Origin of the sequence: Curtobacterium sp. MCLR17_051, from assembly GCF_003234395.1 — a bacterium.
GTDB classification, from domain to species: Bacteria; Actinomycetota; Actinomycetes; order Actinomycetales; family Microbacteriaceae; genus Curtobacterium; species Curtobacterium flaccumfaciens.
The window spans coordinates 335,879-564,261 of record NZ_QKTA01000001.1 but is presented as its reverse complement, the minus strand read 5'-3'; the positions used below and the strand labels follow the sequence as shown (position 1 = coordinate 564,261).

Sequence of the window (228,383 nt, the reverse complement as noted above, 5' to 3'; positions counted from 1 at the left end):
GGCTCCACGAGCAGTCGATCGCCGCGATCGTGCCGTCGTCGTACGTGATGGTCACCAGCCCCGCGGTCTCGGCGTTCGCGCGGTCCGCGTGCAGCACCCGGTTGGCGACGGCGGTGACGGACACCGGCGCCGCTCCGGTCAGCCCGTCGATCAGGTCGGCGACGTGCACGACGTGGTCGACGAGGGCGCCGCCTCCGCTCAGCCGGACGTCGGTGAACCAGTCCCGGGCGAGCGGGAGCATGCCGTTGTTCGCGCCCCGCACCGAGAACACCGTGCCGAGTGCGCCCGAGTCCCGCGTCGCGCGCAGCCGGTCGAACGCCGAGGCGAAGCGCACCGGGAACGCCATCATGAGCAGCACCCCGGCGCGGTCCACCGCCTCGCGGATGGCGAGGCCGTCCTGCCACGAGGTCGCGAGCGGCTTCTCGCAGAGCACGTGTGCCCCCGCTGCCACCGCGAGCTCGACGAACTCGCGGTGCCGGGCGTTCTCGCTCGTGACGATCACGGCGTCCGGGCTCCAGGCGAGCAGCTCGTCGACGGAGTCCGCGTACCCGGCGCCGAGCGCGCGTGCCAGTTCGGCGCCGCGCAGGTCGCCGAGTTCCGTCCCCGTCGAGGTCCCGCCCAGGTCCGTGCCGCGCACCTCGACGTCGGGCATGGCCGCCAGGGCGCCGAGGTAGCTGATGGCGTGCGTGTGGGCGAAGGAGAGCACCCCGACCCGGAGCGTCACCGCGACACCTCCACCGGCTGGCCGGACTCGATCGAGGCGATCGCCGCGTTCGCGATCCGCACCGCGGCGACCCCGTCGTCCACGGTCACCCGGGGCGGTGCACCACCGTCGAACGCGGCGAGGAAGTCGGCGAGCTCCAGCGCGTACGGATCGTCCGCCGGGTCCACCGCCGGCAGGAAACCGTCCACGGAAGCCGGTGCCGCCAGGTCACTCCGGGTGTCCTCCTCGGCCCGGGACGAGTGCGACAGGCTGCCGAGCGTCCCCGTCACCGAGTACTCGGTCGTGAAGGCGAGGTGCTGCGGCCCCCACAGTCCGGCGACGTGGCTGATCGCGCCCGACTCGTGCGTGAGCAGGACGTGCGCCGCCTCGACCGGCTCCGCCTCGGAACCCGCGCGGACGCTCACCGCCGACACCCGGGTCACCTCGCCCGCCACCCAGCGTGCGATGTCCAGGTCGTGGATCATCTGGTCCATCACGATCCCGCCCGACAGGGCGCGGTCGCCGAACCAGGGGACGTGGGTGGGGAAGGCACCGGACCGCGAGAACCGCAACACCGCCAGGTCGCCCAGGAGGCCCGTGGTCGCGGCCTCCTGCAGGCGCGCGTACGCAGGGAACCAGCGCACCACCTGGGCCGGGTAGAGCTGCACGCCTGCGTCCGCAGCGCGGGCCGCCAGGTCCGCCGCGTCCGCGTCGGTCCGGGCCAGGGGCTTCTCGGAGACGACGTCCTTGCCGGCCGCGATCGCCGCACGGACGACCTCGGCGTGGGCGTGCGTCGGGACCACCACGTCGACGACGTCGACCGCGGCGAGGAGCTCGTCGAGGCTGTCGGCGACGGTGATCGTGCTGCCCTCGGCCCGGGCGGTGTCGGTGAACGCGGCGACGAGTTCGTGGGCGCCCTCGCGAGCGTGCACCACCACGTCGCCCAGGCGGAGCAGCCCGGGCAGGTGGGCGACGGAGATGCCGCCCGCGCCGACGAGCCCGATGCGTTTGCGGGCGGGGGAGTCCGACTGCGACGTCATGGGGTCAGCGTAGGAGATGCGGTGGGACGGCGGGGTGCGCCAGCGGGACCCGGTTGCCAGTGGTGTCCTACGCTCGGGGTGTGGGCAACCGGGGCATCTACGTCGAGACGATCATCGACGCGGACGTCGAGCGGGTCTGGGAAGCGACGCAGGACCCGCGCCAGCACGTGCGGTGGGACGTCCGGTTCTCCGAGATCGTCCCGGAACCGGCCGACGCCGACGGAGCAGCCCGCTTCACGTACGTCCGACGGTCCGCCGTGCACGACGTCCACGGCACGGGCGTGAGCCTCGGCGAGCGACTCCGGTCGGACGGCACACGGACGTCGGCTCTGCGCTTCTCCACCCGGGACCGCCTGTCGCCGATCCGACACGGTCGTGGGTACTGGAAGTACGTCCCGACCGAGGACGGCCGCACCCGTTTCATCACGGGGTACGACTACGACCCGGGATGGGGAGCACTCGACGTGGTCGTCCGGCCGCTGCTCGGTTGGGCGACTGCATGGAGCTTCGACCGGCTCCGCGTCTGGCTGGAAGGCGGCGGCGACCCCGAGACCTGGCAGTTGGCGAGTGTGCTGCAGGTGTGGCGCCGGGACCGGCCACGGGCCTCCCGGTCGTCACGAGCACCGCGTGGGGGCACCCGACGAGGCGACCACCTGCGCGACGCGCCCGCGACCCTCGCCGTTCTGCCGGACCCGGCGGAGCAGCGATGACCTCGGTGTTCCGAGCGGCGCTCGGCGCAGACTTCCACCGGCTGCACCCGATGATGCAACGGCGCTTCGGCGTCGGCCTGGATGCCGCCGAGGCGTGCATCGGGCGCGGGGTGATGACGTCCATCCGCCGGGGTCCGTGGTGGACCGTTCCGTTCCTGCAGATCGGGCGGCTCCGGAACATCCTGGTCCCCGACGTCGGCGACGACGTGCCCTTCACCATCGAGAACTACCCCTACCGGGACGCTCACGGACGCGAGACCGTCACCTTCGTCCGCACCTACACGACCCGCCCGGGGCGCACCGCGCGCTTCGACGCCACGATGGTCCTCGTCGGTGGGCGGGTGCTGGACTACCTCGGTTCGCACCAGCACCTGGCGGTGGACCTCGACCTCGTCGTCGACGACCGGGGTGGGCTGGTGCTCACCTCGGACGCCCAGCGCTTCTACGAGGGGCCGATCGCCTTCCGGTTCCCGATGCTCTTCAGCGGCCGGGCGACGCTGCACGAGTACTGGTCCGACGAGGACGAGTCGTTCCACGTCGACCTCGAGGTGCGCAACGCGCTGTTCGGGTTCTTGTTCGGCTACCGCGGGACCTTCACGTGCGAGTGGGTACCGGCAACGGACGCACCTGACCGCCTGAAGCCCCGCCGGACCGAACTCAGGACCTGAGCCACGAGGGATCGGCGAACAGCTCCTCGAGCTCGCGCAGCAGCCGGGTCGTGTGGAAGCCGTCGGCAGCCGCGTGGTTGACCTGCAGCGCCAGCGGCAGCAGCGTCCGGTGACCAGCGGTCCGGTACCCGCCGAGCGTGATGATCGGCAGCAGGTGGTCCCAGCCGTCGCGCACCTGGAGCGAGAAGCCGGTGAACGGTGCTCCCGGCAGGGTCGAGACGTCGAACACGTTGCCGGGCCGGTCGTCCTGGGGGAACATCCGGGTGTCGTCGCGGTACTCCGTCATCGTCGACACCGCAGCGTCGTGGAACGTGCCGAAGTCGTCGTCGTACGGCACGACCAGGGCGGAGAACGTCTCGGTGTCCGGGTGGAACACGGTGAACATCGGGTGGACGCAGTCCCACACGGCGGGGGAGCCGTCGTCCAGCAGCTGCATCCGGAACTCGTCGTGCCGGTTCACCACGGTCGCGATCGCCCAGAGCTGCGACGCGTAGGTCCGACGGCCGGTCGCTCGGACGCGCTCGACGAAGGCGGTGACGTCGAGTTCGACGGTCACCTCGTACGCGCACGGCACGCGGTGCCGGTAGTGCTCGAAGTGCTCCCGGCGGGGCCACTGGTCGACGTCGATCGCCCGGAGTTCGGTCATGGCTCCACCCTCGTGCGGGATCGCTTCCCTACGGTGGAGCCATGCCGACGCTCGAACGTGTTCCCGCCCTGGTCGCTACCGGATTCCTCGCGATCCCCGTCGCCGAAGCCCTCGTCGCGTTGCCGACCGAGGTCGTCATGAAGATCGAGGGGGCCCCGATCGACGCGGACCTCGCCGACACGGCCGCGTTCTCGGAGGCGTACGGCTACCCGCTCGCCGGCGGTGCCAACTGCATCGTCGTCGCAGGGAAGCGCGGCGACGAGGTCCGCTACGCCGCCTGCGTCGTCCTCGCATCGACGAAGCTCGACGTGAACCGGGTCGTGAAGCAACTGCTCGACGTCCGGAAGGCGAGCTTCGCCCCGATGGACGAAGCGGTCGAGCTGACCGGCATGGAGTACGGCGGCATCACCCCGATCGGACTGCCGTCGTCGTGGCCGCTCTACATCGACGCGCGCGTCCTCGACGCCCCCGAGGTCGTCATCGGCGCCGGGCGCCGCGCCGCGAAGCTGTTCCTGCCCGGCGCAGCACTCACCGCACTGCCGAACGTCACCGTGGTCGAGGGCCTGGCGACCGAACCGGTCAGTCCGACGGCCGGATGAGGCAGAACGGGTGCCCCGCGGGGTCGAGGTAGACGCGGAACGTCTCCGTGCCCGACCCCGTCGCCGTCGCACCGATCGCGAGCACCGCGGCCTCGCCGTCATCGAGGTCGTCGACCTTCACGTCGAGGTGGCTCTGCTGCGGCACCGCCTGGCCGGGCCACTCCGGCGCCCGGTAGTCGTCGACCTGCTGGAACGCCAGGATCGGACGGTGGTCGGTGAACGGGAGGGCGAGCTCCGCCCAGTCCTCGTCGAAGCCGACGATCTCCCCGCCGAGCAGCTCGGCGTAGAAGCGGGCGAGGGCGCGGGTGTCCGGGCAGTCCAGGACGACGACGTCGAGTGTGCCGATCATGGCCGACACGGTAGACCCATCAGCGTGCGGCGGTCAGGGCCTTCGTGATCCGCTGCAACGAGACGGTCTCAGCGGTCCCGAGTTCCTGCGCGAACAGACTGAGCCGGAACTCCTCGAGCATCCACCGCGCGTGCACGAGCTCCGGGTGCGCCCCGACCGCGGGCGGGAAGGTGCCGCCGGCATCGGTGTAGCGGTCGGTCGCCACGGTGACCTCGCGCATCCAGGTCGCGTCTCGCCCGGGGTTCTGCAGCAGCTTCTGCACGCGCGCCTCGATGCCCTGCAGGTACACGCGGATGCGGCGCAGCCGGTCGAGCCCTGCGACGGCGACGAACCCGGGGAACACCAGGCGCTCCATCTGCTGCCGCATGTCGCTGAGGGCGGCGAGCAGCGACATCGAGTTCGCCTGCTTGAGTGCCCGTTCGGCGGAGCGCTGCGCTGCCAGGACCGCCGCGACCTCGGACACGGCGGTGAACATCGTGTCGACGACGGAGGCCGACACCGCATCGCGGACCGACTCGAACTCGGCCTTCGTGAAGACGAGGCCGTCCGGGTGGGCCCGACGGATGACGGCGTCGACCACGGCGGCCAGGACGTCGTCGAACAGCGCGGCGGTCGACGGGTAGGGGCTGGCGGCGAGCGCGAGCTTCTCCTGCGCGGTCAGGTGCGACTGGATGTACGACACGGGCGACGGCACCGCGTGCATCACCAGACGGCGGACCCCGGCAGGCATCCGGACGACGCGGTCGGACGGGGTGGCGAGCAACTGCACCCCGACGGTCGCCTTCGGACCCGTGCCTTCCTCGACCAGGGACGGGTACGCGCGGATGACGCCGCCGGCCTGCTTGGTGTCGAGGGTCTGCGGGAGGTCCTGGTCGGGCCAGGCGGTGAGTCCGGACTGTTCCAGCGGACGACCGGCACCGGCGGAAGCGACGCGAGCCGCGCCTCCGGTCCGTCCCGCGCCCTTCGCCGTGGCGGAGGCGACGCTCTGCTGGGTCCGGTCCTTGAGCTTGGTCTGCAGGGCCGACAGGTCCTTGCCGGTCTCGACCCGGCGACCACGCTCGTCGACCACGGCCCACGTCGGCAGCAGGTGCGCGGGGACGCGGGACAGGTCGAAGTCGGACTCGGAGACCGGGACGTAGGTCATGCGCTGGATCGCCTTGGCGAGGGTGGCGCGGAACGACTCCGTCGGCTCGGTCGGGGCGTCGTCGGGCAGCTCGGCGACGATCTTCTCGGCCCAGTCGGCTGCCGGCACGACGTTCTTGCGGATCTGCTTCGGCAGCGACTTGATGAGCGCGGTGACGAGTTCCTTGCGGAGGCCGCGCACCTGCCAGTCGAAGCCCTCTTCACGCATCCGGGGCAGGAGCGCGAGGGGGACCTGCACGCTGACGCCGTCGTCCTGTGCGCCGGGCTCGAAGCGGTACTGGATGGCGAGACGCTGGTCGCCGCTCCGCCACTGGGTCGGGTACTCGACGTCGTCCTCGGCGGCCTCGGCCGCTGATTCGTCCAGCAGGTCCGACCGGCGCATCGTGAGCAGGTCCGGCTGCTCACGGCGAGTGGTGCGCCACCACCCCTCGAAGTCGCGGGTCGTGGCGACGTCGGCAGGGATGCGGGCGTCGTAGAACTCGTAGACGTTCTCGTCGTCGAGCAGGATGTCCCGGCGGCGGGTGCGTTCCTCGAGCTGCTCGAGTTCCTTGCGGAGCTTCCGGTTGGCGCGGTCGAAGGCCTGCTGCGATTCCCACTCACCCTCGACCAGGGCGTGCCGGATGAAGAGCTCGCGGGAGTGTTCCGGGTCGATCCGCGAGTACTGCACGCGGCGGCGCTGCACGATCGGGACGCCGAACAGGGTCACCCGCTCGTGGGCGACGACCGCCCCCTGCTTCTTCTCCCAGTGCGGCTCGCCGTAGGTGCGCTTGAGCAGGTCACCGGCGAGCGGCTCCACCCAGGCGGGGTCGATCCGGCCGACGGTCCGGGCGAACAGCCGGCTCGTCTCGACGAGTTCGGCGGCCATCACGGCGTCCGGCTGCTTCTTCGCGAGCACGCTGCCCGGGAACACCACGAACCGGGTGTTCCGCGAGCCCAGGTAGTCGCGCTTCTCGCGGTCGCGCAGCCCGATCTGGCTGAGGAGTCCGGAGAGCAGCGCGCGGTGCACGGCGTCGCCGTCGTCGGAGCGGGCCTGCCCGACTCGGACGTCGACCTGCTTCGCGGCACGGGAGAGCTGCCGGTACAGGTCCTGCCACTCGCGGATGCGCAGGTAGTTCAGGAACTCGGCCTTGCACAGTCGGCGGAACGCGCTCGACGACAGTTCCTCCTGCTGCTCCTCGATGTGGTTCCAGAGGTTCAGCAGGGTCAGGAAGTCACTCGTCGGGTCGGCGAACCGGGCGTGCAGCTGGTCGGCGTGCGCGCGCTTCTCGAGGGGGCGCTCGCGGGGGTCCTGGATGCTCAGGGCGCTGACGATGGCGATGACCTCGCGTCCGACACCCTGCCGCCCGGCCTCGAGCACCATCCGACCGAGCCGGGGGTCGATCGGCAGCCGGGTCAGCTGTCGCCCGGACTTGGTGATGCGGCCGTCCTTGTCGACGGCGCGGAGCTCGCGGAGCAGGTCGAGGCCGTCCTTCACGCCCCGGCTGTCCGGCGGTTGCAGGAACGGGAACGACTCGATGTCCCCGAAGCCGAGCGAGATCATCTGCAGGATCACCGCGGCGAGGTTCGTGCGGAGGATCTCGGGGTCGGTGTACTCGGGGCGCCGGCCGAAGTCGTCTTCGGAGTAGAGCCGGATCGCGATGCCGGCACTCGTGCGGCCCGCTCGACCGGAGCGCTGACTGGCGCTGGCCTGCGAGATCGCCTCGATCGGCAGCCGCTGCACCTTGGCCCGCGGGGAGTACCGCGAGATGCGTGCCGTCCCGGTGTCGATCACGTACTTGATGCCGGGCACGGTCAGTGAGGTCTCGGCGACGTTCGTGGCGAGGACGACACGACGGCGGATGCCCGGGGTGTGCCGGCGCTCGAAGACCCGGTGCTGGTCGGCGGCGGACAGGCGGCCGTACAGCGGCAGGACCTCGGTACCCGGGTAGCGCTTGCCCTCGATCGCGTCCTGCGCGTCGCGGATCTCGTTCTCGCCGGACAGGAACACGAGCACGTCGCCCGGGTCCTCCTGCGCCAGCTCGTCGAGGGCGTCGGTGATGCCCTGCAGGGTGTCGCGGTCGTCGGCTGCGTTGCCGCTGTCACCGGTGCGGGAGTCCGACTCGTCGTCGGCGTCGTCGTCCTGGTCTTCGGCGACGAGGGGGCGGTACCGGATCTCGACCGGGTAGGTGCGGCCGGACACCTCGATGATGGGGGCGTCGTCGAAGTGCTTCGAGAACGACTCCGGGTCGATCGTCGCACTCGTGATGATGAGCTTCAGGTCGGGGCGACGGGGGAGCAGCCGCTTCAGGTAACCCAGCAGGAAGTCGATCGTCAGGGACCGCTCGTGCGCCTCGTCGATGATGATCGTGTCGTACCGCTTCAGGTCGCGGTCGAAGTGGATCTCGTTCAGCAGGATTCCGTCGGTCATCAGCTTCACGCGGGTCTCGGAGCTCACCTTGTCGGTGAAACGGACCTGGTAGCCGACGAGCCCGCCGAGCTCCCCGCCGCCCAGTTCTTCCGCCACACGTTCGGCGATGGTCCGCGCCGCGATCCGGCGGGGCTGGGTGTGCCCGATGTGCTCACGACCGAGCTCGAGGCAGATCTTCGGCAGCTGCGTCGTCTTGCCCGAGCCGGTGGCCCCGGCGACGATGACCACCTGGTTGTCACGGATGGCAGCCGCGATGTCGTCCCGCCGCTGCGAGACCGGCAGTTCGGGCGGGTACGTGATGACGGGCAGCGGAGAAGACATGAGCATTCCAGGATACAGGCGCGCCGGGCAGGAGGGGCGTCAGGCGATCTGCTGGGTCAGGGCGTCCGCCGACCGGGACGGCAGTTCGCACACCCGGTCGTGGCAGACGTACGCGGCAGGGTCGAGCACGTCGCGTCCCTCGAACACCGAGAACCCCGCCTCGGCCCAGTCGCGTGCCTGCTCCGGCGTGGTGGTGGCGACGACCGTACCGGGGCGCCGAGCACGGTGTGCCACGGCCCGCATCGGGTCGTCGGTGCCGCTCGTGACGACGACGATCTCGCGCGACGGCCGTTGCAGGGCGAGGGCGACACCGAGGGCATCCGCGTGACCGAGGGGTCGCTCGGTCCCGGTGCGGGCGCGGTCGGCGATGAGTCGCGCCGCGGCGACCCGCAGTGCCTCGTCGCCCGTCAGCGCCCCGAGCGTCGCGGCGGCCGACGCCAGCGCCACGGTGCCGGACCGCATCGCCGTCTGCGGCCGTTCGCCCGTGGCGGTCCCCGCTGCGGCCAGCACCGGGTCGACGTCGAAGCGCTCGGCCAGGCCGTCGTCGACGAGCGAACGTGCGACGGTCGCGTAGGAGACCTCGCCCGTCACCAGAGCCAGTTCGAGCAGCCCCTCGGCGAGCAGTCCGACGTCCTCCACGGTGGCCGGAGCAGAGGACGCCCCGCGCGGTGTGCTGGACCGCACCGTCACGTGGCCGTCCCGCACGTGGGCGGCGAGGACCGCGTCGGCCGCGCCCCGCGATAGCGCGACGAGTTCCGGGTCGCCGTGCCGTGCGCCGGCGATCGCGAGCCCCCGGATCGCCAGGCCGTTCCAGCCCGTGAGCACCTGGTCGTCCAGCGGTGGCGGGTCGAGCTGGGCGCGCTCGGCGATCGGCCGGCGGTACCACTCGCCCTCGACCCGACGGCCGTCGATGGTCGACTCGCTGTCCTGCGCGGCGACGAAGGCCCCGTCGGCACGGCGCAGGGTGTCCCGGAGGAAGTCGGCGATGCCGCGGGCCTGCTCGGCACCCGCGACCGCGAGCAGCCCCGCGTTGTCGTAGAGCATCCGTTCGTAGTGCGGCACGCTCCAGTCGCGCTTGGTGGCGTACCGGAAGACGCCGCCGTCGGCATCCGTCAGCTCGGACGCGCGGATCGCGTGCAACGACCGGTCGAGCAGCCCGTCGGCCTCAGCGTCGCCGTCGGCCGCCGCGTCGGCGAGGAACTCGAGCAACGGTGTGCTCGGGAACTTCGGCGCGCCGCCGAAACCGCCGTAGGTGGTGTCCTCTGCCTGCGACAGCTGGTCCGTGACGGCCCGGATAGCATCGACGGACGGGAGGCCCGGGTCGGCTCCGGCACCGCCCTCGCCCGAGCGAGCGGTCGCGTCCGCCATGGCACCCTGCCGGATCGCCGTCGCGATGGCCGACGCGTTCGCGTCGACCTCGTGCCGACGCTCGGTCCAGGCGTCGAGCACCGCGGCCAGGATCTGCCGGAACGCCGGGACCTGCCCGACGGGAGTGGGCGGGAAGTACGTCCCCGCGAAGAAGACGTGGCCGTCGGGCGTCAGGAACGTCGTCAGTGGCCAGCCGAGCTGCTGCGTGAACGCACTCGCCGAGGCCATCAGGCTCGCGTCGACGTCCGGCCGTTCTTCGCGGTCGACCTTCACCGACACGAAGTCCCGCCGGAGCAGTTCGCCGATCTCCGGGTCGGCGAAGCTCTCACGCGCCATGACGTGGCACCAGTGGCACGTGGCGTACCCGACGGACACCAGCACCGGGACCCCGCGCTCGCGCGCTTCGGCGAACGCCTCGGGACCCCACTCGCGCCAGTCCACCGGGTTGTCGGCGTGCAGACGCAGGTAGGGGCTGACCGAGGTGCCGAGGCGGTTGTCGTTCATGGCTCCAGCGTGCCCGCCCCCGACTGGGCGGACCACGGCCCGGGGACAACTGTGGACGGAACGCCCACTCTGCACAGGCCGTGCGGGGAGATCAGCGCTCGAGCCACCCCGTGATCGACGCGAGCCGTGCGGCCACCTGGGCGGGGCTCTGGCCGTCGGTGTCCACCCGGGTGACCGTGTCCGCGGTGGCCGAGTCGAGCCTCCCGGCCGTCCGCGTGCTGTGCGCGAGCTGCGCCTGCGGGACCGCGCCACCCGCTCGTCGTGCGAGCCGGTCGGCGGTCGCGCCGTCGGATGCGCGGAGCAGGACGACGCGCACCAGCGGATCGTCGCCCATCGCCGCAGCGAGGCGCTCGTGCTCGAGCACGGACACGGTGTTCGTGTAGACGAGCCGGTGGTGCGCGATCGCCCGGTAGCCGGCCCAGATCGCGGCGAGGTTCCGCTCGGCGAGGCGCGCCTCGGGGTGTTCGACGTGCGGTGCCGGGTGCGCGAGGTCGAGCAGGTCGCCCTCGATCACCGCGTGCCGGACGTCCGCCGCGACGAGCAGGTCGTGCAGCGCCTCGGCTGCCGTGGACTTGCCCACGCCGGAGCGCCCGCCGATGAACAGGACCTCGGACCGGGGCACCGTGTCAGCCCAGGTTGAGGGAGAGGAGTGCGAGTGCGGCGTCCTCGGGACCGTAGTCGAACATGTGCTCCCAGAACGGGTCGTCGGCCCACGGGACGTCGCCGTCGGCGGGCGTCGCGTGGGCGGTCTCGACCAGCCAATCGAGTTCGGGGGCGACGGCGGTCGCGAACTCCGGTGGTTCCCACCCGAGGGCGCGTGCCGCCGTGGTGTCGAGGACGAACGGCGGTCGTGACGACCACGGCGTGCCACCCACGAACGCGGGCGCGTCCTCGTCGAGCAGGACCTCGTCGAACCGGTGGTCCAGGTGTCCGCCGATCGTCCGCACGATCTCGAGCGCGGTCGGGGCCGAGGCATCCGCGACGTTGAGGATCCGGCGGTCCGGCGCGTCCGCGACGAGTCGGACGAGCGAACCGATGCCGCTCGCCGCCGTCGTGTGGTCGACGCCGCGGCCGTGGTCGGCGAGCAGGATGCGCTCCCGGCCGTCGAGCACACGGCGGACGACGAACCACTCCCGCGGGCGGCCGATGCCGACGCCGTACACCTTGGACGGGCGGAGCACCGTGACCGGAGCACCGTGGTCGAGCAGGACCTGCTCGGCGGCCACCTTCGCGGCGCCGTAGCCGTCACGACTCGTCGGGTCCCCGTCGCCGGCGGTGACGGTGGGCTGGATCTCGGTGACCGCGCCGCCGAACACCGGCTTGTCGAGCGAGTTCGCGTGCCGTCCCTGCTCGTCGGCGTACACCGACCTGGACGAGACGAAGACCGTCGAGCCGACGTCGTCGAGGAACGGCAGGAGCTGCTGGGCGTCGTCGCGGGTCAGGCCGACGGTGTCGACGAGCAGGTCGGCTCCGGGGCGGAGCAGGTCGCGCAGGACGGACCGGTCGCGGCGGTCACCGGGCGTGAACGTGGCGCCGGAAGCGGTCAGCGCGTCCGCTGCGGGGCCGCCTCGGCGTGCGAGGACGTCCACCTGCCAGTCGTCGCCGCCCCTGCCCGAGGCGTCGAGGAGCTCTCGTGCGACGGCCGAGCCGATCCCGCCGGTGCCGCCGAGGATGACCGCGCGTCTGGTGCTCATGGTGCAACGGTAGTGCGGCGGGGCCGTCGGTCCTCGGCTGTCGGTGCTCGGCCGTCGGCCGGGCGCGGCCGTCGTTCCGCGATCGGTTCCGTCAGGAGGCGAGCTGCTCGTGCCGCCACCAGTCGGCCAGCGAACCGTCGTAGACCTTCACCCGGTCGTGTCCGAGCACCGTCAGGGCGAGGGCGTCGACGCACGCGGCGCTGCCCACCCCGCAGTACGTGACGATCTCGTCGGCACCGATCACCGCGGCGAAGGCCCGCTCGAGCTCGGCGCCGCGCAGGTACGCGTTCGTCTCGGGGTCCACCAGGGTGTCCGCCGTGATCGAGGTGCTGCCCGGCACGATCGGCGGGTGGTCGTCGCCGAGGGCCGCCCAGGGCGCGGCGAACACCAGGGATGCCGGCTCTTCGCCGGAGACCGCACGGGTGACGCGATCGTGGTCGGCCCAGAGCGCACGTTCTTCGCCGGCCAGGAACGCACCGGCATCGGGGTCGGACGGCGTCGCGCGAGTGTGGAGTGCGCCCACGCGGACCGGGCGGCCCTCGTCGCGCCACTTCGTGAAGCCACCGTCGAGCACCGCGACCGAGTCGAAGCCGAACGAACGGAAGATCCACCACAGGCGTGCCGACCACTCGCCGACGCTGTCGTCGTAGACCACCACGGTCGAGGTGTTCGTCACGCCGAGCTGTGCCGCGGCGACCTCGAAGCGCTCGGCACCGGGGCGGGTGAACGGGACGTCGGCGTCGGCGGCGGAGAAGTCGTCGATCAGGTCGGCGAAGCGGGCGCCGGGCACGTGGCCGCGCTGCTCGTGGGCGTCCCGACCGGGGAGCCAGCTCGTGTCGAACCCGGCCCCGACCGTGTGCACCGAGGCGTCGAGCACGACGAGCTCGTCAGCACCGAGGTGGTCTGCGAGCCACTGCGTCGACACGAGTGGTGAGGTCAGGACGGGGGCCATGTCGCACACCATAATCCGCACCCCTGACGTGGGCCAGAGTCGTGGACACACGGCGCAACCGCAGGCACCGAGTGCGTGCGCATCGATCGACGATGCACGCGTCGTTCGACAGGTGGATCGTCGTGGAACGGGTGTCGCCGCCCCCCACCCACACGCACGACGGCCCGCCCCGGCAGAACCGGAACGGGCCGAAGACGCGCAGCGAACCGCCAGCGTCAGTGCGCTGCGGCGGGGATGCTCCCGGTCGTGGCGGACCCGGCACGTGCGAGCCGCTCGACCCGCACCGACTGCCGGTTGATGAGCAGTCCGCCGGCCAGGGCGACGAGCACGAGCACGCCGGCCGAGATGCCGAACGCCACGTGGTACCCGTCGAGCGTGGCCTGGGCCTGCTGCAGCTTGGTCGGCGCGGCGGTCAGCCCGGACAGGCTGTTCGACACGACGTCCGCGAAGATCGTCGACAGCAGCGCCGTACCGATCGAGCCACCGATCTGCTGCATGGTGTTGACCGTCGCCGAGGCCACACCGGCGTCGGCCCGGGCGACCCCGGTCGTCGCGGTGTTCATCGCGGACGAGAAGATCGTGCCCATGCCGAGGCCGATGACGATCAGCGCCGGCAGGACGGTGCCCGCGTAGGAGCTGTCCAGGTCGGTGCGGAGCAGCAGGAGGAGCCCGGTGGCGGCGACCAGGCCACCGGCGAAGATGAGCACCTTCGGCCCGACGCGCGGCAGCAGGCGGCCACCGATCTGCGTCGCCGAGATCATGATCGACAGCGGCATCGGCAGGAACGCGAGACCCGTCTGCAGCGAGCTGAAGCCGAGGGTCTGCTCCAGGTAGTAGGTCAGGAACAGGAAGATGCCGAACATGCCGATCGCGACCAGGCCGATCGCGATGAACGAGCCGCCGCGGTCACGGTCGAGCACGACGCGCAGGGGCAGCAGCGGGTGGGCGACGCGGGTCTCGATGAACACGAACGCGGCGATCAGCACGACACCGCCGGCGAGCATGGCGATCGTGACGGGGGAGTCCCAGCCGTTCGTCTCGGCGTTCGAGAAGCCGTAGACGACCCCGACGAGCCCGAGCGTGATGGTGATGACCCCGAGGACGTCGATGCGCGGACGCTCGACCTTCGGCGGCTTCTCCATGAAGACGAGGGCGCCGATCACGCCGAGCACGGCGAAGACGACGTTGACGTAGAGGCACCAGCGCCACGAGGCGTACTCGGTCAGCACGCCGCCGAGCAGCAGGCCGATGGCCGCACCCGAGCCGGCGATGGACCCGAAGATGCCGAACGCGCGACCGCGTTCCTTGGGGTCGCGGAACGTGGTGGTCAGCATGCCGAGTGCGGACGGGGCGAGCAGTGCGCCGAAGACACCCTGCAGCGCGCGGGCCGCGACGAGCAGGCCGAACGAGTCGGCCAGGCCACCGAGCACCGAGGCGACGGCGAAGCCGACCAGCCCGATGATGAAGGTGTTCTTGCGGCCGAACAGGTCGCCGAGACGACCGCCGAGCAGCAGCAGCGAGCCGAACGCCAGCGAGTACGCGGTGACGATCCACTGTCGCTGGTCGGTGCCGAAGTCCAGGTCGGCCTGGGCCGAGGGCAGGGCGATGTTCACGATGGTCGCGTCGAGCACGACCATCAGCTGTGCGAGGGCGATGACCGCCAGGGCGATCCAGCGGTGGTTGCTCTTGGCGGGGGTGGTGCCCGGAGTCGTGGGTGCTGTCCCGGTGGGTGCTGTCCCGGTGGGGGTCGGCACGGTGTGTTCTGCCGTCACGGCAGCCTCCTTCGAGAAGGTTGGAGGGTGGGGTGGAGGTGCGCGCCGTCGGGCACTCCCGAGATGTGGTGGTGACGAAACCGGATGCCAGGCATCCGTTTGTCGTCAGTGTAGACCGAAACGGAAGGAGGGCATCCACTTGTTCCCAGAAAGTGCAACTACGGTCGGATCGTGAGCACCACCGACTCCGTGTCCGACCTCGAGCGACCGCTGCGCGCCGACGCTGCGCGCAACCGCGAGCTGATCCTGCAGACGGCGCGCAAGTGCTTCGCCGAGCGCGGGCTCTCCGTCACGTTGAACGACATCGCGCACGAGGCCGGCGTCGGGGTCGGCACCGTCTACCGACGGTTCGCCGACAAGGACTCCCTGATCGAGGCGCTGCTCGCCACCAAGTTCGAGGCGATGAACGACGCCGCAGCGCGCGCCGCGGACGTGTCCGACCCGCGTGAGGCGCTCCGGGTGTACCTGATGGGCGTCTTCGCGTTCCGTGCACGCGACCGTGCCCTCGCCGACGCCATCGTCCGTGCCGGCAAGGCCCGTCCGTCCATCGTGCAGGAGCGCGACCGGCTCGAACGCCAGGTCGCCGCGATCATCGGCCGTGCCGAGACCGCCGGCGTCGTCCGCCCCGGCTTCGACTACCGGGACCTGCCGATGCTCACCGCGATGGTCGGTGCGGTCGCCGACGCCACCCGCGAACACGACCCGGACGCCTGGCGCCGCTACGCGGAGCTCCTGATCCAGGGCGTCCTGCCGGGCACGGACGACACTGCGCCGATGCTCGGCGACCCGCTGGACCGCGAGTCGATCGAGCGCGCGCTGCACGCGCAGTCCTGACCACGGACGGACGGGAGGCCCATGGCGGCGCCGCCACGGGCCTCCAGTCCGGCTGTGGTCGCCACCAGAGCGCCCAGCGCGACGAGCGCGACCGGACCGGCCGGACCTGCCAGCCTTCCAGACCGGCTACAACCAGCTGGGGATCCAGTAGTGCGACCGGACGAAGTCCCACGGCACCTGCATCGCCGTCCACATCGGGTACCAGTAGACCGAGGCCAGCACGACGACGCCCAGGTACACGCCGACCCACAGGATCGCCCGCGACCTGCGGGACCGTTCGTCGCTCCGCCTGCCGAGCACCAACCCGATCGCGGCGGCCAGCGCCATCACCATGTAGGGCTCGAAGGCGATCGTGTAGAACTGGAACACCGTCCGGTCGACGTACATCAGCCAGGGCAGGTACCCCGCCGCGACGCCGAGCAGGACGAAGCCGTACTCCCACTTCCGACGCAGGACCCAGAGCACGAGCAGCGCCACCGTCGCGATGACCGAGGCGTACCAGATGAACGGGTTCGCGATGCCGGTGATCGCCTCGCCGCAGCGGTTCGCCCAGCAGCCGTCCTGCCCGGCGTCCGTGCCGACGTAGAACATCGACGTGGGGCGCTGCATCACGAGCCAGAGCAGCGGGTTCGCCTGGTACGAGTGCGGGGTGTGCAGCCCGATGTTGAAGGCGTAGATCTCCGACTGGTAGTGCCACCAGTTCTGCAGGCTGTCCGGCACCCAGGCGAGCAGCCCGGTCCAGCGGTCGCCGCCCGAGGACAGCCAGTTGCGGTCCCATCCGTCCTTCGAGACGAACCAGCCGGTCCACGACGCCACGTAGGTCACCGCGGCGATCGGCACGGTCAGCAGGAACGACACCGGTGCCTGCTGCAGCAGCGCGCTCGACGACCAGAACTCCACCCCGGCGCGGCGGCGCATCATCATGTCGCTCAGCACGGAGTACACCGCGAAGAACGCCAGGAAGTACATCCCCGACCACTTCGTCGCCGCCGCCAGCCCGAGTGCCAGGCCCATCGCGAACAACCACGGGCGCCACCAGAACACCGGCCCCCACAGGGTGGTCCGGCCCGCGGCGGCGCGGGCGGCGACCCACTCGTCGAGCCGCCGTTGGCTCTGCCGGCGGTCGAGCAGCAGCGCCCCGAAGCCGAGGATGACGAAGAAGGTCAGGATGCCGTCGAGGAGCGTCACCCGCGACATCACGATCGCCTGCCCGTCGATCGCGAGCAGGAAGCCGGCGAGCGTGCCGATCATCGTCGAACGGAACAGCGACCGGGCGATCACCGCGGTGAGGAACACCGTCGCGATGCCGAGCACGGCCACCGTGAAGCGCCAGCCGAACGAGTTGTCCGCCCCGAACAGCAGCATCCCGAGGCCGATGAGGTACTTGCCGAGCGGCGGGTGCGCGATGAACTCCGCGGCACTCGTGAAGACGTCCGTCTCACCGCGGACGAACCGGTCGTCGGTCGTCGGAGCGCCGTCACCGCTCGGGTTCGCGGGCCAGGTGCCCTCGTACCCGAGGTGCACGATCGACCAGCCGTCCTTGACGTAGTACGTCTCGTCGAACACGAGCGAGTGCGGGTTGCCGAGGTTCACCAACCGCAGCACGGCGGCGAGGAGCGTCACCGCGAGCGGACCCGTCCACCGCCACACGGCGACGCGCTGCGACGTGGAGAGCACCCGCCCCCACCAGTCGTCCAGGCGCGAGCCGACCGGCCCGTCGGGCACGGCCGTGCGGTCGTCGGTCAGCTCGCTGGTCATCGCTGAGCATCCTACGGATCGACCACATGTCCCCGCTGCGACGGGGCTGCTCGCGCCGACGCGGCTGCCCCGGGCCGCCCCGGGGCCGCGCCGACGTCGCGGTGCGGGGACAATGGGTGCGTGATCGTCCTCGCAGCAACGCCCATCGGCAACCTCGGGGACGCCTCGCGCCGTCTCGTCGAGACCCTCTCCAACGCCACGGTCGTCGCGGCGGAGGACACCAGGACCGCCATCCACCTGATGCGCGCCCTCGGCATCGAGAACCGTCCGCGGCTCATCGCCCTGCACGAGCACAACGAGCGGGCGAAGGCGTCCGAGGTCGTCGAGCTCGCCCGCGACGAGGACGTCGTCGTCCTGACCGACGCCGGCATGCCCGCGATCAGCGACCCCGGCTTCCCCCTCGTCGAGGCCGCCGCGGCCGCCGGGGTCACCGTCACCGCCCTGCCCGGGCCGTCGGCCGTGCTCATGGCGCTCGCCGTGTCCGGGCTGCCCACCGACCGCTTCACGTTCGAGGGGTTCCCGACCCGCAAGGCCGGGGAGCGCCGTCGGGCGTTCCAGGCGCTGGCGGGGGAGCAGCGGACGATGGTGTTCTTCGAGTCGCCGCACCGGCTGGCCGAGACCCTGGCGGACATGGCCGTCGGGTTCGGGGACGACCGACGCGCCGCGGTCTGCCGTGAGCTCACGAAGCTGTACGAAGAGGTCCGTCGCGGGCCGCTGGACGAACTCGTCGCGTGGGCGTCCGAAGGGGTGCGGGGCGAGATCTGCATCGTCGTCGCCGGCGCCGCGGAGGCCACCGAAGAAGCCACGCTCGACGACGGCGTGCGCCTGGTGCTCGAGCGGGTGGCCGCCGGCATGCGCATGAAGGAGGCCGCCGCGGCGGTCGCGGACGCGACCGGGCTGTCGAAGCGGGACCTCTACGAAGGGGCGCTCGCGGCGCGCTGAGCGGGGCTCGTCACGTTCGCATCCGCCGGTCTGGAGGCGCGGGGCGGGCCCGTCACGGGCCTCCAGGACCCGGTTCTCCACAGTCCACCGCCGCACGCGTCATCAGGGTTCGGTGCGCCCGTAGGATGGTCCGCATGTCCGCCGGGTCCTCGTTCAGCATCACCACGCCGATCTTCTACGTGAACGACGTGCCCCACATCGGGCACGCCTACACCGAGGTCGCCGCGGACTTCCTCGCGCGCTGGCACCGGCAGCGCGGTGACGACACCTGGCTGCTCACCGGCACCGACGAGCACGGGCAGAAGATCCTGCGCACCGCCTCGGCGAACGACGTCTCGCCCAAGGAATGGGCCGACCGGCTGGTCAACGACGCCTGGAAGCCACTGCTCGACACGGTCGACGTCGCGAACGACGACTTCATCCGCACCACCGACGAACGGCACGAGCGCGGCGTGACGGCGTTCCTGCAGAAGCTGTACGACGACGGCTTCATCTACGCCGGCGAGTTCGAGGGCTTCTACTGCGTGGGCTGCGAGGAGTACAAGCAGCCGAGCGACCTGGTCGCCGGCACCGGTGCGTACGAGGGTCAGCAGGTCTGCGCGATCCACTCGATCCCGGTCGAGGTGCTGGCCGAGCGCAACTACTTCTTCCGGATGTCCGACTTCGAGCAGCGCCTGCTCGACCTGTACGAGTCGAACCCGCTGTTCATCCAGCCCGAGAGCGTCCGCAACGAGATCATCTCGTTCGTCAAGCAGGGGCTCCGCGACCTGTCGATCTCGCGTTCCAGCTTCGACTGGGGCATCAAGATCCCGTGGGACAGCGACCACGTGCTGTACGTGTGGTTCGACGCCCTGCTCAACTACGTCACGGCGCTCGGCTACGGCACCGACGACGACGAGGCCTTCAAGCGCCTCTGGCCGAGCGTGCACATCGTCGGCAAGGACATCGCCCGCTTCCACGCCGTCATCTGGCCGGCGATGCTCATGGCCGCTGGGCTGCCCGTGCCGGAGCGCGTCTTCGGCCACGGCTGGCTGCTCGTCGGCGGCGAGAAGATGTCCAAGTCGAAGCTGACCGGCATCGCGCCGTCCGAGATCACCGACACGTTCGGGTCCGACGCCTTCCGCTACTACTTCCTGCGCGCCATCACCTTCGGGCAGGACGGCAACTTCAGCTGGGAAGACATCTCGGCGCGCTACCAGGCCGAGCTCGCGAACGGCTACGGCAACCTGGCGTCCCGCCTGGTCGCGATGCTGCAGAAGTACTGCGACGGCGAGGTCCCGGAGCGCGGCGCGCTCACCGAGTCCGACCAGGCGATCGAAGCCCTGGCCGTCTCGGTCACCGAGCGTGCCGACGCCGCCATCGCGGCCTTCGCCCCGCACGAGGCGATCGCCATCGTGTGGGAGCTCGTCGACGCCCTGAACGGGTACATCACCGAGCAGGCGCCGTGGGCCCTGGCGAAGGACGACGCCAACCGCGAGCGCCTCGGCACGGTCCTGACCACCGCGCTCCGCGGCCTCGGCACCGTCACCGTCCTGCTGTCCCCGGTCATGCCGAAGGCGACCGAGAAGCTCTGGGCCTCGATCGGCGCTGGCGGATCCGTCGCCGAGCAGCGGGTCGACCGCGCGTTCGAGTGGCAGGGAGCGTCGCACGTGGTGCCGCTCGAGAGCGGGCTGTTCCCCCGGATCGAGCAGGTCTCCGAGTGACCGACGCCGAGTCGCACGTCCGGTCCCGCGGTGATGGGGCGTCCGGTGGCTCGAAGCGCGACCTGACGTACCCGCCGCTGCCGCAGGCGCTCGTCGTGCCGGTGTACGACAACCACACCCACATGGAGATCGCCGACGGTGTCGGCGACGGGGGTGACGGTCCGCTCGAGTACCGCGAGCACCTCGACCGTGCCTCGAGCGTCGGCGTGCGCGGTGTCGTGCAGGTCGGCACCGACCTCGCCACCTCGGAGTGGTCCGCGTCGATCGCCGCCCGGGAGCCCCGGGTCCTCGCGGCCGTCGCGCTGCACCCGAACGAAGCGCCCGTGCTGCAGGAACAGGGGCTGCTCGACGAGCACCTCGCCGGCATCGAACGGCTCGCCGCGCTGCCGCGGGTCCGGGCGATCGGTGAGACCGGCCTCGACTTCTTCCGCACCGGCGAGGACGGCCGTGACGCCCAGGTCCGTTCGTTCGAGGAGCACATCCGCATCGCGAAGGAGCACGACCTCGCGCTGACGATCCACGACCGCGACGCGCACGACGCCGTGGTCGAGGTCCTCGACCGCGTGGGTGCCCCGGAACGCACCGTCTTCCACTGCTTCTCCGGCGGGCCGGACCTCGCCCGGCTCTGCGCCGAGCGCGGCTGGTACATGTCGTTCGCCGGCACCGTGACGTTCAAGAACGCCGCACTGCTGCGTGAAGCCCTGGTCGTCGCCCCGCGGCACCTGATCATGATCGAGACCGACGCACCGTTCCTGACGCCCACCCCGTTCCGTGGCCGCCCGAACGCGCCGTACCTCATCCCGCTCACCCTGCGGTCGATGGCGGAGACACTCGGCACGGACGCCTCGATGCTCGCGGCCCAGATCGCCTCGAACACCGAGCTCGTCTACGGCGCGTGGGACGCCGAGCCCGTGACGGTGGAGGAGTAGTCGTGGGTGCCCTGCTCGGCCCGGCGGAGATCCGGGAGCTCGCGGCCCAACTCGACGTCACCCCGACGAAGAAGCTCGGGCAGAACTTCGTGCACGACGCCAACACCGTGCGGCGGATCGTGTCCGTCGCCGGTGTGACCCCGTCGGCACGGGTGCTCGAGATCGGCCCGGGGCTCGGGTCGTTGACGCTCGGGCTCACCGAGACCGGCGCGCCCGTCACCGCGGTCGAGATCGACAAGCGCCTGGCCGCCAAGCTCCCGTCGACGGTGTCGTCGATGCAGCCGGACGCCAGGCTGACGGTCGTGCAGCAGGACGCCATGACCGTCGCCGCCGCGGATCTCGACGTCGAGCCGACGCACCTCGTCGCGAACCTGCCGTACAACATCTCCGTGCCCGTGCTGCTGCACCTGCTCGCGACCTTCCCGTCGATCGAGCGGTCGCTCGTCATGGTGCAGGCCGAGGTCGGGTACCGGCTCGCCGCCGGTCCGGGCAGCAAGGTCTACGGTTCGCCGAGCGTCAAGGCCGCCTGGTACGGGTCGTGGAGCACCGCCGGGTTGGTCAGCCGTCAGGTCTTCTGGCCGGTGCCGAACGTCGACAGCGTCCTGGTGGCGTTCGACCGGCACGAGCCCCCGGGCGACGAGCTCCTGCGGTCTCGGGTGTTCACGCTGGTGGACGCGGCGTTCCAGCAGCGGCGCAAGATGCTGCGGCAGAGCCTGTCCGGGGTGCTCGGCGGCAGTGCGCACGCGTCCGAGGTCCTGACGGCGGCGGGCATCGACCCGACCGCCCGCGGCGAGGCGATCGGTGTGGACGACTTCGTGCGGCTCGGGCGGACGGTCCTGGCGGCCGCGGAGTAGTCCTTCTCACGCCTGGCGCCGGGTGCGCAGCTGGCGCGTCGCCTGCGGGCCAGCTGACCGCGATGGTGCGAGGTTCCGTGGTCCGTGCGAGCCGAAGTGCCTCGCACGGAACACGGAACCTCGCACCATTCGAGGCACCCGGGTCAGTGCTCGCGGGACGCCATCATCTCGAGGATCTGCTGGTGGTTGCCGTTCCGCTCGGCGAAGCGCAGCGGGTGCACGTTCTGCACCAGGATCTCCGGGGCAGCGCCGGACTCGATGAGCGCCATGACCTCGTCGGCGAAGGCGTCGAGCGGCATCCCGCCGAAGTCGGCGCCGCCCATCAGGTCGGTCATGACGGCCGGCGGGGCGAGCTCGAGCACCTCGAGCGACGACCCCACGAGCTGCTGACGGAGGGCCTGCGTGTAGGCGTGCACACCGGCCTTCGTCGCGCTGTACGTCGGTGATGCGGTGAGCGGGACGAACGCGAGACCGGAGGTGACGGTCATCAGGGTGGCCGAGGGCTGGGCGAGCAGGTGCGGCAGGAACGCGTCGATGAGGCGGATCGTGCCGACCAGGTTCGTCTGGACGAGCTCGAGGGCGTCGTGGATGTGCTCGGGGTCGCGGAGGTCCTCGTCGCGCATGATCCCGGACATGGTGATGAGGGCATCGAGCGACGGGTACGCCTCGAGCACCGAGGTGGCGGCGGCTTCGATGGACGCCGCGTCGGCGACGTCGATCTGCACGGTGCCGAAGCCGTGCTCGGCGGCGAGGGAGTCGAGGAGCGCCTGGCGGCGGCCGCCGATGACGACGGTGCTGCCGGCGGCCTGCAGGCGCTGGGCGAGCGCGAGACCGATGCCCGAGGTCGCGCCGGGGATGAAGACGGTGGAGTTCGTGATGTCCATGGCGACCACGATGCTCCGTGGGCAGGGTCGCAACCAGAGCGCGGTCATCGGGGGATCGGCGATCCCTGGCACCCGGGCCGGAGGCGGACGACAATCGACCCATGGACCGTGCCGCGCTCGCCGACTTCCTCCGCCGTCGCCGCGAGCTGCTGCGCCCCGAGGACGTCGGTCTCGGGCAGGGTCCACGACGCCGGACCCCGGGGCTCCGCCGCGAAGAGGTCGCTGCCCTCGCCGGCATGTCCGTCGACTACTACACGCGACTCGAGCAGCAGCGCGGACCGCAGCCGTCCGAGCAGATGATCGCCGCGATCGCCCGGGCCCTGCGGTGCAGCCTCGACGAGCGCGACCACCTGTTCCACCTGTCCGGGCAGAACGCCCCGACCCGGATGCACCGCGCCGACCACGTCGATCCGGCGATCCTGCGGGTTCTGGACCGGCTCGAGGACACCCCGGCGATCGTCGTCAGTCACCTGGGCGAGACCCTGGTCGAGAACCGGCTCGCGGCGGCGCTCCTCACCAGCTCGGTCGGCTTGCCGGGCAACCGCCGGTACCAGGCGTGGCGGTGGTTCGTGACGGGTGAGGAGCTCACGAAGTACGCACCCGAGCAGCACGAGCGGCTGGGCCGTGTGGTGGTCGCATCGCTCCGCGCGGCTGTCGGGCTCGCGGGTCCGGGTGACCGCCGGGCGACGGAACTCATCGCCGAGTTGCAGACGCGGAGTGCCGAGTTCCGCGACCTCTGGGCCAAGCACGAGGTGGCCACGCGCTGGTCGGACAACAAGACGATCGTGCAGCCAGAGCTCGGCCGCATCACCGTCGACTGCCAGGTGCTGCACACCGACGACCAGGCGCAGGCCCTGCTGCTCTTCACCGCGCCTCCAGGATCGGAGGACGCGCAGAAGCTCGAGCTCCTCGGCGTCGTCGGACAGCAGACCTTCGCCGGCTGACGCGTCGCACGGTGCGAGTTCGCTCGGCTCGTGCGAGGTTGGTCGACCCCGCACGGTGCGCGGTTGGTCAGCCCGTGCGCCGTTGACCGCTTGGTGCCGCCCTACAGCCCGTCACCGAGCGACCAACCTCGCACCGACCGGACAAGCGCGCACCGTGCGACCCGCCCGCCCCGCCCCCCCCGAGAAGCAACGCCACGTCACACACTTGGGCGCGTGCGGTATACCGTGCCTAGGGTGGGGGCGTGAGCACTCCGCACGTGTACGTCATCCACGAGAACCCCGAGTGGTTCCCCCCGCTCGCCGCCGCCTTCGAGGCCGAGGGCGTCCCGGTCGAGGAGATCCTGCTGACCGAGGGGCAGATCGACCTCGCGGCCGAGCCGGCACCCGGCGTCTACTGGAGCCGCATGTCCGCGAGCTCCCACACCCGCGGCCACGAGCACAGCAAGGAGTACACCCGGGCGATCCTCGGCTGGCTCGAGCGTGCCGGCCGCCAGGTCGTCGGCGGCAGCCACGTGCTCGAGCTCGAGGTGTCGAAGGTCGCCCAGCACGGGCTCCTGCAGCAGGCCGGGTTCGACGTGCCGCGCACGACCGCCGTGTTCGGCACGACGACGCTCAAGGACGCCGCCCGCACCTTCACCGACGGGCAGGACGTCCCCTTCATCACGAAGCACAACCAGGGCGGCAAGGGCCTGGGCGTGCGGCGGTTCGACTCGCTCGCCGAGTTCGACGCCTACGTCGACAGCCCCGAGTTCGAGGCCCCGGTCGACGGCATCACCCTGCTGCAGGAGTACCTGACGGCGCGCGAGCCCTTCATCACCCGCGTCGAGTTCGTCGGTGGCGAGTTCGTGTACGCGGTCCGCGTCGACACCAGCGCCGGCAGCTTCGAGCTCTGCCCCGCCGACGCGTGCGAGGTGCCGCAGGTCATCGCGGGTGCCGTTTGCGACGTGCCCGGCACCGAGACCGCCGGTGCGCCCCCGGCGTTCGCCGTCCGGACCGAGATCACCGCCGAGCACCCGCTGGTCCAGCAGCTCCGCACGTTCCTCGCCGACCAGCGCGTCACCATCGCGGGCGTCGAGTTCATGGAGACGACGGACGGCCGCACCGTCGTCTACGACATCAACACGAACACGAACTACAACCCCGCGGTCGAGGAGTCCGCGCCGGCCTCCGGCCCGCGCTCCATCGCGAAGTACCTCGGTGGCCTGCTGGCAGCGGAGTACGCGGCGCAGCTCACGGCCTGAGAACGCAAGAACCACCGGACTGGAGGCCCGTGGCGGGCCCGCCACGGGCCTCCAGTCCGCCTTTCCCACACCCCCAAGGAACCCACGTGCGATTCGGATACTGGACCCCGCTCTTCGGCGGCTGGCTGCGCAACGTCGACAACGAGAACATGCCGGTCACCTTCGACTACGTGAAGCGCCTGGCGCAGCGCGCCGAGCGGATCGGCTTCGACCTGACGCTCGTGCCGGAGCTCAACCTCAACGACATCAAGGGCACGGCGGCGCCCTCGCTCGAGGCGTGGTCGCTCGCGGCGGCGATCGCGGCGACGACCGAGCGCCTGGAGATCATGGCGGCGATGCGTCCCGGGTACCACCTGCCCGCGGTGACGGCGAAGCAGGCGGCGACGATCGACGACATCTCGTGCGGCCGGTTCACCTTCAACGTCGTGAGCGCCTGGTGGGCGGAGGAGGCGAAGCAGTACGGCGGGATCTTCTCGGAGCACGACGACCGGTACAAGCGCACCGCGGAGTTCGTCGAGGTCATGAAGGGCCTGTGGCGCGAGACCCCGTACTCGTTCTCGGGCGAGTACTACGACATCGAGAACGCGCACCTCGAGCCGAAGCCCCGCGTGACGCCGCGCATCTACGCCGGTGGGGAGAGCGAGGCCGGCAAAGCTGCGATCACCGGGTACGCCGACGCCTACGTCACGCACGGCGGCACGGTCGAGGAGCTCCGCGCGAAGATCGACGAGATGAAGCAGCGCCGCGTCGACGCCGGTCTGCCGCCGTTCGAGGCGTTCGGCATGGCCGCGTACGTCATCGTGCGCGAGACCGAGGAAGAGGCGCAGGCCGAGCTCGCCCGGATCACCGACGTGCAGCACGGCAAGGCGTACGAGTCGTACCAGGACTTCATCTCGAAGTCGCAGCTCGAGCACGTGCCCTCGCTCGAGGACTACTCGGTGTCGAACCGCGGCCTGCGCCCCGGGTTCGTGGGCACGCCGTCGCAGGTGGCCGACCGCATCCGGGAGTTCGAGGACGCCGGGGTCGACACGCTCCTGCTGCAGTTCTCGCCGCAGCTCGAGGAGATGGACCGGTTCGGCGAGCAGGTCATCCCGCTCGTCCGGCAGTCGGTCGGGGCGCAGTCCTGATGGGTGCCACGCCGACCAACGCCGAGGACGGCTGGGCGTTCGAGACCCGCCAGATCCGCGCCGGCTTCAAGGCCGACCCGGGGTGGGGCGCGAACGTGCCGCCGATCGCGCAGAGCGCCGCGTACGTCTACCCGTCGGGTGAGGACGCCGCCGCGCGCTTCATGCTCGACGCTCCCGGCCACACCTACACGCGGGTGAACAACCCGTCAGCGGCAGCCCTCGAACGCCGGATCGCCGACCTCGAGGGCGGGATCGGTGCGCTGGCGCTCGCGTCCGGGCAGGCGGCGACGTCGCTGGCCGTGCTCGGTGTCGCACGCGCCGGTGACCACGTGGTGTCGAGCGCCTCGCTGTACGGCGCGACCTACACGCTGTTCGCGTCGACCCTGCGGGACCTCGGCATCACCTTCACGTTCGTGCAGGACCCGACCGACCTGTCCGAGTGGGCGGCGGCGGTGCGCCCGGAGACGAAGGCGTTCTTCGGCGAGTCCATCCCGAACCCCCGCGGGGACGTCCTGGACTTCGCCGGGGTGGCCGGGGTCGCACACGAGGCCGGTGTGCCGCTCATCGTCGACAACACCATCGCGACGCCGTACCTGGTGCGCCCGATCGAGCACGGCGCCGACATCGTCGTGCACTCCGCGACGAAGTACCTGGCCGGACACGGCAGCGCCATCGCCGGGCTCATCGTCGACAGCGGGAACTTCGACTGGGCCGCGCACGCCGACGCCTACCCGCAGCTGGCCTCGACCGAGCAGTCCGGGTTCGCGAACACGAACTTCGCCGAGAAGTTCGGGCGGCGGGCGTTCATCCAGCGCACCCGCTCGAAGCTGTCCGCCGACCTCGGGCCCGCGATCGCACCGTTCAACGCGTTCCTGGTGCTGCAGGGCATCCAGACGCTGTCGCTCCGCATGGACCGGCACGTGTCGAACGCCGCCACTGTGGCGAGCTGGCTCGACGCACACGACCAGGTCGAGCACGTGCACTACGCGGGCCTGCCGGCCTCGCCGTGGCACCACCTGCAGCAGCGCTACGTGCCGAAGGGACCGTCGGCCGTGCTGTCGTTCGACCTGGCCGGTGGGGTCGCCGCGGGCCGACGGTTCGTGGCGGCGCTCGAGCTGTTCGACCACGTCTCGAACCTCGGTGACGTCCGCTCGCTCGTCGTGCACCCGGCATCGACCACCCACGTGCAGATGACCTCGGCCGAGCGAGCGGCCGCCGGGGTGGGGGACGGCCTCATCCGCCTGTCGATCGGCCTCGAGCACATCGACGACATCACCGCGGACCTGGCGCGGGGGTTCACGGCAGCCGCAGCGGGATAGGTTGGGCGCATGACCACGTTGGCCGCACCGACCCGCGTGCGGACGCGCGCCCCCGGCAAGATCAACGTGTTCCTGTCCGTCGGGGCGCTGCAGGACGACGGCTACCACGACGTCGCCACGGCGTACCAGGCGGTGTCCCTGTACGAGGACGTCACCGCCGAGGCCGCCGACGACTTCTCGGTCACCTTCACCGGGCCGATCGACACGAGCACCGTGCCGGTCGACGAGTCGAATCTCGCCATCCGTGCGGCCCGGCTCGTGGCCGACGCGGCCGGACACCGCGGCGGCGTGCGGCTGACCATCGACAAGCAGGTGCCCGTCGCCGGCGGCATGGGCGGTGGCTCCGCGGACGCCGCGGCGACCCTGCTCGCCGTCGACACGCTCTGGGGCACCGCGCTCGGTCGCGAAGAGCTGCTCCGGCTCGCCGCACAGCTCGGCGCCGACGTGCCGTTCGCCTTCGCCGGCGGCACCGCCGTCGGTACCGGTCGCGGCGACGAGCTGAGCCCGGCGCTGGCCAAGGGCGAGTTCCACTGGGTCCTCGCCCTGAGCGACGACGGGCTGAGCACCCCCGCCGTCTACCGTGCGCTCGACGAGCACCGGGAGCGGTACCGCGCCGACATCTCCCCGGCGCCGTCGCACCCCGTGGTCGAGGCCAACGTCCTGCAGGCCCTGCGCGCGGGTGACCCCGACCTGCTCGCCGACTGTGTGCACAACGACCTGCAGGCACCGGCCATGCGCCTGCAGCCCCGGCTCGCGGCGACGCTGGAGCTCGGTGAGAAGTCCGGTGCCCTGGCCGGCCTGGTGTCCGGCAGCGGACCGACCGTGGCGTTCCTGGTCGGTGACCGTGACGCCGCGCTCGAACTGCAGGTCGAGCTCAGCGCCGCCGGCCTCGTCGCACTCCGGGCCACCGGTCCGGTGCACGGTGCCCGCGTGGTGCACTGACCCGACGCCCCGGCACAGCCGTCGGCGGATGTGCCGCCACCGTCAGCGGCGGGACCGCCACCGTCAGCGGCTGTACTTCCAGAGGATGACCGTGCCGGTGTGCCAGTAGCGCACGACGTGGAACCCCTCGGCCACGAGCGTGTCGGTGACCTGCGGGCGGATGTTCCGTGACTTGCCGCCGACGAACCACACGGTGTCGATGCCCGAGATCCGCTCGGGCACCGTCGTCGCGATGTCCCCGTTGACGTTCCAGAGCTGCCCGCGTTCGGCACCGGTCTCGGCGACGGCGAGGTCGCGCATCCCGGTGAAGGCCTCGGGGTAGGAGTCGGCGATGACCTGCGCGGTGGTGCCCGGGTGCTCCCAGACGCTGCCGAAGACGACGCCCTCGTTCTGGTCGGTGCGCCGGTCCCGCTCGCGCTCGATGATCGCCGCCGCGTTCGCCCAGTGCGAGTCCTGCTTGGCGTGGGGCAGCCGGACGATCGTGCTCGTCGGTGCCGACACGAGCAGCATCCCGACGACCGCGAGCGCCAGCCACCGCCGGGGTCGGATCGCCGTGATCGCCAGGCCGATGAGCAGCGCGACGAACGGCAGGCTCAGGCTGGCGTACTTCGGGGAGTACAGGTGCTCCCCGGCCGCGGTCGCGCCGACGAGCAGTGCGGTGGGCAGGATCGTCAGGGGGACGGCGACGCGCACGGCCTGCATCCGCAGCAGGTCACGGGCGGCGGGGGAGGGGCGTCGGGTGGCCCGGACGGCGAGCACGACGCCGACGATCATCAGCGCCCACCCGAGCACCGCGTACGGCCAGACGGCACCGAACCAGGCGGTCGCGACGACCTGGCGCACGGTGGCCCACCCGACGCCGGTGATCCAGCCGACCTGCTTGGCCTGCCCTGCCGCGAGGACGATGAACGGCGACACCACGAGCGCGGCCCCGACGGCGGCGACGCCCCAGCGCACGAACGCGGCGCGGTCGACCATCGGCGCGACCACCGGACCGCTGCGCTGCGAGAGCACGGCGTCGCGACGTGCGGCACGGTCCGCGACGGCGGTCCAGAGGAGCACGACCCCGTGCGCGACGACGGCCAGGGCCAGGTAGACGTTGAACAGCACGGCCACCACGGCGAGCAGGCCGTAGACGACCCACCACCGGGTCGCGTGGTGCCCGGTCCGGGTGCGCCGGACCGCGGTGATCCCCACGAGGGTCAGCGCGACGGCGAACGTCGTGACGGTGGCGTACGGGCGCCCCTCGGTGCCGGCCCAGGCGACGCGCGGCAGCACCAGGAACACGATCCCGGAGACAACGCCCAGCCGCACCCCGCCGAGACGACGGCCGAGCGCGACGACGAGGCCGGCGGAGACCCCGATGGCCAGCGCGCTCGGGAACCGCAGCGTGAACGGCGAGTACCCGACGAGCGTGAACCAGACGTGCATCACGGCGTAGTACAGGCCGTGGACGGCGTCGACGTTCTGCAGTTCGGCCCAGAGCGCCGGCCAGCTGCGCTGTGCGCTCGCGATGGTCGCGGCCTCGTCGTACCAGACCGACGGCACCCAGCTGAAGGCCGCCGCGACGACGACGCCGAGCGCGCCGACGGTGATCTCGGGGGTCCGTGCGAGGGCTCGGACAGCCGCCACGACGAGCCCCAGCGAGCGCGAGCGCACCGACGTGTCCGACGTCGTGCGTCGGACCGGGACGGTACCGGTGCGCGGGGAACTCACGCCCGCGACCGTACCGATCTGCTCTGGGGATCCGCCGCGTCCGGGCGCTGAACTCTCACATGCAGGAGTTCGGTGCGACGGGCCAGAATGACGGGATGGAACCCCTCGTCGCCCCCGCCGCCGCGCTCTCCCCGGGGCGGACGCAGCTCGGATCGCGGACCGCCGCGCTCGCCGACGTCGGGGTCACCGGGCTGCGACGCCTGGCCACATCGCGCATCCTCGTCGTCGGGGCCGGCGGGCTCGGTGCGCCGGTGGTCGCGTACCTCGCCGGGATCGGTCGGCTCACGGTGGTCGACCCCGACGTGGTCGACGCCTCGAACCTGGCCAGGCAGACGCTCTTCACCGCCGCGGACGTCGGCTCGCCGAAGGCGCAGGTCGCGGTCGCCCGGGCCGTCGCCGTCGACCCGGAACTCGACGCGGTCGCCGTGGTCGGCTCGTTCACGCCGGACCTGGTCGCCGGACACGACGTCGTGGTCGACGCCGCCGACTCGGTCGTGGTCACCCGGGCCGTCTCGGACGCCTGCGCCGCAGCGGGCGTGCCGTTCGTGTGGGGCACCGTGCTCGGCCACGACGGGCAGGTCAGTGTCTTCCGCGACGCCGGGCGGGACGGCGTCGACTTCCACGACCTGCACCCCGACGCGCTGCCCGACGAGGGCTCGTGCGCCCTCGACGGCGTGGTCCCCGCCCTGTGCGGCGCGGTCGGTGCGGTGATGGCGGGACAGGTCTTCGCGTTGGTCACCGGCAGCGGCGACCCGCTGCTCGGACGCGTCCTGACCGTCGACGCCCGCCGGTGGCGCTGGACCGAGAGCCCCGTCCGCCGCGGGCCCGCCTCGCGTCGACCGGCGCCTGCCCCTGGTGCCTCCGCGACGCCGCGCATCGCGCCGTCCGCCCTGGCCGCCAGGGTGGCGGACCCGTCGGACCCGCTGGTCGTCGTCGACGTCCGGACCGACGAGGAACGGGCGGCCGGCGTGGTCGCCGGTGCCGTCACCGACGACACCGGTGTGGACGAGGTCGTCGTCTACTGCGCGCGCGGACCCCGTGCGGACGCGTGGGCGGCGCGGCAACCGGCCGGGAGGCGCGTGACGGTCCTCGACGGCGGCTTCGAGGCCTGGCGTCGCGAGGGGCTGCCCGTGGCGATCGAGCACCGGTCCTGACCCAGCCCGGTCACCTCCACCGCCCCTGTCGCCGCATCCGCGGATAGGATCGGTGGATCATGACGCAACTGCGGGTACGGGACGCTGCGGCCTTCCTCGGGATCAGTGACGACACCGTTCGTCGGCTCGTCGACGGCGGCACCTTCACCCGTGCCACGGACGACGCGGGGCGAGCCGTGGTCGACGGGCGCGAGGTCGCCGCGTACGCACGGGAACGCAGCTCCGAGCTGACCGACCCGGGGTCCGCGGTGAAGAGCTCGGCGCGCAACCGCTTCGTCGGGATCGTCACCGACCTGGTCGTCGACACCGTGATGGCGCAGGTCGAGCTGCAGTGCGGCCCGCACCGCGTGGTGTCCCTGATGAGTGCCGAGGCCGTCCGTGACCTGGGGCTCGAGGTCGGGTCCGTCGCGGTGGCGTCCGTCAAGGCCACGATGGTCGCGGTCGAGGCGCCCGCCCGGCACGAGGACGAACGATGATCCGCCTCCGGCCGTTCGCGGCGCTGGCCCTCGCCGCCACCGTCGCGCTCGGGCTCGCTGCGTGCACGGCTCCGGACACGGGCTCGGGGGCATCGGCCTCGGCGGGTTCCGACACCGAGGGGCCGACCGGTTCGATCACCGTGTTCGCGGCGGCGTCCCTGCAGCAGACCTTCACGACCCTGGGCAAGCAGTTCGAGACCGCGAACCCCGGCGCCTCGATCCGGTTCTCGTTCGCCGGCTCGAGCGACCTCGTCACCCAGATCCAGAACGGCGCCCCCGCCGACGTGTTCGCGTCCGCCGACGAAGCGAACATGGCGAAGCTGTCGTCGACCGACCTGGCGAGCGGTTCGCCGCGGGACTTCGCGACGAACGTCCTCGAGATCGCCGTCGCACCGGGCAACCCGAAGGGCATCGCGAACCTCGACGACCTGACGGCTCCGGGCGTCCAGCTCGTCACGTGCGCCGCCCCGGTGCCGTGCGGTGCCGCGACGGCGAAGGTCGAGTCCGCATCGGGCGTGGATCTCGAGCCGGTCAGCGAGGAGCAGTCCGTCACCGACGTGCTCGGCAAGGTCGAGTCCGGTCAGGCTGACGCCGGACTCGTCTACGTGACGGACGTCCGAGGGGCCGGCGGCAAGGTCGACGGCGTCCCGTTCGACGAGTCGGGCAAGGCCGTCAACACGTACCCGATCGGCGTGCTCCGGGAATCCCAAGACCCGGCGCTCGCGCAGGCGTTCTCGGAGTACGTCCGCTCCGCCGCCGGACAGCGCGTGTTCGCCGACGCGGGCTTCGGGAAGCCCTGACCCGTGGCTCCGCGCGCTGACGGACGGCCGCCGGTCGCGTGGTGGCTCCCGCTGCCCGCGGTGCTCGGCGGGCTGTTCGTCGTCGTGCCCGTGCTCGCGATGCTCGGCCGGGTGGACTGGTCGTCGTTCGTCGGGCTCGTGACCTCCACCGCGTCACTGACCGCGCTCGGGCTCAGCCTCGGCACGGCGCTCGCGGCCACGGGCGTCGCGTTCGTCCTCGGGTACCCGCTCGCCGTGCTGTTCGCGCGGTCACGGTCGCGCTGGGTCGGCGTCGCCCGGGCCGTCGTGCTCCTGCCGCTCGTGCTGCCCCCGGTGGTCGGCGGCCTCGCGCTGCTCGCGGCCTTCGGTCGGCTCGGGGTGGTCGGGGCGTTCCTCGACGACCACGGCCTGCACATCGCCTTCACCACGACGGCGGTCGTCATCGCGCAGACCTTCGTCGCGATGCCGTTCCTGGTGTCCTCGGTCGAGGGGGCGCTCCGCGTCGAGGGCGACCGCTACGAGCGGGTCGCCGCGACCCTGGGCGCCGGACCCACCCGGACCTTCCTGACCGTCACGACGCCGCGGGTCCTGCCCGGCATCGTCTCGGGGCTCGTGCTCTGCTTCGCCCGGGCGCTCGGCGAGTTCGGGGCCACCCTGACCTTCGCCGGCAGCCTGCAGGGGGTCACCCGGACCCTGCCGCTCGAGGTCTACCTGCAGCGCGAGGTCGACCCGGACACCGCGGTGGCACTGGCGGTCGTGCTCGTCGTGGTGGCCGTCGTCGTCATCGGTGCCTCGTCGTTCCGCACCCGCGGAGCCCTGGCGTGACGGCCGAGGGTGCGGTGGGCGTCCGCGCGCACGTCGTCGTCGGGTCGCGGGACGTCGACGTCGCGATCGAGGTCCGCGCGGGGGAGTGCCTGGCCGTCATCGGGCCGAACGGTGCGGGCAAGTCGACGGTGCTCGAGGCCCTGGCCGGGCTGCTGCCGATCGATGCCGGCCGGATCGAACTCGACGGGGTGCACGTCTCGAGCCCGCGGCACACCGTCCCCGCGCACCGTCGCCGGATCGGACTCGTCGCGCAGCGGCCCGACCTGTTCCCGTTCCTCGACGTCGTCGGGAACGTCGCCTTCGGACCCCGTGCGGCCGGAGCCGGTCGCGCCGCGGCCCGGCAGCTCGCCCGCGACGCGCTCGACGCCGTCGGGGTCGCCGACCTGGCCACCCGCGACCCACGCACGCTCTCCGGTGGACAGGCGCAACGCGTCGCGATCGCCCGCGCGCTCGCCACCGACCCGGCGGTGCTGCTGCTCGACGAACCGACCTCGGCGCTCGACGTCGGCGCGCAGGACGAGGTCCGCGCGGCACTCCGGACCGCTGTCGCCGGCCGGCCCGCGGTGCTCGTCACGCACGACCCGGTCGAGGTCGTCGCACTGGCCGACCGCGTCGTCGTGCTCGAGGGCGGCCGGGTGGTCGAGCAGGGCACCCCCGCGGCCGTCCTCGGTCGTCCGACGAGTGCGTTCGCCGCGACGTTCTCCGGACTCGCGCTGGTGCGCGGGACCGCCACCGGGGGTGGGATCGCGATCGACGGCGGGGGTGAGCTGGCGTCGGGGGCGCACGCCGTGCCTCCCGGCCGGCCCGCCCTGGCCGCCTTCCACCCGACGGCCGCCGTGCTGACGCGGGACGGTGCCGGGGCCGCGCGCACCGTCTCGTCGCTCGAACCGCGCGACGGACTGGTGCGGGTGCGGGCCGGTGACCTGGTGGCGGACCTGACGCTCGCGCGGCTGACCGCGCTCGGGATCGCCCCCGGCGACGCGGTGCGCATCGACGTCCCCGCGGCCGAGGTGGCGGTCTACGCGCCCCGCGGTTGAGACAATGGTCCGATGACCTCCTGGTTCCCCAAGGTGTGGCCCGTGGCCACGCCGATCCTGGCGGCCGTCGTGCTCGCGTTCTCGTACGGCCGCTACGGGCTCGGCACCGCCGTGGTGGTCGTCGTCGCGGTCGTGCTCGCGGTCACGGTGCTCGCAGCCGTCCACCACGCCGAGGTCGTCGCGCACCGCGTGGGGGAACCCTTCGGCTCGCTCGTGCTGGCCGTCGCCGTGACGATCATCGAGGTCGCCCTCATCATCTCGCTGTCGAGCTCGGGCGGTGCGCAGGCCGAGACCCTGGCGCGCGACACGGTGTTCTCGGCGGTGATGATCACGATGAACGGGCTGGTCGGCCTCGCGATCCTGATCGGCACCCTGCGGCACAACACCGTGCGCTTCAACCAGGAGGGCGCGAGCGCCGCGACCATGACGGTGGCCGCGCTCGCCGTGCTGACCCTGGTGCTGCCGACGTTCACCACCGGCACCGACGACGCGTCCTTCACGGGGACGCAGCTCGTGTTCGTCGCGATCGCGTCACTGGTGCTCTACGGGCTGTTCGTCGTCACGCAGACCGTGGCGCACCGCGACTTCTTCCTGCCGGTCAACCGTGCCGGCGGGGTCCTCGTCGAGTCCGAGGACGCCCACGCCGCACGCCCGTCGGGTCGCACCACGATGGTGTCGCTCGGGCTGCTCGTCGTCGCGCTCGTCGCCGTGGTCGGGCTCGCCAAGGTGGAGTCGCCCGCGATCGAGGCCGGGGTCGCCGCCGTCGGGTTCCCGCCGTCCTTCGTCGGTGTCGTGATCGCGCTGCTCATCCTGCTGCCGGAGGGCATCGCGGCGTCGAAGGCCGCCGCACGGAACCGGATCCAGACGAGCCTGAACCTGGCGATGGGGTCCGCGATGGCGTCCATCGGTCTGACGATCCCGTCGATCGCGGTCGCGTCACTGTTCATGCCGGGGACGCTGCTGCTCGGGCTCGGGCCGTCGCAGATCGTGTTGCTCGCGCTGACCATCGTCGCGGCGGTGCTCACCGTGCTGCCCGGTCGTGCCACGCGGCTGCAGGGCGGGGTGCACCTGGTGATCTTCGCGGCGTTCATCGTGCTGTCCGTCTCGCCGTAGGGCGGGGTGGGCTGGTTCGGCGCGGGCGGGGCTGGGCTGGGCTGGCTGCGCCAGGTCGTTCCGGGCGTACCTGGTCGAATCGGGCGTACCTGGTCGGAAGTTCGCATCAGGTATGCCCGAAAGCACCAGGTATCGCGGACGTTCTGGGAAGGAACGGGCGCGGGGTGCGCGGGCGCGGGGTTGAATCGGGCGTACCGGCTCGAATGGGGCGTACCTGGTCGAATCGGGCGTACCTGGTCGGAAGTTCGCATCAGGTATGCCCGGAAGCACCAGGTATCGCGGGTGTTCTGGGAAGGAACGGGCGCGGGGCGCGCGGGCGCGGGGTCGAATCGGGCGTACCTGGTCGGATCGGGCGTACCCGATCGAATCGGGCGTACCTGGTCGGAAGTTTGCACCAGGTATGCCCGAAAACGCCAGGTATCGCGGGCGTTCTGGGAAGGAACGGGCGTACTACCGCTCAGCCCCGAACTCAGCCGCCGGCGAAGGGCGGCATGACGTCGACGACCTCGACCCCGTCGAGCGAGGTCGCCCGGTCACGCGTCGTCACGCCGTCGACCAGGTACGAGCAACGCTCCCGCAGCGCACTCCATCGCGCAGCGTCCACGACGTCGATCGCGCCGAGGGCGGCCTCGATGGTGGGCCCCGACGTGGTCAGCGAGTCGACGCCCACGGCAGCCCGGGCAGCGGCGAAGAACCGGATCGTGGTCATGCCTCAGCCGCCGATCGCGCTCATGCCGCGCGTCGGGTGCACGAGCTCGTCGCTGTCGTCACCGTGGTCGCGCGGCTTCGCCCACATCGCGAGCCGCCAGAGCTCGGCGACCTGGTCGTCGTCCGCCCCGGAGCGCATCGGCCCGAGCACGTCGGTCTCCTCGTCCGAGAACAGGCAGCTGCGCACGTGCCCGTCGGCGGTCAGCCGCGTGCGGGTGCAGTCGGCGCAGAACGACTCGGTGATGCTCGCGATGATCCCGACGGTGCCGAGCGGCTCCCCGGTGACGGCGTCGTGCACGCGGTACCGCTCCGCCGGGGCACCGTCGCGCGGGGCGTCGTCCGGCGTGAGCACGAACGACGTCGCCAGCAGCGCGCGGGTCTCGGCCGCGGTGATCATCGAGGTGCGGTCCCACGCGTGGTCGGGGTCCAGGGGCATCTGCTCGATGAACCGCAGCTCGTAGCCTCGCTCCAGGCACCAGCGGAGGAGCTCCGGGGCGGCCTCGTCGTTGATCCCGCGCAGCAGCACTGCGTTCACCTTGATGTCGAGTCCGGCGTCGTGCGCGGCCGACAGCCCGGCGATGACCTTGTCGAGGAACGGCCTGCGGGTCACGGTGGTGAAGACGTCGGGGTCGACGGTGTCGAGCGACACGTTCACGCGCCGCAGCCCGGCGTCGTACAGGCCCTGGGCGCGGTGGGCGAGGCCGATCGCGTTCGTGGTGAGCGACAGCTCCGGGGCGTCGGGCAGCGCGGCGCACCGGGCGATCACGTCGACCAGGTCGTGCCGGAGCATGGGCTCCCCGCCGGTGAACCGGACCTTGCGGACGCCGAACCGCGACGAGCCGATCCGGACCAGCCGCTCGATCTCGGTCGCCGTCATCAGGGCCTCGTCGGGGGCGAACGGCAGCCCGGCCGCGGGCATGCAGTACGTGCAGCGCAGGTTGCAGCGCTCGGTCAGCGACACCCGCAGGTCGACGGCGCGACGCCCGAAGCGGTCGACGAGCCCGGCGGGAGCCGGGTCCACGGAGCCGGTCGTGCCGAGCAGGATCGCGGGTGCCATGGTCGTCAGCGTACGTGTTCCACGCGCCGGAACGTCAGCCGCTCCCACCACCGCCGCCACTCGGCCCGCTCCGTGCGCAGGAGCGTGACGACCACGATGACCACCACGGCCGCGAGCAACCACCACCGGTAGGCGTCCGCCGACGGCCACACCCCGCGCAGCGCGATGGCGAGGCCGATCGACAACCACTCCCACCGTCCGGACAGCACCACGAACGGGATGAGCAGCAGCGCGTACCAGGGGTAGCGCGGCGTCACGGCGAGGAACGTCACGCCGATCATCAGGACCTCGCCCGACCACGGCCGCGCCGGGTCGGACAACCGCCACGCCACGAACGCCGCCAGCAGCACCAGGAGCCCCACCACCAGGGTCGCCGCGTCGCCCTTGACCACGAGCGACACCAGCGCGAACCGGGAGCCGTCCTCGTAGCCCTCCTCGCTCAGGTAGCCGGGCAGGTACCCGAGCACGTCGAGCCCGGTCGTCAGCACGTAGGGCACGTAGAGCAGCCCGAACACGGCGATGCCGATCGGGATCGCCCACCACGCCCGACCGCGGCCGAGCAACGGCGGGTACACGATCGCCGGGATGAGCTTGGTCGCGGTCGCGGCCCCGAGCGCGATCCCGCCCCAGATCGGCCGGCCGAACGCGACGAGCACGACCCCGGCCGTGGCGAGTGCGGCGCCGACGACGTCGACGTGCGAGTTGGTGACCGCCTCGGACGCGACGAGCGGCGACCAGGCCCAGAGCGCCGCCCACCAGGTCGGGCGGCCGATCCGGCGGAGCACCAGGACGAGCCCGACGGTCACACCGAGCGACACGAGCAGCCCGGCGACCTGGAACGGCAGGTACTGTGCGGTCGCCGGCACGAAGAACCGCACCGCGGCGAACCACAGCTGCGCCATCGGCGGGTAGATCGTCGTGACGTCCGGCCGGTTGATCGCGGTGCAGTGCCCGTCCGCGCCGTCGCCGAGCCCACGGAACCGGGGCTTCAGCGGATCGCACGTACCGTCCACCTTGTCGGGGAACAACCAGTCGGGTCGGAGACCGGACAGTGCCGCGGACTGGGGGGTGTGCGCGTACGGTGAGACACCGGCATGCTGGACGATGCCGTCCCACGCGTACCGAGCGGAGTCGGTGCTCGTGTTGGGCGGGCCGACCAGCGCGGCGATGCCGATCACCACCGCTCCGCCGATGACCATGGTGGTCATCCACCGGACGGGCACGAAACGCACCGCGAGCACGGCGATCACGAAGACGGTCCAAGCGATCAGCGTCCACGCAACGAATGCAGAACGATGGCCCGATCGGAGGAACCCCAGATGCGTGACGCCGACGGCGATGACGCCCGACAGGGCGAGTACTCCCACGACGGCCAGCACCGTGCCGATCCGGGCGGCGGTGCCGTCGGCCAGGGACGGTCGGAGGGCACGCAGTCGGTTGCTCATGGTCCGTCGAGGCTATCCGGCCTCCAGCGCCTGCTGCACGACGGACGAGCAGCTCTGGCGTCCCCCAACCGCAACGCCCGGTCGGCGGTGGTGCTCGGGCGTCTGCTCGGCATCGCCTTCCTGACCTGCTTCGGCACCGGGATCTACAGCCACCTGCTGCAGGAACCGCTCGGCTGGATGCGGTTCCCGACCCGTCCGACGCAGCTGTACCAGTTCACGCAGGGCCTGCACATCACGACCGGCATCGCGATCATCCCGCTGCTGCTCGCCAAGCTCAACACCGTCATGCCCGCCCTGGTGCAGGTGCCGCCGGTGCGCGGCGTGCTGCACCTGCTCGAGCGGCTGTCGATCGCGGTGCTCGTGTCCGCGTCGATCATCCAGGTCGTCACCGGCCTGCTCAACACGTACCAGTGGTACCCGTGGCCGTTCCCGTTCCGCCAGGTGCACAACGCCCTGGCCTACGTGATCATCGGCTCGCTGGCCATCCACATCGCCGCCAAGCTGCCGGTCATCTCCCGGTACTGGCGGAAGCGCGACTCCTACGACGTGCACGGTCGGTTCATCGCGGACCCCGCGTCCGGCAGTGAACTGCTCCCACCCGGTCTGGAGGCTCATTCAGCGTCCGCCCCGCACGCTGCGGTCTCCGAGACCACCGGGTCCACCGCCCCCGGCCTGTTGGGCCGCGTGTTCCGCTGGATCGACGGCGTCGACGCCGCCCCCGGCGGCGCCGAGCCCCGTCCCACCGGACCCGACACGGCGCCGGAGACCCGCGAGGTGTCCGAGGAGCCGAGTCCCGCCCAGCCGACGGCCGACGCGGGGGAGGCGAGCCGGGCCTCCAGGCTGACGCCGGAAGCAGCCACCGGACGACGCCAGCGCATCGCCCGACGCGGGTTCTTCGCCGGCGTGACGGCGGCGACGGTCGGCGTCGTCGCGCTCACGGCGGGGCAGTCCTCGAAGCTCGCGGAACCGTTCAACGTGTTCGGTGCCCGCGGTCGCGGCATCGGCGCGAACGGACTGCCGGTGAACCGGACCGCGCGGGCGGCCGGTGTGCTCGCCAGCGCGACCGCCGCCGACTGGACGCTCACCGTCGTCGGCCACGACGTGAGCCGGACGTTCGTCCGGGCGGAACTCGTCGCACTCGGCACCGCGCAGGTCGACCTGCCGATCTCGTGCGTCGAGGGGTGGAGTCAGATGGCGACCTGGAAGGGCGTGCGGATGCGCGACCTGCTCGACGCCGTGCAGGCGCCGCAGGGGTCGCACGTGCGCGTGACGAGCCTGGAGCGGCACGGCGGCTACCGGATCATGGACATGGGACCGGAGTACGCCGAGGACCCGACGACCCTCGTCGCCCTCGAGCTGAACGGTGCGACGCTCGACCTGGACCACGGGTTTCCGGCGCGGATCATCGCTCCCGGGCGGCCCGGTGTGCTGCAGACCAAGTGGATCGAGAAGATCGAGGTGCTCCGGTGAAGGCCGCGCGGATCGTGCTCGTGGTGATCGGTGTGCTGGTCATCGCGTTCGGGGCGTACGTGCTCGTGACGTCCGTCAAGCCGAACCGCATCGGCGGGCTCGGGGTCTGGCTGCTCGCGGCGGTGGTGCTGCACGACGCGGTCCTGTCCCCGTTCGTGGTCGGTGCCGGGCTGCTGCTGCGTCGGGCCGGACGCTCGCTGCGGGCCTGGGTGCTCGTCGTCGTGCAGGCGGCGATCGTGCTCGGCAGCGTGCTCGCCCTGGTGGTGCTGCCGGAGATCGCTGCCAAGGACCACGGGCAGAAGAACCCCACCGTGCTGCCGTTCGACTACGGCACGCGGCTGCTGCTCGTCGAGGGGGCGCTGCTCGTCGTCGTGGTGGTCGTGCTCGTCATCGGGGTGGTGCGGTCGCGTCGGACTGGCGGTTCGTCGGGTTCGGCGGGCTCGTCCGGTTCGTCCGGTTCGTCCGCGGTGCGCACCACTGGTTAAAGAGACAACCTTTCGGTATGATCAGGTCATGACCGACGAGACCCCGTGGCTCACCCGCGAGCAGCTGCGCGCGTGGATGAAGCTCGTCGCGGTCATGGAACTCCTGCCGGCGGCGCTCGACCAACAGCTGCAGCGCGACGCCGACCTGACGCACTTCGACTACATGGTCATCGCGATGCTCTCCGAGACCGACACCCGGACCCTGCGGATGTCGGCGCTCGCCTCGGCCACGAACGCCTCGTTGCCGCGGCTGTCGCACGTGGTGTCCCGCCTCGAGAAGCGCGGGCTCGTGACGCGGTGCCCGTCGACCTCCGACCGCCGTGCCACCGACGTCCGCCTGACCGACACCGGCTACGCAGCCATCGTCGACGCTGCCCCGGACCACGTCCGCACCGCCCGCCGGGTGGTCATCGACGCGCTCTCCGACGAGCAGGTCGCGCAGCTCGACGGCATCGCGGCATCGCTCCTGACACGGCTGGACCCCGAGGGGCGGTTCGCGGCGCTGACCTACCCGCGCGAGGACGACGACACCGCGATCTGCGAGCAGCGGCTGACGGGTGCGGCGACGGACTGAGGCCGCCTGGCCTCCGCGTCCCTGCAATAGGCTCGCCGCATGACCGACCCCGCCGCGCCGTCCGACACGTACTCCTACCTCGGACCCGCCGGCACCTTCACCGAGGCGGCCCTCAAGCTCGTCGAGGCCGCCGCCGGCAAGCCCTGGCGGAGCGTCAACAACGTCGGTGAGGCCCTGGACGACGTCATGTCCGGTCGGTCGATCGGGGCCGTCATCGCGATCGAGAACAGCGTCGACGGCGGGGTCAGCGCCACGCAGGACGCCCTGGCCCGGATCCCCGGCGTGCGGATCGTGGGGGAGTACCTGGTCCCCGTCGACTTCGTGCTCGTCGCCCGGCCCGGCACGACGCTGGACGACGTCCGCACCGTGAACGCACACCCCGTCGCCTACGCGCAGACCCACAACTGGCTCGAGGCGAACCTGCCCGGCCACGGCCACATCCCGGCGTCGTCGAACGTCGCTGCGGCCCTCGCCCTGCTCGAGGCGAACCCCACCGCCGACGCCGCTGTCGCGCCGCCCGGCATCACCGACCACCACGACGTCGCCGTGCTCGCGTCGTCCATCGGGGACAACGCCTCGGCGGTCACCCGGTTCGTGCTCGTGTCGAAGACCCTGGCGCTGCCCGAACCGACCGGCGCCGACAAGACCAGCGTCATCGTCGAGCTGCCCGCCGACCACCCCGGCGCCCTGGTCGACATGCTCGAACAGTTCGCGACGCGGGGCATCAACATGGGGCTGCTGTCGTCACGCCCGATCGGTGACGAGCTCGGCCGCTACCGGTTCGTCATCGACCTCGACGGGCACGTGCGCGACGAGCGGGTCGCGGACGCACTGCTCGGCCTGCGGCGGTTCAGCCCGCGCGTGACGTTCCTCGGGTCGTACCCGCGTGCCGACGGTGCCCGCCCCGAGGTGCCCGCGCGCTACTCGGACGCCGCGTTCGTCGAGGCGCGGGACTGGCTGCGCGCGATCGTGTCGGGCGAGCCCGGGGCGCGGTAGCGGCGGAACTGCCCCGGGTCAGGGCACCTGGCGCGAGCCGTGACGGTCGTCCGCCGGGTCCGGCACGCGCACGGAGAGCCCCATCGGGTCGATGCGCGAACGGAAGGCGATGACCTCGCCCACCGGGTCGCCGTCGATCTCGAACTCGTCGGGCCGCTCGAGTCGCGCCGTGAACTCCTGCCCGCGCAGGTAGCGCAGGGGTCGTTCCTCGCGCGACTTCGAGACGATCTTCTTGCCGACCGCGGTCTTGCCCAGGTTCGACCGACGGAACGCCCGCAGGATCCCGTTCTCCCAGAACACCCGGGCACCGATCCGCACCCAGCCGAAGAACCCGCGGGGACGCATCACGGCGATGTCGAACACCCCGTCGTCGATCTCGGCGTCGGGCAGCAGGATCGCGCCGGCCTGCAGCATGCCGCAGTTGCCGACGATGAGCGAGTGCGCCCGGAGCGAGTGGTTGCCGTCGTCGTCCAGCTGGTAGCGGAACTCGAACGCGTTGGCGTCGCGCACCGAGCGGAACAGCGAGTCGACGTAGGCGAGCCAGCCGACCTTCTTCTTCAGCTCGGGGCGGGTGTTCACGAGCATCCGGGCGTCGAGCCCGAGGCCCGCCATCACCAGGAAGCCGAAGCGTTCGCGCTCGCCGCCGGGGCGCTCGACCTTGAGCATGCCGAAGTCGATCTTGCGGTCGTCGCCGTGGAAGATCGTCCGGACGCTCGCGGCCAGGTCGTCGAGGGGGAGCTTCATGTTGCGGGCGAGCAGGTTGCCGGTGCCGCTCGGCAGCAGCGCCAGGGTCGAACCGGACTCGTGCACGACCTCGGCGACCGCACGGACCGTGCCGTCACCGCCGGCCGCCGCGACGACGTCGGCACCGGCCTCGATCGCCGCGCGGGCCATGCCGCCGCCCGGGTCTTCTTCCGAGGTCTCGAACCACAGGGTCTCGGCCCAGCCGGCCTGCTGCTGGTGTTCCTGCACCGTGCGCTTGAGGGTCGGCAGGTGGACCTTGACCGGGTTGTAGACCACCGCGGCCGTCCGCTGCTCGGTGGGGAGGGCGTCCTGGTCCGCGGGCGCGGTCTCCGAAGGGGTCGACATACGTCCACGCTACCGATCGAGGCTGCGTGCGGTTGCCCCGTCTAGGATGGGGCGGTGATCGATCCACAGCTGCTTCGCGACAACCCGGACGTCATCAAGGCTTCACAGCAGGCGCGTGGTGCCTCCGTGGCCGTCGTCGACGAAGCCGTCGCCGCTGATTCCGCCCGCCGCAGTGCGATCACCTCGTTCGAGTCGCTCCGCGCCGAGCAGAACGCGTTCGGCAAGACCGTCGCCAAGGCCCCGAAGGACGAGAAGGCCGCGCTCGTGCAGCAGGCCCAGGCCCTCGCCGCGAAGGTGAAGGAGGCCCAGGCCACCGTCACCGCGGCCGAGGACACCTTCAACACCGTCGTCCGCGGCATCCCGAACGTCGTGCTCCCCGGCGTGCCCGAGGGTGGCGAGGACGACTTCGTCACGCTCCGCACCGTCGGCACCAAGCCCGAGTTCGACTTCGAGCCGAAGGACCACGCCGACCTCGGTGAGCACCTCGGCATCATCGACATCCCGCGCGGCGTGAAGGTCTCCGGCTCGCGCTTCTACTTCCTGCGCGGCATGGGCGCCCGGCTCGAGATCGCGCTGATGTCGCTCGGCCTCGACCGTGCGATCGCCGCCGGCTTCGAGCCGCTCATCACCCCGACGCTCGTCCGCCCCGAGACGATGGCCGGCACCGGGTTCCTCGGTGAGCACGCGGCCGAGGTCTACCGGCTCGAAGCCGACGACCTGTACCTGACCGGCACGAGCGAGGTCGCCCTCGCCGGGTTCCACGCCGACGAGATCCTCGACATCGAGAAGACCGCGCACCGCTACGCCGGCTGGTCGACCTGCTACCGCCGCGAGGCCGGGTCGGCGGGCAAGGACAACCGCGGCATCCTCCGCGTGCACCAGTTCAACAAGCTCGAGATGTTCACCTACGTGCACCCTGACGAGGCCGAGGCCGAGCACGAGAAGCTCGTCGGGTACCAGGAGCAGATGCTGCAGGACCTCGGGCTGCACTACCGCGTGATCGACGTCGCCGGCGGTGACCTCGGCACGAGCGCCGCGAAGAAGTACGACATCGAGGCCTGGGTCCCGACGCAGGGCACGTTCCGCGAGCTCACCTCGACGTCGAACTGCACGACGTACCAGGCCCGCCGCCTCGACATCCGCTACCGCACCGAGAGCGGCAAGACCGCCCCGGTCGCCACACTGAACGGCACCCTCGCCACCACCCGCTGGATCGTCGCGATCCTCGAGACGCACCAGCAGGCCGACGGTTCCGTCGTCGTGCCGGAGGTCCTGCGCCCCTACCTCGGTGGCGTCGAGGTGATCGAGCCCCGATGAGCACCCAGGGACGGTTCGTGGACGGCACCGAGCAGGGCGCGGGCACCGACGCGCCCGCCCGCACCAAGCGCTGGCTGGTCGCGCTCGACATCGACGGCACCACCATGCGCGAGGACGGTGTCATCACCGAGGCCGTCGTGGCGGCAGTCCGTGACGCCGAGGCCGCCGGGCACGAGGTCATGCTCTCGACCGGCCGCAGCGAGGGCATGACCGTGCCCCTGCTCGAGACCCTCGGCATCCGGCCGAAGTACCTGGTCTGCGCGAACGGTGCGCTCATCCTGGCCCGCCGCGCCGACGGCTCCTACGTGCGCGAACACGTCGAGCGGTTCGACCCGTCCGAGGTGCTGCAGACCATCCACGGCGCGCTCGAGAACGCCGCGTTCGGCGTCGAGGACGAGACCGGTCACTTCCTGCTGTCCGGCAACTTCCCCGACGACACGATGACCGTCGAGGGTGAGCACGTGCCGTTCGAGCAGCTGCTCGGCGTCGAGGCCACCCGCGTCGTCGTCATCTCGCCCGGCCACGACACCGAGGACTTCCTGCAGATCGTCGAGCAGATGGGCCTGCATAAGGTCTCGTACTCCGTCGGCTGGACGTCGTGGCTCGACATCGCTCCGGAGGGCGTGACGAAGGCCACCGCGATGGAGCGCGTCCGCGAGTGGCTCGACATCCCGCGTTCCCGCGTCTTCGCCGCGGGCGACGGCCGCAACGACATCGACATGCTCCGCTGGGCCTCGACCTCCGGTCGCGGGGTCGTCATGGGCCAGGCCCCCGACGACGTCGTCGACGCCGGCAACGAGCTCACCGGTGGCATCACCGACGACGGCTTGGCAGCGGCGCTCGACTCCCTGCCCCGTTAGTCCGCGCTCGCGCGCACCCCTGCCTGGAGGCCCCGGTAGACTTCCCGGGACGCGATCACGTCTCGCCACGTGGTCGCGTCACTGGAGGGTTGTCCGAGCGGCCGATGGAGCCTGTCTTGAAAACAGGTGGGCAGAGATGTCTCGTGGGTTCGAATCCCACACCCTCCGCGATGGACACACGGTTGCGCCCACTCCGCCTCGACGACGCGGCCGTCCTGGCTGCGGTCATCACCGAGAACGCCGACCACCTGCGAGCGTGGGAACCGGCCCGAGCGCCGTCGTACTACACGGAGTCCGGCCAGCGGGACGTCATCACGCAGGCCCTCGCCACGCAGCGCGCGGGCAACGCGGTGCCGTTCGTCATCGAGTCGACCGACGGGGAACTCCTCGGCCGCATCACGCTGAGCGGCGTCGTCCGCGGCGCCCTGCAGTCGTGCGCGATGGGGTACTGGATCCGCGCCGACCGCACGCGACAGGGCCACGCGTCCCGCGCTGTCCGCGCGGCGGCCGATCACGCGTTCGACGTGCTCCGTCTGCACCGCGTGCAGGCTGAGACCCTGCCCGAGAACGTCGGCTCGCAGCGCGCGCTCGAGTCGGCGGGCTTCACCCGGTACGGCTTCGCGCCGGAGTACATCAAGATCAACGGGGTCTGGCGCGACCACGTCATGTTCCAGCTCCTCGCGCCGACGCCGGCCCCGTGATCGAGGTCGTCGAGTACCGGTCGTCCTGGCCCGAGCGGTTCCGGCAGCTCCACGACGCGTACGCCGCCGCGCTCGACGGCGCCGACGTGCCGTTCCGGAGCATCGAGCACGTGGGCAGCACGTCCGTGCCGGGCCTGGCGGCGAAGCCCGTGCTCGACGTCGACGTCGTGGTGGACGCTGCCGACGTCCCGGCTGCAGTGGCGGCGATGGCGGCGATCGGCTTCGAGCCGCGCGGTGAACTCGGCGTCCCGGACAGGCAGGCGTTCCGGGCACCGGAGCGGTTCGCCCCGACCAACACCTACGTCGTCGCGGCCGGGTCGCTCGCGCTGCGGAACCACCTGGCCGTCCGCGACGTGCTGCGTGCGGACCCGATGCTGCGCGACGAGTACGCCGCCGTGAAACGCCGGGCAGCCACCGAGGCCGAGGACATCGACGACTACATCGAGCGCAAGAGCGAGGTGCTGAGCCGGATCCTCCACGCCGGTGGCCTGTCCGACGACGAGTGCGCCGCCATCACCGCCACGAACCGTCGGATCACCGACCGCGGCGCGGGTGGCTGACGCGATCGGGGCGGGTGACGGTTCTGGTTCAGGAACCCGGGTGTTCGTGAACCAGAACCGTCACCGTCCCGACGAGAACCGGCCTCAGGCGCTGGCGAGCATCGGGTAGAGCGCGGTGAGCGGGGCGCTCAGGCCGGCACGGACGTCGCGGCTGACCTGGTCGGCGAGGACCTCGTGCTCGCCGGCCTCGACCGCGTCCCAGATCGACCGGACGATGTCGGCGGGGTCGGACTTCTCGACGTCGAGGTCGGCGATCATGCCGGTGTCGGTGTAGCCGAGGTGGGCGCCGACGACCTGGGTGCCCTGGGGTGCGAGCTCGAGACGCAGGGAGTTCGTGATCGACCAGAACGCGGCCTTCGACGCCGAGTACGCGCCGGCGAGGGCGACCCAGCTCAGGGCGGAGTGCACGTCGATCAGCGCACCGTTGGCGATCGAGGGGGCGAAGGCCTTGGCGACGCGGAGTGCACCGAAGACGTTGGTGGCGAAGATGCGCTCGACCTCTTCGACGGAGACGTCGACGAGCGGGTCGGAGCCGGCGATCCCGGCGTTGTTCACGACGACGGTCACGTCGGCGGCGGTGCGGGCCGCGGCGTCGACGCTCTCCTGGCTCGTGACGTCGAGGGCGAGCGGGACGATGCGCTCGTCGTCCCAGGTGCGAGGGTTGCGGGCGGTCGCGTACACCTTGGTGGCACCACGCTCCAGGGCCTGGCGGACGAACTCGGCGCCGAGGCCGCCGTTCGCTCCGGTGACGAGGACGACGGCGTTGGTGAGGTCGGTCATGAGCGCTCCAGACGAGAGAAGTTGAGTACGGAAACCGAACCTAGCACGTTGTGTCCGGAAATCGAACCCAGCTAGGATGAAGACATGCTCGGCATCCTCGGCGGCGACGAGCGCTGCCCCATCGCACGCTCCCTCGACGTCCTCGGCGAGAAGTGGACGCTCATGATCGTCCGCGACGCCGTCGGTGGCTCGACCCGCTTCAGTCAGTTCCAGCAGAGCCTCGGCATCCCGCGCGAGGTCCTGACCGCACGGCTGGCCTCACTCGTCGACGGGGGAGTGCTCGAGCGCACGACCTACAAGCCCGAGGGGGCACGTGCCCGCGAGGAGTACGTCCTGACCGACGCCGGCCGCGACCTGTCGCTCGTGCTGCTCGCCCTCGGCGGCTGGGCCGACCGGTACCGCCCGTCCGAGCGGGCGTCGGACCTGCGCTTCGTCGACGCGGAGACCGGCGAGGCGGTCGAGGCTGCCGCCGTGACCGTGGATGCGCAGGAGCGCATCCCGACCGCGCGCCTCCGCGCCGTCATGGAGCCCGCGTCCTGAACGCGACCGGCTGGCGGACAGGAGGCCCGTGGCGGCCCCGCCCCGCGTCTCCCGTCCGGTCAGCGACGCACGTCGCACCCGCAACTCGCGCCGAGGACCAACTCGGCGGGGACCAGGTCGCGGTGCCACTGGTTGTCGGCGTCGAGGCCGAGCACGCGGTCGACCGCGGCGACCGCCATCGTCTCGATCGGCTGCCGGACCGTGGTGAGCTGCGGGTTCGTGTAGTCCGCCTCGGCCGCGCCGTCGAACGACACGATCGCGACGTCCTCGGGGACGCGCAGACCGAGTTCCCACAGTGCGCGCATGACGCCGATCGCCTGCATGTCGGAGCTGACGAAGACGGCTCGGGGTCCGGTCTCGTCGGCGAACATGCGGAGGCCGGCCTCGTAGCCACCGCGCCGGGTGAAGTCGGTGCGGACGATGGGCCCGTCGGGCAGGTCGGCCTGGCGCAGGGCCCGCATCCAGCCCTGCTCGCGGAGCTCCATCGAGCCGGTGTGCCCCATCACGAGGCCGATCGAGCGGTAGCCGTGCTCGACCAGGTGCTGCGTGCCGTCGAGGGCGCCACGCAGGGCGTCGACACCGATGCTGGCGTACTCGGGGACCTCGAAGAACGTGTTGAGCAGGACCATCGGCAGGCCGGGGTCGGTGACGGTCGACAGGTCCGGGTGTGTCATGATGCTCGTCACGATGATGCCGTCGACCTGGCGCGCGGACAGGCTGCGGAGCCGCTCGCGCTCCTGGGCGGCGTCACCGTCGCTGTTGGCGAGCAGGACGTCGTAGCCGCGTGCGGCGGCGGCGTGGGTGACGGCGACGGCGAGCTCGGACCAGAACGGGTTGTCGAGCTCGGGCACGATCAGGCCGAGCATCTTCGACGAGCCGGTGCGCAGGGCCTGGGCGCTCGCGTTCGGGCGGTAGCCGAGGACGCGGATGGCCTCGCGCACCCGGGCGGCGGTCGCGGCGGCCACGGGACGCGGTCCGTCGTGCACGACGTAGCTGACGACGGAGGTGCTGACCCCGGCGTAGCGGGCGACGTCCGCACGGGTGACCGCCCTGGGGTTCGTCGGGACGGTCACGGGTGCCACCTTCGTCGGGTCCGGGAGCGTCGTTCGGGTGCCGGCCCACGACGGACCGGCACCCGAACGACACGTGTTACTCGGACGCGATCGTAGCCGACGACGTGCTGCCTGCTGACGTCGGTGCGCTCGTCGTCGCAGCGCTCGTCGTCTCCGGGGCGTCACCGAAGTCCGGCACGTCGAGGCGGGCGCCACCCTGCAGCGCGGACTGGTGGGCGATGATGCCCGGCAGGGTGAAGCGCGCGGCGGTCCAGGCGTTCACCGGCGGCAGGGTCCGGTCGACGACGGCGCGGACGAAGTCGTCGGCGAGGAACTGGTGGCTGCCCTCGTGCCCGGTCGGCACACCGTCGTACTCGGCGGGCAGACGGTCGGTGTCGTGCACCTCGGCGTAGCCGGAGACGAACGCGTCGCGCAGGGACGGGTCGACGTCGGCCAGGCGCGGGTCGTCGAGGGACATCGTCGCCTGCGTGTCGATCTTGTCGCTGATGTCGTACGAGTCCTCCTTGTCCTGCCAGACGCTGGTCTTCGCGAGCTGCTCGAAGCTGGCCTCGGTGCCGAAGTAGCGGAAGCGCGACTCACGGATGTGCGACGGGTAGCCGACGCGACGCATCTCGTTGATGCGCATGACCCCGCCGTTGTCGAGCTCGAACAGGGCGGTGGCGTTCGAGAAGTCGTTGTCGAACTGGCTGACGTCCTTGTCGAAGACGCCGTCGCCGCGGTCGTCCTTGACACCGATGCAGCTGACGCTGACCGCGTGCCCGGGGATCGCGCCGAGGACCCCACCGACCGAGTGCGTCGGGTAGAGCATGGGCGGGTAGCTGGCGGTGCGCTTCCACTCGTCGCCGCCGCTGTACTGGTACGCGGCGTAGAAGCCGAGGTCCATGTCGTGCACGTAGTCGCCCTCGGCGTAGAACACGCGGCCGAAGGCGCCGGCGGCGACCTGCTTGCGGGCGAACACCGTCGCGGGGTTGTAGTAGCTCGTCTCGCCCATCATGTAGGTCAGGCCGGTCTCGCGGACCGCCTGGATGATGTCGCGGATCTCGTCGACGGAGATCGCCATCGGCACGGCGGAGTACACGTGCTTGCCGGCGCGCAGGGCCTTGACCACGAGCGGGCCGTGGGTCCAGCGCTGCGTGAAGATCGCGACGGCGTCGACGTCCGAGGCGAGGACGGCGTCGAAGTCCGGGAACGTGCCGTCGAGGTGCTGCGTCTCGACGAGTTCGGACGCGCGCTCGCCGACGAGGTCCGTGACGTAGACCCGGTCCACGTCGGGGTGCAGCTTGAACAGCTTGGCGAACTGGGGGGCGAACTGGCCCGCGCCGACCATTCCGACAGAGATCATCAGTGACCTTTCCAGGGTGTGGGATGCGTCGCCGAGCGGGTCGCTCCGATGCGATCGAGCGCCATCCTGACACACACTGTCTACACGTGACAACCCCTGTCGACAGCCCGGAAAGAGCCTCTTGCCAGCAGTGGTCCCCACGTGTAGATTCCCGGCTCACGGACTGCTGCACGTCAGTCCACCGCAGACGAAGGAGTCGCGATGGCAACCGAGAGCCCTGTGTCGTCACCCTTGACGACCGCCAGCACGAGACGGAGGAGTCGGTCCGCCGACCTCGCCCGTGCCCGCACCACCGCACCACGGCGCCGACCCAGGAACGACCTGTGGCTCGCGCTCGTCTTCATCGCCCCGGCAGCCGTCGGGTTCGCGGTGTTCCTCGCCTGGCCGACCGTGCGGGGCATCTACCTGAGCTTCACCTCGTACAACCTGCTCACCGAGCCTGAGTTCACCGGCCTGCAGAACTACGCCCGCCTGGTGCAGGACTCGATCTTCTGGCACTCGATGGTGGTGACGGTCGAGTACGTCCTCATCAACATCGTCATCCAGACCGTCGTCGCGCTGTTCATCGCCGTGATGATGCACCGGCTGACCAAGTCGACCTTCGTGCGCGGCATCGTGCTCGCGCCGTACCTGGTGTCGAACGTCGTCGCCGCCCTGGTCTGGCTCTGGATCCTCGACACCCAGCTCGGCATCGGCAACGAGATGCTCGCCGCACTCGGGCTCGACCGCATCCCGTTCCTGCAGAGCGACGTCTGGGGCATCCCCTCGATCGCGCTCATCAACGTCTGGCGGCACGTCGGCTACACGGCACTGCTCATCTTCGCCGGCCTGCAGTCGCTGCCCGAGACCGTGTACGAGGCCGGACGCATCGACGGTGCGAGCGAGTGGAAGATGTTCTGGCGCATCACGGTGCCGCTGCTCCGCCCGATCCTGTCCCTGGTGCTGATCATCACCGTGATCGGGTCGTTCCAGGTGTTCGACACCGTCGCCGTCACCACGCAGGGCGGCCCCGCGAACGCCACGAACGTCGTGCAGAACTACATCTACAACCTGGCGTTCGGCCGGTTCCAGTTCGGCTACGCGTCCGCGGTCTCGGTCGCGCTCCTCATCGTCCTCAGCATCATCACGATCATCCAGTACCGCCTCACCCGCTCGGGTGAGTCCGACCTGGACTGAACGGAAGCGCCATGACCACGACACTCACCCGTTCCGTCACCACGTCCCGCCTGCCGCGGATGGGCGCAGGCCACCGTCGTCGCCCGTCGCTCGGCCGGGTGCTCGCCTGGGTCGCGATGATCCTCGTCATCGTCGTCACCCTGTTCCCGTTCTACTGGATCCTGCGCACCGCGCTGTCGTCGAACACCGCGATCAACTCCGACCCCACCTCGCTGCTGCCCGTCGGCTTCAGCCTGGGCGGGTTCGAGCGGGTCTTCGGCCTGCAGTCCACCGAAGAGGCGTTGGCGCAGGGCGGCTCCGGCGCCGCGCTGAACTTCTGGCGGTACCTGCTCAACTCGATCCTGGTGTCGACGCTCGTCACCGTCGGCCAGGTGTTCTTCTCGGCAGCGGCCGCCTACGCCTTCGCCCGGCTGCGCTGGCCCGGTCGCGACAAGGTGTTCGGGGTGTTCCTGGCCGGGCTGATGGTCCCGGCGATCTTCACGCTGCTGCCGAACTTCACCCTCATCAAGCAGCTCGGGCTCGTCGACAACCTGCTCGGCATCGCCCTGCCGACGATGTTCATGACCCCGTTCGCGGTGTTCTTCCTGCGGCAGTTCTTCCTCGGCATCTCGAAGGAGGTCGAAGAGGCGGCGCTCATCGACGGTGCCGGCAAGGTCCGCGTGTTCTTCCGGCTCGTCATCCCGATGGCGGCGGCCCCGATCGCCACCCTCGCCGTGCTGACGTACATCACGAGCTGGAACGACTACTTCTGGCCGCTCATGGTGTCGTACACCGACAGCTCGCGGGTGCTGACCGTCGCGCTCGGCGTCTTCAAGTCGCAGACCCCGCAGTCCGGCACCGACTGGGCCGGGCTCATGGCCGCGACCCTGGTGGCGGCGCTCCCGATGATCCTGCTGTTCGGCGTCTTCGCCAAGCGGATCGTCAACTCCATCGGCTTCTCCGGGATCAAGTGACCCGGCTGTCGGACAGGACGAACACCATGACGAACCAACTGACCCGCCGCACGCTCTTCGCCGGCGGCGCCTCCGCCCTGGCCCTCGGCGCGCTCGCCGCCTGCTCGTCGCCAGGTCGCCGCACAACGAACCGATCGGGTGTGCGCACCGTGAGCTACTGGCTCTGGGACGCCAACCAGCAGCCCGCGTACCAGGCCGTCGCCGACGCGTTCCACCGCGCGAACCCGGACATCACCGTGAAGATCACCCAGCTCGGGTGGAACGACTACTGGACCAAGCTCACCGCGGGCTTCATCGCCGGCACCGCGCCCGACGTCTTCACCGACCACCTGACGAAGTTCCCGCAGTACGCCGACCTCGACGTGCTCTACAAGCTCGACGAACTCGACGCCACGAAGGGCATCCGGGACGACGACTACCAGTCCGGGCTCGCCGAACTGTGGAAGGGCCAGGACGGCCACCGCTACGGCTCGCCGAAGGACTGGGACACCGTCGCGATGTTCTACGACCGGAAGGCGATGGCGAAGGCCGGGGTCTCCGCCGAGGAACTCGGGTCGCTCGAGTGGAACCCTGGGGACGGCGGCACGTTCGAACGGATGCTCGCGCGGCTGACCGTCGACTCGAAGGGCCGGCGCGGCGACGAGGACGGCTTCGACAAGGACGACGTCGCCGTCTACGGCATCTCGTCGAACGGCTCGGGCGGTGACGGCTTCGGCCAGACCCAGTGGTCCCCGTTCACCGGATCGGTCGACTGGTTCTACACGAACGAGAACCCGTGGGGCGACAGGTTCCGCTACGACGAGCGGGTCGTGCAGGACACCCTCGCCTGGTACTACCGGCTGGCCGAGAAGGGCTACATGGCGAAGTACGGGGTGTTCTCCACCACGACCGGGCCCGAGGTCCAGCTCGGCGCCGGCAAGTGCGCGCTGTCGTTCAACGGCTCGTGGATGATCGGTTCCTACCTCGGCATGGAGGACCTCGACGTCGCGGTCGCTCCGACCCCGATCGGGCCGTCGGGTCACCGTGCGTCGATGTTCAACGGGCTCGGCGACTCGATCACGAAGCAGGCGAAGGACCCCGAGGCCGCCGCGAAGTGGGTGGCGTTCCTGGGCAGCGACGAGGCGCAGCGGATCGTCGGTGAGAGCGGGATCGTGTTCCCCGCCCGTCCCGCGGGTACCGAGGCTGCCGTGGCGTCGTTCCGGAAGCGCGGGCTCGACGTCTCGGCGTTCACCCGGCAGGTCGAGGAGGACACCACGTTCCTGTTCCCGGTCACGAAGAACCCCGCCGACGTGCAGGCCCTGCTGCAGCCCGCCTTCGACGACGTCTACGCGAACGGCAAGCCGATCTCGACGCTGACCGGGGTCAACGAACAGGTCAACAACCTGCTCGCCCTCACCTGATCGAAACCCGAAACCCGAAACCCGAAACCCGAAACCCGAGACGGGAAACCCGACACCCGACACCCCGCCCGTCGTCCGCATGCCGCACCGTCCGGTGCGGTGTGCGGACGACGCGTTGACCGTGCCGCCGACCACGACCCAGACTGCAGGGGATGACTTCCCTCACCTCCCTCGTCTACATGTCCGTCGCCGTCGACGACCTGACCGACGACCAGCTGGTCGCCATGCTGCGTGAGGCGCGGCTCCGCAACCACGCGCTCGGCGTCTCCGGGCTCCTGCTCGCCAAGGGCGGCCGTTTCATGCAGGTGCTCGAGGGTCCGGTCTGGAGCGTCGAGGACCGTTTCGCCGCGATCGAGCGCGACCCGCGGCACACCGGCGTGAAGTCGCTGTCGCGTGAGTCCATCAGCACGCGTCGGTTCGACGGCTGGGCGATGGCGTTCGGCAGCCCGACCGGGGACGAGCTCCGTGACGAGCCCGGGTTCAGTACCTTCCTCAGCGACCGCACCGGTCTGCCGACCGGGGTGGCGGGCACGCCCGCCGACTGGCTGCTCCGCTGGTTCCGTGGGCGCGACCTGCAGGACCTGCCCGAGGAGCGCATCACGCTCGGCCGGCACGCGGCCTGAGCCGCACCACCCTCGGACTGCCGGCACGCGGCCTGAGCCGCACCACCCCTCGGTCTGGAGGCACGGTGCGGGCCCGCCCCGTGCCTCCAGACTGTGAGACTGGTCCCGTGGAACGACGTGAGCAGATCCTGGTGGCCGCGGCGGAGGAGTTCGACCGCGTCGGCTTCGCCGGCGCGACGATCGCGGGCATCGCCCGCGCGGCGGGCGTCTCGCAGGGAACGCTGCACTTCCACTTCCCGACGAAGCTCGCCCTGGCGCTCGGCGTCATCGGCGAGCAGAACGCCCGCACCTTCGACGTCGTCAGCCACACCGACAGCTCGCCGGTCGCCGCGCTGATCGGGGCGTCGCACGGCATCGCCGACCTGCTCCGGACCGACCCGATCGTGCGGGCCGGGATCCGGCTGTCGCTGGAGCGCGGCGAGTTCCAGACCGCGACGCTGAGCTTCTACGAGCAGTGGATCGGCGGGATCGTCGACGTGTTCCGGTTGGCGGTCGCGAGCGGGGAACTCCGGACGGACCTGACCGCTGAGCAGCTCGGGTCGACGGTGGTGCCCTACTTCACGGGCGTGCAGCTCGTGTCCGACGTCCGGACGCGGCGCACCGACCTGATGCCGGCCGTGGCGACGATGTGGCGCGTGGTGATCGCGGCGACGGCGGACCCGAAGCACCGCGACCGGCTGCTCGACGTCGTCGAGGACGCGTTCGGCGAAGGCTGATCCGGCGACGGCGACGGCGTGCGGGGTCGGATCAGAGGTCGTGCAGCTCGCGGTCGCGGAACCACTTCAGCAGCCAGGCAGCACTCGTCCGGTCGAACGAGCGCGGGAAGTCCATCGTGCCGGACAGGAAGGGACTGAAGCCCGCTTCGGACCGGAGGTCCGAGTCGTCGAGCGCACGGTAGGCCATCGACCAGCCGTCGAACCGTCGGCGCTCGATCTCCTCGCGCACGAGTGACTTCACCTCACCGTGCCGTCGGTCCTTCGCGATGACGTCGTACCGGTCCTGCACGCTCCACGCCGGCCCCTCGAGCAGCTGCATGAACCGGCCGCCCTTGGCGAGCAGGAGCCCGGAGACCCCGAGCGCTTCGTTGCGCAGCCGGGACTCCGCGAGCAGCACCGCCATGGCCTGGTCGTCGAAGGGGACGACGGCACGGCTCATGTAGACGATGGAGACGAGCACTCCTCCATCCTGCTGGGTGGAAGGCCGTTGCGCGAAGCGGATGTCCGCAACGCGCCCTGCCCATCGGCGCTGCGGATCAGCCCTGCGGCAGCTCGTGCGCGGTGACGTCCTCGTTGCGCTTCTTCCGCCACGGACGGGCCGGGGTGTTCGGGCCGTCCCACACCAGGATCGCGCCCCAGGCGGCGGCGATCAGCGGCACCGAGATGATCGCGCCGGTGATGCCGGCGAGGACGGTGCCGGCGGTCAGCCCGATCAGGATGACGAGGCCGTGCAGCTTGAGGGTGCGCCCCATCAGGACCGGCTGCAGGAAGTTGCCCTCGAGCTGGTTCACGACGATGACGATGCCGATCACGATGAGCGCCTGCACCGGGCCGAGGGCCACGAGCGCGACCAGGGCGGCCAGGATGCCGGCGGCGGTCGCACCGACGATCGGGATGAACGCGGTGATGAACACGATGACGGCCAGCGGCAGGGCGAGGGGCACGCCGACGATCGCGATGCTGACACCGATGCCGATCGCGTCGACGGCCGCGACGGTGGCGGTGCCGCGGACGTACCCGCCGAGGGTCGAGACGACCCGGTCGCCGACGCGGCGTGCTCGGGCGTAGCGCTCACCGGTGAAGGGCCGGAGCAGGAACTCCCAGATGCTCGGGCCGTCCTTCAGGAAGAAGAACAAGACGACGATCATCAGGACGAGCCCGGTCAGGAAGTTCGCGGTGGCCGAGGCACCAGCGAGGGCACCGGAGCCGAACTGCGCGCTCGTGACGAAGTCGGACGCCGACGCGACCGCGTCGTCGATCTGCTTGTCCGAGATCGAGAACGGCAGGTTCTTCGCGAACTCCTGCAGTTGCTGGAACCCGTCGACTGCCGACTTCTGCAGCTGTGCCCACTGGTTCTCGACCGCGACGACGATGAGCCAGCCGAGCAGGCCGAGGACCGCGAGGACGCCGATGAGCACCGCGAGGGTGGCCACCACCGACGGCACCCGGTGCTTGCGGAGCCACGACACCACCGGGTGCATGGCCGACGCGATGATGAGCGCGAGGAGCACCGGGATCGTGACGACGCTCAGGATGTTGCTCGCCCAGACGACGCCGGCGACGACCACCACGACGATGATGAGCTGCAGGCACCGGGTCGCGAAGTGCCCGGCGGAGTCGGACCACGCGGCCTGGACCCTGGACGGCGGGGCTGGTGTGGTCGGGCGCGGAGCGTCGCGGAAGAACGGCATGCCGGAGACGCTACCGACCGGACGGCCGCCGCGCCGGTTCCGACGGCTCGATCGTCCGACCGGTGTCCTGTCCCCGCGTCGCCGGGGCGACCAGGAACGCGGCGACCAGCAGGACGAGGGGCACGAGCATCGCCGTCTGCAGGCCGAGGTGCTCCCCGACGAAGCCGAGCAGCGGCGGCCCCACCAGGAACGCGATGTACCCGGCGGTGGCCACCACCGACACCCGGCGGTCGCCGTCGGTGGGGTGGTCGCCCGCGGCGGAGATCGACAGCGGGAACCCGAGGGCGATGCCGAGCCCCCAGACGCCGGCGGCCGCCGCGGTGACGATCGGACTCGGTGACAGCACGACGAGCAGGACCCCCACCGCACCGACGGCTGCGCAGACCCGGACGACCGGGGCGCGTCCGAACCGGGCGACGAGCGGGGTGCCGGCCGCGCGACCGATGAGCATGGCGAGGGCGAACCCGGTGAACACGAGGGACCCGACGGACTCGGGGGCGTCGTGGTCGGTGGTCATCAGCAGCGGGAGCCAATCGCTCGCGGCACCCTCGGCGAAGGCCATCGCCAGCGTGATGACGGCGATCATGGCGAGCTGCACGGTGAGGACGGAGCGGCGGGCTCCCCGACGGGTGCCGCGGGCAACGGCAGGCACATCTGCCGGTGCGTCACGGGGCACCGGCCGCAGGTTCAGCGCCGCGAACACCGCCAGCGCGGCCATCACCGCGGCGCCGACGAGCAGGTGCACCCGGACCGGGGTCCCCGCCGCCGTCATGGCGATGCCGACGACCCCACCGACCACGCTGCCGAGGCTGAAGCACGCGTGCAGCACCGGCACGACCGGTCGCCCGATCTGCCGTTCGACCGCGGCGGCCTCGACGTTCAGCCCGATCTCGGCGACGCCCGCCCCGAAGCCGATCAGGAACAGCCCAGCCCAGACCCCGGCGGCGACCTGCGCCGGGGCGAGCAGCGCGACGAGCACCATGCCGACGACGGGCAGCGCGCCCCCGAGCAGGATCAGCGGGCGGTTGCCGGTCCGTCGCACCAGTGCCCCGGCGCCGAGGATCCCGATCATCGACCCGATCGACAGCCCGAGCAGGACGAGGCCCATCGCCTCGATCGAGGCTCCGAGCTCGTCGCGGATCGCGGGCGTCCGGGTGATCCACGTCGCGATCCCGAACCCGGTCACCGTCGACGTGGCGAAGAGTGCGAGTCGATGCCGCCCGGCCATGCCCCCATCTGATCGGTCCCCGGGCGGCCCGTCAAGGGCGACCGCGTCCCGCGCCTAGGATCGGGCACATGGCGACCGTCCTCCTCGTCCGTCACGGACGCACCACCGCGAACGCCACCGGCGTCCTCGCCGGACGCACCGCCGGCGTGCGACTCGACGCCGTCGGCCGCACCCAGGCCGAGCGGACCGCGGAGCGCATCGCCGCGGTGCCCGTCGTCGCCGTGGTGTCGAGTCCGCTCGAGCGCTGCCGGCAGACCGCCCGCGCGATCCTGGACCGACAGACCGACCGGCCGGCCGGGCCACCCGCCTCGCTGATCGAGCGGGCCATCACCGAGGCCGACTACGGGCAGTGGCAGGGCCGGAAGCTCGCCGACCTGGCGAAGGAGCCCCTCTGGCGCACGGTGCAGGCGAACCCGAGCGCCGTCGTGTTCCCCGGCGGTGAGTCCATGCAGACGATGCAGTCCCGGGCCGTCGCGGCCGTCCGGCGCATCGACGCCGAGGTCGAGGCGGAGCACGGACCCGGCGCCGTCTGGGTCGCGGTGAGCCACGGCGACATCATCAAGAGCGTCCTCGCCGACGCGTTCGGCATGCACCTGGACCTGTTCCAGCGCATCGGCGTCGGGCCGGCCTCGGTGTCCGTCGTGCGCTACGGCGAGCACCGCCCGGAGGTCGTCGCGACGAACACCGAGTCGGGCGATCTGTCCTGGCTGCGCACCGCCCCGGCACCCAGCGGGGACGCCGCGGTCGGCGGCGGCGCGGGCCATCCGGAACCCGATGCGCACACCGGCACCGGGCGTCCGGCGCCCGACGCGCCCGTGGGACCTGCCGGACCCTGAACGGCCGGAGCCGAGCGCTCCTACAATGCGGGTATGCCCACCATCGTCCACGGCTTCGACTGGCCGGACCGCCTCGTCGTCGGCACCATCGGCCGTCCGGGTGAGCGCGCCTTCTACATCCAGGCCCGCTCCGGTCGGCGCGTCACCAGCGTCGCGCTCGAGAAGGAGCAGACCGCCGTGCTCGCCGACAAGATCGACGAGCTCCTCGACGAGGTGGCGACCGTCGACGACAACCGCTTCAGTGTGCCGCCGTCGGTGCCCGTCGAACTCCGCGACCCGGAGCCGCTCGACCAGCCCGTCGAGGCCGAGTTCCGCGCCGGAGCCCTGAGCCTGGGCTTCGACCCGTCCACCGCGCAGGTCGTCATCGAGGCGTACCCGATCGACGACGAGGTCGAGATCGTGTCCGAGGAGAGCGAGGACGGCATCGAGATCGAAGCCGTCGTCGAGATCCCCGAGCCCGCCGAGCTGTTCCAGGTGAAGATCCCGGTCGGCACCGCCCGGGCCTTCGTCGAGCGCACGCGCGAGGTCGTCGCCGCCGGTCGTCCGCCCGGCGACGCATGAGCGACGGCTCGCTCTCCGTCCGGGCGCGCATCCGTGAGGCGTCCAACGCCACCTTCCTCGCGGAACTCGACGGTGCGACCGTCGTCTACAAGCCCGTCGAGGGCGAGCGCCCGCTGTGGGACTTCCCGGACGGCACGCTCGCCGGCCGCGAGATCGCCGCCCACCTGGTCTCCGAGGCGTTCGGCTGGGGTGTCGTCCCACCAACGTGGATGGGTGACGGTCCGTTCGGGCCCGGCATGGTGCAGCGCTGGCAGGACGTCGACCCCGAGCAGGACGCCGTCGACCTGGTGACGCCGGAGCTCGCCGAGGCGGACGGTTCGCCCTGGCTGCCCGTGCTCGAGGCCATCGACGAACACGACCAGCCCGTCACGCTCGTGCACGAGGACTCCGAGGCCCTGCGCCGGATGGCCGTCTTCGACGTCGTCGTGAACAACGCCGACCGCAAGGGCGGGCACGTGCTCGCGATGCCCGACGGCCACCGCTTCGGTGTGGACCACGGGCTCACCTTCCACGTCGAGCACAAGCTCCGGACGGTCCTGTGGGGCTGGATCGGGGAGCCGCTCGGGCCGGACGAGCTCGAGGGCCTCGACCGGGTGTCCGACGCCCTGCGCGGCGGTCTCGGTGACGAGCTCGCCGAGCACCTGACGGACGAGGAGATCGACACGCTCCGGGCGCGCTGCGCGGCCCTGCGCGCCGTCGGGATCTTCCCGCCGCCGCCCGGTCACGGCCCCGCCGTGCCCTGGCCGCTGTTCTAGACGCACCCGACAACGGACGGGAGGCCCGTGGCGGTGTCGCCACGGGCCTCCAGTCCGTCTCGTGTGGGCTTCAGAGCCCCCAGTCGTCGCGGAAGAGCGCGCCGCCGGCCCCGCGACGCGAGCCGAGGTACGAGCCGACCACGGCGACCCCGAGGTCGTCGTTCTCCGGCGCCACGACGCTGCCGTCCACCCGCTTCGCCATCGCGTCGATGAACCGGGCGAGCCCCGGGTCCTCGCCGAGCCGGAAGAACGTCGTCTGGGCACCGAGTCGTCCGGCGTTCTCGAGCTCGCGCACGGTGAGCGCGATCGTCACCGGGTCGGGCGGGTAGTCGAACCAGACCTGCCCGTTCGGCTCGAGGTGCGACGTGGGCTCGCCGTCGGTGACGATGAGGAGCACGGGTTGGGCCGTGGGGTGCTTGCGGAAGTGCCGGTTGGCGAGCAGCAGGGCGTGGTGCAGGTTCGTGCCCTTGTCCCACATCGCGTCCAGGCCGACGAGCTGTTCGACGTCCATCACCTCGGCCTCGCGACCGAAGGCGATGAGCTGCAGGTCGTCGCCGCGGAACCGGGTCGACACCAGGGTGTGCAGCGCCAGGGCGGTGCGCTTCATCGGCACCCAGCGGTCCTCCATCGCCATCGAGAACGACGTGTCGACGAGCAGCGCGACGCAGGCCTGGGTGCGGGCCTCGGTCTCCTGCACCTCGACGTCCTCGATGCTCAGGCGCACGCCGGCTCCCTGCCGCCCGCTGGCCGCCGTCCGCACGACGGCGTTCGTGATCGTCCGCGGGATGTCCCAGGGCTCGGTGTCGCCGAACGCCCACTGCCGCGACGCCCCCGAGGGCTCGCCCGCGGCGCCCGATCGACGGAGGTCCCGTGCGCCCTGACGACCGGACATCCGCTGGGCGACGTCCTTGAGCAGGCTCTTGCCGAGCTGCCGCATCGCCTTCGGGGTGAGCCAGAGCTGCCCGTCGGCACCGCGGCGCATCGCCCCGGAGTTCCGGAGCGCCTGCTCGAGGCGCTGCAGGGTCTTCGCGTCGACCGCAGCCTCGTCGCCGAGCTGCCGGGACAGCGCGTCGAGGTCCAGGTCGTCGAGCTCCGAGCCCGGTCCGGACTGGGCGAGCTGGTCGGCGAGGGCGTCGAGGTCCGCGATGTCCTGGAACACCCCGGTGCCGTCGCCCAGCCCGAGGCCCTGTTCGCCGTCGATGCGTTCGGATCCGCCCCAGTCTTCGCCGGGACGCAGTGCGCGCAGGGTACGGTCGAGGTGGGACAGCTGCCCCATCAGGTCGGGGGAGCCGAAGGCCTGCTGAGCGAGGGCGTCGAGTTCGTCCCGCTGCTCCTGGGTCATCGAGTTCCGCATGCGCTGCGCAGCCGCCGCGCGGGCTGCCAGGTCGTCGAGCAGCTCGTCGACGTTCGCGGGGTTCGACGGGAAGTACTCGCCGTGCTGGTCCATGAAGTCGTCGAACTGCTGCTGGGTGTCCTCGCCGCGGGCGTGCGCCTCGAGCAGGGCGTTGAGGTCCTGCATCATCGCGCTGACCGCGGCCCGGTCCTGGTCGGTGGCGCCCTCGAGCGCCTGCTTCATGCCGGCGAAGCGCTGGTCGAGTACCTCGCGGCCGAGCAGGTCCTTGATCTCGTCGTACTTCTGCCGCGCGGCCGGGCTCGTCCAGTCGTAGTCGCCGAGTTCCTGCACCGCGGCGGCGGGGGAGGGCGACAGACTGTCGAGCTGCAGTTCGGCCAGGGCACGGTCGCCGTCGTCGAGGTCGACGTTGCGGGCGAGCTCCCCCCGCTCGGCGAGCAGCGCCTGGTCGAGGAGCTCGCGCACCTGCTGCAGGGTGCCGTCGAGGTTGTTCTTGCTCGTCAGCTCACGGCGGCGCTCGGCCACCCGTCGGGCCAGGTCGTCGAGACCGCGCTGCGTCCGGCCCCCGCGCCGCAGGAACTCCCGCATCGCGCGCTCGGGCGACGTGCCGCCCATCACGTCCTGCCCGATGGCGTCGAGCGCCTCGGCCAGGTCGACCGGGGCGGCGAGCGGGTCGGGGCCGTCGGTGTACCGGCCGTACCGGGTGTCGCGCGTCAGGCGCCGGTTCTGCCTAGCCATAGACGGCTTCGCCCCCGCCGGACTCCTTGCTGATGCGCCGGGCCAGGAACAGGCCCTCGAGGGCGAGCTCGATCGCGCCGGCGCGTTCGCCGTCGTTCGTGGCACCCATCCGGTCGCACACCTGGTCGTACAGGTCGGACTCGCCGATCGACGGGAGCCCTTCGAGGAACGCCCGGGCGCTGACCTGCTCGCCCGTGGTCACCATCGTGCCGCCGTCGAGCGCGTCCACGAGCACCGCGAAGTCGAGGCCCTTGAACCGGGAGCGCACGGTCTCGGCGGTCGCGGTGCGGAGCAGGTGCTCGAGGACCTCGTCGGCACGGTCCTCTTCGCCGTTCTCGAACTCGATCTTGCCGCCGAGGACGTCCACCGCAGTCTCCAGGTCGATCGGCCGCGCGACCGCCTCGTCCTCGCCCTGGCGCGCTGCGCGGTGCACCGCAGCAGCGGACACCGTCTCGGCACCGGCGATCGCGAACCGGGCGCTCACACCGCTGCGCTGGTCGACGGCGCTCGAACCACGCAGTGCGCGGGTGAACCGGGCGAGGATCTCGATCAGGGCGTCGGGGACCTCGGCCGTCAGCTGGGCCTCCTGCCGGATGACGGCGATCTCGTCGTCGAGCTCGATCGGGTAGTGCGTGCGGATCTCGGCGCCGAAGCGGTCCTTCAGCGGCGTGATGATCCGGCCGCGGTTCGTGTAGTCCTCGGGGTTCGCGCTCGCCACGACGAGCACGTCGAGCGGCAGCCGCAGCACGTAGCCGCGGATCTGGACGTCGCGCTCCTCCATCACGTTGAGCATCGCGACCTGGATGCGTTCGGCCAGGTCGGGCAGTTCGTTGATCGCGACGATGCCACGGTGCCCGCGGGGGACGAGTCCGAAGTGGATGGTCTCCGGGTCGCCCAGGCTGCGGCCCTCGGCGACCTTCATCGGGTCGACGTCGCCGATCAGGTCGGCGACGCTCGTGTCCGGTGTCGCGAGCTTCTCGACGTAGCGGTCGTCGCGGTGCCGCCAGCTGATCGGCAGGGCGTCGCCGAGGTCGTCGGCGCGCCGGATGCTCGCGGTGGTGATCGGTTCGTACGGGTGCTCGCCCAGCTCGGAGCCGGTGATGACCGGCGTCCACTCGTCGAGCAGGCCCTGCAGGGTGCGGAGCAGGCGGGTCTTGCCCTGGCCGCGCTCGCCGAGCAGGACGACGTCGTGCCCGGCGATCAGGGCGCGTTCGAGCTGGGGGATGACGGTGGTCTCGAAGCCGTGCAGGCCGGGCCACGGATCGGTGCCCTGGCGCAGGGCGGTGAGCAGGTTGTCGCGGATCTCGGCGCGGACCGTCTTCTGGACGTGACCAGAGGTGCGGAGCTCGCCGACCGTGCGGATGTCAGGTCGGGTCACCTCTCCGACGCTACGCCGCGTTCGCGACGGCGACCAGGGTCGGACGGGAGGCCCGTGGCGGGCCCGCACCGCGCCTCCCGTCCGCTTGTGGGTTTCCATCGCACTTGCGATCATTGAGATCCCGGCGACGGAGCCGGATTCGAAGTAGGGGGATCCGGCTCCGCCCCCGGTTGCTCGTTCCGCATCTGAACCACATCGGCGATCTCGGCGTACGGTCCCATCTCGTGAGCAGCGCGAACGCAACCATCAAGAGCCTGGTGCCCGCCAGGATGGACCGCTTGCCGTGGACCCGGTTCCACTGGAGCGTCGTCGTCGGACTCGGCGTGTCCTGGATCCTCGACGGTCTCGAGATCCAGATCGTCTCGAACGCGGGTTTCCAGGCGGACCTGAACCTGTCGACGCAGCAGGTGACGTCCCTCGGCACGATCTACCTGGTCGGCCAGGTCGTCGGTGCCCTGGTGTTCGGGCGCATGTCCGACCGGCTGGGGCGGCGCAAGCTGTTCATCCTGACGCTCGCGATCTACCTGATCGGTTCGGGCATCGCGGGCCTCGCGCAGGACTTCTGGTTCCTGGCGGCCTTCCGGTTCGTCGCGGGGCTGGGCATCGGCGGCGAGTACGCGGCGATCAACTCGGCGATCGACGAGCTCATCCCGGCGAAGTACCGCGGGCACGTCGACATCGCCATCAACGGCACGTACTGGGGTGGTGCCGCGCTCGGCGCGTTCGCGAACATCTACCTGCTCGACACGTCCTACTTCGCCGAGAACATCGGCTGGCGCATCGGGTTCTTCCTCGGCCCGGTGCTCGGCATCGCGATCATCTTCCTGCGACGCCACATCCCGGAGAGTCCGCGGTGGCTGATGACGCACGGGCGCGAGGAAGAGGCCGAGGCGACCGTCTCCCGCATCGAGGCGTCGGTGGAGAAGGCGACCGGCAAGCCCCTGCCGGAGGTCGACCAGTCGAAGGCGATGACGGTCACGCCGACCGACCGCGTCGGGTTCCTGGCCATCGCGCGCGTGCTGCTGAAGCAGTACCCGACCCGCACGCTCGTCGGCGCGACGATGATGATCACCCAGGCGTTCCTGTACAACGCGATCTTCTTCACCTACGCCCTCGTGCTCACGAACTTCTTCGGTCTGAAGACGGCGGAGACGGCGGTCTACTTCTTCCCGTTCGCGATCGGCAACCTGCTCGGCCCGATCATCCTGGGGCGCTTCTTCGACACCTGGGGTCGTCGGCAGATGATCTTCCTGACCTACCTGGTCTCCGGCCTCGTGCTCGCCACGTCCGCGTTCCTCTTCCGGGCGGACGCGATCTCGGCGACGGTGCAGGTCGCGTTCTGGTGCGTCTCGTTCTTCTTCGCCTCGGCCGGTGCGTCGAGCGCCTACCTGACCGTCAGCGAGATCTTCCCGCTCGAGCTGCGGTCGCAGGCGATCTCGTACTTCTTCGCCCTGGCGCAGATCTTCGGTGCGGTCGCGCCGGCGATCTACGGTGCCTTCATCGGTGACGGCTCGTCGCGGGAGCCGCTGTTCTGGGGGTACCTGCTCGGATCCGCGGTGATGATCGGCGGCGGCGTGGTGGCCTTGATATTCGGGGTCGACGCCGCGCGGAAGGGGCTGGAGGACGTCACCCAACCGCTCTCGGTGCTCACCGGGGACGCGAAGTCCGACCGGAGGTGAGCCCTGCGGCTTCGGCCTGACATTCTGTATTCAGAGTGTTTAGCGCCGCCGTCGCAGCGCTGTCACTGTGCCTGCATGGCACTCCTCCACAGCGCGACACCGGCGACCACGATCCACGGCAGCGACCGCCCTCGCCTCGGGGGTGCCGTCCGTGCGTGAGCCTGGGCTGATGGAGCACACCCCCATCCGAGCCGGCGCCGGCGGCCTCGATCCCCACGGCCTGCGCCGCAGCCTGCTGCGCGACGCGGTGTTCCTGCGACTGCTCGACAACGTCCTGCGGGGGGAGTACCGCCGCGGGCAGCGGTTGCGGCTCGACACCCTGGCATCGGACATGCGGGTGTCGCGCACACCGGTGCGCGAAGCCCTCGTGACCCTCGAGTCCCTGCAGCTGGCCAGCGTGCAGCGCTACGTCGGTGTCGTGATCTCGCAGTGGTCGGTCGACCAGATGATCGAGCGACTGCGGATCGCCCAGGCTCTGCTCGTCGATCCGCCGTCGAACTCCGTCGGGTACCACGACCGGTTCGACAAGGTGTGGCTGCGGGAGTGCTGGACCGAGGCCGGTGCCTTCGTCGAACTCGGCGCCTGGTACCTGCGGCGCCGCGGGTCGTCGGTCAGTGGCGACTGGTTGCTGTCGCAGCGCATCGTGCTCGACATGTTCTTCACCGACGACGTCGCCCTGGCGAACGGGATCGATGCCGTGGTCGACCGGCGACGACGGGTCGAGATCGTCGAGCGGGCCGTGGCCGCTGCTGAGCGAGACGCCCTCGACGACTGTGCCGCGGCGCTCTTCGACCTGTCGTCCGCCCTGATCGCCCTGCCCGACCGCTTCCGGGTGGTCGTGTCGGCCTGAACCGACCTCGGCTGCGGATCCGCTCAGGTCCGCGCCGACCGCCGTGGATCCGCAGGTCGCGGCACTGAGCAGCGAGTGTCACCGGTGTCCCTCGCACTGGATCGTCAGGCAACGTCGTGGCAGCCTTGACCGGTTGCCGTCCCCGGCGTGTCCACCGACGACAGGAGTGCCCGTGAACGACGTCCGCGATCGATCCCACCGCTTGAACCGAGCGTCCGGGATCGCACGGCACGGACGTCTGCGGCGCTCGAGCCCCTTCGCGACCGCTGCCAAGACGGTCTCCGCCGTCGTCGCAGTGGCCCTGGTGAGTTCGGTCTCGGTCACGGCGATCGCGGCGAAGCAGGTCACGGACGACCTCGGTGACGGCGTCGAGATCCAGGGCCAGCCCGCACCGCAGGCGAAGGGCGGCGCGAAGCCGATCAGCGCCTTCAAGGGCGGGTTCAACATGCTCGTGGTCGGCACCGACAACGACCCCGAGCAGAGTGCTGCCTTCGGGGAGCGTGATGCGACCCTCAACGACGTCAACATCCTGCTGCACGTCTCGGCCGACCACACCAACGCGACCGCGGTGAGCATCCCGCGCGACCTCGTCACGCCGATCCCGGCCTGCAAGAAGACCGACGGCACGGGCACGGCCCCGGCGATGGCGGCGCAGCCGATCAACACCTCGTTCGGCGAGGGCGGCCTGAACTGCGTCACCCAGACGGTCGCCGGGCTGACCGGCCTCGACATCCAGTACTCGGCCGCGGTGTCCTTCAAGGGCGTCATCGAGATGTCGAACGCGATCGGCGGCGTGCCGGTCTGCGTCGCCCAGCCGATCACCGACTCGTACACCGGGCTGAACCTGCCGGCCGGCACCTCGACCCTGCAGGGCGACGAGGCCCTGGCGTTCCTGCGCACGCGGCACGGGGTCGGCGACGGATCGGACCTCGGCCGGATCTCGAGCCAGCAGGTGTTCCTGTCGTCGCTGCTCCGCACCGTGAAGTCGAACGACACCCTCGGTTCGCCGGCCCGCCTGTACAAGCTGGCCCGGGCGGCGGCGTCGAACATGCAGCTGTCCCAGAGCCTGAACGACATCGGGACGATGGTGCAGATGGGCCTGGCGCTGCGCGACCTGCCGCTGGCGCAGGTGAACTTCGTGCAGTACCCGGGCGCCACGGGCGGCACCGGTGTCTACGAGGGCAAGGTCGAGCCGACCACGTACCTGGCCGACCGGCTGTTCGCGAAGATCAAGGCTGACCAGTCGTTCTCCCTCGGGGCGGACAGCACGGGCATCGGGTCGGAGACGAACCCGACGAAGACGAACCCGACGCAGCCGAGTCCGCAGCAGCCGACCGCTGCACCGTCGTCGCCGGCCGCTGCGCCGGAGCCCGCGACCCCCGCGACACCGGCGGCGCCGTCGTCCGCTGCGCCGCGCACCCCCTCGGCGACGCCCGAGACCATCGACGGGCTCGAGGGCCAGTCCGCCGACCAGCAGACCTGCTCCAAGGCGTTCGGGTACTGAGGCGCGGGCGGACGGTCGCTTGCTTGCCGCCTCCCGCCCCTTTGCCCCTTCCGCGAAAGCGACAGAGTGCCGCCGAACATCCGCGACACTCTGTCGCCCTGGCACCTGTGACGGCCGAGCTCGGCGGCACAGTGTCGCTTTCGTGGGCCCGACCGTGGCCGTGCGCGCGTTCACGCGCCCGGACGTCAGCAGTGCACCCGCCCCCGAACACGGAAACGGGGGCGCGGTGGTGGGCCGCGCCCCCAGGGGAAGTCGCTCCCCGCCGGGCGCCACGCGATCGGGCGCGCCGGGCCCGCACGGGGAACGACGTCGGGTGCTGTGTCGCGACGACGGGGACGAGCCCCGGAACGTGATTGCCGCGTCCCGATGATGGTATGCAGTGGGGTACGCCCCGACAACCCCCACGTGTCCCCACTTCGGGGGACCGAGTGTGACGGGTTGTGCCACGCGCGGGTGTGCGTCGGGTCGAGAGTGGCGCGGTCCTCCTGTATGGTGGTCGCAGCGCTCGCGAGAGTGCTTGGAGACGTCGCATAGTCCGGCCGAGTGCACCACCCTGCTAAGGTGGAGTCCCCTTTGAGGGGACCGAGGGTTCAAATCCCTCCGTCTCCGCACGACGATGAAGCCCGGTCCGATCGGACCGGGCTTTCGTCGTTCCTAGCGCCCGAAGCGCCCGCGTCAGACCGTCGCGATGCTCCCCGTCGTCGTGGTCCGTACACCCGCACGCCCCCGACACACCGCGCCCATGGCCACGAGCGTCAGCACCACGGCCGCCAGGGTGATCCCCGACCCCGCCCAGATCGGCGACGTGTACCCGAGGCCGGCGGCGATGGTCAGGCCGCCGATCCAGGCCCCGAGTGCGTTGCCGAGGTTGAACGCGGCGATGTTCGCCCCGCTCGCCAGGGTCGGTGCGTGGTCGGCGTACTGCATCACCCGCGTCTGCAGGGCCGGGACGGTCGCGAACCCGAACGCCCCCATCAACACGAGGGCGATCACGGTGAGCACCGGCGAGGTCGCGACGAGGGCGAACACCGCGAGCACCACGGTCAGCACGACGAGCACCACGAGCAGCGTGCGGTCGATCGAGCGGGCCGCGAGCTTGCCGCCGGCGAAGTTGCCGACGAACAGCCCGATGCCGAACACGATGAGCAGCCACGGCACCGCCGACGACGGGAAGCCGGACACCGAGGTCAGCGTGTACGCGATGTAGGTGAAGGCGCCGAACATCCCGCCGTAGCCGAGCACGGTCATGCCGAGCGACAGCCAGACCTGCCCGGACCGGAAGGCGCCGAGCTCGCGGGCGAGGGACGGAACCTCGGTGGAGCGGACCGCGGGGACGAGGACGAGCACGCCGATCAGGGCGACGACGCCGATGGCCGCGATCGCCCAGAACGTCGCACGCCAACCGGCGGCCTGGCCGAGGAAGGTGCCGAACGGGACGCCGAGCACGTTCGACGCGGTGAGCCCGGTGAACATCAGGGCGACGGCCGAGGCGCGCTTGGACCGCTCGACCATGTTCGCGGCGACGACCGAGCCGATGCCGAAGAACGCGCCGTGGCACAGGGCGGCGATGACGCGGCCGGTCATCATCACGCCGTAGGTCGGGGCGATCGCGGACAGGGTGTTGCCGACGATGAACAGCACGAGCAGCCCGAGCAGGACGGGCTTGCGGGGAAGTCGCGTGGTCGCGGCGGTGAGCCCGAGGGCCCCGACGATGACCGCCAGGGCGTATCCGGTGACGAGCCAGCCGGCGGTGGTCTCGGTGACGCCGTAGTCGGCCGCCACCTCGGGCAGCAGGCCGGTGATGACGAACTCGGTCAGGCCGATGCCGAATCCGCCGAGTGCGAGGGCGATGAGTCCCGCGGGCATGGATGTCCTTCCGTTGTGCAGCTGTGCCGCGTACGCTGGTTGTTGCAGACGCGGGATATCGATAGTTGCACACGCGGGGTACCCGCGCAAGCAACTGTCGCCGTCTGCACCGACCGAAGGAGCCCCGATGTCCGTCGATGACACCTCCACCGCCGTCCGTGCCCACGGCTGGCGCACCCTGGCAGCGCTGCACGGCCTGATCGAGACGCGCCTGGAGCGGGCCCTCCGGCAGGTCGACCTGTCCGTCGTCGAGTTCACGGTGCTCGATGCCCTGCGCCGCCAGGACGGCTTCCACATGCGCATGCAGCAGCTCGCCCGCGCGGCCGCCCTCAGCCCGAGTGCGACCACCCGGCTGGTGAACCGGCTCGAGGAGCGTGCCCTGCTGACCCGTGTCCTGTGCGCCGACGATCGTCGCGGGCTCTACACGGAGCTCACGCACGCCGGGCAGGTCCTGCTCGAGCGTGCGACACCGATCCACGCCGAGGCGCTCGAGGGCGCCCTCGCCGAGGCGCACGAGGTCCCCGAACTCGCCGACCTGGCCGAGTCCGTCGAGCGACTCGAGGGCGCGCGCGTCTGACCTCGGGTCACCTCGCACCCGGCCTGGAGGCCCGGCGCACCTCCGCCCCGCCGGCGTCGGCCCCGGGGCGGTCGCCGCTCAGGCGCGCGGCGGCCCCGTCGTCGACCGCACGACGAGCGTCGGGGGCACGAGTGTCCTGATGGGATCCGCCGGCGTTCCCGAAATCGCGCCGATCCGCTCGACCAAGCGCGCAGCCGCCAGGCGCCCGACCTCGTCGTTGTGCGGGTCGACCGTCGTCAGGCGCAGCAAGGGGGACGCGGCGAGCGGGGTCTCGTCGTTGCCGATCACCGAGACGTCCTGCGGCACGCGGAGTCCGGCTTCCTGCACGGCGGCGATCGCGCCCATCGCCATGACGTCGTTCGCGGCGAACACCGCGGTCAGGTCGGGGTGCTCCCGGAGGGCGAGCCGCATGCCCTCGTAGCCGGTCGTCTCCGAGGTCGGGCCGGAGCCGTAGACCAGCGGCTCGATGCCGGACGCGACCAGCTGCGCGACCGTGGCGTCGCGGCGGAGCGCAGCCGGGCCTCCCGAGCCGGTGACGTGGGCGATGCGGCGGTGACCCAGGCTGATCAGGTGATCCGCTGCCAACCGTCCGCCGGCGGCTTCGTCGGAGGCGACCACGTCGAGTCCGCCGGGGACGTCCTCGCGTGCGCCGGCGACCACGACCGGGGTGTCGGCGGGGACGACGACGTCGGGGAAGCCCTCGGCGGCGAGCACCACGCCGTCGACCCGCAGGGAGACCAGGTCGTCGAAGGGTGAGGAGCCCAGGTGAGCGTTGGCGCGGGTGTCCGCGAGGGTGAGGCGCAGGCCGTGCGGGGCGAGGGCCCCGCGGATGCCGTCGAGCATCGGGACGTACCAGGGGTTCCGGAAGTCGTCGACGATGACCCCGATGGTGCGGGTCCGGGTGCCGGCGAGGATGGCGGCGGCGCGGTTCGGGCGGTAGCCGAGCTCCGCGACGGCGGCGAGCACCGCGGAGCGGCGGGCGGGGGAGACCCCGGGATCGTCGCGCAGCACCATCGACACCAGGGACTTCGAGACGCCTGCGCGTGCGGCGACGTCGATGATCGTCGGCGGGCGAGGGGTCACGCTGAGCCTTTCCGGCACGGTGCTTGACAGGACATGGGCTGGTGCGGCTACAGTCTACCGACACGTTCTGGAACGTTCCAGAATCGGGATCCAGCGACCTTCTCGAAGGAGAGAACATGAGCGACAGCATCGGCGTCGCCGTCATCGGCGCGGGCATGGCGGGCAAGGCCCACATGGCTGCGTGGCGGAACGCACCCTCCCTCTTCACCTCGACGCTGCCGCCGGTCCGGCTCGTCTCGGTCGGCGACGTCTACGAGCCCCTCGCCGCCGCGGCCGCACGGCGCTTCGGCTACGAGCGGCACGACACCGACTGGCGGGCCATCGCGGCGGCGGACGACATCGACGTGGTGAGCGTCGTCGTCGCGAACACCCTGCACCGCGAGATCGTCGAGGGGCTGCTCGCCGCCGGCAAGCACGTGCTCTGCGAGAAGCCACTGTCCGACTCGCTCGACGATGCCCGCGCGATGGCGTCCGCCGCTGCCGAGGCCGAGCAGCGCGGAGTGCTCGGCCGCATCGGGTTCACCTACCGCCGGGCTCCCGGCCTCGCGGCCATCAAGGAGCTCGTCGAGGACGGCACGCTCGGCCGGGTCCTGCACGTCTCCGGCCGGTACTGGACCGACTACGGCGCCTCGCCCGACGTCCCGTTCTCGTGGCGGTTCACGGGGGAGCCGGGATCCGGCGCGCTCGCCGACGTCGGCTCGCACCTGTCCTACGTCGCCGAGTTCCTCGCCGGCCCGGTCCGGAGCGTCAGCGGTGGGACGTTCACCACGTCGATCACCGAGCGCCCTGTGGCCGCCGGACACGCCCTGCGGGGGCAGGCCGTCCCGCTCACCGGAGAGACCGAGGCCGTCGGCAACGACGACTACGCCACGTTCAGTGCACGGTTCGGCGACGGCACGGTCGTCGGGTCGCTCGAGGCCTCACGCGTCGCGGCCGGGCACCCGAACGGCCTCGTCATCGAGGTGTTCTGCGAGCGCGGCGCCGCCCGCTGGGACCAGGAGCGCGCCTCCGAGATCGGCCTCGCGCTGCAGTCCGACGGCTCGCGTCTGGGTGGGTACCGCCAGGTCGTGCTCGGCCCGGACCACCCCTACGTCGCGGGCGGCATGGCGATGGACGCCCCGGGCGTCGGCTGGGGGCAGAACCAGATGTTCGAGTACCAGGCGCGGGCGTTCCTCGACGAGATCGCGGGGCTGTCCGGCGCCGTGCCCGACGCCCTGCCCGCGAACGCCACGTTCGACGACGGCGTGCACAACATGGAGGTCCTCGACGCGGTGGCACGGTCCGCCGCGGCCGGGGGCACGTCCGTCGACGTTGCCGACGCCGTCGTCCCGACCACGGAGGGTGGTGTCCGCGCATGAAACTCGGTCTCTACAACGCGATCCTGCACGACCGGCCCCTCGAGGACGCACTCCGGGTCATCGCGGCCAACGGCCTCACCGGCATCGAGCTGAACACCGGCGGGTTCCTGCCCCCGGTGCACGTGCCCGACATCGACGCGATCCTGCAGGACGACGGGGCGCGTGACGCGTTCCTCGCGCAGTTCGCGGGGACCGGCGTCCAGATCGCCGGGCTCAACTGCAACGGCAACCCGCTGCACCCCGACCCGGCGATCGGTCCCGCGCACGCCGAGGACGTCCGGCGCAGCATCCGCCTGGCGGCCCGCCTCGGGCAGGACCGCGTCGTCACGATGTCCGGACTGCCGGCGGGGGAGCCGGGTGGCACGAGGCCGAACTGGATCGTGAACGCCTGGAACTCGGCCGCGCTCGACGTCCTCGAGCACCAGTGGAGCGTCGCGGTGCCGTTCTGGCAGGAGATCGACGCCCTGGCCCGGGAGCACGGTGTGCAGGTCGCGCTCGAGCTGCACCCCCAGAACCTCGTCTTCAACCCGGCGTCGATCCGGGAGCTCGTCGAGCGCGGCGGGCTGACCAACGTGGGGGTGGAACTCGACGCCTCGCACCTGTTCTGGCAGCAGATGGACCCGGTGGCGGTCGCCCACGACCTCGGGCCGCTCGTGTTCCACGCCGCCGCGAAGGACGTCCGGATCAACCCGCACGCCGCGATCAACGGGGTGCTCGACAACTCGTTCCGCCGGTTGTCGCCGGACGAGTCGCGCACGAACCTCGGCGGCGACGAGTGGGCGAACGAGTGGCCGAAGCCGTCGGCGTGGGACTTCGTCGCGCTCGGCAAGGGCCACGACGAGGCGTATTGGACGACGTTCCTCGAGGCCCTGCGTGCGATCGACCCGGACATGTGGGTGAACATCGAGCACGAGGACACCGAGCTCGGGCGCGAAGAAGGGGTCGCGGTCGCCGCACGCGTGCTGCGCGCCGCGGATGCGGCGCTGGCGCCCCGGTCCTGACGGTCCGTCAGCCGACCCGGACACTGCCTGGAGGCCCGTGAACCGTTCCGCGCACCGGGTGACGGATCGGCGTGTGGCGGGCCGTGCCTCCCGGCCCCACCACACGCGGATCGGCCACCGGTGCGCGGAACGACCAGTCCGTGCACCCGTACCGGGTGCTGTCACCGGCCCGATGTAGCATGCACGACACCTGTCCCCGACGATGGAGCCCTGCGTGCCGGAGCCGACCCACCCCGCCTTCCCGCTCGAACACGTGCGGGCGGTGGGCGACGACATCGTGGCCTCCGTCGCCACGGTGATCGACGGCAAGGCGGAAGCCATCCGCACGGCCCTGACGGTGATGCTCGCCGAGGGGCACCTGCTCGTCGAGGACGTCCCCGGCGTCGGCAAGACCGTGCTCGCCAAGGCGCTCGGCGCCTCGGTCGGCGGGTCCGTGAACCGCATCCAGTTCACCTCGGACATGCTGCCGTCCGACGTCACGGGCGTGAACATCTTCGACCAGTCGTCCGGCACCTTCCGGTTCTCGCCCGGCCCGGTGTTCGCGAACGTGGTCATCGGCGACGAGATCAACCGCACCAGCCCGAAGACCCAGTCCGCCCTGCTCGAGGCGATGGCGGAGTCGCAGGTCACCGTCGACGGTGTGACGCGTCCGCTCGACCGGCCGTTCATGATCGTCGCGACGCAGAACCCGATCGACATGGAGGGCACGTACCCGCTGCCCGAGGCGCAGCGGGACCGATTCATGGCCCGCATCGCGATGGGCTACCCGAGCGTCGACGCCGAACGGCAGATGCTCGCGAACCGCGGCGGCAGCGACCCGCTGTCGCGCCTGCGGCCGATCGTCGACGTCACCACGCTGCGGGCGATCATCGAGACCGTCGCCGGGGTGCACATCGCCCCCGACGTCGAGGCGTACATCATCGCGATCGTCCGGTCGACGCGCACCCACCCCGACCTCGTGCTCGGTGCGAGCCCCCGCGCGACGCTGCACCTGGCGCAGGCGGCCCGTGCGCACGCAGCCCTGCTCGGCCGCCCGTTCGTCACCCCCGACGACGTCGCGACACTCGCCCCGATCGTGCTCGCGCACCGGCTCGTGCCGGTCGCCCGTGGGCTCGGCGGCACCGGCGAGGACACCGTGCGCGAGATCGTCGTCCGCATCGTCTCCGACACCGCCATCCCGTTCACGGCCACCCCCGTCCGCTCCTGATGGCCGGTCCATCGGCACCGCCGTCGCTGCTGCGACGCGTCGGTGCCGCGCGGTCCACGGCGGCACGGTTCGGCCGCCGGGGGCTGTCGTTGGCCCGACGCACCCCGTTCCCGCGCCCGACGATCCGGGGCTGGACGGTCATCGCCGTCGGTATCGGCCTGGTCGGCGGCGGTCTGGTCGGCACCACGAGCGTGGCCGTCACGGCAGGCCTGCTGCTGCTCGTGCTGGTCGTACTCGGCATCGTGATGGCGTTCGTCGTCGCCACCCCGCTCCGCGGCAGCCGCAGCACCGCACGGGCGATCGTGCAGGTGGGCGAGGTCTACCGGGAACGCATCACCCTCGGCAGCACCAGCCTGCCGATCGGCCCGCGGGCGACGCTGCTCGTGCGCGAACAGCTCGAGGACGCCTTCGCCAGCCTGGCGGAGGCGGAGACCTACGCCGAGGTCGGGCCGAACCTGCCGCCGGCGGTGCTCGACGTCGAGGCGCTCGCGATGCACCGCGGCCGCTCGCTGGTCGGCCCCGTGACGATCCGGGTCGAGGACCCGTTCGGCCTGCTCCGCATCGACCGTCCCGTCGTCCCGGCCGAAGAGGTCGTCGTCGTCCCCGCCTCGGCACCCCTCGGGGCGATCGACGCCGGGGCGCTCGCCGGTGCGGTCTCGGCCGACGAGGGCCGGGTCGGACAGGGTGGTTCCGCCGACGACAGCGAACTCCGCCCGTACCGACCGGGTGACCCGATCCGCCGGGTGCACTGGGCCCAGAGCGCTCGGCGCGGGGAACTCCACGTCCGCCAGACAACCCAGGCCCAGCCGCCCGAGGCCGTGATCGCCCTCGACGTCCGGCGCGAGTCCTACCAGCGGCTCGGTCGAGAGGACCTCGCCGAACTCTCCGACCTGGGCGGCGACCAGGCCTTCGAGCACGCCGTCGTGGTGGCCGCCAGTGTCGCCCGGGCGCTCGCCGCCCGGACCTCCCGTGTCGTGCTCGTGTTCGACGGTCCCGAAGGCGCGACCCGGCACGCGGGCGACGTCGGCGGGCTGACCGACGTGCTCGTCGGGCTCGCCGACGTCCGGCTCCGCTCCGACGCCCGCGAAGTCACCGACGTCCTGCCCGAGGTCCGTGGCCGCGACGTGCACGGCATGACCGCCGTCGTGACGGGCACCTGCACCGCGGAGGAAGCCGCCGAACTCGTCAGCGCGACCAGCGGGTCGAGCCGCGGCATCCTGGCGACGATCGTGCCGCCGGACCCGGCCGTGCGGGGCATCCTCGACCGCGGCGGCTGGCGGACCCTCGTGGTGCCGGTCGTCGGCGCGACGCCGTCCGGAGCCGCCCGGTGACCGGGGTGAGCGCACCGGCGCGTGGCCGTGCCGACGTGCGCGAGATCCTCGACCGCGACGACGACCTGCGTGACGTCCCGAGCGCCTGGGTCGTGGCCCTCGCGCCGGTGCCCGTGCTCCTCGCCGCCCTCGCCATCCGGCCGCTCGTGCAGGGCATCGCCTGGTGGGCATCGGGCGTCGTCGTCGTCGCCGTGCTCGTCGCCGTGATGCTCGCGGTACGCCGCCAGACGCCCGGCATCCGCTTCGTCGTCCTGGTCGGCACGGTCATCGCCTGCTCGTGCGCCGCCGCACTGGTCAACGACATCCAACCGCTCGGGTGGCTCGACGCCGACGGGGCCCTCGGGGAGACGCTCGCCGCGATCCGCCTGAACCCCGCACCACTGCCGCAGACCGACGCGATCCGGCTCGTGGTCACCGCGTCGATCGGCTGGGTGGCGGCCGTCTCGCTGTTCCTCGCCGCCATCGCGCGGATCCCGTCGCTCGCCGCTGCTCCTGCCCTCGTCATCCTGATCGTGCCGGGTGTCATCACCGGGCAGCCCGCCGGCACCCCGCTCGTCATCACCACGGCGGTGGCGTTCCTCGCCCTGCTCTGGCTGTCCGTGCGCCCGGTGCAGCGTGTACTGCCGGCCGCGGTCGTCGGGGCAATCGGGCTCGTCGTGGCCATCGGGCTGCCGACGATCGTGCCGCTCAACGCCAGCTGGTTGTCCGGCGTGACCGGGGCGATCCAGTCGCCGATCCAGCCCGGACGGCCCGGCACCCTGCTCGAACTCGGCAACGACCTGCGCCGTCCGAGCGAGCTCGAGGTGTTCCGGTACCGCTCGTCGGACGGGCAGCCCGAGTACCTCAAGCTCGCCGACCTGGACGAGTTCGGCACGGGGGACTGGGTGCCGACCGTGACGAACGCAGCCGAGGCCGACACCGCCGACGAACAGCAGTGGGCCGAGGGCGTCAACCCGCGCCTGGCGAGCCGCGGCGACGTGACGGTCCGGATCACCGGGCTGTCCAGCACCTACCTGCCGGTGCCGTCGGGTGCGGTGTCGATCGAGTCGCAGTCCACCAACCTCGACCTGTCGCAGTGGCGGTGGATGGGGAACTCGAGCACCGTCCGGTCGACCGGAGCCGCGACTGCCCGCGGCGCGATGTACGAGGTCTACGGGGCTTCGACGTTCGCCAACGACTACCTCGACGCGGTCGCCGCCTCGGGGGTGCTCGCCCGCTCCGACGGCCGTGGCTTCCGGGAGCCCAGCCGCCAGCAGCTCCGCACCGACCTCGCCCTGCCCGACGACCTGCCGGCGAACATCTCGACCACCGCGACCCGCGTCGCCGCCGCCGCGACCGACGACTACGGGCGAGCGCGGGCACTCGAGCAGTGGTTCCGCAGCGACCTGTTCACGTACTCCGAGACCGCTCCCGTCGAGCAGGGCTACGACGGCGACAGCATGGACGTCGTCTCGACGTTCCTGAAGGTCCGCGACGGGTACTGCGTGCACTTCTCGTCCGCGATGGCCGTGATGGCCCGCACGCTCGGCATCCCCTCGCGCATCGCGGTCGGGTACCGGGCCGGGTCGCCGCAGCCCGACGGCGAGTACGCGGTGTCGAACCGGCAGCTGCACTCCTGGCCCGAGCTGTACATCCAGGGCGCAGGGTGGGTCGCCTTCGAGCCGACGCCCGACTCCGACGAAGCTGCGCCGTCCGAGGAGCCCTCGGCCTCGCCGACCGCAGCGGCACCGGAGACCCCGCTGCCGGCGCCCGAGCAGACCACCCCGGCGGACGAATCAGCGTCACCGACCCCGTCGGCGTCCCCGGTTCCGGGTGCCACGGGTGTGTCCGGCACCGGCGGCGGCGGAGGACCGGTCGGGCTGCTCGTGGGCCTGCTGCTCGTGCTCGCGGTCCTCGTCGCCCCGGGCCTCGTGCGCGCTGTTCGCCGTCGGTCGAGGCTGTCGGCGATCGCTGCCGGTCGGTCACCCGCCGTGCAGGCGTGGCGCGAGTTGCTCGACGACGTCGCCGACCACGGGTACGCCCCGGGCCTCGCGCCGCCGGGTGACGCCGCCGCCGTGGCCCGGACCGCCCGAGCCGTGCTCGGACGCCTGCGGCCCGGGTTGCCGGAGTCGGTCGTGCCGCACCTGGAGGCCGCGGTCGACGCGGTCGATCGCGAGCGCTTCGCCGCCGACGGGGCCGCATCGGTGGACACGGCGGCGTTGGAACGTCACGTCCGCGACGCTCGCGGGGCTCTCGACGCCTCGGTCCCCACGGTGCGCGTCGTGCGGTCGCGCCTGCTGCCGCCGAGCCTGCTGCCGTCGTCCGCCTGGTCCCACGACGGGCCGAAGCCCCGCCGTCGGGATCGTCGCACGGCCTGACGCGGGCGCGTGCCGGCTGGCGGGTGCTGCACGGTGCGGGGTTCGTCGAGTGGTGCGTGGTTGGTGGCTCGGTGCGGGGCTGTGGGCGGGCACCGGGCGGTCGTGCGGGCACGGGGTGGCGAACCTCGCACGGTGCGGGCTCCGTTGGGCGTCGCGTCGGCGGGTGTTGCACGGTGCGGGGCTCGTCGGGTGGTGCGTGGTTGGTGGCTCGGTGCTGGGCTGTAGGCGGGCACGGGGCGTTCGAGTGGGCACGGGGTGGCGAACCTCGCACGGTGAGGGTTCCGGTGGGCGATGGCTCGGCGGGTGTTGCACGGTGCGGGGTTGGTCGGGTGGTGCGTGGTTGGTGGTTCGGTGCGGGGCTGTAGGCGGGCACGGGGCGGTCGTGCGGGCACGGGGTGGCGAACCTCGCACGGTGCGAAGCCCCGACCGCCGCGCCTCGCCGCCGCCCGCCGCCCGCCGCCCGCACGCCGCCCGCCCGCGCCGCGGGGCGCGCGCGTCAGCGCCGGCGGATGACCGCCTCGACCAGGGTCGCGACGAGCTCGCCCGGATCGACCCCGGGCAGCGCCGGCGCGTCGAACACCAGGCCGACGTTCGCCCCGATGAGCACGGTCGCGAACTCCTCCGGGGTCATGCCGACCTCGACCTCGGGGTGGGCACCGAGCCACAGCCGCACGAGCTCGAGCACCCCGTCCTGCAGGATCCGGCGCTGCCGGATGAACTCGGGCAGCAGCTCCGGGTGCCGCACCGCGTACCCGCGGAACGCCGAGAGCAGCGCGAACTGCTCGCTCTGGTCGTTCTGCCCGAACGCGGCGCGCAGGACGTCCCCGACGTCGACGGCGGCGATGTCCGCGTGCACGAGTTCCTGCAGTGAGGCGAGCACGACGTTCGTGGACCGCTGCATGACCTGGGCGAGCAGGTCTTCCTTGGACGAGAAGTTCGAGTAGACCGCACCCTTGCTGAACCCCGCGCGTGCTGCGACGTCGTCGAGCCGCGCGCCGTACACACCCTGTTCGGCGAAGACCGCGGCTCCGGCGGCGAGCAGGCGTTCCCGGACCTCGGCGCGCGGGATGCGCTGGGTGGGGGAAGCGTCGTCGCTCATCGGTTGCTGCTCCGACCTGTGGTGGTGGTCGTCGGGGAGAGCATCGTGGTGGAGACCTGCCGCGCCGCGCGTCTGATCCCGCGCGGCATCAGCGAAGCCCCCATCCCCACGTCTGCTCGGAACCGGCGCGTTCGGGTCGCGTCGGTGCTGTGCGGACAGCGTTCACCGGGACCATCCCCGGCAGAACTGCCAGGACGATACCCGGCGGTACTGATCGTAGCGTCGCGGGGCCGCGGAGGACAGCCCCTCAGTCCTCGTGCTCTTCTCGGACACTGCCGGCACCGGTCCGACGGCCCGGGCGCCGGAGCAACCGGAGCGCGTCCGGTCGCAGGCTCCGACCCCGCCGGAGCAGCGAACCGAGGGTCGACTTCGGCTGCCAGTCACGGCCGTTCGGCAGCCCCCAGCCCCGCCGGACCGCTCCCCAGCGGAGCCCGAGCGACAGGGTGATCGCGAGCAGGATGCCGAGCGACGGCGACCCGAGCGCCGAGGCGATCACCATCACGGCCGAGGCCGCGACGGCCACGGTGGCGTACAGCGCGTTGCCGCCGAACACCGCCGGCACCCGCCGCAGCAGCAGGTCACGCATGGCCCCGCCGCCGACCGCGGTGATGGTCCCCATGATGATCGCGGCCGGCCAGTCGAGCCCGGCGTCGTAGGTGCGCTGCACGCCGACCACGGCCCAGAACCCGATCACGGCGGCGTCGAGCACGGTGAACAGCCGGTCCCAGGTGACCTCGGAGAACGACACGAGGAACGCGATGAGCGCCCCGGCGACGGCGACCGGCACGTACAGCGGGTCGACGAGCGCGACGGGTGGTCCGTTCTGCAGCAGGGTGTCGCGGAGCATCCCGCCGCCGAGTCCGGAGACGAACCCGACGACCAGGAACCCGAACAGGTCGAAGTCCATCGCGCGGGCGATGGAGCCGCCGAGCAGGGCGGACGCGAAGACCCCGGCGAGGTCGAGCACGTTCGTGACCGACGCCAGGCCGTCGACGGACAGCAGGTTCATGAGAACCATCAAACATCACGTCGCACGACTGGCGGGCCGTTCGGCGGTTAGGTTAGCCTCACCTTCGTCATGATCGCCACTCTCGTCATCGGTCTCCGTGAAGGCCTCGAAGCCACGCTCATCGTCGGCATCATCGCCGCGTTCCTGCGTCGCAACCGCGTCCCGCTCAGCCCGATGTGGTCGGGCGTCGGGCTCGCGGTGCTGCTCAGCATCGCCGTCGGCTTCGGGCTGCAGGCCGTCGAACAGGCGCTGCCGCAGGCCCAGCAGGAGGGCATGGAGGCGGTCATCGGCATCGTCGCCGTCGTCTTCGTGACGGGCATGATCGTCTGGATGCGCACGCACGCGCGCACCCTGACCGCCGACCTCGAGGCCAGTGCGACCGCAGCCCTCGGCCGTGGCACCGCCTGGGCCCTCGCCGGCATGGCGTTCCTCGCCGTCCTGAAGGAGGGCTTCGAGACCTCGGTGTTCCTCCTCGCCACGTTCCAGGCGTCGTCGGACACCGGCCTCGCCGCCCTCGGTGCCGTGATCGGCATCGCGGCCGCGGTCGTCGTCGGCTTCGGCATCTACACCGGTGGCGTCCGCCTCAACCTGTCGCGGTTCTTCACCGGCACCGGGGTCTTCCTGGTCTTCGTCGCGGGCGGCCTGGTGTTGACCGTCCTCCGCCGCGCGCACGAGGCCGGCTGGATCGTCATCGGCCAGCAGCGCACCGTCGACCTGTCGTGGCTCGCGCCGAACGGTTCGGTGCAGGGGGCCCTGGTCACCGGCGTGCTCGGCATCCCGCCGGACCCGCGGGTCATCGAGGTGCTCGGCTGGGTCCTCTACGTCGTCCCGGTACTGGCCCTGACGCTCTGGCCGCGCGCCTGGCGTCCGTCGCCGGACCGCGTGCCCCGGGTGCGCGCCGTCGTCGCCGGTGCACTCGCCGTGGCGGCAGCGGCACTCGCGATCGCCGTGCCGACAGGCGGGGTCGACCTGCCCCGCACCACCGCGGTCAGCGGCGACGCCAGCTCCGTCTCCGCCAGCGTCGACGGTGCGTCCGGCGTCCTCCGCGTGGCCGGCACCGGAACCGGCCAGGAGGCCCGAATCACCCTGCCGACGTCGGCCCACCGCCGCGTCACCCGCGCGGGCGTGGCCGCCGACCGGTGGCGCGTCGTGCAGGACGGGAACACTGAGCAGGGGAGCGGTGCCGACCGTCCGTCGACGCTGACGCTCGACGACCTCGTCACCCTGTTCGGTCGCCTGCCCGTCGGGGTCTCCCCGTCGACGAACCCCGGCCCCTTCTCGGCGCGCTGGGCCGTGCGCGACACGGTGACCCTGTGGACCGTCCGTGGTGGGGTCCTGGACGCGACCCGCGACGAACGCGAGGTGCTGACGCTGAGCGGTGGGGGCCTCCCGTCCGCGCGCACCACGACCCTGGACCGCACCGTCTGGTCCGTCCCCGACGCCCGCGTCGAGCGGTCGGCCGCCTCGGTGGCCGCAGCGGACTCGCGATCAGCCGACCTGCTGCTCTGGAAGGCCTGGCTGCCGATCGCCCTGGGCATCGCGGCCGCCGCGCAGGCGCTGCTGGCCCTCCGTGACCGCCGTCGCCGGCGACTCCCCACCATCCCCACCCCCGAACCCGTCCCCGCTCGTGGCCCTCCGGCCGCGGACCCTGCAAGGAGCACCGACCATGTCCTTCGGTAAGCCCGTCCGACCCCTGATCACCCTGGGCGCCCTCGGCGCCGTCACCGCCCTCGCACTCACCGGGTGCGCCGGCGGGTCCACCGGAGCCGACGGCTCCGGCTCCGGCGACGCGAAGGTCTCCCGCGTCACCATCACGCTCACCAACGACGGGCAGGACGCCTGCGCGGTGTCCTCGACGAAGGTCCCCGCGGGCCCCGTCACCTTCACGGTCAAGAACGAGTCGTCGACCGCGATCACCGAGGTCGAGCTGCTGCAGGACCAGCGGATCCTCGGCGAGAAGGAGAACCTGGCGCCCGGCCTCGACGCCGTCCGCTTCACCGCCACGCTGACCGGTGGGAAGTACCAGGTGTACTGCCCCGGTGCCGAGACCGAGCTGACGGACTTCACCGTCACCGGCAAGGCCGCGTCGACCGCGAACAGCAGCGCCTCGACCCTGCTCCGCGACGGGACGAAGGGCTACGCGACCTACGTCGACGGGCAGGTCACCGACATGGTCGCCGCGGTCGAGCAGATGCAGAAGCACATCGACGCCGGCGACCTCGACGCGGCGAAGACCGACTACGCGAACGCCCGTCCGTTCTACGAGCACGTCGAGAGCGACGTCGACGGCTTCGTCAAGAAGGGCTTCAAGGCCACCGACAACGCCGGCAACCTCGACTACCTGATCGACATGCGCGCCTCGAACCTCGACCCGGCCGTCGGCTGGAGCGGGTTCCACGCCGTCGAGAAGGACCTGTTCCAGGCCGGGAAGATCACCGCGTCGACCAAGCAGACCGCCGCGGACCTGACCGAGGACGTGCAGCTGCTCGCGAAGCTCGTGCCGACGCTCGACTACAAGCCGGAGGACCTGGCGAACGGTGCCGCGGGTCTGCTCGAAGAGGTGCAGTCGAACAAGATCACCGGCGAGGAAGAGGCGTACAGCCACATCGACCTCGTCGACCTCGCTGCCAACGTCGAGGGTGCCCGTCAGGCCTTCGCGTACCTCAAGCCGGGGCTGACCAAGCTCGACCCGACCCTGACGAAGCAGATCGCCAAGCAGTTCGACGCCACGAACACGATGATGGACGGCTACCGCGACGCCGACGACCTGGGCGGTTTCGCCACGTGGGACGTCGCCACCAAGAAGTCCGACGCGAACACGATCTCGCAGCAGATCCAGGCGCTGCAGGACCCGCTGTCCCGCCTGGCCGAGAAGGTCGCGACCGCGTGACCGAGCCGGACGAGGCACCTCGGGCGAACGAGGCACCGCGGGCGAACGTCTCCCGCCGTGGGCTGTTCGGCGCCGGCCTGGCCGTGGCCGGCGCCGGGGTCGGCGCGGCTGCGGGCATCGGCGGCGCCACCGCGGCGACCGGCGTGAACCCGTTCACGGCGGCGACGAACGGCGACGAGTCGATCGACCTGTCGCAGAGCCAGCCGTTCTACGCCACCGCGGCCCGGCAGCCGCAGGGCGGGATCCGCACCACCCCGCAGCGGTACTGCGTCTACATGACGTTCGACCTGTCGACGACCGTCACGACCGAGCTGCAGGTGCTCCTCGCCCGCTGGTCGGCCGCGATCGCCCAGCTGCAGGCCGGCAAGACCGTCGGCAGCGTCGAACCCGCGCACGGCAACGGGGTCGGTGCCGACACCGGCGAGGCGCTCGACCTCGGGCCGGCGTCCCTGACCGTCACGGTGGGCCTGGGTCCCGGCGTCTTCGACGAGCGCTTCGGGCTCGCCGACCGCCGTCCGGCCTCGCTCGCCGACATCCCGACGCTGCCGAGCGACAACCTGCAGGAGGGCCTGACCGGCGGGGACCTGTCCCTGCAGGCCTGCGCCGACGACCCCCAGGTGGCGTACCACGCCGTGCGCGACCTGGCACGGATGGCCCGCGGCACCGCGACCGTCCGCTGGACCGTGCTCGGCTTCGGCCGGGCATCGGCCGGGCCGCACCAGAGCACGCCCCGCAACCTGATGGGGTTCAAGGACGGCACCCGGAACATCACGACCGACGCCGACCACGACCGCTTCGTCTGGCTCGACCGCGACGCCGGGTGGATGGCCGGCGGCAGCTACCAGGTGGTGCGGAAGATCCGCATGAACATCGAGACCTGGGACGCGGACGTCGTCAGCGACCAGCAGCGGGTGTTCGGGCGGACGAAGATCCAGGGCGCACCGCTCTCCGGCGGGCATGAGCACACCACCCCGGACTTCCACGCCAAGGACGACGACGGTGCGACGAAGATCGACGCGACGTCGCACATCGCCCTCGCCGCGCACGAGGCGAACGGCGGCGTGAAGATCCTGCGCCGGCCGTACAACTACACCGACGGGCTCAACGAGTACGGCCAGCTCGACGCCGGGCTGCTGTTCATCGCCTACGTGAACGACCCGGACCACTTCACGCGCCTGCAGCGGAAGCTCGGTGCCTCGGACCGGCTGAACGAGTACGTCTCGCACATCGGCTCCGCGGTGTTCGCCGTGCCGCCGGCACCGCGCAAGGGGTCGTACATCGGCGAGCAGCTCTTCCGCTGACCTGAGTCGCTGACACGCGAGGGTGGGCGCCCTCCGCCGTTTCCCTGGAGGCGGAGGACGCCCGCGTCGCGGAGTCTCGCCGAACGGAACCACCGTCGACTTGCTGAAAGCGACCCGGCACGACGCGTCGCGGTGCGACAACCCCGAGAGTACCCCGCGGATCCGCGGATCCGCAGTGATCGACCGGGATGGGACAGCAACCGGGACCACCGGGTCGCGCGAGGTGTGCGCCGGACGTGCCCCGGGCCTCCTGGCCGACGCGAACGGGCCGCCTCACCAGGGTGAGACGGCCCGTTCACGTGTGTGCCCGCAGACTGTGGGTCAGTCCGTCAGGACCGTCGCGGCACGTCGTGCGCGGTTGCGGCGGAGGACCACGAGTGCCGTGATCCCGGCGAGCAGGAGCAGGCCCGCCGCGATCGCCGGAGCGGTCAGGTCCGCACCCGTGTAGGCGAGGTCGCCACCGGCGCGCGGGTCGTCGTCGGTCCCGCCGACGCCACCGATGCCCGCGTCGTCACCGTCACCCGCGCCGGGGCCGGGGATGACCCCGCCACCCGGGTTCGGGGTCGGAGCCGGGGTCGGGTCGACCGGGTCCGTCGGGTCGGTCGGGTCCGTCGGGTCGGTCGGGTCGGTCGGGTCGGTCGGGTCGACCGCTGCGGCAACCGGGATCGTCACGGCGAGGGTGACGGTCTGGCCACCCGGCAGGGTGACGACGAGCGGCGCGTCCGTCGTGGCGACCGGCTCGGCCACCGCGGCGAGGGAGACGGAACCGGCGGTGCGGGCGGAAGCGCGTGCGGCCGGCGCCTCGATCTCGGGGACCGTGACCGTCAGGGTCGCGCGACCCTGCTCGTCGTTCTTGTCCGTGATCGTCGGGTCGATCGCCGACGATGCGAGCTCCTTGCCGTCCGCGGTGACCGAGACGGTGCCGGCCTTCTCGGGGTCCTCGCTGCTGAACACGAGCGACGACAGGTCGAGCTCGATCGCGTCACCGGGCTGGAAGCCACCGGCCGGGGTCGGCGTGACCGTGACGCCGACGGCGCGCTGGTCGACCGGCGGCGTGACCTTCGGGTTGGCGAGGAAGTAGTCCACCTGGGCCTGCAGGTCGACCTGGCCTGAGTCGGCGACGTTCGTACCGGTCGCGAAGGCGGCGAAGTTGTCGCCACCGGTCGACAGGAACGAGTTGACGGTCACCTTGAGGGTGTCGGTCAGCGCGATCGCCTTGCCGTCGAGGGTCATGCCGGTGATGCGCTCGCCGCGACCCTTCGACGGGTCGTAGGTGTACGCGAAGCCGTCCGAGACGCCGAGCTTCAGGAACGGACGCTCGAGGCCGTCCGGCTGCCACTGCTGCTCGAGGGCGTTCTTGATCTGCTGGCCGGTCATGTCCTTGGTCACCAGGGTGTTGGCGAACGGCTGGACGAGCGCGGCCTCCTTGTAGGTGACGGTGCCGTCCGGGTCGCCGGCGCCGCTGGACGCGTAGACCATGTCGGTGCGGAGCCCGCCCGGGTTCATGAAGGCGACCTGCGAGCCGTTCCGCTCGGTGGCGCTGCGCTGGACCTCGGCGATGTAATTGCCCAGGACGGACTCGCCGCCACGGTTCTCGGCCTTGCGGTCGGACTGCACGGCGCGACGCAGGTCACCCGTGATCTCGCCGAGCTTCTCGCCGCCCTTGACGTCGGCGACGGCCTTCGCGGCGGTCACGATGTCGCTCACGGCGTTGACCGAGGTGGTGTCGGCGGGGACACGCTTGTCCTCGTTGACGGAGGTGACCGAGGACGTGATGCCGGTGAGCTGCTTGTCGGCGTCCACGGTGAGCTGCAGGTGTCCGAGGTTCACCCCGTAGGACCCGGCCTGGATCACCGGACGCTTCGTGCCGTCGGGGCCGGCGATGGAGTGGTTGTACGTCGCGTGGGTGTGCGCCGACACGATGGCCGAGACCTTCGACGAGACGCCCGAGGTGATCTTGCCGAACGCGCCGGTGCCCGTGGCGTCGGTGAGCGCACTCGTGGTGGCCCCCTCGTGCACGAGCAGGACGAGCACGTCGGCCTCGCCGTTGTCGTCCTTGCCGTCGGTGAGCTGCTCGGCGTACCGGTTGACCTGGCTGACGATCGGGGCCATCGCGAGACCCTCGACCCCGCCGGGGCTGACGAGCCCGGGGATGAGGTCCTCGGTGGTGGCACCGATGAAGCCGACCTTGACGCCGCCCTTCTCCACGATGGAGTACGGCGTGAACGCGGGGTCGGTGGTGCCGGCCGTGACGATGTTCGCCGAGACGTACGGCCAGTCGGCACGGTCCTCGATGCGGCCGGTCAGGTCGTCCTGGCCCTTGTCGAGCTCGTGGTTGCCGATCGCGCTGACGTCGAGGTCCATGGCGTTCAGGGCGTCGATCGTGGGGGAGTCCTGCTGGATGAGCGAGGTGAAGGTCGAGGCGCCCACGTTGTCGCCGACGCTGGCGAAGATCGTGTTCGGGTTGGCCTCGCGGTACGACTGCACGACGCCGGCGAGCTTCGCGGCGCCGGCGGCCTTGTCGGCGGCGGTGCCCTCGGACTCGATGCGACCGTGGAAGTCGTTGACGTCGATGATGTCGATCGTCGTGTCGCCCTCGGCGGCGACGGCTGCGGACGGGACGGACAGTGCGACCAGGACCCCGGCGGTGGCGAGGGCCGCGCCGGCGCCGAGGCGTCGTCGGGTCGTCGCACCGGCGGTTCCGGTGGTGTGGGAAGTGTTCATCGCCGTCGAACCTACGAAGACGCACAGGCGACTCGCCAGACCCCTGCGCAAGTCGTCACACGACGTTCACACGGCCGTCCCCTCCGCTCGGCAGACCTGGTTCAGTCGCGGCCGAGGGCGCCCTTCACCCGCTCGGTGACCTCGGTCGCCATCGCCTTCGCGGAGTCCTTCACGACGTCGAACTCGACCGGGTCGCCCTTCAGCAGGCTCTTCGCCGTGTTGATCGCGTACTCCTTCGTGATGTGCGGGGGCAGCGGCGGGACGCTCCGGCTGACGTACGCGTCGATGAGGGTCACCCCCTGGTGGGCGAAGGCCCGCTCGACCGCCGCCTCGACCTCGGAGTCCTCGTGCACCGCGATGCCCTGGAACCCCAGCAGCGTCGCGTACCCGGCGTAGTCGATCGACTCGACGTCCTGCGAGCCGCGCCACATCGGGTTGCCGTCCTCGGTGCGCATCTCCCACGACACCTGGCCGAGGTCGTCGTTGTGCATGACCACGATGACGAGCTGCTGGTTCGGCCAGGCCGCCAGGTACTTCTTCACGGTGATCAGCTCGTTCATGCCGAGCATCTGGAAGGCCCCGTCGCCGATCGTGCACACCGCCGGGCGGTCCGGGAACGCGAACTTCGCCGTCACCGCGTACGGCATCGCCGCGAGCATCGTCGCGAGGCGGCCGGACATGTCGCCGCGCATGCCCTCGCGCAACCGGATGTGGTGGCCGTACCAGTCGGCCGTCGTGCCGGCGTCCGCGGTGACCGTGACGCCGTCGGGCAGCCGGTCGTTCACGGCCTGGATCACCCGGCGCGGGTTCACCCCGTCGTCGTAGGCGACCTCGGACTGGGCGCGCATCTCCGACTCCCACTCGCGCATCTCGTCGGCGACGGTCTGCTGGAAGGACCTGTCGGTCTTCTGCTCGAGCAGCGGGAGCACCGCGTCGAGCGTCGAGCCGACGTCGCCCCACAGGTTCAGCTCGGTCGGGTACCGCAGGCCGAGCTGCTCCGGCTTGATGTCGACCTGGATGCCCCGGGCCTGCCCCGTCTTCGGCATGTACTCGCCGTACGGGTAGTTCGTGCCGAGCAGCACGAGGGTGTCGCAGTCGCGGATCTGGTGCAGCGACGGCAGCGACCCGAGCAGCCCGAGCTGCTGCGAGTGGTACGGCACGTCGGACGGGATCACGTCCTTGCCACGGAGTGCCGTGATGATCCCCGCACCCGCCTTCTCGGCGGCGGCGAGCACCTGGGCCGTCGCACCGCGCGCGCCGGCACCGACCAGGAACGTCACCTTCGACCCGGCGTTGATGATCTCCGCCATCTTCCGGACCTCGTCGGCGGGCGGCGTGATCCGGGTCGACGCGGGGACGTCGCTCGACCGCGAGGCCCAGTGCTCCAGCGGCGGTGCGTCGTACGCCATCGCCTGCACGTCGTGGGGCAGCACGACGACGGCCGGCTGCTTGCGGAGCGACGCCGTGCGGAACGCGGTGTCGAGCACCACACCGACGGCTTCGGGCGTGGCCACCGTCTGCACGTAGCAGGCGACGTCGGCGAACACGCGCTCCAGGTTCGACTCCTGCTGCGTGAACGACCCCATCGCTGCGAGCCCCTGCTGGCCGACGATCGCCACCACCGGCTGGTTGTCCATCTGCGCGTCGTACAGCCCGTTCAGCAGGTGGAAGGCGCCGGGACTCGACGTCGCGACGCAGACCCCGACCTCGCCGGTGAACTTCGCGTGCGCGGTCGCCATCAGCGCCGCGATCTCCTCGTGCGTGGGGCGGACGTACTCCAGGCCGTCGCCCTTCGACGCCGCCTGGCCGAGCGCGCCGTCGAAGGCGCCGATCCCGTCGCCGGGGTACCCGAACACGCGGGAGACCCCCCACGCCTTGATGCGGTCGATGACGAAGTCGCTCACGGTCGTGCTCATGGCACCAGCCTGCGCGGGCGCGCACGGGTCCGTTCACAGGCACCGGTCTGGAGGCCCGGATCACGTGACCGACGTCGGTCACGTGATCCGGGCCTCCAGACCAGGGCCCTGTGCTCGTTGCCGGTGGGTGCTCGCTACTGCTCCTGCGCGATCAGCGGACGCAGCGTGCGGTGCGCGATGCGCAGCCCCTCGAGCACCCGGTCGTCGGTGCCGCCCCAGAGCGGGTCCTCGTGCTCGACGCTCAGCGTGCCGTCGAAGCCCGCCTCGTAGAGGCGGTCGACGACGCGTGGCCAGTCCACGACACCGCGGCCCGGCACCCGGAACCGCCACCAGCCCATGTCCCACGGGTCGTCGCCCTTGTCGACCTTGCCGAAGAACCCGTACTCGTTGCGCCGCTCGGGGAACAGCTCCAGGTCCTTCGCCTGGGCGTGCACGATGTGCTCGGCGAACGGCAGGATCGTCTCGACCGGGTCGATCCCGATCCACGTCAGGTGCGACGGGTCCCAGTTCAGGCCGAAGCCCAGGCCGGTGACCCAGCCCCAGAGCTCGGGGGAGTACGCGATGTTGCCGGGGTACCCGTCGGGGTGCCAGCCCTCCATCACGCAGTTCTCGATGACGAGCCGTACGCCCCGCTCGCCGGCGTAGTCGACGAGCTCGGGCAGGACCCGGTTCCCCTCGGCCATGTTCTCGCGGACGGACTTCGTGGTGTCGCGGCCGATGAACGTGCCCACGTACGGGATGCCGAGCGTCTGCGCGGTGTCGATCGCGTGCTTGAGGTGGGTCCGCACCGCGGCTCGGTGCTCCGGGTCCTGGTGCAGGTTGTTCTCGTAGTACGCGAGCGCCGAGATCTCGAGGCCCGTGCGGTCGAGCAGGGCACGGGTGGCCAGGGCATCCTCGTCGGTGAACGTGGCGACCGGCAGGTGCGCCGCCTCGAAGTCGCGACCGCCGGTGCCGGGCCAGACGGCGACCTCGAGCCGCTCGTAGCCCTGCTGCTGGGCGAACCCGGCGATCCGGTCGAGCGACCAACCGGGCAGGCAGGCGGTCAGCATGCCGAGCTTCACCGGATCTCCCGCCAGGTCGTCTCGGCCGCGCTGCCGATCACGGCCTCGATGATGTCGGCGGAGCGGGCGCCGTCCGCGAACGTCGGCAGTCCGTCGGGGGCCACTCCGGTGCGGACCGCGGTGTAGGTGTCGGCGACGAAGGCCGCGAAGGCGTCGAGGTACCCCTGGGGGTGCCCGGCCGGCACGATCGCCAGCCGGCGCTGGTCCGGGTACCCCTGCGACGGGTCGCGGACCACGATCTGGGCGCCGCGCTCGTTGCCGAACCAGGCCGACTCGGGCTGCTCCTGGTCGAACGCCGCGCTGCCGCGGGTGCCGTCGACCTCGAACCACAGGCGGTTCTTCCGGCCCGACGCGACCTGCGAGATCACGACGTTCCCGATGCGGCCCGTGGCGGTGCGGAAGGTGGCGACGGCGGTGTCCTCGGTGGTGACCTCGGCACGTTCGGCCGCGTCGGCCACCGGGTCCGGGTCGGGGGAGCCGGAGAACGACGGGCCGGACGCCGCCGGCCGCGTCGGGTAGACGATGTCGGTCGCGGCGGACACCGAGGCGAAGCGCTCGCCCGTGACGAACTCGACCAGGTCGCACCAGTGCGAGCCGATGTCGGCGAACGCGCGGGACAGGCCACTCGAGGTCGGGTCGACCCGCCAGCTCGAGGCGTCCTCGTCGAGCATCCAGTCCTGCAGGTAGTGGCCGTGCACCGCGAGCAGCCGGCCGAGCTCCCCGTCGGCGATGCGCGCCCGGATCTCGCGGACCATCGGGTGGTACCGGTACACGAACGGCACGGTGGCCACGACACCGGCCTCGGCAGCGGCGGCGACGAGCTCGGCGGCCTGTGCGGGGTCGATCGCCAGGGGCTTCTCGCACACCACGTTGATGCCGGCCGCGATCACCGCGAGCGCCTGCGGGTGGTGCTGGTCGTTCGGGGTGCAGATGTGCACGACGTCGGGGGCGTCGGCGATGACCTCGTCGAGGGAGGCGTAGCCACGGGGCAGGTCGAGCTGCGCCGCCACCTGCTCGGAGCGGGCGGCGTTCCGGCCGAGCACGCCGAGGACCTCGGCACCGGAGGCCCGGGCCGCCCGGGCGTGGACGCCGGCGATCATGCCCGTCCCGACCACGGCGACACGGAGGCGTCGCCCTTCGTACCCACTGCTCATGGTGCTCCCTCGCGCCGGACTGACACCACCGTAGCGGCCCGGTCATCCACCGGGGCCGATGAGTACCGTCTGCAGCATGTCGAGCCTCCAGACCAGCCTGCTCATCCTCGGAGCCAGCGGCGACCTGTCCAAGCGCCTGCTCCTGCCCGGCCTCGCCACCCTGCTCCAGGTGAAGGACGACTGGGACGTCCAGCTCGTCGGGGCCGGTGTCGAGGACCTGTCCGACGCCGACTGGAAGGCGCAGGTGCGCGAGTCCTTCGAGAACGCGCAGGCGTCGAAGAACGAGGAGGACGAGGGCGCCTCGGGTGACACAGCGCTGCCGGAGCGACTGCAGGCCGTGGTCGACGCCTCGACCTACCGGAAGGCCGACGTCACCGACCCGGACGACCTGCGGGCACTGCTCGCCGCGTGCGAGCACGACCCCGCGATCTACTTCGCGCTGCCGCCGGCGGTCACCGAGAAGAGCTGCGAGCAGCTCGCCCACCTCGACCTGCCCGCCGGCACCCGTCTGGCGCTCGAGAAGCCGTTCGGCACCGACGCCGAGAGCGCCTCGCACCTGAACGACCTGCTGCACTCGTTCATCCCCGAGGAGCGCATCCACCGCGTCGACCACTTCCTCGGCCGCTCCACCGTGCTGAACCTGCTCGGGCTGCGCTTCGCCAACCGCATCATCGAACCGCTGCTCTCGTCGCAGCACGTCGAGCGCGTCGACATCGTCTACGACGAGACCCTCGGTCTCGAGGGTCGGGCGCGCTACTACGACAAGGCCGGGGCGCTCACCGACATGATCCAGAGCCACCTGCTGCAGGTGATGGCCGTCGTCGCGATGGAGGCCCCCGCCTCGATCAAGGCCGACGACCTGCGCACCCAGAAGGAACTCGTGCTGCGGGCCGTCCGACCGTGGGGCGGCGACGTCGTCACGGCCGGCAAGCGCGCCCGGTACACCGCCGGCACCGTCGGGGACCGCCAGCTGCCGTCGTACGTCGACGAGGACGGCGTGGACCCGTCGCTCGGCACCGAGACCCTCGCCCAGCTCACCCTCGAGATCGCGAACTGGCGCTGGGCAGGCGTCCCCTTCACCCTGCGGTCCGGCAAGGCGCTCGCCGCGCAGCGCCGCGAGATCGTCATCACGTTCAAGGACTCCCCGCACGTGCCCGAGGGGCTCACCGGCACCGAGTTGCCCGACCGGCTGCGCATCTGGATCGCCCCGGACGAGATGCAGCTCGAGCTCAACGTCAACGGCGCCGGTGACCCGTACACGATCGACCACACCAGCCTCGAGGTGACCTTCAACCCCGGGCGCCTGAGTGCCTACGGCGAGGTGCTGGCCGGCGTGCTCGAGGGCGACGCGACGCTGTCGGTGCGCGGCGACAGTGCCGTGCAGGGCTGGAAGGTCGTCGGGCCGTTCCTCGACGCGTGGAAGGCCGGCAAGGCACCCCTCGACGAGTACGCCGCCGGGTCGGTCGGCCCCGACGGCTGGGACAACATCGAAGCCTGAGCCCGAGTGGCGGCGTAGCGTCGGGCGACGTGAACACCACCGACGACGTCCTGCAGACCGTTCCCGAACCCGCCGGCGCCGACATCCGTGTCGACGACGTCCCCTACGACCACGAGGGCACCGAACTGCTCGGCGTCCTCGCGAAGGACGCCGCGATCGCGGGCCGTCGTCCGGCCGTCCTCGTCGTGCACGACTGGCACGGCGTAAACGAGCACGTCGAGGCCCGGGTGACGATGCTCGCCCGGCTCGGCTACGTCGCGTTCGGCGCGGACATCTACGGAGTCGGCGTCCGCCCCGGTGACGACACGGCGGCCCAGGTCGCCGGCGGTTTCTACCAGGACCTGCCCCTGCTGCGGGCCCGCGCCACCGCCGGACTCGAGCGACTGCTCGCCGACCCGGACGTCGACCCCACCCGCGTCGTCGTGATGGGGTACTGCTTCGGTGGGTCGACCGCACTCGAGCTCGCACGGACCGGGGCCGACCTGGTCGGCGCCGTGGCGTTCCACGGTGGCCTCATCGCGCACGACCCCTCGGACGCCGCGGACATCCGGGCGAAGCTGCTCGTCCTCACCGGGGGCGCCGACCCCGTCGTGCCGGACGAGGCCGTGCACGCGTGGCAGGACGAGATGCGGGCGGCGCCGGACGTCGACTGGCAGGTCGTGACGTACTCGGGTGCGATGCACGCGTTCGCCGTGCCGGGCACCGACGCTCCGGACCACGGCGCGCAGTACCAGGAGCGTGCCGACCGCCGGTCGTGGCAGGCGCTCCGGGTGTTCCTGGCCGAGGTGTTCGACGAGGAGCCCGTGGCGCTGTGACGGTGCGGCCGTCGGAGACCGTTCGCGACACGCCGAGCACAGGGGCCGGAGGGCCTCGATTGGCGCCCGGGCCGCACCTGTTGTAGAGTCTTCCACGGCCGCAAGGCCACGCGCTCGTAGCTCAATGGATAGAGCATCTGACTACGGATCAGAAGGTTGGGGGTTCGAGTCCCTTCGAGCGCACAGGCAAGCAGAAGGACGAAGGGCCCCGGTGGATTCCACCGGGGCCCTTCGTCGTTGACCGGCAGCGGCGCGTCTTCGCAGGCGTTCCCCGGTCGACGGGGTGACGATGGTGCGTCGGTCCGTCCGATCGGAGAACGAGGTGCCTGTGCTGTCCATCGACTTCGCGACCCGTGACGCCGAGGTGGCCGCCACGGCCCTGGGGGCGCTGTACGACCGCCCGGAGATCCGTGACGTCGGCCCGCTCTTCCGGTACGAGCAGCACGTGCGCGGCGACGGCGTGATGACCGTCGAACGGCACCACTTCGGCGGCACGATGGAGACGACCGCCGAGATCGCGGACACGCTGGTGTCGGTCCAGGTGCACAGCGGCGACTTCGCCCCGCGCGGGACGGGCGGGGTGCCGAACGGGTCGTTGCACGGCCTCGGCCTGGTCCACAACGACACCCTCGACGTGGACTTCAGCGTCGTCAGCCTGCCGGTGTCGGTCCTGCTGGGGGTCGGATTGCAGCAGCATGGTGCGGAGCGAGGGCGGCTCGTCGTCGACGGCCGGGCGCCTCGTCCGGAACTGGCGGACTACTGGGCGAGTGTCATCGGGCACGCGCACGCGGTCACGAGTGATGAGCGGGCCTTCGGGAACGACCTGGTCCGCGCCGAGGTGTTCCGCCACGTCGCCGCCGCGGCGTTCCAGGTGTTCCCGGTGCACATCGAGCCGGACGCGATCGTCCCGACTTCGGCGGCCGCCGGCGGGGTCGTGCGCCGCGCCGTGCAGTACATCGACGACCACCTCACCGAACCGATCTCGGTCCCCGACATCGCCACGGCCGCCCGGGTGTCGTCCCGCGGGCTGCAGTCCGCGTTCCAGCGCGAGCTCGGGGTGAGCCCGGCAGCCTACGTCCGGCGGGTGCGGCTGGCCGAGGCGCACCTCGAGTTGCTGGTGGCCGATCCGGACGCCGGAGCGACGGTCGCGTCCATCGGGTTGCGGTGGGGGTTCAGCAACGCGACGCGGTTCTCCGCTGCCTACCGCGAGGCCTACGGGCGGTCGCCGAGCCGGGCGCTCCGCGACGAGGTCCCGCGGCAGGGCGACTGAGCGACTGAGCGACCAGGGTCAGGACCCGGGGGAGTACGGCTGGGCCGCCGCGATGACCTCGGATGCACCGGCGATGCCGAACGACGTGAAGAGCGGTGCCCACAGCGCCTTGAGCTGCGCCACGAGCTCGTCGTCGGTCAGCTGCGTCGAACCGTCCACCATGCCCAGCGTCGTGTTGAGGAGCAGCAGGACGGACGGCTGGACCGCGGCCGCGTCGACGTCCGCCGCCGCGACCCCCGCGCTGACGAGTTCGCCTCGCGTCATCTCGAACCAGTCGAAACCGCGCGGCACCGGCACGCCGGCCTTGCCGAGTTCGTGCAGGAGCCGGACCGCGCCGCCCGCGACCGAGCCCCGGCGGACGTCCATCCCGGTGGTCAGGAGGAACACCGTCAGCCGCTCGATGCCCGGCTGCGCGGGGAGTGCGTCGAAGAGTGCACGCCAGCGCTGCTGCTGCAGTTCGATGACCGCCGTCGCCAGGTCCTTCTTCGACGGGAACAGGTGGTACCCGATCGCCGACTTCGGCTTCCCCATCGCCTCGGCGACACGGGAGAACGTGGTCGCCTCGTAGCCGAAGGCGGCGAACTGCTGCCCTGCGGCATCGATGATGGCTCGTCGAGAGGCCTCCATGGCGAGCTGCCGCTGGTTCATCTGGCGCGGTGTCCTTCCTCGCCCGGAGCTGAGCGATCAGTGAACACCACATCCTAGGGCCGCTCACGATGACGGCCCGTCCCCTGCCCGCGTCAGGCGGCGCAGAACGTGTGCCAGGCCACGTCGATCCCCTTCCGGTGCAGCGAGTCGAGTCCGACGTCGAGGTGCTTCCGCTCCGCGTCCACCAGGTGTGCGCACCGGTGGTCCTGGGCGACGGTCTGGGCCTGGCCGAGCGCCGTCACCAGGTCGGTGTCGATGGCGTCGAGCTGGGGCCGGATGGTCGTCAGGTCCGGTGCCGTCGTGGGTGCCATCCACGGGTTGTGCGTCCAGTGGTTGATGAGGCCGCGCTGGACGACCTTGCTCGCGGCGATCTGCGCGCGGATCACCCGGGTCACCAGCACGGGGTCGACGCCCTGCTGCTCGGCCAGGGTCACCGCTTCGTCCACGACGGCCTGTTCGCGCACCGGGTCGGCGACCGGCTTCCCGCTGAGCCACTTCGACTCCGCCACCGGGTCGGCGAGCTCGAGCCGTCGGAGGATGAGCGCGCCGATGGTGTCGAGCTCCGCCGTCGACGCCGTGGGACGGGAATCGTCGTGGGAGATGGTCATCGTGGAACCCGTCGGTTCGGCGGACGTGGGCAGGGGATCGGCGTTCGCCGCTGAAGTCGGCAGGGCGATGCCCGCCGCGAGCAGCCCGAAGGCCAGGGCCGTCGCGGCGGTCCGGCGGGTGCGGTGCCGGGCGGTGGTCGGGGTGGTGGGGTGTGCGGTGTTCACGGGGTTTCCTTCCCGAACCGGCGCCGGACGCGTCGGGTCAGATCGTCGATGATCGGTTTGATGACCTCGTCGTAGAACGGGTAGACGCCGAAGTGGTCGGCGCCCTCGTCGCAGTAGCAGTCCATCGAGATCGCCTCCTCGAAGTTCGAGAAGACGTAGGTGGCACGGTGCGGGAACACGGCGTGCGGCTCGTCGTCACGCGGGGTCGTGGTGGTCACGGCGGCGCTCGATCCCGGTCGGCAGTCCGTCAGCCGGCCAGCCGAGCCGCGGGGACGCCGGGGTCGCGCCCGGAGTCCACCACCGCGTCGATCTCGGTGGACCCGTTGCCCGACCCGACCGTGCGGTTCTGGATCTGGTTGAGCGACCAGTTGCCCGGCAGTGGCTCGAGCTGGTTGCCCGACCAGGCCGGCGACATCCCGGCGACGAACGAGAAGTGCGCGAGTCCGGCGCTGCTCACGGCGGTGCACGTGGCGCGGGAGCCGTAGACGCCCGCCTTGTACAGGTTCCCGCGGTCCCGCAGGCCGGCGGCGACGCCACGGAAGTACGGGACCACGAGCGACTCGTCCTGCGCCGCGGTCGCGTCGAAGTCGGCGGCGAAGTAGACGGTGGTCTGCTTCGGGATCCCGAGCTTCCGGGCCGCGTCGTGGGCGCGGTGGGCGTCGCGGACGCCCTGTTCCTCCGTGAACCACGAGGCAGCGAACCCGCCCTCCTCGAAGATCGGCCACAGCCCGAGGCCGGCGCTCGCCATCACACGGAGTTCCTCGGGGGTCAGGGCCTTGTCGAGTGCCCCGGAACGCTGGTGGTTCGTGAGGTACCGGCCGACGCTGGTGGCACCGGACGCCCGGACGGCGGCCGCGCGGGCGTCGTCGAGGCGCACCGCGGTGTCGGCACCGGTCGTCGCACGGTCCGGGTCACCCGTGCTCGCCGCCAGGGCTGCCCAGGTGCCGGCGTCGCACGTCCCGGTCTGCTCGGCGGGCGGGAACGCCTGGAACTGCTGGAACGCACGGACCACCGCGGCGTCCGCCGCCGAGTAGGCACTGCTGAACACGACGCGCTCGCCGTTCAGCACCAGGAGCGCCTTGACGAGCAGCACCCAGGCGCCGGTGGCCCCGACCCCGACGACGCTCGGGCCCGCGGCACGGAGCGCAGCAGCCGTCCCCGGGCCCCAGGCGCCGTCGACCGTGACGCCCACCGCGACCTGCACCGCGCGGATCGCCGCCGAGTACGTGCTCGTGTCGACGAGTCCGCTCGTGCTGCCGTACGCGCCGCCGGTCGCCTCGGCGTAGGTGCGGTTGAGGTACTGCTGCACCGCGCGCACCGCTCGGGACCCGCCGGAGGCGAGTCGCACGGGGTCGACGGTCAGGAGGGCGCCGAACAGGTGGGCCGACAGCGGGAGTGCGCCGGGCTCGGCACCCAGGTCGGAGCGGAGCGCCTGCACGGCCGCGACGGTTGCTGCGTCGTACTCACCGGTGAGCGTGACGGTCGAGGCACCCTTGCAGACCAGTCCGGCCTGGACCAGCCGGCGCCAGGTCGCGGCGTCGTCGCCCGTCTCGGCCCCGACGTCGCCGTGCTGCTCGAGCTTCCGACGGGTCGTCGGCCCGAACGTCGCGACGACGGGGGAGATGCCGAGCAGCGACTGGGTGGCCTGCACGATCCCGAGCACGGTGCCGCTGCCGGTCAGCCCGTCCTCGTCCACGTGCACCCATCCGTGCAGGTGCCCGAAGGTCGTGTTGAGCCAGCGCTGCACAGCGAGCACGCCCGAGTCGGCGGAGCCGGACGAAGCGGTCGAGCCGGAGGAACCGGTCGACGCGGTGGAGCCGGCCGCGCCTGACGGGGTGGCGGCGTCGGCCGGGGCCGCGAGCGCGGTCGTGACGAGCGGGACGGTGGCGGTGATGCCGATGAGCGCAGTTCGGCGCGAGATGTGCACGGGGGTGCCCCTTCAGTTGCCTCGAGCGTCCGCTGGCCGTCGATCGCGCTGTGCGATGCTGATGGCCGCGGCATGGTCCGAGCAACTTCGTCCCTCAACTTGGGACGGTCCTGCAATTCGGCAGACGATCGTCTGATGAACCGCTCAGTCCCCCCCCGTTCGGGCCGTCCGGCTCAGCGCGCGAACGCCGCCAACCGGTCCTGCAGCGCACGCTCCAGGTACGGCTCGAGCGACGACGCCCACGTCGCCGTGATGTGCGTGCTGTCCCGGTAGACCAGGACGCCCCCGACGACCGCCGGGCACGTGGTGTCGGTGCAGTAGTAGCGGCTCAGGTCGATCGAGGCTGCCCTGCCCCCGGCCGCCCGGAACGCGGCGACGGCCTCGACCGACGAGTCCGTCAGGCCGAGTGCTTCGGCGCGCGACCGGTCGCAGGCGTCCGTCGTCGGCCCGGACATCGTGCTCAGGCAGGCGACGACGTCGGGGCGGGGCACCGGGTTGTCACGGACGGCGATGACGGGCAGCTCGTCACCGGCCGCCTGCTCCCACGCGTCGACCAGGCCGTTGCGGGTGGCCTTGTCGCGGGCCGTTCCGGGCGGCAGGCTGACCGGCATCTGCGTGGTGGAGTGGGTGACGACCAGGGCGTCGGCGTCGCGGTGCTCGCGGACGTAGTCGATGGCGGCGTGCTTCCACGAGTTGCAGCCCCGCATCGACGAGGGGCTCAGTGAGTCCTGCTGCGCGGTGGTGAGGTAACACCCGCCGGCGCCGGCCAGGTCGATCCGCCAGCCGTTGTCGTCGGCGATCTTCTCGTACGCACCGAGCAGTGCGTTGCTGTGGGAGTCGCCGATGACGATGAGGTGCTTCGACCAGCCGGTGGTCTTGCCGAGGACGCAGGGCCGGAACGTGCCGCTCCAGCACTCGGCGCGGTTGTCGTCGTCGTCCTTGGCCACGGCCGGAGCGGGCACACGGACGTCGGCGAGCTCGGGGTCGACGCAGGGGTCGGCGAACCCGATGCGCGCGGCGGCACCGAAGCAGGACTCGTCGTCGTCCTCCTGCTCCGCGGTGACCTGCTTCGTGACCGTGGTCGCGTTGACCTCCTGCACGTAGACGGCGGTCAGGGTGGCTGCCCCGAGCGTCACCACGGTGAAGCTGCAGATGACGGCGAGCGAGACGACGCCCCGGGGCTGCAGGTCCCGCAGCCACGTCGAGAACCGGACCGGTTCCTCGAACCAGATCGTCGTCACGGTGGCCAGACCGATCGCGACGAGCAGCACCGCCGAGCTCGTCGCCCAGTCGAGCGGACGGCCGAGCATGATCGGCAGGATGACGACGAGGGGCCAGTGCCAGAGGTAGAGCGCGTACGAGATCCGACCGAAGAAGGCGACGGGCCGCACCGCACCGACGTCCTCGAACTCGGTCCCCGCACCGAACAGCAGCACCAGTGCCGCACCGGCGACCGGCAGCAGCGCCGCGATCCCGGGGAACGCCGTCTCCGGGGTGATCACGACGAGGGACAGCGCGAGGGCCACGACGCCGATGCCGGTGGCGACCAGGCGGACCCGTCGGGCGACCTCCGTGCGGACCTCGGGCAGGTGCACGGTGGCGACGAGACCGCCGAGTGCGAACTCCCACGCGCGGGTGCCGGTGGAGAAGTAGGCGACGCCGGGGTCGGTGGCGGTCTGCACGATGCTCCACACGAGGGACAGCACGACGACGCTGCCGAGCAGCAGCCGCGCGGTCGCCAACGGCGTGAACCGACGGCGTGCGAGTGCCCCGACGCCGAGCAGCAGGAGCGGCAAGAGGATGTAGAACTGCTCCTCGACCGACAGCGACCAGAAGTGCTGGAACGGTGAGGGGGCGTCGGCCGACGCCAGGTAGTCGACGGCGTTCGCCGCGAGCTCCCAGTTCTGCAGGTACACCGTCGAGGCGATCAGCTCACGCCCGTACTGCCCCCACAGCGCGCTCGGCACGGCGACGAGCACCGCGACGCCGGTGACCACGATGGTGAGGAACGCGGCCGGCAGCAGGCGTTTGGCCCGGCGCGACCAGAACCGTCCGAGCCGGATCGTGCCCGTCGCGAGCTGTTCCCGCAGCAGCAGCCCGGTGATCAGGAAGCCGGAGATCACGAAGAAGACGTCGACACCGACGAACCCACCGTGCAGGGCGCCCGGCCACAGGTGGTAGACGACGACCGCGAGGACGGCGAACGCGCGGAGGCCCTGGATGTCCCACCGCGTGGTGTCGCGCGCTCGGTGCGCGGGGCCCCGCTCGCCCGGCGTTGCTGTACTCACTGCGTCGATCCTAGGAGACGAGGACGGCTCCGCCGGGCGTTCTCGGCGCGGACGCTACGATCCTTCTCCAGAGGGGGGCCGATGGACCTGCGCTGGTTGACCGCGTCCGACGACGAGTTCGTGGCGGAGACGGCGCGACGACCGCGGATGCGCCGCCCGCGACAGGCCCCGTGGTGGTGGAACGCGCTGCTCCTGGCGATCGAGGTCCCGCTCGCGTGGCTCGCGTCCGCGCTCGTGATCTGGGGCACCGGGCTCGTCCACAACGGTGCGGGTGTCGGGGACGTCGTCCGCTGGGCGGCCTGGTTCGTGGTGCTCGTCGCCGGCGTGGTCGGGCTCGTCGTGCTCCTGGTCCGGGGCGAACGACCTCGGACCCTGCGTCCGGACGAGGCTCGGGCAGTGCTGACGGGGGAGGCCAGTGGGTACCCGGTGCGTCCGGTCCGTCCGAAGCCGCTCGACTCGATGATCACCCCGCGCTACTCCGGCATCCGCGTCCACCCCCGGTTCGGCACCGCCCCCATGCACGTCGACGGCGTCCCGGACGTCGAGTTCGGCTGCGTCCTGCGGCGCTGGATGGTCTCGCGGGACTGGACGTACCTGACCGTCCGGCTACCCGGCACGTTGCCGCACCTGCTCCTCGACGCCACGGCGAACGACGGTCGTCGCAGCGACCTGCCGGTGGTGCTCCGCCACCGGCAGCGGATGTCGCTGGAGGGTGACTTCGACCGGCACTTCCGGGTGTGGGCGCCGGAGGACTACGGCCAGGACGCGCTGTACGTCCTCACCCCTGACGTGATGGCGGCGCTCGTCGACCACGCGGCCGGCTGGAACGTCGAGATGGTCGACGACCGGCTGGTCTTCTCGGCGCCGGGGACCGCGGACTGGTCGCGCCCTGCGCCGTGGATGCAGGTCGAGGCAGTCCTGGGCGAGGTCGTGCCCCGTGTCGTGCGCGCCGCCTCCAGGTACCAGGACGACCGCTCGCTGCTCGAGGACGGGCACGCCGACGCGATCGCCGCTGCGGGGCGTCGCCTGGTGCTCCGCGACCGGCGGAAGAGCCGTCTGCGAGCGACGTGGGCGGGGGCCGTGTGGATGGGCGTCGTCTGCGTGTCCTACAGCGGACCGTTGGCCGTCGCGGTGGTCGGTTCGCTCTCGGTCCTCGACCACTGACCGTCGACGTGGCCCCGGTACGGACGGGAGGCCCGTGGCGGTGTCGCCATGGGCCTCCCGTCCGTCAGATGGTGCGTCGACTACGCGACGGTCGCGCGCGCCTCGGCCAGCGACGGGTAGTCGGTGTAGCCCTCGGCGGTCGCGCCGTAGAAGAGCTCCGGACGCGGCTCGTTGAGCTCGGCGTCGTGCTCCCAGCGGTGCGCGAGGTCCGGGTTGGCGATCGCGGCGCGGCCCACGGCGACGGCGTCGGCGTGGTCGCCGTCGACGATCGCGATGGCCTCGTCGCGGGTGGTGAGCGACGAGAAGCCCGAGTTCACGATGAACGGCGCGCCCGCGGTACGGCGGACGTGCTGCACCAGGTCACCGGTCGGCTCGGCGTGCAGGACGTCGACGAAGGCGAGCCCCAGCGGCGCGAGGCCCTCGGCGACGGCGGTGTAGGTGGCGCGCACGTCGTCGGCGTCGTCCTCGATGACGCCCTGGATCCCGTGCTCGGGCGACAGGCGGATGCCGGTGCGGTCGGCGCCGATGGCGTCGGCGATGGCGGTGGTGACCTCGATCGCGAAGCGTGCGCGGTTCTCGGGGGAGCCGCCGTACTGGTCGGTGCGGGTGTTCGACACCGGCGACATGAACTCGTGCACCAGGTAGCCGTTGGCGCCGTGGACCTCGACCCCGTCGAGTCCGGCGGCGATCGCGTTGCGGGCGGCCTGCACGAAGCCCTGCACGGCCTCCTGCACCTCGGCGGTGGTCAGCTCGTGCGGGACGGGCATGTCGGCCTTCGAGCCGTCGGCCAGGTGCGTCTGCCCGGGGGCGGCGATGGCGGACGGGGCGACGATGCGCGGGGTCTGCGAGATGTCGGTGTGCGAGACGCGGCCGCCGTGCATGAGCTGCATGACGATGGTGCCGCCGGCGGCGTGCACGGCGTCGGTCACGCGGCGCCAGCCGGCGATCTGGTCGTCGGTCTCGATGCCGGGCTGCCCGGGGTAGGAGCGGCCCTCCTGCACGGGCCAGGTGCCCTCGGTGATGATCATGCCGAGGCCGGCGCGCTGCCGGTAGTGCTCGACGAGTAGGTCGTTCGGGACGCCGTGCTCGCCGGCGCGGGTGCGCGTGAGCGGGGCCATGACGACGCGGTTCGACAGGGACAGGGCGCCGATGGAGGCGGGTTCGAAGAGCTTCACGTCAGGGCGAACGACGAGTTGTCCCATGCAATTCCGCCTCGGAGCACTTCTTCAGGCAGTGCGGTCAGTCGCGCGGGCACACCAGCGTCGACGAGCGGACCTGACCCTCGGGCCGGATCACCTGGTGCTGCGAGAGGGGCTTGCCGCAGAGGGGGCAGCCCCGGTCGATCGTCCGGTCGTCGATGCCCTCGGGGCGACCGGCGCCGATCTGCGAGGGGCCCATCTTGTTGATGAGCGTCGTGTTCCACCGTTCGTACCACTGGCCGAAGCGTCCCACGGTGCATCCTTTCGTTCGTGCACGAATCATTATGGCACTGATGGCCGCGGATCACACCTGGTCGACGCGCTCCAGTAGCTCCGTCAGCTCGTCCTTCAGGGACTCGAGTCGGGCGAGTGGCCACCCGAGCCGGTCGGCGACGGCGAGCGGCACCGCCTGCGCTCGGTCGCGCAGGGCGTGCCCGGCGGTCGTCAGGGACACCTCGAGTTGGCGTTCGTCGGCGGCGCTGCGGGTGCGGCGGACGTAGCCGGAGGCCTCCAGTCGCTTGAGCAGTGGGCTCAGCGTGGCGGAGTCGAGTCGCAGCTCCCCGGCGATCTCGCGCACCGACCGCGGGTCCCGCTCCCACAGGGCGAGCATCACGAGGTACTGCGGGTGCGTCAGGCCCATCGGCTCGAGCAGGTCGCGGTACAGCCCGATGACACTGCGGCTCGTCGCCGCGAGTGCGAAGCAGAGCTGCCGGTCGAGCGCGAGCGGGTCCGGTGCGGTCTGGGTCATGCCCTCAGGGTACTTCGTTCGTGCACGAAGTGGTGTGGTCGCGACCTGGGGCGGTAGGCGCAACGGCCTGGAGGCCCGGTGCCGGTCTCGTGGACCGGCACCGGGCCTCCAGGGTGGTTGCGCTGGTGCGTCGACTACGCGCGGTGCGCGGGCGGGTGGCCCGAGTCGTGCGCGTTCGCGTCCGGCTCCACGGGGAGCGCGTGGGTGCCGGTGTGCGTGTCCTCGTGGCCGGCGACCGGGTGGGTGCGCTCGAGCTTCGCGCCCTCCACGTCGACGTCCGGCACGATGCGGTCGAGCCACTTCGGGAACCACCAGGCGCTCTTGCCGAGCAGGTGCATCGCCGACGGGATGAGCAGCATGCGGACGACGAAGGCGTCGATCAGCACACCGAACGCCAGCCCGAAGCCGATCGGCTTGATGGTGGACGAGTCCGAGAAGATGAAGCCCGCGAACACGGAGATCATGATGATCGCCGCCGCCGTGACCACCGCGCGACCCGCGTGCAGACCGCGCTGGACGGCCACCTTCGCGCTCGCGCCGTGGGCGTAGGCCTCACGCATGCCGGACACCAGGAACAGCTGGTAGTCCATCGCCAGACCGAACAGGATGCCGATCTCGATGATGGGCAGGAAGCTCAGGATCGGTGCCGGGTCGTGCACACCGAAGACCGAGCCGAGCCAGCCGAACTGGTAGATCGCGGTCAGACCACCGAACGACGCCAGCACGGACAGGATGAACCCGGCGGTGGCGGTGATCGGCACGAGGAACGACCGGAACACGATGATCAGGATGATCAGCGACAGCCCGACGACCACCACGAGGTAGAGCGGCAGCACGTTCGACAGCTTCTCGGACACGTCGATGTTCGCCGACGCGTTGCCCGCGACGCCGAGGGTGACCTTGCCGTCGTCGGTGGAGACGGTCTGCTCGCGCAGGTCCTTCACGACGTTCTCGGTGGAGACGCTGTCCGGGCCGCCGGCGGGCTTCACCTGGAACGCGACGATGTCGCGGTCCTTCGAGGCGCCGATGGGCAGCACGGCCTCCACGTCGTCGTTCTTCGCGATCGCCTGGCCGATGGTGACCTCGGTCGCGGTGACGTCGCTCTTGCTGATCGACTCCGGCAGGGTCGCCACGACGAGCAGCGGGCCGTTCTGCCCGGCGCCGAACTCCTTCTCGAGCGTCTTGTAGGCCTTGTACTGGCTCGACTCGACGGCCTCGGACGAACCGCTCGGCAGGCCGAGGCGCATCTGGGTCGCGGGCAGGGCGATGGTGCCGAGCACCGCGACGCCGAGGACGAGCGTGATGACCGCGCGCCAGCTCGACATCGGCTTGTTCGGGATCCGCGTGGAGTCGGTGTTGCCGATCTTCGCGCGCTCCTTCTTCCGCAGGATCCGCATGCCGATGAGCGACAGCAGGGCCGGGGTGAACGAGGTCGCGATGAGGATCGCGAAGAGCACCGCGACCGCACCGACCGTGCCCATCAGGCCGAGGAACGGGATGCCGGTGATGTTCAGCGCGAGCAGCGCGACGATGACCGTGGCACCGGCGAACACCACGGCGTTGCCCGACGTGCCGTTCGCGAGCCCGATCGACTCGTGCACCTGCATGCCCTGCTTCAGCTGGGTCCGGTGCCGGTTCAGGATGAACAGCGAGTAGTCGATGCCGACCGCCAGGCCCAGCATCACCCCCAGCACGGGCGTGACGGAGATGAACTCGACGACGCTCGAGAACGACAGGGCGGTGAGCGAGGCGACGCCGACGCCGAGCACGGCGCTGACGAGCGGGACCGCGGCGCCGATGACCGTGCGGAGCATCAGGAGCAGCACGATCGCGGCGATGATGACACCGCCGATCTCACCCGGGCCGAGGATCGACGGCACACCCTGTGCGATGTCGTTCGAGACGTACACGTTGACGCCCTGGATGTCGGCCGACTCGGCGTCGTCCGCGATGGCGGTCTTCGTGTCCGCGGGGACCTCGTAGGTCGACTTCGTGAACTGCACGGTGCCGATCGCGGCGCTGCCGTTGTCCGACACGAAGCGGATGTCCTTCGACAGGTCGAGCAGGTCCGAGCCCTGTTCGAGCTCCTGCGCGTTCTCGTCGAGCTTCTGCTTGTTCGTGTCGATCGTCTTCTGGGCGTCGGCGATCTGCTGCTCACCGGCGTCGATCTGGGCCTGCTGGGCGTCGATCTGCGCCTGCGCCTGCTGGAGCTGGGCGGCCGCTGCCTGCGCCTGTGCGGCGGGGAGGGCTGCGCCACCGGCTGCCTGCGCCTGGGCCTTCTGGGCGTCGAGCTGCGCCTGGGCGTCCTCGATCTTCTGCTTGCCGGACTCGAGCTGCGCCTTCTGGGCGTCGAGCTGGTCCTGGCCGGTCTCGATCTTCGCGCGACCGGACTCGATCTGGTCACGGCCGTCGACGATCTTCTGCCGCTGGTCGTCGAGCTGCTGCTGGGTGTCGAAGCCGCTCGTCGTGCCCTTGACGCCGTCGAGCTTCTCGAGGCTGGTCAGGAAGTCGTCGATCTCGGACTGCTGCGACGAGGAGAACGCCTTGCCGTCCTTCGTCTCGAAGACGATCGTGCCGTTGCCGCCGTTCGCCGACGGGAACTTGTCGGCGAGCTGGTCCTGCACCTGACTGGTCTTGGTGTTCGGGATCGTGATCGACGACGAGATCGTCCCGGCGAAGAGCGTGTACGTGACGCCCGCGACGGCCATGATCACGACCCAGGTGATGATCACGAGCCAGTGGCGTCGTGCGGAGAACCGTCCGAGACGGTAGAGGAGACCGGCCATGCGGTTGCCTGCGGTCCTTTCGTGTCAGGTGCTGGTGGTGCGGGGTGCGCCGGTGGACCCCTGGGGGATGAGGAGGTGGAGCGGTGTCAGTCGTCGGCCATGTAGCCGCTGCGGACGCTGTGCACGAGTCGTGCGAGCAGGTCGTCCCACGCGTCGAGCGCCGGTCGGTCGAGCTCGGGGCCGGACGTCGCCAGCCAGTGCTCCGCGATGACGACGATGCCGCTCATGAGCGACTCGACGAGCAGCGCGGCGTCGAGGGGGTCGGCGGCCGGGTAGCGCCGGGCGACCTCGTGCCGGAGTCGTTCGGTCACACGCGAGAACGCCGTCTGGGTCAGGACCGCGGCCTTCGGGTCGTCCTTGCCGGGGTCGCCGAGGATCCGGTACATGCTGGCGATCGCCGGAGCGAGGTCGGCACCGCGGGCGGCGGACTCGAGCTCGTCGAACATCGACGCCCGGCTGCCGTCGCCCACCGGTGTCCGGGCCATGTCGGCGAGGAACCGGTCGATGATGACGGACAGCTCCTGCTCGCACACAGCCAGCAGGACCTCGTCGAGCGAGGCGAAGTGGTTGAACACGGTGCGCCGGGCGATGTCGGCCCGGGCGGCGAGGTCGTCCACGCTGAAGTCCCGGCCGCCGCGCTCGTCGATCAGGTCGCGAGCGGCCTGCAGGATCGCCGCACGGTGCTTCGCCTTGAGGGCAGCACGGCGGTCGGTCGCAATGGTCACGAAATCGAACACTAGGTGCATCGATGCACTCGGTGCAACGAAGTTGAGTGCATCCCCAGGTTCGTCCCCCGGTGCAGAACGTCTGTGCTGCACCGCTGTTCAGTCGGAGGTGCCGGGTGCCAGACTGGCCGGACGAACCGCCACCGTACGAAGGAGTACCGATGCCCGTCCGCCTGTCCCCGGAGACCCTCGACGAGATCGCCGCGAGCGGTGTCGCCGTGCCCACCTACGACCGCGACGGCATCACCGCCGGCATCGTCCACTTCGGCGTCGGCGGGTTCCACCGCGCGCACCAGGCGATGGTGATCGACCGGCTCCTGCAGCGTGGCGAAGCCCGCGAGTACGGCATCTGCGGCGTCGGCGTGCTCGAGCAGGACCGTCGGATGGCGACCGCGATGGCCGAGCAGGGCGGTCTGTACACGCTCGTCCTCAAGCACCCGGACGGCACCCGTGAGTCACGCGTCGTCGGCAGCATCGTCGAGTACCTGCTCGCCGTCGACGACCCGGACGCGGTCGTCGAGAAGATGGCGCACCCGGACACCAGGATCGTCAGCCTGACCATCACCGAGGGCGGCTACAACTTCGACCACGTCACCGGCGAGTTCGTCGCCGACGAACCCGTCGTCGCGGCCGACCTGCGCGGTGACGGCCCGCCCCGCACGGTGTTCGGCCTGGTGGTCGAGGCACTGCGCCGCCGACGGGACCGCGGCCTCGACCCGTTCACCGTGATGTCCTGCGACAACATCCAGGGCAACGGGCACGTCGCACGGTCGATGTTCACCGCCTACGCCCGGCTGCAGGACCCGGACTTCGCCGACTGGATGGACGAGCACGTGGCGTTCCCGAACTCGATGGTCGACCGCATCACCCCGGTCACCGCCGACGAGGACCGCGCCTGGGTCCGCGACGAGCTCGGCATCGACGACGCCTGGCCCGTCGTCGCCGAACCGTTCTTCCAGTGGGTGCTCGAGGACGCCCACCCCGCCGGCCGCCCGCCCTACGAGGACGCCGACGTCCAGCTCGTCGACGACGTCGAGCCGTACGAACTCATGAAGCTCCGGCTCCTCAACGCCAGCCACCAGGGGCTCTGCTACTTCGGCTACCTGTCCGGGTACCGCTACGCGCACGAGGCCACGCAGGACCCGGCGATCGCGACCTTCCTGCGCCGCTACATGGACGACGAGGGCACGCCGACGCTGCACCCGGTGCCCGGCATCGACCTGGAGGACTACAAGTCGACCCTGATCGAGCGCTTCCAGAACCCCGAGGTGCGCGACACCCTCGCCCGGCTCTGCGCCGAGTCGAGCGACCGGATCCCGAAGTGGCTGCTCCCCGTCGTGCGCGAGAACCTGGCCGCCGGCCGGCCCGTCACGCTGTCCGCCGGCATCGTCGCGTCGTGGGCCCGCTACGACGAGGGCACCGACGAGTCCGGTGAACCCATCGAGATCGTCGACCGGCTCGCCGAGCCCCTGCACCGCATCGCCCTGACCCAGCGCGACGACCGCCTCGCCTTCATCGCGAACCGCCAGGTCTTCGGCGACCTGGTCGACGACGAACGGTTCGTCGCCGCGTACCGCGACGCCCTGGACGGGCTCATCGCGGACGGCGCGCACGCCACCGTGGAGCGCCTGTCACGGTCCTGAGACGCGACCGACCGACGGACGGGAGGCCCGTGGCGGCGCCGCCACGGGCCTCCCGTCCGCCTGTTGCCCACGAGACGGGCGCGGGACGGCGGTTCGTGTCCGCGCGATGACGGTTCCGGTTCACGAACCCCGAGGATCGTGAACCAGAACCGTCAGCCGCTCACCGCGCGACGTCGTCCCACGGCACCGGGGTGGTCTCGCCCGTCTCCCAGTCGCGGCGCAGCACGCCGTAACCGACCGACCCGACGGCCGGGCCGCCGTCGACGGGCCACGCCTCGCGGTAGTGGGCCTCCTGCACCCACCCGGCGCGGACGAAGACCCGGCGCATGGCGGTGTTGTCCTCGCGGGTCTGGCCCTCGAAACGCGTGATCGCCGGCATCGTCGTGAACACGTGGTCGGTCACCGCACGCAGGGCGGGGACGCCGAGGCCCCGACCCCGGAAGCGACCGGCCAGGCGCAGGTCGAACAGGGGGACGGGGTCCGCCAGGTCCTCGAGACGGACCAGTCCGATCCGCCCGTGCTCGTCGTGGTCGAGCCAGGAGGTGTCGTGCTCGTCGTCGCGGTAGGCGCCGGAGTCGACGGCGCTCGCCGCGTCGGCCGCGCTGATGCGCCGTCGGACGTGGAACGGGAACTCCTCGGACGTCAGGAACGCGAGCAACTCCTGGCGGTCGGCGCCGGTGGGGTCCAGGCGGGTGAGGCGGACGGCGGGAGCTGGCATGCCGCTCAGGGTAGTTGCACGGTCGTCGGGCAGGCTCGGGGCGTGCGAGGTGGGACGAGGACGACGGCCGCGGCCCTGACGGCGTTGGTGCTGGTCGGGCTGGTGAGGTGCTCCGGTGCGCCGGGTGGTGACACGACCGGGCCGACGTCGTCTGCTCCTGCTGCTGCGTCTGGGGCGGCTTCGGGTGCAGCGGCGCCGGCGACCGACCCGGCGACCGATCCCGCCACCGCGCGGGCCTTCGCGGCGCTGGAACGGCGGTACGACGCACGGCTCGGGGTCGCCGCGATCGACACCGGGAGCGGTCGGACGATCGCGCACCGCGCGGGGGAGCGGTTCGCGTTCGCGTCGACGATCAAGGTGTTCATCGCGGCCGCGGTCCTCGACGCCTCGTCCGACACCGACCTGGCGACCGTCGTGCACTACGACCGCGGCGACCTGCTCGAGTACGCGCCCGTGACGCGCGAGCACGTCGACACCGGGATGACGGTGCGCGAGCTCGTCGACGCGGCGCTCCGCTCCAGCGACAACACCGCGGCGAACCTGCTGGTGGAACGGCTGGGCGGGCCGGACGCGGTCGAGCGGTGGCTGCGCGGCATCGGGGACCGGACGACGAGCGTCGACCGGGCCGAACCCGACCTGAACCAGGCGATCCCGGGTGACCGGCGGGACACGACGACGCCGGAGCGGTTCGCGGCGAACCTCCGGACCGTGCTGCTCGGGGACGCGCTCGATGCCGCCGACCGGCGGGTGCTCCTCGAGGCGATGCTCGGCAACACGACCGGGGACGCGACGATCCGTGCCGGGGTGGACCCGTCGTGGCGGGTGGCCGACAAGACCGGCACGGCGTCCTACGGGGTCCGGAACGACATCGCGGTCGTGACGCCGCCGGGGCGCGACCCCGTCGTGCTCGTGGTCATGACGAGCCGCGCCGATCCCGGGGCGGAGCCGTCGGACGCGCTCGTCGCCGCGGCGACCCGCACCGCGGTGGCCGGGCTGTCCGACTGAGTCGCACGCGTCGCGGGACAGTCGTCGCGGGACTAGCGGAGGGTGGTCGCCCAGCGCCCGATGGTGTCGTACGCCCGTTCCCGCACCTCCGGCGCGGACAGCACGACGTCGTGCAGGGCACCTTCGAGTCGGCGGACCGTGACCTCCTCGCCGAGGGAGAGCGAGCGGTGCGCCACCGTGTCGACGTTCAGGGCGACGTCGGCCCGCGCCATGCCCGGGTCCCACCGCGGCTGGAGCATGCTCTTGTCGCTCAGCATCACCAGGGTCGGGACCCCGATGCCGAGGCCCTTCTCGACCTCTGCCTGGCCGTCGAAGACCGCTGCGAGCCACCCGGGGTGCAGGGGGAAGCCACGCTCCGGCCGCCACTGCTGCTCGTAGGTCCACGACCCCTCGCCCTCGGCCGAGACGGTGCGGGTGTAGAAGCCGGGGTCGACGGCGGGCATCGGCGCGAGGGGGTTCCGGCGGGCACCGAGCTTGATGACCGGTGCGACGATGGCCCGGCCGACCGCGGTGGCCTGGAACTCGAGCCACGGGCTGTTCAGCACGAGGCCGTGCACGAGCTCCGGGTGCCGGGCGGCCCAGAGCGACAGGGTCAGGCCGCCGGTGGAGTGGCCCATCGGGACGAGTCGGCGGCGGTCCGAGCCGGGGTGCTCGGCCGAGATCGCGTCGAGCGCTGCGGCGATGTCCTCGTCGTACACCGCCAGGTCGTCGACCATGCCCGGGGTCTGGTACGGGCGCAGGCTCCTACCGTACTTCCGCAGGTCCAGCGCGTGGAACCGGGCGCCGAGCCGCTCGAGGCGTTCGGCGAGCTCCACCTGGAAGAAGTAGTCCGACCAGCCGTGCACGTAGAGCACGTCGACCCCGTGCAGGGGCCCGCGACCGTGCAGCAGCAGGTCCGTCGGGGTGTGCCGGCGGCGGACCAGGGTGGCGACGACGGGCCCCTCGGAGTCGGTGCCGAGCGGCAGTTCGAGCCGCTCGTACGGTGCTCCGAGCACGTCCTCGTGCCACCCCTGGTCCGTCATGCGCCGAGCGTATCCGGCGCTGCTGCGGGTGGTGCTGGTGCGGGGGTGTGCGGCCGTCACCCGACCAGGACCACGACCTTGCCGCTGATCCGTCCGGCGGCCGCCTCGGCGTGCAGGGACGGCAGTGCGGTCAGCGGGATGCGCCGGGTGACCTCGACCGTGAGCGCCCCGGCGTCGACCAGGGACACCAGCTCCGCCAGGCGTTCGCGGTTGCGCAGGACGAACACCGTCTCCGCCCGGACCCCGCGGGACTCGTCGTCCGGCGTGGGCATGAACGCCGTGGTGCTGACGACCGCGCCGCCGTCGCGCACGACGTCGACGAGTGCCGCGAAGTCCTGCGGGTCGATCGGGGCGAGGTTGAGCAGCACGTCGACCGGCTCCGTCACGGCGGCACGGACGTCGGTCGTGGTGTGGTCGATGACCTCGTGGGCACCGGCTGCCCGGACGGCCTCGATGCTGCGCGGGCTCGCCGTCGCGATCACGTGGACCCCGGCGCGGACGGCGAGCTGGATCGCGTACTTGCCCACCACGCCGCCGGCTCCCATGACGAGCAGGCGTTGGCCTGCCTCGAGCCGCCCGTCGTCGAACAGTGCCTGCCACGCGGTGAGTGCCACGGAGGGCAGCGCCGCCGCGTCGGCCAGCGGGATGCTCGTCGGTGCGGCGACCACCGCGTCCGCCGGGGCGATGACGTACTCGGCCGCCCCGCCGTCGAGCTCCATCGGCAGGAACGCGACGACGGCGTCCCCGATCGCGATCCCCTCGACACCGTCGCCGAGCGCGTCGACGGTGCCGGACACGTCGTAGCCGGGGACGTGCGGCAGCTGGACCGGGATCGGCAGGAACCCGCCCCGCATCCCGTTGTCCGCCGCGTTGAACGCCGAGGCGGCGACGCGGAGTCGCACCTGCCCGGCGCCCGGGGTGGGCTGCTCGACGTCCTCGGTGCGGAGCACCTCGGGACCGCCGACCTCGTGGAACCGTACTGCCTGCATGATCGTGCCCTTCGTCGGTGTTGCTCGTATGCTTCGAGTTCGAAGCAACTGACGGTGACGCTAGCACTGCTTCGAACTCGAAGCAACAGGTAGGATGGATCTCGTGACCGATGCGCCGAACTCCCTGACCCCGACGCAGCTCGGGGCGTACTTCGCCTTCACCGAGGTGAGCAGCCTGCTGCGCCACGCGGTCGAGCGGCAGCTGCGCGACGTGGGCGGCCTGAGCTACGTGCAGTTCCAACTGCTCGCCCGGCTCGGTGACGCTCCGGGCGGGCAGCAGCGCATGACCGACCTCGCCGACGGGGTCGTCTACAGCCGCAGCGGGCTCACGTACCAGGCGCAACTGCTCGAGCAGCGTGGGCTGGTCACCCGTGGGCCCTCGCCCGACGACGAACGCAGCACGGTCGTGAAGATCACCCGGGCTGGTCGTGACGTCCTCGCCGCGGTCTTCCCCGGACACATCGAGGCGCTGCACACCCTGCTGTTCGCGTCGATGTCGGGCGCGGACGTCGACGACCTGGCGCGGATCCTCGGGGGAGCGGCGGAGCACCTGCGCGCGAACCCGCCACGCTCCGCGGGCGCGCGGCGGCGCGGCTGACCGACGGTCGCGCCGGCGGGTGTGCGCGGCCTAGCTGCGGGGGGCCCGCACCAGGAACAGCGTGATGGCGCCGAGGACGACCGCGGCGACGATGAGCGCCCAGGCGAGCACGATGACTGGCCCGTCCCAGGGGGTGAAGAGCAGGCCGACCCCGATCACCAGGGCCACGGCGGCGCCGATGAGGGCGAGGCGGTGCGGTCGTACCGGAGCGGTGCGTGTCACGGTTCCCACGGTACCAGCGGGTACGCCGGTCACACCGTCGTGCGCATCACCCACCGCCACTTGGCGATGCGGCGGTCGCGCACGAACCCGAACTGCGTGAACAGTTCTTCCGGCCCGGTGTGCAGGTAGGCCCCGCGCTGCGGCTTCCGCTCGACCGTCTGCTCCGGGTAGGCCTCGACGGTCCCGCCACCCGCCCGCCGGATCTCCTCGAGCGCGGTCGTGACCGCGGCGCGTGCGACCCCCTGGCCGCGGTGCCGGGACTCCACGAACACGCAGCCGATCCGCCAGTCCGGCGGCGTCGAGGCGTCGCGGGCGTACGCGCCGGGGTTCAGGATCGTCGGCAGCTCGACCGGCCGCCCGAACTGGCACCAGCCGACCGCCGTGCCGTCGGCGTAGACGAGCACCTGGTGGTTCGTGCCGTTCCGCACGTGGCGGTGCTTCGCCTCCTGGTGGGACACCGTCGGGTCGGGCGTCCCGCGTGGGCCGTCCGGGTGGAAACCGATGCACCAGCACCCGCCCCACACACCGTTGCTGCGGGTCACGAGCGCGGCGAAGTCGGGCCACGTCTCCTCGGTGAGCATCGCCGTCGAGTACTCCATGGGCCGATGATCCTCCGGTCGTGGCGATCCCGCCACCACCGCGACCGTGGTGCTCGGAACGGCGCGCGACCGGCGATCAGGCCGCGCTGCGCCGGGCGGTGGCGAGGCCGGAGACGAGCGCCGCGACGCCGAGCCCGATGCCGACCACGCCGGCGAGTGCACCGAAGAACATCAGCGCCCCGGCACCGATGTTCGCGCCGCCCTCGCCGGAGTCGTTCGCGTTCGCGTACCCACCGACGAACGATGCCAGGAACGCCACGACGAGGAACGCCGTGCAGAGGATGTGCAGCACACGTGGCGCGATCGGGGTCATGCCCGGATCGTAGCGCGGCGGCGGGGAGCGGATCGCACCGGCACTTTCCCAGCGGACACGACGGTGTTCCGCGGGGAAGTCACGGCCACCGCCCGAGCAGGACTGCGAGCCTCTCCCGACCGCGCCGATGGCGGTGCGACCGAGGGGGAACGGACGACATGACGATGCGACGTGCAGGGGGAGCCGCGCTCGGCTTCGTGGGTGGCAGTGTGCTCGCCGGGTTGCTGGTGAGCGTCGGCGTGACGCCGGTGATCGCGGTCGCCGGCGTCGGCACGACCTCGGCGATCGGGGTGTTCGAGTCGCTGCCGGAGGACATCGAGATCGGGCAGCTGCCGCAGCGGAACCAGATCTGGGCGTACCGCGGCGGCGAGCCGGTGCACCTGGCGAACGTGTGGGACCAGGACCGGCAGGAGCTCACGCTCGACCAGATCAGCGACCACCTGGAGCACGCCGCGGTGGACGGCGAGGACAAGCGGTTCTACGAGACCGGCGGCGTCGACGCGACGTCCGTCGTCCGGTCGCTCGTGAGCGTCGCCACGTCCGGGACCGAGGGCGGGTCGGGTGGTTCGACCCTGACGATGCAGCTCGTGCGGAACATCAAGATCCAGCAGGCGAGCGAACTGCCCACGGCCGAGGAACGCGAGGCCGCGTACGAGGACGCGACCCGGCGGACACCGCAGCGCAAGCTCGCCGAGATGAAGCTCGCGATCAGCCTGGCGAAGCAGTACACGAAGCAGCAGATCCTGGCGGCGTACCTGAACATCGCCTACTTCGGCGACCAGACCTACGGGGTGCAGTCGGCGGCGCAGCACTACTACGGCAAGTCGGCGACCGACCTGACCCCGGCCGAGGCGGCGTCGCTCATCGCGATCGTGCAGTGGCCGGAGCGACGGGACCTGTCGACGCCGGACCATCACCGCGACAACGCCGCGCGGCGGAACGTGATCCTGCGGTCGATGCACGAGCAGGGGCACCTGTCGGCCGAGGAGTACCGCACGGCTCGGCTGTCCCGCGTCGCCGACTCCGTCCACCTGACGGCCCCGCAGCAGGGGTGCGAGGCGGTCGAGGTGGGCGCGGAGTTCTTCTGCGACCACGCGGAGACCATCGCCCAGCGGCTCCCGCAGCTCGGCGCGACGAAGCAGCAGCGGGCGGACGCCTGGCGCACCGGCGGGTACCGGATCCAGACCACGCTCGACCTCGACCTGAACGCGGAACAGAAGCGGCTGCTCGACCAGTACGACCCGAAGACCGAGACCCGGCTGGCGCTGGGGGCCACGTTCAACACGGTCGAGGCCGGGACGGGCCGTGTGCTGACGATGGCGCAGAACACCGACCACGACCGGTCGTCCGACGCGCCCCGCACCGCGACCTCGCTGAACTACGCCACCGACCAGGCGGACGGCAGCTCGACGGGGTTCCAGACCGGGTCGACCTACAAGATGTTCACCCTGCTGGCGTGGATCGAGGCCGGCCGCAGTCCGGACACCGTCGTCAACGGCACACCGCACCCGCACAGCGAGTGGACCGCCTGCGGTGGACCCGCCTCGGCGTTCTGGCAGCCGAAGAACGACTCACCCGGGCAGCGTGGTCCGTACTCGGTCCGGTCGGCGACGGCGCAGTCCGTGAACGCGGCGTACCAGTCGATGGCCGAACAGCTCGACCTGTGCGACATCCGCGACGTGGCCGAGCGGCTGGGGGTGCACCTGGCGACCGGCGGCGAGCTGCCCTGGAACCCGGGGTCCCTGCTCGGCACCGAGAGCATCGCCCCGCTCACGATGGCGTCGGCCTACGCCGGCATCGCGAACGGCGGGCGGTTCTGCGCACCCGTGGTGATCGACCAGGTCATCGCACCCGACGGCGAGGAACTCGGCGGACAACCCCGCACCTGCACGCAGGCGGTGTCGCCGCAGACCGCGGCCACCGCGTTCGACGTCATGCAGGGCGCGTTCCGCGGCGGCACGGCGAGCGGCGGGCAGACCCCCGACGGCGCGACCCTGTTCGGTAAGACCGGCACCACGGACGCGGCCGACCAGGTGTGGCTGGTGGGCGGGACCTCGCGTGCCGTCACCGCCTACTGGCAGGGCAACACGGACGGCGCGAAGCACAACCTGCGGTCGTTCTCCAACGGTCAGGGCGGCACCTATGCGGGGTCGCGCGCGGCCGTCTGGCGCGACGCGCAGACGGCGGTGAACGCGGCGTTGCCGGTCGGCTGACGGCCCGGAACGCAACCACGAACGGACTGGAGGCGCGGTGCCAGCTGGCACCACGCCTCCAGGCCGGTTCTCGGTTGCGTCCTACGACAGCTTCTTGCTGTCCTCGAGCCAGCCCGCGAGCTTGGTCATGTAGTCGGCCTGCGACGCGTAGTCGAGGGCCGGGAACGTCCAGCTGTGGACCTGGCCCGCCTCGAGCGCGGCGTTGTCGGCGAAGGTCGGCTGCTTCTCGAGGTCGGCGACCTGGTAGCCCTGCTGCGACAGCAGCAGCACGTCACCGGTGATCTGGCCGGCGTTCTCCCACGAGTAGATGCCCCAGTAGAAGCCCTCGGGCTTCGGGTTGACGAAGTCGACCCCGTACGACGCGTACATCTGCAGCGACGGCTCGTCGGTCGGGCGGGTGACGTACGCGCCGTCACCGTCGGCGTACATCGAGACGACCGACAGGTCCTTCTCCTTCGAGACCTTCTCGAGCTCGTCGGCCGCGGTGTCGAAGCGCTCCTCGGCGGCGTCGACCATCGACTCCTTCGCGCCGAGGGACTCGGACAGTTCGGCGATCTTCTCGATGACGTCCTCGCCCTTGCCGCCCCACTTCACCTGGACGACCGGCGCGATGGCCTCGATCTGCTTCTCCTGCGCCTTGTCCTTGAAGCCGTAGCCCGGCTGCTTCGTGTCGAGCGTGCCCTTGGCGTCGGTCGGGTAGACCGAGGTGACGACGAGGTCGGGCTTGAGCGCGGCGAGCTGCTCGAGGTCGATGTCGCCGTAGGCCGTGCCGAGCTGCGTGATGCCGTCGGTGTCGAGACCCTTGAACCGGGCGTCCTTCGCCATCGTCAGCTGCCCGAAGGTGCCGACGGGCTTCAGGCCGTACTCGATGAACGACAGGGCGATGTCGTTCAGCACGACGACGCGCTTCGGCGTGTGGTCGACCTTCACGGTGGCGCCCGTGGCGTCCTCGTACGACCACGCCTTCGACGCGGCGGTGCCGCCGTCGGAGTCGGAGTCGTTCGAGTTGCCGGTGCTCGAGCAGCCGGTCAGGAGGAGTGCCGAGACGGTCACGGAGGTCAGGAGGGCGGCGCGCAGGTGGCCACGTCGGGAGGTCTTCACGTTAGGAGAGGCTAACCTAAGTTCGCGGTACTCGCCAGCACGTCTTCGGTTTTCGTCGGGACCGTGCGCTCGGTCGGGGCACTCGGGACCGTGTGCCCCGTCGGGGCACTCGGGACGGGGTCGTGCTCGTCCGCCTCGGGCACGATCATCGGTGCACCGGTCACCGGGTCGGGGAACACCCGGGCGTGCAGGCCGAACGCGTGCTCGAGCAGTGCCGGGGTGAGGACGTCGTGGGGGGTGCCGTCGGCCACGACCCCGCCGTCGTGCAGCACCACGAGCCGGTCGGAGTACCGCGCCGCGAGCGACAGGTCGTGCAGCACCATGACGATCGTCGACCCCTGCTCACGGTTCAGCCGCCGGACGAGCCGCAGGACCTCGAGCTGGTGCGCGAGGTCGAGGTAGGTGGTCGGCTCGTCGAGCAGGAGCGTCTGGGCCTGCTGCGCGACGACCATGGCGATCCAGGCGCGCTGGCGCTGCCCGCCGGACAGGCTCGTGACGTCGCGGTGCGCGACCTCGGTCAGGCCGGTGGCGGCGATGGCCTCTTCGGCGACGGCGGCGTCCTCGGCGGTCCACGGCTTCGCCCACGACTGGTGCGGGTTCCGGCCGCGCATCACCAGGTCGAGCACGCTGGTGCCCGCGGGGGCGACGGGGGACTGCGGCAGGATCGCGAGCTTGCGGGCGACCTGGCGGTTCGGCTCCCTGCGGATCGGGGTGCCGTCGAGCATGACCTCGCCGGCCTGCGGCTTGAGCACGCGGCCGAACGCCTTGAGCAGGGTCGACTTGCCGCAGCCGTTCGCGCCGAGGAACGTCGTGACGGTGCCGCGTTCGATGCGAAGGTCCAGGTCGCGCAGCACGGGCTGGCGGTCGTAGCCGACGGACAGGCCCGTGGCTTCGAGGACGGGGGTGTGGTGCTCGTGCTCGTGTTGGTGCGATGTTGTCATCGGGACATCTCCTTGCGGTGACGGACGAGGAGCCAGATCAGGTACGGCGCCCCGATCACGGTGGTGATGATGCCGACCGGCACCTGCCACGGGAACGCGGAACGGGAAAGCAGGTCGGCGGCGAGCACGAGCACGGCGCCGAGGGCACCGGCGAGCAGCAGCGGCGGCCGGTTCGTCCCGGCAAGCCGGAGCCCGACCTGCGGCACGACGAACGCGACGAAGCCGACCGGTCCCGCGGCGGCCACGGCGGCGGCGGTCAGCACGACCGCGAGCGCGATGACGAGCAGCCGGTGCCGCTGGACGCCGAGTCCGACGCCCGTCGCGACCTCGTCGCCGAGCTGCCCGATGCCGAGGGCCGCACTCGTCGCGAGCGCGATCGGCACCGCGACGACCGCCACCACGAGCAGCGGCCAGACGCTCTCCCACGAGGTGCTCGACAGGCTGCCGACGAGCCACTGCGACGCCGCGGTGGCGACGGTGATCTTCGCGCGGACGAGCAGGTAGCTCGTCACCGCGTCGAGGGTCGCGCTCACGCCGATGCCGACCAGCACGAGCCGGTAGCTCTGCACGCCGCCGCGCCAGCCCAGGCCGTACACCAGGACCGCCGCGACCAGGGCGCCGATCGTGGCCGCCACCGGGATCCCGCCACCGAGCACCAGGGACGACACCGAGTACGTCCCGCCGCCGAGGACGATGGCCGCGACCGCACCGACGCTCGCGCCCGCGGTGACACCGATGATGTCCGGGGTGCCGAGGGGGTTGCGGGTGAAGGTCTGGGTGAGCGCGCCGGCCACCCCGAGCGTCAGGCCGACGAGTGCGCCGGTGAGCACGCGGGGCAGGCGCAGGGTGGTGATGATGAAGGCGTCCGGCCCGGACTCCAGGCCGAGCAGGGACCGGATGACGACCCCGGGTGCGATCCACGTCGAGCCGACCGCCGTCCCGAGGACGATGAGCACCAGGACGGTGGCGAGCGACCCGACCGTGTACCAGAACACCCGGGGGCGCCAGGCGAGGCCGACGGGGCCGATGCGGATGCCGGCGCGGCCGGGGGTGCGGGCAGCGGGGGCGGGCGTGCCGGGCGTGGTGGTCTCGGGCGTGCTGCTGGGCGCGCTGCCGGGCGTGCTGCCGGGCGTGCTGCCGGTGCTGCGCACCGCTGCCCCGCTCACAGCGACACCAGCGATCGGCGACGGGCCACGGCGACGAACACGGGGCCACCGATGACGGCGAGCACGATGCCGACCTCGACCTCGGAGAACCCGCCGATCAGGCGACCGATGACGTCGGCGAGCAGCACGAGGGCGGCACCGACCAGACCGGAGACCGGCAGGGTCCAGCGGTGTCCGGTGCCGACGAGTGCACGGGCGACGTGCGGCACCGTCAGACCGACGAAGCCGATCGGGCCGGCAGCAGCGGTCGCCCCGGCGGCGAGCAGCGTGATCCCGCCCAGGCCGACGAGCCGGGCGACGAGCACGTTCTCGCCGAGCCCCTTCGCCAGCTCGGACCCGAGCCCGAGGGCGTCCAGGGCGCGGACGTTCAGCACCGCGAGCACGAGCCCGGCGGCCAGGAACGGCCACACCGCGCCGAGGATGTCGAGCTGCCGTGCCGCGAGGGACCCGACGACCCAGAGCCGGTACGCGTCGAGCGAGGCCTGGTCGGTCAGCACGACGAAGGAGGTCAGGGCGGCGAGCAGCGCCGAGACCGCGGCCCCGGCGAGGGCGAGTGGCACCGGACTGGCGGTGCCGCTGCCGGCGATGGTCACCGAGAAGACGACGACGCTGGCGACCAGGGCCCCGACCAGGGCGAACCACACGGTCGCGCTCGTGCTCGTCACCCCGAACACGTAGACGCCGAGCACCACCGCGAGTCCCGCACCCGACGAGACCCCGAACAGGCCGGGGTCGGCGAGTGGGTTGCGGGTGTGTCCCTGCATGAGGAGCCCGGCAATGCCGAGGGCCGCCCCGACCGCAGCACCGATCAGCGTGCGCGGGATGCGAGAGCCCCACACGATCGCCTCGTCGGTGCTCGACCCCGAGCGGGTGAGCCCCGCCCACACCTCGGCGACACCGATGCGGTTGCTGCCGAGCAGCATGCTCGCCACGGCGACGAGCACCAGGGCGACGACGAGGCCGATGATGACCGCGGTCCGTCGCCGCATCGCGGTCCGGTGCACACCGAGGGCGCGGGACGCGTCGCCGTCTCGGGCGCTGGACGCGACGGGTTCGGGGGCCTCCGGACCGGAAGCCAGAACGGGATTGGGGGCTGGCACGGAAGTCATCTTAGGTTAGCCTTGCCTCATGGCGAAGACCCCGCGGCTCCTGCCGACGAACCCCCGGCTCTTCCGCGCCCGTGTCCTCCGGACCCAGCGGGTGACCCCCTCGATGCAGCGCGTCACCGTCACCGGCGACGACCTGCACGAGTTCGGCTACCTCGGTTTCGACCACTGGTTCCGCCTGTTCGTCCGACGCCCCGACCAGGACGCCTTCCGGATGCCCGACCTGGACGGCAAGAAGTGGTGGCCGACGTTCCTCGGCATCCCCGAGGACATCCGCCCCCACTGCGCGAACTACACCGTCGCCGCGTACCGGCTGCTCGCCGACGGCACCGCCGAGCTCGACATCGACTTCGTCGTGCACCTGGACCACCGCGGTCAGCTCGAGGGCCGTGCCGCGATCTGGGCCTGCTCCGCCCGCCCCGGCGAGGAACTCGCGATGCTCGACCAGGGCTGCATCTTCGACGTCCCGGCCGGCACCAGCGAGGTCATCGTCGCAGCGGAGGAGACCGGCCTGCCCGGCATCGTCGGCATCGCCGCGTCGTTGCCGCGCGACACCGTCGGCCGCATCATCCAAGAGGTCCCGACCCCCGCCGACATCCGCGACCTCGACGCCCCCACCGGCGTGCAGGTGACGTGGATCGTCCGGCAGCCCGGCGCCGTCCCCGGCAGCGGCGCCCTCGCCGAACTGCAGCGGCACGTGCCGTCCGACGACCAGGGGTACGCGTTCGTCGTGGGGGAGTCGCGACTCGCAACGGAGGGCCGCCGCCACCTGCACCGTGCGGGCCTGCCGAAGTCCCGCATCACGTTCTCCGGGTTCTGGAAGCACGAGACGAAGGTCTCCGTCCCCGCTTGACCCGTGCGCTGCCTGGCAGGTACGCCCGTTTCCGCCAGGCACGCCCGTTCCCGCCAGGTACGCCCGGTCTTTCCCCTTGCGCCCGCGATGCCTGGTCCTTTCGGGCGTACCACCACAGAACTTCCGACCAGGCATGCCCGGTTCCGCCAGGTATGCCCGGTTCGGCCAGGTGCGCCCGGTCTCTTCCCTTGGCGCGCGCGATGCCTGGTGCTTTCGGGCGTACCGCCACAGAACTTCCGACCAGGTACGCCCGGTTCTGCCAGGTACGCCCGGTCCCGCCAGGTACGCCCGGTTCGGCCAGGTGCACCCGGTTCTTCCCCTGGCGCGCGCGATGCCTGGTGCTTTCGGGCGTACCGCCACAGAACTTCCGACCAGGTACGCCCGAAAGCGCCAGCCGCGCCGCGCCCGTGACGCGACCAACGGACGGACGGGAGGCCCGGTGCCAGCTGGCACCGGGCCTCCCGTCCGTGGTGGGGTCGCGTCAGCCCTTGAGGCCCGAGCCCGTCACGCCCTCCACGATCTGCCGCTGGAAGATCAGGTAGAGGATGATCAGCGGCAGCGCCGCGAGGATCGCACCGGCCTGGATGTCGGCGTAGCGCTGCCCGAAGCTGCCCTGGACCGTGGCGAGCCCGACCGGGATCGTCATGAGGTCCGGGTTGGACAGCACGAACAGCGGCAGCAGCAGGTTGTTCCACACCCCGACGAAGGTCAGGATCGTCACGGCCGCGATCACCGGACGCGACAGCGGCAGGATGACCGACCAGTACACCTTCCAGATGCCGGCGCCGTCGATGCGCGCCGCCTCTTCGAGCTCCTTCGGGATGCCGTCGAAGAACTGCTTGAAGATGAACACCGCGATCACGGCGGGCACCTGCGGGAAGATCACCGACCAGTAGGTGTTGAGCAGGCCGACCGCGTTGAGCTCCTGGAAGATCGGGATGATCAGCACCTGCGTCGGGATCATGATCCCGAGGATGATGAGCAGGAACGCGATGTTGCGGCCGCGGAACACCAGCCGAGACAGCGCGAACGCCGCCATCGACGCGAACAGCACGGTGAGTGCCGCCGTGACGACGCTCGTGATGGCGCTGGCGAGGTACCAGTTCCAGATGTCGCCGGCCTGGAACAGCGACGAGTACGAGTGCAGCGTCGGGTTCCAGTTCGACAGGATCGCGTTCGCGCCGAGTGCGGCGACGCCGTTGTCGGACAGCGACGTCTTCAGGGCGAACACGCTCGGGATGAGCCAGATGATCGCGAAGATCGTCAGGACGATCCCCGACGCGATCGTGAAGCCGCGACCGCTGACGCCGATCTTCGCGGCGCTCGTCGGAGCGGCGGACGAGACGCCGGTGCGGAGCTTGCGGCCGGTGGTGATGCTCTCGGTGGCGGTCATGTCAGGCCCCGATCTCTCGCTTGGCGGCAGCGCGCTCGACGAGCTGCCGGATGACCGCGATCGCCACGATCACGATGAACAGGAGGACCGACGCGGCCGATGCGGCACCGAGCCGGTTGTCGGTGAAGCCGACGCCCGTGATGAGCTGCAGCGAGACCTGGGTCGAGATGCCCGGCCCGCCGTTCGTCATTAGGTAGACCTGGTCGAAGATCTTCAGGCTCGCGATGATCTGCAGCAGGACGACCAGGGTCGTCGTGCGGCCGAGCAGGGGGAGCGTGATCGACTTGATCTGCTGCCAGTTCGACGCACCGTCGACGGCGGCTGCTTCGTACAGTTCGCGCGGGATCTCCTGCAGACCGGCCAGGTAGAGCACGAAGTTGAAGCCGAGGGTCCACCACACGGTGGCGATCGCGACACCGATCATGGCCGTGTTCGGGCTCGACAGCATGCCGGAGCCGGGCGTCATGCCGATCGCCGACTGCAGGCTCGCCCACAGACCGGTGCTCGGCGTGAAGATGAACACCCAGATCAGCGAGATCGTCGCCGACGGCAGGATGAACGGCAGGAAGAACGCCAGACGGAAGAACCACTGCCCGCGGTTCATCCGGTTCGTCAGCACGGCGAACACGAACGCCAGGATGACGAGCGGCGGGGTCGTGTACAGCGTGAACTGCAGCGTGTGCCAGAGCGACGACCAGAAGTCGCTGCGCCCGAGCATCTCGGCGTAGTTCGCGAACCCGGCGAAGCTGCCGAGCCCGGTGCGGACGGTCGAGGTGTTGAAGAAGCTCGTGACGATCATCCAGACCGTCGGGCCGAGCAGGAAGGCCACGTAGAACAGGCCGAACGGGGCGAGGAACAGCCAGCCGCTGCGGCCCTGGCCGCGGTTCACGCTGGAGCCGTAGGAGCGGTTCCGGCGGAGACGCGGCGCGGTGGCCGCGTCGGTCGGCCGGTCGAGGACAGGTGCTGTGGTCACGTCATCGTGCCTTTCGCGCGGTGTTCACGGCGATCGCGGGGGTCGTCTGCCCGGCATGGTCCGGCCGGGTCGTTGCGTGCCGGGTCACAGGGGGCTCGGGGTGTTGAGGTACGTCGCGAGCTGCGACTTGATGGCGCTGAGGGCCTGCGCGGGGGACGAGCTGCCCTGCTGCACGAGGGCGAGCTGGGCGCCCACCGTGCCCTCGAACGTCGAACCCGAACCGCCGTACCAGGCGGCATCGTCGAACACGGCGGTCTCGGCTGCGGCCGCGTAGTTCGACTGGGGCGTGAGCTTCTTGTACGCCGCGCTGTCGAACGTCGGGATGTAGGCCGGCACGTGCCCGCCCTCGGCCCACGTCAGGCTCTGCTCGAGCATCTGCTTGATGAAGAGCATGTGCTGCTTGCGCTGCTCCGGCGTGCGGGCCTTCTTCGGCAGGACGAACGTGTGCGAGTCCGCCTGGGTCGCCGGCTTGTCGTAGAGCTGGGGGATCGGCGCCATGCCGAAGTTCAGGCCCTTGATCGACTGCGCGGTGCTGATCTCCCACTCGCCCTGCATGAAGAAGCCGGCCTTGCCGTCGAACATGAGCGACTGCGCGGTGGCGTAGTCGAGGGCCTTGTTCAGCCAGCCCTCCTTCACCCACTTCTGGGTGCGGCTCGTGACCTCGTTGTAGGCGTCCTCGTTGACGGTGAGCTTCGACCCGCCGTCGCTGATGAACGGGGTGGCGTCCTTCAGCTGGTTGTACATCGTCCAGAAGAAGCGCCACGGGGTGGCCGTCTCCGGCACCACGTTCGCGACGTTGAGCGCCGTGCCGCCGGTGACCTTGGCGACCGCGGCGAGGGCCTTCTCGAAGTTGTCCATGCCGTTGAGGTCGACGAGGTTGCCGTCGCCGTCGATCAGGCCGGCCTTCTTGCAGACGTCGACGTTGTAGAAGAGGACGAAGGGGTGGGTGTCGAGCGGGACCGCGATGTTGTTGCCGTCGGTCTTCTGCGCCGCCCAGGCCTTCTGGTTGAAGTCGGCGGCGCTCAGGCCGACGCTCGCCAGGTCGTCGGACGTGATCGGGTCGAGCAGGTCACCGTCCCAGAGCGGCTTCGCGCGGGTCAGGTGCGCGACCGCGACGTCCGGCGGCTTGTTCCCGACGGTCGCCAGTGTCAGCTTCGAGTAGTACGGGTTGCCCCACGCGAACGTGGTGCCCTGCAGCGCGCTCGAGCCGCCGTGCTGCTTCGCGTAGCCGTCCTCCATGGCCTGCATGCGGACGCCGTCGCCGCCGCCGAACAGGTTCCAGAAGACGAGGGTCTCGGGGTTGAGTGCGCTACCGGCGAGGCCGGCGGCGAGGGGGCTCGAGCAGGCGGCGAGCGGCAGGACCGTCGCGGCCGCTGCGCCGGCGGCGAGGAAGCCCCGGCGCGAGAGGCGCGACGCGGGTGTTGCGGGTGGGATCGGCATGGCATCACTCCATCGGGATGGGCCGGGCTCGGGAACAGGGTCGGTGCTCCCGCCGGAGCATCGCTGCTCCGGACCCGGAGCACTGCTGCTCCGGACACGGAACGACCTTCCGGTGCTCCGTGAGCGCTCACATTAGCGCTCGCTCCCGGCATCCGCCACCCCTTTCGCGACGGCGTGGAACCCGGTAGCGTTTCCGTCAGGTGAGCGCTCACTTTCGTGACGGCCCGCTTCGGTTCCCGTCCGTGGCCCCACCCGCTCCCCGCACGAACCGCACTGCCACGATCGAAGGAGATCCATGCCCCGCACACACCTCGTCCTCGACGCCGCGTTCACCGTGGGGCCGGTGCGACGTCGCCTGTTCGGCGGGTTCGTCGAGCACCTCGGCCGCCACGTCTACGACGGCATCCACGAGCCCACCCACGAGACCGCCGACGAGCACGGCTTCCGCAAGGACGTCGTCGAACTCGTCAAGGAACTCGGCGTCTCCGCCATCCGCTACCCCGGTGGCAACTTCGTCTCCGGGTACAAGTGGGAGGACGGCGTCGGCCCCGTCGAGCAGCGCCCCCGCCGCCTCGACCTGGCCTGGCACTCGACCGAGACCAACGAGGTCGGCCTGCACGAGTTCCAGCACTGGCTCGACCAGGTCGGCTCGGAGCTCATGCTCGCCGTGAACCTCGGTACCCGCGGCACGCAGGAGGCCATCGAGCTCCTCGAGTACGCGAACATCGACGCCGGCACCGCACTGTCCGAATACCGTCGTTCGAACGGTCGCCAGGAACCCTTCGCCATCAAGATGTGGTGCCTCGGCAACGAGATGGACGGCCCGTGGCAGCTCGGCCACAAGAACGCCGACGACTACGGCAAGCTCGCCGCCATGACCGCCAAGGCCATGCGGCAGATCCAGCCCGACCTCGAGCTCGTCGCCTGCGGTTCCTCCGGGGCGTCGATGCCGACGTTCGGCGAGTGGGAGCGCACCGTCCTCGAGCACACCTACGACGACGTCGACTACATCTCCGCACACGCCTACTACGAGGAGGACGACGACCTGCCGTCGTTCCTCGCCTCGGGCGCCAACATGGACCACTTCATCAAGACGGTCACCACGGCCGCCGACCACGTCCAGGCGCAGAAGAAGTCCGACAAGCGCATCGACATCTCGTTCGACGAGTGGAACGTCTGGTCGATCAAGAAGTGGGAAGCGAAGGCCAAGACCTTCACGCTCGACGAGTGGCCTGTCGCCCCGCGTCTGCTCGAGGACGTCTACACCGTCGCCGACGCCGTCGTCGTGGGTGGCCTGCTCATCTCGCTGCTCCGGCACGCCGACCGCGTCGCCTCGGCCTCGCTCGCCCAGCTCGTCAACGTGATCGGCCCGATCATGACCGAGCCCGGTGGCCCGGCCTGGCGCCAGACGACCTTCTTCCCGTTCTCGGTCACCTCGCGCCTGGCGCAGGGCACCTCGCTGCAGGTGAAGGCCTCTGGTGACACGGTCGACGGTGGCAAGCACGGCGAGGTCCCGGTCGTGGACTCCGCCGCCACCGTGTCCGAGGACGGCAAGGCCGCGGTCTTCCTGATCAACCGCCACCCGTCCGAGCCGACCACGGTGACGATCGACCTGGCCGGCATCGGTGCGACGGGTGACGTCCACGCCGAGGGCGTCTGGGACGACGACCTGCACGCCGTGAACGACCTGGAGAACACCGCGCGCGTGGGACTCCGCACGAACGAGTCGGTCCGCCGCGAGGGCGACACCGTCACGATCGAGCTCCCGCCGGTCTCCTGGACCGCCGTCTCGGTCGGCTGACAAGGCGCCTCGGCGCACGCCACGGCGGGCGTCGAGTGAGCACAGAGGACGTCGGGCGCTCGCGCCCGACGTCCTCTGCTCGTTGCGGGGGCGCGGCGGGCGGCGCGAGTTCACGTGCTGGGCGACAGTTCACGGGGTGACGGGCGCGTGGACTGTCGCTGGGCCCGTGACGTGGCCCGCGCGGCGGCCGGGAGGCCCGTGGCGGCCTGGCACCGGGCCTCCCGTCCGGCATGTGGTTGCCAAAGCGACAGGTGGTCGGCAGTTAGCCGGGTCAGGTCCGCGAAACCGACAGTTCTCCACGGACGTTCGGCGCGGTTCTGTCGCTTTCGCGGAAAGGGCCGTGGCGTCGCGGCGCGGCGGCCGGGAGGCCCGTGGCGGCCTGGCACCGGGCCTCCTGTCCGGCGTGTGCGCGAGTTCACGTGCTGGGCGACAGATCACGGGGGCGTGCGCACGTGATGTGTCGGTGAGCGCGAAACGCGCGCCGCGTCAGCGCGCCGGCGGCGCCGCCGTGCTCGCGCGCTCGACGAGCCGCACCGGCACCAGGTCGGCGGCGACGCTGACCCGCTCGCCGTCGATCTGGGCGAGCAGGTTCGCGACCGCTCGGCGGCCGACCTCGTCGAAGGACTGGTGCACGGTGGTCAGCGGCGGCCAGAACGAGTCGGACTCGGGGGAGTCGTCGAACCCCACCACGCTGAGCGACGACGGCACCGGGCGACCGGACTCGTGTGCGGCGCGCAGGACCCCGAGGGCGGTCTGGTCGTTCGCGGCGAACACCGCGGTGATCTCCGGGCGTGCGGCGATCTCGAGCCCGGCCTCGTAGCCGTGCTCGGTCGTCCAGCCGCCGCGGAACACCGGGGGGACCGGTCGACCGGCGCGTTCCAGGGTGTCCTGCCACGCGGCGAGGCGACGGGCTGCCGAGTACGACGACTCCGGCCCGGCGACGTGCCAGACGGTCTCGTGCCCGAGGTCGAGCAGGTGCTGCGTGGCCTGTCGGGCGCCGTCGGCCTGGTCGGTGTCGATCGCGGGGTGGTCGGTGCTGCCCGTGGAGTCGATGATGACCATCGGCACGCCGTCGGGCAGCACGACCTCGGCGGTGTCGATGATGTGCGACTCGATGATGATCACGACGCCGTCGACGGCCTGTTCGTGCAGGCGCGAGAACGCGGAACGGACGCCCGCCTCGGTGCGCGAGGCCATCGGCAGCAGGGTGATCGTGAAGTCGGCGACCCCGGCGGCGTCGGCGATCGCCTCGAGCGTGCGCATGTTGCCGAAGGACGCGAGCGTGAACATGATCACGCCGATGGTGCGGAAGCGGCCGGAGCGCAGGGCACGGGCGGCGCGGTTGGGCCGGTAGCCGAGGGACTCCATCGCGCGCTGGACGCGGTCGCGGGTCTCCGGGCTGACGTTGTCGAAGCCCCGGGCGACGCGTGAGACCGTCTGCATCGACACCCCGGCGGCGTCGGCCACTGCGGCCATCGAGGGGGCACGGCGGGTGCCGGCGGGGGACTCCATCGTCACGCTGGCGCTCCTTCCGGATCGAGGGGCCGAGCGGTCGGCCTCCCCGGACGCTAGCGCATGTTGACGTTGCCATGCTATCGTCGCGTCGTTCGATGTTGACGTCAACATCGGTGACCGCCCGGACACCCTGATCCGGCCCGGCCCGGGCCGAGCCGCCGACATCGACCACCCGAACGCAGCAGACGAAGGAGTCACATGAGCACGCTCGCAGCGCGCCCCGGTGAGGCAGCACCGCGCCCCACCGCCGAGCGCCCGGCCGGCCGCCGCCCCAAGCCGCGGGGACGGTTCACCGGATGGCTGTTCGTCGGCCCGTTCGTCGTCGTCCTGGTCCTGATGCTCATCGTGCCGATCGGCTACGCGCTCTGGCTCAGCCTGTTCCGCGACCAGCTCATCGGTGGCAACCAGTTCGTCTGGTTCGCCAACTACGTGCAGCTCTTCCAGGACGCCAAGTTCTGGTCCGGGTTCGGCCGGGTCGCGATCTTCCTGGTCGTCCAGGTGCCGATCATGCTCGGCCTCGCCCTCGTCGCCGCCCTGGCTCTGGACAGCGCCCGACTGTGGGGGACGAGCTTCTTCCGCATCGCGGTGTTCCTGCCCTACGCCGTCCCCGGTGTCGTCGCCGCCCTGATCTGGGGCTTCATCTACGGCAACCAGTTCGGTCTGACGGGCGCCGCGAACGACGCGCTCGGCATCGACCTGCTGCAGCCGTTCAGCCCGAGCTGGGTCCTGACGTCGATCGGCAACGTGGTCACGTGGGAGTTCCTCGGCTACAACATGCTGATCTTCTACGCCGCACTCCGCACCGTCCCCGGTGAGCTGTACGAGGCGGCCGAGCTCGACGGTGCCGGCCCGATGCGCACGGTCTTCTCGATCAAGCTCCCGGCGCTCCGCGGCCCGATGGTCATCGCCACGATCTTCTCGATCATCGGCAGCTTCCAGCTCTTCAACGAGCCGAACCTGCTCAAGACGCTCGCCCCGAACGTCATCGGCAGCGCCTTCACCCCGAACATGTACGCCTACTCGCTGTCCTTCAGCGGTCAGCAGTTCAACTACTCCGCCACGGTCGCGATCGTGATGGGCGTGATCACCGCGGTGATCGCCTACGTCGTCCAGGTCCGCGGCACCCGCGAGGAGAACCGATGAGCACCATCCAGCACCCCGCCGGGCCCGCAGCGGCCACGGTGACCGAGGCGACCACGACGCAACGTGCGCCGCGCACCCGCTCGATCCGCGCCTCCAGGAAGGCAGACCAGCACGTCGACGGACGCAAGCCGAAGCGTTCCGGCCTGCTGACCGCGGTCATGGTCGTCTTCGTCGTGTACTCGTTCGCGCCGCTGTTCTACCTGCTCGTGAACAGCACGAAGACGCAGGCGTCGCTGCTCTCCACGTTCGGTCTGTGGTTCGGCGGAGACTTCAACCTCTGGCAGAACATCGTCGACACGCTGACCTACAACGACGGCATCTTCCTGCAGTGGTTCGGCAACACGCTGCTCTACGTCGTCGTCGGTGCCGGCGGGGCCACCCTGCTCGCCACCGTCGCGGGCTACGGCATGGCGAAGTTCCAGTTCCCCGGTCGCCGCGCGGTCTTCGCCGTCGTCCTCGGGGCCATCGCGGTCCCCGGTACGGCCCTGGCGGTCCCGACCTTCCTGCTGTTCTCGCAGGTCGGCCTGACCAACACCCCGTGGGCGATCATCCTGCCCTCGCTGATCAGCCCGTTCGGCATGTACCTGATCTGGACCTACGCGGTGGACGCGATCCCGGCCGAACTGCTCGAGGCCGCCCGCATGGACGGCGCCGGTGAGTTCCGGATCTTCTTCACGATCGCGCTCCGCCTGCTCGCGCCCGGTGTCGTCACCGTCCTGCTGTTCGCGGTCGTCGCCACCTGGAACAACTACTTCCTGCCGCTCATCATGCTCAGCGACCCGAAGTGGTACCCACTGACGGTCGGCCTGAACCAGTGGAACGCGCAGGCCACCGGGTCCGGCGCGCAGCCGATCTACAACCTCGTCGTCACGGGATCGCTCCTCACGATCATCCCGATCGTGGTCGCGTTCCTCTTCCTCCAGCGCTTCTGGCAGTCCGGCCTCGCGGCCGGGTCGGTCAAGGCCTGATCCCTTGGACGGGAGGCCGTGGCGACCCCGCCCCTGTCCTCCGGTCCGGCACACAGCAGCACCACCCCCTCCACGAAGAAGTGAAAGGCACTCCCATGAACAAGCGTCTCCGGCGCGGGCTCAGCGCCCTCGCCATCGGCGTCACCGCCGCGATCGCCCTCGCCGCGTGCGCCTCCGGCGGCTCCGGCTCCGGCGGATCGGCCGACGACATCGACAAGGCCCTGCAGGACGGTGGCACCCTGACCTACTGGTCGTGGACCCCGTCGGCGAAGGCCCAGGTCGCCGCGTTCGAGAAGCAGTACCCCAAGGTGAAGGTCAAGCTCGTCAACGCCGGCACCGGTGCCGACCAGTACACGAAGCTGCAGAACACGATCAAGGCCGGTTCGGGCGCCCCCGACGTCGCCCAGGTCGAGTACTACGCCCTGCCGCAGTTCGCGCTGTCCGAGTCGCTGCTCGACCTGTCGAGCTACGGCTTCGACTCGCTCGAGAAGGACTTCGCGAAGAGCACCTGGAGCTCGGTGTCGATCGACGGCAAGGTCTACGGCCTGCCGCAGGACTCCGGCCCCATGGCGCTGTTCTACAACAAGAAGGTCTTCGACAAGCACGACATCGCCGTGCCGAAGACCTGGGACGAGTACGTCACCGCGGCCAAGAAGCTGCACGAGGCGGACCCGAAGGCCTACATCGCGGCGGACTCCGGCGACGCCGGCTTCACCACGAGCATGATCGCCCAGGCCGGTGGCACCCCCTTCACCACCGACGGTGACAAGGTGACCATCAACCTGCAGGACGAGGGCACCAAGAAGTGGACGAGCACCTGGAACGAGCTCGTCGAGCAGGGCCTGCTGTCGAAGACGGTCGGCTGGACCGACGACTGGTACAAGCAGCTCGGCAACGGTGAGATCGCCACGATGATCACCGGCGCCTGGATGCCCGGCAACCTGGAGTCCGGCGTCGCCCAGGCCTCGGGTGACTGGCGCGTCGCCCCGATGCCGACCTACGACGGTGGCACCGCCCAGACCGCGAACAACGGCGGCAGCGCCCAGGTCGTCATGAAGCAGTCGAAGAACCCGGCCCTCGCCGCGGGCTTCCTCAAGTGGCTGAACTCCTCGAAGGAGTCCACGAAGGTCTTCATGGAGTCCGGCGGCTTCCCGTCGACCACCGCTGACCTCGACTCGTCGGCGTTCCTCGACGAGAAGCCGGAGTACTTCGGCGGCCAGCAGATCAACAAGGTGCTCGTCGACGCGTCGAAGTCCTCGGACAACGACTTCACCTACCTGCCGTACCAGGTCTACGCGAACAGCGTCTACGCCGACACCGTCGGTCAGGCGTACGAGAACGGCACCTCGCTCGACGCCGGCCTCGAGGCCTGGCAGAAGGCCCTCGCCAAGTACGGCAAGGACCAGGGCTTCACGGTCTCGTCGAAGTAGTTCGACAGCATCCCCGCGGGGCCGTGCGGACACGTCCGCACGGCCCCGCTCCACGCCTGGCCGGGCTCCACGCCCGGCCGGGCTCCACGCCCGGCCCGGCTCGACGCCCGGCCCGGCCGGCAACGAAAGAACCACACCATGCGCTTCGCCATCGGCGACACCGACTTCCTGCTCGACGGCGAGCCGCACCGGGTCCTGTCCGGCGCGATCCACTACTTCCGCGTCCACCCCGACCTGTGGGCCGACCGGATCCGCAAGGCGAAGCTGATGGGGCTCAACACCATCGAGACCTACGTCGCCTGGAACGCGCACGCGCCGTCGCCCGGGGTGTTCGACCTGTCGGGTGGCCTGGACCTCGGCCGCTTCCTCGACCTCGTCGCCGCCGAGGGCATGCACGCCATCGTCCGCCCCGGCCCCTACATCTGTGCCGAGTGGACGAACGGCGGCCTGCCGTACTGGTTGTTCGCCGACGGTTCCGTGGGTGTCCGGCGCAACGAGCCCGGGTTCCTCGCAGCGGTCGAGACGTACCTGCAGCACCTGGCCCCCGTGCTGGTCCCGCGGCAGATCGACCAGGGCGGGCCCATCGTCCTGGTGCAGGTCGAGAACGAGTACGGCGCCTACGGCTCCGACCCCGAGTACCTGCGCGCACTCGAGCAGATGCACCGCGACATCGGGCTGACCGTCCCCTTCACGAGCGTCGACCAGCCGATGGGCACGATGCTCGAGGACGGCTCCCTGCCCTCGCTGCACAAGACCGGTTCGTTCGGCTCACGCTCCGCCGCCCGCCTCGAGCGCCTGCGGCAGGCCCAGCCCACCGGGCCCCTGATGTGCTCGGAGTTCTGGGACGGCTGGTTCGACAGCTGGGGCGAGCACCACCACACCACGCCGGCGTCCGCCAGCGCGGAGGACCTCGACGTCCTGCTCGCCGCCGGCGGCTCGGTGAACATCTACATGTTCCACGGCGGCACGAACTTCGGCTTCACGAACGGCGCGAACGACAAGGGCGTCTACCGCCCGATCGCGACGTCGTACGACTACGACGCCCCGCTCGACGAGGCCGGCCGGCCGACGGAGAAGTTCCACGCCTTCCGCTCGGTGATCGCGCGCTACGCGCCCGTCCCGCCGCTGCCCGCGACGATGGAGCCGGGTGGATCGGGTCGCCTCGGTCCCGTGGACGCGTCCGGCGACGGCCTGGAGGCCCGGATCACCCCCGCCACGGACCTCGCCGTCCGTCTGGACCGCGTCGCGTCGCTCCGTTCCCTGCTGCCCACGCTCACGGCGTGGTCCGCGCACGACGAGCCGCCGACCTTCGACGCCCTCGGAGCCGCGAGCGGCTTCGTCGCCTACCGCGCCGAGGTCGACCTGCCCGCCGGAGGGGTACTGACCGTCGGCACCGAGGTGCGCGACCGAGCGATCGTGTCGGCCGACGGCGTCGTGGTCGGGCTCCTGGAGCGCGAGCACCACGACCGCGCCATCACCCTGCCGCCGGTGACCGGCACGCTCGAGCTCCTCGTCGAGGACCAGGGCCGCGTCGACTACGGCGTCCGCATCGGCGAGCCGAAGGGCCTGATCGGGGGCGTCTCGATCGACGGCGTCCCCGTGGCCCGGTGGACCGCGTCGCCGCTCGCCCTCGACCCCATCGCACCGGCCGCCGTGACCGCGCTGTCCGAGATCGCTCCCACCGGCGGCGACGTGCTCGCCGGGCCGACGTTCGCAGCTGGCTCGTTCGACCTCGACACCGTGGACGACCGGTACCTGTCGCTCGACGGGTTCCGGAAGGGTGCCGCCTGGGTCAACGGGTTCTGCCTCGGTCGGTACTGGTCGCGAGGCCCGCAGCAGACCCTGGCGATCCCGGGGCCGGTGCTCCGCCACGGTCGCAACGAGCTCGTCGTGCTCGAACTGCACGCCGCCGCGTCCCGCACCGCGTGCCTGCTCGTCGAGCCCGACCTGGGTCACACCGAGGCCTAGCCGGGCGCGCGGCCTGGTCGAACCGGGCGTCCCTGGTCGAATCGGGCGTCCCTGGTCGTATCGGGCGTACCTGGTCGGAGGTTTCGACCAGGTACGCCCGATTCTGCTTTCCATCGCGGGCGTCATGGGAAGGATCAGTCGCGGTCGAGGGCGTCCAGGTCGGCGAGGGCGCGCTCGGCGTCGGCGATCCGGTCGGCCTCGGGGCGCGTCCACCACTCGGGGCCGCGTTCGCCCAGCCCGTGCTTGGCCAGGCCGTTCCGGTGCCGCGCCGCCGCCAGGGCCTCGTCGTCGCCCGCGCGCTTCGCGGTCTTCACGGCGTTGCGCCCGCGCCCCAGGTGGGAGCGGAGTGCGGCGGCGAGTTCCTCGGGCAGGGCGGGGTCGGTGCGGCGCCAGCGTCGGCCGTCCACGACGAAGAAGTGGTCGTCGGGTTCAGCGGTCATGGTCCGAGTCTGCACCGTCGGTGGTGCCGGGTAGACAGGAGCCGATGAGCCACGAACGCGTCCGCCCGATGCTCGACGTCCGACGCATCTACGCCGAGCCGGCCGCCCTCGAACTCCAGCGCGGGCAGGAGATCGTCGGGCGCTGGCCGGACGCCGAGATCGTCCCGGTCGAGTCGCACTGGAACATCCCCGAGGTGCACGGCGACGAACGGAACGTCCAGCGCTGGGTGCGGATCAAGACCGAGGCGCTCGTGCTCGGCGTGAAGAAGTCGTTGGTGACCCGGCCGAACGGTCGCTCCGCCGACTTCATCGCACCGTCCACCGCGAACGGCTGCGCGATGGCGTGCGCCTACTGCTACGTGCCGCGGCGCAAGGGCTACAGCAACCCCGTGACGGTGTTCGCGAACATCGACCAGATCACCAAGCACGTGGCGCGGAACATCGCCAAGCAGGGGCCGAAGACCGAACCGAACCAGTGCGACCCGGAAGCCTGGGTCTACGACATCGGCGAGAACAGCGACTGCTCGGTCGACGCGATGATCAGCGACAACGTCCGCGACCTTTGCGACCTGTTCCGGATGACCCCGACGGCCAAGGCCTCGTTCGCCACGAAGTACGTCAACCGCGACCTGCTCGACTGGGACCCGATGGGCCGGACCCGGATCCGCTTCTCACTGATGCCGCACGAGACCGCGAAGGTCACCGACATCCGCACGAGCCCGATCGCCGAGCGCATCGCCGCGGTGAACGACTTCGTCGACGCCGGGTACGAGGTCCACCTGAACTTCTCGCCGGTCATCCTCACGCCGACGTGGGAGTCGGACTGGGCCGAGCTGCTCCGGCAGGTCGACGACGTGCTGTCCCCGGCCGCCAAGGCGCAGCTCGCGGCCGAGGTGATCTTCCTGACCCACAACCAGCCCCTGCACGAGGTCAACCTCGGGTGGCACCCCAAGGCCGAGGACCTGCTGTGGCGTCCGGACCTGCAGGAGCAGAAGGTGTCCCAGAACGGTGCCGTGAACGTGCGCTACCGGTCCGGCATGAAGGGGCAGCTCGTCGAGCGCTTCCGCGAACTCGTGGCCGAGCACCTGCCGTCCTGCCGGATCCGGTACGCCTTCTGACCGGCCCCCGACGGATCAGGGGATGAGGCGGTCGGCCCGGTACCGGGCGAACAGGTCCGCGAAGGCCTGCTCGGTCCGGCGGAACGCCGTGAACCCGGCGTCGCGGCTCTTCCCCATGTCGGTGACGACCTCCATCGCACGACCGAGGTCGGCGTCGGTGTGCCACCACGAGGCGAGCCGGGTGATGTCGGCCTCGGCGAGACCGTGGCGCTCGGCGATGCCGGCCCACTCGGACTCGTACGGCGCCATCTGCTCCTCGAGCGGTCGCGGAGCGTCCTCGTAGCCCACGACGCGCGTGGGGTCGACACCGAGGTGCGCGGCCAGGCGCGGCCACATCCATCGCCACCGGAAGACGTCACCGTTGACGATGTTGAACGGCTCGTCCGCACCCTCGGGTGACGTCGAGGCCCACACCATGTGCTCGGCGAGGATGCCGGCGTCGGTCATGTCGGTCAGGCCGTTCCACTGGGCCTCGCTGCCCGGGAACACGAAGTCCAGGTCGAGTTCCTTCGCCAGCGTGGCCTGCACGGCGAGTGTGAGGCCCATGTTCATCGCGTTGCCGACCGCGTGCCCGATCACGGTGTGCGAGCGGTGCACGGACCAGGTGAACCCCTGGCGCTCGGCTGCGGCGAAGAGCTCGTCCTCTTGTGCGTAGTAGAAGTTCGGGGTGTCGAGGCGCGGTTCCTCCTCGTGGAAGGGGGTGTCGGGCATCTCGCCCGCGGCGTACGCCTCGAACGGGCCGAGGTAGTGCTTCAGGCCGGTGACCAGGGCGACGTGCTCGAGCGGAGCGTGCGACAGCGCCGCGAGCAGGTCGCGGACCATGCCGCCGTTGACGCGGATGTTCTCCGCCTCGGTGTCCTGCCGCTGCCATGCAGTGAAGAAGACGTGGGTCGGGTGCTCGTCGGCGAGTGCGGCCGCCAGGCTCTCGGGGTCGCGCAGGTCGGCCGCGACGGTCCGGACGCCCTGTTCAGCGAGCGGTCGGCGGGAGAGCGCCGTCACGTCCCAGCCCAGGTCGAGCAGGTGGCGCACCAGGGCGGAACCGGTGATGCCACTGGCTCCGACGACCAGGGCTTCGCGGCGGGCAGAGGTCTGTTCGGTCGATCCGGTTGCAGTCATCCCTCGATGCAACCCACGTTGGGCGACACGTGTTCCCTCACCGCGTCCCGGCGACTGGCCTGTGTACACAAAGACGCACCACTTGTACCGTTGAGCGGTACACTCCTCGCGGAGGAACCAACATGCAACTCGTGCAACCACTCGCCACGCTGCTGGGAGCCACACAGGCCGACGCGCTCCGCGTCCTCGCCCGGACCGATTCGGGCATGACCGGACGACAGGTTGCGCGGGTCGCGGGCGCTCCGCAGCACACCGGCATCAAACGAGCGCTCGACAAGCTCGAGGCGGCAGGGCTCGTGCAGGTCGAGCGCGGTCTGCAGCACTCTGCCTACCGGGTCAACCGGGAACACCTGCTCTGGCCGGCGGTGGAACTCGGACTCGAAGCCAGCGACGAACTCGAACGTCGGATCGGCGCGTACGTCGCGTCGGCGCAGGCCGGGGTCCTCTCGGTCTCGATCTTCGGTTCAGTTGCCCGAGGCACCGCGACGCCGACGTCCGACCTGGACCTCCTCGTCGTCTTCGAGGAGACCGTCGACACGGACGTCGTCGTCCGCCTCGGTGACCTCGTCCGGCGGTGGACCGGCAACGAGTGCCAGGTCTTCGACGTGACCCGCGCTGATCTCCGTCGGTTCGTGGCCGAGGGAGACCCGCTCGTCGGGTCGTGGCGAGAAGAAGCCCGGACAGTCTTCGGCGAGGAGATCAGGACGTACATCTGATGGGCGCCCGCGTGCGCGCCGTCGACCGGGCCGCAGTCGCGATGCGCCGCGACGAAGCGCAGGCCTACCTCGAGGTCGCGCTCCTCTACGTCGAGTCCACGAGTCACGCGGACTGGAAGGCCGCCGGTGCGAACGCTGTGCTCGGCGGGATAGCGGCGTCGGACGCGATCTGCGGTGCGATCCTCGGCCACCACCACCTCGGCGACGACCACGCCGCCGCTCGTCGGCTGCTCGACACGGCCTGCGCACCGGACACCCGACCCGGCCTGCACTTCAAGCGCCTGACCGATGAGAAGACGAACTTCCAGTACTCGACGTCGCGTGTGACCCAGGAGAAGACACGGGGGCTGGTGACCGCGCTCGAACGGCTCATCCGAACGGTTCACGAGCACACCTGAAACAGGCGCGCCGCGACCCGGATCACCGCGGACGGCGGATGCGGATCGGGCCCTTGGCGGTCGACGGGTCGACGACGGACCCGCCCTGGGTGATCTCGACCTCGCCGCGCGCGACCATGCGGCGGGCGGCTCGACGTGCGGGCTCCATCAGCGGTCGCCAGTCGTCCGGGTCGAGTGAGCGTGCGACCTCGGACGGGCAGATGCTCGAGGTCCGCGCCCGTGCCGCGAGCAGTTCGTCGATGCGCTGCTCCAGAGCCCGGTCGGTGTCGTCGAGACCGTGTCGGCGGCAGGCTGCCGAACACCACTTCGCCTCCGGTGCCGCCGAGGACGGCATCCGTCGCCCGCACGAGGCGCAGGTCCGTTCGGCGTGTGCCGACTCCGATGCCGACGCATCGGCTTCCGTCCTGATCGCCCGTCCCATGGCCCCATCCTCGTCCTGCTCGGCAGGGCGGTCCACAGCGACCACGCACACGGTCCAGGTGCGCCTGGCAGCATCGGAGCGGTGAACCCCGACACCGTCCCCGCCCGTCCGCCCGAGCCGGCCTGGGTCCAGCACGTGATGTGGTGGCACGTCTACCCACTCGGCTTCGTCGGCGCCGAGGTCCGCCCTGCGTCACCGGTGGGGGAGCGTCCGCTCGAACACCGCTTCGACCGCTTGACCGGGTGGCTCGACCACGTCGTCGACCTCGGTCTGAACGGCCTGTTGCTCGGCCCGGTGTTCGCGAGCTCGACCCACGGGTACGACACGGTCGACCACTTCCGTGTCGACCCGCGCCTGGGCGACGACGCCGACTTCGACGCCCTGGTCACCGCGGCGCACGAGCGGGGCGTGCGGGTGCTGCTGGACGGGGTGTTCAACCACGTCGGGCGTGAGCACCCGGCGTTCCGTGCGTTGTCGGACCAGGGCCCGGAGGCGCCGACCGCCGACCTGTTCGCCATCGACTGGTCCGGGTGGCAGCCGGGGCAGCCCGTGCCCGTCGGACTGTTCGAGGGCCACGACATCCTCGTCGCGCTCGACCACGACAGCCGTGCCACCGAGGACCTCGTGGTGCAGGTCATGACGCACTGGCTGGCCCGCGGCGTCGACGGTTGGCGGCTCGACGCGGCGTACGCGGTGCCGCCGGCGTTCTGGGCGCGGGTGCTGCCGCGGGTGCGGGAGCGGTTCCCGGACGCCTGGTTCAGCGGCGAGGTGATCCACGGCGATGCGGCGGCGATCGCACGCGACTCGACGATGGACTCGCTGACCCAGTACGAGCTGTGGCAGGGGATCTGGCACGGCATCGCGGACCGCAACGGCCACGAGCTCGCGCACGCGATCGAGCGGCACGACGCGCTGCTGGCCACCTTCGCCCCGACGACGTTCGTCGGCAACCACGACGTCACCCGGATCGCGAGCGCGGTGGGGGAGCGGTTCGCCGGGCACGCCGCCGCGGTGCTGTTCACGGTGGCGGGGACCCCCGTGGTCTACGCCGGCGACGAGTACGGCTGGACCGGGGTGAAGGAGGAACGTGAGGGCGGCGACGACGCGGTCCGCCCGGAGTTCCCGGCCGAGGTGCCGGAGCCGACGGACCTGACCCACGCGTACGAGGCGCTCATCGCCCTGCGCCGTCGGAACCCGTGGCTGCACCGCGCGCACACCGACGTCGTGCACCTGACCAACACCGCCGTGGTGCTGCGGACCGCGACGGCGGACGCCGCCGTGGTGACCGCCCTGAACCTGTCGGACGATCCCGTCGAGGTGCCCGCGGCCGACGCGACGCAGGTCGAGGCGGGCGGGGCTGATCTCGGGGACGGGCCCCTGCGCCTCCCGGCCGGGGGTTGGGCCGTCCTGTCGCGTTCGTGAGCAGAAACGGTCGGGTCCCCATCGAGGACCCGACCGTTTCTGCTCACCAAGCGAACACGCGAACACGCGAACACGCGCACGCGCACGCCCGAACGACGCTACTTGCGCGCGGACGCCGCCCGGCGCTTGTTGAACACGTCGAACGCGACGGCGGCGAGCAGCACCAGTCCCTTGATCAGGGACTGGAACTCGGTGCCGACACCGAGGATCGACATGCCGTTGTTCAGCAGGCCGATGATCAGACCGCCGACGATGGCTCCCGGCACGGTGCCGATGCCGCCGGTGACGGCCGCGCCACCGATGAACACGGCGGCGATGGCGTCGAGCTCGAAGCCGTTGCCCGCGCCCGGTGCCGCCAGGTTGAGCTGGCCGGTGAAGACCACACCCGCCAGGGCCGAGATGACACCCATGTTGACGAAGAGCAGGAACGTGACGCGCTTCGTCTTCACGCCCGACAGCTGCGCGGCCAGGGCGTTGCCACCGATCGCGTAGATGTGGCGGCCGAACACCGCGCTCCGCATGACGACCGAGTAGATCACCACGAGGGCGCCGAGCACGACGAGCACGATCGGGGTGCCGTTGTAGCTGGCGAGCAGGAGCGCCACGTAGATCACGAGCACGGCGCCGAAGGCCGTCTTCACGATGAACCAGGCGAACGGCTCGCTCTCGAGCTGGTACTTGCGACGCGTGATGCGACCGCGGAACGCGGCGATCACCATGACGGCCGCGGCGGCGAAGCCGAGGATCATCGTGAGCGGCTCGTACCCGGTGGTGCCGAAGGACGGCAGGAAGCCGGAGCCGAGCGAGCGGAAGCCGGCGGGGAACGGCGAGATCTGCTGGTTCTGCAGGACGATCTGGGCCGCGCCGCGGAACGCGAGCATGCCCGCCAGCGTCACGATGAACGCCGGGATCCCGAAGTACGCGATCCAGAAGCCCTGCCAGGCGCCGACGAGTGCACCGACCACCAGGCAGAGCACGACCGCGATCGGCCACGGGATGTTCCACTGCGTGATCATCACGCCGGCCATGGCACCGGTGAAGGCGACCACCGAACCGACCGACAGGTCGATGTGGCCGGCGATGATGACCATGACCATGCCGATGGCCAGGATGAGGATGTAGCTGTTCTGGACGATCAGGTTCGAGACGTTGATCGGGGCCAGCGTGATGCCGTTCGTGGTCACCTGGAAGAAGATGACGATGACGATCAGCGCGATGAACAGGCCGATCTGTCGGAGCTGCCCGGTGAGGTAGCCGACGGCGGACTTAAGCGCGTTCATTGACAGGGGTCTCCCGTTCCTGGGTCATGTACTGCATGAGGACCTCGGGCGTCGCCTCGGCGCGCGGGACGTCGGCCGTGATGGTGCCCTCGGAGAGGGTGTAGATGCGGTCGCAGATGCCGAGCAGTTCGGGGAGCTCGGAGGAGATCACGATGACCGCCTTCCCCTGGTCGGCGAGCTGGTTGATGATCGTGTAGATCTCGTACTTCGCGCCGACGTCGATGCCACGGGTGGGCTCGTCGAGGATGAGCACGTCGGGGTCGGCGTACATCCACTTCGACAGGACGACCTTCTGCTGGTTCCCGCCGGAGAGCTTCCCCGTCACGACGTCGACGTTCGGCGCCTTGATGTTGAGGCTCTTGAGGAACTGGGTCGCGACGGTGGTCTCCTCCGAGGAGTTCACGAAGCCCCAGTTGGCGAGCTTGCCGAGTGCCGACCCGGAGATGTTCCGCTTGATGTCGTCGATCAGGTTCAGGCCGTAGCGCTTGCGGTCCTCGGTGACGTAGGCGATGCCGTTGTCGATCGCCTGCGAGACGGTGTGCGTCTTGATCGGGGTGCCGCGCTTGTAGACGGTGCCGCTGATGCCGGTGCCGTAGGACTGCCCGAAGACGCTCATCGCGAGTTCCGTGCGGCCGGCGCCCATGAGCCCGGCGATGCCGACGACCTCGCCGGCGCGGACGTTGAGGTTGGCCTGGTGGATGATCTCGCGCGACGAGTCGAGCTGGTGGTGGACGGTCCAGTCCTCGATCCGCAGCAGTTCCTCGCCGATGACGGGGTTCTCGCGCTCGGGGTACCGGTTCGACAGGTCGCGGCCGACCATCCCGCGGATGATCCGGTCCTCTGACACGTCGTCGGCCCGCATGTCGAGCGTCTCGATGGTCTTGCCGTCGCGGATGATCGTGACCTTGTCCGCGATCGCCTTGATCTCGTTGAGCTTGTGGCTGATGATGATCGCCGTCATCCCCTCGGCCTGCAGCGAGCGGATGAGCTCGAGCAGGTGCGCGGAGTCGTCGTCGTTCAGCGCGGCGGTGGGCTCGTCGAGGATGAGGAGCTTCACCTCCTTCGAGAGCGCCTTCGCGATCTCGACGAGCTGCTGCTTGCCGACCCCGAGGTCGACGACCTTGGTGACGGGGTTGTCCTTCAGCCCGACGCGCTTGAGCAGCTCGGCGGCCGTCAGGTTCGTCTTGTTCCAGTCGATGAAGCCGCCCTTGGACTGCTCGTTGCCGAGGAAGATGTTCTCGGCGATCGACAGGAAGGGGCTGAGCGCCAGCTCCTGGTGGATGATGACGACGCCCGCAGCCTCGGAGTCGTTGATGTTCGCGAACCGCACGGGCTCGCCGTCGAGCAGGATCTCGCCGTCGAAGGAGCCGGCCGGGTAGACACCCGACAGCACCTTCATGAGCGTCGACTTGCCCGCGCCGTTCTCGCCGCAGATCGCGTGGACCTGGCCGCGCTCGACCTCGATCGAGACGCCCTGCAGGGCCTTGACGCCGGGGAACGTCTTGGTGATGTCCCGCATCTCGAGGATGGTGTCCGCCATGTGGACGCCTTTCCGTCGTGCGCGCGTGCGCGCGCTGGTGGAGACGGACTGGAGGCGCGGTGCGGGCTGGCACCGCGCCTCCGGTCCGTGAGATGGGCCTGACTACTTCAGGTCGGCTTCGGTGTAGTACCCGGAGTCCACGAGGACTTCCTTGTAGTTGTCCTTCGTGACGACCGTCGGCTGGAACAGGAAGGTCGGGACGACCTTGACCTTGTTGTCGTAGCTCTTCGTGTCGTTGACCTCGGGGTCCTTGCCGGTGAGCAGGTCCTCGGCCATGGTGACGGACTGCTTGGCGAGCTTGCGCGTGTCCTTGTAGATCGTCGAGTACTGCTGGCCGGCGATGATCGACTTGACCGAGGCGGCCTCGGCGTCCTGGCCCGTGACCGTCGGGAGCGGGCGGTCACTCGTGCCGTACCCGGCGCCCTGGAGCGCCGAGATGATGCCGATCGAGATGCCGTCGTACGGCGAGAGCACGCCGTCGAGCGTGGTGCCGCCCGAGTAGGACTTCGCGATCAGGTTCTGCATGCGGGCCTTGGCCGTGGCCGGGTCCCACTGCTGCGTCGCGGCCTGGGACAGCTCGTCCTGGCCGGACTGGATCTTCAGCGTGCCGTCCTCGAGGTACGGCTTGAGCGTCTTCATGGCGCCGTTGAAGAAGAACCCGGCGTTGTTGTCGTCGAGCGAGCCGGCGAAGACCTCGATGTTGAAGGGGCCCTTCTCGCCGGTCTTCTTGCCGTCCGCGTCGAGCACACCCAGGCCGGTGAGCAGGCTGTTCGCCTGGTCGACGCCGACCTTCTCGTTGTCGAAGGACACGTAGTAGTCGACGTTCTTGTTGCCCGTCAGCAGGCGGTCGTACGAGATCACCTTGATGCCGGCCTTGGCGGCGGCGTCGAGCTGGTCGGAGAGCGCGCCACCGTCGATCGACGCGATGATCAGGACCTTCGCGCCCTTGGTGATCATGTTGCTGACCTGCTGGGCCTGCTGCTGGACCTTGTTGTCGCCGTACTCGAGGTCGACCTTGTAGCCGGCCTTCTCGAGGTCGCTCTTGACGGCGTTGCCGTCCTTGATCCACCGCTCGGAGACCTTGGTGGGCATGGCGACGCCGACGAGGGCGCCCTTGTTGTCGCCGCTGCCGCCACCATCGGTGGACGCACGGCCGCCGGCCGAGCAAGCGGCCAGCGAGATCGCGATGCCGACGGCTGCGACGCCCGCGATGATCCTGCGCTTCATCATCGAAGTACCTCTGTTCCTTCGCGTCGTCCTCGACGCGGTCGGGTGCCGGGGCTGCTGTGCCCCGTGGGATGCGCTCGTGTGAGCGCTCACATCTTGTGGGTTCCGTGACGGGGTGTCAACTCAACACCGCCGTTTCGTGATCTTGCCGCGGCGACCGGACCGAGCGGTACGGTTGGCGCGTGAGCACCACGACCGCCCCCGAGGGCAGGGGCGGCAAGCGCCGGAAGGCCCCGACGATCTTCGACGTCGCCGAACGCGCCGGCGTGTCCCACCAGACCGTCTCCCGCGTGATCAACGGCGATCCGACCGTCCGCGAGCAGTTCCGGACGCAGGTCACCGACGCCGTCACCGAGCTCGGGTACCGGCCCCGCGCCGCCGCCCGGGCGCTCGCCGGTGGGCGGAGCAAGGCGCTCGGCATCATCACCGCCGGCGACGCGCTGTACGGCCCGTCGAGCACCTCGATCGGCTTCGAACGAGCCGCCCGATCCGCGGGGTACCACGTGCTGCTGTCGACCCTGCCCGAGGAACCGCGGCCGTCCGACCTGTCCGGGGCGCTCACCACGCTGCTCGCGCAGGACGTCGCCGCGATCGTGCTGGTCGCCGCCGACAACCGGGTGCTCGACGCCCTCGCCTCGCTCACCGTGCCGGTCACCGTGCCCGTCGTGGTGTCGAACGCCGTGCAGCGCGACGCCGTGCGGACCCCGGTCGCGCCGAGCGTCGCTGCCGTCGCCATCGACCAGGCGGCCGGCACCTCGCTCGTCATGCAGCACCTGTTCGACCGCGGACACCGCCGGATCGTACACATCGCCGGGCCGCACGTGTCGCAGGAGTCCGAGGTGCGCCGGGCCACCTACGTGCGGATCATGCAGGACGCCGGGCTCGAACCGGTCGTGCTCGAGGGCGACTGGACCCCGGCGAGCGGCTTCGCGGCCGCCCGGCACATCGACGTGGGGACGGTCGACGCCGTCTTCGCGGGCAACGACCAGATGGCCCTCGGGGTGCTGCACGCCTTCGCCGACGAGGGGCTGCGGGTGCCCGACGACATCGCGGTCGTGGGGTTCGACGACGTCCCCGAGGCGGCGCACTTCACGCCGCCGCTGACCACCGTGCGGCAGGACTTCCGGGCGATGGGGGAGCGGGTGCTCGACACCGTGCGGGCCCTGGTCGAGGGAGAGCCCCGCGATGAGACGCTGCTCGCGCCCGAGCTGGTGGTGCGGCGCAGCACGTAGCGCCCCGTCGCACCGTGTGGCGGTGTGCGGGTGGTGCGAGGTTCTTCCGTGCGCGGGCCCGCGGCGCACGGTGCGGCGTTGTGCGGCCGGTGCGAGGTTGATCGCTCGGTGCGGCGCTACAGTCCCGCACCGAGCGGTCAACCCCGCACCGACCGAGCGGCCGCGCACGGTGCGAGGCCGCGCACAACCCCGCACCGACCGAGGGGCCGCGCACGGTGCGAGACCGCGCGCGACCCCGAGCTGACCCGACCGTCAGCCCTTCAACGCCCCGGACGACAGCCCGGCGACGTAGAACCTCTGCAACCCGACGTACAGCGCGATGCACGGGATCATCGCCACCACCGACCCGGCGACGAGGTTGCCGTACGACACCTGCCCGTACGCCCCGGTCTGCAGGTTGAGCAGCGCGACCGGCAGCGTGTACAGCGAGTCCTTCGTCAGGAACGTCAGGGCTCCGAGGAACTCCGTCCACGACGCCAGGAACGCGTAGAGCGCCGCGGTCGCCGCCCCGGGCAGGAGCAGCGGGCGGAGCACCGACACGACGACGCGGAAGCGCGAGGCCCCGTCGACGAAGGCCGAGTCCTCGAGCTCGGTGGGGATCGACTCGAACGCGTTCCGCATCACGAACACCCCGAACGGCAGGTTCACGGTCGTGTAGAACAGCACGAGCCCGAGCAGCGAGTTCGTCAGCCCCATGGCGTTCATCTCGAGGTACAGCGGCGTGAGGATGGCCTGGAACGGCACCATCATCGTCAGCAGCACCAGGCCGAACACGAGCCCGGCGCCCCGGAACCGGAAGCGGGCGAACCCGTAGCCGGCCATGGTCGCGATCACCGCGGTCAGCACCGCCGTGGCGATCGACACGATGAGCGAGTTCACGACGCCGGTGAGCAGGTGCGACGACGAGGCGAACACGGCGGCGAAGTTCTGCCACCCGAGCTGGAAGAACGTCGCCGGGTCGGGGGCCTGCGTGATGACGGCCTCGGACTGGAACGCCCGCAGGATCGACCAGATGAGCGGGACGCCGAACACGAGCGCGGAACCGATGCCGGCGATGGCGTACAGGGTGCGCTTGACGGTGGTGTCGCGGGGATGCTGGACGCTGCCCTGCTGGTGGCGCCGACGTCGGCCGTGGCCCGTGGTGGTCAGGGTCCTGGTGGACAGGTCCGGCGCCGCGAGGGCCGCACGGGAGGTCGTGGTGCTCATGGCGTCAGTCCTTCTCTCGCAGTGCCCAGAACTGGAACACCGTCACGGCGGCGATCACCACGACGAGGGCGATCGACTGGGCGGTCGCGGCCCCGAGCTGCAGGTTCACGAACCCGCGGTTGTAGATCGCGTTCACGATCGTGGTGGTCTCGGTGCCCGGCCCGCCCTGGGTCAGGATGTAGAACTGGTTGAAGGCGAGCAGCGATCCGATCACCGAGATGATGACGCTCAGCGCGACGGTGGAGCGGATCATCGGGAACGTGATGAGGCGTTCGGTCTGCCACCAGGAGGCCCCCTCGAGCTGCGCCGACTCGTAGACCTCGTCGGGGACGCCCTGCATCGCCGACATGAGCAGCACCATGGTCAGCCCGGACACGGCCCAGACCACGAGCACGCAGATGAGCAGCGTCGCCAGCGGGCCGTTCACGAGCCACGCGGTGCTGCCGTCGGTGATCCCGAGCCAGCGGAGCACCATGTTGACGGCCCCCGAGTTCGGCTGCGCCTCGAGCACGAGCATGAACGAGAGCGTCGTCAGCCCGACCACGTACGGCAGGAAGAACACCGTCCGCAGGATCGTGCTGCCACGGCGTCGTGCGCGGACGAGCACGGCGAGGAAGTACCCGAGCGCCAGGATCGGCAGGGTCACGATCGCCGTGTACAGCAGCGTGTAGCCGATGGCGTGCACGAACGTCGGGTCCTGGAACAGCGTCAGGTAGTTCTGCACCCCGATGAACCGGTACGGGCCGATCAGGGGCCAGTTCGTGAACGAGATGTAGAGCGCGAACACGAGCGGCACGAGCACGAAGACGGCGACGAACAGGATCGCCGGGGCGACGAGGACGGCGCCGGTGCGCGGCGGGTGGGTGAGCGAGTTGCGGGTCCGGACGGCGCCGCCGCGCCCCGGGCCGCGGCCCACGGTGGGACGGCCCGGGCCGGTCCGGCCGGCGGGGCGCCGGGTGGAGATGGTCGACATGCGTGCACCTCTCTGTGCATCAACAAGAGCGAGACGAGCGGGACGAGCGGAGAAGACAGGCAGGCAGGCTCAGGCCTGCACCTGGTCGAGGATCCGCTGGTAGTCGGACTGCGCCGTCCGCATGGCGGCAGCGCTCCCCGACCCGAACACGGCCTCGCGGAACATCGCGAAGTACGGCGACGACGGCTGGTTGTTGAGCAGGTTGTACGCCAGCGTCTGCGGTGCGTAGCCCTTGTCGATGGCGTCGAGTGGCCCGTACGCCAGTGGGAACCGCTTGCGGTACTCCGGGGTGGCGGCGTCGGACCGCGTCGGGAAGTACCCGCCGTCCGGCAGTGCCTGCTGCTGCTGGAGCCCGTTCGCGTACTGCATGAACGCCCACCCACCGGACGGGTTCGCCGCCCCGTTCGGGATGCACATGTTGTCGCCGCCGTCGAAGAACGACCGCTGGCCGTCCCACGACGGGATGAGCACCGTCTGCATCTTCGCGCGCATCGCCTTGGTGGCCGCGGGCACGGTCGCCCCGTACGAGGTCGGGAAGATCCCCACCTTGCCGGCCCGGAAGTCGGCACCCCACGTGGTGCCGGCGTCGGAGTACGTCGCCTTCGACAGCACGCCGTCCTGCCACAGCTGCCGGTAGAACTCGAGCATGCGTTCGAGGGCCTCGTTGCCGGTGATGTTCGCCCGCTGGGAGCCCACCTCGCCGGTCATCATGTCGACCCCGGTCGCCCAGACGTGCGGCTGCGTGACGAAGCCGATGATGCCGGCGGCGTTGCCGGAGATCGACCAGCCGTACACGTCGTCGTCGAGCTTCCGGATGGCCTTCGCCGCGTCGAGCAGCGTGGACAGGTCCTTCGTCGACTCCTCGACGTCGAGACCCGCACGCTCGAACAGCTCGGTGTTCACGAACAGCTGCGAGTTGTCGGCCAGGTAGGGCAGGCCGTAGTACCGGTCGCGGTACTCGAGCAGGCGCAGGTGCCCCGGCGAGATCGCGTCGAAGTAGTCCAGGTCCTTGACCACGTCGGTCAGGTCGGCGAACGCCTCGCGGAAGATGAACAGCTGCGAGTTGATGTCGTCGATGTCCACGACGTCCGGCGGCTCACCCCCGCGGATCGCGGTTGCGAGCTTGGTCACGTACTGCGCGTCCGGCACGGGCGTCAGCTGGACCTGCAGCGCCGGGTTCGCCTTGTTGAACCCGGCGACGGCCGACGTCAGGCCGGCCTGGGTCGCCGACCGGCACCACACCTGCACGGTGCCGGTCGCGTTCTTCCCGAAGCTCGCGGGCTTCGCGACGACCTTCGGCAGGGTGCCGGAGCACCCGGCCAGGGCGAGGGCGGCCCCGCCGGCGACGCCGCCGACGAGGAACGCTCGGCGGTCCACGCCGGTCACCGCGCCAGCGGGAGCCAGACGCGCATCGGCGCGGCTCCCCGGTTGGCCCACGCGTAGTACGGGACGGCGATCGCGGTGACGTCGCGACCGGCCTGGAGGCCCGTGGTGGCGCCCTGCGGACCGGCCACGTCGTCGACGCTGGTCGCGTCTCCGGCGTGATCCGCGCCTCTCCCCACGTGCTCGGCCGCCACGTCGCTCCGCAGGCTCCGCGACGCGTCGGAACCGGCACGCGTGGGCCCAGACCGGGTCGCGTCCAGCCGCTGGTACGGCCAGGCCGGCTGCACGTGCTCGCCCGGAGCGTGCCCCGGGATCTGCAGCGTGACGACGCCGTCGAGCAGGTCGTCGCGGCGCTCCTCCGTGATCGGCGCGTCCGCGTCGACCGTCAGGTCGTCGACCGTGAAGCCCTGCTGGTCCGCCTGCTCGACCGCGTACACGAGCGGGCCGCGCTCGATCGCGACCTGCCCGCGTGCTGCGTCGATGCGGGCGTCGGCGACGTAGCGGTGCGGCGTCGTGTCGAAGACGAGCTCGACCGTGTCGCCCGCCGACCACTCGCGGTCGACGACGTGCAGCGTGCCTGCTGTCGGGCTCGCGGACCCGTCCGGACCCGTGACGGTCGTGGTGTCCGACCAGGCCGGGATCCGCAGGCCCAGGGCGAGCGGGCCGTCCTCGGTGACCGTGACGCGGACGCGGCCGTCGTGCGGGTAGTCGGTCTCGACCCGCACCGGACCGAGGTCAGCGGTGGCGTACTGGTGGACCTGCAGGCCGCCGTCGGTTGCGGTCGCCAGGTAGCCGTCGAGGCTCGCGAAGGTGCGCATGATGTTCGGCGGGCAGCAGGCGCAGTCGAACCAGCCGCGGCGCCCGTGGGCGGGGGAGCGGTTCTCGTCCTGGTGGGCTTGGTCGCGCTGCTGCAGCGGGTTCACGTAGAAGTACTCGGTGCCGGCCAGGCTCACCCCGGCGAGGAACGCGTTGTAGAGCAAGCGCTCGATCGCGTCGGCGTAGACCGGCTTGCCGGTGGCGAGCAGCAGCCGCCAGGCCCACTGCACCCCGCCGATGGCCGCGCAGGTCTCGGCGTAGCCGCGATCGGTCGGCAGCTCGTACGGGTCGCCGAACGCCTCCCAGTCCCAGCGTGCACCGAGGCCCCCGGTGATGAAGGCCTTCGTCGCCATCATGTCCGCGAACTGGCGCTCGCTCGCGGCGAGGAGTTCTGTGTCCCCGGTCTCGATCGCGACGTCCACGGCACCCGCAGCCAGGTACACGGCGCGCACGGCGTGCCCCTCGACGGTCGTGGCCTGCCGGCTCGGCACCCGGTCGGAGAAGTACGTCGGTTCGCCGCCGGCGCGCTCGATGATCCCGTGCCCGCGGGCGTCGACGAACCAGTGCGCCAGGTCGAGGTAGTCACGGTTGCCGGTCTCGCGGTACAGCTCGACCAGGCCCATCTCGACGACGGGGTGGCCGTCGACGTCGCGCGTCTTCGGCGTGCCGTCCGGTGCGGTGCTGTCGCCGAACGTGCGGACCAGGTGGTCGGCGTTCTTGATCGCGACGTCGAGCAGCCCGGTGTCGCCCGTCGCACGGTGCTGGGCCACGGCCGCCTGGTACAGGTGCCCGGCGCAGTACATCTCGTGGCTCCACTTGAGGTCCGTGTACCGCTCGCCCTTCCCACGGACCTGCTGGACGGAGTCCAGGTACCCGTCCTCTGCCTGCGCCCGGGCGTACAGGGCGGTGACCTCGCGCTGCAGGTCGAGCAGGTCTTCGGCGGGGGCGCGGCCGTACTCCCAGGCCACGGCCTCGAGCCACTTCGTCACGTCGGAGTCCATGAAGATCGGGCCGACGGCCTCGCCCTCCTCGAGTCCCGCGGCGATGCGGAGGTTGCGGAAGTTGCCGGCCGTCTCGAGCTGCTGGTAGCCGCTGCGGACGGCGTCGCGGCCGTTGCGCTCCTGGCGGAGCGCCCAGAAGCCGCCGGTGATCCGGGCGCCGCCGGTCGGCAGCGGCCGGAGCGTCAGGCGTGCGTCGGCGGTCGGGAGGACCGGGGTCGCGGTGTGTGCGCCGCGATCGGTCGCGAGCGTGGTGGTCATGTCGCCTCCTTGCGATGTGACTGGCACCGTGCGGATGGAGCTGGCCATCCGGAAAACGGTTTCTGCGGTGGACGCTACGACACCGGGCGCACGCCGCGCAAGAGCTTTCCGGCGGTTTTGTGTAAGGTCATCGGCACGCTCTGATTGTCGGAAAGGTGGTTGCCGTGACGCTCGAACGCACCGGACAGCCGATCCGGATCACCGACGTGGCGGCGCTCGCCGGGGTGTCGATCGGCACCGCGTCGAAGGCGCTGAACGGCACCGGGCAGCTGCGGGACGCCACCCGGCTGCGGGTGAAGGAAGCCGCCGAGAAGCTCGGGTTCGTCGGCGATGCCCGGGCCCGTGCGCTGTCGTCGGGGCGGACCTACACCGTCGGCATGATCACCACCGACTCGTTCGGACGGTTCTCGATCCCGGTGCTGCTCGGCGCCGAGGACGCCCTGTCCGCCGGGCGGATGGCCGTCCTGCTGTGCGACACCCGCGACGACCACGTGCGCGAGGCCCACTACCTGCGCTCCCTGGCGGCCCGCGGCGTCGACGGCATCATCGTGACGGGTCGTTCCGCCGACGCCCGGCCCCCGATCGACGTGTCGATCCCGGTCGTCTACGCCTTCACACCCTCGACCGACGACGCCGACGTGTCGGTCACCCTCGACGACGCCGCCGGGTCGGCACTCGTCGCCTCGCACGTGCGCTCGCTCGGGCGACAGCGGGTCGCGATCGTGACCGGGCCGGCGCGACACCGGTCCGCGGCACGACGGGTCGCCGGTGCCTCGTCGGTCCTCGGGCCGCACCTGGTCACCGACCCGCTGTACGGCGAGTGGTCGGAGCGCTGGGGGCGGCAGGCCGTGGACGTGCTCGCGCGGGAGTCGCCCGACGTCGACGCGATCGTCTGCGGCAGCGACCAGATCGCCCGGGGCGTGTGCGACCGGCTGCGGGAGCTCGGGCGTTCGGTGCCCGGAGACGTCGCGGTCACGGGGTTCGACGACTGGGACGTGATGGCGCTCGCCTCGAGGCCGCCGCTGACCACCGTGGACCTGCGGCTCGAGGAGCTCGGGCGCGTCGCGGGGCAGGCGCTCCTCGCCCTGATCGACGGCGGGAGGGCGTCGTCGGCGGCTGTCACCCCGTCGCTCGTCATCCGCGAGAGCACCGTCGGCGCGTAGGGCGCGTTCGGGGCTCGGCGGTCGGGGCTCGGGGTTCGGGGCTTGCGAGGTCGCGCGAACTGCCGCGTGTCGTGCCGTCCGGCGGCAGTTCGCGCGACCTCGGCGGACCGGTCGCGGCGTGTCGTGCGACCTCGCTGGTGCTGGTGCTGGTGCTGGTGCTGGTGCTGGTGCTCGTGCTGGTGCTCGTCGTCGAGCGGTCACAACACCCCGTCTGCCGTGGTCGAGCGGTCACGACTCGTCGCTCGGCGCACCTCCAGCCGATAGTTCGTGACCGCGCGGTGGGGAGGCAGCAGGGTGTCGTGACCGTCCCGAGGGCCACCGTTCGGGGTGTCGCGGTTCGGAGAGTCGTGGTCGGGACGTGCGCGGGTGGGGTGTTGCGGTGGTCGCACGTCGTCGTCGACCTCGTGCGCCGCGTGGTCACGACCCGTCGCGCGTGGGGTGTCGAGTGGTCAGGAATGGTCGGCTGGCGATGCGATGGACGACGGTTCGTGACCGGTCGGGGGAACTGAGCGGGGTGTTTCGACCGCTGGCGGGACGGGCGCACCGGCGGCGCGCCGCGGCGTTGCACGAGTGAGCGCTCACGTGCCAGGATGTGAGCGCTCACTGAGGACGACGAGGTTCTGGAGGAACACATGGGTGACGACCGCCGACAGCGGATCGTGGACGGCCGCACCACACTCGGGATCGAGCTCGGCTCCACCCGCATCAAGGCCTGCCTGGTGGACGAGGACCTCGTGCCCATCGCGGCCGGTTCCCACGAGTGGGAGAACGAGTACGTCGACGGCCGCTGGACCTACTCGCTCGAGGCCGTCGAGACCGGACTCCGTGCCGCGTACGCCGCCCTGGTGGCCGACGTCGAGGCGCAGTACGGCGTCGCCCCGAGCACCTACCGCGCGGTGGGCGTGAGCGCGATGATGCACGGCTACCTGGCGTTCGACGCCGCGGGTGAGCTGCTCGTGCCGTTCCGCACCTGGCGCAACACCTCGACCGGCCCCGCGGCCGAACGCCTCAGCAAGGCCCTCGGGTTCAACATCCCGCTGCGCTGGTCGATCGCGCACCTGTACCAGGCGGTCCTCGACGACGAGCCGCACGTGGCCGAGATCGCCGGCGTCACGACCCTGGCCGGCTACGTCCACCGTCGTCTGACCGGCCGGAACGTGCTGGGCGTCGGTGACGCGAGCGGCATGTTCCCGATCGAGGGTGGCCCCGTCGACAGCGGCCCCGGCGACCCGGGCGCGAAGGACTTCGACCACGCCATGCTCGCCACCGCGCAGGACCTGATCGGCGTGCCGGACCTGCGGTCCCTGCTGCCCGAGGTCCTCGTCGCCGGTGCCGAAGCCGGTGAGCTGACCCCCGAGGGTGCGGCCTGGCTCGACCCGACCCGCACGCTCGAACCCGGCGCACCGCTCTGCCCTCCGGAGGGCGACGCCGGAACCGGCATGGTCGCGACGAACGCCGTCGCCCCGCGCACCGGCAACGTCAGCGTCGGCACGAGCATCTTCGCGATGGTCGTGCTCGAGCAGCCGCTGACCACCGCGCACGAGGAACTCGACGTCGTCACCACCCCGGCCGGCGACGCCGTGGCGATGGTGCACTGCAACAACGGCGCGAGCGAGATCGCGAGCTGGGCCCGGGTGTTCGGGCGCTTCGCCGAGGCCTCGAGCGAGCGGACCGGCGCGACCCCGATCGGCATCGACGACGTCTACGCGACCCTGCTCGCCGAGGCCGTCGCCGACGACACCGACCCCGACGCCGGCGGCCTGCTCTCCTTCAACTACCTGGCCGGCGAACCCGTCACCCACGTCGAGGACGGCCGGCCCCTGCTGCTCCGCACCCCCGGCGCACGCTTCACGCTCGGCAACCTGGTGCGCTCCGAGGTGCACGGCGCCTTCGCGACGCTTGCCATCGGCATGGACGTCCTGCACGGCGAACAGGTGCAGGTGGACCGGATGACCGCGCACGGCGGGCTCTTCCGCACACCCGGCAGCCCGCAGCGGCTCCTCGCGGCGGCGTTGCGCGTGCCGATCGCGCTCGAGGAGACCGCGGGCGAGGGCGGCGCGTGGGGGATCGCCGTGCTGGCCGCCTACCTCGAGCACACCGACCAGCAGCTCGCCGACTACCTGTCCGACACCGTGTTCGGCGGGGACGCCGTGCACGTGGCCGAACCCGAGCCGGCGGACGTCGCCGGGTTCCAGACGTACCTGGACCGCTACCGGGCCGCACTGCCCGTGCAGGACGTCGCCGCGGCGGCGACCCGCCCCAGCGCGACCACAGGACCGACCGAAGAGACCGACGGCGCCGACCCGCGCCTCCAGACAGAGGAAGTGACCCGATGACGGACGCGATCGACGAGACCACACGCCAGGCGGTGGCGACGACGCGGGAGCGCGTCGCGCGCCTGCACGGCGAACTCGTCCGCTACGGCCTCGTGATCTGGACCGGCGGCAACGTCTCCGAGCGCGTGCCCGGCACGGACCTGTTCGTCATCAAGCCGAGCGGGGTGTCGAGCGACGACCTGACGCCGGAGAACCAGGTCGTCTGCACCCTCGACGGCGTGCCGGCCGAGGGCTGGGGCAACGAGCACGGCCCGTCCAGCGACACCGCCGCGCACGCCTACGTGTACCGGAACATGCCCGAGGTCGGCGGTGTCGTGCACACCCACTCGACGTACGCGACCGCCTGGGCGGCCCGCGCCGAGGCGATCCCGTGCGTCATCACGGCGATGGCCGACGAGTTCGGCGGACCCATCCCGGTCGGCCCGTTCGCCATCATCGGCGACGACTCGATCGGCCACGGCATCGTCGACACGCTGAGCGGCCACCGCAGCCGCGCGGTCCTGATGCAGAACCACGGTGTCTTCACGATCGGCAAGGACGCGAAGGACGCCGTCAAGGCGGCCGTGATGTGCGAGGACGTGGCACGGACCGTCCACATCGCGAAGCAGGGCGGCGAGGTCGTCCCGATCCCCGAAGCAGACATCGATCGACTCTTCGATCGCTACCAGAACGTCTACGGACAGAACCCCGAAGGAGCCATGCGATGACGCAGGACACCCCGACGCACGTCGACCCGCAGGAAACGCTCGACAGCTACGAGGTCTGGTTCCTCACCGGCTCCCAGGGGCTGTACGGCGAGGAGACCCTGCGCCAGGTCGAGGAGCAGAGCAAGGCCGTCCACGCAGAGCTCGCCGGGCACCTGCCGGTGAAGCTGGTCTGGAAGCCCGTGCTCAAGGACGCCGACGGCATCCGCCGGGCGCTCATCGAGGCGAGCGCCGACGACAAGGTCATCGGTGTCACCACCTGGATGCACACGTTCAGCCCGGCCAAGATGTGGATCGGCGGCCTGCAGGCGCTGACCAAGCCGCTGCTGCACCTGCACACGCAGGCGAACGTCACGCTGCCCTGGGCGGACATCGACTTCGACTTCATGAACCTCAACCAGGCCGCGCACGGCGACCGTGAGTTCGGCTACGCCCTGGCCCGCCTCGGCGTCCGGCACGCCACGGCCGTCGGCCACGTCTCGGACCCCCGCGTCCAGCAGCGCGTCGCGAACTGGACCCGTGCCGCCGCCGGCGCCGCGGCCGTCCGCGAGCTGAAGCTCACCCGCTTCGGCGACAACATGCGCTACGTCGCCGTCACCGAGGGCGACAAGACCGAGGCCGAGATCGAGCTCGGCGTGCAGGTCAACACGTGGGCCGTCAACGAGCTCGCGGCAGCGGTGGACGCCGCCGCAGCGGACACGGCAGCGGTCGACGCGCTCGTGGCGACGTACGAGCGCGACTACGACGTGGACCCGTCCCTGCGCAGCGCCGGCGGCGAACGGCACGCCGCGCTCCGCGACGGTGCCGCCATCGAGATCGGCCTCCGCACCCTGCTCGCGCAGAACGGCAGCGCCGCGTTCACCACGAACTTCGAGGACCTCGGCTCACTCAAGCAGCTGCCGGGCCTGGCCGTGCAGCGCCTGATGGCCGACGGCTACGGCTTCGGTGCCGAGGGTGACTGGAAGACGGCGGTCCTGGTCCGCGCGATGAACGTCGCCGGCGCCGGCCTGCCCGGTGGTGCCTCCCTGATGGAGGACTACACCTACGACCTCACCCCGGGCGCCGAGAAGATCCTCGGGGCGCACATGCTCGAGGTCTCGCCGACGCTCACCACCACGACGCCGACGCTCGAGATCCACCCGCTCGGCATCGGCGGCAAGGACGACCCGGTCCGCCTGGTCTTCACCGCGGACTCCGGCGAGGCCGTCGTCGTCGCGCTGTCCGACACCCGCGACGGCTTCCGCCTCACCGCGAACGTCGTCGACGTCGTGCCGCCGACCGAGGCCCTGCCGAAGCTGCCCGTGGGCCGCGCGGTCTGGGAGCCCCGGCCGTCGTTCCCCGTGGCCGCCGAGGCCTGGCTCACCGCCGGCGCCGCTCACCACACCGTGATGACGACGGCGGTCGGCCTGCAGGTCGTCGAGGACTTCGCGACCATGGTCGGCACCGAGTTCCTGGTGATCGACGAACACACCACCGCACGCGGGTTCCGCGACGAGCTGCGTCTCCAGCAGACGTGGCACCGTCTCGACCGCGGCTTCTAGAGGAGTCAGGACCCACGATGGACGACGTGATCGCGGCCGAGCGCACCCGCACCAACTGGGCGGGCAACGTCACCTACCGCGCCTCGGCGCTGGCCCGGCCGACGTCGGTGGACGAGCTCCAGCAGCTCGTCGCGTCGACGCCGCGCCTGACGGCGCTCGGCTCGCGACACTCGTTCAACACCATCGCCGACACCGATGCCGTCCAGGTCTCGTTGTCGGACCTGCCGCCGGTGCTCGACATCGACACGTCGCGTCGCGTCGTGCGGGTCGCCGCCGGCATGACGCACAGCCAGGTCGCGGCCGGTCTGGAGGCCCGTGGCTGGGCACTCGGGAACCTCGCGTCCCTGCCGCACATCTCCACGGCCGGGGCCGTCGCCACGGGGACGCACGGCTCCGGTGTGCGGAACCCGTCGCTCGCGCAGGCGGTGGTCGGCCTCGACGTCGTCCGCGCCTCCGGTGAGATCGCCCACGTCGACGCCTCGTCACCGGACGGGCTGCTCGACGCCCACCGGGTCGGGATCGGCGCGCTCGGCGTCGTCACCGCGGTGGAGCTCGCGATCGAGCCGACGTTCCAGGTCGCCACGACGGTGCACCTCGACCTGCCGTGGGACGCCGTCGCCGCGCAGTTCGACCAGGTGATGTCCGACGCGTACTCCGTGTCGATGTTCACCTCGTTCGACGACCGCGGTGCCCGGCAGGTCTGGGTCAAGCACCGCGTCGACGAGGCCGCACCGACCGTCGACCTCGTGGCCCTCGGCGCCCGTGCGGCCTCGGGTCCGGTGCATCCGGGTGAGAACGACCCTGCCGGGGTCACCGAGCAGGGCGGCGTGCCGGGGCCGTGGTCGGAGCGACTGCCGCACTTCCGGTCCTCGTTCACCCCGTCGACCGGGGCCGAGATCCAGGCGGAGTACCTGATCCCCGCTGCCTCGGCGGTGGCGGCGCTCGAGGCGCTCCGACCGCTGGCGTCGCTGTTCGCCCCGATCCTCATCGCCGCCGAGGTCCGCACCATCGCCGCCGACACCGCGTGGCTCGCGCCGTCGTCCGGTCGACAGTCGGTCGGCCTGCACTTCACGTTCCGTCGCGACGCCGCAGCCGTGGCCGCGGCGGTGGCCCGGATCGAGGACGTCCTCGAGCCGTTCGACCCGCGGCCGCACTGGGGCAAGGTCTCCGCGGCCAGTGCCGAGCGGCTGCACGAGGCGTACCCGCGGCTGTCCGACTTCGCCGCACTCGCCCGTGACCTCGACCCCACGGGGCGGTTCCGGAACGCGTTCCTGGCCCGCATCCTGTCCTGAGCCGCGCCGGTTCCCAGCGGATCGGGATGCGTTGTCCGGGTGTCGCACCGGAGCAGCGCCGGGCGTTCACATGTGAGGACGCAAAGGTCGGGGCATGGCGAACCTCAACCGCATCATCGGCATGGCCTCCAAGGTCATCGACAAGAAGCTCCAGAAGCGTGGGCAGGGGGGCACCGCGCCCGGCGCCGGATCGCAGCAGGGCGGAACCGACTGGCGCGGCATCGTGCGCAGCGCCGCGGACAAGCTGACCGGTGACGACCGGAACCAGCAGCAGCCGCCGCAGCAGCACGGCCAGCCGCAGCAGTACGGCCAGCCGCAGCAGTACGGCCAGCCGCAGCAGTACGGCCAGCCGCAGCAGCAGCAGCACGCCGCCACGCCGCAGCACGGGGCCGACGCCGACAAGGTCGCCCTGGCGAAGTACGACTACCTGCTCCGCACCTCGTCGCCGGAGCAGCTCGAGCAGGTCCACCACGACGCCTTCGCGCGGCTCACCCCGGCGCAGCGCCAGCAGGTCCGCGACCGCCTGAACTCCGAGCTCCCGCCCCACGAGCACCTGCGCGACGACTCGGCGGGCGGCATGGCCCGTGCGATGACCCGCGGAGAGATGTCGCGTCCGGGTCTGGTCCGACGGGTCCTCGGCGGTTCCGGCCGCTCGGGCAACGGCCGCGGACGCGCCGGGGCGTTCGCCGGTGGTGCAGCGGTCGGCGCCGGCGCGATGGCGTTCGGTGGCCTCGCCGCCGCGGTGGCCGGGGGAGCGGTGCTGAGCGCTGCCGCCGGTCCGGTCCTGGCAGGGGCGGCCGACCTCGGCGTCGACTTCGAGGGCATCGCCTCGGGCATGGGCGACCTCGGGCTCGGTGACCTCGGCGGGGGCGTCGAGGGACTCCTCGGCGAGGGCGAGCAGCTCCTCGGCGGGTTCGGTGAGCAGGCCGCGGGGTTCGGAGAGCAGGCGTCCGGGCTCGGCGAGCAGGCGTCGAACCTCGGCAACGACTTCCTCGGTGGCCTCTTCGACCGCTGACGCGCTGCGGTGCGAACGCATCGGGAATAGCGGGACGGCGTCCGGCGCTTGCAATGTTTCGTCGTGCGTCGTCCGACGCACGCGAGATTCGGACGGGCCACCGTCGCGGTGTCAGGATGGACGCCGCCCGGCGGGTGAACCGTTCCGCCGTCGCAGCGACCGCCACCGCGATCGCGACCCCCTTCCCCGAGGAGCAGCACCGTCATGAGACGCCCCAACCGCCTGACGATCACCGCGGCCGTCGCCGCAGCAGCAGCCCTGGTCCTGACCGGCTGCTCGGGTGGGGGTTCGTCCGACGACGGCGCCGAGGGCACGGCCAAGGGCGGCACGCTCAACATCCTGACGCCGCAGACCTCGTTCCACCTCGACCCCGCGACCAGCCAGAGCCTCGGCATCACGTCGATGGGCCTCGTCGCCCGACGGCTCACCACGTGGGATGTCGAGCCGGGCAAGACGGCGAAGGTCGTCCCCGACCTGGCGACCAACACCGGGGTCTCGAGCGACGACGGCAAGACCTGGACCTACACGCTGAAGGACGGCGTCGAGTTCCAGGACGGCACGCCGATCACCACGAAGGACATCAAGTGGGGCATCGAGCGCTCGTTCGCGCCGACCCTGAGCGGTGGCCTGAGCTACCACAAGTCGCTCCTGGTCGGTGGTGACTCCTACAAGGGCCCGTTCGACGGCAAGTCGCTCGACAGCATCGAGACCCCGAACGACAAGACCATCGTCTTCAAGCTGAACGACGCGTACGGCGACTGGCCGTGGCTCGCGTCGATGCCCGCGTTCACCCCGGTGCCCGAGGGCGACGGCAAGGACACCGGCGCCTACGACCTGAAGCCGGTCGCATCCGGTCCGTACCAGGTGCAGTCGAACACGCAGGGCTCGCAGGTCACGCTCGTCCGCAACAAGAACTGGAGCGCGAAGACCGACGAGGTCCGCACCGCCGGCCCGTCGAAGATCGTCTTCAAGGAGAGCCAGGACCAGTCCACGGCGACGCAGACGCTCATCGCGGACAACGGCGACGCCAAGAACTCCTTCGGCGCCATCTACCTGGGTGCCGCCGAGCTCAACCAGGTGCGCAGCAACCCGGCCGCCCAGGACCGCCTCGCCACCTCGAAGGCCGGCCCGATCAGCTACATGGCGATCAACACGCAGCGCGGTGAGCTCAAGGACCTCAAGGTCCGCCAGGCGCTGCAGTACGCGGTCGACCGCAAGTCCTTCCGCATCGCCGCCGGCGGCGCGATCGCCGGTTCGTACGCCTCGACGCTCATCACCCCGGGCATCGCCGGACGCCAGGACTACGACCTGTACAAGACGAAGGCCACCGGTGACGTCGACAAGGCGAAGGAGCTGCTCAAGGAGGCCGGCGTCAGCAACCTGAAGCTGACCCTGGTCACCCAGAACGACCCCACCTACCTCGCCCAGGCGCAGGCGCTGCAGTCCGGCCTGAAGCGTGCCGGCATCGCCGTGACGCTCAAGCCGCTCGACTACGACTCCTTCACGCAGGCGACCACCAACGGCACCGACTTCGACCTGTCGCTGTCGAGCTGGCAGCCGGACTTCCCGAGCGCGAACGCCAACCTGCAGCCCCTGTACGACTCGTCGCAGATCGGTGGCGGCGGCTACAACGTCTCGAAGTACAGCAACCCCGAGGTCGACGCCCTCATCGCGAAGGCCAGCTCCACGGTCGACCAGGACGACGCGCAGAAGCTCTGGGCCCAGGCGGACCAGAAGATCATGGCCGACGCCCCGGTCGTGCCGCTGATCTACGCGAAGCAGTCCTTCCTCGCCGGCTCGAACGTGCAGAACTTCCAGATCGCGGACTTCCCCGCGTACCCGAACTACCTCAAGGTCTCGCTCAAGCAGTGACCGAACCGATCCTGCAGGTCGAGGGGCTCCGCGTCGCGTTCGGCGACGCGGAGCCCGTCGTCCGTGACGTCTCCTTCGACCTGACGCCCGGCCGGGTCCTCGCCCTGGTGGGGGAGTCCGGCTCGGGCAAGTCCGTCAGCGCCATGAGCGTGCTCGGGCTCCTGCCGCCGCAGGCCTCGGTGTCGGGCAGCGCCCGGTTCCGTGGCGAGGAACTCATCGGTGCCCCCGTCGAGACGGTCCGCGCCGTCCGGGGTGCTGGCATCGGCGTGGTGTTCCAGGAGCCGATGAACTCGTTCACGCCCGTCCTGTCAATCGGCACGCAGATCGCCGAGGCCGTCCGAGCCCACCCGACCGGGCTCGACCGCGCCGGGGTCCGGGCGCGCGTCGACGAACTGCTCCGTGACGCCGGGCTCACCGACCCGGAGCGCATCCGGAAGGCCTACCCGCACGAACTGTCCGGCGGCCAGCTCCAGCGCGCGATGATCGCGATGGCCCTGGCCGGCGACCCGGTCGCACTCTTCGCCGACGAGCCCACGACCGCGCTCGACGTCACCGTGCAGGCCGGCATCCTCGACCTGCTGCGGCGGCTCGGCCGCGAGCGCTCCCTCGCCGTGCTGCTCATCACCCACGACATGGGCGTGGTCGCCGACGTCGCGGACGACCTGCTGGTGCTGCGCCGCGGCGACCCGGTCGAGCACGGGACCGTCGCCGAGGTCTTCGCCCACCCGACCGCCGACTACACGCGCGAACTCCTCGCGGCCGTCCCCAGCCTGGAGGCGCGCCCCGCGTCCGCAGCGCCGGCTGCGGACCCGGACGCCCGGGCCGGCGATCCCGGCTCACGCGCCCAGCGACAGCTCACGGCTCCAGGCGCGCGTGAGGTGTCGCCCAGCGCGAAGACCGCTGCGGTGACCGGCGAGGCGGACGCGAGTCGCGCCTCCCGGTCGCTGGTGGCGCGCCTGCGCGACGTCGCCGTGCGGTACTCGCGCCGAGGCGGACCGACCGTGTCCGGCATCGACCTCGACCTGCACGCTGGCGAGACCGTCGGCCTGGTGGGCGAATCCGGTTCCGGCAAGTCCACGATCGGGCGCGCGCTCGCGGGGCTGGTGCCCGTCGTCGCCGGCTCGGTCGAGGTGGACGGCAGCGACCTGCGCACCGCTCGCGGACGACGACTGCGCGAGCTGCGCAGTCGGGTCGGCATCGTGTTCCAGGACCCGGCGTCGTCGCTCAACCCGCGGCAGACCATCGGCTGGAGCATCGCGGAACCGCTGCTCGTGCACGGCACCGACTCCGCTGTGGGCCGGGCCGAGCGGGTCCGTGAACTGCTGACCGCCGTGCAGCTCGACCCGACGTGGGCCGAGCGGTTCCCGCACCAGCTGTCGGGCGGCCAGCGGCAGCGCGTCGCCGTCGCGCGTGCGCTCGCACTGCGGCCGGCACTCGTCATCGCCGACGAACCGACCTCGGCACTCGACGTGACGGTGCAGGCCGCCGTGCTCGACCTGCTCGCCGGGCTGCAGCGGGAGTTCGGCTTCGGCATGCTGCTCATCAGCCACGACCTCGCCGTCGTCCGTCAGCTCGCCGACCGGGTGATCGTGCTGCGCGACGGCCGGATCGTCGAGCGGGGGAGCACCGACGCCGTGCTCGACGACCCGCAACAGGACTACACGCGCATGCTCCTCGCCGCAGCGCCCGTCGCCGATCCCGTGCGACAGGCCGCTCGCCGCGAGGCGTGGCGCGCGTGGGAAGGAGTGGCCTCGTGACAGCCAACGTCGTCGACCGACCGGTCGCACCGTCCGGCCGGACCACCGGCTTCCGGGCCGTGGTGCGACGCGTCCGGCAGGACCGCTGGGCGGTGGCTTCAGCCGTCGTCATCGCGGTGTTCCTGGTGGTCGCCGTGGCGGCCCCGCTCATCGCGAAGGCGTCCGGGCAGGACCCGTACTCGTACGACATCGACGCGCTCAACTCGTTCGGCGCTCCGCGCGGTCCGGGCGGCGGCATCAGCGGTGAGCACTGGTTCGGCGTCGAGCCCCTGACCGGGCGCGACCTGTTCTCGATCGTCACGTACGGTGCTCGGACGTCGCTCGGCATCGGACTCGCCGCGACCCTGGTCTCGATCGTCATCGGCGTGCTCGTCGGCGTCACGACCGGGTTCTTCGGCGGCTGGTACGACCGGGTGCTCTCGCGGGTCGTCGACGTGATCTTCGGGTTCCCGTCGCTCGTGTTCATGATCGCCCTCACCGCGATCGTGCCGTCGTCGTTCCCGAAGCCCGTGCTCGTCGTGCTCGTCATCGGGTTCTTCGGCTGGCCGGCCGTGGCCCGTGTCGTGCGGGGGCAGACGCTGTCGCTCGTCAGCCGGAACTACGTCGTCGCCTCCACCGCGATGGGCGCTGGACGGTGGCACGTCATCCGCACGCAGCTGCTGCCGAACCTCGCCGCGACGATCACCGTCTACGCGACCATCTCGATCCCGTCGATGATCGGTGCCGAGGCCGCGCTCTCGTTCCTGGCCGTCGGCGTCAACCCGCCGACGCCGTCGTGGGGTCGCAGCATCGGCGACGCCATCGGCTGGGTGCAGACCGATCCCATGTACCTCGTGTTCCCCGGAGCCGCACTGTTCCTCATCACCCTCGCCTTCAACGTGCTCGGTGACGCCCTGCGCGACGCCCTCGACCCGCGAGGGGGCACCGCGTGAACGCCGCCACCCTGCGGTTCCTGGCGATCCGCGTGCTCGGAGCCGCCGTCGTGCTGCTCGTCGTCGCGGCCATCACGTACGCGCTCTTCATGCTCCTGCCGACCAACCCGGCCCGGGCGATCTGCGACAAGCCCTGTACGCCGGACCGGCTGCAAGAGGTCCAGGCCTTCCTCGGCACTGACAAGCCTTGGCTCGCACAGTTCGGCGCCTACCTGGCCGGCATCTTCACCGGCCGGACCTTCGGCAGCGGCAACAGCGTCATCGAGTGCGCGGCGCCGTGCTTCGGGTACTCGTTCCAGCTGCACGAGAGCGTCACCGAGCTGATCCTCGCGCGCCTGCCCGTCACGGCCTCGATCGCCGTGGGCGCCGCCGTGCTGTGGCTCGTCGCCGGGGTGTTCGGCGGCACCGTCTCGGCGCTGCGCCGCGGCACCTTCGTCGACCGGGCCGTCATGACGGTCGCGGTCGCCGGTGTCTCGTCCCCGGCGTACCTGGTCGGGCTGCTCGGCATCCTGCTGTTCGGGTTCGTGCTGGGGATCCTGCCGACCAGCGGCTACGTGGCCTTCGGTGACGACCCGGTCGGCTGGTTCACCCACCTGATCCTGCCGTGGTGCGTGCTCGCGTTCATCAGCGCTGCGATCTACGCCCGGTTGACCCGTGGCGAGATGCTCGAGTCGATGTCGCAGGACTTCGTGCGGACCGCCCGGGCCAAGGGGCTGCGCGAGCGCCAGGTCGTCGTGCGGCACGGGCTCCGGACGGCGATCCTGCCCGTCGTGACGCTGTTCGGGCTCGACCTCGGGTCGCTGCTCGGTGGTGCGGTCATCACGGAGAAGGTGTTCTCGATGCAGGGCCTCGGCGCGCTGCTCATCGACGCGGTGCACACGCTCGACCTGCAGGTGGTCGTCGGCTTCACGCTGTTCTCGGCGCTGCTGATCGTCACGGCGAACGTGATCGTCGACGTGGTCTACGCGTTCGTCGACCCGCGGGTGCGGCGCCGGGCGTAGGGCCGCGGCGCGCTCCGCTCGTGTGGTGCGAGGTTCCGTACTCCGTGCGAGCGCGTCTGCCTGCCACGGAATCGGGAACCTCGCACCAGAGCGCATCAGCCCGCGCGCCCCACCACCCGGGCGACGTCCATCAGAAGTACGTGATGCCGTGCGGCGTCCGCGGCGGCAGCAGCATCGCGCGGAGCAGCTCCACCGACGCCGGGTCCGCAGCGCGGACGAGCCCCGCGGCGGCCAGGGTGACGGGGGAGACCGACCCGATCAGCAGCGCACCGAGCTCTGCGACGTCGAGCTGGACGTCAGACCCGGCCACGTCGACGTCGTCGGCGATGCGCGTGACGGTGCCACGGGCCTCCTGGACGTCGAGGCGGTACGTGCCGGTGGTGAAGCCGAGCGCGTCGGTGACCCCGAGTGTCAGGGACCCGTCGATGGCGAACGGCCGCGAGGTCAGCACCGCCGGCACGTCGAGCACGCGCAGCCAGACGTGGTCCTCTTCGTGGTCGACGTCGTACGCACGGTTGTCGCCGAGCGCCGCGACGATGGGGTCGTCGAGGCGTGAGCGGTTGTACTTCACGACGTCGTTGAGGTCGACCGAGAGCAGGAACTCCCACAGGGCGGTGTAGGCCTGGTCGTCCGCGTACACCAGGTCGACGATCTCGAGCGCGGTGTCGGAACCGCGGTCCTCCTTGACGCGCCAGGTGACGTAGCCGTCGATCTCGTCGGAGCCGTCGGGACGGTGCACCGCCGCGCGGACGTCCTTCGCCTTCTGCCCGTCGTGGCCGAGCAGGCCGAACGCGATCGGCCAGGTTCCGGTGTTGCGGACCATCGAGCCGGGGGTGCGGACGTGGAACCGGTCGAAGACCGCCTTGCCCGGGCCGTCGGCCAGCCACTGCGGCGTGACGACCGACACCGTGCCGGAGGTCGGGGCGAGCAGGGGGAGCGCGCGCTCACGGCGGACGTGCACAGCACGCTCGCGGATGGCGCAGCCGAAGCCGAAGCGGCGGTAGATGGTGCCCTCGGACGCGGTCAGCGACGCGACGGCGTAGCCCTCGGCGACCCCGCGCTCGAGCGCGTGCGTCATCATCCGGCGCAGGATGCCGCGGCGACGCTCGGTCGGGCGGACGGTGACCGCGGAGATCGCCTGGGTGTCGACGGAGGAGCCGTCGCCCCAGCTCAGCGCCTTGCGGAACCACGTGAAGGTGCCGGCCGGCCACGTCTCGTCGACGGACCCCGGGAACGGCTCGCGCACGTAGACCCCGAGGAACGTCTCTTCGTCGGCGATGAAGTGCGACGCCATGCGGGCTGCGCCCTCGGCGTCGGGGTCGGCTTCGTGGAAGCCCATCCCGACGGCCTGCATCCACGCTGCCGTCTCGGCGTTCGGTGCCCCCTTGTCGTCCGTCCCGGGCGCGAACTCGCGCAGCTCGTAGCGGTCGTCGAATGCCTCGTTGCTCACGTTCCGACACTATCGGGACCGGGTGACGTCGCGACAGGCGCGTGGTCGGTCCGGTCGGACTGGAGGCCCGGATCGCGTCCGGCGGACGGGCTGCGGGGTGCGGGTGGCCGGTTCGGGTGCCGGGTTCGGGTGCCGCGGACGCACGGTGCGGGATGCAGGGCGGGCCGCACGGTGCTGAGTTCGTGGGTCCGGGCGGTGGAAGTGGCTCGGTGCGGGGTCGTGGCGGGGCACGGGGCGGGCAAGTTCGCACGGGTCGGGCGATCCGGCACGGTGCGCATGCGCGAGGAACCGGCACGCCTGACGAACCCGGCACGGTGCGGCTCCGTGGTCGCGTCCTTCGGGCTCACCCGGAGCCGCACGGTGCGGGGTTCGTGGGTCGGGGCGATGGAGGTGGCTCGGTGCGGGGTCGTGGCGGAGCACGGTGCGGGCAAGTTCGCACGGGTGGGGTGAACCAGCACCGCACGACGAACCCCCGCACCGCATGACGAACCCCCGCACCGTGCGATTCCGTGGCCGCTGGCCGCGTCAGTCGGTTGCGCCCCGCGGGGGATCGACGAGCAGCCCGACGCGGTCGTCCAGGTAGTCGGCGAGGGGGACTGCGGCGCCGGCGGTCGGGGACCACCGGACCGAGGGCACGTCCTCGATGACGACGAGTACGCCCTCGGCGCCGACGAGGGAGTCGTCGACGGGGATCGGGACGGCGCCGTGGTTCACCGTGTCACCAGCGTCGAAATGGCCCTTCGCGGCGGCGGCTCGGTAGGCGCGGCGGACCTCGGCGGAGACCGACTGGTACTGCGACCGACCGGGTTCGGTGACGCGGGTGATCGACCCGGTGGCCCAGACACGGCCGGCGGTCTCGGGGGACGACCCGATCAGGAGTGCTCCGACCCGCCACACCCGGCCGAGGGGTCGCATCGTCGGGTCACGACGGATCCCGAGGACCGCCTTCGGCTGCACGTACTCGCCGAGTGCTTCGTCCGGGACGTCCGCGGCGCGGAGCCGTCGGGCCGCTGCGTCGAGGAGCTCCCGCGCCCGCTGCACTCCGTCCGTCACGTCCACCGAGCCTAGACCGGGTGGTGGTCGTCGTCTCGGTCCTGTTCTCGGTGGTGGTCCGCTCGACGTGGTGCGCTGCGCTGCGGCGTCCGTGGCTGGTGCCGGCGCGGGCCGTGCCAGCGCGGCGACGACGTGCGGCGCTCACGAAGCCCGCCGTCATCATCACCGCCCCGTACGTCAGGAGCACGCCGGCGACCGCGGGGATGAGCCAGCTCCGCGACCCGTTGACGACCTGGTTGACGATGCCGATCTCCGGCACGGAGTACCAGACCACGCCGCGGATCTGCACGGCGGTGACCGGTGCCGGGTCGGCCTCGGCGTTGTTGTCGCCCTTGAGGACGAAGGTTCGCTCGCCGTCCGACGACGACGACACCGAGACCACGCGGTGGCTGACGACCGCGGGCTGGCCCGACACGATCTGGTAGGTCACGACGTCGCCGACGCGGATGTCGTCGATCGGGGTCGGACGGACCACGAGCAGCGTCCCCGGCGGCAGCGTCGGCTCCATCGACTGCGTCAGGACGGTGAGCGGCATCGAGCCGGTGGCCTTCGGCACGACGATCAGCACGACCGCCAGGGCGGCGACGAGCAGCAGGAGTCCGGTGCTGAGGCCGAGCACGACGGCGTGGACGACGGCGCGCCAGCCGGAGCGCGGGGTGGGGGTGCTCATGCGCCGCATCGGATCGCCGCCCCGTTGTCCTGCGTGAAGAGCGTGACCTTGCCGGTGCCCGCGACGGTGCTCGTGGGGTTGCCGGCGCTGTCGAGCACCTTGACGGTGACGGTCAGCGTGCCAGCGGTGCCGGCGCTCGCGGGGACGTCCGGCGGCGCGATCGTGATGAACGCGGAGTAGTCCTGCGCCTTCTGCCCGACCGGGGTCGAGCCGACGAACGCGCCGTACCAGGTGTCCATCGGCCGGTTCGCGGCGTCCCACCGGATCTCGACGTACCAACCGCCGTGGTCCGTGCAGACCAGCGAGGGCGTGGTGTCGACGGTCGCTGCCGGGGTGGTCAGGGTGAAGCCGCCGGCGACGACGCCCGAGGTCCAGGTGCCGCTCGTGACGGTGAGGTTGACGTTCACCTTGGCGGTCGAGCCGGCCGGGGCCGATGACTGCAGGGTGCTGCGGGTGCACCAGACGGCGGAGGCGCCGGCGGCGAGCTTCGCGCTCATGCTCGGCAGCGACGCCCAGGTGCCGGTGACGGACCCGGTGCCGACGGCCGTGCTCGTGGTGCAGCCAGCGGTCGAGGCGACCGGCCAGGCGACGACGGTGACGGCCTTGGCGAGTGCGGTCGAGCTGCCGGACACGACGGAGACCGTGGTGGTGGCGGTGCCGGCGAGGGTGCCCGAGTCGGTCAGGGTGATCGGCTTCGTCGTCGAGGTGACGCTCGACGAGAACGCCGTGGTGAGGGCGCTCGTGCCGCCGATGGACGCCGCGACCGTGCCGACCGTGGTGCTCGCCGCTGTGGTGCCCGACGCGCTCCACAGTGCCCACGCGGCGCTCGAGGTGCCACCGACGAACACGGCGGTGAGGAGCACGGCGACGAGGAGCCGGAGGCGGCGGTTCATGCGGAGACCTGCGTTCCCGTGACGGTGAGGGTGAAGTCGGTGGTGGCGCCGGCGACGCTCTGCGGGGCGTCGGCGTCGAGGGCCATCTCGAGGCAGGCGATGCCGCTGCCCCCGGCCGGCAGGGTGAAGGACCCGGTGCCGGTGTCGAAGGTGGCGAGCCGCGCGCTCGTGCCGGTGAGCCCGGGCACGCACTTCGCGGCCGAGGACACCATCGCGAGGTGGAGCGTCAGCTCACCGGTCGCCGCCGCGACGGACGACTTGGAGGCCGTCGTCGTGACGCGCATCGACAGGGGGACCGAGCCGGTGTTCCGCACCGTGAAGGTGCCGGTGGTGCTCGTGCCCGGCCCGAGGACCGCGGTGTTCATCGCCGTCGTGCTGCCGACGGTGATGGTCGCCGTGGCGGAGCGCACCGTGGTGGCTGCCGTGCTGGCCGTCCCGTTCCAGAGGGCGTACGTGCCGCCGGCGCCGAGGAGCGCCGTTCCGACCGCGACGACCAGGGCGATCGCGACCGGCCACACCCAGCGGTACCGTCGGGCTGCGCGGTGGCGTCCCGTCGTCCGCGGTGTGGCGGTCATGTGCGTGCTCCTGGTCGTCGTGGTCGGTGGGGTGCGATCGGGGGATCAGGAACCGATCGCGGTCTGGGTCAGCGTGAAGGCCAGCGCGCTGAGGTTGATCGAGCCGCCCTGACCGGTGGTCGCCGACGAGGGGAGCGTCACCGTGAAGACGACCTTGACGGTCGACGTGGACGAGGACGGCGAGACCACGAACGTGTTCGTGTTCGACGAGGACTGCACGACCGAAGCGCTCGTCGACGTGACGGCAAGCGTCTTCGTCGTGGCGGCGAGCAGCGCGGCGTCGCCGGTGATGCTCTGGTTGGCGTACGTCAGGTTCGCCTTGAGGTCCTGGCCGGTCGCGCCGATGTTCAGCGTCTGCGTGAACTGGAACGTGTTGCCCGGCACCATCAGGGCCTTCGTGGGGTCGATCGCGGTGGAACGACCGTTCGTGATGTCGGTCCAGGCACCGTCGTTGTTGGCGCTCAGCGTCAGGGTGCCGGCGCTCACGGCGGACGCGGCGCTCGAGGCGCTGGCGTTCCAGAGGGCGAACGTGCCCGCACCGCCGAGGAGGAGTGCGACGCCTGCTGCGCCGGCGATGGCACCGGTGACGATCTTGTGCATGGGGTGGATCCGTTCCTGCGTGCTCCGGGCACGCTGAAGCCCACCGGGGACATTCGGGCGTCGTGTCCGGTGGGGAGGTTGTCATCGACCCAGTGGTTGGAGGGGGTCGCGGCTGACCGGTGCCGAGAACGGTCGCCGGGCCTCGGAGCGCATGTGCTGCTGCTCGGGCGGGCTGGACTCGCTCTGGTGACGACGTTAGCTGTCCCCCAAAGTGCCGACAAGCGAGAACGAGCGTTCACCCGGACCCCAGAACAGGGGTCATTTTTGTCCCCGCTAGGGAGGACATGGTTTGTACCCCGGTTTCTGGGAGTGCACTCCGCGTGAGCAGAGCGATCATGGAAGGAATGCCGGTACGCACGGCGTCGTTGCACCGTCCGGAAACGAGGAGGGCCCATGGACATCGTGCGCTGGTTGTTCGACGCGCAGATCGTCATCGGCGACCAGACGGTGCTCTGGCGCGAGGTGATCGGCAACGTCTTCGGGTTGCTCAGTGCCCTCGGTGGCATGCGCCGGAAGGTCTGGGCCTGGCCGGTCGGACTCGTTGGCAACGCCCTGCTCTTCACCGTCTTCATGGGTGCGCTCTTCGACACCCCGAACCCCGTCAACCTGCTCGGGCAGGCCGGCCGCCAGGTCATGTTCATCATCGTGAGCATCTACGGCTGGTACCGGTGGACGCACCGCCCCGAGGACGCGACGACCGTGATCGACCCGCGCTGGGCCTCCTGGCAGACCCGTCTGCTGCTCGTCGTCGGCATGGTCGGCGGCACCGCCCTGCTGACCCCCGTCTTCCGCGCGCTCGGGTCGTACGAGCCGGTGTGGAGCGACGCGTGGATCTTCGTCGGATCGCTGCTCGCCACCTACGGCATGGCGAAGGGGTGGGTCGAGTTCTGGCTCATCTGGGTGGCGGTCGACCTGGTCGGCGTGCCGCTGCTGTTCTCCGCCGGGTACTACGCCTCCGGGTTGATGTACGTCTTCTACGGCGTCTTCACCCTGACCGGGTTCTTCGTGTGGATGCGCCAGCGGGTCCGCCCGCCGGCGGCGCCCGTCACCGTCGGCTGACCGCCGTGATCACGACGCGCTGACGCGGCCGGGAGCACGGCCCCCGCTCTGGGACGAGACAAACGGCCCGGAATGCGCTGCAATGGTCGGATGGAACCCCTGCACGGCGAACGCGTCGAGGACGACGAGTCCCTCGCAGAGCGCACGGTGCGCGCGGCCATCCGTGCCTACCGCCTGCACCCGTTCGACACCGTCGACGCGGCGGTCGTCGCCGAGGTGGCCGGTATCCCGCTCGAGACCGTCGAGCGGCTGTTCCCGACCTGGCACGCCCTGCTCCTGGTCACCTACGACCGGTGGGCGCAGCTGCGGGGGACCCGGCGGAAGAACCCGCCCACGTGCACGATCGAGCACGTCCGCCTGACCCTGGCCGAGGACGTCGCCGACCCCGGGCTCGTCCGGGTGCTCGCGGGGCTGATCACCGTGGCCAGCTCGGAGTCCGGGTTCGCCGAACTGTTCCGCAAGCGGTTCGAGGAGTACGCCGAGCAGCTGACCGTCGGGCTGCAGCGCGACTTCGACAAGGGCTCGGAAGAGGCCGGCATCCCCGCGTACCAGGCTGCGACCCAGCTGCTCGCCGTGTACGAGGGGCTGCAGATCCAGATGCTGGTCCGCCCGTACATCGATGTCCTGGTGGAGTTCGACCGCGCGGCGAACACCCTGCGCCAGGGCTGGAAGCGGCATGCCGTCCCGTCGTGGGACCTCGACGAGGCACCCGTCCGCGTCTGAGCGCAGCGGCAATCTCTCCGGTTTGGAAAGTACTTGCCAAACTGGCAAGTACTTGCAACACTGGTGTCAACGAGAGGGGACACCATGGAGGACACCACCGCACGACCCGGACCCGCCGAGGCGGCCCGACTGCTCGACCAGGCGGACCGGATCGGCCGACGTGCGCACGACGCCGTCCGCTGGCCGTACGTCACGTTCATCACCGCGCTCGGCGTCGCGACGTCGCTCGGCACGCTCGGCATGGGGCTCACGACCGGGGACGCGTTCGCCGCCGTCTACGTCGGCACCCTCGTGGCCCTGTTCGCCCTGGTGGTGTTCTTCATGGTGAGCATCCGCGGCCGCTCGGCCTTCGCCCGGAGCCGCCGCTGGACCGTCTACATCGCCAGCTGGGCGGTCACCTACCTGGCGGCGATCGCCGTGGTCGGGTGGGTGCACGGCTCGGTGCTCTGGTCGGGCACCACCTCGGGGCTCGTGCTGCTGGTCGCCCTGGTGTGTGCGGCGCGCGAGGCCCGCTCGTGAGCACCACCGACCGGGTGCATCCCCGGCACGAGCTCGACGACCTGCTGCAGCACCCGGTGCGCTTCTCGGTGATCGCCGCCCTGACCCGTGCCGGCACCCTGGGGTTCCGCGAGGTGCGGGACGCGGTCGAGGTCAGCGACTCGGTGCTGAGCAAGCAGGTCTCCGCGCTCGAGGCGGCCGGCTACGTGTCGGTGGGGAAGGGGTTCGTGGGCAAGACACCCCGCACGTCGATCACCCTGACGGCGTCGGGTCGGGCCGTCTGGGCCGCCCACCTGGACGCGCTCCGCCGCATCGCCGCCGGTTGATCGGCGGGGATCAGCCCCGCCGCCCCCGCCGCCACGACAGCACCTGCCGCACCGTCACCTTCGACCCGTACTGCGCGACCGAGTGCCGGAACAGGTACTCCGCGAACCACAGCAGCAGCCCGGCGACGACGAACACCTCGACGATGCAGACCACCGACTCCGTCACGGTCAGGGCCCCGACGGCGTTCCGCACCATCGCGGTGATCGGCGTGAAGGTCGGGAAGTACGTGAAGAACTGCGCGACGGGCGACGTCGGCGTCGTCATCACGAAGAACGCCGCGTACAGGGGGATGATCAGCGCGAAGATCGCTGCCGACTGCAGGGCCGAGGCGTCCTTGATCGACGGGACGGCGGCCCCGACGGCGACGAACAGCCCGGACGCCAGCAGCACCCCGCCGACGAGCAGCAGCGCCCCGGTCACCATCCGCCACGGGTCGACGGTCAGCCCACCGAGCTGCGACGACACCAGCGGCAGGGCGACGAGCAGCCCGACCAGGCCGGGCACGACGAACACGCTGACCTGCACGAAGCCGACGAGCAGCATCGCGATGACCTTGCCGCGGATCAGGTCGCCCGCGGTCACCGTGGTCAGGATCATCTCGGAGATCCGGTTCTCCTTCTCCTCGACCACGACGGTGACCATCCGGGCGGCGAGCAGGATGACGAGCCCGAAGAACGCTGCGACGAACAGGAACGGCGGCACGACGGACAGCCAGCCCGGTGCGACCCGGCCGTCCGCGTAGGTGGTGACGTCGGTGGCGGGCGGACTGCGGAGCAGCTGCACGGTCTCGGGGTCGTCGACGGACGCGGCGACGCTCTGCTCGAGCACCCGCTCGGCCAGCGACGAGTACACCCCGTTCGCGAAGAGCCCGCGGTCGGCGGCGTCGACCCGGATGGCCGTCGTGGACGGCGACGACGGGAACGCGATGAAGGCGTCGAGGTCACCGGACCGGACGGCGGCGCGGTCGGTGGCGGCGTCGGTGGAGGGGGTCCCGCCCCACTTCGCGGCCACCGACTCCGACACCAGGCCGGACTCGTCGACGTAGTGGAACGGGGTCTTGGTGGCCGACGACCCGGACACCACGGAGTTGGTGCCGGCTGCCTGCCCGATGCCCACGAGCAACGAGACGACCACGATGACGACCGGCAGCGCGAGGGTCCCGATCCAGAACGCGGGCTTCTTGACCGCGCGGACGAACTCGAACCGGACGACCGTGCCGAGGTTGCTCATGCCGCTGCCCCGTCGGTCGACGCCGCAGCCAGGGCGTCGTGCCCGTAGACCTGCACGAAGATCTCGTCGAGCGGGATCCGACGCATCTCGAACGCGGTGACGTGCACCCCGGCCGCGACCAGTTCTGCCAGCACGTCCGCACCGTCCGGAGCGGCGGCCTGGGTCGGGACGAGGTAGGCGACGTGCCCCTCGTGACGGGCGAGCCGGTACAGCGGTGACTTCGGTACGGGGCCGTCGAGCCCCACGCGGGCGACGGCGCCGCCGAAGGCGTCCTGCACGTCGGGCACCGATCCGTACGCGGCGGCCCGGCCGTCCTTGAGCAGCAGGATGCGGTCGCAGAGCCGCTCGACCTCGTCCATGTGGTGCGTCACGAGGACCACGGTCGCCCCGTCGGCCTTCCGTTCGTCGACCAGGTCGAGCAGGAGTCGCCGGTTCACCGGGTCGAGGCCCTTGGTCGGTTCGTCGAGGATGAGCAGCCGGGGCTGGTCCATGATCGTGATGCCGAGCTGCACCTTCTGCTGCTGCCCGCCGGACAGCTTGTCGACGCGCAGCTTCGCGCGGTCGGCGAGTCCCACCCGTGCCAGGTAGTCCATGCTCCACGCGGTCGCCTCGGCACCGCGAAGCCCGCGCAGGCGCCCGAAGTAGGTCATCACGTCGATGACGGACTCCTTGCGGTACAGCCCGCGCTCCTCGGGCAGGTAGCCGATGCCGCCGGTGGCCGGCCGGTAGGGGCGGCCGTCGATCGTCAGCGTGCCCGCCGTCGGCGTGGTGATGCCGAGCAGGGCCCGGATCGTCGTGGTCTTGCCGGAGCCGTTGCTGCCGAGCAGCCCGAACGTCTCGCCGGGGGCGACGTCGAACGACAGCCCGTCGACCACGTTGCGGTCCCCGAACCGCATCACGAAGTCCTGCACGCTGATGCTCGCCCCGCTCATGCGGCGACCCTACCGGGACTTCCTTCCCAGAACGGCCGCGATGGGATGCGAGAACGGGCGTACCTGGTCGGAACTCTCGACCCGGTACGCCCGCTTCCGGCAGGTACGCCCGCTTCCGCCGGGTACGCCCGTCTCGCCCAGGGACGCCCCGACAGGCGGACGGGAGGCGCGGTGCCAGCTGGCACCGCGCCTCCCGTCCGTCGTCCGGTCGCGCCCAGGGCGCGGGTCGCGTCAGGAACGCAACCAGGCCGTCCCCACGCCCGACAGGGCGCCGTCGACCACGGGGGCCGAGGCGAGCAGCAGCTCGCCGGCCGGCAGCGCGAAGGGCTCGTCGCCGAAGACCGTCACGCTCGTCCAGCCGTTCGGCCGGCGGAACGCGAGCACGTCGTCGCGGCCGGTCTCGATCCATTCGAGCTGTTCCTCGGACTGCAGCTGGCCACGCAGGCCGAGCGCCTTCCGGTACAGGTTCAGGGTGGAGTCGGGGTCGGCGTCCTCGGCCTCGACGCTGGAGTCGGCGAACCACGCCGGCTGCGGCAGGTGCGAGCCGTCCGGACCGAAGCCGAACGACGAGCCGGTGCGCGTCCACGGGATCGGCACGCGGCAGCCGTCACGACCGACGTCGACGCCCGGGTTGCGGAAGAACGCCGGGTCCTGGCGGTCGGCGTCCGGGATGTCGCCGACCTCGTGCAGGCCGAGCTCCTCGCCCTGGTACAGGTAGGCAGAGCCGGGCAGGGCGAGCTCGAGCAGCGTCGCGGCCTGTGCGCGACGGAGGCCGAGCGACCGGTCGAGCGCGTCCTGCGAACCACCGGCGAGCAGCCAGGCGCTGCCCTGCTTGTCGGTGCCGCCGGCGCGGGGCGGCAGGGCGTAGCGGGTGGCGTGCCGGACGACGTCGTGGTTCGAGAACACCCACGTGGTCGACGAGCCGGACTGCTCGGCGAGGCCGAGGTTGAACTCGATGATCGTGCGGAACTGGCCGGCGTCGAAGTCGGCCTCGAGCAGGTCGAAGTTGAACGCCTGACCGAGTCCCTCGGCGCTGGCGTAGCGGGCGCGGCGGTGGGCGGGGACCCAGGCCTCGGCGACCGCGGTGCGGGCCGGCGTGTACTCGTTGAAGACCGTCCGCCACTCGGCGTAGATCTCGTGCACGTCGTCACGGTCCCAGAGCGGGTGCGTGCCGTCCTTCGGCATCTCGGCGAGCTCGGCCCAGGTGGGCAGGGTCTCGCCCAGGTCCTTCGCCAGGCCGTGGGCCACGTCGATGCGGAACCCGTCGACGCCGCGGTCGGACCAGAAGCGCAGGGTGTGCAGGAAGTCGTCGCGGACCTCGCGGTTCGCCCAGTTCAGGTCGGGCTGCTCCTTCGCGAAGCTGTGCAGGTACCACTGACCGTCGCCGACGGCGGTCCAGGCCGGGCCACCGAAGATCGAGATCCAGTCGGCGGGGGCGTCCTCGCCGGACGGCCCCGTGCCGTCGCGGAACACGTAGCGGTCGCGGGCGGGGGAGCCCTTGGGCGCTGCGAGCGCCTCGCGGAACCACTCGTGCCGGTCGCTCGTGTGGTTCGGGACGACGTCGACGATCACCCGGATGCCGGCGGCGTGCAGTGCCTCGACCATCCGGTCGAAGTCGTCGAGGGTGCCGAGGCGCGGGTCGACGCCCCGGTAGTCGTCGACGTCGTAGCCGCCGTCGGCCAGGGCGGACGGGTAGAAGGGGCTGAGCCAGACGGCCTCGATGCCGAGCGAGGCCAGGTACGGCACCCGGTCGGTGATGCCGGGCAGGTCGCCGATGCCGTCGCCGTTCGCGTCGGCGAACGAGCGGGGGTAGATCTGGTAGACGCTGGCCTGGCGCCACCAGGTCTCGTCGTGCGAGGTGGCGGCGGGCTGGGTGAGGGTGTCGGTCACGTCGGGCCTTTCGTGGGTCGAGGGGTTCGAGGGGCGTGTGTCGGTCGGGCCCGCACCGGCGATCGCGGTCGGGCCCGCACCGGCGGTGTCGGTCACTTGATGGCCCCCTGGGTCACGCCGGCCATCACCCACCGCTGGGTGACGAGGTAGACGATGATCGCCGGGGCCATCGCCATCAGGTACGAGGCGAACGACACGTTGTAGTTGTTGCTGAACTGCGTCTGGAACATCTGCTGCAGCACCGGCAGGGTCTGCAGCGCCGGGTCGGAGGTGATCAACGACGGCATCACGAAGTCGTTCCAGGACGCGAGGAACGCGAAGATGCCGACGGTGGCGCTCATCGGTGCCAGCAGCGGGAACACGAGTCGCCAGAACACCTGCCCCGTGCTCGCACCGTCGATGCGTGCACTCTCCTCCAGTTCCGCCGGGATCGACCGCAGGAAGGCCGTGAAGAGCAGCACGCTGAAGGACAGCTGGAACATGACGTGCAGGATCGCGACGCCGAGCGGGTTGTCCAGGTGCGCGAGTCCGGTGAGCTTCACCTGCGACAGTGCGAGCACCGGGAACGGCAGGAACATCGCCGCGAGCAGGTAGAAGAACGACCAGCGGAACAGCCGGCGGTCCCAGTTCCGGGCGATCGCGTAGGCCGTGAACGAGGCGAGCAGGATCGTGCCGACGACGGTGATCGCGGCGACGAACACCGAGACCCCGAACGCCCGCGGGAAGTCGGTCAGCTGCCACGCCTGCACGAAGCCGTCGACGCTGAACGGTGCCGGCAGCGAGAACGCGTTGCCGTCGACGGCCTGGCCGGTGGTCTTGAACGCCATCGTGAGCGTGACGTACAGCGGCACGAGCACCGACAGCGCGCACAGCACGAGGACGACGGTGACGGGCCAGTTGGAACGACCGCGGCCGGGCTTGCCCGAGCCGGAGGACCGGTCGGCGTCGACGGAACGGATGCTGCCGGTCGCGGTGGTCCCCGGTCGCAGGGGTGCTTGCAGGGACATCAGAGCGCTGCCTTCCCGCGGGTCGCCCGCAGCTGGATCACGGCGATGACGACCGCGATGACGAAGAAAATCGTGGCGTTCGCCATCTGGTAGGCGTAGTCGCCGCCGTTGAAGCCCTTGAAGATCGACATCGCGACACTGGTGGTCGAGGTGCCGGGGCCGCCGTCGGTCAGGCCGACGATGATGTCGTACGAGTTCAGGAAGTTCTTGAACCCGATGACCAGGTTGATCAGGATGTAGCCCGCCGTCAGCGGTGCGGTGATCGAGACGAGCTGCCGCCAGGCGCTGGCACCGTCGAGGGCTGCCGCCTCGTACACCTCGCCGGGGATCGAGAGGACGCCGGCGATGTAGATGAGGAGCGTCGACGGGATCGCCTGCCAGGCGGTGACGACCACGATCGCCAGCCAGGCCAGGTCGGGGTTCGCCAGGATGCTCTGCTCGAGCGGCCCGAAGCCGATCGCGGTGGCGAAGGCCGGCAGGCTGTTCGCGAACAGGAACGAGAACACGTAGGCGATGACGATGCCCGAGATCACCATCGGCAGCACGAACACCGCACGCAGCGCGATCTTGCCGCGGATCTTCGACGTCAGTGCGATGGCCAGCAGGAACGCGATCGCGTTCACGACGATCACGGTGACGAGCGAGAACCCGAGCGTGAACAGGTACGCCTGCAGGATCGCGGGGTCGGAGAACACCGCGATGTAGTTGGTGAGCCCGGTGAACCGGAACTCGCCGAAGCCGACGGAGTTCGTGAAGCTCAGCACGATGCCCATCACCGCCGGCAGCGTGATGGCGAGCGTGAAGAGCACCAGGGTGGGCAGCAGGAACGCCAGGAAGAGCGGGTCGACGCGGGGCTTGCGTCGTCCGTCCCGTCGTCCGGCCTGGAGGCCCGGTGCGGCTCCGCCACGGCGGCGGCGGTCCGCCGTCGTGATGGATTCGGTGGTCGTGGTTGCCATTCGGACGTCTCCTTACGCGGCCGTGCGGAGCGCGAGACGCGCCCAGTCGGCGTCGAGGGTGCGGAGCTGGCGCTGCGGGTCGCCGCCGAAGGCGATCGACTGCGCGTAGTTCGCGACCGGGATCTCGGCGGGGATGAGCTGCGAGGCGCCGAGGTAGAAGGCTGCGTCGTCGTAGTACGACTGCATGCCGCGGAGGGCGGGGTTCGACGCCGGGGGAGCGTCCTTGCGGACCCCGAAGCCGTTGTTGTCCGCGTTGTACTTGTCGTTGACCTGCTTGGTCATCAGGAACGACAGGAACTCGCGGGCAGCCTCCTGCTTGCGCGACGCCTCCGGGATCCAGAGCGCCAGGTCGACGTTCACGCGGACCTTGCGGTCGGCCGGGTCGTCGGTGACGGGGAGCGGGAAGGTGCCGAGGTCCATGTCCTTCGTGGTCTTGGCGATCTCGCCGAGGGCCCACGGCCCCTGCAGGTACATGCCCGCCTTGCCCTGGGCGAAGGCGAGGTTGCCGTCGCCGTACCCGCGGCTCGCGGCGCCGTCCTGGTGCCAGGCGCGGAGCTGCACCATGCGCTCCATCGGCTTCCGCAGGTCGCGCTCGAACGAGACCGCGGACCCCTTGCCGACGTTCGTGCCCTCGCGCCGGAGTGCCTCGAAGGTCGCCGGGGTGTCGATCATGCCGCCGATCGAGTAGTCGAACATGCCCTGGGCGATCGTCCAGTTGTCCTTGAACGTGCCGTAGATCGGCGCGATGCCGGCCTTGGTGAGGCGCTCGCACACGTCGGCGAACTCGCTCCACGTCGTCGGGACCTCGAGCCCCTGCTGCGCGAAGAGCGCCTTGTTGTAGATCACCGACGCCGCCGTCACCGAGTACGGCAGGGCGCTCTTCCGGCCGGGGTAGTCGGCGGTCTGCTCCATGAGCGGCCACAGGTCGGGGTTGATGGTGTCGGCCTGCGGCAGGTCGGACAGGTCGGTCAGTGCGCCGTGCTCGACGAACGGCACGACCGAGAAGTTGTAGTTCCAGCAGCCGAGGTCCGGCGGCCGGTTCCGCACGAAGTTCGCGGACATGCTCGAGGTCGAGTCGCGCACGACCCGGACCTTCGACTGGCTCTGGTGGAACTGCGCGATGACGTCGTCGAAGTAGCCGATGACCTCGGGCTTCGACACGTAGAACGTGATGGTCTCCGGCTTGGCGCTCGAGGACCCGATCGGGGCGCATCCGGCGAGCGCGAGGCCCGCTCCGATGCCGCCCGCTCCCAGCAGGAACCCGCGTCGGCTGACCGATGCTGCGCTCCTGGCGGTGGCGTGTGCTTGCACGTCGTCTCCGTCCGTCCGGACCCGGCGTCCCTGCCGTTCCGTCCCGCGAGCGGCTCCGATGCTGCCCGCGGAACTAAATGTAGCGAGAAAATCTAATTCCGCAAGGAACTCGTCGCGCGATAGGGTCACGACATGCCGCCACCCCGTGGAACGAGCGCAGAGACGCTGCTCGCGTACGCCTTCGACTCGTCGGCGTTCACCGCGACCGAGGCGATCGACGCCACCGGCCTGACCCGGTCGACCGTGCTCGGGGCGGCCGAGGAGCTCGTGCGGCTCGGCTGGCTCCGCGAGCTCGACGACGCCCGCGCCGCGGGGGAGTACCGGATGGGGCGCCCCGCCCGCCGCTACGAGCTCGACACGGTCGCCGGGGTCGTCGTCGGTGTGGACGCCGGCCAGCACCGGGTCACGGCCTTCGTCGCCGACCTGCGCGGCACGGTGCTCGGTCGTGCCGAGGGGTCGCTGGGTGCATCGGGCCTCGACGTGCCCGTGCGACTCGGGGTCCTCGCCGACACCGTGGCCGCCGCCCTCGCCTCGGCCGACGTCGACCGCACCCGGGTCCTGGTCACCGTCGTGGGCATCCCGGCGCCGGTCGACGCCGCCGGGGCCTCGCCCGACGACGGCGGCTTCTGGGTCCGGATGAACCCGGGATTCGCCGACGCCGTGCCGGACGGGCGGGTGCTCGTCGAGAACGACGCGAACCTCGCCGCGCTCGCCGAGCGGCCGTCCTCGGGTGACGCCTCGTTCGCGGCGCTGCTGTCCGGCGAACGCTTCGGCGCGGGCCTCGTCGTCGACGGGGTCCTGCTGCGCGGTGCCCACGGCGGTGCCGGGGAGATGCGGGTGCTCGAACTCGTCGAGGGTGTCGGCTCCTCCGACGGCATCGGCGCGGTCGCCCGCACCTTCGTGGCCGACGCCGTCGCCGCCGGGCGCATCCCCGCGGACTCCGCGCTCGCCGCCGACGCCGCCCTGGTGTTCGCGGCCGCGCGGAGCGGTGATCCGGTCGCGCGCACCATCGTCGACCGCCTGGGTGACCGCCTGGCCCGGGTCTGCATCCTGCTCGCGAGCCTGCTCGACATCGACCGCGTCGTGGTCGCCGGCGCGATCGCCCAGCCCGCGGTCGCCGTGATCGACCGCGCGCGCGAGCTGCTCGCGAAAGGGCACTTCGACCCGGTGCCGGAACTCGTCGCGTCGTCGCTCGGGGCCGACGTCGTCGTCATCGGGGCCGTGGCCCACGCGGTCGACGCGGTGCGGGCCGACCCGCTGTCGTTCCCGGTGCTCAGTCGGGCAGCGGCACCTCGAGGCTCCGGTCCCACGGTTCCGTCCAGCCGAGTCGGTCGAACAGTGCATCCAGCAGCATCGCGGTGAAGCCCCACACCAGGTGCTCGTCCCCGTCGGCCTCGATGGTGAACGCCGGTCCGCGCCACTCCTGACCACTGCGGCGGATCACGGTCACGCCGCGGTTCGCCGGGTCGAGCAGGTCGGCCACGGGGACCCGGAACACCGCCGCCGACTCGTGCTCGTCGACGACGCGGATCGGTGAGGGGTCGCGCCACCAGCCGATGACGGGCCGGACCAGGTGGTTCGAGAACGCCAGCGGCACGGCTGGCAGGGTGCCGAGCACCTCGACGCCGGCGGGGTCGAGCCCCGTCTCCTCCTGTGCCTCGCGGAGTGCGGCGGCGACGGCGTCCGCGTCACCGGGGTCGATGCGTCCGCCGGGGAACGCGACCTCGCCGGCGTGCGCGCGCAGGGTCGTGGCCCGGGCGAGGAGCAGGACGTCGAGGTCCCGCGGGACGCCGGGCGCTGCCGCCGGTCGGTCGCTCGGGGTGTGGTCGAGCGCGCCGAAGAGCATCAGGACCGCGGCCCGACGTGGTGCAGCCGTGCCGCCGGGTTCGACGAGCGGCCCACCGTCGCCCCAGCCGTCCGCTGCGACCGCCGCGAGTGCAGCCCGTACCGATCCGTCGTGCGTCACCCGTTCACCCTAGGTGCGCGCCACCGAGCGGTCCCGCGGCAGCGTCGCATCGGACGCTTCGCTGGGTGTCGGTCGAGTGCCGCCTGGGAGCCGCACAGGTGGGAACTGTGGGAACCGGAAGCGCCTCGGTGCCCCGTTCGCAGCGGGCCGCCGCCACGATTGCACCGTCCGCCGGGAGGCCCCATGTTCCACGATCTGCTCCGACCCCTGTTCCACGTCGCCGTCGTCGCACCGTCCGTGCTCGTCCCGGTGGACGTCGCCGCGGGGCTCCTCACCGTCGCCGCGCTCCTGCCGGCGTTCGGCCATCGCTCCCGCCATCCGGTCCGGGGCCTGCTCTGGCGGCTCGGCGCCGTGGCCGTCGGCGCCGTGATCGGCCTGGTCGCGGTGTGGTGGTTCGGGGACGTGCAGGACCTGTACGGGGTGTCGTTCACCCCGATCACCCGGATGTGGGTGGCCCTTGCCTTCGGTGGAGTCGGGCTCCTCGTCGTGACGGTCGTCCAGGGCGGCTGGCTCCGCCGCGTGCTCGGCGTGCTCGCGGCGGTGGCGGTGGCCCTGGCCGCCGTCCTCGGCGTCAACGTCGACTTCGGGGCGTACCGCACGATCGAGCAGGCCGTGACGACCGATCCGTACCCGTCGGGTCCGCTGGGACACGAGACGGGGGTGGGTCGCGCCTCCAGTCCGGTGGTCGACCCGGCCACCTGGCGGGCGCCCGCCGACATGCCGCGACGCGGGAAGGTGCTCTCGGTCACCATCCCGTCGACCGTCTCCCACTTCCACGCACGGCCGGCGGTGGTGTACCTGCCGCCGGCTGCCCTGACCGAGCGACCACCGACCCTGCCGGTCCTCATCAGCCTGGCCGGGCAACCCGGGCAGCCGAGCGACATGTTCCAGGCCGGTCGGCTCGGCGCGGTGATGGACGCGTTCGCCGAGGCCCACCACGGACTCGCCCCGATCGTCGTCGCGCCGGATCAACTCGGGGCACCGGACCGGAACCCGATGTGCGTCGACTCGTCCCTCGGCCGTTCCGCGACGTACATCATGACCGACACCACGAACTGGATCCGGCAGCACCTGCGCGTCGGGGCAGCGCCCTCGGCCTGGGGCATCGTCGGGTTCTCGCAGGGAGCCACGTGTGCCATGCAGTTCTCCACCGCACACCCCGGCGTGTTCGGCACGACCTTCGCCATCTCGAGCGAGCTCGCACCCCTGAACGGCTCCGTCCAGCACAGCATCCGGTACGGGTTCGGCGGCTCGGCCTCGCGGTACGCCGAAGCGGCACCGCGGGCGATCATGCGTGCGCACGGTCCCTACCCCGGGCACCTGACGGTGTTCGCCTACGGCAGCGACGACGCCCCCTACGTCGCATCGACCACGGCACTCCGCGCCGCCGCGGACGCCGCCGGCATGCGGACCCGGCTGTTCGTGTCCGAGGGCTCCGCCCATGACTGGAACACCGTCCGCTACGCGCTGCGCGTCGGGATGCCCGGCGTCATCGCGCACCTGGGCCTGCGGTGAGCGCGGTGGTCGCGGCCCTCGCGTGGGCGCATCCGAGACGGCTCGTGCCGGCAGCCCGTCGGTACCCGCTGACGAGCGTCGTCTCGGCCCTGACGATCGTCGCCGGCATCGCCGCCGTGGTGCTCAGGTGCCTCGGCACGAAGGACGGTCGGACGCTCGACACACTCGGCGGGACGATGGGTCCGCTCGGCGTGGTCGCGGTGACGAGCAGCGTCGTCGGGTTCCTCGTCACCTTCGTCGCCGTCGTTGTCTGCACCGCGGCGTCCGAACGGCTGCTCGGCTGGCGGCGCACCCTGCTCGCGATGGTCGTCACGACCGTGGTGGGGACCGGGCTCGGCGCCCTGCTGCAGCTGTTCGACGGCGCCCCGGCGAACCGCGGTTTCCTCGTGCACCTGGGGCACGTCGGACCCTGGACGTGGATCGTCGGCACCATCGTCACCGCGAGCGCGTTCGCCGGCGCCCTGTGGCGACGCCGGATCCGGGTGGTGTCGATCGCCGTCGTCGCGGCACTGCTGCTCTACGCCGGACACGCGTCCGACCTGCACGCTGCGCTCGCCCTGGTCGTCGGCCTGGTGCTCGGCCGCGTGCTGCGACGGTCGCCGGTGCGGAGCGGCTGGACCCGGAGTTCATCACGCGAGACCCGGGTGCTGCTCGTGGCCGCGGTGACCGTGTCGGCCGTCGGACCCGTCCTCGCGCTCGTCACCGGTGCCCAGTTCGGGCTGCTCGCCCCGCTCGCCGTGGTGCTCGACACCGGGCCGACCGGACGGATGCCGCACTGCTCGGTGACCGGGGTGACCGCCAGCTGCGTCCGGGCGCTCGCCGAGGTGCACCCGCACGGCCTGTTCCACTCGCTGCTGGCCGTGATGCCGCTCGTGGTCCTGGCGGTCGGCGCGGTGGGACTCCGGCGCGGGAGCCGGTTCGCACTGTGGCTCGTCGCGACCGTCGACCTCGTCTCCGGCGTCGCGACCGCCGTCTCGTACGGGGTGCTGCCCGAACGCCACCACGCCGTCGTGCAGCGCCTGGCGTCGGACCACCTCGCGGTCTCGCTCTCGATCGCCGCGTCGGTGCTGGTGCCGATCGCGACCGCCGTGGTGCTCGTCCTGCGCCGCGCGGACTTCCCGGTCCGGACCGACCAGCGACGACTGCGGACCTTCGTCCTGACGGTCGCCGGTTCGGCCGTGGTGCTCGCGGTCGTCGTCGTCGGTGTCGCCGTGGCTTCGGGCGACAGCGTGCGCGAGCCCCTCCACCTGGCGCTCGCCGTGCTCGGCCCGATCGCCCCCGTGACCCTGCCGACACACCTGGCGCAGGCCGACCCGGCGCTGCGGTTCGTCGTGGGTGTCTCCGGCCCGCTCCTGTGGCTCGCCGTGGCGATCGCCGCGGTCCGGCCGACCGGGGCCGGACGCTCGGACAGCGACCTCGACGGGCAGGACGCCGCTCGGGTGGCCGCTCGGGCCCTGCTGGTCGCGGGCGGTGGTGACACCTTCGGGTGGATGACCACCTGGCCCGGCAACGAGTACTGGTTCACCGAGGACGGCCGCGCCGGTGTCGCCTACCACCGCACCGGGAGCGTCGCCGTGACGACCGGCGGCCCCTTCGGACACGAGGACGCGCGGCTGGCCGCCCTCGAGGGCTTCGCACGGGCCGCGGACGACCACGGGTGGACGCCCGTCTTCTACGGCATCGACGCCACCCTCGGCGCTGCGCTCGCCCGGCTCGGTTGGACGACCCTTCCCGTGGCCGAGGACGCCGACCTCGACCCGCGCACCTGGACGACGACGGGCAAGCGCAAGCAGGACGTCCGCACGGCCGTCAACAAGGCCGCACGATCCGGCACCACCGCGCTCTGGTCGGACTGGGCCTCGCTGCCCGGCTCGGTCACACGCCAGATCGAGGCGATCTCGGAGGAGTGGGTCGCCGAGCGCGAACTGCCCGAGATGGGGTTCACCCTGGGCGGGATCGACGAGATGCGCGACCCCGCCGTCCGGACGCTCGTCGCCCTGAGCGAGGACGGCACCGTCCTCGCCGTCACCAGCTGGCTGCCGGCGTACCGCGCCGGGCAGGTGGTCGGATGGACGCTCGACGTGATGCGCCGCGCCCCGGACGCCCCGAACGGTGTGATGGAGTTCCTGGTCGCGAGTGCAGTCGACCGGATGCGCGCCGACGGTGCCGAGCGGCTCAGCCTGTCCGCCGCCCCGCTCGCCTCGTCGGCCGAGCCGCAGGGGGCCGGGCGGAGCGGCGTCGAATCGGTCCTCGACGTCGTCGGCGGTGCGCTCGAGCCGGTGTACGGGTTCCGCTCCCTGCTGCGCTTCAAGGCGAAGTTCGGGCCAGACCTGCACCCCCTGGTGATGGCGTACCCGGACCCGGTGGCGCTGCCCACGATCGGCGTCGCGATCGTCCGTACCTACTTGCCAGGGTTGTCGCTGCGCCAGGCGGTCGCGATCGTTCGGGAGCGGCGTCCGGCGCACGGGGTCCGGGCCGAGAAGCCGGGTGAACGAGTGGGCTGACCCGGACGGTTCCCCAGCGCCGTCGGTACGTTCGGAGCATGGGAACCGAACGGGCCGACGGACCGGCCGTGGACGAGCACGATCCGTACGAACGCCGCCCCGGTTACGTCACGAGTGTCGACGGCCGGACCGACCGGATGACCTCGGACATGTTCGTGGGCATCGCGGTCGGGTTCGTCCTGGTGATGGTCTTCGGGTTCTTCCAGCTCGTCGAGTGGATCGCGATCGGAGCGGCCGTGGTCATCGGCGCGGCGGTGTGGTTGGTCCTGCGCAGTCGGCGACGGCGTGCAGATCGCCGCGCTGGTCGGTCGCCGGACGCCGTCCCGCGTGCTCGGGACCGGGCGATCGCCGAAGCGAACGGTGGGCGCCGGTTCTTCGTCGCCCAGAACCCGGTCGTCGTCATCGTGATGGGCGCGATCTTCATCGGTGTCGCGGTCGCGCCGTTGCTGTTCGGCGGGGTCTCCATCGGCCGGATCGTGACCGGGGTCATCGTCGTCGCGAGCGGTGTCGTCTGCATCGTGCAGGGGATCGGCACGCTGCGGGTGCGTCGTCGGGAGCGCAGCGGCGGCTGAACCTGTTCGTGGTGGAGGCCGCTGTCGGTGTCAGGATCCGTCGTTCCGCGACATCTCTCAGTGAGCGACCTCTGCTCCGACAGAAGGAGAGACCACCGATGAACACCCGAACCCGCGTCAGCGTCACAGCTTTGGCCGCCTGCGTCATGGTCGCCGCCCTCAGCGGTTGTGCTGCGAGCACCGCGACTCCGCCGCCGTCCGCCACCACGGCGATGACCGGGGACAAGACCCCGGTGCCGTCCCAGTCTCCGACCGCGACCGACGCCGCGACCCCGGTGAACCAACCTCCGTCGACTCCGTCGTCGTCCCCGTCGCAAGACCCCGGGACGTCGGCGCTCGCGCAGCACATCTACGACGAGTGCAGCAAGGGGGCCGCGGATGCCGGGGTCACCCTGACGTTCACGAACGACCCGTCGGGGTACCCGGGCAGCGACGGGACCTACCAGCTCATCTACCCCTTCACCTTCGACGACGGGCACACCGACCCGTACGCCGTCTACAACTGCACGCTCACCGACGACACGGTCAACTCCTCGTACGTCAGCAGCGGGATGACCGACAGTCACTGACCCCGGTCGGTGACGGCGCAGGCGTCAGGTGACAGCCCCACCCGCCGGTCAGGGTGGGAGTTCGCGCGACCAGTAGTCCGCTCGGACCACGAGAAGTTCGCCCTGTACCTCCGACGTCAGATTGACGACGCGGGGATCCCACAGCGTCCCGGGCAGCTTTGCGAACGGCTCGGTGCCCAACGTCGTCGACAGTTCGGACGGGCTCACTCCCGTCGGCGGCTGCACGGACACGACCGACCAGCATCCACCGGATGCGCACTCCTCGTCCTCGTGGACCACCCTGCTTCCCGCAGGCAGGGGGATCGACGACGACGTCGGCACGTCGCCTTCCGTCGCCCCCGCGAACAGCAGTGCGGCGCGCAGACCGATGAACAGGACGGCCGCGGCAGCCACGACCAGAACGGTCACGACGATCGCTCGTCGGGTGTCCGTCCGGTGCCTGGTCACCTCCGCAGCCTAGGCGGCGGTTCGGGCGGACCACCGGAAGTCAAGCCGCCGACACCGTGACCGAGCGGCGTTCCATCAGCCGCCATGATCCGCCGAGCAGCGGCGTGAGCGTCACGACCGTGTACACGACCGCGACGACGGCGAAGGTGGCCTCGACCCCCACACCGTCGGCAGCGAGCCCGGCGAGCAGGCCGCCGACGGGGATGCCCGCCCACGCGCCGGCACCGAGCAGGCCGAACACCCGCGCGCGCATGTGCTCCGGGATCCGCTCGAGCTCGACGGCTCCGAGGATCGGGTTGATCGACCCGGCCGCCAGCCCGGACAGCGCAGCCGAGGCGAGCATCCACGGCAGGCCGAGCCCGAGCGCCGGGACCACCAGGGACGGCCCGCCGGCGAGCACGAAGCACAGGGCGAAGACCAACCGCCGTGGCACGCGGTGCGCCACGTACCCGAAGGCGACGGAGCCGAGGAACGCCGCACCCCCGAAGACACCGGTGACGAGCCCGAGCGCCTGCGCGCCGCCGAGCTGCTGGTCGGCGTAGAGCGGCAGGAGCGTGGTCGAGCGTGCGGCGTCGAGCAGGTTCGTCACGAGCACCAGCGCGACCACGAGCCGGAACAGGGGATCGCGGACGCAGAACCGGAACCCGTCGGCGATGTCGCGCCAGTACCCCTGCGACTCCACGGGCTCGCCGGACGCGACCGGCGCCACCGCACCGCGGACCGTCAGCGCCATGAGCATCGCGGCTGCCCCGAAGGCGATCGCCACGCAGGCGAGACCCGGCATCGGACCGAGGACGGCGACCAGGGTCCCGCCGAGGGGCGCACCGATCAGCACCGACAGCCGTGACGACGCCTCGAAGTGGCCGACGGCACGTTCGAGCGGCACGCCTGCCGCGGTCGCGAGCCCCGGCAGGAGCACCCGTCGGGCGGACTCACCCGGGGTGTCGAACAGCCCGCTGACGAACACGAGCGCGAGGAGCGCCCAGAACGGCAGACCGACGGTCCAGGCGAGCACCGGCATCGCGAGCAGGGTGAGCCCGCTGACGACGTCGGACGCGACACTCGAGCGGACGAAGCCGACCCGCTCCACGATGGCACCGCCGAACGGGCCGCCGAGCACGATCGGCACCGTCGCCATGAACGCGGCGATGCCGACGTCGGTGGCGGAGCCGCCACGCGCGAGGACGGCGAACGGCACGGTGATGGTGGTGATGACGTTCCCGATGCGCGACACCACCTGCACCGCGAGCAGTGCGCGCAGTTGCGCCCGGGGGCTCAGCCGCGAGGCCATCGGTATGCCTGGTTCAGCACGAAGACCTGCTCGGAGCCGTCGCCGGCGTGGTGCTCGGCAGCGACACCAGCCCAGCGGTCCACGACGCCGCGGAGTTCCTCGCCCATGTCCTGGAGCTCGGCTGCCGTCAGGCGGAGCACGCGGTCCGAGCTCGAGGACGCCGACACCCACTCGCGTCCGAACGTCGGCGCGAGGTCGACGAACGCCTCGTAGTTCGCGGCGTACACGCGGGCGACCGCGTGGTCGAGGGTGTTGGTGGCGAGCAACCGCTCCGGGTCGTCGAGCGCATCGGCGAGCTCCCACACGGAGGCGTCGTGCGCGGCTCGCCACCAGCGCTCACGTCGGTCCGTGCCCGCGTCGGGAGCGGGTTCGATGAAGCCCGCGGCGGCGAGTCGGGTGCAGTGGTAGCTGATCGTGCCGGGCGCTTCGTCGATCACCTCGCCGATCGTCGCGGCGGTTTGCGGGCCGTTCGCACGCAACAGGCCGAGGATGCGCAGGCGTGTCGGGTGAGCGAGGGCGCGCATCTGGGCGGGGTCGTCGATCCGTCCTTGGGTCATGGTGCGACCCTATACGCACAAGAAGTCTTGTGGAATTGTTTCGAACAGGCGCAACCGCGGGGCGTCCGTACTCAGCGGTCGAGCAGCATCCTGTTGCGCGCATCGATCTGGTCTGCGGTCGCGGGGAAGTAGCTGCTGACACCGATGTGCTCGGCGTCGTGCTGTACCGCGTCGACGACCGGCCGGAGCGCGCGCTCGTAGTCAGCGAATGCCTGCTCGACGTCGCCGTCCGCTTCCCGAAGAGCGTCGTGGAGTGCGGTGGCGCCGATGATGGCGAGCGAGCCGCCCATCCCGGCGGCCGGGGAAGGGCAGTAACCGGCGTCGCCGACGAGTGCGACGCGGCCGGACGTCCACGCCGGCATCTTGATTTGGCTGAGCTTGTCGAAGTAGAAGGTCTCGGCGCCGATGGCTTCGTCGACGTGGTCCGAGAACGGCGAACCGGCCCGGAGCATGTGCTCGCGGAGGATGCGCTTCTGTGCCGCTTCGTCGTGGTGGTCGAAGAGGATCTCCTGCTCGGAGCGGAAGCCGAGGACGAGGTCGGTGGTGGTGTCGTACGAGTTGACCAGCATCGTGACGCCCGGTGCGTTGGTGATCTGGGTTGTCTGCGGTTCGATGACGAGGTCGTCGAGGGTGGCGACGGAGAAGTACGTCCGCAGGAAGTGGCTGTACAGCGCTTCCTGCCCGAAGTGCAGTCGACGCACTGTGGAGTGGTTGCCGTCGCAGCCGAACACCATGGAGAAGTCCCGTTCGGTTCCGTCGCGGAAGGTGACGTGCACGCGCTCTTCGTCGGTCTCGTGCAGGGATGTGACCGAGTTGTTCCACAGCATCTCCACCTCGCCCTCGGTCGCGGCGGCGAGGATGTCGAGCAGGTCGTCGCGGTGGATCTCGTAGCCGTCGCCCGTCGATCCGGCCGAGGGCGGCACGGGATCCATCCGCGCGATGCGGTCTCCCTCCGGCGTCGTGAACTCCGTCACCCGCGGCGCGAGCGCCTTCGCCGAGATCTGCTCGAGCAGGCCCATCCGATCCACGATCGCGATGGTGTCGTCCCGGATGTCGACCGGGGTGCCGCCTCGCTTCAACCCGGGAGCGACCTCGACGATCGAGACGTCGTACCCGAGCCGACGCATCCACAGCGCGGTCGTGAGCCCAGCGAAACTCGCTCCTGCGATGAGTACCTGTTCCTGTGTCTGCGTGGTCATCGATCGTCCTCGTTCCTCGGTATCCACCGAACTTGTAGTGACTCTAACTTCGGCCAACGTACCAGAACTTTGGGTCACTCAACGTTTCGTGTCAGACTCGGGGGATGGTGGAGTCGAGCGAGGGTGTTCCGTCGGGGCTGCGAGAGCGCAAGAAACGGGAGACCCGCGAGCGCCTGGGTGACGTTGCTGCACGCCTGTTCGCTGAGCACGGGTACGACGAGGTGTCGATGTCAGACGTGGCCCGAGCTGCAGGCGTCTCGGATCAGACCGTCTACAACTACTTCCCGACCAAACCCGATCTGGTGTTCGACCGAGCCGATGAGGTGCTCGAGAAGATCCGAGCTGCGGTTGCGGACCGAGGTGCGCAGCAGTCACCCGCGGAAGCGATGCGCACCATCGTGCTCGAGGATGTCGATCGGTACGTCGCAGAGGACCCGGCCTTGGCGCGAGGGGAGTTCCCAGCGCAGTGCCGGCTCAGCGCGGTGCTCCGGCGACGGGCGCTGGAGTTCTACGACGAGGTTACGTCCGCAGTGGCAGTAGAACTGGCGGACACGGGTTTCGACTCGATGACCCGGCGTGCTCAGGCTGCCGCGCTCGTGGCCGTCGTGCAGCAGACCACCGAGGCCATCGGCGACGCGGTGCTCGCGGACGCCGACCGGGAATCGACCCGCAAGCGCTTGGTGGCCACGGCCGGAGCGGCGCTGGACCACCTGTCCACCTGGTGCGCGCCGGCCTGATCCACGTCGAGGGACAGGGCGGGTGCGCGGAATGCATCCGATGCACCTGGTGGCCCTCTCATGGCGCGGGGCGTCGTACCGACCTACCGTCTACTTGTCAGACGATCGTCTGTCGAATAGGCCCTCTGGAAGGAACCTGCTCCATGCGTCACGCTCCTCGCCTCCGCCGGACCAACGCGCTGCTGATCACCAGTGGCGTCCTCACGGCGGCAGCGCTCGCTGTCGGGGCGGCCGGGCCCGTCTCCGCGGCCAACGCCGACGGCGCGGCGCCCACCCAGTCCGTAGCCGCCGCCAGCGGTGACAACTACGTGGCCCTCGGCGACTCGTACGCGGGCGGCTTCGGCGTCGCCCCCTACGGCTCGGGTCCGGCAGCCGGCTGCTTCCAGTCCACCACCGACTACCCGCACCAGGTCGCAGCGTCACTGGGACTCCAGCTCGACGACCGTGCCTGCGCCGGTGCCACCACCGGCAACATCTCCCGGGTCGCGCAGAAGACCGGAGCCGGAAGTGCCACCGCGCCCGTCCAGGCCGACGCGCTCTCCAAGGACACGGACGTCGTCACGGTGTCGATCGGCGGGAACGACCTGGGGTTCTCCGGCGTCATCGCGAACTGCGTCGCGCTGGACAAGGCCGGCCCGGTGTTCTCGGAGATCCACGGGAAGACCTACGACCACTGCAAGGACTACTACGCACCGGTCGTGCACGGCGTCACGCGGGATCGTCTCGCATCGCGCATCCGCACGGTCGTGGCACCTCGGCTCGCTGCGACGTTCCGCGTGATCGCGCAGCGTGCTCCGCAGGCGAAGGTGTTCGTCGTCGGCTACCCGATGCTCGCGCCGGGTGCGGCGCAGGCCCCGAAGGGATGCTTCTCGAGTCTCCTCGGTGACTCCGGTCTCGAACCGCCGTTCCCGCAGAACGCGTTCCCCTTCACCGCCACCGACACCGCCTACTTCCACCGCACCCAGAACGCGCTCGACGCAGCGGTCAAGGCTGCGGCGAAGGCTCGTGGGTTCACCTACGTCTCGACGCTCCAGGGGTCTGCCGCGCACACCCCCTGTGCCGCGTCGGGTTCCGCATGGATGGCGGGACTCACCCTGACCGACCGCGGCACCGCCGCGAACAGCACGCCGCTGGCCGGGACGAAGTACAGCATCCTCTTCGGCGCACTCCACCCGAACGCTGCCGGCATCGCGTACCTGCGTGACCAGACCAAGGCCGCGATCGTCGGATCGCGCTGACGCACCAGCGCCTGCTGGTCGCGTCGTCGACGCGACCAGCAGGCGGACGGGAGGCCCGGTGCCAGCTGGCACCGTCCCTCCAGGCACGGCCGTCACCCCGCTGGCGCGGTGCTCCGGTACCGGCTGGTGGGGCCCACCTCCCGTCCGTCTCTCATGGACTTCCGGGCGGGGGCCGCGTTGCTGGTCGGCTTGCCACTCATCGTGCTCAGCGGCGGTTTCAGTCCTCGTGAGGGCTGCGCGGATGCGGACGACGAATCGGCGTTGCTGGTTACCGCAAAATCGGTGAGGAACCGTCGTGTGGGCGGATGGTCCGGCAGTACGGTCCGGAAACAGCCTGACCCGAGGCTGCGAGAAGCCGACCCGAAGGCGACCCGATGGACAACTGCGACGAGCGACGGCCTGGCGCCCTCGCGTTCACGAAGCATCTCGGAGAGCAGTTCGGCGGTGATCTCCGGCGGACGAGAGCAGCTCCGGTCGCGCCACGAATCCACGGCGCGGTGCAGGCGACTGCCGTGCGAGCGCACACCGGCGGCGGCTCGAAGGGCGGACTCCGTCAGGTCGTTGCTGATCCAGTCACGTTGCGGTTCGAGACGGCGAGCACGGGGCTGTCCCTCGCCGGCCTGGGTGTCGCGATCGGATGCGGAGTCGCGCGCACGATCGGCCAGCAGATCCTGCCAGTCGCGAGGATCGTGGATCCCGAGTCGGGCGACGCGGAGCTCGACGAACGCGGCGTGTTCGAGGCACAGCTCGCCGAGGTGCTCACGGAGTCTTGGCCTCTCACCGTGGAACTCGCTGCAGAGGAGCTGGCGGCGGACACCATCATCATGCCCGTCGTCGGTGATCGCGTGCACTACAGCAGGGGTTCCGGGCACCTCATCGGGCTGCAGGGAGTCGTCGTTGAGTCCGAAGACCGACAAGCCCTGCCGCGCGGGCTGCGGTCCGTGCAGCTCGACGGTGAGGCGTGGCCGATCGTCGTCACGGTGGTGTCCCTGGACCGGATCTAGCTGTTGCTGCGAACAGGAGCCGGTCCCGGCACGAGCGCCGCGATGCGCTCGTGCCGGGACTGCCGTCAAACCGCCGGGCTGAGGAGACGCCCGGTGAATTCGCGCAGGGCCCGCACGGCCCGCCGCGACAGCGTCGCGTCGGGCATCATGCTCGTCGATCCGTGGAACGCTCCCGGCCACACGTGCAGTTCCGCCTGGACCCCTGCCGCCCACAGCGAGCTGGCGTAGGCGACGGTCTCGTCGCGGAACACCTCGGTGCTGCCGCAGTCGATGTACGCGGGCGGGAGCCCGGCGAGGTTGGTCGCGCGGCCGGGTGCGGCGTAGATCGACACGTCCTCGCCGCCCCGCCGGTCACCGAGGTAGGCGTCCCAGCCGAACCGTGTCATCTCCCGGTCGGCGACCCCGACACCGTCGAACTGCCGAGCCGACAGGGTCGCGTCGCGGTCGTCGAGCATGGGGCTCACGAGCACCTGGCCGATGACGGAGGGCCCCCGTCGGTCGCGGGCGAGGAGGGCGGTGCCGGCGGCGAGACCGGCGCCGGCGCTCTGCCCGACGAGGACGATGCGCTCCGGGTCGATGCCGAGTTCGTCGGCGTGCTCGGCTGCCCAGACGAGACCGGCGTAGCAGTCCTCGACCGGGTACGGGTCCGGGTGTTCCGGAGCCAGGCGGTAGTCCGGGCTGACCAGGACCACGTCGTGCACCAGCAGCCACTCGTCGTAGGAGTCGAGGTTGCCGAGGTGGTGGCCGAACATCATGCCGCCGCCGTGGATCGCGTAGGCCAGGGCAGCCGTGCCGGTGCGGCCGGTGCGTTGGATCACGGCGAGGTCGATCGGGTCACCGCGGTGCCCCGGGATCGTGATGCTGCTGCGCTCGAGGCCGCGAGCATGCAGTCCTTCGTCGAGCTGCGCCTCGGTCATGTCCAGCTGTCGCATCTGCGGCAGCATCTGCGCCGTGAGGTGGAAGCGGCCGCGCGCATCCATGGCGGTGAGGAAGGGCACGAACTCGGGATCGAACGGCGGGCGGGGGAGGGCGATGGTGTCAGACACGGGAGGTCTCCTCGGTGATGGTGGTCGGGTCGGTGTGTGCAGGGGCGGTGTCGGCAGGGTCGGACGGGGCCTCGTCCTCTGGTTCGACGGCGGGCCGGGCTTGGAGCATGCCGACCACGACGAGCAGTGCTGCGACCGCGGCGAGGCCGAGCCCGGCGACGGTGAGGGCGTCCTGGAAGCCCTCGAGCCGGACGGCGGTCCAGGTGGTCGTGGTGATGCTCCCGGCGACGAAGGCGGCGACGATGGTCCCCGCCGCCGCGACGGCGGCACCACCCGCGAGCTCGCTCGAGGTGTCGACGAGCGCTGCTCCGACGGAGGTGCGGTCCGCGGGCAGCCCCGTGAGGACCGACGCGCCGGCGACGACGCCGACGACCCGCATGCCGGCCGCGACGAGCACGAGCGCGACGAGCACCCAGGGGTACCCGTACCGGCTCAGGGCGCCGAAGACCGCGAGCCCTGCGACGACCGAGACGGCGCTCATCCAGGCGGCGCGGTTCAGGCCGACCCGCTGCACGAACGGCCCGACGAAGCGGCCGCCGACGAGCAGTACGACCACCTGCGGCAGCGTCCCGACGGCGGCCAGGGCCGGCGGCCAGCCCCAGGCGAACTGCAGCTGCAGGGTCACGAGGTACGACAGTCCGGCGACGGCCAGACCCGACGCGGCCTTGAACGCGAGGCCGCTCGAGACGAGTGGTCGGGCGAGCAGGTGCAGGTCGATCAGCGGGTGCCGCGCGGTCCGCTCGCGGGCGACGAACCCCACAGCGCAGGTGACGGCGAGGGCGAGGACGGCCCACCCCCACCAGCCAGCGGCTCCGGACTCGACCAGGATCGTCGGCGCCACGAGCGCTCCGGCCGTGGTCACGGTACCGAGCAGCGCTCCGACCACGTCGACCGGATCACGATGGAGCCCTGAATCCTCGTCGCGGGCGACACCGAGCCGGATGCCGACGAGTGCGAGGACCGCGATGGGCACGTCGGCCAGCAGCAGCACCTGCCACGGGGCGACGGCGAGCACGAACCCGCCGACGGTCGGCCCGATGGCCAGTCCCACGAGCCCGGCCGTCGAGATGACGGTGAGTGCCCGCACCCGGAGACCTTCGTCGTCGAAGAGTCGGAACGCGAGCGCCATCGACCCGGGCGTCGTCATCGCCGCGGCGACGCCCATCGCGACGCGCACGGCGATCAGTTGCTCGGTCGACGTGACCACCGCCGTGGCGAGGCTCGCCAGGGCCAGCAGGACGAGCCCGGCGAACATGACCCGGCGGCGTCCGATGCGGTCGGCGACGGCGCCGAAGAGCAGCATCAGCCCTCCGAAGGCGACCGAGTAGGCACCCGAGACCCACTGCAGGCCCGTCGTCGACGAGCCCAGGTCGCGACCGATCGTCGGCAGGGCGACGTTGAGCACGGAGTTGTCGAGCATCTCGAACAGGAACACCGCGGACAGCCCGGCGAGGGCGATCCAGGCGTCGCGCAGACGAGGAGAAGAACCACCGCCGGGCCTGTGCCCGGTGGTGCGAGCGGGACTGGGGGACACGATGGCGCACTCCTTCGAGGGAAGAAGTGGCGACTCGTTCGATGCCGCGTGCGGGTGCGTCGCAGATCGCGGCGCCTTTTACCTCAGTGATCGAGACCATACACGGACTGCCCACTCGAGGAAAGTCCGCGGCGGACGTCCCGGTTGCTGCCGTCGCAGTTCGAGGTGGGAAGTGGCAGGACCTACCCTGGACGGATGCTCTCCCGCCGCGAAGCCGCCGTCCGGCTCGACATCCCCCTCGAGATGGCGACCCGCCACGGCATCCCGTCGCGCCTGAGCGAAGCGGAGCTCGACGCGATCGAGCAGGACCCGCCCGCCTGGCTCGTGCAGTCCCGGGCCAACCGCACCGGCACGAAGAAGGTCTGGACGCGCCTGGAGTGCGTGGTCTGCGGCTTCGACGAAGAGGCGCGCCCGAAGAAGTGGTGGCCCGAGTGGGACTACCTGATGTGCGACTACCACGCCCCGTACCAGGCGCCCGAGCCCACCGCCGGCCTGACGCGGCGTGAGGTCGAGGGCATCGGTAGTCGTTTCATCGCGCTCGTCGACGAGAAGCACTAGCCCACAGGGTCCGCAGGACGCGCCGCGTCGAGCAGACGCGACCACGCAGACGGACGGGAGGCCCGGTGCCAGCTGGCACCGGGCCTCCCGTCCGTCCGTGGTGCGGACCTGCGGACGCTACTCGGTCGTCGAGACCCAGTCGATGAGCAGGTTGCCCTGCTCGCCCCAGTTGCCGACCTGGAACATGAAGCGGTGCGGGGTCGTCGGCACGTCGTGCGTGATCGTGCCCAGGACCTTGCCGTCGACGCTGTAGGTCACGGACTCACCGGGGACCCAGTCGACCTTGTAGGTGTGCCAGTCGCGCCACGAGACGCCGGTGCCGAGCTGGACGCGCTCGGCTTCCTTGCCCGGGGTCATCGAGTGGTGGAACACCGAGGGGCTGTCCTCGAAGTTGCCCTCGGGGAAGTCGATCTCGCCGTCGGCCCACACGTTCGACGTCGGCCACAGCATGAAGGCCGCGCCGTTGCCGTCGCCGCCGGTCGCCTTCGCGCGGACCGAGAAGGAGCCACCGACGTGGTCCCAGGCGCCGGCGGAGGAGCCGAAGGTGCCGGCTGCTCCGGCACCGGTGCCGAGGGCGACGTCCATCACGCCGTCGTGCACCGACACCGTCTTGCTCGGCGCGTAGATGCCCGAGGTGCCGTCGGGGTAGGGCTGCCACGACTGCGGGTACAGCGACTGGACGAGGCCGGTGACGGCGTTCGTGGTGAAGTCCTCGACGAACGGGGCGTCCGGTGCGATCGCGGACAGGTCCGCGGGGGAGGCCTCAGCCTCGGGTGCCGCTTCCGGCGCAGCCTCGGACTCGGGCTCGGCCTCTGCGTCGGGCGCGGGCTCGGCCACGGGGGCGGAGTCCTCGATCGGCGCGGAGTCCTGCTCGGGCTCCGTGTCCGGGGCCCACTCGTCGGTGGGGGCCGGGGTCTCCGTCTCGTCCGGGGCCGGCGTCGGGGTGGGGTTCACCGGTGCGTTGTGCCAGCGGCGCTCGCCGTCCCAGCCCCACCAGGTGCGGGCGGAGGCGGCGGTGGGGACACCGAGGACCAGGGCGCCGGCGGTCGCGACCGCCAGGATCGCGCGGTGGCGGATCATCGGGTGCCCCCTCGGGTGGTCGGGGGCGTGGACGTGGTGCGTGGGGTCGTGCCGCGCGAGGGCGTGCACGTGCTTCGGGTCGAGATGTCGGGCTCCTCGTGGATGCTCGGGCGCAGGATGCGGGGAGGGACGGACGCACCAGCCGGCCGGATGCCGAGGGTTTCGTTGACACGTCCACGGACATCTTGCATCATTTGTGACCCGTTCGGGGGGCGTCACGGAAATCGACCGACGAACGCCCGGTGTCCGCCGCCCGAACGTGCACGATGCAACGCGCGGGGAGCCGACCGCTCAGGCCCGGGGGATCGGCTGCAACCGCTGCAGTTGCGTCACGTGCCCCGGCTCGAGCTCGTCGAGCGAGGCCACCCCGAGCAGCCGCATGGTCCGCTCGATCTGCTCGGACAGGATCTGGATCATCCGGTCCACCCCGGCCTCGCCGCCGGCCATCAGCCCGTACAGGTAGGCACGGCCGACCATCGTGAACGTCGCGCCGAGGGCCACGGCGGCGACGATGTCGGCGCCGGACATGATGCCTGTGTCAAGGTGCACCTCGGTGTCCTTCCCGACCTCCTTCACCACGGAGGGCAGCAGGTGGAAGGGCACCGGGGCGCGGTCCAGCTGCCGGCCGCCGTGGTTCGACAGCGTGATGCCGTCGACGCCCAGGTCGGCCAGGCGCTTGGCGTCCGCCAGGGACTGCACGCCCTTCACGACGATCTTGCCCTGCCACTGGTCACGGATCCAGGCGAGGTCCTCGTAGGTGACGGTCGGGTCGAACATGTGGTCGAGCAGCTCGCCGACGGTGCCGGACCAGCGGTCGAGTGACGCGAACGCCAGCGGTTCGGTGGTCAGGAAGTCGAACCACCACCACGGCCGCGGGATCGCGTTCACCACGGTCCGGGCACTCAGCTGCGGCGGGATCGAGAATCCGTTCCGCTTGTCCCGCAGCCGTGCACCCGCGACGGGGACGTCCACGGTGACGAGCAGGGTGTCGAAGCCTGCCTGCTGGGCGCGGGAGACCAGCGCCATCGACTTCTCGCGGTCCTTCCACATGTACAGCTGGAACCAGTTGCGCCCGTGCGGGTTGGCGTCGCGGACGTCCTCGATCGCGGTGGTGCCCATCGTGGAGAGCGAGAACGGGATGCCGGCACGTCCGGCTGCCCGGGCACCGGCCCGCTCGCCCTCGGTCTGCATCATCCGCGTGAAGCCCGTCGGCGCGATGCCGAACGGGTACGACACCGGCGCCCCGAGCACCTGGCGCGAGGTGTCCACCCGCGACACGTCCCGCAGGATCGCCGGGGTGAACTCGATGTCCTCGAACGCCTGCCGCGCGCGGGCGAGGGAGATCTCCGCCTCGGCCGCGCCCTCGGTGTAGTCGAACGCGGCCTTCGGGGTGCGGCGGGCGGCGATGTCCCGCAGGTCCCAGATCGTCAAGGCCTGTTCGAGGCGCTGCCGTCGACCCGGCAGCGACGGCTTCTTGAACTGCATGAGCGGCGCGAGGTCCCGCACCGTCGGCAGCTGCCGCTTGACCCGCGTGCGAGCTGCGGACGCGGACCCGGTCGCGGGCGCCGGTGCGCCGGTTGCGGGGTCGATCCGGTGCTGGTCGTCGGTCGTGGTCATGCGTGGCTCCTGACGGGGGATCGATCGGGATCGGCGCGCGACGACGCCGACGGGGTGTACCGCACGGGCTCGACGCTCCGTGCGACGATGCTGCGGAGTGCCTCCAGTGAAGCCCCTCCGAGGCCCGCGAGTCCAGCGGCGCGCGCCTGCACCAGCACGTTGCCGAGTGCGGTGGCCTCGACCGGTCCGGCCACGACCGGCAGGCCGGTGCGGTCCGCGGTCAGCTGGCAGAGCAGCCGGTTCTGCGAGCCGCCGCCCACGACGTGCACGACCCGGATGGTCTTGCCGGTCACGTCGGCGATGGTGCGCAGGGTCTCGGCGTACGCCGTCGCGAGGGACTCGAGGATGCTCCGGACGAACTCCGCCCGCGACGCGGGGGCGCTCAGCCCGTGCGCCGCGCACCACGCGGCGATCCGCGCCGGCATGTCGCCGGGTGCCGTGAACGACTCGTCCGCGGGGTCGAAGACGGGGACCGTGGCGGTGACGGCCGCGGCGGAGGCGAGCAGGGCCTCCAGGTCGACGTGGTCGCCACCGCGCTCCCAGGAGCGGACGCTCTCCGACAGCAGCCACAGTCCGGACACGTTCTTCAGGAACCGGACACGGCCGTCGACACCGCCCTCGTTCGTGCAGTTCGCGCGTCGCGCCGCGTCCGACAGGACGGGCGCGTCGAGCTCGACGCCGACGAGCGACCACGTGCCCGACGAGATGTAGGCGAAGTCCGGCTCCGTCGCGGGGACCGCGACGACGGCGCTCGCCGTGTCGTGCGACCCGACCAGCGTCACGTCGGCCTGGCCGCCGACGAGCTCGGCGACGGACGGCAGCAGGGGGCCGAGTCGGTCGCCCGGGTCACGCAGCGTGGGCAGCAGCCCGGCCGGGAGGCCCGCAGCAGCCCGCACCGCGGGGTCCCACCCACGGGTGGTCGCGTTCAGGGCCCCGGTCGTCGAGGCGTTCGTGCGCTCGGCCGCCTCGACCCCCGTCAGCCAGTACCCGAGCAGGTCGGGGACGAGCAGCGCACGCTGCGCGAGCTGCAGCGACGGGTCGGCAGCCCACTGGAACAGGGTGTTGAACGGCAGGTGCTGCAGGCCGTTCCGGGCGTACAGCTCGGTGGCGTCCATCCGGTCGTGCACGGGGACGACACCGCCCTGGTGCCGGTCGTCGCGGTAGTGCGACGGCAGCCCGAGCAGTCGGCCGTCGCGGAGCAGGCCGTAGTCGACCGCCCACGAGTCGATGCCGATGCTGGCGATCGCGGGGTGCTCGGCGAACGCGCGCCGCAGCCCCTCGGTCACCTGCCGGTACAGCTCGACGACGTCCCAGTGCAGGGCGTCGCGGCCGGTGTCGGCGTCGCCCTCGTGCAGGGTGACGGGGCCGTTCGGGAACCGTGCGACGTGGTCCATCCTGACCCCGTCCTGGTCGACGTGGCCGACGATCACCCGGCCGCTGGTCGCCCCGAGGTCGACCGCGGCGACGCTGCCGCTGGTGTGCATGCCGTGCTCCTGCTCGGTTCGTTGGTCGTCGCTCGTTGGTCGTCGGTCGTCGCTACCGCAGGAAGGCCGCGGCGACGCCGGCGTCGACGGGCACGTGCAGGCCGGTGGTGTGCGAGAAGTCGTCGGTGCAGATGGCGTAGACGGCGTTCGCGACGTTCTCGGGCACGACCTCGCGCTTCAGGATCGTGCGCTGCGCGTAGAACTTGCCGAGGTCCTGCTCCTCGATGCCGTACGTCTTGGCGCGGTTGGCGCCCCAGCCGCTCGCGAAGATGCCGGAGCCGCGCACGACCCCGTCGGGGTTGATGCCGTTGACGCGGACGCCGTGCTCACCGAGCTCGGCCGCGAGCAACCGCACCTGGTGGGCCTGGTCGGCCTTCGTGGCGGAGTACGCGATGTTGTTCGGCCCGGCGAACACCGAGTTCTTCGACGAGATGTAGACGATGTCGCCGCCCAGGCCCTGCTCGATGAGCACCTTCGCCGCGGCCTTCGACACCAGGAACGAGCCCTTCGCCATCACGTCGTGCTGCAGGTCCCAGTCCTGCTCGGTGGTCTCGAGCAGGCTCTTGGACAACGACAGCCCCGCGTTGTTCACGACGAGGTCGAGGCCGCCGAAGTGCAGCAGCGTCTGCTGGATCGCCTGGTCGATCGCGGCGGCGTCCGTCACGTTCGCGGCGACGCCGATGGCCTGGTCGAGGCCGCCGATCTCGGCGGCGGTCTCCTGCGCCTTCGCCAGGTCGAGGTCGGCGATGACGACGGCGGCGCCCTCGGCCGCCAGGCGCTTCGCGATCGCCTTGCCGATGCCCGATGCGGCTCCGGTGACCAGGGCGATGCGCGTCGCGAGCTTCTTGGGTGCGGGCATCCGCTGCAGCTTCGCCTCTTCGAGTGCCCAGTACTCGATCCGGAACTTCTCGGCCTCGTCGATGGGGGCGTAGGTGCTGACGGACTCGGCACCGCGCATCACGTTGATCGCGTTCACGTAGAACTCACCGGCGACCCGGGCGGTCTGGGCGTCCTTGCCGTACGAGAACATCCCGACACCGGGCACCAGCACGATGAGCGGGTCGGCGCCGCGGATCGCGGGGGAGTCCGGCGTCGCGTGCCGGTCGTAGTACGCCTGGTAGTCCGCGCGGTACTGCTCGTGCAGTTCGTGGAGGCGGCCGGTCTGCTCGTCGACGCTCGACGAGGCCGGCAGGTCGAGGATGAGCGGCGTGACCTTGGTGCGCAGGAAGTGGTCCGGGCAGCTGGTGCCGAGGGCCGCGAGTGCTTCGGCGCGCTCACTCGCCAGGAACTCGAGCACGACGTCGCTGTCGGTGAAGTGCCCGACGACCGGCTTGTCGTGCCCGGCGATGCCGCGGATCGTGGGGGCGAGGGCGGCGGCGCGTGCGCGACGTTCGTCGGTCGGCAGTGCTTCGAACCCCGCTCGGAGGCCGCCGAACGGGTTCGCCGTGCCGTGCTCCGCGAGGTACTGCTCGGCGGTGTCGATGATCCAGCGGGAGTTCGCTTCGGCCTCGTCGCTCGTGTCCCCCCACGCGGTGATGCCGTGGCCGCCGAGGATCGTGCCGACGGCGTCCGGGTGGTCACGCTTGACGCCTGCGATGTCGAGCCCGAGCTGGAACCCGGGCCGGCGCCACGGCACCCAGACGACCCGGTCGCCGAAGATGCGCTCGGTCAGGGCCGGACCGTCCGCTGCCGTGGCGATCGCGATGCCGGCGTCGGGGTGCAGGTGGTCGACGTGGGCGGCGTCGACGAGGGCGTGCATGGCGGTGTCGATCGACGGCGCGGCACCACCCTTGCCGTGCAGCGTGTAGTCGAACGCGGCGACCATCTCGTCCTCGCGCTCGACGCCGGGGTAGACGTCCTGGAGGGCCCGGACGCGGTCGACTCGCAGGACCGCGAGGCCCGCCGGGGTGAGGGTGCCGAGGTCGCCCCCGGAGCCCTTCACCCAGAGCAGCTCGACCGGTTCGCCCGTGACGGGGTCGGTGTCAGTGCCCTTGGCGGAGGTGTTCCCGCCCGCGTAGTTCGTGATCCGCGGATCCGAGCCGAGCGCGTTCGAGCGCGCGACCAGCGCCCGGATCGTGGTGTCTGCGTCGGTGCCGTGCATTGCGGGGTCCACCCGTGCCTCCACTGTGTTCGTCATGTTCCTACGCGCCCCAGCCGGCCTGGACGCCGCCGACGCGGTCCTCGGCGATCGACTGCTGGTAGCCCGAGTCCAGGTACGCGCGCATCGGGTTCGCCGGCAGCCCGCGGGACTCGCGCCACTCGGCCAGGTCCTTCCGGACGTCGGTCTGGTATGCGTCCATGAAGACCTCGTTGGCGCCGAGGACGTCGTGTGCCTCCTGCGCCGCGGTCAGTGCGACGCGGTCCAGGAGCAGCGCGCGGGCCGTCATCTCCTGCACGTTGAGCACCGAGCGGATCTGGCCGGGGATCTTGTCCTCGATGTTGTGGCACTGGTCGAGCATGAACGCCACGTCGGGGTTGTCGTACCCACCGCCGCGGATGACCTCGACCAGGATCCGGAACAGCTGGAACGGGTCCGCTGCCCCCACGATCAGGTCGTCGTCGGCGTAGAAGCGCGAGTTGAAGTCGAAGGAACCGAGCTTGCCGAGGCGCAGGAGCTGCATCACGATGAACTCGATGTTCGTGCCGGGGGCGTGGTGCCCGGTGTCGAGGCAGACCATCGCCTTCGGCCCGAGCGCCGCCGTCTGCACGTAGCTGGTGCCCCAGTCGGGAACGTCCGTGTGGTAGAACGACGGCTCGAAGAACTTGTACTCGAGTACCAGTCGCTGGTCGGCACCGAGGCGGTCGTAGATCGTCGAGAGCGACTCGTGCAGGCGGTCCTGGCGGGAGCGCATGTCCTCCTGCCCCGGGTAGTTCGAGCCCTCGGCGAGCCAGATCTTCAGGTCGCGGCTGCCGGTGGCGTCCATCACGTCGACGCAGCGTAGGTGGTGGTCGATCGCCTTCTGCCGGATCGTCTCGTCGACGTGGGTCAGGGCGCCGAACTTGTAGTCGTCGTCCTGGAACGTGTTCGAGTTGACGGTGCCGAGCGACACCCCGTGCTCCTCGGCGTGGCGCTTGAGGTCGGCGAAGTCGTCCACCAGGTCCCACGGGATGTGCAGTGCGACGGTGGGCGCAAGGCCGGTGTACTGCTGCACCTGGGCGGCGTCGGCGATCTTCTCGTAGGGGTCGCGCGGGGTGCCCGGCGTGCTGAACACCTTGAAGCGGGTGCCGGAGTTGCCGAAGGCCCAGCTGGGCAGCTCGATCTGCTGTCGTGCCAGCTGGTCGGCGATGCCGGCGAAGCTCGGGGTCGATGTCATCGTGTCACTTCCTCGTGTGCGATTGAATCGTTTCATACAGTACGGCGCGCGGCGGTCTGCCGCAACCGTGGGGGTGGTTTGGTGCCGCGGGTGGTGCCGCAAAACACCGGTGTTCACGTGGTGAACACGCGCGTTCGGGGGTTCGACGCGCGAACACCGGTGTTTTGCGGACCAGGGCCCTACGCGGCGGGGACGGCGGCGGGCGCGCGGAGGTCGTGCGTTCCGCCGCCGAGCCGCTGCTCGGGCCCACCCGGCAGGCGCACCACGGCCGAGACGCCCTCGGGCACGGTCGCCCGGACGCGCAACTCCCCGTCGATGAGCTCCCACCGCACCGCGACGTGCCCGTGCACGGTGTCGAGCGAGGTCTCCGCCCACGTCAGCCCACCGCCCGGCTGCGGCGCGATCAGGACGGCCGAGTACCCCGGCGACAGCGGCGACAGGCCACCCACCACCCGGTGCATCCAGTCCGCCACGGCACCGAGTGCGTAGTGGTTGAACGAGGTCATCTCACCCGGGTTGATCGTGCCGTCCGGCAGCATCGAGTCCCACCGCTCCCACACCGTCGTCGCGCCCATCGTCACCGGGTACAGCCACGACGGGCACTCCGTCTGCAGCAGCAGCCGGTAGGCGTCCTCCAGGTGGCCCGTCTGCGTCAGCGCGTCGGTGATGAAGGGCGTTCCCGCGAAGCCCGTCGAGATCCGGTACCCGGACGCCTCGACCAGCTCGGCGAGACGCTCGCCGGCCACGGCCTGCTCCTGCTCGGACAGGATCCCGAACACGATCGCCAGTGTGTACACCGTGGTCGCGTCCGACAGGATCCGCCCGTCGTCCTGCAGGTAGTGGGTGCGGAACCCGGCCTGGAGGCGCGTGGCGAGTTCCCGGAACTCCGCTGCTTCCGCCTCGTGACCGCCCAACACCTCCGCCGCGTCCGCCACGATCGTCGCGGACCGGTAGGCGCAGATGGTCGCGACGACGCCCTTGTCGGCCTTCGCGTCGGCCGGGGCCTCGGGCGGGGCGTCCGGGTCGAGCCAGTCGCCGAACTGGAACACGGTGTCCCACAGGTCCTCCGGGGACAGGTGGTCACGGACCCGGCGCAGGTGTGCGGCCATCGAGTCGAACTGCTCCTCGAGCACCGCGGTGTCGCCGTACGCCTGGTACAGGGTCCACGGCACCCAGACGCCGGCGTCCGACCAGACGGCGGTCGCGTCGGGCTTGCCGAAGTCCTCGGCGGGGGAGTACTTCAGCACGTCCGGCACCACGAACGGGATGACCCCGTCGGCGTGCTGCTGCTCGAGCCAGACGTCGCGCAGCCAGTCGGCCAGGAACGTCCGGGTGTCGAACAGGTACGAGGCCGTCGGGGCGAACGCGGCGATGTCGCCCGTCCAGCCGAGTCGCTCGTCGCGCTGCGGGCAGTCGGTCGGCACGCTCAGGAAGTTGCCCTGCATGCCCCGGACGACGTTGTCGTGGAAGGTGTTCAGCAGCTCGTGGCTCGACGCGAACGTGCCGGTGCGGGTGAGGTCCGACCCGACCTGCACGGCGGTGACCGCGGCGCGGAGTTCGTCGTGCGTGCCTCGCCAGCCGTCGACCTGCGCGTACCGGAACCCGTGGAACGTGAACCGGGGCTCGAACGTCTCGGGCTCGTCGTCACCGCGCAGGGTGAAGTGGTCCGTCGCCGTCGCGGTGCGCAAGGGGCGGGTGCCGAGCTCGTCGTGCTCGAGCACCTCGGCGTGCTGCAGGGTCAGCACGGTGCCGGCCGGGCCGGTCGCGGTGACCCGGAGCCACCCGACCAGGTTCACGCCGAAGTCGAGCAGGGTCGCTCCCGACGGGCTCGTCCAGATCGCCACCGGGGCGATCTCGGCCAGCGGGCGCACCGGCGGCACGGTGTCGGCGACGAGTTCGCGCTCGCCGATGTCGACCGTGTGCACCGTGCTCGTCTGCCCCCGGTGCCCGTCAACGCTGGGCACGGTGACCTCGCCGGGCGTCAGGAACGAGCCGTCGCGGAGTCGGGCGTCGATGTCCTGCCCGTCGTAGAGCTGGTCCGCGGTGATCGCGCTCGACAGGGCCTGCCAGTCGGTGTCGGTCGTGACGCGCTGCTCGTGCCCGTCGGCGAAGGTGATCCGGAGTTCGGCGAACCCGGCGCGCTCGTCGGTGTACCAGCCACCGCCCCCGCCCCAGGCCAGTCGTCCGGCGGCCCAGCCGTTGCCGACGACGAGCGCGAGCACGGCCGGCTGCCCGGGGACCGTGTCGGTCAGGTGCTCGGTGACGTCGTGCGTGACGACGCGGATGCGCCACTCGTAGCTCGTCCACCCCGGTTCGAGCAGGTGGTCGGAGACGCGCTGCCCGCCGAGCCAGGCCTCGACGACGCCGAGGGCGCTGACGTCGAGGGTGGCGGCGGCGACGGCGCCGTGGCCGTCGTCGAGGGTGAACTCCCGACGCAGGATCGGGGCGCTGCCGAGGTCGGTGTCGGCCGCGATGAACGGTGCGGTCCAGGTGGTCATGTGGTGGTCCTTTCACGCGACCGGTCGTCGTCGACCGGTGCGGGGGTCGTGGGCCCGGCCGTCCGCCCGGGTGGGCGGTGTGGCGGAGGCGGGTCGCGCCTCCAGGCCGGGGTGGGCGGTCAGCCCTTGACGGCGCCGCTGGTCATGCCGGCGACGATCTGACGGTTGAAGAAGACGTAGAGGATCAGCGGCGGGATCGTGATGAGCAGCACGTCGGTGAACAGCAGGTTCAGCTGGCTGACCGACTGGCTCTGGAACGCGTAGAGCGTCTGCTGCACCGTCGCGTTCTCGGACCCCGGCAGGAAGTACAGCGGGTTGGTGAAGTCGTTGAACACCGTCACCGACTGCACGAGCACGACGGTGATGATCACCGGCTTGAGCAGCGGCAGCACCACCCCGAAGAACAGGCGGATCGGGCCGGCGCCGTCGAGCACGGCGGCCTCGTCGAGCTCCTTCGGGATCGTCGCGACGAACGCCCGGAACAGCAGGATGCAGAACGACAGGCCGAAGGTCGCCTCGATCAGGATCATCCCGCCCATGGTCTTGAACAGGTTGAGCCCCTGCAGCACCCAGATGGTCGGCACGATCGCCGGCGGCACGATGAGCCCCGCGAGCACGAAGAAGTTGATCAGGGCGTTCCACCGGCTCGGGCGCCGCTGCAGCACGTACCCGACCATCGCCGAGAACACGACCATGACGGTGACGCTGCCGACGGTGAGCAGGGCGCTGTTCCAGAACGCGCGGAGGATCCCGCCGTCACCGCTCTGGAACACCGCCTGCAGGTTCTGCCACAGCTGCCAGTCGGTCGGCAGGCTGAAGCCGAGCTGGTTCGCCTCGGCCGGGTTCTTCGCCGCCTGGAGCAGGACGAACACGAACGGCACCAGGAAGACGACGAAGCTGACGACGATGGCGATCGAGCCGATGATCCACCGGCGGGCACGGCCCGGGTGGCGGGACCGCGTCGGGGTGCTGACGCGGGGGCTGGTGAGCGCGGTCACAGCTCTGCCTCCTTGCGGTTGAGGAGCCACGAGATCGGCACCATGATCGCCGTGACGACGACGAACAGGACCACGTTGCCGGCGGTGGACAGGCCGTAGAACCCGGCCTGGTACTGCTTGTAGATCACGCTCGCGATCACGTCGCTCGTGAACCCCGGCCCGCCGCCGGTCATCGCCCAGATCAGGTCGAACGACCGCAGGCCGCCGATGAGCGACAGGATGATGACGGTGCCCATCGCGGGGCGGGACAGCGGCAACGTGATGTTCCGGAAGATCGACCACGCGCTCGCGCCGTCGACCCGTGCCGCCTCGAAGTACTCCTGCGGGATCGCGACGATGCCGGCGATGAAGATGAGCGTCGCGATGCCGACGCCCTTCCAGACGTCCACCGCGGCGACGCTCCACAGGGCGAGCGCCGGGTCGGTCAGCCACCCGGGGGTGGGCAGGCCGACCGAGCCCAGCACGCCGTTGATGATCCCGTGGAACGGGTCCATCAGCGCCTTGAACGTGATGCCGATGCCGATGGTCGACACGAGCACCGGGAAGAACACGACCGCCCGCAGGTAGCCGCGCCCCAGCACGGGCGACGTGAGGAGCAGGGCGAGGGCGAGTCCGAGGACCACCTTCGCCGCGCTCGTCACGAAGCCGTACTGGAAGGTGTGCACGAACCCGGAGACGAGCTGCGGGTCCTGGAAGAACCGGACGAAGTTGTCGAAGCCGATGAAGGTCTGGTCGAACAGCGTCCAGCGGGTGAGCGAGAAGTAGAACCCGGCGAAGGTCGGGACCGCGAAGAACACGACGTACAGCGCGATCGCGGGGATGAAGAACCACGCGGGGTAGAACGAGCGCATCCGCTTGCGCGCTGGTCCGGGGCGGCCGGCCTTGCGTGTCTGCGGCGGGGCCACCGCCGTCGTGAGGGTCGCGGTCACCCCGATCACCAGCCCTTGATGCCGAGCTGCTGTGCCTGCTGGACGACGTCGTCGTCGTACTGGTCGGCGCCCTTGCTCGCGGTGGTGATGCCCGAGCCGACCTGCACGCAGATCTTCTCGAGGTTCGGGCCCTTGATCGGGGACAGGAACTCGAGCGCGGGGCTCGCCTTGCCGTCGTCCAGGTACTGCTGCAGGTCGTCGATCATCGGGGGCACGTCGTCCGGCAGCGAGCAGGTCGAGATGACGTACGGGCCGGCGGGGGTGCCGGTGTCGTTCTGCACCTGGCAGCCCTCGGTGGAGTTCGCGAAGGCGACGAACTTCTTCGCCGCGGCCAGCTTGCCACCGGTGGTCGTCTTCGGGATGTACAGGCCGTTCGGCTCCCAGATCGTCAGGTTCGTGTCCGCGGCGTCCTCGGCCGGCAGGGCGAACGCGCCGATGTCGTCGACGGCGTCGGGGGAGTCCTGCTGGATCGCCGAGATCGCGTTCGTGAGCATCGGGTACTGCGCGCCGGTGCCGTCGGCCAGCATCTTCAGGCCGTTCGCCTGCGTGGCCGAGGCGTAGTCCTCGTTGTAGAGGTCCTTGTCCTTGCCCTCGGCGAGGTGCTCGAACCCGGCGAGTGCGGGTTCGTCGGCGTAGGACTCCTTGTTGGCGGTGTAGTCGTCCGCCCACTTGTCGTCCTGCGCGGTGATGTTCGCGAAGTCGCCGAGGACGAACAGCTGGCTGGTCCAGGTGTCGCCGTAGGTCTGGATGATCGGGGCGACGTCGCCGGCGTCCTTGATCTTCTCGCTGTTGCTGATGAACTCGTCCCACGTGGTCGGGACCTTGAGGCCGAGGTCGTCGTAGACCTTCGTGTTGTAGAGCACCGCGCCGCCGAAGCTCGTGCCGAACGGGGCGCCGTACATGCCCTTGTCGGTGCTGACGACCTTGGTGAACTGCGGGTCGACGTCGCTCGCCCACTTCTCGTCGGACAGGTCCACCAGGGTGTTGTCCGGGTTGAGGGCCTGCATGAGCGAGCCGGAGTTGTAGTTGAAGACGTCGGCGGCCTCGCCGGTCGACAGACGAGTCTTGATCAGGTTGTCGCCGTCGGTGCCCTGGGGTCGGGTGTCGAACTTGACGGTGATGTCGGGGTTGGCCTTCTCGAAGGCCTCGATGAGCGGCTTCGCGGTGGCCGCGGTGGCCGGGGCGTTGTCGGCCTGGTAGGTGATCTCGACCTTGCCGCCGCCTTCGTCGGCGGAGCCGCCGGACGAGCACGCTGCGAGCCCGCCGATCAGGACCGTCGCGCCGCCGATGGCGATCGCGCGCTTGGTCACGGAACGAACTGACATTCCTTACCTCCTCGTAAGGCCCGGGGCTGGGGTACCCCGGGTGAAACGGACCCGGATCCCGCGCCGTCGCGGGGTCCGGTTACTGCGTTTTAGAACGTTTCAATCAGGATGGAACCACGAGGATTGAAGCGTGTCAATCGCTGTGCCGATTTCGTTACGCGCAGCTCGTTCGCTCGTTTGCTCGTTCGCTCGTTCGCTCGTTCGCTCGTTCGTCGTTCGGTGCGAGGTTCCGCACTCGGTGACGGGCGCGCGGGCTCGCACGGAGTGCGCAACCTCGCACCGAGCCGACGCGCGGTGCTGCACCGTGCGGTGGTCGCGCCGCCCGCCGGCCGGGAGGCCCGTGCCGGCCCCGCCCCGCGCCTCCCGTCCGGTGTCCGGTCGCGTCCGCGGGCCCGCGTCGCCTCGTGCGCGCCGGCCCGGCCCGGCAGCCCGCTGCCCACTGCCCGCAGCCCGCGAAAGCGACAGAGTGCCGCCGAACGTTCGCGCCGATCTGTCGCTCTGGCGGACCGGACGCAGCGACGACCCGCGGATGTGTCGCTTTCGCGGGTTGGTCCGCCGCCGGTCAGGCCTCGGTACGCCTCGGGTCGCTCGGTGTCGTGCCCGCGACGGCTGCGGCGGCGGCTGCTGCGGCCGCGCCCTCCCGACCGAGCGTGCTTTCGCGCGGCACCAGCTCGCTGCTGAGCACGACGGTCCGGTGCACGTGCATCGGGTCGGTGAGTTCCTCGAGCAGCAGTTCCACCGCCGCCGCACCCATCTCCGAGCCGTGCATCGTCACCGAGGTCAGCGGTACCGCACCACCCCACGCCACGGAGTTGTGGTCGCAGCCCGACACGGTGATGTCCTCGGGGACGCGGATCCCGGCGGCTCGGAGCTCGGAGACGACCGCCATCGCGAGCAGGTCGGTCACGCCCAGTACCCCGTCGGGGCGTTCGTCCGCGGGCATCCGCGCGATGCGGAGCCCGGCGTCGGTGCCTCCGGGCGGGTCGATGTCCCCGGCGTCGACGTCGACGAGTACGACCCCGGGGTGCGCCGCAACGGCCCGCAGCACGCCGGCCCGTCGCCGGTCGACGGGCTGCAGGTCCGGACGGGCGCTCACGAACCCGATGCGTCGGCAGCCGCGGTCGATCAGGTGCTCGGTCGCCAGGAACCCGGCCTGCTCGTTGTCCACGACCACAGCACACGCGTCGAGTTCGGTCGGTTCGTAGTTGACGTACACGACCGGTCGGCCGTGGCGCCGCGCGACCTCGACCTGGTCACGCGACTCCGTCATCGAGGCGAGCAGGATCCCCGACACCCGGGCGCTCTCGAGGTAGGCGAGGTGTTCGCCCTGCGCCTGCAGGTCGTCCTCGCTGCTGGCGATCAGCAGGGTGAAGCCGCGTTCCCGCGCGGCCAGCTGCGCTCCGTTGACCATGTCGCTGAACAGGGAGTTCCGCAGCGACATCACGACCAGGCCGATCGCGCGCGTGCTGCCGGACACCAGGGCCCGGGCGTTGCGGTTCGGCGTGTACCCGAGCGCGTCGATCGCGTCCCGCACCCGTGCGGCGGTCGCGTCGGCGACCCGCTCGGGGTGGTTCAGGACGTTCGAGACCGTGGCCAGCGAGACGCCGGCCCGGGCTGCGACGTGGTGCACGCTCGGCGGACCGTCGCGCCGGGGGACATGCACCATGCTCCGATCGTAGGCGGCGGGGGAGCCGTGTCCGGACCGGGCCCTAGGCGTCGGCGACGGAGGACTGCCGCACCACGAGCTCCGGTGTGAACTCCACGTGCTCGAGGTCGATGTCCTGCCCCTGCTCGACCTGCTTCGTCAGGAGTTCGATCGCGCGGCGACCGAGGTCCTGCGCCGGCTGCCGCACGGACGTCAGCGGGACCACCGCGGACTCGGCGAACGCGATGTCGTCGTAGCCGACGATGGCGATCTGCTCGGGCACCGCGATGGTGCCGCGCATGATGAAGGCCTGTTCGAGCCCGACGGCGAGCAGGTCGTTGGCGGCGAAGACGGCGTCCGGGCGATCGGCGGCCGGGCGGGCCTGGATCTCCTCGCCGATGCGGCGCCCTTCGAGCACGGACAGCGAGGTGGTCGGCAGGGCTTCGAGCCGGATCCCCGCGGCCTGTGCGGCGGCGAGTGCACCGGCGTGCCGGTCGGCGACCTGGCGGATGCCGAACGGCCCGCCGACGAAGGCGATGTGGGTGCGGCCGATCGCCGCGAGGTGCTCGACCGCGATGCGACCACCGGCGATGTCGTCGACCGAGACCGAGGCGAAGTGCTCGTCGTCGGCGCGGCGGTCCACCAGCACCACGGCGGTGCCCTGGTCGCGCAGCCGCGCGAGGCGGGACAGGTCATCGCCGGCGGGGGAGATCAGGAGCCCGGCGACACGGCGTTCCTCGAACAGGTCGACGTAGGTGCGTTCGCGGTCGGTGGACTCGTCGGAGTTGCCGATCAGCACCGCGAGGCCGTTGTCCATCGCGGCGTCCTCGGCACCCCGGGCGACGTCGGTGAAGAACGGGTTGCCGCCGTCGAGCACGATGAGGCCGACGGTGGAGCTGCGTCCGGCCCGGAGCTGCCGTGCGGAGTCGTTGCGGACGAACCCGAGCGTCGCGATCGCCGACTGCACGCGTTCCACCGTGCCGGGAGCGACCTTGTCGGGGCGGTTCAGCACGTTCGACACCGTGCCGAGGGACACGCCCGCGAGCGCTGCCACCTCTCGCACACTGACCGCCATGTGGCCATCCTGGCATCGGCGCGGCCCGTGCGGTCGGCCCGCGCCGTGATCTGTGGAAAACGCGGACGGGAGGCGCGGGGCGGGCCGGTGCCGGGCCTCCCGTCCGTGGGGTGGTCGCGTCGACTGCCCGCGCACGGTGCGAGGCGCAGCCAGACGAACCCGCTCTTGCCAGCGCGCACACCGGAGCGCTATCGTCCTCGTCGTCCCGTTGAAACGATTCACCGACGAACACGCGAACGGAGGACCAATGGCGGTCCGCATCGGAGCCCGGAACACCACGGGCTGGAAGGCCACCGTCTCGGTGGCCATGTCGAACTACATCGAGTCGGGGTCGATCATCGCGATCGCCACGAGCCTCAGCCTCTGGCAGGCCGAGTTCCGGATCGGCGACCTCGAGGTCGGCCTGCTCGCGAGCCTGTCCGCGAACGCCTTCGGTGCCGCCCTCGGCGCGATCGTCGGCGGACCGCTGTGCGACCGGTACGGCCGCAAGTTCATCTACACGTACGACCTGCTCCTCTACATGCTCGGCATCCTGCTCGCGGTGTTCGCCGGCAGCTACGGCATGCTCCTGGTCGGCTTCATCCTGACCGGCATCGCCGTCGGTGCGGGTGTGCCGGCGAGCTGGACCTACATCGCCGAGCAGGCCCCTGCGGACAAGCGCGCGGCCCACGTCGGCACGGCACAGCTCGCGTGGTCGATCGGGCCGATGGTCGGGTTCGCCCTGGCGATCGCCGCGGCCCCGCTCGGCCTGCTCGGGAGCCGCCTCATCTTCGCCCACCTGTTCGTCGTCGCCGCCATCGTGTGGTGGCTCCGCCGCGGGCTGCCCGAGTCGGCGATCTGGAAGGACGAGCGCGCGGCCACCGGCACGGCGAACTTCTTCCACGGGATCACGCAGCTGTTCAGCCGTCGGAAGAACCTGACCGCGATGCTGTTCCTGTTCGGTGTCTACGCGCTCTGGAACACCGTCGCCGGGCAGGCCGGCATCTTCCAGCCCCGGGTGTACGCGGCGACCGGGGTCACGAGCGTCACCGAGCAGTACGGACTGCAGATCCTGGTCTGGGGCTGCACCGTCGCCGCGACGTACTTCGGCTTCATGCGGTACGCCGACCGGGTCAGCCGCCGCGCGCTCTACGCCGCCGGGGCCGTGCTGGCGATCATCGCGTGGGCCGTCCTCATCTACGCGCCCGCCAACCTCGGCACCCTGCTGTTCTTCGCGGTGGCGTGGGGCATCTCGTCGGGCATCGGCGCGCAGGCGTTCTACGGCCTGTGGACGAGCGAGCTCTTCGCCACCCGGTACCGCGCCAGCGCCCAGGGCGTGCTGTTCCTGGCTGCCCGCGTCATGGTCGGACTGTTGAGCATCTGGTTCCCGCTGCTGCTGTCGGACATCGGGCTGCGGGCCCTCGGCGGCCTGATCCTCGGGCTCCTCGCGTTGCCGTTCCTCGTCGGCACGATCTGGGCGCCGCGCACCCAGGGCAAGACCCTCGAGGCGATCGAAGCCGAGCGCTACGGCACCGTCACCACCGTCACCGGGACGGTCCGCACCGCCGACGAGCGCACCGTCCACGACGCCGAGCAGCGTCGCCGCGAACAGGCCGGACGGTGACCCGCGTCTGCTTCCGGCTGCAGGTGCAGGTCGAGCTGCTCGACGCCTACCGCGAGCGGCACGCCGCCGTGTGGCCGGCGATGCTCCGGACGATCGCGGCGGCGGGGCGGCGGAACTACTCGCTGTTCCTCGACGACGACGGACTGCTCATCGGGTACTACGAGACGGACTCGGTGGCCGATGCGGACGCCGCGCTCGCCGCGTCCGAGGTGGCCACGGCGTGGGAGGCGCACATGCAGGACCTCTTCGCCGGGGCCACCGGGCGCGCCGACCAGACGGCGCGGGTGCTGCCCGAGGTGTTCAACCTCGAGGACCAGCTCGCGGCCGCGCCGGACTGACGGGGGCCGTGGCTACCGTGGACCCATGCAGCCGCCAGCATCCGGGACCCTCCGCATCCTCCACCTCTCCGACACCCACCTGACCGGCGACGGCGCCCTGCACCAGGGCGCGGTCGACACCACGGCCGCGCTCGAACGGCTGCTCGCCCACGTCGACGAGGTGCCCGGCATCGGGCTGGTGGTCGTGTCCGGCGACGTCTCCGAGGACGGCACCCCCGAGTCCTACGCGACCGTGCGGGACCGGGTCGGCGGCTGGGCGGAGCGGCACGGTGCAGCCTTCGTCGCGGTCCCCGGCAACCACGACCTGCGCGAGGGGTTCCGGCAGGTCCTGGCGAACGGGCACGTCCTGGGCCAGGGCGGCACGGCGCTGATGCACACGATGGAGTACCTGCCGCCGACGGTCCCGGTCTCCGGGCAGTCGGTCGTCGCCGGGCGCCGGATCGTGACCGTCGACACGAGCGTCCCGGGTGCCGGGTACGGCGAGCTCAGCGACACGGCGCTCGAGCACCTGCGCACAGTCCTGGCCGAAGACGCCCACAGCGGCCCGGACGACGCCCCGCACGGCACCGTCGTCGTCCTGCACCACCCGCCGCTGCCCGCCCCGACCGAGCTGCACGAGGCCCTCCGCCTGCAGAACCCCGAGGCGCTCGCCGACGTCATCCGCGGTTCCGACGTGCGGGTCGTCCTCGCCGGCCACTACCACCACCACTTCGCCGGGTCGCTCGCCGGCGTCCCGGTCCTCGTCGCCCCCGGTGTCGCGAACGACACCGACGTGGTCGGCCCGTACGACGAGGAATCCGCCGTCGTCGACAGCGGCGCACTCGTCGTCGACGTCGCCGCGGACGGCTCCGTCTGCTCGACACCGGTCCGCGTGCCACGGGGCGACGCCGACCCGCGGGCGTTCCGCCTCGACCCCGAGACGGTCCGCGCCGTCATCGCGGCCGCCGGCAAGCACTGAGCCCGGTCCCCACGCGCGGTGGACGCGCGTGACGGCGGCCTGGAGGCCCGTGGCGGCGCCGCCACGGGCCTCCAGTCCGTCGTCTGGTCACGTCCACAGCCGCGGTACCCCACGTCTTCGGGTTGCGTGCGGGAACACCGAGTAGCACGGACGCACACCTGGAGCGAAGGAGCACCCATGCGAGTCGGCAGTGCAGTGCAGTACGACCGGTACGGCGACTTCGACGTCGTCGAGCTCGTCCCCCAGCAGAAGCCCGAGGCCGGACCGGGCGAGATCGTCGTCGAGATCGTGGCCGCGGGCCTGAACCACATCGAGCGGTTCCTGCGCGAGGGGAAGCTCCGCGACCACGTCGACCTCGAGTTCCCCGCCCACCAGGGCGTCGACTTCGCCGGCATCGTGCGCGCGCGGGGCGACGGCGTGAAGGACCTCCGCATCGGCGACGAGGTGATGGGGCACGCGCCGACCGGCGGCGCCCACGCCACGTGGATCGCGGTGCCGCGCGGCGCCGTCATCAAGAAGCCGGAGCACGTCGGGTGGGAGGTCGCCGGCGGCCTGTACCTGGCGGGCTGCACCGCGGTGTCGGTCGTCCGGTCGCTCCGGCTCGGACCGCAGGACACCGTCGTCATCTCGGCCGCAGCCGGTGGCGTCGGACACATCGAGTGCCAGCTGGCGCACGACGCCGGCGCGACCGTGATCGCCCTCGGCAGCCCCCGCAACCACGACTACCTGCGACAGATCGGCACGCTGCCCGTCGCCTACGGTGAGGGCGAGGAAGACCGCATCCGCGACATCGCCGACGGCCGGCCGATCACCGCGTTCATCGACAACCACGGCGAGAGCAACGCCGAGCTGCTGGCCGAACGTCTCGGCGTCGGCCAGGAGCGCTTCGTGTCGTCCGAGGAGCGCCGGGACATCGAGGTCCGGTTCCTCCGCGCACCCGCCGAGGACGAGGAGACGCGCGAGCTGCTGACCCTGCTGGCGAAGGCCGTGCAGGACCGTCGCGTGCAGGTCCTGATCTCGGGCTTCTACCCGTTCGAGTACATCGTCGAGGCGTACGAGGACCTGGCCGAGATGAAGTCCCGCGGCAAGGTCGTGATCGGGATGCAGACGGTGGAGACCGGGGCGCGGCTCGACTGGTACCGCTCCGAGAAGGCCCGTGACCTGCGCGACCGGTACGCCGATGCGCGGGGGAGCGACACGGAGACGATGGCCGGCGGATCGGCCTCGCCGGCGAGCTGAGCGAGCGGAACGCGCTGAGCGTTGCAGGGGCCCGACACCTTCGTGCCGGGCCCCTGCCGCGTCAGCTCAGGATGTCCTTCGAGGCGAACCGGCTGTACGCCAGCGCCCCGAACACCACGACGTACCCGAGCTGCAGCACCGCGTTCGACCCGAACGAGTCGAACGAGATCGGGTCGCGCAGCAGGTCGCCGAACCCGAGCCACTGGTGCGAGAACAGGAACGGGTGCAGCCAGTCGAGCTGGGGGAGCTGGTCGAGCACCTGCGACGCCCCGGCGAGCACGACCGTCGCGGCCATCGCCCCGACCGGCACGTTCGTCAGCGTCGACGTGAACATGCCGATCGCCACGAGCCCGAGCATCGACATCGCGACGTACAGCGCGAGCAGCAGGGCACGGCCGGCGTACGACCAGCCGCCCACCTGGGTGCCGGACAGCAGCGTGACGGGGCCGATCGGGAACAGCACGGCGCCGATCGCCGCACCGACCAGCACCACCAGCAGCGTGGCGGCCAGGCAGAACGCGACGGCACCGGCGAACTTCACCAGGATGAACCGCACGCGGCCCGTCGGTGCGACGAGCAGGTAGCGGATCGTGCCGTGGCTGGCCTCGCCCGCGACGGTGTCCCCGGCGACCACGCCGACGGTCAGCGGCAGGAACAGCGGGATCGACACGGTCAGTGCGGTGAACGCCACGAACAGGCCGTTGTTGGTGATGTCGCCGAGGAACGCCGGCCCGCCGTCGTCGCCGTCGGTGGTGAGCTTCACGGCGACCGCGATCAGGATCGGCACGAGCGCGAGTGCCCCGAGCATCGCCCAGGTGCGGCGACGCCGGAACACCAGCGCGAGTTCGGAACCGAGCAGTGCGAACGGGCGCTGCCGGCGGCGGACGGGCAGGTCGCGCACGGCCGCGTCAGGCTGCGACATCGAATCCCTCTCCGGTGAGTGCGACGAACAGGTCCTCGAGGGTGCCGCCGCCCACCGTCAGACCGCGCACCCGGACGTCGGCGCGCACGAGCTCCGCGGTGATCGTCTCGGGCAGCAGCGCGTTCGGCAGGTCGGCCACCAGCACGTCGGCCCCGCCGTCGTGCCGCGGGGTGAGCCCGAGTCGGGTGAGGACGGCACCGGCCTGCCCGACGTCGGGCGTCCGCACGGTCACGGTGCGGGCCCCGGCTGCGCGCAGCTCGTCGAGGGGGCCCTGCGCGACGATCTTGCCCGTCCGCATGACGGCTGCGTGCGTGCAGACCTGCTCGATCTCGGCCAGCAGGTGGCTCGACACGAACACCGTGGTGCCGTCGTCGGCCAGGGAGCGGATGAGGTTGCGGACCTCGCGCGTGCCCTGCGGGTCGAGGCCGTTGGTCGGCTCGTCGAGCACCAGCAGGTCGCGCGGGGACAGCAGGGCGTTCGCGAGACCGAGTCGCTGCTTCATGCCGAGGGAGTACGCGTGCGCCTTCTTGTCGGCCGCGTGGGTCAGCCCGACGCGGTCGAGGGCACCGGCCACGCGGGCCTTGCGGGTACGCGGGTCCGACGTGGGGTCGGCGGCGTCGAAGCGCTGCAGGTTCGCCCGGCCGGACAGGTACGGGTAGAAGGCCGGCCCCTCGACGAGTGCACCGACGCGGGGCAGGACGTCGTGCAGCGCCTTCGGCATCGGTTCGCCGAGCAGCTCGATGGTGCCGCCGCTTGCGCTCGAGAGCCCGAGCAGCATCCGGATCGTGGTGGTCTTGCCGGAACCGTTCGGCCCGAGGAACCCGAACACCGCGCCGCGCGGCACCGCCAGGTCGATCCCGTCGACCGCGCGCTGCTTGCGGAACACCTTCTGGAGGCCCGTGGTGCGGATCGCCAGGTCGGGTGCCGGCCCGGCCGTGCTCACCTGGTGATCGTCCGCGCTCACTTCGCGGCGTCGACCAGGGAGGCGACCGGCACGGCACCCGCGAGCACGCGGCCGTCGTCGGTCAGGTAGACCGAGACGAGCGACGTCTGCACGGCACGGCCGCCGTCGACGGGCTTCGTCAGCTGGTCGAGCAGGCCGGAGGCGTCGCCCTCGAGCCCGGACCGGTCGACCGTGCCGGCGGGGAGCTCGGCGATGGTGCTCCACCCCGTGCCGGTGAAGGTCGGCTCGTCACCGCTCGGGGTGCCACGGTGGTTGCCGTTCTCGCCCTTCGCGTGGGATCCGGCCTCGGACAGGTCCTTCTCGGTCACCTTCGCGTTCGACGGCGGGGTGAAGTCGAAGAGCCGGGCAGCGGGGGCGCCGTAGTCGAGGCTCGTGAACCCGACCTGCACCGCGGGGTCGTCCGCGCCTGCGGCCTGGACGCTCGCGCGGAGCGGGAGTCCGGTCTGCTGGTCGACGGCCAGCCGGACGGCTCCGACGAGGGTGTCGGACGACTTCGGCGTCAGGGTGATCTGCCAGGCGTCGTGTCCGGCGACGCTGACCTCGGTCGGCTTCGACACGGTGGTGGTCGGGGTGATCGCGTCGATGGCCTGCTCCGCGATGTCGGCCGGGGTCGTCGTGCCGCCCCGCGGGTCCTTCGCGGTGTCGCTCGGCAGGGTCACGTGCGTGGCCGTGCGCTCCTTCGAGTCCCAGGTCCAGACGTCCGAGCCGTTGCGGACGACGTCCTGCTCGGCGAGCTGCTGCGTCAGCTGGACGCGCTGCTTGTCGGGGCCGTCGACGTAGACACGGGCGGTGTGCGACGCGGTGAGCAGCCCGAGCACGTCGGAGGCGTCGCCCTCGAGCGAGGAGCCGCCGGAACCCGTGGGCAGTTCGGGGAGCCCGAGTGCGCTCGTCTGCGAGAGCTTGCCCGAGTACTGGGCGTCCGACGACTTCGCGATGCTGGCGATGACGTCCGACGCGCTGGGGTTCGTCCCCGCGATCGGGTCGTTCGCGGCGTTCGCGATCATCGGGGCGGCAACGGCGCCGGCGACGACGACCGGTGCGATGACGGCTGGCAGCCAGGCTGACTTCTTCATCGGGTTCCCCTCGTGGAGCATTGGAGTCGTCGGTACCGTACGTCCGGCCCCCGACAGACAGCTGGGCGTCGCTCGTAGACTCGTGGCGCGACCGGCGGCGGTCGCGTGGCGGCGAAGGAGGCGGCATGCGAGCGGTGCTCGGTCTGGACATCGGGACGTCGAGCACGAAGGCGTTGCTGGCCCGGTTCGACGGCACCGTGCTCGCCGAGGTGAGCCGTCGCCACGAGGTCGACCGCCCCGAGCAGGGTCTGGTCGAGATGGACTCCGACGTCTGGTGGGAGGAGTTCACCGCCCTCACCCGCTCCCTGCTCGACCGCGTGCCCGACGTCGAGGTGCAGGCGGTCGGCGTGAGTGGCATCGGACCGTGTGCGCTGCTGACCGACGTCGACGGTGCGCCGCTCGGTCCGGCGATCCTGTACGGCATCGACACCCGCACGGCGGAGCTGCTCGACGACGTCGCGGCCGAGCTCGGCGGCGAGGACGCGATCCGGGCCCGCTGCGGGTCCGCCCTGAGCACCCAGGCCGCCGGCGTGAAGCTCGCCTGGCTCGCCCGGCACGAACCCGACGTCTGGGCGCGGGCCGCCCGGTTCACGATGCCGTCGTCCCGCGTGGTCGAGCGGCTGACGGGCGAGTACGTCCTCGACCACCACTCGGCCAGTCAGACGACACCCCTCTACGACGTGCACGCGAACCGGTGGATCCCGGAGTGGTGCGACCGGCTGGCGCCCGGTCTCGCCATGCCGCGCCTGCTGTGGTCGGGCGACCAGGCGGGCGTCGTGACACCCGAGGCGGCCGCGGCCACGGGCCTCCCGGCCGGCATCCCCGTGACGGCCGGGACCATCGACGCCTGGGCCGAGGGCGTGAGCGTCGGTGAGTCCGTGCCGGGCCGGATGTTCCTGCAGTACGGCACCACGATGTTCATGATCGTGCCGACGGCCGAACCCACGGCGGTGCCGGGGATGTGGACGACCGTCGGCACGCACCCGGGCCAGCCGAGCGTGTCCGGGGGGATGGCGACCTCCGGGGCGATCACGGACTGGCTGCGACGGCTGGTCGACGGCGAGTGGTCGACCATGCTCGAGGAAGCGCGGTGCTCCGGCATCGGGGCGAACGGGCTGCTGATGCTGCCGTACTTCGCGGGGGAGCGGACGCCGATCGCCGACCCCGACGCCCGCGGAGTGCTCGCGGGACTGACGGTCCGGCACACGCGCGGGGACATCTACCGGGCGACGCTCGAGGCGACGGCGTACGCGGTACGGCACCACCTCGAGGCGCTGCGCGACGCCGGGGTCGAGGTCCGCGAACTCGTCGGGGCCGGCGGCGGGCTGCTCGGACGGCTGTGGCCCACGATCGTGTCGGACGTCACCGGGCTGCGGCAGACGGTGCCGAGCGTGACGATCGGTGCGTGCTTCGGCTCGGCGTACCTGGCTGCCGAGCTCGTCGCGGGGCCGGGCGACACCGTGGACATCGGTGCGTGGAACCCGCCGGCGACGGTGATCGAACCGGACCCTGCGGCGACCGCGGCGTACGAGGCCGGCTACCGGGACTACCGCGAGCTGTACGAGGCGACGAAGGCCGTCGTGCACCGCCTGGCCGCGCGCGGCTGAGCGGCGGCGGCGCCCGGCGGAACACCGGTGTTCGCGTGCCGAACACCCGAACGGGCGTGTTCAGCGCGCGAACACCGGTGTCGTGCGGAACCCTGCCTACGCCTGGGCGTCGACCCCGGCCGGTGCGCTGCCGTCGTACTCGCAGATGGCGTTGACCTTCTCGGCGCTGGCACTGGAACGGTCGAACTCGTAGCCGAGCCACTCCTTCGCCAGACGGCGGGCGAGCTCGATGCCGACGACGCGCTGCCCCATGCAGAGCACCTGGGCGTCGTTCGACAGGATCGACCGTTCCACGCTGTACGAGTCGTGCGCGGTGACGGCACGGATGCCCGGCACCTTGTTGGCGCTGATCGCCACACCGAGGCCGGTGCCGCAGATCAGGATCGCCCGGTCGGCCTCGCCGTTCGCCACCAGGCGCGCAGCGTCCACGGCGACGTGGGGGTAGGCGGTGTGGCCGTCCGCGTCGACGCCGACGTCGGTGACGTCCGACACCCGGTCGTCGGCGAGCAGGTCGGCCTTGATGATCTCCTTGTAGTCGAACCCGGCGTCGTCGGACCCGATCACGAGACGGTACGTCATGCGTGTGTTCCTTCCTTGTCAGCACGGGCGGCGAGGACCTCGCCGATCCGCGTGAGGATCATCCCCATCGAGGTGGCACCCGCGTCGGGTGTCCCCAGGCTCTTCTCGGCCAGCGGCCTGGCCCGTCCGACCCTCGGCGTGAGGTCGGCGGTGGCCTCGGCCTGCTCGACCGCGACCCGCGCCGCGGTCTCCCACGCTGCCACGAGCGGTGCGCCGGTGTCGACGGCCCCGCGCAGTTCGTCCACGAACGGCAGCAGCGCGTCGAGCAGTGTCTTGTCCCCGCGGGACGCCCCGCCCAGGTGGACGATCGAGTCGGCGAAGGCCTGCGCCGCGTCGACGACGTCGGCGGCCTGGTACGACTCGCGGTCGTCGCCGAGGGAGCGGCCGAACGCCTCGAGTGCGGCGCCCCACAGGACACCGGAGGTGCCGCCCGCGAACGCGGCCCACGCGTCACCGGCGCGTCCGAGGACGAAGGCGACCCCGGCCTCCGGGCCGAGCCCGTCGACCGCCTTGCGCGCCGCGCCGATCCCCTTGACCATGCCGCGGCCGTGGTCGCCGTCCCCGGCGACCGCGTCGATGCGGCCGAGCGTCTCCTCGTGCTCGCGCAGCAGCGCGTCCATCGCCTCGACGGCGGCTCGCGCCGTCTGCGCGGCCTGCCGGGAGGCATCGGTCGCCTCCGGCACGACCGTCGCCTCATCCTCGGCGGCGTCCACCGCGTCGGCCGGCACGAGCGCCGCGACCGGCGCCGCCACCTTGCGGTACGCGGGCGTGTAGGCGTCGGCGCGCCAGAGCCGTTCGAGTTCGTCGTCGAGCCACTGCAGCGTCAGCGAGCAGCCGCCCATGTCGAGGCTCGTGACGAGTTCGCCGACCTCGGGTTCGACGACCTGGAGCCCGGCTTCCTGCAGCAGCGGCAGCACCCGGCCCCAGAGCAGGAAGAGCTCCTCGTACTTGGTGTCACCGAGCCCGTTGAGGATCGGGGCGACCCGGGAGCCGGCGGCTGCGGGGCGGTCGGTGAGCAGCCGTTCGGCGAGCAGGGACGCCAGGTCCGTCGCCCGGAGCAGCGGGACGTCCTGGATGCCCGGCTCGCCGTGGATGCCGAGCCCCAGGCCGAGGTGGCCGTCGGGGACGGTGAACAGCGGTTCGGTCGCACCGGGCATGGTGCAGCCGGAGAACGCGACGCCGATGGTGCGGGTCGCGGCGTTCGACGCCCGGCCGATCCGTTCGACCTCGTCGAGGTCGGCTCCCTCGGCAGCGGCGGCGCCCATCGCCTTGAAGACGGAGAAGTCACCGGCGATGCCGCGGCGCTTCGTCTCGTCGTCGGCACTGGCGACGTCGTCGGTGACCACGACGATGCGGGTGTCGATGCCCTCGGCACGCAGCCGCTCGGCCGCGAGCCCGAAGTTCATGGTGTCACCGGCGTAGTTGCCGAACGACAGCACGACACCGCGGCCCTGGTCGGCGGCCTTGGCGACCGAGTAGACCTGCGCGGTCGACGGCGAGGTGAAGACGTTGCCGACGACGGCGCCGGTGGCGAAGCCCGGGCCGACGACGCCGCAGAACGCGGGGTAGTGGCCGGAGCCGCCCCCGACGACGACGGCGACCTGCGGTGCGGCTCCCTCGGTGGGCAGGGTGACGACGCCGCCGTGGACGCCGCGGACCCGGTCGGCGTAGAGCGCGAGCCAGCCGCTCAGCTGGTCTTCGGCGAACTCGTCCGGGTCGTCGTGGATCGTGGTCATGGTGCGGGTCCTCCGGGGATGGTGGTGGGTGGTGCACCGGGCGACGACGGGACGGCCGTCGTCGCCCGGAACTCAGTGTCCTCGGTCGCCCTGCGGGACCTTGAGGAAGTGGATCATCACGAACGCGCAGGCGTACAGGCCGACGAACGTCCACGTGGCGGCCTGGCCGCCGCCGCCGAGGGCGAAGACCGCGGCGACGACGCCGGTGCCGAGGAACGCGGCACCGCCGGCGGCCGTGGTGTACATCGCCATCGCGGCGCCCTTGTGCTCGGGGGCGAGCGCCGGCATGATCGCGCCCATCGGCACGAACCCGGCGAGCAGGCAGCCGAACACGCACCCGGCGACGACGGAGAGCACGTAGCCCCAGTCCGAACCGGCGGGGACGAGCTGCGGCACGTACCACCAGGCGATGAGCCCGAGCGCGGAGCCGACGATGCCGAACCACTTGACGGTGCGCTGCCAGCCGATCTTGTCGCCGACCCAACCGAACAGGGCGTTGACCAGGATGTTCGTCGCGTAGACGCAGACGGTCATGAGCAGCCAGCGGCTCTGGCCCCAGCCGCGCTCGTTCGCGATGACCGCGGGGAGCACGACGAACATGCCGAACTCCGGCGCGGTGTTGATCAGGCGGACGAGGAAGCCCATCAGGATCTTCGGTCGCGTGACCGTCAGGCGGATGCCGCTCGTCAGCACCTGCCAGGCGCTCTCGCCGGCGGGGGCGATGCGCGTGAACCCGTTCGGCAGCCGGACGCCGAACAGCATGATGAGGAACCCGATCACGACGAGACCGATCGAGGCGACCATCGCGCCGGTCTCACCGACCGTTCCGCCGCCGAACACCGGGATGGCACCGATCGCGAACAGCGAGCCGAGGGTCGGCAGGCCACCCGTGAAGGCGACGTAGAACCAGCCGACCGCCGAGCCGTTCCGTTCGACCGGGGTGGTGATGTTCACCCAGACCAGGAACGCGAAGGCGAACAGCGGGTAGCCGAACCCGCGCAACGCGTAGGTGACGGCGGCGAACGGGACACTGCCGGCGCCGAGTGCCAGCAGGAACAGGACCTCGAACACGACCCAGACGGCGAAGCCGAGGATCATCACGCGGCGCGGGCCGACCAGGTCGGACAGAGCCCCCGAGACGTAGCTGCCGATCAGTGCGGCCAGGCTGTAGAACGTGACGATCGTCGCCACGGTGGCCTCGGGGCTGCCGAGGACCGCCACCATGTGCGGCGTGATGAAGTTCGATTCGACGCCGTTCCCGGTCATGAAGACCAGGACGGCGACGAACCCGAGGGCGAGCGGACGGGGGATGCCCATCCGGTCCAGGCGGCCCTCGGTGCGGGGCGCGGTCGTGCGGGCGCCAGTGGCGCGGGCTGTCGTCGCTGACATGCTCGTTCTCTCCCTGCTGGCGGGGTCGGTCAGGCCTGAGCGGCCTGTGCGGCCGTGGTGGGGGCGGTCAGGGACGGGATGATCGACACCTTGACGCTGGCACCGGCGGAGTCGCCGACCAGGTCGAGGGCCTCCTGGAACTGCTCGAGCGGGAACTGGTGCGTGCAGATCTCCGACATCGGCAGGGTCTCGGCCTCGAGCAGCTTGATCGCCGCCGGCCAGGTGTGCGGGCCGAGGTGGGCGCCGCGCACGTCGAGTTCCTTGTCGTCCGAGATGATCGACCAGTCCACGGACACGTCGTCCTTGAACACCGAGTACTCGACGAAGGTCCCGAGCTTGCGGAGCAGGTTCAGTCCCTGCGGCACCGCGGACGGGTGCCCGGTGGCCTCGATGTAGACGTCGGCACCGTAGCCGTCGGTGAGCTCCTTGACCCGGGCGACCGCGTCCTCCTGGGCGATGTTGATCGTGAGGTCGGCGCCGACCTTGCGAGCCAGCTCGAGCTTCGCCTCGACCACGTCGAGCGCGATGATCCGGAGCGGGTTCTTCTGCCGCGCACCGGCGATGGCGGAGAGACCGATCGGGCCCGCACCGGCGATCACCACGGTGTCGCCGAACTTGATGTCCCCGCGCTCGACTGCGTGGAAGGCGCAGGACAACGGCTCGGAGAACGCGGCGACCTGGCCGGGCAGCGCCTTCGACACCGGGTGGGTCAGCGCCTTCGCCGGCACGAGCACGTACTCGGCCATCGCGCCGTCGTAGCCCTTGAAGCCGAACATGTCGTGCACGTTGCACATCCAGTACGCGCCCTCGAGGCAGTAGCGGCACTCCCAGCACGGCACGATCTGCTCGCAGGCGATCCGGTCGCCCAGGTCGACGCCGCGCTTGGCCAGGGCGGCGTCGTCACCGGCGACGATCGTGCCGACGAACTCGTGTCCGGGGATGCGGTCGCGCTCCGCCCAGGCCGCTCGGTTCTCGTCGCCCCAGAACTTCGCGGCACCGTGGTAGCACTTTAGGTCGCTCGCGCAGATGCCGACGGCGTCGGTGCGGAGCAGGAGTTCCCCGGGGCCGGGCGTCGGGACGGGACGCTCCTCGAGCCGGTAGTCACCGGGGCCGTGGACGACGACGGCGCGCATCGTCGTGGGGATCGTGGTGGGGGCGGTCGTGGCCGCGTTCTCGGTCGTCGTCGACATGAGCTGTTCCTCCGTTGGGTGGCTTCGGCGATGACTGTACACCTTCCAGAACGTTTGTCCAGAACACAATTTCTGGTAGGTTCGGCACCGAACGCAAGGGAGCGAACATGACGACGGACTTCGCCGCGGCCCTCCGACCGGGCCCCGACACGATCGACCTGACCAACGACTTCAGCGGCCGTACGGCGGTGGTGACCGGCGGGGCGTCGGGCATCGGCAACGCCATCGCCCGGGCCCTGGCTGCACGGGGTGCCCGTGTCGCCGTCGTCGACGTCCGTGCGGACGGCGCCACGTCGGCCGCGGCCGACCTGCCCACGTCCGCGCTGCCCGTGACGGCCGGGCCGGACGCCGCCGCCGACGGGGCGGGCACGGCCACGGGCCTCCACGCCGGGTTCGCCTGTGACGTGACCGATGCCGACTCCGTGACCCGCACCGTGGCGGACGTCGTCCGGCACTTCGGTGGCGTCGACGTGCTGGTGAACTGCGCCGGCATCGCCGCGCTCGCCCCGGCGGAGGACCTGGCAGCCGACACCTGGGCGGCGACCATCCACGTCAACCTGACCGGCACGTTCCGTGTGGCGCAGGCCGTCGGCCGGCACATGCTCGACGCCGGGTACGGGCGGATCGTGAACATCGCGTCGCAGGCGGCCCACGTCGGCATCGACGGGCACGCCGCCTACTGCGCCTCGAAGGCCGGCGTCATCGGCCTGACGACGGTGCTCGCGCTCGAGTGGGGCGGACGCGGCGTCACCGTGAACACCGTGTCGCCGACCGTCGTCCTCACCGACCTCGGCCGTGCGGCCTGGGCGAACGAGAACGGCATCCGGCACCAGGACGAGATCCCCACCGGCCGCTTCGCGACACCCGACGAGATCGCCGCGGCCGTGCTGTTCCTGGCGGGGGAGTCGAGCGCCATGGTGAACGGTGCGGACCTCCGTGTGGACGGCGGGTTCACGATCCGCTGAGCCCTGCTCGGACTACGATCGCGGTGTCCGATCGAGTCGAAGGGTCCTGCTCCATGTCGTCCGAGAGCACCGCTGGCCCCGGCCCCGACGCGTCGCGGACCCGGTTCCCGCTGGACACCGTCTACCAGGCGGCGCGGATGTACTACCTCGAGGACGCCACCCAGGTCGAGATCGCCTCGCGCCTCGGTGTCTCACGCCCGACCGTCTCGCGGCTCGTGGCCGAGGCCCGCAAGGCCGGACTCGTCCGCATCGAGGTCGTCGACCCGTTCCAGGACGAGACCGTGGCGCTCGCCGAACGGCTGCAGGTCGTGCTCGGGCTCCGCGCGGTGCACCTCGCCGCGGTCACGCACGCCGCCACGCTCGGCGCCGACCTGGCCGCGCCGCTGGCCGCCGCGGTCGAGGGCATGGGACTCGTCCCCGGTGACGCCGTCCTGATGTCGTCCGGTCGCACCGTGTACGACGTCGCACGGTCCGGCATGCCGACCATGCCCGGCGTGCAGCTCGTCCCGACCGTGGGCGGGCAGGCCGACCCGATGCCGTGGTTCCAGACGAACGAGATCACCCGGACGGCCGCGGAGCACTCCGGCGCGATCCCGGCGTTCCTGTTCGCCCAGGCGCTGCCGTCCCCGGCGATGCGGTCCACCCTCGACGAGGACCCGGCGTTCCAGCACGTCGTCGGGCTCTGGAGCCGGGCGAAGGGCGCGATCCTCGGCATCGGGGCGCCGACCCACACGCGGGACGCCCTGGCCCGGGGCATCCCGGTCGAGGACGCCGCGTTCGACCGGGCGGCCGGCGACGTCTGCCTGAACTTCTACGCCGCGGACGGCTCGCCGATCGAGTTCCCCGGCAGTGACCGGATGGTGCGGACCTCGCGCGAGATCCTGTCGACCGTGCCGCACGCGGTCGGGGTCGCCGTGGGCAGCGCCAAGGTCACGAGCATCGTCGCTGCGGTGCGGGGCGGGCTGGTCAACGAGCTGGTGACGGACGCCGCGACGGCGCG

General features: G+C 71.3%; 202 protein-coding genes and 3 tRNA genes (2 of these 205 running past the window's edge). 101 read left to right on the top strand and 104 right to left on the bottom strand.

What is annotated here, in order from left to right; genetic code table 11:
• Both DEJ06_RS02695 and DEJ06_RS02690 read right to left on the bottom strand, forming a co-directional pair.
• Nucleotides 1-724 carry the 5' portion of a Gfo/Idh/MocA family protein gene (locus tag DEJ06_RS02695; RefSeq protein WP_111038314.1) on the bottom strand. Its footprint begins 305 nt before the window's first position, so only the first 724 of its 1,029 coding nucleotides appear in the window; the start codon lies at nt 722-724; the stop codon falls past the left edge of the window.
• Nucleotides 721-1,743 carry a Gfo/Idh/MocA family protein gene (locus tag DEJ06_RS02690; RefSeq protein WP_111038313.1) on the bottom strand — a complete coding sequence of 341 codons (1,023 nt, stop codon included), beginning with the start codon at nt 1,741-1,743 and terminating at the stop codon, nt 721-723. The genes DEJ06_RS02695 and DEJ06_RS02690 overlap by 4 nt, the downstream gene beginning before the upstream one ends.
• Before the next feature lie 80 nt (nt 1,744-1,823).
• Here DEJ06_RS02690 and DEJ06_RS02685 point away from each other — a divergent pair, with 80 nt between their 5' ends.
• Both DEJ06_RS02685 and DEJ06_RS02680 read left to right on the top strand, forming a co-directional pair.
• Nucleotides 1,824-2,453: an SRPBCC family protein gene (locus DEJ06_RS02685; protein ID WP_258372395.1), complete on the top strand. Its 630-nt coding sequence runs from the start codon at nt 1,824-1,826 to the stop codon at nt 2,451-2,453.
• The gene (locus tag DEJ06_RS02680) at nt 2,450-3,121 is read left to right on the top strand and encodes a DUF4166 domain-containing protein (protein WP_111038312.1); all 672 of its coding nucleotides are present in this window, start codon (nt 2,450-2,452) and stop codon (nt 3,119-3,121) included. Before DEJ06_RS02685 ends, DEJ06_RS02680 begins: the two co-directional genes overlap by 4 nt.
• On the opposite strand, the gene DEJ06_RS02675 is transcribed toward DEJ06_RS02680, so the two are convergent.
• Nucleotides 3,111-3,767: a CatA-like O-acetyltransferase gene (locus tag DEJ06_RS02675; RefSeq protein WP_111038311.1), complete on the bottom strand. Its 657-nt coding sequence runs from the start codon at nt 3,765-3,767 to the stop codon at nt 3,111-3,113. The genes DEJ06_RS02680 and DEJ06_RS02675 overlap by 11 nt on opposite strands.
• 41 nt (nt 3,768-3,808) lie before the next feature.
• Between DEJ06_RS02675 and DEJ06_RS02670 the strand changes: the two genes are divergently transcribed.
• Nucleotides 3,809-4,366 carry a YbaK/EbsC family protein gene (locus DEJ06_RS02670; protein ID WP_071246993.1) on the top strand — a complete coding sequence of 186 codons (558 nt, stop codon included), beginning with the start codon at nt 3,809-3,811 and terminating at the stop codon, nt 4,364-4,366.
• On the opposite strand, the gene DEJ06_RS02665 is transcribed toward DEJ06_RS02670, so the two are convergent.
• From DEJ06_RS02665 to DEJ06_RS02635, 7 genes are all read right to left on the bottom strand, one after another.
• Complete coding sequence (locus tag DEJ06_RS02665) at nt 4,347-4,715, bottom strand: VOC family protein (RefSeq protein WP_110860834.1); 369 nt, start codon at nt 4,713-4,715, stop codon at nt 4,347-4,349. The two genes, DEJ06_RS02670 and DEJ06_RS02665, sit on opposite strands and share 20 nt — an antisense overlap.
• Before the next feature lie 19 nt (nt 4,716-4,734).
• Nucleotides 4,735-8,586: an ATP-dependent RNA helicase HrpA gene (hrpA, locus tag DEJ06_RS02660; RefSeq protein WP_111038310.1), complete on the bottom strand. Its 3,852-nt coding sequence runs from the start codon at nt 8,584-8,586 to the stop codon at nt 4,735-4,737.
• Nucleotides 8,587-8,625: 39 nt separating this feature from the next.
• The gene (locus DEJ06_RS02655) at nt 8,626-10,458 is read right to left on the bottom strand and encodes a thioredoxin domain-containing protein (protein ID WP_111038309.1); all 1,833 of its coding nucleotides are present in this window, start codon (nt 10,456-10,458) and stop codon (nt 8,626-8,628) included.
• Between the two features lie 91 nt (nt 10,459-10,549).
• Nucleotides 10,550-11,080, bottom strand: coding sequence for an AAA family ATPase (locus DEJ06_RS02650; protein WP_111030764.1), 531 nt, complete (start codon nt 11,078-11,080; stop codon nt 10,550-10,552).
• 4 nt (nt 11,081-11,084) lie between these two features.
• The gene (locus DEJ06_RS02645) at nt 11,085-12,152 is read right to left on the bottom strand and encodes an NAD(P)-dependent oxidoreductase (RefSeq protein ID WP_111038308.1); all 1,068 of its coding nucleotides are present in this window, start codon (nt 12,150-12,152) and stop codon (nt 11,085-11,087) included.
• A 91-nt stretch (nt 12,153-12,243) separates the two neighbouring features.
• A complete protein-coding gene (locus tag DEJ06_RS02640) occupies nt 12,244-13,104 on the bottom strand; it encodes a sulfurtransferase (protein ID WP_181436726.1) in 861 nt (286 codons plus the stop codon).
• 215 nt (nt 13,105-13,319) lie between these two features.
• The gene (locus tag DEJ06_RS02635) at nt 13,320-14,876 is read right to left on the bottom strand and encodes an MFS transporter (RefSeq protein WP_111038306.1); all 1,557 of its coding nucleotides are present in this window, start codon (nt 14,874-14,876) and stop codon (nt 13,320-13,322) included.
• 171 nt (nt 14,877-15,047) lie between these two features.
• Between DEJ06_RS02635 and DEJ06_RS02630 the strand changes: the two genes are divergently transcribed.
• Entirely contained in the window at nt 15,048-15,710 is a 663-nt protein-coding gene (locus DEJ06_RS02630; RefSeq protein WP_035808760.1) for a TetR/AcrR family transcriptional regulator, read from the top strand.
• Nucleotides 15,711-15,836: 126 nt separating this feature from the next.
• Here the strand turns inward: DEJ06_RS02630 and DEJ06_RS02625 are convergent, their stop codons facing one another.
• The gene (locus tag DEJ06_RS02625; protein ID WP_111038304.1) at nt 15,837-17,468 is read right to left on the bottom strand and encodes a dolichyl-phosphate-mannose--protein mannosyltransferase; all 1,632 of its coding nucleotides are present in this window, start codon (nt 17,466-17,468) and stop codon (nt 15,837-15,839) included.
• Nucleotides 17,469-17,588: 120 nt separating this feature from the next.
• Here DEJ06_RS02625 and rsmI point away from each other — a divergent pair, with 120 nt between their 5' ends.
• The 4 genes from rsmI (at nt 17,589) to rsmA (ending at nt 21,896) form a co-directional block, all read left to right on the top strand.
• Nucleotides 17,589-18,410, top strand: coding sequence for a 16S rRNA (cytidine(1402)-2'-O)-methyltransferase (rsmI, locus tag DEJ06_RS02620; RefSeq protein WP_111038303.1), 822 nt, complete (start codon nt 17,589-17,591; stop codon nt 18,408-18,410).
• A 134-nt stretch (nt 18,411-18,544) separates the two neighbouring features.
• The gene (gene metG / locus DEJ06_RS02615) at nt 18,545-20,113 is read left to right on the top strand and encodes a methionine--tRNA ligase (protein WP_111038365.1); all 1,569 of its coding nucleotides are present in this window, start codon (nt 18,545-18,547) and stop codon (nt 20,111-20,113) included.
• Nucleotides 20,110-21,042 carry a TatD family hydrolase gene (locus tag DEJ06_RS02610; RefSeq protein WP_111030772.1) on the top strand — a complete coding sequence of 311 codons (933 nt, stop codon included), beginning with the start codon at nt 20,110-20,112 and terminating at the stop codon, nt 21,040-21,042. The genes metG and DEJ06_RS02610 overlap by 4 nt, the downstream gene beginning before the upstream one ends.
• 2 nt (nt 21,043-21,044) lie before the next feature.
• On the top strand, nt 21,045-21,896 hold the full coding sequence (rsmA, locus tag DEJ06_RS02605; RefSeq protein WP_111038302.1) for a 16S rRNA (adenine(1518)-N(6)/adenine(1519)-N(6))-dimethyltransferase RsmA: 852 nt from the start codon (nt 21,045-21,047) through the stop codon (nt 21,894-21,896).
• A 143-nt stretch (nt 21,897-22,039) separates the two neighbouring features.
• Here the strand turns inward: rsmA and DEJ06_RS02600 are convergent, their stop codons facing one another.
• Entirely contained in the window at nt 22,040-22,780 is a 741-nt protein-coding gene (locus DEJ06_RS02600) for an SDR family oxidoreductase (protein WP_071406525.1), read from the bottom strand.
• A 101-nt stretch (nt 22,781-22,881) separates the two neighbouring features.
• Here DEJ06_RS02600 and DEJ06_RS02595 point away from each other — a divergent pair, with 101 nt between their 5' ends.
• The 5 genes from DEJ06_RS02595 to DEJ06_RS02575 all read left to right on the top strand — a co-directional run bounded on the left by DEJ06_RS02595 (nt 22,882) and on the right by DEJ06_RS02575 (nt 28,353).
• Complete coding sequence (locus DEJ06_RS02595; RefSeq protein WP_111030775.1) at nt 22,882-23,724, top strand: helix-turn-helix transcriptional regulator; 843 nt, start codon at nt 22,882-22,884, stop codon at nt 23,722-23,724.
• Nucleotides 23,725-23,966: 242 nt separating this feature from the next.
• Nucleotides 23,967-24,965, top strand: coding sequence for a RimK family alpha-L-glutamate ligase (locus tag DEJ06_RS02590; RefSeq protein WP_111038301.1), 999 nt, complete (start codon nt 23,967-23,969; stop codon nt 24,963-24,965).
• A gap of 86 nt (nt 24,966-25,051) precedes the next feature.
• Entirely contained in the window at nt 25,052-26,092 is a 1,041-nt protein-coding gene (locus tag DEJ06_RS02585) for an LLM class flavin-dependent oxidoreductase (RefSeq protein ID WP_071406522.1), read from the top strand.
• Entirely contained in the window at nt 26,092-27,411 is a 1,320-nt protein-coding gene (locus DEJ06_RS02580; RefSeq protein ID WP_111038300.1) for an O-acetylhomoserine aminocarboxypropyltransferase/cysteine synthase family protein, read from the top strand. Before DEJ06_RS02585 ends, DEJ06_RS02580 begins: the two co-directional genes overlap by 1 nt.
• Nucleotides 27,412-27,420: 9 nt before the next feature.
• Nucleotides 27,421-28,353 carry a 4-(cytidine 5'-diphospho)-2-C-methyl-D-erythritol kinase gene (locus tag DEJ06_RS02575; protein WP_027466065.1) on the top strand — a complete coding sequence of 311 codons (933 nt, stop codon included), beginning with the start codon at nt 27,421-27,423 and terminating at the stop codon, nt 28,351-28,353.
• Between the two features lie 63 nt (nt 28,354-28,416).
• Here DEJ06_RS02575 and DEJ06_RS02570 read toward each other — a convergent pair whose 3' ends face one another.
• On the bottom strand, nt 28,417-30,069 hold the full coding sequence (locus tag DEJ06_RS02570) for a glycosyltransferase family 39 protein (protein WP_111038299.1): 1,653 nt from the start codon (nt 30,067-30,069) through the stop codon (nt 28,417-28,419).
• A gap of 95 nt (nt 30,070-30,164) precedes the next feature.
• Between DEJ06_RS02570 and DEJ06_RS02565 the strand changes: the two genes are divergently transcribed.
• From DEJ06_RS02565 to DEJ06_RS02540, 6 genes are read left to right on the top strand one after another with little or no spacing between them, the layout of a single operon-like run.
• Nucleotides 30,165-31,223: a ThiF family adenylyltransferase gene (locus DEJ06_RS02565; protein WP_181436727.1), complete on the top strand. Its 1,059-nt coding sequence runs from the start codon at nt 30,165-30,167 to the stop codon at nt 31,221-31,223.
• 59 nt (nt 31,224-31,282) lie between these two features.
• Complete coding sequence (locus tag DEJ06_RS02560; protein ID WP_111031154.1) at nt 31,283-31,699, top strand: molybdopterin-binding protein; 417 nt, start codon at nt 31,283-31,285, stop codon at nt 31,697-31,699.
• On the top strand, nt 31,696-32,499 hold the full coding sequence (modA, locus tag DEJ06_RS02555; protein ID WP_111038297.1) for a molybdate ABC transporter substrate-binding protein: 804 nt from the start codon (nt 31,696-31,698) through the stop codon (nt 32,497-32,499). The genes DEJ06_RS02560 and modA overlap by 4 nt, the downstream gene beginning before the upstream one ends.
• Before the next feature lie 3 nt (nt 32,500-32,502).
• On the top strand, nt 32,503-33,303 hold the full coding sequence (locus DEJ06_RS02550) for an ABC transporter permease (protein WP_071246956.1): 801 nt from the start codon (nt 32,503-32,505) through the stop codon (nt 33,301-33,303).
• Complete coding sequence (locus DEJ06_RS02545) at nt 33,300-34,340, top strand: ABC transporter ATP-binding protein (RefSeq protein WP_258372396.1); 1,041 nt, start codon at nt 33,300-33,302, stop codon at nt 34,338-34,340. The genes DEJ06_RS02550 and DEJ06_RS02545 overlap by 4 nt, the downstream gene beginning before the upstream one ends.
• 12 nt (nt 34,341-34,352) lie before the next feature.
• Entirely contained in the window at nt 34,353-35,453 is a 1,101-nt protein-coding gene (locus DEJ06_RS02540; RefSeq protein ID WP_017888287.1) for a calcium:proton antiporter, read from the top strand.
• A 469-nt stretch (nt 35,454-35,922) separates the two neighbouring features.
• Here the strand turns inward: DEJ06_RS02540 and DEJ06_RS02535 are convergent, their stop codons facing one another.
• The 3 genes from DEJ06_RS02535 to DEJ06_RS02525 are packed head-to-tail and all read right to left on the bottom strand — an operon-like array spanning nt 35,923 to nt 38,468.
• Nucleotides 35,923-36,162 carry a MoaD/ThiS family protein gene (locus DEJ06_RS02535; RefSeq protein ID WP_111038296.1) on the bottom strand — a complete coding sequence of 80 codons (240 nt, stop codon included), beginning with the start codon at nt 36,160-36,162 and terminating at the stop codon, nt 35,923-35,925.
• Nucleotides 36,163-36,165: 3 nt separating this feature from the next.
• Nucleotides 36,166-37,218 (bottom strand): GTP 3',8-cyclase MoaA, encoded by a 1,053-nt coding sequence (moaA, locus tag DEJ06_RS02530; RefSeq protein ID WP_111032935.1) that lies wholly within the window; start codon nt 37,216-37,218, stop codon nt 36,166-36,168.
• A 5-nt stretch (nt 37,219-37,223) separates the two neighbouring features.
• Complete coding sequence (locus tag DEJ06_RS02525) at nt 37,224-38,468, bottom strand: glycosyltransferase family 87 protein (protein ID WP_181436728.1); 1,245 nt, start codon at nt 38,466-38,468, stop codon at nt 37,224-37,226.
• 69 nt (nt 38,469-38,537) lie between these two features.
• Between DEJ06_RS02525 and DEJ06_RS18535 the strand changes: the two genes are divergently transcribed.
• From DEJ06_RS18535 to pheA, 4 genes are read left to right on the top strand one after another with little or no spacing between them, the layout of a single operon-like run.
• On the top strand, nt 38,538-40,133 hold the full coding sequence (locus DEJ06_RS18535; RefSeq protein ID WP_258372397.1) for a molybdopterin-dependent oxidoreductase: 1,596 nt from the start codon (nt 38,538-38,540) through the stop codon (nt 40,131-40,133).
• The gene (locus DEJ06_RS18175) at nt 40,130-40,618 is read left to right on the top strand and encodes a hypothetical protein (protein WP_181433053.1); all 489 of its coding nucleotides are present in this window, start codon (nt 40,130-40,132) and stop codon (nt 40,616-40,618) included. The genes DEJ06_RS18535 and DEJ06_RS18175 overlap by 4 nt, the downstream gene beginning before the upstream one ends.
• A gap of 28 nt (nt 40,619-40,646) precedes the next feature.
• Nucleotides 40,647-41,192 carry a MarR family winged helix-turn-helix transcriptional regulator gene (locus tag DEJ06_RS02515; RefSeq protein ID WP_111029842.1) on the top strand — a complete coding sequence of 182 codons (546 nt, stop codon included), beginning with the start codon at nt 40,647-40,649 and terminating at the stop codon, nt 41,190-41,192.
• A 39-nt stretch (nt 41,193-41,231) separates the two neighbouring features.
• A complete protein-coding gene (gene pheA, locus DEJ06_RS02510; RefSeq protein WP_111038293.1) occupies nt 41,232-42,188 on the top strand; it encodes a prephenate dehydratase in 957 nt (318 codons plus the stop codon).
• A gap of 18 nt (nt 42,189-42,206) precedes the next feature.
• Here the strand turns inward: pheA and DEJ06_RS02505 are convergent, their stop codons facing one another.
• Nucleotides 42,207-43,277 (bottom strand): diacylglycerol kinase family protein, encoded by a 1,071-nt coding sequence (locus DEJ06_RS02505; protein ID WP_084741463.1) that lies wholly within the window; start codon nt 43,275-43,277, stop codon nt 42,207-42,209.
• A 54-nt stretch (nt 43,278-43,331) separates the two neighbouring features.
• On the opposite strand from DEJ06_RS02505, the gene serS reads away from it, so the two are divergent.
• From serS to DEJ06_RS02480, 5 genes are all read left to right on the top strand, one after another.
• Nucleotides 43,332-44,594, top strand: coding sequence for a serine--tRNA ligase (serS, locus tag DEJ06_RS02500; RefSeq protein WP_111038292.1), 1,263 nt, complete (start codon nt 43,332-43,334; stop codon nt 44,592-44,594).
• Nucleotides 44,591-45,454, top strand: a complete 864-nt coding sequence (locus DEJ06_RS02495) for an HAD family hydrolase (protein WP_084741461.1) — start codon at nt 44,591-44,593, stop codon at nt 45,452-45,454. Before serS ends, DEJ06_RS02495 begins: the two co-directional genes overlap by 4 nt.
• A gap of 83 nt (nt 45,455-45,537) precedes the next feature.
• Nucleotides 45,538-45,622: transfer RNA gene (locus tag DEJ06_RS02490), tRNA-Ser, on the top strand.
• Nucleotides 45,623-45,624: 2 nt separating this feature from the next.
• Complete coding sequence (locus tag DEJ06_RS02485; protein ID WP_111038291.1) at nt 45,625-46,155, top strand: GNAT family N-acetyltransferase; 531 nt, start codon at nt 45,625-45,627, stop codon at nt 46,153-46,155.
• Nucleotides 46,152-46,715, top strand: coding sequence for a GrpB family protein (locus DEJ06_RS02480; protein ID WP_111038290.1), 564 nt, complete (start codon nt 46,152-46,154; stop codon nt 46,713-46,715). Before DEJ06_RS02485 ends, DEJ06_RS02480 begins: the two co-directional genes overlap by 4 nt.
• An 84-nt stretch (nt 46,716-46,799) precedes the next feature.
• Here DEJ06_RS02480 and DEJ06_RS02475 read toward each other — a convergent pair whose 3' ends face one another.
• Nucleotides 46,800-47,495 (bottom strand): SDR family oxidoreductase, encoded by a 696-nt coding sequence (locus DEJ06_RS02475; RefSeq protein ID WP_111029862.1) that lies wholly within the window; start codon nt 47,493-47,495, stop codon nt 46,800-46,802.
• A gap of 84 nt (nt 47,496-47,579) precedes the next feature.
• Here DEJ06_RS02475 and DEJ06_RS02470 point away from each other — a divergent pair, with 84 nt between their 5' ends.
• Nucleotides 47,580-48,035, top strand: coding sequence for a helix-turn-helix domain-containing protein (locus DEJ06_RS02470; protein ID WP_111038289.1), 456 nt, complete (start codon nt 47,580-47,582; stop codon nt 48,033-48,035).
• A 59-nt stretch (nt 48,036-48,094) separates the two neighbouring features.
• Here the strand turns inward: DEJ06_RS02470 and DEJ06_RS02465 are convergent, their stop codons facing one another.
• Together DEJ06_RS02465 and DEJ06_RS02460 are read right to left on the bottom strand one after the other, a co-directional pair.
• A complete protein-coding gene (locus tag DEJ06_RS02465; RefSeq protein ID WP_258372399.1) occupies nt 48,095-49,108 on the bottom strand; it encodes a LacI family DNA-binding transcriptional regulator in 1,014 nt (337 codons plus the stop codon).
• A gap of 76 nt (nt 49,109-49,184) precedes the next feature.
• Entirely contained in the window at nt 49,185-50,450 is a 1,266-nt protein-coding gene (locus tag DEJ06_RS02460) for a Gfo/Idh/MocA family protein (protein ID WP_375537719.1), read from the bottom strand.
• 201 nt (nt 50,451-50,651) lie between these two features.
• Between DEJ06_RS02460 and DEJ06_RS02455 the strand changes: the two genes are divergently transcribed.
• The 5 genes from DEJ06_RS02455 (at nt 50,652) to DEJ06_RS02435 (ending at nt 55,318) form a co-directional block, all read left to right on the top strand.
• Nucleotides 50,652-51,626: a carbohydrate ABC transporter permease gene (locus DEJ06_RS02455; RefSeq protein ID WP_228516654.1), complete on the top strand. Its 975-nt coding sequence runs from the start codon at nt 50,652-50,654 to the stop codon at nt 51,624-51,626.
• Between the two features lie 11 nt (nt 51,627-51,637).
• Entirely contained in the window at nt 51,638-52,579 is a 942-nt protein-coding gene (locus DEJ06_RS02450) for a carbohydrate ABC transporter permease (RefSeq protein WP_111038286.1), read from the top strand.
• Between the two features lie 26 nt (nt 52,580-52,605).
• The gene (locus DEJ06_RS02445) at nt 52,606-53,979 is read left to right on the top strand and encodes a sugar ABC transporter substrate-binding protein (RefSeq protein ID WP_220036489.1); all 1,374 of its coding nucleotides are present in this window, start codon (nt 52,606-52,608) and stop codon (nt 53,977-53,979) included.
• 152 nt (nt 53,980-54,131) lie between these two features.
• Nucleotides 54,132-54,602, top strand: coding sequence for a BLUF domain-containing protein (locus tag DEJ06_RS02440; protein ID WP_051596847.1), 471 nt, complete (start codon nt 54,132-54,134; stop codon nt 54,600-54,602).
• 107 nt (nt 54,603-54,709) lie between these two features.
• Nucleotides 54,710-55,318, top strand: coding sequence for a ScbR family autoregulator-binding transcription factor (locus DEJ06_RS02435; protein ID WP_146248398.1), 609 nt, complete (start codon nt 54,710-54,712; stop codon nt 55,316-55,318).
• 31 nt (nt 55,319-55,349) lie between these two features.
• Here the strand turns inward: DEJ06_RS02435 and DEJ06_RS02430 are convergent, their stop codons facing one another.
• The 3 genes from DEJ06_RS02430 to DEJ06_RS02420 all read right to left on the bottom strand — a co-directional run bounded on the left by DEJ06_RS02430 (nt 55,350) and on the right by DEJ06_RS02420 (nt 58,237).
• Complete coding sequence (locus tag DEJ06_RS02430) at nt 55,350-55,778, bottom strand: BLUF domain-containing protein (RefSeq protein ID WP_111038283.1); 429 nt, start codon at nt 55,776-55,778, stop codon at nt 55,350-55,352.
• Nucleotides 55,779-55,854: 76 nt separating this feature from the next.
• Nucleotides 55,855-57,009 (bottom strand): AI-2E family transporter, encoded by a 1,155-nt coding sequence (locus tag DEJ06_RS02425; RefSeq protein ID WP_111038282.1) that lies wholly within the window; start codon nt 57,007-57,009, stop codon nt 55,855-55,857.
• Nucleotides 57,010-57,019: 10 nt separating this feature from the next.
• The gene (locus DEJ06_RS02420; RefSeq protein ID WP_111038281.1) at nt 57,020-58,237 is read right to left on the bottom strand and encodes an MFS transporter; all 1,218 of its coding nucleotides are present in this window, start codon (nt 58,235-58,237) and stop codon (nt 57,020-57,022) included.
• A gap of 68 nt (nt 58,238-58,305) precedes the next feature.
• Between DEJ06_RS02420 and DEJ06_RS02415 the strand changes: the two genes are divergently transcribed.
• From DEJ06_RS02415 to DEJ06_RS02405, 3 genes are read left to right on the top strand one after another with little or no spacing between them, the layout of a single operon-like run.
• On the top strand, nt 58,306-59,073 hold the full coding sequence (locus tag DEJ06_RS02415) for an MSMEG_4193 family putative phosphomutase (RefSeq protein WP_111038280.1): 768 nt from the start codon (nt 58,306-58,308) through the stop codon (nt 59,071-59,073).
• Between the two features lie 33 nt (nt 59,074-59,106).
• Complete coding sequence (locus tag DEJ06_RS02410; protein WP_071406497.1) at nt 59,107-59,634, top strand: DUF3090 domain-containing protein; 528 nt, start codon at nt 59,107-59,109, stop codon at nt 59,632-59,634.
• Nucleotides 59,631-60,389, top strand: coding sequence for an SCO1664 family protein (locus DEJ06_RS02405; protein WP_111029872.1), 759 nt, complete (start codon nt 59,631-59,633; stop codon nt 60,387-60,389). Before DEJ06_RS02410 ends, DEJ06_RS02405 begins: the two co-directional genes overlap by 4 nt.
• A 70-nt stretch (nt 60,390-60,459) precedes the next feature.
• Here DEJ06_RS02405 and DEJ06_RS02400 read toward each other — a convergent pair whose 3' ends face one another.
• Together DEJ06_RS02400 and DEJ06_RS02395 are read right to left on the bottom strand one after the other, a co-directional pair.
• Nucleotides 60,460-62,478: a VWA domain-containing protein gene (locus DEJ06_RS02400; RefSeq protein ID WP_111038279.1), complete on the bottom strand. Its 2,019-nt coding sequence runs from the start codon at nt 62,476-62,478 to the stop codon at nt 60,460-60,462.
• Nucleotides 62,471-63,856, bottom strand: a complete 1,386-nt coding sequence (locus DEJ06_RS02395; protein ID WP_027466108.1) for an AAA family ATPase — start codon at nt 63,854-63,856, stop codon at nt 62,471-62,473. Before DEJ06_RS02395 ends, DEJ06_RS02400 begins: the two co-directional genes overlap by 8 nt.
• Before the next feature lie 224 nt (nt 63,857-64,080).
• Between DEJ06_RS02395 and DEJ06_RS02390 the strand changes: the two genes are divergently transcribed.
• From DEJ06_RS02390 to DEJ06_RS02375, 4 genes are all read left to right on the top strand, one after another.
• Entirely contained in the window at nt 64,081-65,535 is a 1,455-nt protein-coding gene (locus DEJ06_RS02390; protein ID WP_372444921.1) for an MFS transporter, read from the top strand.
• 169 nt (nt 65,536-65,704) lie between these two features.
• Entirely contained in the window at nt 65,705-66,385 is a 681-nt protein-coding gene (locus tag DEJ06_RS02385; protein ID WP_111038278.1) for a GntR family transcriptional regulator, read from the top strand.
• Nucleotides 66,386-66,557: 172 nt separating this feature from the next.
• On the top strand, nt 66,558-67,889 hold the full coding sequence (locus DEJ06_RS02380; protein ID WP_111038363.1) for an LCP family protein: 1,332 nt from the start codon (nt 66,558-66,560) through the stop codon (nt 67,887-67,889).
• A gap of 519 nt (nt 67,890-68,408) precedes the next feature.
• Nucleotides 68,409-68,498 (top strand) — tRNA-Ser (locus tag DEJ06_RS02375).
• 66 nt (nt 68,499-68,564) lie between these two features.
• Here the strand turns inward: DEJ06_RS02375 and DEJ06_RS02370 are convergent.
• Complete coding sequence (locus DEJ06_RS02370) at nt 68,565-69,755, bottom strand: MFS transporter (protein ID WP_111038277.1); 1,191 nt, start codon at nt 69,753-69,755, stop codon at nt 68,565-68,567.
• A gap of 127 nt (nt 69,756-69,882) precedes the next feature.
• Here DEJ06_RS02370 and DEJ06_RS02365 point away from each other — a divergent pair, with 127 nt between their 5' ends.
• Nucleotides 69,883-70,332 (top strand): MarR family winged helix-turn-helix transcriptional regulator, encoded by a 450-nt coding sequence (locus DEJ06_RS02365; RefSeq protein WP_111038276.1) that lies wholly within the window; start codon nt 69,883-69,885, stop codon nt 70,330-70,332.
• A 78-nt stretch (nt 70,333-70,410) separates the two neighbouring features.
• Here the strand turns inward: DEJ06_RS02365 and DEJ06_RS02360 are convergent, their stop codons facing one another.
• On the bottom strand, nt 70,411-71,415 hold the full coding sequence (locus DEJ06_RS02360) for a LacI family DNA-binding transcriptional regulator (RefSeq protein ID WP_111038275.1): 1,005 nt from the start codon (nt 71,413-71,415) through the stop codon (nt 70,411-70,413).
• Between the two features lie 116 nt (nt 71,416-71,531).
• On the opposite strand from DEJ06_RS02360, the gene DEJ06_RS02355 reads away from it, so the two are divergent.
• From DEJ06_RS02355 to DEJ06_RS02335, 5 genes are all read left to right on the top strand, one after another.
• Nucleotides 71,532-72,773, top strand: coding sequence for a Gfo/Idh/MocA family protein (locus tag DEJ06_RS02355; RefSeq protein WP_111038274.1), 1,242 nt, complete (start codon nt 71,532-71,534; stop codon nt 72,771-72,773).
• A complete protein-coding gene (locus tag DEJ06_RS02350) occupies nt 72,770-73,774 on the top strand; it encodes a sugar phosphate isomerase/epimerase (RefSeq protein ID WP_111038273.1) in 1,005 nt (334 codons plus the stop codon). Before DEJ06_RS02355 ends, DEJ06_RS02350 begins: the two co-directional genes overlap by 4 nt.
• Nucleotides 73,775-73,976: 202 nt before the next feature.
• The gene (locus DEJ06_RS02345; protein WP_071406487.1) at nt 73,977-74,981 is read left to right on the top strand and encodes a MoxR family ATPase; all 1,005 of its coding nucleotides are present in this window, start codon (nt 73,977-73,979) and stop codon (nt 74,979-74,981) included.
• Nucleotides 74,981-76,312 carry a DUF58 domain-containing protein gene (locus tag DEJ06_RS02340; protein WP_111032893.1) on the top strand — a complete coding sequence of 444 codons (1,332 nt, stop codon included), beginning with the start codon at nt 74,981-74,983 and terminating at the stop codon, nt 76,310-76,312. The genes DEJ06_RS02345 and DEJ06_RS02340 overlap by 1 nt, the downstream gene beginning before the upstream one ends.
• Before the next feature lie 5 nt (nt 76,313-76,317).
• Nucleotides 76,318-78,669, top strand: a complete 2,352-nt coding sequence (locus DEJ06_RS02335) for a DUF3488 and transglutaminase-like domain-containing protein (protein WP_146247010.1) — start codon at nt 76,318-76,320, stop codon at nt 78,667-78,669.
• Between the two features lie 496 nt (nt 78,670-79,165).
• On the opposite strand, the gene DEJ06_RS02330 is transcribed toward DEJ06_RS02335, so the two are convergent.
• Entirely contained in the window at nt 79,166-79,768 is a 603-nt protein-coding gene (locus tag DEJ06_RS02330; RefSeq protein WP_111038271.1) for a TetR/AcrR family transcriptional regulator, read from the bottom strand.
• A 247-nt stretch (nt 79,769-80,015) separates the two neighbouring features.
• Nucleotides 80,016-80,777: a trimeric intracellular cation channel family protein gene (locus DEJ06_RS02325; protein WP_111038270.1), complete on the bottom strand. Its 762-nt coding sequence runs from the start codon at nt 80,775-80,777 to the stop codon at nt 80,016-80,018.
• 69 nt (nt 80,778-80,846) lie between these two features.
• On the opposite strand from DEJ06_RS02325, the gene efeU reads away from it, so the two are divergent.
• From efeU to efeB, 3 genes are read left to right on the top strand one after another with little or no spacing between them, the layout of a single operon-like run.
• Nucleotides 80,847-82,457: an iron uptake transporter permease EfeU gene (efeU, locus tag DEJ06_RS02320; protein ID WP_111038269.1), complete on the top strand. Its 1,611-nt coding sequence runs from the start codon at nt 80,847-80,849 to the stop codon at nt 82,455-82,457.
• Complete coding sequence (gene efeO, locus DEJ06_RS02315) at nt 82,444-83,667, top strand: iron uptake system protein EfeO (RefSeq protein WP_111038268.1); 1,224 nt, start codon at nt 82,444-82,446, stop codon at nt 83,665-83,667. The genes efeU and efeO overlap by 14 nt, the downstream gene beginning before the upstream one ends.
• Complete coding sequence (gene efeB / locus DEJ06_RS02310) at nt 83,664-84,968, top strand: iron uptake transporter deferrochelatase/peroxidase subunit (protein ID WP_111038267.1); 1,305 nt, start codon at nt 83,664-83,666, stop codon at nt 84,966-84,968. The genes efeO and efeB overlap by 4 nt, the downstream gene beginning before the upstream one ends.
• A gap of 321 nt (nt 84,969-85,289) precedes the next feature.
• Here the strand turns inward: efeB and DEJ06_RS02305 are convergent, their stop codons facing one another.
• The 4 genes from DEJ06_RS02305 to DEJ06_RS02290 all read right to left on the bottom strand — a co-directional run bounded on the left by DEJ06_RS02305 (nt 85,290) and on the right by DEJ06_RS02290 (nt 91,823).
• Nucleotides 85,290-87,692, bottom strand: a complete 2,403-nt coding sequence (locus DEJ06_RS02305; RefSeq protein ID WP_111038266.1) for a bifunctional UDP-sugar hydrolase/5'-nucleotidase — start codon at nt 87,690-87,692, stop codon at nt 85,290-85,292.
• 101 nt (nt 87,693-87,793) lie between these two features.
• Nucleotides 87,794-89,608 (bottom strand): thiamine pyrophosphate-requiring protein, encoded by a 1,815-nt coding sequence (locus tag DEJ06_RS02300; protein ID WP_111038265.1) that lies wholly within the window; start codon nt 89,606-89,608, stop codon nt 87,794-87,796.
• A 134-nt stretch (nt 89,609-89,742) separates the two neighbouring features.
• Nucleotides 89,743-90,669: a sugar phosphate isomerase/epimerase gene (locus DEJ06_RS02295; RefSeq protein WP_111038264.1), complete on the bottom strand. Its 927-nt coding sequence runs from the start codon at nt 90,667-90,669 to the stop codon at nt 89,743-89,745.
• A complete protein-coding gene (locus tag DEJ06_RS02290) occupies nt 90,666-91,823 on the bottom strand; it encodes a Gfo/Idh/MocA family protein (protein ID WP_035808774.1) in 1,158 nt (385 codons plus the stop codon). Before DEJ06_RS02290 ends, DEJ06_RS02295 begins: the two co-directional genes overlap by 4 nt.
• Before the next feature lie 76 nt (nt 91,824-91,899).
• Between DEJ06_RS02290 and DEJ06_RS02285 the strand changes: the two genes are divergently transcribed.
• The 4 genes from DEJ06_RS02285 (at nt 91,900) to DEJ06_RS02270 (ending at nt 95,406) form a co-directional block, all read left to right on the top strand.
• A complete protein-coding gene (locus DEJ06_RS02285; RefSeq protein WP_111038263.1) occupies nt 91,900-93,321 on the top strand; it encodes a glucose-6-phosphate dehydrogenase in 1,422 nt (473 codons plus the stop codon).
• Between the two features lie 29 nt (nt 93,322-93,350).
• Entirely contained in the window at nt 93,351-94,136 is a 786-nt protein-coding gene (locus tag DEJ06_RS02280) for a dienelactone hydrolase family protein (RefSeq protein ID WP_111038262.1), read from the top strand.
• A 110-nt stretch (nt 94,137-94,246) separates the two neighbouring features.
• A tRNA-Arg gene (locus tag DEJ06_RS02275) sits at nt 94,247-94,319 on the top strand.
• A gap of 145 nt (nt 94,320-94,464) precedes the next feature.
• Entirely contained in the window at nt 94,465-95,406 is a 942-nt protein-coding gene (locus DEJ06_RS02270; RefSeq protein ID WP_146245779.1) for an AraC family transcriptional regulator, read from the top strand.
• Between the two features lie 18 nt (nt 95,407-95,424).
• Here DEJ06_RS02270 and DEJ06_RS02265 read toward each other — a convergent pair whose 3' ends face one another.
• From DEJ06_RS02265 to DEJ06_RS02245, 5 genes are all read right to left on the bottom strand, one after another.
• Nucleotides 95,425-96,054, bottom strand: coding sequence for a TetR/AcrR family transcriptional regulator (locus tag DEJ06_RS02265; protein WP_071406472.1), 630 nt, complete (start codon nt 96,052-96,054; stop codon nt 95,425-95,427).
• A 92-nt stretch (nt 96,055-96,146) separates the two neighbouring features.
• Nucleotides 96,147-96,827 (bottom strand): gamma subclass chorismate mutase AroQ, encoded by a 681-nt coding sequence (gene aroQ, locus DEJ06_RS02260; RefSeq protein WP_258372400.1) that lies wholly within the window; start codon nt 96,825-96,827, stop codon nt 96,147-96,149.
• Nucleotides 96,824-97,045, bottom strand: a complete 222-nt coding sequence (locus tag DEJ06_RS02255; RefSeq protein WP_071406470.1) for a hypothetical protein — start codon at nt 97,043-97,045, stop codon at nt 96,824-96,826. The genes aroQ and DEJ06_RS02255 overlap by 4 nt, the downstream gene beginning before the upstream one ends.
• A 29-nt stretch (nt 97,046-97,074) precedes the next feature.
• Nucleotides 97,075-98,754, bottom strand: coding sequence for a glycoside hydrolase domain-containing protein (locus DEJ06_RS02250; RefSeq protein ID WP_111038260.1), 1,680 nt, complete (start codon nt 98,752-98,754; stop codon nt 97,075-97,077).
• 173 nt (nt 98,755-98,927) lie between these two features.
• On the bottom strand, nt 98,928-101,042 hold the full coding sequence (locus DEJ06_RS02245) for an acyltransferase family protein (RefSeq protein WP_111038259.1): 2,115 nt from the start codon (nt 101,040-101,042) through the stop codon (nt 98,928-98,930).
• An 81-nt stretch (nt 101,043-101,123) separates the two neighbouring features.
• Between DEJ06_RS02245 and DEJ06_RS02240 the strand changes: the two genes are divergently transcribed.
• The gene (locus tag DEJ06_RS02240) at nt 101,124-102,206 is read left to right on the top strand and encodes a hypothetical protein (protein ID WP_111038258.1); all 1,083 of its coding nucleotides are present in this window, start codon (nt 101,124-101,126) and stop codon (nt 102,204-102,206) included.
• 80 nt (nt 102,207-102,286) lie between these two features.
• Here the strand turns inward: DEJ06_RS02240 and DEJ06_RS02235 are convergent, their stop codons facing one another.
• The 5 genes from DEJ06_RS02235 to DEJ06_RS02215 form a co-directional block, all read right to left on the bottom strand.
• Nucleotides 102,287-103,408 carry an alkene reductase gene (locus tag DEJ06_RS02235; protein WP_111038257.1) on the bottom strand — a complete coding sequence of 374 codons (1,122 nt, stop codon included), beginning with the start codon at nt 103,406-103,408 and terminating at the stop codon, nt 102,287-102,289.
• A 37-nt stretch (nt 103,409-103,445) separates the two neighbouring features.
• Nucleotides 103,446-103,658, bottom strand: a complete 213-nt coding sequence (locus tag DEJ06_RS02230; RefSeq protein WP_027466129.1) for a hypothetical protein — start codon at nt 103,656-103,658, stop codon at nt 103,446-103,448.
• 51 nt (nt 103,659-103,709) lie between these two features.
• A complete protein-coding gene (locus DEJ06_RS02225; RefSeq protein WP_017888357.1) occupies nt 103,710-104,153 on the bottom strand; it encodes a MarR family winged helix-turn-helix transcriptional regulator in 444 nt (147 codons plus the stop codon).
• Nucleotides 104,154-104,287: 134 nt separating this feature from the next.
• Nucleotides 104,288-106,939: an MMPL family transporter gene (locus tag DEJ06_RS02220; RefSeq protein ID WP_111038256.1), complete on the bottom strand. Its 2,652-nt coding sequence runs from the start codon at nt 106,937-106,939 to the stop codon at nt 104,288-104,290.
• Between the two features lie 86 nt (nt 106,940-107,025).
• Nucleotides 107,026-107,664, bottom strand: a complete 639-nt coding sequence (locus tag DEJ06_RS02215) for a TetR/AcrR family transcriptional regulator (protein ID WP_181436729.1) — start codon at nt 107,662-107,664, stop codon at nt 107,026-107,028.
• Between the two features lie 161 nt (nt 107,665-107,825).
• Here DEJ06_RS02215 and DEJ06_RS02210 point away from each other — a divergent pair, with 161 nt between their 5' ends.
• A complete protein-coding gene (locus DEJ06_RS02210; RefSeq protein WP_111038254.1) occupies nt 107,826-109,307 on the top strand; it encodes a mannitol dehydrogenase family protein in 1,482 nt (493 codons plus the stop codon).
• A gap of 160 nt (nt 109,308-109,467) precedes the next feature.
• Here the strand turns inward: DEJ06_RS02210 and DEJ06_RS02205 are convergent, their stop codons facing one another.
• A complete protein-coding gene (locus tag DEJ06_RS02205) occupies nt 109,468-110,025 on the bottom strand; it encodes a GNAT family N-acetyltransferase (protein ID WP_111038253.1) in 558 nt (185 codons plus the stop codon).
• Nucleotides 110,026-110,127: 102 nt separating this feature from the next.
• Here DEJ06_RS02205 and bla point away from each other — a divergent pair, with 102 nt between their 5' ends.
• Complete coding sequence (gene bla / locus DEJ06_RS02200; protein ID WP_375537720.1) at nt 110,128-111,030, top strand: class A beta-lactamase; 903 nt, start codon at nt 110,128-110,130, stop codon at nt 111,028-111,030.
• 32 nt (nt 111,031-111,062) lie between these two features.
• Here bla and DEJ06_RS02195 read toward each other — a convergent pair whose 3' ends face one another.
• Nucleotides 111,063-112,052, bottom strand: coding sequence for an alpha/beta hydrolase (locus tag DEJ06_RS02195; protein ID WP_111038251.1), 990 nt, complete (start codon nt 112,050-112,052; stop codon nt 111,063-111,065).
• Nucleotides 112,053-112,108: 56 nt separating this feature from the next.
• Complete coding sequence (locus DEJ06_RS02190) at nt 112,109-113,041, bottom strand: NADP-dependent oxidoreductase (RefSeq protein ID WP_111038250.1); 933 nt, start codon at nt 113,039-113,041, stop codon at nt 112,109-112,111.
• Between the two features lie 103 nt (nt 113,042-113,144).
• On the opposite strand from DEJ06_RS02190, the gene DEJ06_RS02185 reads away from it, so the two are divergent.
• The gene (locus tag DEJ06_RS02185; RefSeq protein ID WP_111038361.1) at nt 113,145-113,639 is read left to right on the top strand and encodes a MarR family winged helix-turn-helix transcriptional regulator; all 495 of its coding nucleotides are present in this window, start codon (nt 113,145-113,147) and stop codon (nt 113,637-113,639) included.
• A 30-nt stretch (nt 113,640-113,669) separates the two neighbouring features.
• Here the strand turns inward: DEJ06_RS02185 and DEJ06_RS02180 are convergent, their stop codons facing one another.
• The 3 genes from DEJ06_RS02180 to DEJ06_RS02170 form a co-directional block, all read right to left on the bottom strand.
• The gene (locus DEJ06_RS02180; RefSeq protein ID WP_111023553.1) at nt 113,670-113,861 is read right to left on the bottom strand and encodes a hypothetical protein; all 192 of its coding nucleotides are present in this window, start codon (nt 113,859-113,861) and stop codon (nt 113,670-113,672) included.
• Nucleotides 113,862-113,890: 29 nt separating this feature from the next.
• A complete protein-coding gene (locus DEJ06_RS02175) occupies nt 113,891-114,460 on the bottom strand; it encodes a GNAT family N-acetyltransferase (protein WP_209081800.1) in 570 nt (189 codons plus the stop codon).
• Between the two features lie 76 nt (nt 114,461-114,536).
• On the bottom strand, nt 114,537-114,773 hold the full coding sequence (locus tag DEJ06_RS02170) for a hypothetical protein (RefSeq protein ID WP_111038249.1): 237 nt from the start codon (nt 114,771-114,773) through the stop codon (nt 114,537-114,539).
• A gap of 158 nt (nt 114,774-114,931) precedes the next feature.
• Here DEJ06_RS02170 and DEJ06_RS02165 point away from each other — a divergent pair, with 158 nt between their 5' ends.
• Entirely contained in the window at nt 114,932-116,986 is a 2,055-nt protein-coding gene (locus tag DEJ06_RS02165; protein WP_258372401.1) for a transglycosylase domain-containing protein, read from the top strand.
• A gap of 81 nt (nt 116,987-117,067) precedes the next feature.
• Here the strand turns inward: DEJ06_RS02165 and DEJ06_RS02160 are convergent, their stop codons facing one another.
• The 4 genes from DEJ06_RS02160 to DEJ06_RS02145 are packed head-to-tail and all read right to left on the bottom strand — an operon-like array spanning nt 117,068 to nt 121,303.
• A complete protein-coding gene (locus DEJ06_RS02160; RefSeq protein ID WP_111038248.1) occupies nt 117,068-118,087 on the bottom strand; it encodes an ABC transporter substrate-binding protein in 1,020 nt (339 codons plus the stop codon).
• 11 nt (nt 118,088-118,098) lie between these two features.
• On the bottom strand, nt 118,099-119,028 hold the full coding sequence (locus DEJ06_RS02155; protein WP_111038247.1) for an ABC transporter ATP-binding protein: 930 nt from the start codon (nt 119,026-119,028) through the stop codon (nt 118,099-118,101).
• On the bottom strand, nt 119,025-120,194 hold the full coding sequence (locus DEJ06_RS02150) for an iron chelate uptake ABC transporter family permease subunit (RefSeq protein WP_258372402.1): 1,170 nt from the start codon (nt 120,192-120,194) through the stop codon (nt 119,025-119,027). Before DEJ06_RS02150 ends, DEJ06_RS02155 begins: the two co-directional genes overlap by 4 nt.
• Nucleotides 120,191-121,303: an iron ABC transporter permease gene (locus DEJ06_RS02145; RefSeq protein WP_258372579.1), complete on the bottom strand. Its 1,113-nt coding sequence runs from the start codon at nt 121,301-121,303 to the stop codon at nt 120,191-120,193. Before DEJ06_RS02145 ends, DEJ06_RS02150 begins: the two co-directional genes overlap by 4 nt.
• Nucleotides 121,304-121,322: 19 nt before the next feature.
• Between DEJ06_RS02145 and DEJ06_RS02140 the strand changes: the two genes are divergently transcribed.
• Entirely contained in the window at nt 121,323-122,153 is an 831-nt protein-coding gene (locus DEJ06_RS02140; RefSeq protein WP_111038246.1) for a siderophore-interacting protein, read from the top strand.
• A gap of 481 nt (nt 122,154-122,634) precedes the next feature.
• Here the strand turns inward: DEJ06_RS02140 and DEJ06_RS02135 are convergent, their stop codons facing one another.
• The 3 genes from DEJ06_RS02135 to DEJ06_RS02125 all read right to left on the bottom strand — a co-directional run bounded on the left by DEJ06_RS02135 (nt 122,635) and on the right by DEJ06_RS02125 (nt 125,959).
• Complete coding sequence (locus DEJ06_RS02135; protein WP_027466145.1) at nt 122,635-123,546, bottom strand: carbohydrate ABC transporter permease; 912 nt, start codon at nt 123,544-123,546, stop codon at nt 122,635-122,637.
• Nucleotide 123,547: 1 nt separating this feature from the next.
• On the bottom strand, nt 123,548-124,519 hold the full coding sequence (locus DEJ06_RS02130) for a carbohydrate ABC transporter permease (RefSeq protein WP_027466146.1): 972 nt from the start codon (nt 124,517-124,519) through the stop codon (nt 123,548-123,550).
• Nucleotides 124,520-124,603: 84 nt separating this feature from the next.
• Entirely contained in the window at nt 124,604-125,959 is a 1,356-nt protein-coding gene (locus DEJ06_RS02125; RefSeq protein ID WP_027466147.1) for an extracellular solute-binding protein, read from the bottom strand.
• Between the two features lie 295 nt (nt 125,960-126,254).
• On the opposite strand from DEJ06_RS02125, the gene DEJ06_RS02120 reads away from it, so the two are divergent.
• A complete protein-coding gene (locus DEJ06_RS02120) occupies nt 126,255-127,760 on the top strand; it encodes an alpha-N-arabinofuranosidase (protein ID WP_111038245.1) in 1,506 nt (501 codons plus the stop codon).
• 486 nt (nt 127,761-128,246) lie between these two features.
• Here the strand turns inward: DEJ06_RS02120 and DEJ06_RS02115 are convergent, their stop codons facing one another.
• Nucleotides 128,247-129,272 carry a LacI family DNA-binding transcriptional regulator gene (locus DEJ06_RS02115; RefSeq protein WP_181433062.1) on the bottom strand — a complete coding sequence of 342 codons (1,026 nt, stop codon included), beginning with the start codon at nt 129,270-129,272 and terminating at the stop codon, nt 128,247-128,249.
• A gap of 201 nt (nt 129,273-129,473) precedes the next feature.
• Here DEJ06_RS02115 and DEJ06_RS02110 point away from each other — a divergent pair, with 201 nt between their 5' ends.
• The 4 genes from DEJ06_RS02110 (at nt 129,474) to DEJ06_RS02095 (ending at nt 134,784) form a co-directional block, all read left to right on the top strand.
• Nucleotides 129,474-130,418 (top strand): carbohydrate ABC transporter permease, encoded by a 945-nt coding sequence (locus DEJ06_RS02110; RefSeq protein WP_027466150.1) that lies wholly within the window; start codon nt 129,474-129,476, stop codon nt 130,416-130,418.
• On the top strand, nt 130,415-131,386 hold the full coding sequence (locus DEJ06_RS02105; RefSeq protein ID WP_084740502.1) for a carbohydrate ABC transporter permease: 972 nt from the start codon (nt 130,415-130,417) through the stop codon (nt 131,384-131,386). Before DEJ06_RS02110 ends, DEJ06_RS02105 begins: the two co-directional genes overlap by 4 nt.
• 95 nt (nt 131,387-131,481) lie before the next feature.
• Nucleotides 131,482-132,816, top strand: a complete 1,335-nt coding sequence (locus DEJ06_RS02100; RefSeq protein ID WP_181242986.1) for a sugar ABC transporter substrate-binding protein — start codon at nt 131,482-131,484, stop codon at nt 132,814-132,816.
• 138 nt (nt 132,817-132,954) lie between these two features.
• Nucleotides 132,955-134,784, top strand: coding sequence for a beta-galactosidase family protein (locus DEJ06_RS02095; protein ID WP_111038244.1), 1,830 nt, complete (start codon nt 132,955-132,957; stop codon nt 134,782-134,784).
• A gap of 134 nt (nt 134,785-134,918) precedes the next feature.
• Here DEJ06_RS02095 and DEJ06_RS02090 read toward each other — a convergent pair whose 3' ends face one another.
• The gene (locus tag DEJ06_RS02090; RefSeq protein ID WP_111038243.1) at nt 134,919-135,224 is read right to left on the bottom strand and encodes a biopolymer transporter Tol; all 306 of its coding nucleotides are present in this window, start codon (nt 135,222-135,224) and stop codon (nt 134,919-134,921) included.
• Nucleotides 135,225-135,268: 44 nt separating this feature from the next.
• Here DEJ06_RS02090 and DEJ06_RS02085 point away from each other — a divergent pair, with 44 nt between their 5' ends.
• Nucleotides 135,269-136,342: a spore photoproduct lyase family protein gene (locus tag DEJ06_RS02085; RefSeq protein ID WP_111038242.1), complete on the top strand. Its 1,074-nt coding sequence runs from the start codon at nt 135,269-135,271 to the stop codon at nt 136,340-136,342.
• Nucleotides 136,343-136,357: 15 nt separating this feature from the next.
• On the opposite strand, the gene DEJ06_RS02080 is transcribed toward DEJ06_RS02085, so the two are convergent.
• On the bottom strand, nt 136,358-137,458 hold the full coding sequence (locus DEJ06_RS02080) for an SDR family oxidoreductase (protein ID WP_111038241.1): 1,101 nt from the start codon (nt 137,456-137,458) through the stop codon (nt 136,358-136,360).
• Nucleotides 137,459-137,580: 122 nt separating this feature from the next.
• Here DEJ06_RS02080 and DEJ06_RS02075 point away from each other — a divergent pair, with 122 nt between their 5' ends.
• Nucleotides 137,581-138,174 carry a nucleotidyltransferase domain-containing protein gene (locus DEJ06_RS02075; protein ID WP_111038240.1) on the top strand — a complete coding sequence of 198 codons (594 nt, stop codon included), beginning with the start codon at nt 137,581-137,583 and terminating at the stop codon, nt 138,172-138,174.
• Nucleotides 138,174-138,572 (top strand): hypothetical protein, encoded by a 399-nt coding sequence (locus tag DEJ06_RS02070; RefSeq protein WP_111038239.1) that lies wholly within the window; start codon nt 138,174-138,176, stop codon nt 138,570-138,572. Before DEJ06_RS02075 ends, DEJ06_RS02070 begins: the two co-directional genes overlap by 1 nt.
• Nucleotides 138,573-138,594: 22 nt before the next feature.
• Here DEJ06_RS02070 and DEJ06_RS02065 read toward each other — a convergent pair whose 3' ends face one another.
• Nucleotides 138,595-138,993: a DUF3253 domain-containing protein gene (locus tag DEJ06_RS02065; protein WP_111023514.1), complete on the bottom strand. Its 399-nt coding sequence runs from the start codon at nt 138,991-138,993 to the stop codon at nt 138,595-138,597.
• 81 nt (nt 138,994-139,074) lie between these two features.
• On the opposite strand from DEJ06_RS02065, the gene DEJ06_RS02060 reads away from it, so the two are divergent.
• Nucleotides 139,075-140,415 carry an alpha-amylase family glycosyl hydrolase gene (locus DEJ06_RS02060; protein ID WP_258372403.1) on the top strand — a complete coding sequence of 447 codons (1,341 nt, stop codon included), beginning with the start codon at nt 139,075-139,077 and terminating at the stop codon, nt 140,413-140,415.
• Between the two features lie 98 nt (nt 140,416-140,513).
• On the opposite strand, the gene mmsB is transcribed toward DEJ06_RS02060, so the two are convergent.
• The 3 genes from mmsB to chvE form a co-directional block, all read right to left on the bottom strand.
• The gene (gene mmsB, locus DEJ06_RS02055) at nt 140,514-141,695 is read right to left on the bottom strand and encodes a multiple monosaccharide ABC transporter permease (RefSeq protein ID WP_027466160.1); all 1,182 of its coding nucleotides are present in this window, start codon (nt 141,693-141,695) and stop codon (nt 140,514-140,516) included.
• Nucleotides 141,682-143,235, bottom strand: a complete 1,554-nt coding sequence (mmsA, locus tag DEJ06_RS02050; RefSeq protein ID WP_027466161.1) for a multiple monosaccharide ABC transporter ATP-binding protein — start codon at nt 143,233-143,235, stop codon at nt 141,682-141,684. Before mmsA ends, mmsB begins: the two co-directional genes overlap by 14 nt.
• Nucleotides 143,236-143,337: 102 nt before the next feature.
• Nucleotides 143,338-144,465, bottom strand: coding sequence for a multiple monosaccharide ABC transporter substrate-binding protein (gene chvE / locus DEJ06_RS02045; RefSeq protein WP_111029920.1), 1,128 nt, complete (start codon nt 144,463-144,465; stop codon nt 143,338-143,340).
• 179 nt (nt 144,466-144,644) lie between these two features.
• On the opposite strand from chvE, the gene DEJ06_RS02040 reads away from it, so the two are divergent.
• Nucleotides 144,645-145,694, top strand: a complete 1,050-nt coding sequence (locus DEJ06_RS02040) for a substrate-binding domain-containing protein (protein ID WP_071404246.1) — start codon at nt 144,645-144,647, stop codon at nt 145,692-145,694.
• 252 nt (nt 145,695-145,946) lie between these two features.
• Here the strand turns inward: DEJ06_RS02040 and DEJ06_RS02035 are convergent, their stop codons facing one another.
• From DEJ06_RS02035 to DEJ06_RS02020, 4 genes are all read right to left on the bottom strand, one after another.
• On the bottom strand, nt 145,947-146,900 hold the full coding sequence (locus DEJ06_RS02035; RefSeq protein ID WP_111038238.1) for a carbohydrate ABC transporter permease: 954 nt from the start codon (nt 146,898-146,900) through the stop codon (nt 145,947-145,949).
• Nucleotides 146,901-146,904: 4 nt separating this feature from the next.
• Entirely contained in the window at nt 146,905-147,873 is a 969-nt protein-coding gene (locus tag DEJ06_RS02030; RefSeq protein ID WP_111038237.1) for a carbohydrate ABC transporter permease, read from the bottom strand.
• A 69-nt stretch (nt 147,874-147,942) separates the two neighbouring features.
• On the bottom strand, nt 147,943-149,259 hold the full coding sequence (locus DEJ06_RS02025) for a sugar ABC transporter substrate-binding protein (RefSeq protein ID WP_258372404.1): 1,317 nt from the start codon (nt 149,257-149,259) through the stop codon (nt 147,943-147,945).
• Nucleotides 149,256-151,331, bottom strand: coding sequence for a glycoside hydrolase family 127 protein (locus DEJ06_RS02020; RefSeq protein WP_111038235.1), 2,076 nt, complete (start codon nt 151,329-151,331; stop codon nt 149,256-149,258). Before DEJ06_RS02020 ends, DEJ06_RS02025 begins: the two co-directional genes overlap by 4 nt.
• Before the next feature lie 164 nt (nt 151,332-151,495).
• Here DEJ06_RS02020 and DEJ06_RS02015 point away from each other — a divergent pair, with 164 nt between their 5' ends.
• The 10 genes from DEJ06_RS02015 to DEJ06_RS01970 all read left to right on the top strand — a co-directional run bounded on the left by DEJ06_RS02015 (nt 151,496) and on the right by DEJ06_RS01970 (nt 164,944).
• Nucleotides 151,496-152,494, top strand: coding sequence for a LacI family DNA-binding transcriptional regulator (locus DEJ06_RS02015; protein ID WP_111038234.1), 999 nt, complete (start codon nt 151,496-151,498; stop codon nt 152,492-152,494).
• A 632-nt stretch (nt 152,495-153,126) separates the two neighbouring features.
• Nucleotides 153,127-154,830: a xylulokinase gene (locus DEJ06_RS02010; RefSeq protein ID WP_111038233.1), complete on the top strand. Its 1,704-nt coding sequence runs from the start codon at nt 153,127-153,129 to the stop codon at nt 154,828-154,830.
• The gene (locus DEJ06_RS02005; protein WP_071247850.1) at nt 154,827-155,537 is read left to right on the top strand and encodes an L-ribulose-5-phosphate 4-epimerase; all 711 of its coding nucleotides are present in this window, start codon (nt 154,827-154,829) and stop codon (nt 155,535-155,537) included. Before DEJ06_RS02010 ends, DEJ06_RS02005 begins: the two co-directional genes overlap by 4 nt.
• Nucleotides 155,534-157,075 (top strand): L-arabinose isomerase, encoded by a 1,542-nt coding sequence (araA, locus tag DEJ06_RS02000; protein WP_111038232.1) that lies wholly within the window; start codon nt 155,534-155,536, stop codon nt 157,073-157,075. The genes DEJ06_RS02005 and araA overlap by 4 nt, the downstream gene beginning before the upstream one ends.
• Nucleotides 157,076-157,092: 17 nt before the next feature.
• Nucleotides 157,093-158,367, top strand: coding sequence for an FAD-binding protein (locus DEJ06_RS01995; protein ID WP_111038231.1), 1,275 nt, complete (start codon nt 157,093-157,095; stop codon nt 158,365-158,367).
• A 94-nt stretch (nt 158,368-158,461) separates the two neighbouring features.
• Complete coding sequence (locus tag DEJ06_RS18170; protein WP_181436730.1) at nt 158,462-159,382, top strand: cation-transporting ATPase; 921 nt, start codon at nt 158,462-158,464, stop codon at nt 159,380-159,382.
• A 204-nt stretch (nt 159,383-159,586) separates the two neighbouring features.
• Entirely contained in the window at nt 159,587-161,254 is a 1,668-nt protein-coding gene (locus DEJ06_RS01985) for an ABC transporter substrate-binding protein (protein WP_110865217.1), read from the top strand.
• A complete protein-coding gene (locus tag DEJ06_RS01980; protein WP_111038230.1) occupies nt 161,251-163,011 on the top strand; it encodes an ABC transporter ATP-binding protein in 1,761 nt (586 codons plus the stop codon). The genes DEJ06_RS01985 and DEJ06_RS01980 overlap by 4 nt, the downstream gene beginning before the upstream one ends.
• The gene (locus DEJ06_RS01975; RefSeq protein WP_017888404.1) at nt 163,008-163,943 is read left to right on the top strand and encodes an ABC transporter permease; all 936 of its coding nucleotides are present in this window, start codon (nt 163,008-163,010) and stop codon (nt 163,941-163,943) included. Before DEJ06_RS01980 ends, DEJ06_RS01975 begins: the two co-directional genes overlap by 4 nt.
• Nucleotides 163,940-164,944, top strand: a complete 1,005-nt coding sequence (locus DEJ06_RS01970) for an ABC transporter permease (protein ID WP_111038229.1) — start codon at nt 163,940-163,942, stop codon at nt 164,942-164,944. The genes DEJ06_RS01975 and DEJ06_RS01970 overlap by 4 nt, the downstream gene beginning before the upstream one ends.
• Nucleotides 164,945-165,074: 130 nt before the next feature.
• Here DEJ06_RS01970 and DEJ06_RS01965 read toward each other — a convergent pair whose 3' ends face one another.
• Nucleotides 165,075-166,394, bottom strand: a complete 1,320-nt coding sequence (locus tag DEJ06_RS01965; protein ID WP_111038228.1) for a GNAT family N-acetyltransferase — start codon at nt 166,392-166,394, stop codon at nt 165,075-165,077.
• Nucleotides 166,395-166,670: 276 nt separating this feature from the next.
• Here DEJ06_RS01965 and DEJ06_RS18165 point away from each other — a divergent pair, with 276 nt between their 5' ends.
• The gene (locus tag DEJ06_RS18165) at nt 166,671-166,844 is read left to right on the top strand and encodes a hypothetical protein (protein ID WP_181436731.1); all 174 of its coding nucleotides are present in this window, start codon (nt 166,671-166,673) and stop codon (nt 166,842-166,844) included.
• A 75-nt stretch (nt 166,845-166,919) separates the two neighbouring features.
• Here the strand turns inward: DEJ06_RS18165 and DEJ06_RS01955 are convergent, their stop codons facing one another.
• From DEJ06_RS01955 to DEJ06_RS01935, 5 genes are read right to left on the bottom strand one after another with little or no spacing between them, the layout of a single operon-like run.
• The gene (locus DEJ06_RS01955) at nt 166,920-167,351 is read right to left on the bottom strand and encodes a hypothetical protein (RefSeq protein ID WP_111038226.1); all 432 of its coding nucleotides are present in this window, start codon (nt 167,349-167,351) and stop codon (nt 166,920-166,922) included.
• Entirely contained in the window at nt 167,317-168,117 is an 801-nt protein-coding gene (locus DEJ06_RS01950; protein ID WP_258372405.1) for a signal peptidase I, read from the bottom strand. Before DEJ06_RS01950 ends, DEJ06_RS01955 begins: the two co-directional genes overlap by 35 nt.
• Entirely contained in the window at nt 168,114-169,010 is an 897-nt protein-coding gene (locus tag DEJ06_RS01945) for a hypothetical protein (RefSeq protein ID WP_111038224.1), read from the bottom strand. Before DEJ06_RS01945 ends, DEJ06_RS01950 begins: the two co-directional genes overlap by 4 nt.
• The gene (locus tag DEJ06_RS01940) at nt 169,007-169,585 is read right to left on the bottom strand and encodes a TasA family protein (protein ID WP_111038223.1); all 579 of its coding nucleotides are present in this window, start codon (nt 169,583-169,585) and stop codon (nt 169,007-169,009) included. Before DEJ06_RS01940 ends, DEJ06_RS01945 begins: the two co-directional genes overlap by 4 nt.
• Before the next feature lie 45 nt (nt 169,586-169,630).
• On the bottom strand, nt 169,631-170,185 hold the full coding sequence (locus DEJ06_RS01935) for an alternate-type signal peptide domain-containing protein (protein WP_111022073.1): 555 nt from the start codon (nt 170,183-170,185) through the stop codon (nt 169,631-169,633).
• A 393-nt stretch (nt 170,186-170,578) separates the two neighbouring features.
• Here DEJ06_RS01935 and pnuC point away from each other — a divergent pair, with 393 nt between their 5' ends.
• The 4 genes from pnuC to DEJ06_RS01915 all read left to right on the top strand — a co-directional run bounded on the left by pnuC (nt 170,579) and on the right by DEJ06_RS01915 (nt 172,791).
• Entirely contained in the window at nt 170,579-171,244 is a 666-nt protein-coding gene (gene pnuC / locus DEJ06_RS01930; RefSeq protein WP_111038222.1) for a nicotinamide riboside transporter PnuC, read from the top strand.
• A gap of 90 nt (nt 171,245-171,334) precedes the next feature.
• Nucleotides 171,335-171,967 carry a hypothetical protein gene (locus tag DEJ06_RS01925; protein ID WP_111022075.1) on the top strand — a complete coding sequence of 211 codons (633 nt, stop codon included), beginning with the start codon at nt 171,335-171,337 and terminating at the stop codon, nt 171,965-171,967.
• Nucleotides 171,968-172,051: 84 nt separating this feature from the next.
• Nucleotides 172,052-172,486: a chemotaxis protein CheY gene (locus DEJ06_RS01920; RefSeq protein WP_111038221.1), complete on the top strand. Its 435-nt coding sequence runs from the start codon at nt 172,052-172,054 to the stop codon at nt 172,484-172,486.
• On the top strand, nt 172,483-172,791 hold the full coding sequence (locus DEJ06_RS01915; RefSeq protein ID WP_111022077.1) for a transcriptional regulator: 309 nt from the start codon (nt 172,483-172,485) through the stop codon (nt 172,789-172,791). Before DEJ06_RS01920 ends, DEJ06_RS01915 begins: the two co-directional genes overlap by 4 nt.
• 10 nt (nt 172,792-172,801) lie before the next feature.
• Here DEJ06_RS01915 and DEJ06_RS01910 read toward each other — a convergent pair whose 3' ends face one another.
• The 6 genes from DEJ06_RS01910 to DEJ06_RS01885 form a co-directional block, all read right to left on the bottom strand.
• Entirely contained in the window at nt 172,802-174,022 is a 1,221-nt protein-coding gene (locus DEJ06_RS01910; RefSeq protein ID WP_111038220.1) for an ABC transporter permease, read from the bottom strand.
• Nucleotides 174,019-174,954: an ABC transporter ATP-binding protein gene (locus DEJ06_RS01905; RefSeq protein ID WP_071404266.1), complete on the bottom strand. Its 936-nt coding sequence runs from the start codon at nt 174,952-174,954 to the stop codon at nt 174,019-174,021. Before DEJ06_RS01905 ends, DEJ06_RS01910 begins: the two co-directional genes overlap by 4 nt.
• A 231-nt stretch (nt 174,955-175,185) precedes the next feature.
• On the bottom strand, nt 175,186-176,844 hold the full coding sequence (locus tag DEJ06_RS01900; RefSeq protein WP_111038356.1) for a glycoside hydrolase family 13 protein: 1,659 nt from the start codon (nt 176,842-176,844) through the stop codon (nt 175,186-175,188).
• Nucleotides 176,845-176,936: 92 nt separating this feature from the next.
• Nucleotides 176,937-177,851, bottom strand: coding sequence for a carbohydrate ABC transporter permease (locus DEJ06_RS01895; protein WP_111038219.1), 915 nt, complete (start codon nt 177,849-177,851; stop codon nt 176,937-176,939).
• Complete coding sequence (locus DEJ06_RS01890) at nt 177,851-178,807, bottom strand: carbohydrate ABC transporter permease (protein ID WP_110865283.1); 957 nt, start codon at nt 178,805-178,807, stop codon at nt 177,851-177,853. The genes DEJ06_RS01895 and DEJ06_RS01890 overlap by 1 nt, the downstream gene beginning before the upstream one ends.
• 12 nt (nt 178,808-178,819) lie before the next feature.
• On the bottom strand, nt 178,820-180,118 hold the full coding sequence (locus DEJ06_RS01885) for an ABC transporter substrate-binding protein (protein WP_110865282.1): 1,299 nt from the start codon (nt 180,116-180,118) through the stop codon (nt 178,820-178,822).
• 132 nt (nt 180,119-180,250) lie between these two features.
• Between DEJ06_RS01885 and DEJ06_RS01880 the strand changes: the two genes are divergently transcribed.
• Nucleotides 180,251-181,480 carry an ROK family protein gene (locus DEJ06_RS01880; protein ID WP_111038218.1) on the top strand — a complete coding sequence of 410 codons (1,230 nt, stop codon included), beginning with the start codon at nt 180,251-180,253 and terminating at the stop codon, nt 181,478-181,480.
• Here DEJ06_RS01880 and DEJ06_RS01875 read toward each other — a convergent pair.
• Nucleotides 181,392-182,084 carry a CoA pyrophosphatase gene (locus tag DEJ06_RS01875; protein ID WP_258372406.1) on the bottom strand — a complete coding sequence of 231 codons (693 nt, stop codon included), beginning with the start codon at nt 182,082-182,084 and terminating at the stop codon, nt 181,392-181,394. The two genes, DEJ06_RS01880 and DEJ06_RS01875, sit on opposite strands and share 89 nt — an antisense overlap.
• A gap of 183 nt (nt 182,085-182,267) precedes the next feature.
• On the opposite strand from DEJ06_RS01875, the gene DEJ06_RS01870 reads away from it, so the two are divergent.
• The 4 genes from DEJ06_RS01870 (at nt 182,268) to DEJ06_RS01855 (ending at nt 187,244) form a co-directional block, all read left to right on the top strand.
• On the top strand, nt 182,268-183,599 hold the full coding sequence (locus tag DEJ06_RS01870; protein ID WP_111038217.1) for an esterase family protein: 1,332 nt from the start codon (nt 182,268-182,270) through the stop codon (nt 183,597-183,599).
• 44 nt (nt 183,600-183,643) lie between these two features.
• Nucleotides 183,644-186,103 (top strand): bifunctional lysylphosphatidylglycerol flippase/synthetase MprF, encoded by a 2,460-nt coding sequence (locus DEJ06_RS01865; RefSeq protein ID WP_111038216.1) that lies wholly within the window; start codon nt 183,644-183,646, stop codon nt 186,101-186,103.
• Between the two features lie 38 nt (nt 186,104-186,141).
• The gene (locus tag DEJ06_RS01860) at nt 186,142-186,675 is read left to right on the top strand and encodes a hypothetical protein (RefSeq protein WP_111038215.1); all 534 of its coding nucleotides are present in this window, start codon (nt 186,142-186,144) and stop codon (nt 186,673-186,675) included.
• 98 nt (nt 186,676-186,773) lie between these two features.
• On the top strand, nt 186,774-187,244 hold the full coding sequence (locus DEJ06_RS01855; protein WP_146245778.1) for a hypothetical protein: 471 nt from the start codon (nt 186,774-186,776) through the stop codon (nt 187,242-187,244).
• Nucleotides 187,245-187,292: 48 nt separating this feature from the next.
• Here DEJ06_RS01855 and DEJ06_RS01850 read toward each other — a convergent pair whose 3' ends face one another.
• From DEJ06_RS01850 to DEJ06_RS01835, 4 genes are all read right to left on the bottom strand, one after another.
• Nucleotides 187,293-187,652 (bottom strand): hypothetical protein, encoded by a 360-nt coding sequence (locus tag DEJ06_RS01850; RefSeq protein ID WP_146245777.1) that lies wholly within the window; start codon nt 187,650-187,652, stop codon nt 187,293-187,295.
• Between the two features lie 79 nt (nt 187,653-187,731).
• Nucleotides 187,732-188,982 (bottom strand): MFS transporter, encoded by a 1,251-nt coding sequence (locus tag DEJ06_RS01845; protein ID WP_111029948.1) that lies wholly within the window; start codon nt 188,980-188,982, stop codon nt 187,732-187,734.
• Nucleotides 188,967-189,539, bottom strand: a complete 573-nt coding sequence (locus DEJ06_RS01840; protein ID WP_111029949.1) for a transcriptional regulator — start codon at nt 189,537-189,539, stop codon at nt 188,967-188,969. The genes DEJ06_RS01845 and DEJ06_RS01840 overlap by 16 nt, the downstream gene beginning before the upstream one ends.
• A 71-nt stretch (nt 189,540-189,610) precedes the next feature.
• A complete protein-coding gene (locus DEJ06_RS01835) occupies nt 189,611-190,738 on the bottom strand; it encodes an FAD-dependent monooxygenase (RefSeq protein WP_111038212.1) in 1,128 nt (375 codons plus the stop codon).
• A gap of 104 nt (nt 190,739-190,842) precedes the next feature.
• On the opposite strand from DEJ06_RS01835, the gene DEJ06_RS01830 reads away from it, so the two are divergent.
• The 3 genes from DEJ06_RS01830 (at nt 190,843) to DEJ06_RS01820 (ending at nt 193,717) form a co-directional block, all read left to right on the top strand.
• Nucleotides 190,843-191,475 carry a TetR/AcrR family transcriptional regulator gene (locus DEJ06_RS01830; protein WP_111038211.1) on the top strand — a complete coding sequence of 211 codons (633 nt, stop codon included), beginning with the start codon at nt 190,843-190,845 and terminating at the stop codon, nt 191,473-191,475.
• 143 nt (nt 191,476-191,618) lie between these two features.
• On the top strand, nt 191,619-192,713 hold the full coding sequence (locus DEJ06_RS01825; RefSeq protein ID WP_111038210.1) for an SGNH/GDSL hydrolase family protein: 1,095 nt from the start codon (nt 191,619-191,621) through the stop codon (nt 192,711-192,713).
• A gap of 374 nt (nt 192,714-193,087) precedes the next feature.
• Complete coding sequence (locus DEJ06_RS01820; RefSeq protein WP_146245776.1) at nt 193,088-193,717, top strand: hypothetical protein; 630 nt, start codon at nt 193,088-193,090, stop codon at nt 193,715-193,717.
• Nucleotides 193,718-193,782: 65 nt separating this feature from the next.
• Here the strand turns inward: DEJ06_RS01820 and DEJ06_RS01815 are convergent, their stop codons facing one another.
• Together DEJ06_RS01815 and DEJ06_RS01810 are read right to left on the bottom strand one after the other, a co-directional pair.
• Nucleotides 193,783-194,763 carry an alpha/beta hydrolase gene (locus tag DEJ06_RS01815; RefSeq protein WP_111038208.1) on the bottom strand — a complete coding sequence of 327 codons (981 nt, stop codon included), beginning with the start codon at nt 194,761-194,763 and terminating at the stop codon, nt 193,783-193,785.
• Nucleotides 194,756-196,297: an MFS transporter gene (locus DEJ06_RS01810; protein WP_309146902.1), complete on the bottom strand. Its 1,542-nt coding sequence runs from the start codon at nt 196,295-196,297 to the stop codon at nt 194,756-194,758. The genes DEJ06_RS01815 and DEJ06_RS01810 overlap by 8 nt, the downstream gene beginning before the upstream one ends.
• Nucleotides 196,298-196,492: 195 nt before the next feature.
• Between DEJ06_RS01810 and DEJ06_RS01805 the strand changes: the two genes are divergently transcribed.
• Complete coding sequence (locus DEJ06_RS01805; RefSeq protein ID WP_111038207.1) at nt 196,493-196,855, top strand: hypothetical protein; 363 nt, start codon at nt 196,493-196,495, stop codon at nt 196,853-196,855.
• Nucleotides 196,856-196,972: 117 nt separating this feature from the next.
• Here DEJ06_RS01805 and DEJ06_RS18530 read toward each other — a convergent pair whose 3' ends face one another.
• The 11 genes from DEJ06_RS18530 to DEJ06_RS01750 all read right to left on the bottom strand — a co-directional run bounded on the left by DEJ06_RS18530 (nt 196,973) and on the right by DEJ06_RS01750 (nt 212,820).
• Nucleotides 196,973-197,935, bottom strand: coding sequence for a glycoside hydrolase family 16 protein (locus DEJ06_RS18530; RefSeq protein ID WP_258372407.1), 963 nt, complete (start codon nt 197,933-197,935; stop codon nt 196,973-196,975).
• Nucleotides 197,936-198,226: 291 nt separating this feature from the next.
• A complete protein-coding gene (locus DEJ06_RS01795) occupies nt 198,227-199,552 on the bottom strand; it encodes an alpha-hydroxy acid oxidase (RefSeq protein WP_181436732.1) in 1,326 nt (441 codons plus the stop codon).
• Nucleotides 199,549-201,036: a rhamnulokinase family protein gene (locus tag DEJ06_RS01790; protein ID WP_111038206.1), complete on the bottom strand. Its 1,488-nt coding sequence runs from the start codon at nt 201,034-201,036 to the stop codon at nt 199,549-199,551. The genes DEJ06_RS01795 and DEJ06_RS01790 overlap by 4 nt, the downstream gene beginning before the upstream one ends.
• 52 nt (nt 201,037-201,088) lie before the next feature.
• A complete protein-coding gene (locus DEJ06_RS01785) occupies nt 201,089-203,137 on the bottom strand; it encodes a bifunctional aldolase/short-chain dehydrogenase (protein WP_111038205.1) in 2,049 nt (682 codons plus the stop codon).
• A gap of 40 nt (nt 203,138-203,177) precedes the next feature.
• The gene (gene rhaI / locus DEJ06_RS01780; protein ID WP_111038204.1) at nt 203,178-204,350 is read right to left on the bottom strand and encodes an L-rhamnose isomerase; all 1,173 of its coding nucleotides are present in this window, start codon (nt 204,348-204,350) and stop codon (nt 203,178-203,180) included.
• 179 nt (nt 204,351-204,529) lie between these two features.
• Complete coding sequence (locus tag DEJ06_RS01775) at nt 204,530-206,848, bottom strand: family 78 glycoside hydrolase catalytic domain (RefSeq protein WP_111038203.1); 2,319 nt, start codon at nt 206,846-206,848, stop codon at nt 204,530-204,532.
• A 119-nt stretch (nt 206,849-206,967) separates the two neighbouring features.
• Nucleotides 206,968-207,846, bottom strand: coding sequence for a carbohydrate ABC transporter permease (locus tag DEJ06_RS01770; RefSeq protein WP_111038202.1), 879 nt, complete (start codon nt 207,844-207,846; stop codon nt 206,968-206,970).
• Nucleotides 207,843-208,775 carry a carbohydrate ABC transporter permease gene (locus tag DEJ06_RS01765; RefSeq protein WP_241660435.1) on the bottom strand — a complete coding sequence of 311 codons (933 nt, stop codon included), beginning with the start codon at nt 208,773-208,775 and terminating at the stop codon, nt 207,843-207,845. Before DEJ06_RS01765 ends, DEJ06_RS01770 begins: the two co-directional genes overlap by 4 nt.
• A gap of 5 nt (nt 208,776-208,780) precedes the next feature.
• A complete protein-coding gene (locus DEJ06_RS01760) occupies nt 208,781-210,100 on the bottom strand; it encodes an ABC transporter substrate-binding protein (protein WP_111038201.1) in 1,320 nt (439 codons plus the stop codon).
• A gap of 562 nt (nt 210,101-210,662) precedes the next feature.
• The gene (locus DEJ06_RS01755) at nt 210,663-211,766 is read right to left on the bottom strand and encodes a LacI family DNA-binding transcriptional regulator (RefSeq protein ID WP_111038200.1); all 1,104 of its coding nucleotides are present in this window, start codon (nt 211,764-211,766) and stop codon (nt 210,663-210,665) included.
• A 43-nt stretch (nt 211,767-211,809) separates the two neighbouring features.
• Nucleotides 211,810-212,820, bottom strand: coding sequence for a LacI family DNA-binding transcriptional regulator (locus DEJ06_RS01750; RefSeq protein WP_111038199.1), 1,011 nt, complete (start codon nt 212,818-212,820; stop codon nt 211,810-211,812).
• Nucleotides 212,821-213,067: 247 nt separating this feature from the next.
• Between DEJ06_RS01750 and DEJ06_RS01745 the strand changes: the two genes are divergently transcribed.
• From DEJ06_RS01745 to DEJ06_RS01730, 4 genes are all read left to right on the top strand, one after another.
• Nucleotides 213,068-214,423: an MFS transporter gene (locus tag DEJ06_RS01745; protein WP_220036490.1), complete on the top strand. Its 1,356-nt coding sequence runs from the start codon at nt 213,068-213,070 to the stop codon at nt 214,421-214,423.
• A complete protein-coding gene (locus DEJ06_RS01740; protein ID WP_111038198.1) occupies nt 214,420-214,761 on the top strand; it encodes an L-rhamnose mutarotase in 342 nt (113 codons plus the stop codon). The genes DEJ06_RS01745 and DEJ06_RS01740 overlap by 4 nt, the downstream gene beginning before the upstream one ends.
• 25 nt (nt 214,762-214,786) lie before the next feature.
• Nucleotides 214,787-215,719, top strand: coding sequence for a metallophosphoesterase (locus DEJ06_RS01735; protein WP_111038197.1), 933 nt, complete (start codon nt 214,787-214,789; stop codon nt 215,717-215,719).
• 177 nt (nt 215,720-215,896) lie between these two features.
• Nucleotides 215,897-216,958 carry an NADP-dependent oxidoreductase gene (locus tag DEJ06_RS01730; protein ID WP_111038196.1) on the top strand — a complete coding sequence of 354 codons (1,062 nt, stop codon included), beginning with the start codon at nt 215,897-215,899 and terminating at the stop codon, nt 216,956-216,958.
• Nucleotides 216,959-217,019: 61 nt separating this feature from the next.
• Here DEJ06_RS01730 and DEJ06_RS01725 read toward each other — a convergent pair whose 3' ends face one another.
• From DEJ06_RS01725 to DEJ06_RS01715, 3 genes are read right to left on the bottom strand one after another with little or no spacing between them, the layout of a single operon-like run.
• Entirely contained in the window at nt 217,020-217,880 is an 861-nt protein-coding gene (locus DEJ06_RS01725) for an ABC transporter permease (RefSeq protein WP_027466217.1), read from the bottom strand.
• The gene (locus tag DEJ06_RS01720; RefSeq protein ID WP_258372408.1) at nt 217,867-218,823 is read right to left on the bottom strand and encodes an ABC transporter ATP-binding protein; all 957 of its coding nucleotides are present in this window, start codon (nt 218,821-218,823) and stop codon (nt 217,867-217,869) included. Before DEJ06_RS01720 ends, DEJ06_RS01725 begins: the two co-directional genes overlap by 14 nt.
• 17 nt (nt 218,824-218,840) lie before the next feature.
• Nucleotides 218,841-219,917, bottom strand: a complete 1,077-nt coding sequence (locus DEJ06_RS01715) for an outer membrane lipoprotein carrier protein LolA (RefSeq protein WP_146245775.1) — start codon at nt 219,915-219,917, stop codon at nt 218,841-218,843.
• 125 nt (nt 219,918-220,042) lie between these two features.
• Here DEJ06_RS01715 and DEJ06_RS01710 point away from each other — a divergent pair, with 125 nt between their 5' ends.
• Nucleotides 220,043-221,524 carry an FGGY-family carbohydrate kinase gene (locus DEJ06_RS01710; RefSeq protein WP_111038193.1) on the top strand — a complete coding sequence of 494 codons (1,482 nt, stop codon included), beginning with the start codon at nt 220,043-220,045 and terminating at the stop codon, nt 221,522-221,524.
• Nucleotides 221,525-221,620: 96 nt separating this feature from the next.
• On the opposite strand, the gene DEJ06_RS01705 is transcribed toward DEJ06_RS01710, so the two are convergent.
• From DEJ06_RS01705 to DEJ06_RS01690, 4 genes are all read right to left on the bottom strand, one after another.
• Nucleotides 221,621-222,103 (bottom strand): ribose-5-phosphate isomerase, encoded by a 483-nt coding sequence (locus tag DEJ06_RS01705; RefSeq protein WP_111032100.1) that lies wholly within the window; start codon nt 222,101-222,103, stop codon nt 221,621-221,623.
• Complete coding sequence (locus DEJ06_RS01700) at nt 222,100-223,839, bottom strand: dihydroxyacetone kinase family protein (RefSeq protein ID WP_111038192.1); 1,740 nt, start codon at nt 223,837-223,839, stop codon at nt 222,100-222,102. Before DEJ06_RS01700 ends, DEJ06_RS01705 begins: the two co-directional genes overlap by 4 nt.
• Nucleotides 223,840-223,911: 72 nt before the next feature.
• On the bottom strand, nt 223,912-225,228 hold the full coding sequence (locus tag DEJ06_RS01695; RefSeq protein ID WP_214521431.1) for an MFS transporter: 1,317 nt from the start codon (nt 225,226-225,228) through the stop codon (nt 223,912-223,914).
• 29 nt (nt 225,229-225,257) lie between these two features.
• Nucleotides 225,258-226,418, bottom strand: coding sequence for a zinc-binding dehydrogenase (locus DEJ06_RS01690; protein WP_111038191.1), 1,161 nt, complete (start codon nt 226,416-226,418; stop codon nt 225,258-225,260).
• Nucleotides 226,419-226,525: 107 nt separating this feature from the next.
• Between DEJ06_RS01690 and DEJ06_RS01685 the strand changes: the two genes are divergently transcribed.
• Nucleotides 226,526-227,383 carry a GolD/DthD family dehydrogenase gene (locus tag DEJ06_RS01685; RefSeq protein WP_111038190.1) on the top strand — a complete coding sequence of 286 codons (858 nt, stop codon included), beginning with the start codon at nt 226,526-226,528 and terminating at the stop codon, nt 227,381-227,383.
• Nucleotides 227,384-227,436: 53 nt separating this feature from the next.
• Nucleotides 227,437-228,383 carry the 5' portion of a sugar-binding transcriptional regulator gene (locus DEJ06_RS01680; RefSeq protein ID WP_027466226.1) on the top strand. It continues 25 nt past the right edge of the window, so 947 of the gene's 972 nt are visible here — the first part of the coding sequence; the start codon lies at nt 227,437-227,439; its stop codon lies off the right edge, out of view.

What these genes read in the sequence shown, in the direction of transcription:
- DEJ06_RS01910 (WP_111038220.1), bottom strand. Translation starts at nt 174,022, where the DNA reads ATGAGCAACCTCGGCACGGTCGTCCGGTTCGAGTTCGTCCGCGCGGTC.
- DEJ06_RS02205 (WP_111038253.1), bottom strand. Translation starts at nt 110,025, where the DNA reads ATGCCAGCTCCCGCCGTCCGCCTCACCCGCCTGGACCCCACCGGCGCC.
- DEJ06_RS02095 (WP_111038244.1), top strand. Translation starts at nt 132,955, where the DNA reads ATGCGCTTCGCCATCGGCGACACCGACTTCCTGCTCGACGGCGAGCCG.
- DEJ06_RS01690 (WP_111038191.1), bottom strand. Translation starts at nt 226,418, where the DNA reads ATGTCGACGACGACCGAGAACGCGGCCACGACCGCCCCCACCACGATC.
- DEJ06_RS02460 (WP_375537719.1), bottom strand. Translation starts at nt 50,450, where the DNA reads ATGATCTCTGTCGGAATGGTCGGCGCGGGCCAGTTCGCCCCCCAGTTC.
- DEJ06_RS02575 (WP_027466065.1), top strand. Translation starts at nt 27,421, where the DNA reads ATGACCACGTTGGCCGCACCGACCCGCGTGCGGACGCGCGCCCCCGGC.
- DEJ06_RS02670 (WP_071246993.1), top strand. Translation starts at nt 3,809, where the DNA reads ATGCCGACGCTCGAACGTGTTCCCGCCCTGGTCGCTACCGGATTCCTC.
- DEJ06_RS02285 (WP_111038263.1), top strand. Translation starts at nt 91,900, where the DNA reads ATGTCGAGCCTCCAGACCAGCCTGCTCATCCTCGGAGCCAGCGGCGAC.
- DEJ06_RS01880 (WP_111038218.1), top strand. Translation starts at nt 180,251, where the DNA reads ATGCCGCCACCCCGTGGAACGAGCGCAGAGACGCTGCTCGCGTACGCC.
- DEJ06_RS02100 (WP_181242986.1), top strand. Translation starts at nt 131,482, where the DNA reads ATGAACAAGCGTCTCCGGCGCGGGCTCAGCGCCCTCGCCATCGGCGTC.
- DEJ06_RS02085 (WP_111038242.1), top strand. Translation starts at nt 135,269, where the DNA reads ATGAGCCACGAACGCGTCCGCCCGATGCTCGACGTCCGACGCATCTAC.
- efeU (WP_111038269.1), top strand. Translation starts at nt 80,847, where the DNA reads ATGATCGCCACTCTCGTCATCGGTCTCCGTGAAGGCCTCGAAGCCACG.
- DEJ06_RS02070 (WP_111038239.1), top strand. Translation starts at nt 138,174, where the DNA reads ATGGGCGCCCGCGTGCGCGCCGTCGACCGGGCCGCAGTCGCGATGCGC.
- DEJ06_RS02290 (WP_035808774.1), bottom strand. Translation starts at nt 91,823, where the DNA reads ATGAGCAGTGGGTACGAAGGGCGACGCCTCCGTGTCGCCGTGGTCGGG.
- DEJ06_RS02020 (WP_111038235.1), bottom strand. Translation starts at nt 151,331, where the DNA reads ATGACCACCACGCTCGCGACCGATCGCGGCGCACACACCGCGACCCCG.
- DEJ06_RS02370 (WP_111038277.1), bottom strand. Translation starts at nt 69,755, where the DNA reads ATGCCCGCGGGACTCATCGCCCTCGCACTCGGCGGATTCGGCATCGGC.
- DEJ06_RS02325 (WP_111038270.1), bottom strand. Translation starts at nt 80,777, where the DNA reads ATGAACCTGCTGTCCGTCGACGGCCTGGCGTCGGTCACGAACGTGCTC.
- DEJ06_RS01685 (WP_111038190.1), top strand. Translation starts at nt 226,526, where the DNA reads ATGACGACGGACTTCGCCGCGGCCCTCCGACCGGGCCCCGACACGATC.
- DEJ06_RS02115 (WP_181433062.1), bottom strand. Translation starts at nt 129,272, where the DNA reads ATGGAGTCCCCCGCCGGCACCCGCCGTGCCCCCTCGATGGCCGCAGTG.
- DEJ06_RS02690 (WP_111038313.1), bottom strand. Translation starts at nt 1,743, where the DNA reads ATGACGTCGCAGTCGGACTCCCCCGCCCGCAAACGCATCGGGCTCGTC.
- DEJ06_RS01905 (WP_071404266.1), bottom strand. Translation starts at nt 174,954, where the DNA reads ATGAGCGGGGCGAGCATCAGCGTGCAGGACTTCGTGATGCGGTTCGGG.
- DEJ06_RS01710 (WP_111038193.1), top strand. Translation starts at nt 220,043, where the DNA reads ATGCGAGCGGTGCTCGGTCTGGACATCGGGACGTCGAGCACGAAGGCG.
- DEJ06_RS02565 (WP_181436727.1), top strand. Translation starts at nt 30,165, where the DNA reads ATGGAACCCCTCGTCGCCCCCGCCGCCGCGCTCTCCCCGGGGCGGACG.
- DEJ06_RS02495 (WP_084741461.1), top strand. Translation starts at nt 44,591, where the DNA reads ATGAGCACCCAGGGACGGTTCGTGGACGGCACCGAGCAGGGCGCGGGC.
- DEJ06_RS18170 (WP_181436730.1), top strand. Translation starts at nt 158,462, where the DNA reads ATGGCGAACCTCAACCGCATCATCGGCATGGCCTCCAAGGTCATCGAC.
- DEJ06_RS01785 (WP_111038205.1), bottom strand. Translation starts at nt 203,137, where the DNA reads ATGCACGGCACCGACGCAGACACCACGATCCGGGCGCTGGTCGCGCGC.
- DEJ06_RS01755 (WP_111038200.1), bottom strand. Translation starts at nt 211,766, where the DNA reads ATGGTGCATGTCCCCCGGCGCGACGGTCCGCCGAGCGTGCACCACGTC.
- efeO (WP_111038268.1), top strand. Translation starts at nt 82,444, where the DNA reads ATGTCCTTCGGTAAGCCCGTCCGACCCCTGATCACCCTGGGCGCCCTC.
- DEJ06_RS02165 (WP_258372401.1), top strand. Translation starts at nt 114,932, where the DNA reads ATGACGATGCGACGTGCAGGGGGAGCCGCGCTCGGCTTCGTGGGTGGC.
- moaA (WP_111032935.1), bottom strand. Translation starts at nt 37,218, where the DNA reads ATGGCACCCGCGATCCTGCTCGGCACGACCGGCTCCGTGGACCCGGCT.
- DEJ06_RS18165 (WP_181436731.1), top strand. Translation starts at nt 166,671, where the DNA reads ATGCGCGAGGAACCGGCACGCCTGACGAACCCGGCACGGTGCGGCTCC.
- DEJ06_RS02090 (WP_111038243.1), bottom strand. Translation starts at nt 135,224, where the DNA reads ATGACCGCTGAACCCGACGACCACTTCTTCGTCGTGGACGGCCGACGC.
- DEJ06_RS01775 (WP_111038203.1), bottom strand. Translation starts at nt 206,848, where the DNA reads ATGACCACCTGGACCGCACCGTTCATCGCGGCCGACACCGACCTCGGC.
- DEJ06_RS02540 (WP_017888287.1), top strand. Translation starts at nt 34,353, where the DNA reads ATGACCTCCTGGTTCCCCAAGGTGTGGCCCGTGGCCACGCCGATCCTG.
- DEJ06_RS02175 (WP_209081800.1), bottom strand. Translation starts at nt 114,460, where the DNA reads ATGGAGTACTCGACGGCGATGCTCACCGAGGAGACGTGGCCCGACTTC.
- DEJ06_RS02680 (WP_111038312.1), top strand. Translation starts at nt 2,450, where the DNA reads ATGACCTCGGTGTTCCGAGCGGCGCTCGGCGCAGACTTCCACCGGCTG.
- DEJ06_RS02225 (WP_017888357.1), bottom strand. Translation starts at nt 104,153, where the DNA reads ATGACCCAGACCGCACCGGACCCGCTCGCGCTCGACCGGCAGCTCTGC.
- DEJ06_RS02080 (WP_111038241.1), bottom strand. Translation starts at nt 137,458, where the DNA reads ATGACTGCAACCGGATCGACCGAACAGACCTCTGCCCGCCGCGAAGCC.
- DEJ06_RS01750 (WP_111038199.1), bottom strand. Translation starts at nt 212,820, where the DNA reads ATGGCGGTCAGTGTGCGAGAGGTGGCAGCGCTCGCGGGCGTGTCCCTC.
- DEJ06_RS01870 (WP_111038217.1), top strand. Translation starts at nt 182,268, where the DNA reads ATGTTCCACGATCTGCTCCGACCCCTGTTCCACGTCGCCGTCGTCGCA.
- DEJ06_RS02240 (WP_111038258.1), top strand. Translation starts at nt 101,124, where the DNA reads ATGGACCTGCGCTGGTTGACCGCGTCCGACGACGAGTTCGTGGCGGAG.
- DEJ06_RS02125 (WP_027466147.1), bottom strand. Translation starts at nt 125,959, where the DNA reads ATGCCGATCCCACCCGCAACACCCGCGTCGCGCCTCTCGCGCCGGGGC.
- DEJ06_RS02640 (WP_181436726.1), bottom strand. Translation starts at nt 13,104, where the DNA reads ATGGCCCCCGTCCTGACCTCACCACTCGTGTCGACGCAGTGGCTCGCA.
- DEJ06_RS01695 (WP_214521431.1), bottom strand. Translation starts at nt 225,228, where the DNA reads ATGTCAGCGACGACAGCCCGCGCCACTGGCGCCCGCACGACCGCGCCC.
- DEJ06_RS02330 (WP_111038271.1), bottom strand. Translation starts at nt 79,768, where the DNA reads ATGAGCGACGACGCTTCCCCCACCCAGCGCATCCCGCGCGCCGAGGTC.
- DEJ06_RS02440 (WP_051596847.1), top strand. Translation starts at nt 54,132, where the DNA reads ATGACTTCCCTCACCTCCCTCGTCTACATGTCCGTCGCCGTCGACGAC.
- pheA (WP_111038293.1), top strand. Translation starts at nt 41,232, where the DNA reads ATGACCGACCCCGCCGCGCCGTCCGACACGTACTCCTACCTCGGACCC.
- DEJ06_RS02535 (WP_111038296.1), bottom strand. Translation starts at nt 36,162, where the DNA reads ATGACCACGATCCGGTTCTTCGCCGCTGCCCGGGCTGCCGTGGGCGTC.
- DEJ06_RS02425 (WP_111038282.1), bottom strand. Translation starts at nt 57,009, where the DNA reads ATGCCGTTCTTCCGCGACGCTCCGCGCCCGACCACACCAGCCCCGCCG.
- DEJ06_RS01995 (WP_111038231.1), top strand. Translation starts at nt 157,093, where the DNA reads ATGGACGACGTGATCGCGGCCGAGCGCACCCGCACCAACTGGGCGGGC.
- DEJ06_RS01945 (WP_111038224.1), bottom strand. Translation starts at nt 169,010, where the DNA reads ATGAACCGCCGCCTCCGGCTCCTCGTCGCCGTGCTCCTCACCGCCGTG.
- DEJ06_RS02625 (WP_111038304.1), bottom strand. Translation starts at nt 17,468, where the DNA reads ATGACCAGCGAGCTGACCGACGACCGCACGGCCGTGCCCGACGGGCCG.
- mmsB (WP_027466160.1), bottom strand. Translation starts at nt 141,695, where the DNA reads ATGAACGCGCTTAAGTCCGCCGTCGGCTACCTCACCGGGCAGCTCCGA.
- DEJ06_RS02155 (WP_111038247.1), bottom strand. Translation starts at nt 119,028, where the DNA reads ATGACAACATCGCACCAACACGAGCACGAGCACCACACCCCCGTCCTC.
- DEJ06_RS02190 (WP_111038250.1), bottom strand. Translation starts at nt 113,041, where the DNA reads ATGCAGGCAGTACGGTTCCACGAGGTCGGCGGTCCCGAGGTGCTCCGC.
- DEJ06_RS01730 (WP_111038196.1), top strand. Translation starts at nt 215,897, where the DNA reads ATGCGAGTCGGCAGTGCAGTGCAGTACGACCGGTACGGCGACTTCGAC.
- DEJ06_RS02400 (WP_111038279.1), bottom strand. Translation starts at nt 62,478, where the DNA reads ATGGCTAGGCAGAACCGGCGCCTGACGCGCGACACCCGGTACGGCCGG.
- DEJ06_RS18535 (WP_258372397.1), top strand. Translation starts at nt 38,538, where the DNA reads ATGCGTGACGCCGACGGCGATGACGCCCGACAGGGCGAGTACTCCCAC.
- DEJ06_RS02210 (WP_111038254.1), top strand. Translation starts at nt 107,826, where the DNA reads ATGCCCGTCCGCCTGTCCCCGGAGACCCTCGACGAGATCGCCGCGAGC.
- DEJ06_RS02485 (WP_111038291.1), top strand. Translation starts at nt 45,625, where the DNA reads ATGGACACACGGTTGCGCCCACTCCGCCTCGACGACGCGGCCGTCCTG.
- DEJ06_RS01935 (WP_111022073.1), bottom strand. Translation starts at nt 170,185, where the DNA reads ATGCACAAGATCGTCACCGGTGCCATCGCCGGCGCAGCAGGCGTCGCA.
- DEJ06_RS02010 (WP_111038233.1), top strand. Translation starts at nt 153,127, where the DNA reads ATGGGTGACGACCGCCGACAGCGGATCGTGGACGGCCGCACCACACTC.
- DEJ06_RS02450 (WP_111038286.1), top strand. Translation starts at nt 51,638, where the DNA reads ATGACCACGACACTCACCCGTTCCGTCACCACGTCCCGCCTGCCGCGG.
- DEJ06_RS01790 (WP_111038206.1), bottom strand. Translation starts at nt 201,036, where the DNA reads ATGCACACCAGCGGCAGCGTCGCCGCGGTCGACCTCGGGGCGACCAGC.
- DEJ06_RS02345 (WP_071406487.1), top strand. Translation starts at nt 73,977, where the DNA reads ATGGAGCCCTGCGTGCCGGAGCCGACCCACCCCGCCTTCCCGCTCGAA.
- DEJ06_RS02600 (WP_071406525.1), bottom strand. Translation starts at nt 22,780, where the DNA reads ATGGACATCACGAACTCCACCGTCTTCATCCCCGGCGCGACCTCGGGC.
- DEJ06_RS02030 (WP_111038237.1), bottom strand. Translation starts at nt 147,873, where the DNA reads ATGTCGACCATCTCCACCCGGCGCCCCGCCGGCCGGACCGGCCCGGGC.
- DEJ06_RS02195 (WP_111038251.1), bottom strand. Translation starts at nt 112,052, where the DNA reads ATGACGGACCAGGGGTGGCACGAGGACGTGCTCGGAGCACCGTACGAG.
- DEJ06_RS01895 (WP_111038219.1), bottom strand. Translation starts at nt 177,851, where the DNA reads ATGTCCCTGCAAGCACCCCTGCGACCGGGGACCACCGCGACCGGCAGC.
- DEJ06_RS02140 (WP_111038246.1), top strand. Translation starts at nt 121,323, where the DNA reads ATGGCGAAGACCCCGCGGCTCCTGCCGACGAACCCCCGGCTCTTCCGC.
- DEJ06_RS01845 (WP_111029948.1), bottom strand. Translation starts at nt 188,982, where the DNA reads ATGGCCTCGCGGCTGAGCCCCCGGGCGCAACTGCGCGCACTGCTCGCG.
- DEJ06_RS02410 (WP_071406497.1), top strand. Translation starts at nt 59,107, where the DNA reads ATGCCCACCATCGTCCACGGCTTCGACTGGCCGGACCGCCTCGTCGTC.
- DEJ06_RS02075 (WP_111038240.1), top strand. Translation starts at nt 137,581, where the DNA reads ATGCAACTCGTGCAACCACTCGCCACGCTGCTGGGAGCCACACAGGCC.
- DEJ06_RS01715 (WP_146245775.1), bottom strand. Translation starts at nt 219,917, where the DNA reads ATGAAGAAGTCAGCCTGGCTGCCAGCCGTCATCGCACCGGTCGTCGTC.
- rhaI (WP_111038204.1), bottom strand. Translation starts at nt 204,350, where the DNA reads ATGACATCGACCCCGAGCTTCGCCGGCATCGCCGACCAGCTGGCACGA.
- DEJ06_RS18530 (WP_258372407.1), bottom strand. Translation starts at nt 197,935, where the DNA reads ATGATCCGCCACCGCGCGATCCTGGCGGTCGCGACCGCCGGCGCCCTG.
- DEJ06_RS02475 (WP_111029862.1), bottom strand. Translation starts at nt 47,495, where the DNA reads ATGACCGACCTCACCAACGCCGTCGTCCTCGTCACCGGAGCGAACGGC.
- DEJ06_RS02355 (WP_111038274.1), top strand. Translation starts at nt 71,532, where the DNA reads ATGAGCGACAGCATCGGCGTCGCCGTCATCGGCGCGGGCATGGCGGGC.
- DEJ06_RS01830 (WP_111038211.1), top strand. Translation starts at nt 190,843, where the DNA reads ATGGTGGAGTCGAGCGAGGGTGTTCCGTCGGGGCTGCGAGAGCGCAAG.
- DEJ06_RS01735 (WP_111038197.1), top strand. Translation starts at nt 214,787, where the DNA reads ATGCAGCCGCCAGCATCCGGGACCCTCCGCATCCTCCACCTCTCCGAC.
- DEJ06_RS02170 (WP_111038249.1), bottom strand. Translation starts at nt 114,773, where the DNA reads ATGACCCCGATCGCGCCACGTGTGCTGCACATCCTCTGCACGGCGTTC.
- araA (WP_111038232.1), top strand. Translation starts at nt 155,534, where the DNA reads ATGACGCAGGACACCCCGACGCACGTCGACCCGCAGGAAACGCTCGAC.
- DEJ06_RS02560 (WP_111031154.1), top strand. Translation starts at nt 31,283, where the DNA reads ATGACGCAACTGCGGGTACGGGACGCTGCGGCCTTCCTCGGGATCAGT.
- DEJ06_RS01825 (WP_111038210.1), top strand. Translation starts at nt 191,619, where the DNA reads ATGCGTCACGCTCCTCGCCTCCGCCGGACCAACGCGCTGCTGATCACC.
- DEJ06_RS02235 (WP_111038257.1), bottom strand. Translation starts at nt 103,408, where the DNA reads ATGGGACAACTCGTCGTTCGCCCTGACGTGAAGCTCTTCGAACCCGCC.
- DEJ06_RS02515 (WP_111029842.1), top strand. Translation starts at nt 40,647, where the DNA reads ATGACCGACGAGACCCCGTGGCTCACCCGCGAGCAGCTGCGCGCGTGG.
- DEJ06_RS01805 (WP_111038207.1), top strand. Translation starts at nt 196,493, where the DNA reads ATGCTCTCCCGCCGCGAAGCCGCCGTCCGGCTCGACATCCCCCTCGAG.
- pnuC (WP_111038222.1), top strand. Translation starts at nt 170,579, where the DNA reads ATGGACATCGTGCGCTGGTTGTTCGACGCGCAGATCGTCATCGGCGAC.
- DEJ06_RS01820 (WP_146245776.1), top strand. Translation starts at nt 193,088, where the DNA reads ATGGACAACTGCGACGAGCGACGGCCTGGCGCCCTCGCGTTCACGAAG.
- DEJ06_RS01890 (WP_110865283.1), bottom strand. Translation starts at nt 178,807, where the DNA reads ATGGCAACCACGACCACCGAATCCATCACGACGGCGGACCGCCGCCGC.
- mmsA (WP_027466161.1), bottom strand. Translation starts at nt 143,235, where the DNA reads ATGGCGGACACCATCCTCGAGATGCGGGACATCACCAAGACGTTCCCC.
- DEJ06_RS02120 (WP_111038245.1), top strand. Translation starts at nt 126,255, where the DNA reads ATGCCCCGCACACACCTCGTCCTCGACGCCGCGTTCACCGTGGGGCCG.
- DEJ06_RS02350 (WP_111038273.1), top strand. Translation starts at nt 72,770, where the DNA reads ATGAAACTCGGTCTCTACAACGCGATCCTGCACGACCGGCCCCTCGAG.
- DEJ06_RS02110 (WP_027466150.1), top strand. Translation starts at nt 129,474, where the DNA reads ATGAGCACGCTCGCAGCGCGCCCCGGTGAGGCAGCACCGCGCCCCACC.
- DEJ06_RS02220 (WP_111038256.1), bottom strand. Translation starts at nt 106,939, where the DNA reads ATGGCCGGTCTCCTCTACCGTCTCGGACGGTTCTCCGCACGACGCCAC.
- DEJ06_RS02145 (WP_258372579.1), bottom strand. Translation starts at nt 121,303, where the DNA reads ATGACTTCCGTGCCAGCCCCCAATCCCGTTCTGGCTTCCGGTCCGGAG.
- DEJ06_RS02595 (WP_111030775.1), top strand. Translation starts at nt 22,882, where the DNA reads ATGGACCGTGCCGCGCTCGCCGACTTCCTCCGCCGTCGCCGCGAGCTG.
- DEJ06_RS01940 (WP_111038223.1), bottom strand. Translation starts at nt 169,585, where the DNA reads ATGACCGCCACACCGCGGACGACGGGACGCCACCGCGCAGCCCGACGG.
- DEJ06_RS02675 (WP_111038311.1), bottom strand. Translation starts at nt 3,767, where the DNA reads ATGACCGAACTCCGGGCGATCGACGTCGACCAGTGGCCCCGCCGGGAG.
- DEJ06_RS02065 (WP_111023514.1), bottom strand. Translation starts at nt 138,993, where the DNA reads ATGGGACGGGCGATCAGGACGGAAGCCGATGCGTCGGCATCGGAGTCG.
- DEJ06_RS01835 (WP_111038212.1), bottom strand. Translation starts at nt 190,738, where the DNA reads ATGACCACGCAGACACAGGAACAGGTACTCATCGCAGGAGCGAGTTTC.
- modA (WP_111038297.1), top strand. Translation starts at nt 31,696, where the DNA reads ATGATCCGCCTCCGGCCGTTCGCGGCGCTGGCCCTCGCCGCCACCGTC.
- DEJ06_RS02005 (WP_071247850.1), top strand. Translation starts at nt 154,827, where the DNA reads ATGACGGACGCGATCGACGAGACCACACGCCAGGCGGTGGCGACGACG.
- DEJ06_RS02405 (WP_111029872.1), top strand. Translation starts at nt 59,631, where the DNA reads ATGAGCGACGGCTCGCTCTCCGTCCGGGCGCGCATCCGTGAGGCGTCC.
- DEJ06_RS01950 (WP_258372405.1), bottom strand. Translation starts at nt 168,117, where the DNA reads ATGAGCACCCCCACCCCGCGCTCCGGCTGGCGCGCCGTCGTCCACGCC.
- hrpA (WP_111038310.1), bottom strand. Translation starts at nt 8,586, where the DNA reads ATGTCTTCTCCGCTGCCCGTCATCACGTACCCGCCCGAACTGCCGGTC.
- DEJ06_RS02365 (WP_111038276.1), top strand. Translation starts at nt 69,883, where the DNA reads ATGTCCGTCGATGACACCTCCACCGCCGTCCGTGCCCACGGCTGGCGC.
- DEJ06_RS01725 (WP_027466217.1), bottom strand. Translation starts at nt 217,880, where the DNA reads ATGTCGCAGCCTGACGCGGCCGTGCGCGACCTGCCCGTCCGCCGCCGG.
- DEJ06_RS01860 (WP_111038215.1), top strand. Translation starts at nt 186,142, where the DNA reads ATGGGAACCGAACGGGCCGACGGACCGGCCGTGGACGAGCACGATCCG.
- DEJ06_RS02645 (WP_111038308.1), bottom strand. Translation starts at nt 12,152, where the DNA reads ATGAGCACCAGACGCGCGGTCATCCTCGGCGGCACCGGCGGGATCGGC.
- DEJ06_RS02665 (WP_110860834.1), bottom strand. Translation starts at nt 4,715, where the DNA reads ATGATCGGCACACTCGACGTCGTCGTCCTGGACTGCCCGGACACCCGC.
- DEJ06_RS02300 (WP_111038265.1), bottom strand. Translation starts at nt 89,608, where the DNA reads ATGAGCACGACCGTGAGCGACTTCGTCATCGACCGCATCAAGGCGTGG.
- DEJ06_RS01925 (WP_111022075.1), top strand. Translation starts at nt 171,335, where the DNA reads ATGGAACCCCTGCACGGCGAACGCGTCGAGGACGACGAGTCCCTCGCA.
- chvE (WP_111029920.1), bottom strand. Translation starts at nt 144,465, where the DNA reads ATGATGAAGCGCAGGATCATCGCGGGCGTCGCAGCCGTCGGCATCGCG.
- DEJ06_RS02415 (WP_111038280.1), top strand. Translation starts at nt 58,306, where the DNA reads ATGGCGACCGTCCTCCTCGTCCGTCACGGACGCACCACCGCGAACGCC.
- DEJ06_RS01840 (WP_111029949.1), bottom strand. Translation starts at nt 189,539, where the DNA reads ATGACCCAAGGACGGATCGACGACCCCGCCCAGATGCGCGCCCTCGCT.
- DEJ06_RS01795 (WP_181436732.1), bottom strand. Translation starts at nt 199,552, where the DNA reads ATGACCACGACCGACGACCAGCACCGGATCGACCCCGCAACCGGCGCA.
- DEJ06_RS02105 (WP_084740502.1), top strand. Translation starts at nt 130,415, where the DNA reads ATGAGCACCATCCAGCACCCCGCCGGGCCCGCAGCGGCCACGGTGACC.
- DEJ06_RS02505 (WP_084741463.1), bottom strand. Translation starts at nt 43,277, where the DNA reads ATGTCGACCCCTTCGGAGACCGCGCCCGCGGACCAGGACGCCCTCCCC.
- DEJ06_RS02385 (WP_111038278.1), top strand. Translation starts at nt 65,705, where the DNA reads ATGGAGCACACCCCCATCCGAGCCGGCGCCGGCGGCCTCGATCCCCAC.
- DEJ06_RS02580 (WP_111038300.1), top strand. Translation starts at nt 26,092, where the DNA reads ATGGGTGCCACGCCGACCAACGCCGAGGACGGCTGGGCGTTCGAGACC.
- DEJ06_RS01700 (WP_111038192.1), bottom strand. Translation starts at nt 223,839, where the DNA reads ATGACCACGATCCACGACGACCCGGACGAGTTCGCCGAAGACCAGCTG.
- DEJ06_RS02305 (WP_111038266.1), bottom strand. Translation starts at nt 87,692, where the DNA reads ATGAACACTTCCCACACCACCGGAACCGCCGGTGCGACGACCCGACGA.
- DEJ06_RS01985 (WP_110865217.1), top strand. Translation starts at nt 159,587, where the DNA reads ATGAGACGCCCCAACCGCCTGACGATCACCGCGGCCGTCGCCGCAGCA.
- DEJ06_RS01745 (WP_220036490.1), top strand. Translation starts at nt 213,068, where the DNA reads ATGGCGGTCCGCATCGGAGCCCGGAACACCACGGGCTGGAAGGCCACC.
- DEJ06_RS02135 (WP_027466145.1), bottom strand. Translation starts at nt 123,546, where the DNA reads ATGACCGCCACCGAGAGCATCACCACCGGCCGCAAGCTCCGCACCGGC.
- metG (WP_111038365.1), top strand. Translation starts at nt 18,545, where the DNA reads ATGTCCGCCGGGTCCTCGTTCAGCATCACCACGCCGATCTTCTACGTG.
- DEJ06_RS01920 (WP_111038221.1), top strand. Translation starts at nt 172,052, where the DNA reads ATGGAGGACACCACCGCACGACCCGGACCCGCCGAGGCGGCCCGACTG.
- DEJ06_RS02265 (WP_071406472.1), bottom strand. Translation starts at nt 96,054, where the DNA reads ATGAACCAGCGGCAGCTCGCCATGGAGGCCTCTCGACGAGCCATCATC.
- DEJ06_RS02470 (WP_111038289.1), top strand. Translation starts at nt 47,580, where the DNA reads ATGCTCGGCATCCTCGGCGGCGACGAGCGCTGCCCCATCGCACGCTCC.
- DEJ06_RS02655 (WP_111038309.1), bottom strand. Translation starts at nt 10,458, where the DNA reads ATGAACGACAACCGCCTCGGCACCTCGGTCAGCCCCTACCTGCGTCTG.
- DEJ06_RS01760 (WP_111038201.1), bottom strand. Translation starts at nt 210,100, where the DNA reads ATGTCAGTTCGTTCCGTGACCAAGCGCGCGATCGCCATCGGCGGCGCG.
- DEJ06_RS02420 (WP_111038281.1), bottom strand. Translation starts at nt 58,237, where the DNA reads ATGGCCGGGCGGCATCGACTCGCACTCTTCGCCACGTCGACGGTGACC.
- DEJ06_RS02445 (WP_220036489.1), top strand. Translation starts at nt 52,606, where the DNA reads ATGACGAACCAACTGACCCGCCGCACGCTCTTCGCCGGCGGCGCCTCC.
- DEJ06_RS02340 (WP_111032893.1), top strand. Translation starts at nt 74,981, where the DNA reads ATGGCCGGTCCATCGGCACCGCCGTCGCTGCTGCGACGCGTCGGTGCC.
- DEJ06_RS02035 (WP_111038238.1), bottom strand. Translation starts at nt 146,900, where the DNA reads ATGAGCACCACGACCTCCCGTGCGGCCCTCGCGGCGCCGGACCTGTCC.
- DEJ06_RS02455 (WP_228516654.1), top strand. Translation starts at nt 50,652, where the DNA reads ATGGCAACCGAGAGCCCTGTGTCGTCACCCTTGACGACCGCCAGCACG.
- DEJ06_RS01855 (WP_146245778.1), top strand. Translation starts at nt 186,774, where the DNA reads ATGAACACCCGAACCCGCGTCAGCGTCACAGCTTTGGCCGCCTGCGTC.
- DEJ06_RS01705 (WP_111032100.1), bottom strand. Translation starts at nt 222,103, where the DNA reads ATGACGTACCGTCTCGTGATCGGGTCCGACGACGCCGGGTTCGACTAC.